Origin of the sequence: Pseudomonas lundensis, assembly GCF_015377145.2 — a bacterium.
In the GTDB taxonomy this organism is placed as follows: domain Bacteria; phylum Pseudomonadota; class Gammaproteobacteria; order Pseudomonadales; family Pseudomonadaceae; genus Aquipseudomonas; species Aquipseudomonas lundensis.
In genome coordinates this window covers 4,464,030-4,694,715 of sequence record NZ_CP062158.2, presented here as the reverse complement: position 1 = coordinate 4,694,715, position 230,686 = coordinate 4,464,030, and the positions used below count along the sequence as shown (strand labels likewise).

At 60.3% G+C, this 230,686-nt stretch carries 201 protein-coding genes, 2 tRNA genes and 4 pseudogenes (2 of these 207 only partly in view); 101 read left to right on the top strand and 106 right to left on the bottom strand.

The features are described 5' to 3' along the window. From IF654_RS21880 to rfbB, 3 genes are all read right to left on the bottom strand, one after another. Positions 1-652, bottom strand: partial view of a sensor histidine kinase gene (locus IF654_RS21880; protein ID WP_047272858.1) — the 5' end (the start) only. Its footprint begins 1,163 nt before the window's first position; 652 of the gene's 1,815 nt are visible here — the first part of the coding sequence; the start codon lies at positions 650-652; its stop codon lies off the left edge, out of view. A gap of 66 nt (positions 653-718) precedes the next feature. Continuing rightward, positions 719-1,603, bottom strand: a complete 885-nt coding sequence (gene rfbD, locus IF654_RS21875) for a dTDP-4-dehydrorhamnose reductase (protein ID WP_047272950.1) — start codon at positions 1,601-1,603, stop codon at positions 719-721. A gap of 2 nt (positions 1,604-1,605) precedes the next feature. Next, a complete protein-coding gene (rfbB, locus tag IF654_RS21870) occupies positions 1,606-2,688 on the bottom strand; it encodes a dTDP-glucose 4,6-dehydratase (RefSeq protein WP_047281639.1) in 1,083 nt (360 codons plus the stop codon). A gap of 324 nt (positions 2,689-3,012) precedes the next feature. Between rfbB and aguA the strand changes: the two genes are divergently transcribed. Both aguA and IF654_RS21860 read left to right on the top strand, forming a co-directional pair. Continuing rightward, entirely contained in the window at positions 3,013-4,122 is a 1,110-nt protein-coding gene (gene aguA, locus IF654_RS21865; RefSeq protein ID WP_047281638.1) for an agmatine deiminase, read from the top strand. Positions 4,123-4,355: 233 nt separating this feature from the next. Further along, entirely contained in the window at positions 4,356-4,556 is a 201-nt protein-coding gene (locus IF654_RS21860; RefSeq protein WP_047272861.1) for a hypothetical protein, read from the top strand. Between the two features lie 92 nt (positions 4,557-4,648). On the opposite strand, the gene IF654_RS21855 is transcribed toward IF654_RS21860, so the two are convergent. Further along, entirely contained in the window at positions 4,649-6,721 is a 2,073-nt protein-coding gene (locus IF654_RS21855; RefSeq protein ID WP_194862070.1) for a TonB-dependent receptor, read from the bottom strand. Between the two features lie 320 nt (positions 6,722-7,041). Here IF654_RS21855 and IF654_RS21850 point away from each other — a divergent pair, with 320 nt between their 5' ends. Together IF654_RS21850 and IF654_RS21845 are read left to right on the top strand one after the other, a co-directional pair. Then, complete coding sequence (locus IF654_RS21850) at positions 7,042-7,743, top strand: DsbA family protein (protein WP_047281902.1); 702 nt, start codon at positions 7,042-7,044, stop codon at positions 7,741-7,743. A gap of 243 nt (positions 7,744-7,986) precedes the next feature. Then, positions 7,987-9,270 (top strand): OprD family porin, encoded by a 1,284-nt coding sequence (locus tag IF654_RS21845; protein ID WP_047272864.1) that lies wholly within the window; start codon positions 7,987-7,989, stop codon positions 9,268-9,270. 80 nt (positions 9,271-9,350) lie between these two features. On the opposite strand, the gene IF654_RS21840 is transcribed toward IF654_RS21845, so the two are convergent. The 5 genes from IF654_RS21840 to IF654_RS21820 all read right to left on the bottom strand — a co-directional run bounded on the left by IF654_RS21840 (position 9,351) and on the right by IF654_RS21820 (position 15,377). Next, a complete protein-coding gene (locus IF654_RS21840; protein ID WP_230683744.1) occupies positions 9,351-10,202 on the bottom strand; it encodes a dienelactone hydrolase family protein in 852 nt (283 codons plus the stop codon). Next, positions 10,202-12,802, bottom strand: a complete 2,601-nt coding sequence (locus tag IF654_RS21835; RefSeq protein WP_194862071.1) for an autotransporter family protein — start codon at positions 12,800-12,802, stop codon at positions 10,202-10,204. Before IF654_RS21835 ends, IF654_RS21840 begins: the two co-directional genes overlap by 1 nt. Positions 12,803-13,115: 313 nt before the next feature. Next, a tRNA-Thr gene (locus tag IF654_RS21830) sits at positions 13,116-13,191 on the bottom strand. Between the two features lie 151 nt (positions 13,192-13,342). Beyond that, on the bottom strand, positions 13,343-14,710 hold the full coding sequence (locus IF654_RS21825; RefSeq protein ID WP_047281633.1) for a heavy metal sensor histidine kinase: 1,368 nt from the start codon (positions 14,708-14,710) through the stop codon (positions 13,343-13,345). Beyond that, positions 14,703-15,377 carry a heavy metal response regulator transcription factor gene (locus IF654_RS21820; protein WP_047272875.1) on the bottom strand — a complete coding sequence of 225 codons (675 nt, stop codon included), beginning with the start codon at positions 15,375-15,377 and terminating at the stop codon, positions 14,703-14,705. Before IF654_RS21820 ends, IF654_RS21825 begins: the two co-directional genes overlap by 8 nt. A gap of 241 nt (positions 15,378-15,618) precedes the next feature. Between IF654_RS21820 and IF654_RS21815 the strand changes: the two genes are divergently transcribed. Both IF654_RS21815 and uraH read left to right on the top strand, forming a co-directional pair. Next, on the top strand, positions 15,619-16,098 hold the full coding sequence (locus IF654_RS21815) for a GlcG/HbpS family heme-binding protein (RefSeq protein WP_194862072.1): 480 nt from the start codon (positions 15,619-15,621) through the stop codon (positions 16,096-16,098). 24 nt (positions 16,099-16,122) lie between these two features. After that, positions 16,123-16,533: a hydroxyisourate hydrolase gene (gene uraH, locus IF654_RS21810; protein ID WP_047281630.1), complete on the top strand. Its 411-nt coding sequence runs from the start codon at positions 16,123-16,125 to the stop codon at positions 16,531-16,533. Between the two features lie 30 nt (positions 16,534-16,563). Here uraH and IF654_RS21805 read toward each other — a convergent pair whose 3' ends face one another. The 5 genes from IF654_RS21805 to IF654_RS21785 are packed head-to-tail and all read right to left on the bottom strand — an operon-like array spanning position 16,564 to position 20,752. After that, a complete protein-coding gene (locus tag IF654_RS21805) occupies positions 16,564-17,796 on the bottom strand; it encodes a methyltransferase (RefSeq protein ID WP_194862073.1) in 1,233 nt (410 codons plus the stop codon). Next, a complete protein-coding gene (locus tag IF654_RS21800; RefSeq protein WP_047272879.1) occupies positions 17,777-18,466 on the bottom strand; it encodes an ABC transporter permease in 690 nt (229 codons plus the stop codon). Before IF654_RS21800 ends, IF654_RS21805 begins: the two co-directional genes overlap by 20 nt. Next, entirely contained in the window at positions 18,466-19,158 is a 693-nt protein-coding gene (locus tag IF654_RS21795; RefSeq protein ID WP_047281905.1) for an ABC transporter permease, read from the bottom strand. Before IF654_RS21795 ends, IF654_RS21800 begins: the two co-directional genes overlap by 1 nt. Positions 19,159-19,215: 57 nt before the next feature. Continuing rightward, the gene (locus tag IF654_RS21790) at positions 19,216-19,965 is read right to left on the bottom strand and encodes a transporter substrate-binding domain-containing protein (protein WP_194862074.1); all 750 of its coding nucleotides are present in this window, start codon (positions 19,963-19,965) and stop codon (positions 19,216-19,218) included. 13 nt (positions 19,966-19,978) lie between these two features. Then, positions 19,979-20,752, bottom strand: a complete 774-nt coding sequence (locus IF654_RS21785; protein ID WP_047291721.1) for an ABC transporter ATP-binding protein — start codon at positions 20,750-20,752, stop codon at positions 19,979-19,981. A 545-nt stretch (positions 20,753-21,297) separates the two neighbouring features. On the opposite strand from IF654_RS21785, the gene gabP reads away from it, so the two are divergent. The 4 genes from gabP to gltS all read left to right on the top strand — a co-directional run bounded on the left by gabP (position 21,298) and on the right by gltS (position 25,834). After that, entirely contained in the window at positions 21,298-22,689 is a 1,392-nt protein-coding gene (gene gabP / locus IF654_RS21780) for a GABA permease (RefSeq protein ID WP_094989449.1), read from the top strand. Between the two features lie 195 nt (positions 22,690-22,884). Then, positions 22,885-23,610, top strand: a complete 726-nt coding sequence (locus IF654_RS21775; RefSeq protein WP_047281627.1) for an IclR family transcriptional regulator — start codon at positions 22,885-22,887, stop codon at positions 23,608-23,610. 19 nt (positions 23,611-23,629) lie between these two features. After that, the gene (hutG, locus tag IF654_RS21770) at positions 23,630-24,568 is read left to right on the top strand and encodes a formimidoylglutamase (RefSeq protein ID WP_194862075.1); all 939 of its coding nucleotides are present in this window, start codon (positions 23,630-23,632) and stop codon (positions 24,566-24,568) included. 57 nt (positions 24,569-24,625) lie between these two features. Beyond that, positions 24,626-25,834, top strand: coding sequence for a sodium/glutamate symporter (gene gltS, locus IF654_RS21765; RefSeq protein ID WP_047272886.1), 1,209 nt, complete (start codon positions 24,626-24,628; stop codon positions 25,832-25,834). A gap of 67 nt (positions 25,835-25,901) precedes the next feature. On the opposite strand, the gene IF654_RS21760 is transcribed toward gltS, so the two are convergent. Beyond that, positions 25,902-28,139, bottom strand: coding sequence for an ATP-binding protein (locus tag IF654_RS21760; protein ID WP_047272887.1), 2,238 nt, complete (start codon positions 28,137-28,139; stop codon positions 25,902-25,904). Then, positions 28,136-28,741 carry a biliverdin-producing heme oxygenase gene (locus IF654_RS21755; protein ID WP_070411532.1) on the bottom strand — a complete coding sequence of 202 codons (606 nt, stop codon included), beginning with the start codon at positions 28,739-28,741 and terminating at the stop codon, positions 28,136-28,138. Before IF654_RS21755 ends, IF654_RS21760 begins: the two co-directional genes overlap by 4 nt. Before the next feature lie 210 nt (positions 28,742-28,951). Between IF654_RS21755 and IF654_RS21750 the strand changes: the two genes are divergently transcribed. The 3 genes from IF654_RS21750 to IF654_RS21740 all read left to right on the top strand — a co-directional run bounded on the left by IF654_RS21750 (position 28,952) and on the right by IF654_RS21740 (position 30,919). Further along, the gene (locus IF654_RS21750) at positions 28,952-29,200 is read left to right on the top strand and encodes a DUF1272 domain-containing protein (protein ID WP_194862076.1); all 249 of its coding nucleotides are present in this window, start codon (positions 28,952-28,954) and stop codon (positions 29,198-29,200) included. Positions 29,201-29,264: 64 nt separating this feature from the next. Continuing rightward, positions 29,265-29,618 carry a metalloregulator ArsR/SmtB family transcription factor gene (locus IF654_RS21745; protein ID WP_047279767.1) on the top strand — a complete coding sequence of 118 codons (354 nt, stop codon included), beginning with the start codon at positions 29,265-29,267 and terminating at the stop codon, positions 29,616-29,618. Positions 29,619-29,635: 17 nt separating this feature from the next. Then, entirely contained in the window at positions 29,636-30,919 is a 1,284-nt protein-coding gene (locus IF654_RS21740; protein ID WP_193077534.1) for an arsenic transporter, read from the top strand. Positions 30,920-30,925: 6 nt separating this feature from the next. Here IF654_RS21740 and IF654_RS21735 read toward each other — a convergent pair whose 3' ends face one another. Continuing rightward, entirely contained in the window at positions 30,926-31,222 is a 297-nt protein-coding gene (locus tag IF654_RS21735; RefSeq protein WP_230683743.1) for a DUF3077 domain-containing protein, read from the bottom strand. A gap of 274 nt (positions 31,223-31,496) precedes the next feature. Continuing rightward, positions 31,497-31,967: a hypothetical protein gene (locus IF654_RS21730; protein WP_047272892.1), complete on the bottom strand. Its 471-nt coding sequence runs from the start codon at positions 31,965-31,967 to the stop codon at positions 31,497-31,499. Between the two features lie 250 nt (positions 31,968-32,217). Between IF654_RS21730 and IF654_RS21725 the strand changes: the two genes are divergently transcribed. Together IF654_RS21725 and IF654_RS21720 are read left to right on the top strand one after the other, a co-directional pair. Continuing rightward, positions 32,218-32,550 (top strand): hypothetical protein, encoded by a 333-nt coding sequence (locus IF654_RS21725; protein WP_141229992.1) that lies wholly within the window; start codon positions 32,218-32,220, stop codon positions 32,548-32,550. Then, on the top strand, positions 32,547-32,798 hold the full coding sequence (locus IF654_RS21720; protein ID WP_094987866.1) for a bacteriocin immunity protein: 252 nt from the start codon (positions 32,547-32,549) through the stop codon (positions 32,796-32,798). Before IF654_RS21725 ends, IF654_RS21720 begins: the two co-directional genes overlap by 4 nt. A 503-nt stretch (positions 32,799-33,301) precedes the next feature. Here IF654_RS21720 and IF654_RS21715 read toward each other — a convergent pair. From IF654_RS21715 to IF654_RS21700, 4 genes are all read right to left on the bottom strand, one after another. Continuing rightward, a tRNA-Phe gene (locus IF654_RS21715) sits at positions 33,302-33,377 on the bottom strand. A gap of 104 nt (positions 33,378-33,481) precedes the next feature. Continuing rightward, complete coding sequence (locus IF654_RS21710; protein ID WP_047272894.1) at positions 33,482-33,754, bottom strand: oxidative damage protection protein; 273 nt, start codon at positions 33,752-33,754, stop codon at positions 33,482-33,484. After that, on the bottom strand, positions 33,751-34,818 hold the full coding sequence (gene mutY, locus IF654_RS21705) for an A/G-specific adenine glycosylase (RefSeq protein ID WP_047272895.1): 1,068 nt from the start codon (positions 34,816-34,818) through the stop codon (positions 33,751-33,753). Before mutY ends, IF654_RS21710 begins: the two co-directional genes overlap by 4 nt. Beyond that, a complete protein-coding gene (locus tag IF654_RS21700; RefSeq protein WP_194862077.1) occupies positions 34,815-37,034 on the bottom strand; it encodes an AsmA family protein in 2,220 nt (739 codons plus the stop codon). Before IF654_RS21700 ends, mutY begins: the two co-directional genes overlap by 4 nt. A 367-nt stretch (positions 37,035-37,401) precedes the next feature. Here IF654_RS21700 and IF654_RS21695 point away from each other — a divergent pair, with 367 nt between their 5' ends. The 7 genes from IF654_RS21695 (at position 37,402) to IF654_RS21665 (ending at position 43,109) form a co-directional block, all read left to right on the top strand. Next, positions 37,402-39,063: an OFA family MFS transporter gene (locus IF654_RS21695; RefSeq protein ID WP_047272897.1), complete on the top strand. Its 1,662-nt coding sequence runs from the start codon at positions 37,402-37,404 to the stop codon at positions 39,061-39,063. Positions 39,064-39,234: 171 nt separating this feature from the next. Further along, positions 39,235-39,828 carry an imidazoleglycerol-phosphate dehydratase HisB gene (hisB, locus tag IF654_RS21690; protein WP_047272898.1) on the top strand — a complete coding sequence of 198 codons (594 nt, stop codon included), beginning with the start codon at positions 39,235-39,237 and terminating at the stop codon, positions 39,826-39,828. Further along, on the top strand, positions 39,828-40,466 hold the full coding sequence (gene hisH, locus IF654_RS21685) for an imidazole glycerol phosphate synthase subunit HisH (protein ID WP_047272899.1): 639 nt from the start codon (positions 39,828-39,830) through the stop codon (positions 40,464-40,466). The genes hisB and hisH overlap by 1 nt, the downstream gene beginning before the upstream one ends. After that, positions 40,466-40,723 carry a DUF2164 domain-containing protein gene (locus tag IF654_RS21680; protein ID WP_047281739.1) on the top strand — a complete coding sequence of 86 codons (258 nt, stop codon included), beginning with the start codon at positions 40,466-40,468 and terminating at the stop codon, positions 40,721-40,723. The genes hisH and IF654_RS21680 overlap by 1 nt, the downstream gene beginning before the upstream one ends. Positions 40,724-40,762: 39 nt before the next feature. Further along, a complete protein-coding gene (gene hisA / locus IF654_RS21675) occupies positions 40,763-41,500 on the top strand; it encodes a 1-(5-phosphoribosyl)-5-[(5-phosphoribosylamino)methylideneamino]imidazole-4-carboxamide isomerase (protein WP_047279760.1) in 738 nt (245 codons plus the stop codon). Between the two features lie 10 nt (positions 41,501-41,510). Beyond that, positions 41,511-42,281, top strand: a complete 771-nt coding sequence (gene hisF / locus IF654_RS21670; protein ID WP_003438568.1) for an imidazole glycerol phosphate synthase subunit HisF — start codon at positions 41,511-41,513, stop codon at positions 42,279-42,281. A 72-nt stretch (positions 42,282-42,353) separates the two neighbouring features. Further along, positions 42,354-43,109 carry a substrate-binding periplasmic protein gene (locus tag IF654_RS21665; RefSeq protein WP_047272902.1) on the top strand — a complete coding sequence of 252 codons (756 nt, stop codon included), beginning with the start codon at positions 42,354-42,356 and terminating at the stop codon, positions 43,107-43,109. An 84-nt stretch (positions 43,110-43,193) separates the two neighbouring features. Here IF654_RS21665 and IF654_RS21660 read toward each other — a convergent pair whose 3' ends face one another. The 4 genes from IF654_RS21660 to gpmI all read right to left on the bottom strand — a co-directional run bounded on the left by IF654_RS21660 (position 43,194) and on the right by gpmI (position 48,337). Beyond that, positions 43,194-43,976, bottom strand: coding sequence for a divergent polysaccharide deacetylase family protein (locus tag IF654_RS21660; RefSeq protein ID WP_047281912.1), 783 nt, complete (start codon positions 43,974-43,976; stop codon positions 43,194-43,196). Position 43,977: 1 nt separating this feature from the next. Beyond that, the gene (locus IF654_RS21655) at positions 43,978-45,300 is read right to left on the bottom strand and encodes a S41 family peptidase (protein WP_047272904.1); all 1,323 of its coding nucleotides are present in this window, start codon (positions 45,298-45,300) and stop codon (positions 43,978-43,980) included. Positions 45,301-45,335: 35 nt separating this feature from the next. After that, a complete protein-coding gene (locus IF654_RS21650) occupies positions 45,336-46,622 on the bottom strand; it encodes a murein hydrolase activator EnvC family protein (protein ID WP_047272905.1) in 1,287 nt (428 codons plus the stop codon). Positions 46,623-46,804: 182 nt separating this feature from the next. Then, complete coding sequence (gpmI, locus tag IF654_RS21645) at positions 46,805-48,337, bottom strand: 2,3-bisphosphoglycerate-independent phosphoglycerate mutase (RefSeq protein ID WP_047281741.1); 1,533 nt, start codon at positions 48,335-48,337, stop codon at positions 46,805-46,807. A gap of 148 nt (positions 48,338-48,485) precedes the next feature. Between gpmI and IF654_RS21640 the strand changes: the two genes are divergently transcribed. Genes IF654_RS21640 through secB form a run of 3 tightly spaced genes read left to right on the top strand, consistent with a single transcriptional unit; the run spans position 48,486 to position 49,680 of the window. Next, the gene (locus tag IF654_RS21640; RefSeq protein ID WP_047272907.1) at positions 48,486-48,899 is read left to right on the top strand and encodes a rhodanese-like domain-containing protein; all 414 of its coding nucleotides are present in this window, start codon (positions 48,486-48,488) and stop codon (positions 48,897-48,899) included. Positions 48,900-48,901: 2 nt separating this feature from the next. Then, the gene (grxC, locus tag IF654_RS21635) at positions 48,902-49,156 is read left to right on the top strand and encodes a glutaredoxin 3 (RefSeq protein ID WP_047272908.1); all 255 of its coding nucleotides are present in this window, start codon (positions 48,902-48,904) and stop codon (positions 49,154-49,156) included. Positions 49,157-49,197: 41 nt separating this feature from the next. Next, on the top strand, positions 49,198-49,680 hold the full coding sequence (secB, locus tag IF654_RS21630; protein WP_047272909.1) for a protein-export chaperone SecB: 483 nt from the start codon (positions 49,198-49,200) through the stop codon (positions 49,678-49,680). 60 nt (positions 49,681-49,740) lie between these two features. Here the strand turns inward: secB and trmL are convergent, their stop codons facing one another. Further along, complete coding sequence (gene trmL, locus IF654_RS21625; RefSeq protein ID WP_019824836.1) at positions 49,741-50,196, bottom strand: tRNA (uridine(34)/cytosine(34)/5-carboxymethylaminomethyluridine(34)-2'-O)-methyltransferase TrmL; 456 nt, start codon at positions 50,194-50,196, stop codon at positions 49,741-49,743. Between trmL and IF654_RS21620 the strand changes: the two genes are divergently transcribed. Further along, entirely contained in the window at positions 50,195-50,635 is a 441-nt protein-coding gene (locus IF654_RS21620) for a hypothetical protein (protein WP_047272910.1), read from the top strand. The genes trmL and IF654_RS21620 overlap by 2 nt on opposite strands. Before the next feature lie 338 nt (positions 50,636-50,973). On the opposite strand, the gene ntrC is transcribed toward IF654_RS21620, so the two are convergent. From ntrC to glnA, 5 genes are all read right to left on the bottom strand, one after another. Then, complete coding sequence (gene ntrC / locus IF654_RS21615) at positions 50,974-52,407, bottom strand: nitrogen regulation protein NR(I) (RefSeq protein WP_047281744.1); 1,434 nt, start codon at positions 52,405-52,407, stop codon at positions 50,974-50,976. Then, positions 52,404-53,489 carry a nitrogen regulation protein NR(II) gene (gene glnL, locus IF654_RS21610; RefSeq protein WP_047272912.1) on the bottom strand — a complete coding sequence of 362 codons (1,086 nt, stop codon included), beginning with the start codon at positions 53,487-53,489 and terminating at the stop codon, positions 52,404-52,406. Before glnL ends, ntrC begins: the two co-directional genes overlap by 4 nt. A 267-nt stretch (positions 53,490-53,756) precedes the next feature. Then, positions 53,757-54,281, bottom strand: coding sequence for a DUF4124 domain-containing protein (locus IF654_RS21605; protein WP_194862078.1), 525 nt, complete (start codon positions 54,279-54,281; stop codon positions 53,757-53,759). Positions 54,282-54,288: 7 nt separating this feature from the next. Then, positions 54,289-54,711, bottom strand: a complete 423-nt coding sequence (locus IF654_RS21600) for a cupin domain-containing protein (RefSeq protein WP_186349983.1) — start codon at positions 54,709-54,711, stop codon at positions 54,289-54,291. Positions 54,712-54,899: 188 nt separating this feature from the next. Further along, a complete protein-coding gene (glnA, locus tag IF654_RS21595) occupies positions 54,900-56,306 on the bottom strand; it encodes a glutamate--ammonia ligase (RefSeq protein ID WP_047272914.1) in 1,407 nt (468 codons plus the stop codon). A 336-nt stretch (positions 56,307-56,642) separates the two neighbouring features. Here glnA and thiI point away from each other — a divergent pair, with 336 nt between their 5' ends. Continuing rightward, a complete protein-coding gene (thiI, locus tag IF654_RS21590; RefSeq protein ID WP_047279755.1) occupies positions 56,643-58,097 on the top strand; it encodes a tRNA uracil 4-sulfurtransferase ThiI in 1,455 nt (484 codons plus the stop codon). Between the two features lie 139 nt (positions 58,098-58,236). Further along, the gene (gene typA, locus IF654_RS21585; protein WP_047272916.1) at positions 58,237-60,057 is read left to right on the top strand and encodes a translational GTPase TypA; all 1,821 of its coding nucleotides are present in this window, start codon (positions 58,237-58,239) and stop codon (positions 60,055-60,057) included. 141 nt (positions 60,058-60,198) lie between these two features. Here the strand turns inward: typA and IF654_RS21580 are convergent, their stop codons facing one another. Then, positions 60,199-60,636, bottom strand: a complete 438-nt coding sequence (locus tag IF654_RS21580) for a YkgJ family cysteine cluster protein (protein ID WP_047281788.1) — start codon at positions 60,634-60,636, stop codon at positions 60,199-60,201. 252 nt (positions 60,637-60,888) lie between these two features. Between IF654_RS21580 and IF654_RS21575 the strand changes: the two genes are divergently transcribed. The 4 genes from IF654_RS21575 (at position 60,889) to IF654_RS21560 (ending at position 65,605) form a co-directional block, all read left to right on the top strand. After that, on the top strand, positions 60,889-63,336 hold the full coding sequence (locus IF654_RS21575; protein WP_047281916.1) for a glycogen/starch/alpha-glucan phosphorylase: 2,448 nt from the start codon (positions 60,889-60,891) through the stop codon (positions 63,334-63,336). A gap of 200 nt (positions 63,337-63,536) precedes the next feature. After that, positions 63,537-64,547 (top strand): class 1 fructose-bisphosphatase, encoded by a 1,011-nt coding sequence (locus IF654_RS21570; protein ID WP_047272918.1) that lies wholly within the window; start codon positions 63,537-63,539, stop codon positions 64,545-64,547. 212 nt (positions 64,548-64,759) lie between these two features. Continuing rightward, positions 64,760-65,014, top strand: coding sequence for a lipoprotein (locus IF654_RS21565; RefSeq protein ID WP_047272919.1), 255 nt, complete (start codon positions 64,760-64,762; stop codon positions 65,012-65,014). 21 nt (positions 65,015-65,035) lie between these two features. After that, positions 65,036-65,605 (top strand): lipocalin family protein, encoded by a 570-nt coding sequence (locus IF654_RS21560; protein ID WP_047272920.1) that lies wholly within the window; start codon positions 65,036-65,038, stop codon positions 65,603-65,605. 46 nt (positions 65,606-65,651) lie between these two features. Here IF654_RS21560 and IF654_RS21555 read toward each other — a convergent pair whose 3' ends face one another. After that, positions 65,652-67,040: a CYTH domain-containing protein gene (locus tag IF654_RS21555; RefSeq protein WP_047272921.1), complete on the bottom strand. Its 1,389-nt coding sequence runs from the start codon at positions 67,038-67,040 to the stop codon at positions 65,652-65,654. 157 nt (positions 67,041-67,197) lie between these two features. On the opposite strand from IF654_RS21555, the gene argE reads away from it, so the two are divergent. After that, positions 67,198-68,349: an acetylornithine deacetylase gene (argE, locus tag IF654_RS21550; protein ID WP_047272922.1), complete on the top strand. Its 1,152-nt coding sequence runs from the start codon at positions 67,198-67,200 to the stop codon at positions 68,347-68,349. Between the two features lie 136 nt (positions 68,350-68,485). Then, positions 68,486-69,784 (top strand): amino-acid N-acetyltransferase, encoded by a 1,299-nt coding sequence (gene argA / locus IF654_RS21545; RefSeq protein ID WP_047272923.1) that lies wholly within the window; start codon positions 68,486-68,488, stop codon positions 69,782-69,784. A 68-nt stretch (positions 69,785-69,852) separates the two neighbouring features. Here the strand turns inward: argA and IF654_RS21540 are convergent, their stop codons facing one another. From IF654_RS21540 to IF654_RS21525, 4 genes are all read right to left on the bottom strand, one after another. Beyond that, positions 69,853-70,116 carry a DUF3077 domain-containing protein gene (locus IF654_RS21540; RefSeq protein WP_047272924.1) on the bottom strand — a complete coding sequence of 88 codons (264 nt, stop codon included), beginning with the start codon at positions 70,114-70,116 and terminating at the stop codon, positions 69,853-69,855. A 387-nt stretch (positions 70,117-70,503) separates the two neighbouring features. Continuing rightward, on the bottom strand, positions 70,504-72,087 hold the full coding sequence (gshA, locus tag IF654_RS21535) for a glutamate--cysteine ligase (protein ID WP_047272925.1): 1,584 nt from the start codon (positions 72,085-72,087) through the stop codon (positions 70,504-70,506). A 198-nt stretch (positions 72,088-72,285) separates the two neighbouring features. After that, positions 72,286-72,669 (bottom strand): PaaI family thioesterase, encoded by a 384-nt coding sequence (locus IF654_RS21530; protein WP_047281748.1) that lies wholly within the window; start codon positions 72,667-72,669, stop codon positions 72,286-72,288. Beyond that, positions 72,669-74,990 (bottom strand): Tex family protein, encoded by a 2,322-nt coding sequence (locus tag IF654_RS21525; protein WP_047272955.1) that lies wholly within the window; start codon positions 74,988-74,990, stop codon positions 72,669-72,671. The genes IF654_RS21530 and IF654_RS21525 overlap by 1 nt, the downstream gene beginning before the upstream one ends. A 359-nt stretch (positions 74,991-75,349) precedes the next feature. On the opposite strand from IF654_RS21525, the gene ompR reads away from it, so the two are divergent. Together ompR and IF654_RS21515 are read left to right on the top strand one after the other, a co-directional pair. After that, a complete protein-coding gene (gene ompR / locus IF654_RS21520; protein WP_047272927.1) occupies positions 75,350-76,090 on the top strand; it encodes an osmolarity response regulator transcription factor OmpR in 741 nt (246 codons plus the stop codon). 111 nt (positions 76,091-76,201) lie between these two features. Beyond that, positions 76,202-77,515, top strand: a complete 1,314-nt coding sequence (locus tag IF654_RS21515; protein ID WP_047272928.1) for an ATP-binding protein — start codon at positions 76,202-76,204, stop codon at positions 77,513-77,515. Positions 77,516-77,588: 73 nt separating this feature from the next. Here the strand turns inward: IF654_RS21515 and rimK are convergent, their stop codons facing one another. Genes rimK through rimA form a run of 3 tightly spaced genes read right to left on the bottom strand, consistent with a single transcriptional unit; the run spans position 77,589 to position 79,768 of the window. Then, positions 77,589-78,494, bottom strand: coding sequence for a 30S ribosomal protein S6--L-glutamate ligase (gene rimK / locus IF654_RS21510; protein ID WP_047272929.1), 906 nt, complete (start codon positions 78,492-78,494; stop codon positions 77,589-77,591). After that, positions 78,491-78,973 (bottom strand): retropepsin-like aspartic endopeptidase RimB, encoded by a 483-nt coding sequence (gene rimB, locus IF654_RS21505; protein WP_047272930.1) that lies wholly within the window; start codon positions 78,971-78,973, stop codon positions 78,491-78,493. The genes rimK and rimB overlap by 4 nt, the downstream gene beginning before the upstream one ends. A gap of 15 nt (positions 78,974-78,988) precedes the next feature. Beyond that, positions 78,989-79,768 carry a S6 modification regulatory phosphodiesterase RimA gene (gene rimA, locus IF654_RS21500; RefSeq protein ID WP_047281749.1) on the bottom strand — a complete coding sequence of 260 codons (780 nt, stop codon included), beginning with the start codon at positions 79,766-79,768 and terminating at the stop codon, positions 78,989-78,991. 116 nt (positions 79,769-79,884) lie between these two features. On the opposite strand from rimA, the gene IF654_RS21495 reads away from it, so the two are divergent. After that, positions 79,885-80,292, top strand: coding sequence for an RNA-binding S4 domain-containing protein (locus IF654_RS21495; RefSeq protein ID WP_047272932.1), 408 nt, complete (start codon positions 79,885-79,887; stop codon positions 80,290-80,292). A 34-nt stretch (positions 80,293-80,326) separates the two neighbouring features. Here the strand turns inward: IF654_RS21495 and IF654_RS21490 are convergent, their stop codons facing one another. Continuing rightward, a complete protein-coding gene (locus IF654_RS21490; RefSeq protein WP_047272933.1) occupies positions 80,327-81,124 on the bottom strand; it encodes a phosphatase PAP2 family protein in 798 nt (265 codons plus the stop codon). Positions 81,125-81,225: 101 nt separating this feature from the next. Here IF654_RS21490 and hslO point away from each other — a divergent pair, with 101 nt between their 5' ends. Both hslO and IF654_RS21480 read left to right on the top strand, forming a co-directional pair. Beyond that, a complete protein-coding gene (gene hslO, locus IF654_RS21485; RefSeq protein WP_047272934.1) occupies positions 81,226-82,128 on the top strand; it encodes an Hsp33 family molecular chaperone HslO in 903 nt (300 codons plus the stop codon). Positions 82,129-82,307: 179 nt separating this feature from the next. Beyond that, positions 82,308-83,849 carry a phosphoenolpyruvate carboxykinase gene (locus tag IF654_RS21480; RefSeq protein WP_047272935.1) on the top strand — a complete coding sequence of 514 codons (1,542 nt, stop codon included), beginning with the start codon at positions 82,308-82,310 and terminating at the stop codon, positions 83,847-83,849. 65 nt (positions 83,850-83,914) lie between these two features. Here IF654_RS21480 and IF654_RS21475 read toward each other — a convergent pair whose 3' ends face one another. Beyond that, complete coding sequence (locus IF654_RS21475; protein ID WP_047272936.1) at positions 83,915-84,265, bottom strand: DUF1493 family protein; 351 nt, start codon at positions 84,263-84,265, stop codon at positions 83,915-83,917. Positions 84,266-84,538: 273 nt separating this feature from the next. Between IF654_RS21475 and IF654_RS21470 the strand changes: the two genes are divergently transcribed. Further along, complete coding sequence (locus IF654_RS21470) at positions 84,539-86,476, top strand: RecQ family ATP-dependent DNA helicase (RefSeq protein ID WP_194862079.1); 1,938 nt, start codon at positions 84,539-84,541, stop codon at positions 86,474-86,476. Between the two features lie 64 nt (positions 86,477-86,540). Here the strand turns inward: IF654_RS21470 and IF654_RS21465 are convergent, their stop codons facing one another. Together IF654_RS21465 and IF654_RS21460 are read right to left on the bottom strand one after the other, a co-directional pair. Beyond that, entirely contained in the window at positions 86,541-87,671 is a 1,131-nt protein-coding gene (locus tag IF654_RS21465) for a hypothetical protein (RefSeq protein WP_194862080.1), read from the bottom strand. A gap of 120 nt (positions 87,672-87,791) precedes the next feature. Then, complete coding sequence (locus IF654_RS21460; RefSeq protein ID WP_047281752.1) at positions 87,792-89,156, bottom strand: formimidoylglutamate deiminase; 1,365 nt, start codon at positions 89,154-89,156, stop codon at positions 87,792-87,794. A 101-nt stretch (positions 89,157-89,257) separates the two neighbouring features. On the opposite strand from IF654_RS21460, the gene hutC reads away from it, so the two are divergent. From hutC to IF654_RS21390, 14 genes are all read left to right on the top strand, one after another. Continuing rightward, positions 89,258-90,013 (top strand): histidine utilization repressor, encoded by a 756-nt coding sequence (gene hutC, locus IF654_RS21455; RefSeq protein ID WP_169836452.1) that lies wholly within the window; start codon positions 89,258-89,260, stop codon positions 90,011-90,013. Further along, positions 90,010-90,588, top strand: a complete 579-nt coding sequence (locus IF654_RS21450) for a HutD/Ves family protein (RefSeq protein WP_047272941.1) — start codon at positions 90,010-90,012, stop codon at positions 90,586-90,588. The genes hutC and IF654_RS21450 overlap by 4 nt, the downstream gene beginning before the upstream one ends. A 273-nt stretch (positions 90,589-90,861) precedes the next feature. Beyond that, positions 90,862-92,559 carry a urocanate hydratase gene (hutU, locus tag IF654_RS21445; protein ID WP_070412473.1) on the top strand — a complete coding sequence of 566 codons (1,698 nt, stop codon included), beginning with the start codon at positions 90,862-90,864 and terminating at the stop codon, positions 92,557-92,559. A gap of 106 nt (positions 92,560-92,665) precedes the next feature. Continuing rightward, on the top strand, positions 92,666-94,198 hold the full coding sequence (hutH, locus tag IF654_RS21440; RefSeq protein WP_047274865.1) for a histidine ammonia-lyase: 1,533 nt from the start codon (positions 92,666-92,668) through the stop codon (positions 94,196-94,198). A gap of 74 nt (positions 94,199-94,272) precedes the next feature. Continuing rightward, positions 94,273-95,676, top strand: coding sequence for an amino acid permease (locus tag IF654_RS21435; RefSeq protein ID WP_047272957.1), 1,404 nt, complete (start codon positions 94,273-94,275; stop codon positions 95,674-95,676). Positions 95,677-95,704: 28 nt separating this feature from the next. Beyond that, positions 95,705-96,910 (top strand): imidazolonepropionase, encoded by a 1,206-nt coding sequence (gene hutI / locus IF654_RS21430; RefSeq protein WP_094988250.1) that lies wholly within the window; start codon positions 95,705-95,707, stop codon positions 96,908-96,910. A gap of 11 nt (positions 96,911-96,921) precedes the next feature. Then, positions 96,922-97,728 carry an N-formylglutamate deformylase gene (gene hutG / locus IF654_RS21425; protein ID WP_094988251.1) on the top strand — a complete coding sequence of 269 codons (807 nt, stop codon included), beginning with the start codon at positions 96,922-96,924 and terminating at the stop codon, positions 97,726-97,728. Between the two features lie 177 nt (positions 97,729-97,905). Next, positions 97,906-98,877, top strand: a complete 972-nt coding sequence (gene pip / locus IF654_RS21420) for a prolyl aminopeptidase (RefSeq protein WP_047272960.1) — start codon at positions 97,906-97,908, stop codon at positions 98,875-98,877. After that, a complete protein-coding gene (gene dtd / locus IF654_RS21415; RefSeq protein ID WP_047274874.1) occupies positions 98,874-99,311 on the top strand; it encodes a D-aminoacyl-tRNA deacylase in 438 nt (145 codons plus the stop codon). The genes pip and dtd overlap by 4 nt, the downstream gene beginning before the upstream one ends. Before the next feature lie 287 nt (positions 99,312-99,598). Next, positions 99,599-101,266 (top strand): glucan biosynthesis protein G, encoded by a 1,668-nt coding sequence (locus IF654_RS21410; RefSeq protein ID WP_169835845.1) that lies wholly within the window; start codon positions 99,599-99,601, stop codon positions 101,264-101,266. Further along, the gene (gene mdoH / locus IF654_RS21405) at positions 101,259-103,811 is read left to right on the top strand and encodes a glucans biosynthesis glucosyltransferase MdoH (protein ID WP_194862081.1); all 2,553 of its coding nucleotides are present in this window, start codon (positions 101,259-101,261) and stop codon (positions 103,809-103,811) included. Before IF654_RS21410 ends, mdoH begins: the two co-directional genes overlap by 8 nt. A gap of 316 nt (positions 103,812-104,127) precedes the next feature. Continuing rightward, complete coding sequence (locus tag IF654_RS21400) at positions 104,128-104,925, top strand: transporter substrate-binding domain-containing protein (RefSeq protein ID WP_047272964.1); 798 nt, start codon at positions 104,128-104,130, stop codon at positions 104,923-104,925. Between the two features lie 145 nt (positions 104,926-105,070). Beyond that, positions 105,071-106,030 carry an amino acid ABC transporter permease gene (locus IF654_RS21395; protein WP_371058216.1) on the top strand — a complete coding sequence of 320 codons (960 nt, stop codon included), beginning with the start codon at positions 105,071-105,073 and terminating at the stop codon, positions 106,028-106,030. After that, positions 106,023-106,757, top strand: coding sequence for an amino acid ABC transporter ATP-binding protein (locus IF654_RS21390; protein ID WP_047272966.1), 735 nt, complete (start codon positions 106,023-106,025; stop codon positions 106,755-106,757). The genes IF654_RS21395 and IF654_RS21390 overlap by 8 nt, the downstream gene beginning before the upstream one ends. 62 nt (positions 106,758-106,819) lie before the next feature. On the opposite strand, the gene IF654_RS23375 is transcribed toward IF654_RS21390, so the two are convergent. The 13 genes and pseudogenes from IF654_RS23375 to ubiE all read right to left on the bottom strand — a co-directional run bounded on the left by IF654_RS23375 (position 106,820) and on the right by ubiE (position 117,110). Then, positions 106,820-107,533 carry a methyl-accepting chemotaxis protein gene (locus IF654_RS23375; protein ID WP_418889560.1) on the bottom strand — a complete coding sequence of 238 codons (714 nt, stop codon included), beginning with the start codon at positions 107,531-107,533 and terminating at the stop codon, positions 106,820-106,822. A gap of 144 nt (positions 107,534-107,677) precedes the next feature. After that, a pseudogene (locus IF654_RS23370) lies at positions 107,678-108,736 on the bottom strand (methyl-accepting chemotaxis protein); the annotation flags it as partial. Positions 108,737-108,956: 220 nt separating this feature from the next. Continuing rightward, positions 108,957-109,820, bottom strand: a complete 864-nt coding sequence (locus IF654_RS23365) for a methyl-accepting chemotaxis protein (RefSeq protein ID WP_404940634.1) — start codon at positions 109,818-109,820, stop codon at positions 108,957-108,959. Further along, positions 109,812-110,795, bottom strand: a pseudogene (locus IF654_RS23360) (methyl-accepting chemotaxis protein); the annotation flags it as partial. The gene IF654_RS23365 and the pseudogene IF654_RS23360, both read right to left, overlap by 9 nt. A gap of 280 nt (positions 110,796-111,075) precedes the next feature. Then, complete coding sequence (locus IF654_RS21375; RefSeq protein ID WP_047272969.1) at positions 111,076-111,786, bottom strand: 16S rRNA (uracil(1498)-N(3))-methyltransferase; 711 nt, start codon at positions 111,784-111,786, stop codon at positions 111,076-111,078. Beyond that, positions 111,783-112,580: a twin-arginine translocase subunit TatC gene (gene tatC, locus IF654_RS21370; protein ID WP_047274887.1), complete on the bottom strand. Its 798-nt coding sequence runs from the start codon at positions 112,578-112,580 to the stop codon at positions 111,783-111,785. The genes IF654_RS21375 and tatC overlap by 4 nt, the downstream gene beginning before the upstream one ends. A 4-nt stretch (positions 112,581-112,584) precedes the next feature. After that, complete coding sequence (gene tatB / locus IF654_RS21365; protein WP_047281944.1) at positions 112,585-112,998, bottom strand: Sec-independent protein translocase protein TatB; 414 nt, start codon at positions 112,996-112,998, stop codon at positions 112,585-112,587. 10 nt (positions 112,999-113,008) lie between these two features. After that, the gene (locus IF654_RS21360) at positions 113,009-113,287 is read right to left on the bottom strand and encodes a twin-arginine translocase TatA/TatE family subunit (protein WP_019825245.1); all 279 of its coding nucleotides are present in this window, start codon (positions 113,285-113,287) and stop codon (positions 113,009-113,011) included. Positions 113,288-113,310: 23 nt separating this feature from the next. Then, positions 113,311-113,643: a phosphoribosyl-ATP diphosphatase gene (locus IF654_RS21355; protein ID WP_047272972.1), complete on the bottom strand. Its 333-nt coding sequence runs from the start codon at positions 113,641-113,643 to the stop codon at positions 113,311-113,313. After that, complete coding sequence (gene hisI / locus IF654_RS21350; RefSeq protein ID WP_194862084.1) at positions 113,636-114,037, bottom strand: phosphoribosyl-AMP cyclohydrolase; 402 nt, start codon at positions 114,035-114,037, stop codon at positions 113,636-113,638. Before hisI ends, IF654_RS21355 begins: the two co-directional genes overlap by 8 nt. Before the next feature lie 78 nt (positions 114,038-114,115). Then, a complete protein-coding gene (ubiB, locus tag IF654_RS21345; protein ID WP_047272974.1) occupies positions 114,116-115,720 on the bottom strand; it encodes a ubiquinone biosynthesis regulatory protein kinase UbiB in 1,605 nt (534 codons plus the stop codon). Then, positions 115,717-116,340, bottom strand: coding sequence for a ubiquinone biosynthesis accessory factor UbiJ (locus IF654_RS21340; RefSeq protein WP_047272975.1), 624 nt, complete (start codon positions 116,338-116,340; stop codon positions 115,717-115,719). The genes ubiB and IF654_RS21340 overlap by 4 nt, the downstream gene beginning before the upstream one ends. Next, the gene (gene ubiE / locus IF654_RS21335; protein ID WP_047272976.1) at positions 116,340-117,110 is read right to left on the bottom strand and encodes a bifunctional demethylmenaquinone methyltransferase/2-methoxy-6-polyprenyl-1,4-benzoquinol methylase UbiE; all 771 of its coding nucleotides are present in this window, start codon (positions 117,108-117,110) and stop codon (positions 116,340-116,342) included. The genes IF654_RS21340 and ubiE overlap by 1 nt, the downstream gene beginning before the upstream one ends. A 110-nt stretch (positions 117,111-117,220) precedes the next feature. Here ubiE and IF654_RS21330 point away from each other — a divergent pair, with 110 nt between their 5' ends. From IF654_RS21330 to IF654_RS21310, 5 genes and pseudogenes are all read left to right on the top strand, one after another. Further along, positions 117,221-117,496, top strand: coding sequence for a polyhydroxyalkanoic acid system family protein (locus tag IF654_RS21330; RefSeq protein WP_047279877.1), 276 nt, complete (start codon positions 117,221-117,223; stop codon positions 117,494-117,496). A 273-nt stretch (positions 117,497-117,769) separates the two neighbouring features. Continuing rightward, a complete protein-coding gene (locus IF654_RS21325) occupies positions 117,770-118,087 on the top strand; it encodes a hypothetical protein (protein ID WP_083332924.1) in 318 nt (105 codons plus the stop codon). A 611-nt stretch (positions 118,088-118,698) separates the two neighbouring features. After that, complete coding sequence (locus IF654_RS21320) at positions 118,699-118,980, top strand: polyhydroxyalkanoic acid system family protein (RefSeq protein ID WP_047272979.1); 282 nt, start codon at positions 118,699-118,701, stop codon at positions 118,978-118,980. A gap of 257 nt (positions 118,981-119,237) precedes the next feature. Beyond that, positions 119,238-120,400, top strand: a protein-coding gene (locus IF654_RS21315) for an IS3 family transposase (protein ID WP_145319740.1) whose coding sequence is annotated in 2 segments (ribosomal slippage) — positions 119,238-119,493 and positions 119,493-120,400 — 1,164 coding nt in all. Because the reading frame shifts where the segments join, the coding sequence is not laid out codon by codon here. A 30-nt stretch (positions 120,401-120,430) separates the two neighbouring features. Beyond that, positions 120,431-121,147: pseudogene (locus IF654_RS21310) on the top strand (phasin family protein); the annotation flags it as partial. A gap of 127 nt (positions 121,148-121,274) precedes the next feature. Here IF654_RS21310 and IF654_RS21305 read toward each other — a convergent pair. The 6 genes from IF654_RS21305 to IF654_RS21280 form a co-directional block, all read right to left on the bottom strand. After that, the gene (locus IF654_RS21305; RefSeq protein ID WP_371058213.1) at positions 121,275-121,646 is read right to left on the bottom strand and encodes a gamma-butyrobetaine hydroxylase family protein; all 372 of its coding nucleotides are present in this window, start codon (positions 121,644-121,646) and stop codon (positions 121,275-121,277) included. Between the two features lie 125 nt (positions 121,647-121,771). Beyond that, entirely contained in the window at positions 121,772-123,106 is a 1,335-nt protein-coding gene (gene hslU, locus IF654_RS21300; protein ID WP_047272982.1) for an ATP-dependent protease ATPase subunit HslU, read from the bottom strand. 67 nt (positions 123,107-123,173) lie between these two features. Then, positions 123,174-123,704 carry an ATP-dependent protease subunit HslV gene (gene hslV / locus IF654_RS21295; protein WP_016783176.1) on the bottom strand — a complete coding sequence of 177 codons (531 nt, stop codon included), beginning with the start codon at positions 123,702-123,704 and terminating at the stop codon, positions 123,174-123,176. Between the two features lie 175 nt (positions 123,705-123,879). Continuing rightward, on the bottom strand, positions 123,880-124,572 hold the full coding sequence (locus tag IF654_RS21290; protein ID WP_047272983.1) for an SPOR domain-containing protein: 693 nt from the start codon (positions 124,570-124,572) through the stop codon (positions 123,880-123,882). Position 124,573: 1 nt separating this feature from the next. Continuing rightward, positions 124,574-126,310 (bottom strand): arginine--tRNA ligase, encoded by a 1,737-nt coding sequence (argS, locus tag IF654_RS21285; protein ID WP_194862085.1) that lies wholly within the window; start codon positions 126,308-126,310, stop codon positions 124,574-124,576. A 209-nt stretch (positions 126,311-126,519) separates the two neighbouring features. Next, positions 126,520-128,739, bottom strand: a complete 2,220-nt coding sequence (locus IF654_RS21280) for a primosomal protein N' (protein WP_094988257.1) — start codon at positions 128,737-128,739, stop codon at positions 126,520-126,522. Positions 128,740-128,958: 219 nt separating this feature from the next. Between IF654_RS21280 and rpmE the strand changes: the two genes are divergently transcribed. The 3 genes from rpmE (at position 128,959) to IF654_RS21265 (ending at position 131,469) form a co-directional block, all read left to right on the top strand. Then, complete coding sequence (gene rpmE / locus IF654_RS21275) at positions 128,959-129,186, top strand: 50S ribosomal protein L31 (protein ID WP_047272986.1); 228 nt, start codon at positions 128,959-128,961, stop codon at positions 129,184-129,186. Between the two features lie 5 nt (positions 129,187-129,191). Continuing rightward, positions 129,192-130,019: a thermonuclease family protein gene (locus IF654_RS21270; protein ID WP_047281946.1), complete on the top strand. Its 828-nt coding sequence runs from the start codon at positions 129,192-129,194 to the stop codon at positions 130,017-130,019. A gap of 181 nt (positions 130,020-130,200) precedes the next feature. After that, positions 130,201-131,469: a malic enzyme-like NAD(P)-binding protein gene (locus tag IF654_RS21265; RefSeq protein ID WP_047272988.1), complete on the top strand. Its 1,269-nt coding sequence runs from the start codon at positions 130,201-130,203 to the stop codon at positions 131,467-131,469. 146 nt (positions 131,470-131,615) lie between these two features. Here IF654_RS21265 and IF654_RS21260 read toward each other — a convergent pair whose 3' ends face one another. Continuing rightward, on the bottom strand, positions 131,616-134,039 hold the full coding sequence (locus IF654_RS21260) for a penicillin-binding protein 1A (protein ID WP_390898008.1): 2,424 nt from the start codon (positions 134,037-134,039) through the stop codon (positions 131,616-131,618). 205 nt (positions 134,040-134,244) lie between these two features. Between IF654_RS21260 and pilM the strand changes: the two genes are divergently transcribed. From pilM to gspM, 24 genes and pseudogenes are all read left to right on the top strand, one after another. Then, positions 134,245-134,928, top strand: coding sequence for a type IV pilus assembly protein PilM (pilM, locus tag IF654_RS21255; RefSeq protein WP_052892894.1), 684 nt, complete (start codon positions 134,245-134,247; stop codon positions 134,926-134,928). Further along, positions 134,928-135,494, top strand: a complete 567-nt coding sequence (locus IF654_RS21250; RefSeq protein WP_047272991.1) for a PilN domain-containing protein — start codon at positions 134,928-134,930, stop codon at positions 135,492-135,494. Before pilM ends, IF654_RS21250 begins: the two co-directional genes overlap by 1 nt. Then, positions 135,494-136,114, top strand: coding sequence for a type IV pilus inner membrane component PilO (locus IF654_RS21245; protein ID WP_047281948.1), 621 nt, complete (start codon positions 135,494-135,496; stop codon positions 136,112-136,114). The genes IF654_RS21250 and IF654_RS21245 overlap by 1 nt, the downstream gene beginning before the upstream one ends. Further along, positions 136,111-136,638 carry a pilus assembly protein PilP gene (locus IF654_RS21240; RefSeq protein ID WP_047272993.1) on the top strand — a complete coding sequence of 176 codons (528 nt, stop codon included), beginning with the start codon at positions 136,111-136,113 and terminating at the stop codon, positions 136,636-136,638. The genes IF654_RS21245 and IF654_RS21240 overlap by 4 nt, the downstream gene beginning before the upstream one ends. 159 nt (positions 136,639-136,797) lie before the next feature. Further along, a pseudogene (locus tag IF654_RS21235) lies at positions 136,798-138,036 on the top strand (type IV pilus secretin PilQ); the annotation flags it as partial. Between the two features lie 4 nt (positions 138,037-138,040). Continuing rightward, a complete protein-coding gene (gene aroK / locus IF654_RS21230) occupies positions 138,041-138,559 on the top strand; it encodes a shikimate kinase AroK (RefSeq protein ID WP_047273052.1) in 519 nt (172 codons plus the stop codon). Positions 138,560-138,709: 150 nt separating this feature from the next. Beyond that, on the top strand, positions 138,710-139,810 hold the full coding sequence (aroB, locus tag IF654_RS21225) for a 3-dehydroquinate synthase (protein WP_047274921.1): 1,101 nt from the start codon (positions 138,710-138,712) through the stop codon (positions 139,808-139,810). 10 nt (positions 139,811-139,820) lie between these two features. Next, complete coding sequence (locus tag IF654_RS21220) at positions 139,821-141,416, top strand: AAA family ATPase (RefSeq protein WP_047272996.1); 1,596 nt, start codon at positions 139,821-139,823, stop codon at positions 141,414-141,416. A gap of 333 nt (positions 141,417-141,749) precedes the next feature. After that, on the top strand, positions 141,750-146,198 hold the full coding sequence (gltB, locus tag IF654_RS21215; protein WP_194862086.1) for a glutamate synthase large subunit: 4,449 nt from the start codon (positions 141,750-141,752) through the stop codon (positions 146,196-146,198). A 33-nt stretch (positions 146,199-146,231) separates the two neighbouring features. Then, the gene (locus tag IF654_RS21210; protein ID WP_047272998.1) at positions 146,232-147,650 is read left to right on the top strand and encodes an FAD-dependent oxidoreductase; all 1,419 of its coding nucleotides are present in this window, start codon (positions 146,232-146,234) and stop codon (positions 147,648-147,650) included. Positions 147,651-147,815: 165 nt separating this feature from the next. Beyond that, positions 147,816-148,883 carry a uroporphyrinogen decarboxylase gene (gene hemE / locus IF654_RS21205; protein ID WP_047274927.1) on the top strand — a complete coding sequence of 356 codons (1,068 nt, stop codon included), beginning with the start codon at positions 147,816-147,818 and terminating at the stop codon, positions 148,881-148,883. A gap of 377 nt (positions 148,884-149,260) precedes the next feature. Further along, positions 149,261-150,757 (top strand): N-acetylglucosamine-binding protein GbpA, encoded by a 1,497-nt coding sequence (gene gbpA, locus IF654_RS21200; protein ID WP_418889547.1) that lies wholly within the window; start codon positions 149,261-149,263, stop codon positions 150,755-150,757. 74 nt (positions 150,758-150,831) lie between these two features. Then, positions 150,832-151,374 (top strand): cytochrome b, encoded by a 543-nt coding sequence (locus tag IF654_RS21195; RefSeq protein ID WP_052892895.1) that lies wholly within the window; start codon positions 150,832-150,834, stop codon positions 151,372-151,374. Between the two features lie 57 nt (positions 151,375-151,431). Next, entirely contained in the window at positions 151,432-151,965 is a 534-nt protein-coding gene (locus IF654_RS21190) for a type II secretion system protein N (protein WP_194862087.1), read from the top strand. A 9-nt stretch (positions 151,966-151,974) separates the two neighbouring features. Then, positions 151,975-153,861, top strand: a complete 1,887-nt coding sequence (gene gspD / locus IF654_RS21185; protein WP_194862088.1) for a type II secretion system secretin GspD — start codon at positions 151,975-151,977, stop codon at positions 153,859-153,861. Further along, positions 153,858-155,330 carry a type II secretion system ATPase GspE gene (gene gspE / locus IF654_RS21180; protein ID WP_047279889.1) on the top strand — a complete coding sequence of 491 codons (1,473 nt, stop codon included), beginning with the start codon at positions 153,858-153,860 and terminating at the stop codon, positions 155,328-155,330. Before gspD ends, gspE begins: the two co-directional genes overlap by 4 nt. A 2-nt stretch (positions 155,331-155,332) precedes the next feature. Further along, the gene (gene gspF, locus IF654_RS21175) at positions 155,333-156,544 is read left to right on the top strand and encodes a type II secretion system inner membrane protein GspF (RefSeq protein WP_047279890.1); all 1,212 of its coding nucleotides are present in this window, start codon (positions 155,333-155,335) and stop codon (positions 156,542-156,544) included. Between the two features lie 3 nt (positions 156,545-156,547). Continuing rightward, positions 156,548-156,988: a type II secretion system major pseudopilin GspG gene (gspG, locus tag IF654_RS21170; RefSeq protein ID WP_047273006.1), complete on the top strand. Its 441-nt coding sequence runs from the start codon at positions 156,548-156,550 to the stop codon at positions 156,986-156,988. Positions 156,989-156,991: 3 nt separating this feature from the next. Next, the gene (gene gspH / locus IF654_RS21165; RefSeq protein ID WP_047273007.1) at positions 156,992-157,474 is read left to right on the top strand and encodes a type II secretion system minor pseudopilin GspH; all 483 of its coding nucleotides are present in this window, start codon (positions 156,992-156,994) and stop codon (positions 157,472-157,474) included. Beyond that, positions 157,471-157,842 (top strand): type II secretion system minor pseudopilin GspI, encoded by a 372-nt coding sequence (gene gspI, locus IF654_RS21160; RefSeq protein ID WP_047279891.1) that lies wholly within the window; start codon positions 157,471-157,473, stop codon positions 157,840-157,842. Before gspH ends, gspI begins: the two co-directional genes overlap by 4 nt. After that, positions 157,832-158,395 (top strand): type II secretion system protein GspJ, encoded by a 564-nt coding sequence (locus IF654_RS21155; RefSeq protein WP_094988263.1) that lies wholly within the window; start codon positions 157,832-157,834, stop codon positions 158,393-158,395. The genes gspI and IF654_RS21155 overlap by 11 nt, the downstream gene beginning before the upstream one ends. Continuing rightward, positions 158,392-159,252, top strand: a complete 861-nt coding sequence (locus IF654_RS21150; RefSeq protein WP_047274946.1) for a type II secretion system protein GspK — start codon at positions 158,392-158,394, stop codon at positions 159,250-159,252. The genes IF654_RS21155 and IF654_RS21150 overlap by 4 nt, the downstream gene beginning before the upstream one ends. Beyond that, complete coding sequence (gspL, locus tag IF654_RS21145; RefSeq protein ID WP_169835839.1) at positions 159,249-160,355, top strand: type II secretion system protein GspL; 1,107 nt, start codon at positions 159,249-159,251, stop codon at positions 160,353-160,355. Before IF654_RS21150 ends, gspL begins: the two co-directional genes overlap by 4 nt. Further along, entirely contained in the window at positions 160,352-160,807 is a 456-nt protein-coding gene (gspM, locus tag IF654_RS21140; RefSeq protein ID WP_094988265.1) for a type II secretion system protein GspM, read from the top strand. Before gspL ends, gspM begins: the two co-directional genes overlap by 4 nt. Here gspM and IF654_RS21135 read toward each other — a convergent pair. Continuing rightward, complete coding sequence (locus IF654_RS21135) at positions 160,794-162,026, bottom strand: MFS transporter (RefSeq protein WP_418889558.1); 1,233 nt, start codon at positions 162,024-162,026, stop codon at positions 160,794-160,796. The two genes, gspM and IF654_RS21135, sit on opposite strands and share 14 nt — an antisense overlap. 169 nt (positions 162,027-162,195) lie before the next feature. Here IF654_RS21135 and IF654_RS21130 point away from each other — a divergent pair, with 169 nt between their 5' ends. Continuing rightward, a complete protein-coding gene (locus IF654_RS21130; protein ID WP_047273013.1) occupies positions 162,196-163,095 on the top strand; it encodes a LysR family transcriptional regulator in 900 nt (299 codons plus the stop codon). A gap of 1 nt (position 163,096) precedes the next feature. Here the strand turns inward: IF654_RS21130 and IF654_RS21125 are convergent, their stop codons facing one another. From IF654_RS21125 to IF654_RS21015, 23 genes are all read right to left on the bottom strand, one after another. Then, positions 163,097-163,276 carry a DUF6124 family protein gene (locus IF654_RS21125; protein ID WP_047273014.1) on the bottom strand — a complete coding sequence of 60 codons (180 nt, stop codon included), beginning with the start codon at positions 163,274-163,276 and terminating at the stop codon, positions 163,097-163,099. A gap of 385 nt (positions 163,277-163,661) precedes the next feature. Next, positions 163,662-164,108 carry a hypothetical protein gene (locus IF654_RS21120; protein ID WP_047274957.1) on the bottom strand — a complete coding sequence of 149 codons (447 nt, stop codon included), beginning with the start codon at positions 164,106-164,108 and terminating at the stop codon, positions 163,662-163,664. A gap of 29 nt (positions 164,109-164,137) precedes the next feature. Beyond that, entirely contained in the window at positions 164,138-164,578 is a 441-nt protein-coding gene (locus IF654_RS21115) for a hypothetical protein (RefSeq protein ID WP_194862089.1), read from the bottom strand. Positions 164,579-164,597: 19 nt separating this feature from the next. Then, complete coding sequence (locus IF654_RS21110; protein ID WP_047273018.1) at positions 164,598-165,824, bottom strand: beta-ketoacyl-ACP synthase; 1,227 nt, start codon at positions 165,822-165,824, stop codon at positions 164,598-164,600. Continuing rightward, a complete protein-coding gene (fabG, locus tag IF654_RS21105) occupies positions 165,824-166,552 on the bottom strand; it encodes a 3-oxoacyl-ACP reductase FabG (protein ID WP_047273019.1) in 729 nt (242 codons plus the stop codon). The genes IF654_RS21110 and fabG overlap by 1 nt, the downstream gene beginning before the upstream one ends. Beyond that, the gene (locus tag IF654_RS21100) at positions 166,545-167,012 is read right to left on the bottom strand and encodes a hotdog family protein (RefSeq protein ID WP_047273020.1); all 468 of its coding nucleotides are present in this window, start codon (positions 167,010-167,012) and stop codon (positions 166,545-166,547) included. Before IF654_RS21100 ends, fabG begins: the two co-directional genes overlap by 8 nt. After that, positions 167,009-168,193, bottom strand: a complete 1,185-nt coding sequence (locus IF654_RS21095) for a beta-ketoacyl-[acyl-carrier-protein] synthase family protein (RefSeq protein ID WP_047273021.1) — start codon at positions 168,191-168,193, stop codon at positions 167,009-167,011. The genes IF654_RS21100 and IF654_RS21095 overlap by 4 nt, the downstream gene beginning before the upstream one ends. Continuing rightward, positions 168,190-168,669: a DUF3261 domain-containing protein gene (locus tag IF654_RS21090; RefSeq protein WP_047281969.1), complete on the bottom strand. Its 480-nt coding sequence runs from the start codon at positions 168,667-168,669 to the stop codon at positions 168,190-168,192. The genes IF654_RS21095 and IF654_RS21090 overlap by 4 nt, the downstream gene beginning before the upstream one ends. A 44-nt stretch (positions 168,670-168,713) precedes the next feature. Continuing rightward, entirely contained in the window at positions 168,714-169,442 is a 729-nt protein-coding gene (locus tag IF654_RS21085) for a class I SAM-dependent methyltransferase (protein ID WP_047273022.1), read from the bottom strand. After that, the gene (locus tag IF654_RS21080; RefSeq protein WP_088500214.1) at positions 169,439-170,686 is read right to left on the bottom strand and encodes an NAD(P)/FAD-dependent oxidoreductase; all 1,248 of its coding nucleotides are present in this window, start codon (positions 170,684-170,686) and stop codon (positions 169,439-169,441) included. The genes IF654_RS21085 and IF654_RS21080 overlap by 4 nt, the downstream gene beginning before the upstream one ends. Continuing rightward, positions 170,677-171,837, bottom strand: a complete 1,161-nt coding sequence (locus tag IF654_RS21075; RefSeq protein WP_194862090.1) for a sodium:proton antiporter — start codon at positions 171,835-171,837, stop codon at positions 170,677-170,679. Before IF654_RS21075 ends, IF654_RS21080 begins: the two co-directional genes overlap by 10 nt. Further along, positions 171,834-174,146 carry an MMPL family transporter gene (locus IF654_RS21070; protein WP_094988271.1) on the bottom strand — a complete coding sequence of 771 codons (2,313 nt, stop codon included), beginning with the start codon at positions 174,144-174,146 and terminating at the stop codon, positions 171,834-171,836. The genes IF654_RS21075 and IF654_RS21070 overlap by 4 nt, the downstream gene beginning before the upstream one ends. Further along, on the bottom strand, positions 174,136-174,699 hold the full coding sequence (locus tag IF654_RS21065) for an outer membrane lipoprotein carrier protein LolA (protein WP_230683819.1): 564 nt from the start codon (positions 174,697-174,699) through the stop codon (positions 174,136-174,138). The genes IF654_RS21070 and IF654_RS21065 overlap by 11 nt, the downstream gene beginning before the upstream one ends. 83 nt (positions 174,700-174,782) lie before the next feature. Beyond that, complete coding sequence (locus IF654_RS21060) at positions 174,783-175,208, bottom strand: acyl-CoA thioesterase (RefSeq protein ID WP_047273026.1); 426 nt, start codon at positions 175,206-175,208, stop codon at positions 174,783-174,785. Beyond that, positions 175,201-176,745, bottom strand: coding sequence for an HAL/PAL/TAL family ammonia-lyase (locus IF654_RS21055; protein WP_047273027.1), 1,545 nt, complete (start codon positions 176,743-176,745; stop codon positions 175,201-175,203). Before IF654_RS21055 ends, IF654_RS21060 begins: the two co-directional genes overlap by 8 nt. After that, positions 176,726-177,664 (bottom strand): LpxL/LpxP family acyltransferase, encoded by a 939-nt coding sequence (locus IF654_RS21050; protein ID WP_194862092.1) that lies wholly within the window; start codon positions 177,662-177,664, stop codon positions 176,726-176,728. Before IF654_RS21050 ends, IF654_RS21055 begins: the two co-directional genes overlap by 20 nt. Further along, positions 177,661-178,395 (bottom strand): glycosyltransferase family 2 protein, encoded by a 735-nt coding sequence (locus tag IF654_RS21045; protein WP_047273029.1) that lies wholly within the window; start codon positions 178,393-178,395, stop codon positions 177,661-177,663. Before IF654_RS21045 ends, IF654_RS21050 begins: the two co-directional genes overlap by 4 nt. Positions 178,396-178,444: 49 nt before the next feature. Continuing rightward, positions 178,445-180,115 (bottom strand): ApeI family dehydratase, encoded by a 1,671-nt coding sequence (locus IF654_RS21040; protein ID WP_047281963.1) that lies wholly within the window; start codon positions 180,113-180,115, stop codon positions 178,445-178,447. Beyond that, a complete protein-coding gene (locus IF654_RS21035; protein ID WP_047273031.1) occupies positions 180,112-180,657 on the bottom strand; it encodes a COG4648 family protein in 546 nt (181 codons plus the stop codon). Before IF654_RS21035 ends, IF654_RS21040 begins: the two co-directional genes overlap by 4 nt. Next, positions 180,654-180,908 (bottom strand): acyl carrier protein, encoded by a 255-nt coding sequence (locus tag IF654_RS21030; protein WP_047273032.1) that lies wholly within the window; start codon positions 180,906-180,908, stop codon positions 180,654-180,656. The genes IF654_RS21035 and IF654_RS21030 overlap by 4 nt, the downstream gene beginning before the upstream one ends. Positions 180,909-180,917: 9 nt before the next feature. Then, positions 180,918-181,178: a phosphopantetheine-binding protein gene (locus IF654_RS21025; protein ID WP_047273033.1), complete on the bottom strand. Its 261-nt coding sequence runs from the start codon at positions 181,176-181,178 to the stop codon at positions 180,918-180,920. Then, a complete protein-coding gene (locus IF654_RS21020) occupies positions 181,153-181,965 on the bottom strand; it encodes a lysophospholipid acyltransferase family protein (protein ID WP_047281964.1) in 813 nt (270 codons plus the stop codon). Before IF654_RS21020 ends, IF654_RS21025 begins: the two co-directional genes overlap by 26 nt. Further along, entirely contained in the window at positions 181,941-182,660 is a 720-nt protein-coding gene (locus tag IF654_RS21015; protein WP_047273035.1) for a beta-ketoacyl synthase chain length factor, read from the bottom strand. The genes IF654_RS21020 and IF654_RS21015 overlap by 25 nt, the downstream gene beginning before the upstream one ends. Positions 182,661-182,996: 336 nt before the next feature. Between IF654_RS21015 and IF654_RS21010 the strand changes: the two genes are divergently transcribed. Further along, positions 182,997-183,770, top strand: a complete 774-nt coding sequence (locus tag IF654_RS21010) for a ParA family protein (protein ID WP_047273037.1) — start codon at positions 182,997-182,999, stop codon at positions 183,768-183,770. Here the strand turns inward: IF654_RS21010 and trxC are convergent. The 4 genes from trxC to IF654_RS20990 all read right to left on the bottom strand — a co-directional run bounded on the left by trxC (position 183,767) and on the right by IF654_RS20990 (position 191,087). After that, positions 183,767-184,207 (bottom strand): thioredoxin TrxC, encoded by a 441-nt coding sequence (trxC, locus tag IF654_RS21005; protein WP_047281965.1) that lies wholly within the window; start codon positions 184,205-184,207, stop codon positions 183,767-183,769. The two genes, IF654_RS21010 and trxC, sit on opposite strands and share 4 nt — an antisense overlap. A gap of 164 nt (positions 184,208-184,371) precedes the next feature. Beyond that, the gene (selO, locus tag IF654_RS21000) at positions 184,372-185,835 is read right to left on the bottom strand and encodes a protein adenylyltransferase SelO (RefSeq protein ID WP_047274988.1); all 1,464 of its coding nucleotides are present in this window, start codon (positions 185,833-185,835) and stop codon (positions 184,372-184,374) included. Between the two features lie 108 nt (positions 185,836-185,943). Next, complete coding sequence (gene mscK / locus IF654_RS20995) at positions 185,944-189,309, bottom strand: mechanosensitive channel MscK (protein ID WP_047281966.1); 3,366 nt, start codon at positions 189,307-189,309, stop codon at positions 185,944-185,946. A gap of 35 nt (positions 189,310-189,344) precedes the next feature. Continuing rightward, positions 189,345-191,087 (bottom strand): potassium/proton antiporter, encoded by a 1,743-nt coding sequence (locus tag IF654_RS20990; protein WP_047273041.1) that lies wholly within the window; start codon positions 191,085-191,087, stop codon positions 189,345-189,347. A 266-nt stretch (positions 191,088-191,353) separates the two neighbouring features. On the opposite strand from IF654_RS20990, the gene IF654_RS20985 reads away from it, so the two are divergent. From IF654_RS20985 to IF654_RS20970, 4 genes are all read left to right on the top strand, one after another. Next, on the top strand, positions 191,354-193,384 hold the full coding sequence (locus IF654_RS20985; protein WP_194862093.1) for a type VI secretion system Vgr family protein: 2,031 nt from the start codon (positions 191,354-191,356) through the stop codon (positions 193,382-193,384). Continuing rightward, on the top strand, positions 193,371-194,255 hold the full coding sequence (locus IF654_RS20980) for a DUF4123 domain-containing protein (protein ID WP_194862094.1): 885 nt from the start codon (positions 193,371-193,373) through the stop codon (positions 194,253-194,255). Before IF654_RS20985 ends, IF654_RS20980 begins: the two co-directional genes overlap by 14 nt. Positions 194,256-194,483: 228 nt before the next feature. After that, positions 194,484-195,524, top strand: coding sequence for a hypothetical protein (locus tag IF654_RS23060; protein WP_052892133.1), 1,041 nt, complete (start codon positions 194,484-194,486; stop codon positions 195,522-195,524). Between the two features lie 86 nt (positions 195,525-195,610). Continuing rightward, positions 195,611-196,195: a hypothetical protein gene (locus IF654_RS20970; protein ID WP_139047486.1), complete on the top strand. Its 585-nt coding sequence runs from the start codon at positions 195,611-195,613 to the stop codon at positions 196,193-196,195. 94 nt (positions 196,196-196,289) lie between these two features. On the opposite strand, the gene putA is transcribed toward IF654_RS20970, so the two are convergent. After that, positions 196,290-200,243, bottom strand: a complete 3,954-nt coding sequence (gene putA, locus IF654_RS20965) for a trifunctional transcriptional regulator/proline dehydrogenase/L-glutamate gamma-semialdehyde dehydrogenase (RefSeq protein ID WP_094987613.1) — start codon at positions 200,241-200,243, stop codon at positions 196,290-196,292. A gap of 457 nt (positions 200,244-200,700) precedes the next feature. Between putA and putP the strand changes: the two genes are divergently transcribed. The 3 genes from putP to IF654_RS20950 all read left to right on the top strand — a co-directional run bounded on the left by putP (position 200,701) and on the right by IF654_RS20950 (position 203,683). Continuing rightward, the gene (gene putP / locus IF654_RS20960) at positions 200,701-202,188 is read left to right on the top strand and encodes a sodium/proline symporter PutP (RefSeq protein ID WP_047273045.1); all 1,488 of its coding nucleotides are present in this window, start codon (positions 200,701-200,703) and stop codon (positions 202,186-202,188) included. 227 nt (positions 202,189-202,415) lie between these two features. Beyond that, positions 202,416-202,757, top strand: a complete 342-nt coding sequence (locus IF654_RS20955) for a hypothetical protein (RefSeq protein WP_047273046.1) — start codon at positions 202,416-202,418, stop codon at positions 202,755-202,757. Positions 202,758-202,846: 89 nt separating this feature from the next. Beyond that, positions 202,847-203,683 carry a 23S rRNA (adenine(2030)-N(6))-methyltransferase RlmJ gene (locus IF654_RS20950; protein WP_047273047.1) on the top strand — a complete coding sequence of 279 codons (837 nt, stop codon included), beginning with the start codon at positions 202,847-202,849 and terminating at the stop codon, positions 203,681-203,683. Positions 203,684-203,873: 190 nt separating this feature from the next. Here the strand turns inward: IF654_RS20950 and msrA are convergent, their stop codons facing one another. From msrA to aceE, 12 genes are all read right to left on the bottom strand, one after another. Continuing rightward, positions 203,874-204,524 carry a peptide-methionine (S)-S-oxide reductase MsrA gene (gene msrA / locus IF654_RS20945; RefSeq protein WP_047273048.1) on the bottom strand — a complete coding sequence of 217 codons (651 nt, stop codon included), beginning with the start codon at positions 204,522-204,524 and terminating at the stop codon, positions 203,874-203,876. 67 nt (positions 204,525-204,591) lie between these two features. Further along, a complete protein-coding gene (locus IF654_RS20940; protein ID WP_095010463.1) occupies positions 204,592-207,285 on the bottom strand; it encodes a putative bifunctional diguanylate cyclase/phosphodiesterase in 2,694 nt (897 codons plus the stop codon). Between the two features lie 183 nt (positions 207,286-207,468). Then, on the bottom strand, positions 207,469-208,857 hold the full coding sequence (locus IF654_RS20935) for an alkaline phosphatase D family protein (RefSeq protein WP_194862095.1): 1,389 nt from the start codon (positions 208,855-208,857) through the stop codon (positions 207,469-207,471). A gap of 192 nt (positions 208,858-209,049) precedes the next feature. Beyond that, positions 209,050-211,257 carry a lipase family protein gene (locus IF654_RS20930; protein ID WP_095010461.1) on the bottom strand — a complete coding sequence of 736 codons (2,208 nt, stop codon included), beginning with the start codon at positions 211,255-211,257 and terminating at the stop codon, positions 209,050-209,052. Positions 211,258-211,268: 11 nt separating this feature from the next. Further along, complete coding sequence (locus IF654_RS20925; RefSeq protein WP_230683740.1) at positions 211,269-212,093, bottom strand: hypothetical protein; 825 nt, start codon at positions 212,091-212,093, stop codon at positions 211,269-211,271. Positions 212,094-212,105: 12 nt separating this feature from the next. Further along, positions 212,106-212,807 (bottom strand): hypothetical protein, encoded by a 702-nt coding sequence (locus tag IF654_RS20920; protein ID WP_194862096.1) that lies wholly within the window; start codon positions 212,805-212,807, stop codon positions 212,106-212,108. Between the two features lie 104 nt (positions 212,808-212,911). Then, positions 212,912-213,631 (bottom strand): hypothetical protein, encoded by a 720-nt coding sequence (locus IF654_RS20915; RefSeq protein WP_230683739.1) that lies wholly within the window; start codon positions 213,629-213,631, stop codon positions 212,912-212,914. Between the two features lie 111 nt (positions 213,632-213,742). Next, positions 213,743-214,534: a hypothetical protein gene (locus IF654_RS20910; RefSeq protein WP_230683738.1), complete on the bottom strand. Its 792-nt coding sequence runs from the start codon at positions 214,532-214,534 to the stop codon at positions 213,743-213,745. Then, positions 214,531-215,385 carry a DUF4123 domain-containing protein gene (locus tag IF654_RS20905; protein WP_094987610.1) on the bottom strand — a complete coding sequence of 285 codons (855 nt, stop codon included), beginning with the start codon at positions 215,383-215,385 and terminating at the stop codon, positions 214,531-214,533. The genes IF654_RS20910 and IF654_RS20905 overlap by 4 nt, the downstream gene beginning before the upstream one ends. Further along, entirely contained in the window at positions 215,382-217,463 is a 2,082-nt protein-coding gene (tssI, locus tag IF654_RS20900; RefSeq protein WP_194862097.1) for a type VI secretion system tip protein TssI/VgrG, read from the bottom strand. The genes IF654_RS20905 and tssI overlap by 4 nt, the downstream gene beginning before the upstream one ends. 438 nt (positions 217,464-217,901) lie before the next feature. After that, positions 217,902-219,536, bottom strand: coding sequence for a dihydrolipoyllysine-residue acetyltransferase (gene aceF, locus IF654_RS20895; protein ID WP_194862098.1), 1,635 nt, complete (start codon positions 219,534-219,536; stop codon positions 217,902-217,904). Between the two features lie 11 nt (positions 219,537-219,547). Beyond that, positions 219,548-222,193, bottom strand: coding sequence for a pyruvate dehydrogenase (acetyl-transferring), homodimeric type (aceE, locus tag IF654_RS20890; protein WP_047273064.1), 2,646 nt, complete (start codon positions 222,191-222,193; stop codon positions 219,548-219,550). A 383-nt stretch (positions 222,194-222,576) separates the two neighbouring features. On the opposite strand from aceE, the gene glnE reads away from it, so the two are divergent. The 6 genes from glnE to rfaP all read left to right on the top strand — a co-directional run. Continuing rightward, the gene (gene glnE / locus IF654_RS20885) at positions 222,577-225,549 is read left to right on the top strand and encodes a bifunctional [glutamate--ammonia ligase]-adenylyl-L-tyrosine phosphorylase/[glutamate--ammonia-ligase] adenylyltransferase (protein WP_047281980.1); all 2,973 of its coding nucleotides are present in this window, start codon (positions 222,577-222,579) and stop codon (positions 225,547-225,549) included. Between the two features lie 84 nt (positions 225,550-225,633). After that, positions 225,634-226,557, top strand: coding sequence for a branched-chain amino acid transaminase (locus tag IF654_RS20880; protein ID WP_047273066.1), 924 nt, complete (start codon positions 225,634-225,636; stop codon positions 226,555-226,557). Between the two features lie 155 nt (positions 226,558-226,712). Further along, the gene (gene waaF / locus IF654_RS20875) at positions 226,713-227,747 is read left to right on the top strand and encodes a lipopolysaccharide heptosyltransferase II (protein ID WP_047273067.1); all 1,035 of its coding nucleotides are present in this window, start codon (positions 226,713-226,715) and stop codon (positions 227,745-227,747) included. Then, a complete protein-coding gene (waaC, locus tag IF654_RS20870; RefSeq protein WP_083332957.1) occupies positions 227,748-228,809 on the top strand; it encodes a lipopolysaccharide heptosyltransferase I in 1,062 nt (353 codons plus the stop codon). Further along, a complete protein-coding gene (locus IF654_RS20865) occupies positions 228,809-229,930 on the top strand; it encodes a glycosyltransferase family 4 protein (protein ID WP_047281983.1) in 1,122 nt (373 codons plus the stop codon). The genes waaC and IF654_RS20865 overlap by 1 nt, the downstream gene beginning before the upstream one ends. After that, positions 229,930-230,686, top strand: the 5' portion of a protein-coding gene (gene rfaP / locus IF654_RS20860) for a lipopolysaccharide core heptose(I) kinase RfaP (RefSeq protein ID WP_047273070.1). 50 nt of this gene lie beyond the right edge of the window; the window shows 757 of its 807 coding nt (coding positions 1-757); it begins with the start codon at positions 229,930-229,932; its stop codon lies off the right edge, out of view. The genes IF654_RS20865 and rfaP overlap by 1 nt, the downstream gene beginning before the upstream one ends.

Genomic DNA, 230,686 nt, shown 5'->3' with positions numbered 1-230,686 from the left:
GCCATTCCGGGCGCGAGGTGAGAATGACCACGCCATTGGGGTCGGTGACCATCAATTGTTCCGGGGTCTGGCCCCACAGGCGCTCGGTGTGATCGAGGTCGACCTTGACCACCAGCACGCCGATTTTCTTGTCACCGTCGAGCACGGGTGCGGCAAAGAAATACCCGCGTTTGCCCGAGGTGGTGCCCAGCCCGAAGAAGCGCCCCAGCTTGCCGTCCATCGCTTCGCTGAAATACGGGCGAAAGGCGAAGTTGCGGCCGATAAAGCTGTCCTGTTTATCCCAGTTGGAGGCGGCGAGGGTGTCGCCATGGGCGTCCATCAGGTACATCACCTCGGCGCCCGTCTGGGTGCTGATGTCATTGAGCAACTGGTTGGCGTGGCTGAGGATTTGCGGGTTTTCCGGGTCTGCCAGCAACGCGCGCAGGGCTGGCAGTTCGCCGAGGATCTGCGGCAGCACTTCATAGCGATGCAGCGTGCCCAGCAGGTTGGCGACGTAGAGATCCAGGGTCTGGCGATTTTGCCCGGCCAGCTCGCTGCGGTAATAGCGCTCGGCCAGATGCTGCAACGGCCACAACAAGGGCGCCAGGCACAAGGCCAGCAAGGCGAGGCTGCGCCAGCGGGGTCTGCGAGGCACGGGAGGGGTTTTGATCATGTTGAAACTACGCCGCAAAAGTACGGCGCAGTATACCTGCGGATTTTAGCCATCCGCGCCAGATGTTTAGCCTTGCTCGGCCATGCATTCGCGCAGCGCCGTGTGCCAGTCGGGCTGAGTGACGCCCCAGTCGGCCGCTAGCCGACTGCAATCCAGTCGTGAATTAAGCGGGCGTTTGGCGGGGGTTGGGTAGTCGCTCGAAGGGATGGCTTCGAGTACGGCGCACGGTTTGCCCAAGGCAATCAGCTGTTCGCCGATGGCCTGGGCAAACCCGAACCATGAGGTTTGGCCATGGGCCGTGAGGTGATAAACGCCCCAAGGGCCGGGATGGCCTGCTTGCCAGCGCTCAATCAACGCGCGCGTGCTCTGGGCAATGGTGCCCGCCCACGTGGGCGCGCCGATCTGGTCGGCCACGATGCGCAGTTCCGGCTTTTCTTGCAGCAAGCGCTGCATGGTCAGCAGGAAGTTTTTACCGTGGGAGGAATACACCCAACTGGTGCGCAGTATCAGGTGCTGGCAGCCCGTCGCCGCGATGGCTTTTTCGCCCAACTCTTTACTGTGGCCGTAGACGCTCAGCGGGTGGGTGATGTCGTCTTCGGTGTAGGGCGTTTCTTTACTGCCATCGAACACGTAGTCGGTGGAGTAATGAATCAGCGGGATGCCCAGTGCCTTGGCTTCTTCAGCGAAGATGCCGGGCGCAGTGGCGTTGATCGCATTGGCGGCATCGACGTCGCTTTCGGCCTGATCCACGGCCGTGTAGGCGGCCGCGTTGATGATCAGGTCGGGCGCGTGGGCCCGCACCTGCGCACGTATTTGCTCGGGCTGGCTCAGGTCCAGCTCATCGCGGCCCAGCACAACCAGCTCGCCCATATCAGCCAGACGTTTTTGCAGTTCCATGGCCACTTGGCCGGTTTTACCGCTAATCAGTATTTTCAATTCAGGCGAGCCCATGGTCATGCAATCAGGTCTTTGGGTTCTGTAGAGCCTAGACGCTCGCCCTGATAACTGCCGTCCTGAACGCGCTGGCACCACTCAAGGTTGTCCAGGTACCACTGCACGGTTTTGCGCAGGCCGGTCTCGAAGGTTTCTTCCGGCACCCAGCCCAGCTCGCGTTCGATCTTGCTGGCGTCGATGGCGTAGCGCTGGTCGTGGCCCGGGCGGTCTTTGACAAACGTAATCAGGTCTGCGAATTGCGCCACGCCCGTCGGGCGCTGTGGCGCCAGTTCTTCAAGCAGGGCGCAGATGCCGCGCACCACGTCGATGTTCTTTTGCTCGTTGTGGCCGCCGATGTTGTAGGTCTCGCCCACCACGCCTTCGGTCACGACTTTAAGCAGGGCGCGGGCATGGTCTTCCACGAACAGCCAGTCACGCACTTGCAGGCCATTGCCGTAGACCGGCAGCGGTTTGCCCGCCAAGGCATTGAGGATCACCAGCGGGATCAGTTTTTCCGGGAAGTGGAACGGGCCGTAGTTGTTCGAGCAGTTGGTCAGCAGCACCGGCAAGCCGTAAGTGCGGTTCCAGGCGCGGACCAGGTGGTCCGAAGCGGCCTTGCTGGCCGAGTACGGCGAGCTGGGGGCGTACGGGGTGGTTTCAGTGAACAGGTCATCGACGCCATGCAGGTCGCCATACACTTCGTCAGTGGAAATGTGGTGGAAACGGAACGCGCTCTTCGCCGGTTCTGCCAGCGTGAGCCAATAGGCGCGGGTGGCTTCCAGCAGGCTGTAGGTGCCGACGATGTTGGTCTGAATGAAGTCCGACGGGCCGTCGATGGAACGGTCAACGTGGGACTCGGCCGCCAGGTGCATGATCGCGTCTGGCTGGAAGCGCTCGATCACGGCGCTGACGGTGGCCTGGTCGACGATGTCGGCCTGCACGAACTCGTAGCGGGTGTTGGTGGCAATGCTTTGCAGCGATTCAAGGTTACCGGCGTAGGTCAGTTTGTCGAGGTTAAGCACCTCGTGCCCGGTGTTCTGGATCAGGTGACGGATCAGAGCTGAACCAATAAACCCGGCGCCGCCGGTGACTAAAATGCGCATGTGGATATCCCTTATTCCCTGACGGTGTACAAACAATTGGTGCATAGCTTGTGGGGATGTGCAGGGCGGTGCAAGTGCTACGGTGCGGCCACATGGGCGCAGGTGACAGGCGGGGCAAGCTTTTCAGGGGTATTTATCGATATATATCGGTTAAACAGCCAAAAAAATCCTGCCGATCCTCTGAAAGCGTTTTAAAAATGGATATTTGTCGGCTATAAGTGGGCGGCGTGTTGACGTGCCCCTGAGCGGCGTCCACTGTTCTTTGATGGCGGGCCGTGCGCTGGCTCAATCCAACCTCGACGGATTTTCGGAGTCCTGATTTCAATGACCACTCTTTTGCACAGTTCGCCCCGCGCAGACGGTTTCTACATGCCGGCCGAATGGGCGCCGCACACCCAAACCTGGATGATCTGGCCCGAGCGCCCGGATAACTGGCGTTTGGGTGGCAAGCCAGCGCAGGCCGCGCACGCGGCGGTGGCCAAGGCTATTGCGCGCTTCGAGCCGGTGACGGTCTGCGTGTCTGCCGGCCAGTACGAAAATGCCCGTGCCCGCCTGAATGTGCCGAATATTCGTGTGGTCGAGATGTCCAGCGATGACGCGTGGGTGCGTGACAGCGGCCCGACGTTCGTCATCAACGACCACGGCGAAGTTCGCGGTGTGAACTGGGATTTCAACGCATGGGGCGGTTTTGACGGCGGTCTGTATGCGCCGTGGAACCGCGACCAGCAGGTGGGCAGCAAGGTGCTGGAAATCGAGCGGTGCCCGCGTTATTACACCGAACGTTTCGTGCTCGAAGGGGGCTCAATCCATGTGGATGGCGAGGGCACGCTGATTACCACGGCCGAGTGCTTGCTCAATCGCAACCGCAACCCGCATTTGTCCCGCGAAGAAATTGAAGATGTGCTGCGTTCCAACCTGGCGGTGAGCAAGATCATCTGGCTGCCGGACGGTCTGTTCAACGACGAAACCGACGGCCATGTGGATAACTTCTGCTGCTACGTGCGCCCCGGCGAAGTGCTGCTGGCCTGGACCGACGACGAGCGCGACCCGAACTACGTGCGCTGCCATGCGGCCATGAAGGTGTTGTTGACCAGCACCGACGCCAAAGGCCGCCCGTTTGTCGTGCATAAAATGCCGATTCCGGGGCCGCTGCACGCCACCCAGGAAGAGTGCGATGGTGTCGACAAAGTGGTGGGCAGCCAGGACCGCAATCCTTCGGAGCGGCTGGCCGGTTCTTACGTGAACTTCCTGATCGTCAACGGCGGCATCATCGCCCCAAGCTTTGATGACCCGATGGATGCGCAAGCCAAGGCCATCCTGCAAGACCTCTTCCCGCAGCACGAAGTGGTGATGGTGCCGGGCCGTGAATTGTTGCTGGGCGGTGGCAACATCCACTGCCTGACGCAACAACAGCCAGCCCCCCACAAGGCTTGATCCAGACGCTTCGTCGCCTTGTTGGAAGCATAAATAACCCGCCGCTCGCCAGAACGGCGGGTTTTTTGTTTCAGGTCAAAAGGTGCGTCCGTAATGACGCGTATAAAAGGGTGAAAAGAGCTTGTTAAAAATCTTGAAAGGGAGCCATGTCTGGGCATGTCGCGCTGCTCGCGGCGATGTTCTGTCACACACCTTGAGTACATTTGCCGCTCAAGTACCTGGAGAGCGCTGTCATGAACGTATTGTGCGAGCGAGGTTCGCGACCACAACCTGTGAGTCACGAGTCGCTGATCGTTCTGGCCAATTGGTTTAAACGCAAAGGACCTTGCAATACGCCAGGCCAGTCTGCCTATCAACTTCTTCGCGAACGCTACCCGGCCGGGTTGTTCAGCGAGGCAGAACTGGAGGCCCTGTCGGGAGTATTGATGAGTTGAACGGTTGACTGTCACCGTTGGCGAGGCACGAGGCCGTGAAGACGGTGCCCCAGGCAACCCCGCGTTGCTCGCCACGGTGACAGGTTCAACGGTTAGAAGCTGTATTTGCCGGTTACCACCAGGCTACGAGGTTCGCCGGGCATGATTTGCGAGCCGCTGGTGGCGGACGCGTAATAGTCGCGGTCAGTGAGATTGGTCAGCGCGCCGCTGACTTCCCAGTCTTTTTCCCGATACCCCGCCAATGCATCCCAACGGCCATAACCCGGTAACACCACCGTGTTCTGGTTATCGGCAAAGCGTTGCCCCACCAACGTCAGACCCGTTTCGGCGTACCAGCCCATTTCCGGTTTCCAGGTCAGGAACAAGCTGCCGTTGTGCTTGGCCACACCATTGATGCGCTTGCCTTCAAAGCCGTTGTTGTCCTTGACCACGGTGGCGTCCTGCACGCCGACGCCCCCGCGCATGTACCAGTTGCCGCCCAATTTGCCGCTGGCCGTCAGCTCGATGCCGCGCGAACGCTGCAAGCCCGACAGCAATGTGATTTCCGGGTTTTCCGGGTCTTTGGTGCGACGGTTGTAAAGCTCCAGTTCATAGACCGCCAGCGTGGTGCTCAGGCGCTCGTTCAGCCAGTCGCTTTTCACGCCGATTTCTTTTTGCTTGGTCAGCTCGGGGCTCAGGTCGTTGGTGTTGCCCGCGGCGCCCGGCGTAATGCCGATCAAACCGCCGCCCACCGGGGAGAAGGTTTTGGTCCACGAGGCATAAAACGAGTGGTTTTCCAGCGGCGTCCAGACCACCCCCAGACGCGGGCTGGTGCCGTGACTGTTGCGGGTTTCCGAGAGGTTTTTCAGGTTGCTGGTGGTGTCGACTTCAAACCGGTCATGGCGCAAACCGGCCAGCACCTGCCATTGATCGTTGAGGCGGATCTGGTCCTGGACATACAGGCCCTGACTGTCGACTTCGGTGTGGTTGTCGCTGGACAGCACCAACGGGCCGGTTGGGCGAAGGCGGCGATCCGGGTTGTACAGGTCAACGCCCGGCACGCCCTTGGCGCTGTACAGTTTGGGGTCACGGCGTTGGCTGCCCAGCTCCAGGCCGGTCAGCACGCGGTGTTCCAGCCCGAACGTATCAAACACGCCTTCGATTTCGAGGTTGTTGAAGACATTGCGGGTGGTCATGTCCTGCTGCCAGCTCTGGCGGTTCACCTTGCGGGTCTTGGCGTCGTAGCCGGTCAGGTAGGTGTTTTCGAACTGGCTGTCGAGTTTGAAAATGCCCAGGGTGTGGCGCAGTTGCCAGTTCTCGTTCACGTCATAGCTGAGCCGTGAACGCAGACTTTGGGTCTTATCGTCGATGAAATCGTTTTGCCCGCCATACGTGGTGCCACGGCTGACATCGGCAGGCCGTCCGCCAACGCTCGGGATGCCACGGTCCGGGGTGCGGTTGTAGCGGCTGTATTCGTACTGCACCAACCAATTGAGGTCCGGGGTGATTTGCCAGCTCATTGACGGCGCAAACAGTTGGCGGTTGCCGCTGACGTGATCGCGGAAGCTGTTTTTGTCTTCGTTGCCCATGTTCAGACGCAAGCTGAGGGTGTCGCTCGGGTCGGCGCTGAGGTCGGCGTACAGGCTGCGCAAATCGTCCGTGCCCCCTTGCGCCTGAATGCTGGACGGGCGCCCGTATTGAGGGGTTTTGCTGACGCGGTTGATGATCCCGCCCTGACTGCCGCGGCCATACAGCACGGCGGCCGGGCCTTTGAGCACTTCGATGCGTTCAATGTTGTGCAGGTCGCGCACGTACTGGCTGTCGTCGCGAATGCCGTCGAGGTAGAAATCGTTGCTGGCGTCGAAGCCGCGAATGCGCAGGCTGTCGAAGCGTGTGTCCGCCGTGCTGCTGACGTTGGGAATGCCGCTCAGGGCCTGGCCCAGCGTGTTGATGCCGTACACCATCACGTGACTGGTTTTGACCGAATCAATGGCCTGCGGCACATAGCGTGCAGGCGTCGCGGTACGAGTCGCGGTCGTGACTTCTTTGACCCGCGGGTCATCGAGTTCGGCTTCGGCGGCATTGACCGAGGTTTCGGGAAGGGTGGTGGCAGCGGAACTGAATCCGACGTACAGGCATGCACACAGCCCCCATGTGAAGGGCGTAAAGCGGCAGAGGGAACGCATGGTTGAGAAACTTCCGTGAAGGTTAAAGCGGGTTCTATTTTTTAGGGTGCGAATGGTAATGGTTCTTGTTGGTAGCTGTTTATCATTACCAGTCGCTTCAACGGAAAGTTTGTGTCTGAATGTTGCTGTAACGTTTAACCCGTAGTAAACAAACGATCTGAACGATTCACGAAACACACTAAACACCCATTCAGCGTTTTTCGGGGCAGGTCTCGGCGCTAGGATCTGTTCCCGTTTCAAGGCAAGCCACGTCGCGGCTGCCATGAAACGCAGACAGCCCCAGGCTTGCCGCCTGATTTTAACTTCGCTTGAGACCGTTCATGACCGCTGCTACAACCTTGCATTACATCTACGACCCCCTGTGCGGATGGTGCTACGGCGCCAAGCCGTTGATTGACGCTGCCCGCGAGATTGTGCCGGTGGTCGCCCACAGCGGCGGCATGATGACTGGCAGTCATCGCCGCCCGGTGTCCGCACAGTTGCGTGACTATGTAATGCCCCATGACAAACGCATTGCCGAGTACACCGGGCAGGCGTTTGGCGACGCGTATTTCGAAGGTTTGTTGCGTGACACCCGCGCGGTCTTCGACTCGGCGCCGCCGACCACTGCGATTTTGGCCGCCGAGCAATTGGCCGGGCGCGGCCTTGAACTGCTGGGGCGTTTGCAGACGGCCCACTATGTAGAAGGGCGCCGGATTGCAGACGAAGACGTACTGATGGCCGTGGCGGCGGAAATGGGCCTGGAAGTGGACGCGTTTCTAACGGCCTATGACGCGTGCAATGGCGAAGTGACGCACGCGCACTTCAAGGCCAGTCGCCGGTTATTGGCCGATGTCGGCGGGCAGGGTTTCCCGACCCTGGTGCTAGAGCGGGCGGGGCAGTATCACGTCGTGGATGTGAGCCCTTGGCTGGGCAAGCCGCAGGCCTTTGCCCACTGGCTGCGACAACAAGACGCTACAGGCGCCAAAGACCCCTCCAACCCTGCGCCAGCCTGCGGCCTGAACGGGTGTGCAGAGCCCTGAACGCGTTGAGCCCCATTGATCGCGCGACATTCGAAGGCCGTAGAAGTTTCATCAAATTGACACCCGGATGTAACGACGGCTAGGATTCCTGCCAACGCCTGTGGCTATAAGCCATACACCAACTCTTCGAAAGGCCTGCATTGCGTCTTCGTGCGGGCCTTTTTGTTTTTGTGAAGCAACCACCACTCAATGTTTCAGCTTGAAACCCACAGCGCGCCTTTATCCAGCAATAAGGAAAATAATATGTTGAACAAACGGATAGGTCTTCTCGCGTTGGGCGTACTCAGTGCTACCCAGGCCATGGCTAACGATCAAGCTGACGCAAAAGGTTTTGTAGAAGACAGCCATCTGAATGTGCTGGCGCGTAACGCCTACATCAGCCGTGACTACAAAAACGGTGTAGACCGCAAAGCCGAGTGGGGCCAAGGCTTCCTGGGCACGTTCACCTCCGGCTTCACCCAGGGCACCGTGGGTGTGGGTGTGGACGCTTTCGGCATTTACGCCCTTCGTCTGGGCAGCGAGGGTAACCTCAGCGGCGCGGGCGGTATCGACTTCTTCAAGGTGGGCGATAGCGGCAAAGCGGCCAAAGACATCGCCAAAGCGGGCGCTGCGGTGAAATTCCGTGTGTCCAACACCGTGCTCAAGTACGGCGACCAAATGCCTGCTCTGCCGGTGCTGATGTACGACAACTCGCGACTGATGCCAGAAAGCTTCACCGGCACCTTGCTGACGTCCAAAGAAATCGACGGTCTGGAAATCAACGTCGGTCGCTTCACTGCCGAGTCGCGTAAAAGCGCTGACGCCCGTGACAGCGGCGACCTGAAAAGCATCAACGTGTTCGGCGGCAGCTACAAGTTCACCGACAACTTCTCCGCCTCGTTGTACGCTTCCGACATGGAAGACGTGCTGCGCAAGCAATACCTGGGCATGACGTACGTGCTGCCGCTGCAAGACAAACAGTCGCTGACGTTTGACTTCAACGGCTACCGCACGCACGTCAACTCCGATTACGCGCGCGATGTGCTGGAAGTCGACGGTCAGGACAACAAAATCTGGAGCCTGGCGACCACCTACGCATTTGGCGCTCACTCGTTGATCCTGGCGTACCAGCAAAGCACCGGTGAAATCGGCTACCCGTACGGCGGCTACCGCAATGCGGGCGGCGTGGGCGACGGCGGCAACACCATCTTGCTGGCCAACTCCTACTGGTCCGACTTCAACGCCAAGGACGAACGTTCGTGGCAAGCGGGTTATGGCTTCGACTTCGGCGCCGTGGGCATTCCGGGTCTGACCTACAACATCGCTTACGTTCGCGGCAGCAACATCGACGACGGTTCCGACCGTGGCCGTGGCACCGAGCGCGAAATCTACAACCAGGCCAAGTACGTTGTACAAAGCGGCCCGGTCAAAGACCTGAGCGTGCGTGTACGCGGTTCGTGGTTGCGCGTGTCGAACAACGCCGACAAGTACAACAAAGAAGGTAACGAGCTGCGCGTCTTCGTTGATTACCCGATCAACGTGTTCTGATGCCGTCGGCCTGACCAACAGGCGCAACAGCTGAACGAAAAACGCCCCGAGCCGGATCACCGGTCGGGGCGTTTTGCTGTTCAGGGCTGGCAGGTAATCGGTTGATCGCGCCACCGGCGCCAGGCCTGTTCCAGGCCGCTGCCGTGGCGGGCGCCGGGTACGACAACCGCTTGCAGGCAGCGCGCAGTGCCCAAGGCGTCACGGTAACGGGCGAGCAATTGCGGCGGCACGATGCGGTCATCGCTGCCCACAAAATGCCGCTGCACGATCTGCGTCAAGCGCTGGCGCCTGTCCAGGGGGTCCAGCGATCCGGTCAGCGGGCTGAGCTGTTGCAGCGCCACCCACTGACGCGGGCTGAGATTGCCGGCCAGGGTCTGCACCTGCGCAACATCCTCGCGCTGGCTGGCCAGCAGCAATGCCAGCGCGGCACCGCCTGAATAGCCCACCAACTCAAACGCCTGATTGCCCAGCCGTGCCTTGATCTGATCCAGCGCCTGATCGAGGCTCGACAGCACCTCGGGGCTGAAACGTCGGTCCGTCCACATCACCGGCGTGCAGGCGCGGGCGCTGACAAACTGACACGGACGGGCCAGATACACACTCGGCACGGGATCGCTGAACGCAAGGCGAGCCATCATCAGGTCGTGAGGGCTGGGGTCCAGGCTGGGCTGACGTGACGTTGCCCAAGCATGGCCGTCACCTTCCAGATACACGCGAATGCGCGACGAAACGGGGGCTGACGAAGGCAAGGCCACCATCAGCGGGAAATGTGGGGTGTGGATAACTTCAAGCCGTTGCTGATGGCGTGAAGCCTGTTCCTGCAACGCCTGAAGTGGCGTCTGACAACCGCCGAGCAGGGCGCTGATACACAGCGCCATGCCCCACGGCCAGACACCGACCCGCGAGCGCGGGTGGGGGCCTGAAGGCTTCATCAGAAGTCGTAACGCACTTTGGCCGAGAACGTATCGGCGTCGAAACCTGATTTGCCGACATAGTCGTAATTCAGGCCCAGCGTCACGGCACCCAGACGGTAATCGGCACCGATACCGGCTTCGTAGCTGTTACGCACAGCGCCAGCGCCGCTGGTGACGAACGGCGTGTTGCCGAGGGTGAAGGTCGACGTGCTGCTGGCTTCGTCAGCGGCAAAATCGTGGAACGCCATCAACTTGGCCTGTGGCGTAAGGGTGCCCTGACCCAGCGGGTAGCTGGCCGCGACCCGGAACCCTGCGCCCAGCTCGGCCACTTCGTAGCGCTGATCCTTGACCTTCAAGGCAGCCGACGAACCTTTTTCGCGGTAGCCATCGATGTCCACCAGGCTGTAGCGCGCAGCGATGCGTGGCTCAATCAGCAGGTCGGGCGTGATGTGGTAGGTGTAACCGCCCACCAGGTTCACGCCGAACAGGTTGCTGTCGTAGTCGGCCTTGGCTTTGGTGTTACCGACGTTGCGCTGGCTGTCGTTGTCGTTCATGCCGTACGTCAGCGCAGCGTCAACGAAGTAATTGCCTTGCTCAAAACCGCCGTACAGCGTGAAAGCGTGGCTGTCGACTTCAGTCTTGCTGCCCGCCTTGCCATTCACATCGGTGTTCAGGTAGCTGTACGCCAGACCCAGCGTCAGTTGATCGTTGAGCTTGCCGTCCGCACCGACCGCGATCCCGCGGCTGTACGCATTAAACCCGGCCACGCCATCGCGCATGTCCTGGTTGGCATCGCTGTACAGGGTTTGCACCCAGACGCCGGTTTCCTTGAGCGTGTCGCCCGAAGACAGCCCGCGGCCGCCGCCGGTACGGTTGCCCGTCACGTTGCTGATCAGGGTCTGGCTGGTGGTCGCCGCTTGGGTTGCGCCGCCGTTCACGTCAGGCGCCAGTTGTTCCGCCAGTTTTTTCAGCGCTTCAGGGTTATTGGACGCGTTGACATAGTGCTGGAACAGCGGGTCTTGCGGGCTCAGCATGGCCAATTGGCGAGTGACTTCGGTGAACGCGGCGCCCGCTTGTTGCGCATTGTGCGAGCCGCCGATGTCAGCGATGACATTGCCCACTTCCGCCGCGCCTTTGGCAGTGACCTTGCTCACAATCTGGTTGTTCTCGACCACGTAGCTGTCGACATTCAGCAGCGACGAACTGCTGGTGACGGTCAACCCGTTGTCTTGCAGGTCATTGGCTTGCACCAGCGTGTAGGTGGTGCCACCGGTGCCGAAATCATTGCCTTTGGCGGCCAGCTGGATCTGCGAACCTTTGCCGAATTCAGCCGTACCACTGACCGCCAGTACTGGGCGGCGGGCATCGGTGGCAGCGCTCAGGTTCAGCCCCAGCGACGAATTGCCAGCAACGTACAGGTTGCCGTCCAGCGTGGTGTGAGGCAGGCCGAGGTCCAGGTGCGCGGGCGACGACGCGCTGCCGACATCCACCCAGCCATTATTTTTCATGCGGATGTTGGCGCCGTCAGCCGTGGTGTCGGTGCCCGTGAACGCAGCGTTGCCGGTCACTTCGATCATGCTCAGATCGATCAGGTTGCCGGTGGTCTTGCTGCCGTCAGCCAGTGTCAGGTACACGCGGCCATCGCTTTCCGACGCATCTACCGCTTCGTCCTGGGACAAGAGGGTGCCGTTGTTGACAACCTTCAGCGCGCCGCCCTGATTGATGCCATCGATATCAAAACCGCCGATCACAATGGCGGCGTCTTGGGTCTGAATCAGGCCGTTGTTAACGATGTGCGCTTGCTCGCTGGCGAAGCTGACGCCGTCGGCGCGAATGCCTTCGGCATCTTCGCCCATGGCAATGATGGTGCCGTTGTTCTCGATCCCGCGTACATCGGCGCGGTCGTTGACATTACTCACGCCGTTCCAGCGCTCGGAGCTGGTCACATCAACGGCGGTGCTGCCGACACCGGTCACTTGAATCAGGCCGTTGTTGATGAATCGGCCGTCCAGCTGGCCGCCTTCCATCTGAAAGGCTTTGGCATCGGTGCCTTCAGCAATGATCTTGCCCGAGGCGGTGTTTTTGAAATCACCGTTGATATGCGTCGAGCCAGAAATATACGCAGCCCGTGAGACGTCACGGTCGTCCTCGCCCACATCCGGTTCGCCTTTAGCGCTCAACAACCCTTCGTTGATGACATCACCGCCCACCACGGCCGGATCAATCAACCACGCGGTTGCGCCATTGCCTTGGGAGCTGACACTGCCTTTATTGATCAGGTTGCCGCCAACCGTGTTGTTAGCCCACATCACGTCGCCGTTCGACGGGTTGGGGTTGTACCAACTGTCCATGTCGATACCGCCACCCGAGCTATTGCTTGAAGTAATCGTGGCGTTGAAGACCAGGTCTTTGGCGAAGTCCGAACCCAGGATATGAAGCGCGTCCACACCCTCTTGGGCGTGATTCATCGACCCGGTGATTTCGACGTTTTCGCTGAACTGCTGGCGTTCGAGGGTCAGGCCGGCATCGGTCAGTTGCAGCGTTTGCGCATGAACAGGCAGGGCACAGGTCGTGATGGCGAGAGCAAGTAGGCTTTTACGGAATAGAACAGGGGACACAAATTCTTCCTTAAACATCGGCTGATAATCCAGGCGCTTCCATGCATGTGCTTTTTAAAGCGAATGATGGCCAAGCGCCACACACAAAAGCGCGGCGATCTTAAAGGAGATGATGGCTAATTAACACTGTTGAATGATGGCAATCATTCACTACGGGACATGACGGGCAGGGCGCTGCGAATCCGCAAGCGGGCTGATTGCAGGCAACAGGGAATGCCTCGGGTCGCTAGGGGAGGGAAGACAGCATGGTGGGGTTTTTTAAGCACACACAAAAAAGGCCCACCTTGCGGTGAGCCTCTTTCGGTGTTTCGTATGGTGCCGGCACCAAGAGTCGAACTCGGGACCTACTGATTACAAGTCAGTTGCTCTACCAACTGAGCTATACCGGCGTTATGGGCGACGAGTATACCGGGATGTTTTGGCTTGTAAACCCCTGATATCAGACTATTTTCACAGTCTCTGCCGCAACGCTGGCGGCATCGGGGTTGTGGAGGTTTTCCAAGCTGTCGAATGACTCGCAAAGATCAGCCAATTTGGGCATTACGCGCGGGCAAACCCCAGTTCAAACAACGTTCCGCTGTCGTCGCTGCTGACGCGGACTTGGCCGTCGTGCAGGTGCATGATCGAGCGCACGATCGCCAACCCCAGGCCGCCCGAGTCCCCCGGTTCTGCCCGCGACGGGTCGATCCGGTAGAAGCGGTCGAACAATTTGTTCAAGTGCTGCGGATCAATCGTCGGCCCGGTGTTGTGGACGCCGATCCAGCAGTACCCCGGTTCATCTCGTCGCAGCAACCTGACCGTCGACCCCGGCTCGGCATGGCGCACGGCATTGGCCAGCAGGTTGCTCAGGGCCCGTTGCAGCAAGTGCAGATCCGCCGTCAGCGTCCCGTGGAGCTGGTTGTCCAGGCGCAGTTGACGGTCTTCGGCCAGGGCGTCGAAGTAATCACACAGCTCTTGGCCCACGTCCTGCAGGTTGACTGGGTGCAGGTGCAGCGGGCGCTGGCCGTGTTCGGCGCGGGCGAGGAACATCAGGTTTTCAGCCATGCGGTTCAGGCGTTCGTATTCTTCGATGTTCGAGGCCAGCACGTCCTGATATTCGGCCGGGCTGCGCGATTGGTTCAGCGCCAGGCTGTTGCTGCCCAGCAGGTTGTGCAGCGGGGTGCGGATCTCATGGGCCAGATCGGCCGAAAACTGGGACAGCCGCTCAAAGCTGTCTTCAAGCCGCGCCAGCATGGCATTGAGTGCTTGCACAGGTTCTTTGAGTTCGCTGGGCACGTTATCCACAGGCATGCGCTGGTCGAGGCTGCGTGGGTTGATGCCGCGCATGGCCTGCGCCAGTGTGTGCAAAGGTTTCAGGCCGCGACGCAACAACAGGCCGCCCAGGGCGAAGGCCAGCAGCGTGCCCAGTCCGATGGCAACGTACAGGTTCAGGCGATAGCGGGCGAGGATGTGCTCGCGCTCTTCGAGACGTTTACCGACCATCACGCTCAAGGTCTCGCCGGCTGGCCCCTGCGCCATGCCCGCCAGCAGCACGGTCGCATCGCGGGTCTGGATGTCGGCCCGTTGCGGCGCGCGGTCTTTGGCGATGGGTGGCAGCGTGGGCAGGGCTTGTTGATGCGGGTTGATGGCGATGACCTGCCCGCCATCCTGACGGTTGACCAGCAGCACGCTGTCCTGATTGCCCAGCATGTTCTGGTACAGGCGCGGGCGGGCTTGCAGGGCTTCGAGGCTGTCACTGTCGTGGAGCAAGGCGCGCATCTGTTCCAGTCGCCCGAGCAGCGCCTGATCGTCCCGCAGGGCCAGCTCCGATGCCAACGAGCGATACAGAAACACCCCAATCACGCTCAGCACCAGCGCGCAGGTCAGGGCAATCGCCAGCGCCAGGCGCCAGGCGATGGATTTACTCATCGGGCGCTTCCAGTTGATAACCGACGCCGCGCACCGTGTGGATAAGTTTGGGCATGTAGGGGTCGTCGACCTTGGAACGCAGGCGGCGCACGGCGACTTCGACCATGTTGGTGTCGCTGTCGAAGTTGAGGTTCCAGACCTGCGAGGCGATCAGGGTGCGTGACAGCACTTCGCCCTGACGGCTGGCCAGTAAATGCAACAGTGCGAATTCTTTGTTGGTCAGGCTGATGCGCTGGCCGCCCCGGCTGACGCGACGGCGCAGCACGTCGATTTCAAGGTCCGCGATGGTGTAGGACTCAGCCTCGCGCATCGGGCCACGGCGCAACAGGGTGCGCACCCGCGCCAGCAGTTCAGCGAAGGCGAAGGGCTTGAGCAGGTAGTCGTCGGCGCCCAGTTCCAGGCCACGCACGCGGTCTTCGATGGCGTCTTTGGCCGTCAGGAACAACACCGGTGTGGCGCCTCGCTGGCGAATCAATTGCAGCAACTGCCAGCCATTGAGCCCCGGCAGCATCACATCCAGGATGACCAGGTCGTAGGCCTGCTGCTCGATAAAGTAACGCCCGTCCAGGCCGTTCAACGCCACATCCACGGCAAAGCCGGATTCTTTCAGGCCTTTGGCCAGAAACTCCGCGGTCTTGGCTTCGTCTTCCACCACTAACAAACGCATCGCACACCTCGATCAATCGTCTGCACAGGCTAGGGGCTGTTCGCGTTTTATTGCAAGCCGCGTCGCGGGTTACAGGTGAAACGCGGCCCGAAGGGATGAAAGCCCACGTGGCTGCTGTGAAACGGGAACAGATCCTAGGCGCCTTCGCGGGTGTTTCCTATTACAAACTTGTAATCCAACTGACGGGGTTCTGACGAACAGCGCCGGGTAAGGTGGCGTCATTCATTCAGGAGCAAGCCCAATGATGCTGAAAACCCTGCTGTCAGGCGCGGCCATGGTCGTTGCCATCAACGCTCAGGCCGCCCCTGCATTGCCGCGGCATGCGGAGCTGGATCTGACCACGGCGCGGCAACTGGCCGATGCCACCCTCGCGCACTGTACCGGTACTTTTAGCGTGCTGGACCGGGGTGGCAACGCACTGGTGACCATGCGACCTGAAAGCGTCGGGCCGCACAATGCCGTGGCCAGCCAGCGTAAAGCCTACACCGCGCTCTCCACCAAAACCCCGACCCGGCTGTTTGCCGAGCGGGCACGCAACAATCCCGAAGCATCCAACCTCAATTCGATCCCGGAATTGCTGCTGTTGGGCGGCGGCGTCCCGCTGTTTGCCGGGAGTGAACTGGTAGGGGCGCTGGGCGTGGCCGGTGCCGGTGGGGCTGAGCAGGATGAAGCCTGTGCAGTCAGCGCCGCGCAAGCCGTCGGCCTGACGATTACGCGTTAATTGTTATTAACTGGAGGATGACCGATGAAAGCTTTACGTATGACGATGGCCGCTTTGAGCCTCAGCGCGGTGTCCAGCCTGGCATTGGCCGCAGGCAACCCATTGAGCGTGCATGTGTTGAACCTCGAAAACGGCTTGCCGTCGCCGGGTGTCAACGTGACGCTGGAGCAACACGTTGGTGAGAACTGGCAGCCGCTGGCGCAGGGCGTGACCAACGAACAAGGGCGCATCAGCGAGCTGTTCCCGGCCAAAAAGGCCCTGGAAACCGGCGAATACCGCGTGGTGTTCAAAACCGGCGACTACTTCAAGAAGGCCGGGCGCGACACGTTCTTCCCGGAGATTCCGGTGATTTTCGACGTGAAAAACGTCGATCAGCACTACCACATCCCGCTGCTGCTGAGCCCATACGGCTTCTCGACCTATCGCGGTTCCTAGTACAAAAGGCAGGCCCACTGCTGGCGTCAGTTATCCACAGCGCTGCGCCAGCAGCATCAGGTTACGCGGGGTCAGGTGACGGTCGCAGAATGCGCCCAGTTGCACGTCGTAGCCGTTTTCACTCAGGTACAGCGCGCGATCCAGCACCAGCCACAGCTCCAGCGGACGCCGGAATAAGCCGCGCACCAGTTCCAGGTTGCGCACCTGCGCCAGCCGCTGCCACCCCGCCGCTTCCAGCGCCGCCCAGTCTTCGGTGCCGGTTGTGGATAAGTGCTTCAGTGCCGCCAAGTCCCCGCAATAGTCCGCAAACGGCTTGTTCAGCCACGTGCTCGGTAACGACGGTGTGGATAAGTAGTCGTCACACTGCCGCGCCTGCCGCTGCCACACATCAAACCCCAACCGCCGCGCCATCGATTCATCGCGCTGGCGCCGTACGCGGCTGCCTGCGGTGACGGTCTCGCTCATGGGCAGACTCAAGTCTTCCCGGCTCAGCAACAAGCCCGAGGCACGGGCGGCTGTGGATAACGGCTGATAGGTCGGGGTGCTGATGCGGTTGTAACAACACGGCGAGAGTGCCAGTTGTCCACAGCCGGCGGCGCTCGCCAATTGCAGCAGCCGGACGTGCAGATCGCCACAGGCATGCAGCGCGACCGGTGTCATATCGGCCGTCAACTGCGCGGCGGCCTCGGCCGTGAGCACGTCTTGTTGCACGTGCCGGGCGTCGAGGCGGTGACGCTGGCTGAGCAATTGACCGGACTCAATCAGCGCCGGGTCGTATTCCAGGCACGTCAATCGCTGCCCTGAGCTGAGCAGGCGGCGCCCCAAATGGCCTTTGCCCGCGCACCAGTCCAGCCAATGAGTGGGCGGGGTCTGAAACGTCAGGCACTGAGCGAAGGCGTCGATCTGCTGCCATTTACGCCCCGGCACGTCGACCTGCAAGCGCGGTAGCGCTGGCATGAACCCTTGCGTCGGCAAGGCCGACACAGCGCTCAAGGCACGCGACATCGCCGCCAGCGCCGGAAACGGTGCAGGGGCGGGCAGGTGATGCGGTTGGTTGTGGTTGTCTTCGGCGTCCTGTAACGAACGCTGGCGCAACCACTGCGCCAGTTCGGGGTGTTGCGCTTCCCACGGCATAGTCAACTGCGTGAATGGCCGCGGGCGCCACAGGTGTTGATGCTGGCTGAGCCAGCGGTCCAGCGCCTGGAAGCGGGTGAGCAATGACGCTCCCCGCAACACGTCGGCCTTATCGGCCCTGGCAGGCATCGACGCGCAACCAGCGCTCCAGCAGCTTGAAGCCCTGAATCAGCACAAACGACATGACCAGATAGATCACACCGGCAATCAGGAACATGTCCACCGTCTGGTACGTGCGGGCAATGATGGTGCGGGTCATGCCGGTCAGTTCCAGCAGGGTCACGGTACTCGCCAGCGAACTGGCCTTGAGCATCAGGATCACTTCATTGCTGTACGCGGGCAGGCCGATGCGTGCAGCACGCGGCAGCACAATGTGGATCAGGGTCTTGAAGCGCGACATGCCCAGCGCCCGCGCGGCTTCGATTTCACCCGGCGGGATGGCCTGAATGGCGCCCCGCAGGATCTCGGCAATGTACGCCGCTGTGTGCAGGGTCATGGTGATGACCGCGCACCAGAACGGGCTGCGCAGGTACGGCCACAACACGCTGTCGCGCACCGCTTCAAACTGCCCGAGGCCGTAATACACCAGAAACAACTGGATCAGCAGCGGCGTGCCGCGGAAGAAAAAGATGTACGCATACGGCAGCGAGCGCACGTACCACAGCCGGGACGAACGGGCGATGCCCAGCGGGATGGCGACGATCAGGCCGGCGATCACCGACAGCGCGGTCAGTTCGAGGGTCAGGGTTGCGCCCTGAATCAGCTTGGGCAGCCACTTGATGAAGAGTTCCCAGACCATTACGTTCTCCTCACAAAGCCGCGCGCTGCGCGTTTTTCAAGCACATGCATGGTGCCCATGGCCAGCACGGTCAGGCCCAGGTACATCACGGCGGCCACCATGTAGAAGGTGAACGGGTGTTTGGCGAAGGTCACAGCGTTTTGTGCCTGACGCATGATTTCTTCCAGACCGATCACCGACACCAGCGCGGTGTCTTTCATCAGGATCATGAACAGGTTGCCCAGACCGGGCAGGGCGATCCGCCACATTTGCGGCAATACCAGCCGGGTGAAAATCCGTGGCTTGGTCAGGCCCAGCGCCAGGCCCGCTTCGCGATGGCCTTTGGGGATGGCCAGAATGGCGCCGCGAAACACTTCAGTGGCGTACGCGCCAAAGCACAAGCCCAGCGCGATGACACCCGCCGCGAACGCGCTGAGGGTCAGGTCGGGCATGCCGAGGAACTCGCCCAGCGCGCGCACGGCATTCACGCTGCCGAAATAAATCAGCAACACCCACAACAGCTCTGGCACACCGCGTACCAGCGTCGAATAAGTGCTGCCCAGCCAGCGAACCGGCTTGTAGGGCGAGGTTTTGGCCAGTGCGCCGAGCAAGCCCAGCACCAGGCCCAGGCACAGCGCGGTGAGTGCCAGTTTGACGGTCATCAGCGCGCCAGCGGCAAGCGCCGGGCCGAATCCGTATAAGTCGATAGTCATAAATAGGCAGGCTTTGCTAGGGACCGGCGCCACCTTGCGGCGCGCCGGTCAGGCAGGTCATTCAATGCTGAATGGGAAATACTTGTCGTTGATCTTCTTGTAGGTGCCGTCTTCTTTGATTTCTTTGAGGGCAAGGTTCAACTTGGTGCGCAGATCGGATTCGCCTTTGCGCAGCGCAATGCCGACTTTGTCGTCTTCGTTGATCGGATCCTTTTTGAACTCGAAGGCCTCACCGGGCTTGCTCTTCAACCAGTCGTAGATGGCGTACTTGTCGGCCAGTAACGCATCGACGCGGCCCGAAGCCAGGTCGAGGTAAGCGTTTTCCTGAGTGTCATACAGCTTGATGTCACCACCGACGTTGTCTTCCAGCCAAGTGGCGGCCTGGGTCGCACGTTGGGTGCCGAGTTGTTTGCTTTTGAGCGAGTCGATGTCAGTTTCGAACTTGACCTTCTTAGAAGCCACGAACTGCTGTTTGTTGGAGTAGTACGGGTCGGTGAAATCAACGGCCTGTTTGCGTTCGTCAGTGATCGACAGCGACGACACGATGAAGTCGAACTTCTTGGCATTCAGTGCAGGGATGATGCCGTCCCAGTCCGAGGTCACCACCTCGCACTCGGCCTTCATCTTGGCGCACAGGGCCATGGCGATGTCGTAGTCGAAACCGACGACCTGGCCACTTGCGTTTTTGTTATTGAACGGAGGGTAAGCCCCCTCAATGCCGACTTTGTACTTATCCACAGCCAAAGCGTTCGCACTGAACACCAGCGTGGCGGCAGCGGCCAGAAGAAACTTTTTATAGTTCTGCATGCGTGTTGCTCCGTTAGCGGTTGCTGGACATGAATTGTTTGCAGCGCGCTGAAACCGGGTTATCGAAAACCTGTTCAGGCGACCCTTGCTCTTCGATCAGACCCTGGTGCAAAAACACGACTTCGGTGGACACCTGACGGGCAAAGCCCATCTCGTGGGTGACCAGCAACATCGTGCGGCCTTCTTCGGCGAGTGCGCGGATCACACTTAGTACTTCCTGGACCATTTCCGGGTCAAGCGCCGATGTCGGTTCATCGAACAGAATCACCTTGGGCTGCATGGCCAGCGTGCGCGCAATCGCGGCACGTTGTTGCTGGCCGCCGGACAGCTCGGAGGGGTAGGCGTGGCGTTTGTCAGCGATGCCGACCTTGGCCAGCAGCGCTTCTGCCACTTCAATGGCCTCGGCTTTGCTCTGCCCCAGCACCCGGCGTGGCGCCTCGATGATGTTGTCGAGGATGCTCATGTGCGGCCACAGGTTAAAGTTTTGAAACACAAAACCCAGTTCGCTGCGCATGCGGTTGATTTGCTTGCCATCGGCCGCAATCAATTCGCCATTCTTGGCCTTTTTGAGCGCCAGCTCTTCACCGGCCACGATGATCTGGCCTTCGTGGGGGTTTTCTAACAGGTTGATGCAGCGCAAGAGCGTCGATTTGCCGGAACCGGAAGAACCCAGGATCGAGATCACGTCACCGTCGCGTGCGGTCAGCGAGATACCTTTGAGTACCTCAAGCTCGCCGTAGCGTTTGTGCAAATTGCGGATTTCAAGCGCGGGCGTGGCCAGAGCCATGTGCGGTCCTCATTGTGTTCGGGTGCGATCCTGCTATTGGGCGGCCGTCCTGGCGAAGGCCAAGCTAGCATAGGGCTGCAAAGGCCACCAACCGTCTCAGGGGTACAAAAAAGGCTGGGGGCAGTCGTGGGTCGCATTGCGACAGCAGACTGTCGCGTAGACAACAACCGAGCCGGTGTTTTGCCCTCGGGCCAGACAGGTATCGCGTAAAAAAGGTCGCGATGGTGCCAGTTTTGGCCCTTCGTTGGAAGCACGAACCTACTAAAGGTCAAAGATGCGCACAGGTTTGGGGCCTGTGTGGCGCAAATGGGTAATCTGGGTGCGTTTTCGGTAGGTGTAACTGAGTGTTACGGTAACGAATTCATCGAAAGCCTTGCGCTAAAGCGCCCGTGTTTTTTTCTGCGCACCTTTGCAGCCCGCGGAAAACGGCACTTTGTCACATTTTGGCTCACTTATTGCGTCAAGGATTCGAAACGCCTGTGTTGGTTACTTTTTACGAATGTCAACGCAGGTGCTCGGAATGGCTTCAATTAAAGGTAGTCGCAATGAGCAATACGCAATCCTCTAACCATCTGGAACAAGGGCTCAAGCCACGGCATGTGACCATGCTGTCGATTGCCGGTGTCATCGGCGCCGGCCTGTTTGTGGGCTCCGGTCACGCCATTGCGCAGGCGGGCCCCGCCGTGCTTCTGGCCTACGCCGCCGCCGGTACGCTGGTAGTGCTGGTGATGCGCATGCTGGCCGAGATGGCCGTGGCCTCACCCGATACCGGCTCGTTCTCCACCTATGCCGACCGTGCCATTGGCCATTGGGCCGGTTTCACCATCGGCTGGCTGTACTGGTGGTTCTGGGTCCTGGTGATTCCGCTGGAGGCCAACGCCGCCGCTACCATCTTGCACGCGTGGTTCCCGGACACCGCCATCTGGGTCTTTACCCTGGTCATCACCTTATTGCTGACCGCCACCAACCTGTTCAGCGTCAAGAACTACGGCGAGTTCGAGTTCTGGTTCGCCCTGGTCAAAGTGCTGGCGATCATCGGCTTCATCATTTTGGGCGTACTGGCGGTCTTCGGCTTGTTACCCAACAGCCAGGTCAGCGGTGTTTCCCATCTGGTCGACACCGTCGGCTTCATGCCCAACGGCATGGGCGCGGTACTGGCCGCCATGCTGACCACCATGTTCTCGTTCATGGGCACTGAAATCGTCACCATCGCGGCGGCCGAATCCAAAGACCCGAGCAAGCAAATCACCAAGGCCACCAACTCGGTCATCTGGCGGATCGGCTTGTTCTACCTCGTGTCGATCTTCCTGGTCGTGGCGCTGGTGCCGTGGAACGACGCGGGCCTGGCGCAGGTCGGTTCGTACCAGACCGTACTGGATCGCATGGGCATCCCGAACGCCAAGCTGATCGTGGACATCGTGGTGCTGATCGCTGTGACCAGTTGCTTGAACTCGGCGCTCTACACCTCGTCGCGCATGCTGTTCTCGTTGAGCAACCGTGGCGACGCCCCGGCGGTGGCCAAACGCACCAACGCCAGCGGCACGCCTTACTGGGCGGTGATGATGTCCACCGGTGCGGCGTTTCTCGCGGTATTCGCCAACTACGTCGCCCCGTCGCAAGTGTTTGAATTCCTGCTCGCCAGTTCCGGCGCCATCGCCCTGTTGGTGTATCTGGTGATCGCCGTGTCGCAACTGCGCATGCGCCAAAAGCGCACCGCCGAAGGCGAAAACATCGCGTTCAAAATGTGGCTGTTCCCGGGCCTGACCTGGGCGGTGATCGTGTTCATCGTGGCGATTTTGACCGTCATGCTGTTTCAGGAAGCGCATCAGGTCGAGATCATCGCCACCGGCCTGCTGAGCATCTTTGTGGTCACGGCGGGCCTGCTGGTCGCCCGTCGTCGACGCATTGAAAAAATGGGGGCACCGGTACTCAACTGACGCCAGGACGGCACAACCGGCTGAGTGCCACCCAGACCGCCATCGACACTGATGGCGGTCTTTTTTTTGGGTTGAACAAAGCCCACCGGGATGACCGTTGATCACTATCTGCGGGGTATTTCTCACTCTGTGGGAATGCAATTTCAGCTAATGGGAAACTCCGTGCACCATGCGAGCAAGAGCATGGGGCCGACAATGAACAACAACACGCCAACAGATCGCTTACTGCACATCCTCGTCACGCTGGGGCAATCCGGCGAGGCCATCTCCGCCCGCGAGCTGTCCGTACAACTGGGCCAGCCGCTGAGCAGCACTTACCGCCACCTCAAAACCCTGCTGCGTTGGGGGCTGGCCGAAGAAAACGGACAGGGCCGCTACCTGCCCGGCCCGGCCTGTTTGCAACTGGCCAAAAAATTCGACCGCGAGGCGGTTCTGGTCACGCTGGCCAAGCCCGAACTCAAACGGCTGGCCGACCTGAGCCAGGAAAGCGTGGCGCTGATGGTGCCCAGTAATGGCCAGGCGATCTGCATTGAACTGGTCGACAGCCCGCAGCCGCTGCGTTGCTGTTACCAGAAAGGGTTGGCCCAGCCGCTGTTGGTCGGCGCCTCGGCGCGGGTGCTGCTGGCGCACATGGACCCGGCTCACAGCCTCGCCCTGTTGCACAGCCAGGGCGTCGACGCGCCCGCGTGCGCCGACTACCAGCGCAGTTTTGAGCAGATCCGCGCTCAGGGTTACGCCGTCAGCCTCAGTGAAATCGACGACGGCATCTGGGGCGTCAGCGCCCCCTTGATCGACAGCCGCGAGCGCCTGCAAGGCGCCATCAGCCTTATGGCCCCCGCTTTTCGCGCCCAGCAACGCAGCGAACGCCTGATCCGTTGGACGCAGGACGTCGCGCTGCGCCTGAGCGCTCGCCTGGATTGAATGTAATGGGAGTTTTCGCATGACCGTTGTACCTGACATGACCCTGTGGACAGGCCGCATTGACGCCGCCGAAGGGCAGGGCGCCCTGCGCTGGCATCAATGGATCAAACCGCTGGCGCCGGGTATGCCGGCGGGCGCGGCGCTCATTGGTCTGGCCAGTGATGAAGGCGTCAAACGCAATCAGGGGCGCACGGGCGCGCGTCTTGGGCCACCGGCCTTGCGCTCGGCGCTGGCCAATCTGGCCTGGCACGGCAGCGCGCCGTTGTATGACGCCGGGGACGTGGCCTGTGTGGGCAGCGACCTCGAAGGCGCACAACACGCTTACGCCGCGCAGGTCACTGAGCTGCTGACCCAAGGGCATTTGCCGCTGGGGCTGGGGGGCGGGCATGAAATCGCCTACGCCAGTTTCAGCGGGCTGGCCGATTACCTGCGCGGGCAAACCCCCGCACCGCGCATCGGCATTCTCAATTTTGATGCGCACTTTGACCTGCGCCACGCCGAGCAAAGCAGTTCCGGCACGCCCTTCCGGCAAATCGCCGAGTACTGCCAGCGCGCCGACATGCCGTTTGCGTATTGCTGCCTGGGCGTCAGTCAGTTGAACAACACCCAGGCCCTGTTCGAACAGGCCGAGCGGCTGAACGTGCGTTACCGCCTCGACCGGCACATGAACAGCTGGGACATGCCCGCGCTGGAGGCCGCGCTGGATGAGTTTTTGCGTGGCGTTGACCACCTCTACCTCACGCTTTGTCTGGACGTGCTGCCTGCCAGTCAGGCGCCGGGCGTGAGTGCGCCGTCCGCACACGGGGTCGACCTGAACATCGTTGAGCACCTGGTGCGGCGCGCCAAGGCCAGCGGCAAAGTGCGCATGGCCGACATTGCCGAACTCAACCCCGGCCTGGACCTGGACCACCGAACCGCCCGCATTGGTGCGCGGCTGCTGGCCAGCCTGATTGATTAAGTTTTTCGCTCGTCCCTGAACCCGCTTGTTGAATCATAAAAAAAAGAGAAATTCGCCATGCTGACATTCCAACTGGATGCGCTGAGCACCCTGGCTCTCGCGCTGCTCCTGCTGGGCCTGGGTGCCCAACTGAAAAAACGCAGTTATTGGCTGCGCCAACTCTGCGTCCCCGCGCCGGTGATCGGGGGCTTCGGTTTTGCCTTGCTGATCTGGTTGCTGCGCGATCGGCAACTGCTCGACCTGACCCTCGACACGAGCCTGCAAACCCCGTTGATGGTGGCGTTCTTTACCACCGTCGGGTTGGGCGGCAGCCTGGGGCTGTTACGCAAGGGCGGCAAGTTGCTGTTTATCTACCTCGGGGCGTGCTGGGGGCTGGCGCTGGTGCAAAACGTGGTCGGCGTGAGCGTGGCCAAGGCGCTGGGCATCGACCCGCTGCTGGGGATCATGGCGGGGGCGGTTTCGCTGGAAGGCGGGTTCGGCGCAGCGGCGGCGTTCGGCCCAATTGCCGAAAACCTGGGGGCCGTGGGGGCGACCACCGCTGCACTGGCGGCGGCCACCTTCGGCATGGTGGCGGGCGGCTTGCTCGGCAGCCCGTTGGCGCGCTGGTTGATCGAACGCAACGCGCTGAGCGTCAAGGCAGAAGACGCCGGGGACCTCAAAGCCTTTGAAGGGGTCGTGCACACGCCGCCTGCGGCACTGGACGCGGCGACCCTGCTGCGCCTGCTGACCTGCATCGTGGTGATCATGGTGGTGGGTTTCTGGCTGGGCGCCAGCCTGCAACAGCACTTGGGCATCGTGTTGCCCAGTTACGTGGGCGCCATGTTCGTGGCGATCGTGCTACGCAACCTCAACGACCGCACCCAGGCGGTAGAGCTGCCCGACCATGCGGTCAGCACCTTGGGCGATGTCAGCCTCGGCATGTTCCTGACCATGGCCATGATGAGTCTCAAATTCTGGGAACTGGAAAAGCTCGGCATGCCCTTGCTGGTGATTCTGGTGGTGCAGGTGGTGATCATGCTGTTGCTGTGCATCTTCGTGCTGTTCCGCCTGTTTGGCGGCAACTACGACGCGGCGGTGCTGTGCGCAGGCTTCATGGGGCACGGGCTGGGCGCCACGCCCAATGCCGTGGCCAACATGGGCGCGATCTGCGATCACTACAAAGTGTTTTCGTACAAAGCCTTCATCATCGTGCCGTTGTGTGGCGCGGTGTTGATCGACATTGTGGCGATCCCGATGATCACCTGGTTCATCAACGCCTTCGCCTGATCTGTCCACAGGCCGCTGGCCTTGGCGCGTCACCGGTTAAGGGTGACGCGCCAGGGCCGGAGGGCCGTCAGGCAACCCTGGGCACGGTAAAGCGGAACTCGCTGCCTTCTCCCGGCTTGCTCTCGGCCCGCAACTGGCCGCCGTGGGCCTTGATGATGCCCTGCGAGATGTAGAGCCCCAGCCCTGTGCCGGCTGCATTGCCCTCCTTGGCCGTCCAGTAGCGTTCGAAGATGTGCGGCAACTGCTCAGGCGCAATGCCTTTGCCCGAATCGCGCACGCTGAACACGATTTCATCGCCATTGGACATGGCCGCCACGCCGATCTTGCCATCGGCCGGGGTGAACTTGATGGCATTGCCGATCAGGTTCGACAGCACCTGAAACAGACGCTCCGGGTCGGCGTGGATCTTCAGGTCGGGCTCGGCGTTGAAGGTCAGTTCCACCGACTTGTCCAGCGCCAGAGGCGCCAGCAGCGAGAACGCTTCTTCGAAGATCTGCGCCACGTCCAGCGGCTGCGGGTTGATGGTGTAGCGCCCGGCTTCGATCTTGGAGGTGTCGAGCAAGTCTTCCAGCAACACGTTCATGCGGCTGCTGGCTTGCTGCATGGTGTCGATGGCCGAGGTGATACGGCGCGAGGTGTGCGGGCCGTCGCTGCTGAAGGCTTTTTGCATCATGCCGCAGAGCATCGAAATGATGGTCATGGGGCTGCGCAAGTCGTGGGAGACCACGGCCACCAGTTCGTCGCGGGCACGCACGGCCTGTTGCTCGCGCAGCACCTGACGGGCGAGGTCGTTTTCCAGTGCCGAACGGCGCAAGTCATTGGCGGCGAACAGGTCGCCATGGCTCCACTTGCTGGAAATACCGTCCATTTCGACCTTCCACAGCTCAAACGACGTGCGCGGGCTCAGGCGCAGCCCCGTGGCGCTGGGCTCCAGATTGAGCGGCTTTTTCGGGTCGCCGCTCCACGGGATGCTTTCCTTCACCTCTTTGCGAAACCACAGCACCGCGTTGTCCACCGGCTTGGGCAGGGTCATGGCCAGCAGGCCGCTGGCGATGTCCTTGTACCCGGCGGCGGGCGCATAGACCGTTGACAGGTGATGGCTCGACAGCACCGACTCGCCCGACGCCTTGAACCACTGGTACAAGGCACGGATTTCATCGGGTGGCGGGCACTCGCCGTAACGGTGCAGCACCTTATCTTCCAGGATCGCCACGCCGCTGGCGCCGGTCAGCGACATCAGCCGCTCAGGCTCGGCGGCCAGGCCGTCAAACACGTGTTCCTGGCTGTGGACCATGGCCGTGTTGAGCTGCACCAGCGCCTCCATTTTGGCTTCGCGCTGGCGGCTGATTTCCAGGGTTTGCAGGGCACTGATTTGCAGCGACAGCACCTGCCCGATGGTCTGGCAGGCCATGCGCAGCTCATGGGGGACGTGCAGCGGCTGACGATGCCCGCAACTGATCAGGCCCCACAACCGCTCCCCGTCCATCAGCGAAATGCTCATGGACGACAGCACGCCCATGTTGCGCATGTACTGGCAGTGGATCGGTGACACGCTGCGTAACACCGCGCCGCTCAAGTCCAGCGCTTGGCCCGTGTCAGGGCGCAGCCGCGGCACCAATTCGACCGGCTGGTAATCGGCGTTGGGGATGATGCGCAGCCAGTGTGTGCGATACAGCTCGCGGGCCTGTTCGGGGATGTCGGAGGCCGGGAAGAACATCCCGTTGAACAGCTCCATCGACGGCGCCGAGGCTTCAGCGATCACCTGGCCGTGGCCTTCTTCCTGAAACCGGTAGATCAACACACGGTCGTAGCCGGTGAGGGCCTGGATTTCCTCGACGCAGATGTCGTACAGGGCAGGCAAGGTTTTGGCCGCTTGCAGGCGTTGCAGCATGCGGCTCAGGTTGCGCACTTTGTCCATCGTGCTTTTGATTTGTAACGCGTCGGGCTTGAGTTCCAGCTCAAGCACCAGCACGCCGCTTTCGCGGTGCAACAGGCCTTCGTACGCAACCCCTTGCATGTCCAGCTCCAGCGGCGGCGCGTCCACGTGCGCGGCGAACCCGGCGGCCTGCGCAATGGCGGCCGCGGCGGTCGGGCCGGTGAGCATGCTCAGCGGTTGGCCCAGCAGCGCGTGGGGGTTCAGGCCGAACAGGTCCTGCACGTTGTGGCTGATTTGCTCGATGCACAGCGCGGGCTCGGACAAGGTCACCAGCACGCCGTGGGGCTGGATGGCGCCGGGGTAGCGGATCGGTTCGTCGGCGCAATTGACCAGCAGGGCTTCAAACGCCTCAGTGTCGAGTGAATTCATAGCAAAACCTCCTGGCGATCGAGCCATTGCTCGAAGCAGCTAAACGTTGAACAGGCAGCCTGTGCGGCTTCGCTTCGCCCTGTGGCATCGAGCGGCACACTGCCCAGAAATTCAATAAATGCCTTCCAGTGCTGGCCAGTGTCCTCGCCATACACAAACAGGAACGCACCGCCGTTATCGGCATCAAGGCCCAAATGCTCGGCCACCCGTTTGCGCAGCACATTGCCGCCTAGCGTGGCGCCTTCGAGCACATACAAAACACCCAGTGCCTGGGCTTCGCTGCGCACGGTGGGCAGGTGCTGGCAGCGGGGCAGCGCGTGCGGGTCTACGCCCAGCGCCCGCAAGTCCTGAACCAACGCAGGCGTCTTGAGTCGCGCCGCCAGGTCAAACCCTGACGGGATGAACGCGCTGTGCGTCAGCCGGTCTTCCAATGCCTGATAAAACCCGAAATAGGCACTTAGCAAGCGGGTGTAATACTCAAGGTCGAGCGTGTCTGAAAAAAACGGTAGCCGTTGCTCTAACGCAACATGCAAGGTGTGTGTACCGGCGCGCAGATCGTTCAGGACGCTGGGCGCGGCGGGGGGAGATTGGACTGGTGGCATGCCGTGTAACAGGGCTCTCTGCGTGCGCAAAAAATAGGCGCTCATGACTTTCTGAAGCCATGGCATGAAAAAAGTGCAATAAATCTGACAGGTCTTAGCGGAAAATTCTGGCAGATTGACAGCACCTTGTGCGACCCCAATGACACCGCACAGGATCGACGGTACACCTGAACCCGTATTGATATGGCCCCGTGACTGCGAGGAATCACCATGCTTGAACTGCGCCCCAACTGTGAATGCTGTGATTGCGATTTGCCGTCGGACGCCTCCCAGGCGCGTATCTGTTCGTTCGAATGCACCTTCTGCGCGACGTGTTCGGAACAGAAGCTGGGCGGCCTGTGCCCCAACTGCGGCGGCGAACTGCTGCCTCGCCCGCGTCGTCCGGCCAGCAAGCTGGCCCGGCATCCGGCGTCCACGGTGCGGGTCAATAAACCGCAGGGGTGCGCACCCGGCGCCTGAGGCGGGCTTGCCGTTACATATGGAAGTCCATATATTCGGGCGTCCCTCTGTAAGGTCCTGTGTCATGACTCAAACCGTTTCCCCGCCGTCGGTGTTCAAAGCCCTGGCGGATCCCACCCGTGCGCGGCTGGCGCTGCTGCTCGCGCAGGAAGGCGAGCTGTGCGTGTGCGAGCTGATGTGTGCGCTGGATGACAGCCAGCCCAAAATCTCCCGGCACCTGGCGCACTTGCGCCGGTGCGGGCTGTTACTGGATCGCCGTCAGGGCCAGTGGGTGTATTACCGCCTCAACCCGGCCTTGCCCGCGTGGGTCTCGGCGGTGCTGGACATCACCCTCAACGCCAACCGGGCCTGGCTGCACAGCGATGTGCAACGGCTGGGCGCCATGGGCGACCGCCCGCTACGCAACCCGTGCTGCTGAGCGGCGAGGACAGTTCGATGTGGGTAGCCAGTGCTATTTTTGTGTTCACGATTGTGTTGGTCATTTGGCAGCCGCGCGGCTTGGGCGTGGGGTGGAGCGCCTCTATGGGGGCTGTGCTGGCGCTGGCCTTTGGCGTGGTGCAGTTGAGCGACATTCCCTTGGTGTGGTCGATTATCTGGAACGCCACCGGCACCTTCGTGGCGCTGATTATCATCAGCCTGTTGCTGGATGAGGCGGGGTTTTTCGCGTGGGCGGCGTTGCATGTGGCGCGCTGGGGGCAGGGCCGTGGCAAGCGGCTGTTCGCCTTTATGGTGCTGCTCGGCGCGCTGGTCTCGGCGCTGTTTGCCAATGATGGCGCGGCGCTGATCCTGACCCCGATTGTGGTCGCCATGCTGCTGGCGTTGCGCTTCTCGCCTGCGGCGACCCTGGCGTTTGTGATGGGCGCGGGGTTCATCGCAGACACCGCCAGTTTGCCCCTGGTGGTGTCGAACCTGGTGAACATCGTGTCGGCTGACTTCTTCAAGATCGGCTTCAACCAATACGCAGCGGTCATGGTGCCGGTCAACCTGGTGAGCGTGGCGGCGACGCTGGGCATGCTGCTGTGGTTCTTTCGCCGCGATATTCCGGCGCGCTACGACCCGGCCGAGCTGGATGCGCCCGCCAGCGCCATTCACGACCGCGCCACGTTCATGGCCGGTTGGTGGGTGCTGGGGATTCTGCTGGCAGGGTGTTTTGCGCTGGAGCCGCTGGGCATCCCGATCAGCGCCATCTCGGCGTTATGCGCCGCCTTGCTGCTGTTGATCGCGGCACGCGGGCACCGGATTTCAACCCGCAAGGTGCTCAAGGAAGCGCCCTGGCAGATCGTGATTTTCTCCCTCGGCATGTATTTGGTGGTCTACGGCCTGCGCAATGCCGGGCTGACCCAGGCGCTGGCCGGTTGGCTCGACGCATTTGCCGTGCATGGCGTGTGGGGCGCCACCTTCGGCACGGGGCTGCTGACGGCGCTGTTGTCGTCGATCATGAACAACTTGCCGACGGTGCTGATCGGCGCGCTGTCGATCGACGCCAGCAGCGCCACGGGCGTGGTGAAGGAGGCGATGGTGTACGCCAACGTGATCGGCAGCGACCTGGGCCCGAAAATCACGCCGATTGGCAGCCTGGCCACGTTGTTGTGGCTGCACGTGCTGGCGCGCAAGGGGATCCGCATCACTTGGGGGTATTACTTCAAGGTCGGCATTGTGCTGACCGTGCCCGTGTTGCTGATCACCCTGGCGGCGCTGGCCGTTCGGTTGGGTGGCTGAGGGCGGTCAGTCGGCGGGCGCCTGCCCGAGGGCGTCCACGGTGGCTTTGACCGCGCGCAAGGCGTGGCTCAGCAGGAACGCCTGATGGGCGTCGATACACAGCGTGCCGGTGGCGGCTGCGTCCAGCGTGTGGGTGGCAGCGGACAGCAGTTCGCTGGCGCTGTGCAAGGCGTGAACGGCGGGGATGTCGGGTGTCACGCTGAACAGCAGGTGGTTGTGATGGGCCGGGCCGGTTTCGTGGAAGGCGAGCGGGGTGGTGAGGTGCGGCATGAAGGTCTCCAACTTTTCAGTAAGAGCTGCCACGTTCCTTCCTACGGGATTGGGTGGCAGCCATGTGCGGGGTAGGAATACCGGGAAAGTTGGCACCCGGCCAGACCGAAGTCTGCCCGCACACAGCTGCCATAGAGCGTTATTCCGGACATAAAAAAACGCCGGAAAGACAGTCTTGGGCGCTACGCGCCAACTTTGAATCGGGTTCCTACGCCCGGCCACGGGATTGACCGTGACGCTGCGGACTTTATCCCTCGCACACTGACTTGGCAAATCGGGCGCTGCGCACCGGAGCGCCGCCTGTCTGTCAGAGCGTGTTGCGGGCGCTGCGCTCGGCCAGCAGGCGCGAGGCTTCAACGTAAGCGGTCTGGAAGGCCGGGGTTTCGACCCATGCCAGCGCGGCGTCTTCGTCGTCACCGTGCACCGTCATGCGGAAGGCAATCAACAGGCCCATCAGAAAATCGGTGGCGTCTTCTTCCTCTTCCTCTGAAATCACCAGCTCCAACACCGGGTATTGCAGGAACACACTGCACATCGCTTGCAGGCCGCGGGTTTCGGCGGCTTTCATGGCCTGGAACAGGTCGTCGAAATCCTCAGGCTCAAAGCCGTTTTCCTTGATGTCCTGGAAGTCGAAAGTGCTGAGGTCGATTTTAACGTCATCGAACGGATGATCGATCAGGGCCGAGGCCGAGGCTTTCGCTGGCTTGCCCATGCGATTCTGTTTGGCTTTGGACTTGGCCCGCTGCGCGTGCTTGTGCTGTTTCTTTGGCGTTGCCATGAACGTGTGTCCTGTGGAGGCTGAGGAGAGGATTGAACTCCATCTCTTCGCAATCGCCAAGCGAAGTGGCTGGATATCCTTGTTCTATCTCCCCTTCACCCGTGTAAACCCGGGCCACAACCGGTAGGCCTGATAGACGACTTTTTATAAATCTTGAGAATCTTCCTACCGACAAGCCAAACACCTGTGAAGTAGCGTCCTGTTGCACTTAGGCGGTGAATACGGATCGTCAAATTGCAGAGGGGGTGTTATGGCGGTTAAGCATATCTTCCCCAGTACCCTGGGATGTAATGGGATGGATGGCAACCGGCGACATGCCGAGGCCACAGAGCAAGCACAGGCCGCTTGGGACAGAACACTGGCGGCGAATGCACGGAACGAGCGGGAAGCTGACGCACGCAGGCGTTCGATCAACACGCCGGATGAAGTGGCCTCACGAGGATGCGTCTTTGCCAAGCGTTGCACGCTGCCAGAAGGGACCATTAACTACATCAAAAACAAACTACGAAATGGCAAAGCCCCCTTCGCTCAAAGGCCAGAGCACAACGGTGAAATTCATAAGGAAGGCAGGCAGGGATCATGAAAAACACATTCAGCGAATACACAGAAAGCGAATTCGAAGCCCTGCTACAGCGCATCATTAGCTACGATGGCACGGAGCTGGAAGTAGACAAGATGGTGTTTCTCTTCGAAGAAGTGAGCGAGCATCCTGCCGGGTCCGACCTGATTTTCTACCCAGAAGACGGCGCTGATGATTCGGCATCAGGCATCACCAAGACGGTGAAAGCGTGGCGCGCTGCTCAAGGCTTGCCGGGATTCAAAGACGAGTGACCGATGGGCAATAGGGAAGTCCACCGAAGTCGGCTGTATCAAGCTGCTGGAGGAGGTCTCCAAGGAAGACGACCATGGTCGTGCTGACGTGCTCTTGCTGCACGTCGAGAAGGTAAGCGAGCACCCGGCAGGGCCAAGCTGAATCAACTCCCCGGAGCCGGGGCGGATAACGGCCTATGGTTTCGCATCACGCGCACCGCGTGACGTGTTGAAAGGCGATCGGGAGGGTTCAGAGGCCCTGTGGCGTGTCAGGGGGGACGAAAGGGCTGCGCGGGCGGACAAAGTGTGGCTGACGTGTCAGCGTGTCTGAGGGAGGCTCTTAAGCTGAAAACTGGATTCAGATTAAAACTATTCAGTGCTGGGGCTGGCACCGAAAGTCAGTTGGACTGCTTTCAATCCCACGCCTAAAGCGCCTTGGTCCAGAAATGGTCCAGCAACCATAAAATCGCAGGCAATAAAAAACCCCCAAGGACACATGGTTCCTTGGGGGTTTCTCGGTATTTTGGTGCCCAGAGACGGAATCGAACCGCCGACACGGGGATTTTCAATCCCCTGCTCTACCGACTGAGCTATCTGGGCAACGGGGCGCATTAGAAGCCTTTTTCGATAATCCGTCAAACACTTTTTTGAAAAATATTTAATTATTACCGTCGCTTACAGACCAAACCCTTTAAAACCGGGGTTTATTCGCTTGGCGGAACGTAGCCTTCTGCTTTTGCGTATTCCTCGCCGCTGAAGAACTTGTCCATCTCGCCTTGCAGGTATTTGCGGTCTTCGGCGTTCATCATGTTCAAACGCTTTTCGTTGATCAGCAGGGTTTGGTGTTTTTGCCAGTCGGCCCAGGCCTTGGCCGAGACGTGGTCGAATATGTCCTGACCTTTGGCGCCCGGAAAGGGCGCGCGTTCCAGCGCGGGCAGTTCTTCTTTGTACTTGCGGCACATGATGGTGCGGGTCATGACGACTCTCCTGCGTTCAATAGGTCGGCTGCGTGCTTGAGCAGTTTTTTCACCGGGGCCGCTAGGCCCAGGCGCGGCGGGGTGGCGAGGTTATACCAGAGCCAGTCAGCCTCGGCCACGTGATGGCCGGACTCCTTGACGTGGATCAGCCAGGGTTCGATGGCCAGCTGGAAGTGGCTGAACGTGTGGGTCAGGCCGGGCATGGGCTGTTGCGTGCCCACCGTGAGCGCGTGTTGCAGCGCCAGGTGTTCGATGTCCTTGAGGTCGTCGAGTTCTGGCAGGCTCCACAAACCGCCCCACAGCCCCGTCGACGGGCGGCGATAGAGCAAGATCGCGCCCTCGCCATTGGCCAGCATCGGCATCAAGGTGCGTTTGAGCGGCACGGCTTTGCGCGGTTTGGGGATCGGGTAGCGGGTTTCAAGGCCCAGCATGTGCGCCTGGCAGCCGGTTTCAAGGGGGCACAGCAGGCAGCTCGGCTTGGTGCGCGTGCAGAGTGTCGCGCCCATGTCCATCATCGCCTGGGTGTAGGCGTTGACGCGGTCGTGGGGGGTGAAGCGTTCGGCGGTGGCCCACAGCTGTTTGGCCACTTTGGGCTCGCCCGGATACCCCTCTTGCGCGGTGTAGCGGGCCAGCACGCGTTTGACGTTGCCGTCCAGGATCGGGGCGCGCAGGCCCATGCTGATGCTGGCAATCGCCCCTGCGGTGGACAGCCCGATGCCGGGCAGCTCCACCAGTTTTTCGACGTCCCGGGGGAATTCGCCGCCGTATTGCTCGACGACGATCTTGGCGGTTTTTTGCAGGTTGCGGGCCCGGGTGTAGTAACCCAGCCCCGTCCACAGGTGCAGCACTTCGTCTTCGGGGGCGGCGGCCAGCGCCTGGACCGTCGGCAATGACGCCATGAACCGGTCGAAGTAGTTCAGCACGGTGCTGACCTGGGTTTGCTGCAACATGATTTCCGAGACCCACACCCGGTAAGGGGTGATGCCCTGTTGCCAGGGCAGGTCGTGGCGGCCGTGGCGATCGAACCATTCAAGCACCACGGTTGCGAACTGCTCGTCTCTCATCGCTTGAACAGCCCCTTGAGGGCCTCTTTGAGTTCCGGGCTGACTTTGTCACCGAGTTTCTCTTCAAGCTTCTCGCTGATTTTGTTGCCCGCCACTTTGGCCGCGACTTTGCCCAGGCCTTCCTTGTCCAGACGGCAGGCCTTGGCGCCCAGCTCCAGCGGGCCACGGCAGCGCAAGGGCAGCTCGACCCCGACGAAGTTTTTACCGACCTGACACGCCGGGTCAGGCATGGCGCTCTTGTCGCCTTCCACGGTGATGCCGATGCGGTAATCCATGCCCAGAACGCGCAGGTCGATGTCGCCATCGCCTTTGACGCTCATGCCGGGGATGCTCACGATCAAGTCAGGGTTGCTGGCCACGCCGTTGTGGAAGACCAGGCTGCCTTTGAGCGCCTTGAAGGGCGTGTCTTTGCCGCGGGGCGCGCCGCTCAGGGTTTTGCGATTGAGGGTGGCGATGCCCTGGCACAGTTGCTGTTCAAGGTTGGCGTTGAGCAGCACACCGTCGTTGAGCACGAAATTGGCGGTGCCGTTGAGGCTTTCAATCAGCGCATTCTGGCTGTTGCCGCTGCCAGTGACGTTGCTGTCGAGGGTCAGCAGGCCATTGATTGGCGGTTTTTGCCCCTGGCTCTGCAGGATTTTTTCCACGGGTACGTTGTTGATCCGGGTTTGCAGGTTCACCAGCGGCAGCATCGGCCGCACATCCAGGCTGCCGCTGGCGGCAAAGTGACCTTTGTACAGATCGCCACGCAGGGTTTCGAGGGTCAGCAGGCCGCCCTGGCTGTTGGCTTTGAGGGCTGCGTTCTGGATCGGCAGTTTGCTGATGGTCAGTTGACCGAAGCTGATGTCGGCGGTCAGGTCCAGCGCCTTGAGGCGAGTGACCGGAATCAGCTTGGCGGTGCTCCAGCCACTTTTGGTCGGTGCAGCGGGCAAGGGCGTGTCGCCCGAAGCGGCCAGTGCGCCAGCCTCGCTCGATTGCACTTCGGCCTGGCGTGCGGCGGTGGCGCTGGTGGCTTCTGCGGTTTTGGGTGGCAGGTAGCGATCAGCGTCAAACGTGTCGCCTTTGAGCTGGATGCGCAGGGCCTGTTTGGCGAAGTCTTCGACGGCGATGCGGCCGCTAAAGGTGCTGTCGTCCACTTTCAGGTTCAGCTCATCGAAGGTCACGCTGGTGGGCGTGCCGGACAGGCGGCTGACCATTTCGACTTTGCTCAGGCTGCCCGGCGCCATGGGCGGCAACGGGTGGCCGATGCTGTCGAGGAACTTGGCCAGGTCAAGCTGGGCAATCGACAGGCCGCCGCTGATCTGCGCGGTGGTGTCCAGGCTGTGGGCTTTTAGCTCACCCAGCGCGCGCAGCTGGTTGGCGGAAACCTTCAAACTGCTCCATTCGGCGACGTTCGCAGCCAGATCGACCAGTATTTGCCCTTGCGCGGCGTAGGTGACGGTTTTGCCTTGCAGCGGTTCGCCCGACGCTTCGCCAGTGATTCTCATGTCTTCGAACTGGTAGCGCTTGAGGACGCGGTCAAAGCGCAGTTTGCCGTCGACTTCGGTCTTGACGCGCATAACAGGCTGGTTGGTGCCCAGAAACGCGGTCAATTTGACCGGGGTGCTGGTGGCCTCGTGAATCGGGCCGGTGCTCAGCTGGATGCTTTCTGCGCTGAACTGCTTGCCGTTTTGTTCGTCGTTGTACTCAACCCGCGCGTTGTTCACGGTCAGGCTGTCGATGTCGAGTTTGATCGGCTGGCTGGCGGTGTCGGGTTTGGCGCTCGACGCGGGCGCTGCCGGTTGAGCCGGTGTTTCAGTGCTGGCGGTGGCCGGTGCGGGCTGGCCGATGTCTTGCCAGTTGCCATGGCCGGCTTTGTCGCGGGTCAGGCGCAGGTTCAGGCCTTCAACGCGCACGTCGCTCATTTGCACTTCTTTGCGCAGCAGCGGCAGCACGCGAACGGACAGGCCAATCATTTGCAGGTCAGCGAACGGTTTGTTCGGCGCGGCGAGGGTAGCCACGCTGGCGTCGTGCAATTCAAGGCCGAGCCAGGGGAAGAGGCTCCAGCCAATGTCGCCATTGAGAGTCAGCTCAATGTGGGCTTTGTCACGGGCTATCTGGCGGATCTCGTCTTTGTAGTCATTGGGATCAAACAAATGGCTCAAGGCAAAGCCCAGAGCCACGATGATCAGCAACAATCCGAGAAGCACCAGACCCAGGATTTTGCCGAACGCTTTCATGGGCGGATCCTTGTAAGTCTGTGTGAAGGTCAGTTTTAAATTTAGCCGCAGAGTATAGCGCCACGCGTCAGCCGCCTGTGACCCGATGCGACTTGAGTCGAAGCCGTTGGGGTTAAAGCGGTGAAGTGCGGTTTAGACCGCTGATCAGTTTTGAGTCTGAAAAATAAGATCAGTTTTGACGCAAAAGACCGCATCAGTTTGATCTTTCTCCTACGACCAAATGGTAATCTCCGCCTGTTTTTCGGGCCTTCTGCGGCGCATTGTCGCGCCTCGAACTTACGCCAATAACAAGACTGTGCGCTCAAGGGCGCCAAAGTCAGGGCATGAGCGTGTCTGGAGAACCTTCTATTTCATGGGGGAAACATCAATGAGCACCAGCATTGCTGCGGGCAGCCTTGCCTCACAGCCGGCGTTCCTGTCCAAAGAACGCATCATCGCAACACCCGGTTTTAATCGTTGGCTGGTTCCACCTGCCGCGCTGGCCATCCATTTGTGCATTGGCATGGCTTATGGCTTTTCTGTGTTCTGGCTGCCGCTGTCCAAGGCGTTGGGGGTTACCGCGCCGGTGGCGTGTGCGCCGGACATGGGTTTCATTGCGCAGGTGTTCTCGTCGCAATGCGACTGGCCGATCTCGATGCTCGGCTGGATCTACACCTTGTTCTTTATCTTTCTGGGGTGTTCGGCCGCGGTCTGGGGTGGCTGGCTTGAGCATGCCGGGCCGCGCAAGGCCGGCGTAGTGTCGGCGCTGTGCTGGTGTGGCGGTTTGCTGATTTCGGCGCTGGGCATTTATACCCATCAGATCTGGTTGATGTGGCTGGGCTCGGGGGTGATTGGCGGTATCGGGCTGGGGCTGGGGTACATCTCGCCGGTCTCGACCCTGATCAAGTGGTTCCCGGACAAGCGCGGCATGGCCACGGGCATGGCCATCATGGGTTTTGGCGGCGGTGCCATGGTGGGCGCGCCTCTGGCGGCGGCATTGATGGGCCACTTTGCGACCCCGGACAGCGTGGGCGTGTGGCAGAGCTTTGTGGTCATGGCGGCGATTTATTTCGTGTTCATGATCGGTGGCGCGCTGGCCTACCGGGTGCCGCCTACCGGCTGGAAGCCTGAAGGCTGGACGCCACCGGCGAAAAAAGCCGCGAACGCGATGATTACCCAGCGTCACGTTCACGTCAGCGTGGCCTGGAAAACCCCGCAGTTTGCGCTGGTGTGGCTGGTGCTGTGCCTGAATGTTTCGGCGGGTATCGGCATTCTGGGCATGGCCTCGCCGTTGTTGCAGGAAGTCTTTGCCGGCAAGTTGTTGGGCAATGAGCTGTCGTTCAGCCAACTGGATGCGGCGCAACTGGCGCAGATCGCGGCAATTGCGGCGGGCTTCACCGGGCTGTTGAGTCTGTTCAACATCGGCGGGCGCTTTTTCTGGGCCTCGTTCTCCGATTACCTGGGGCGCAAAAACACCTATTTCGTGTTCTTTGCCTTGGGTTTTGCGCTGTACGCGCTGGTGCCCAACCTGGGGCATCTGGGCAATGTGTCGCTGTTCGTGGCGGCGTTTTGCATCATCCTGTCGATGTACGGCGGTGGTTTTGCCACGGTTCCGGCTTACCTGGCGGACCTGTTCGGCACGCAGATGGTGGGGGCGATCCATGGTCGTCTGCTGACAGCCTGGGCAGCTGCGGGCGTGCTGGGGCCGGTGCTGGTCAACTACTTGCGTGAATACCAGTTGAGCATCGGCGTGGAACGCGCCGCGGCGTATGACATCACGTTGTACATTCTGGCGGGCTTGCTGGTGCTGGGCTTTATCTGCAACTTGCTGGTGCGCCCGGTGGACGACAAGTACTTCATGACCGATGCACAACTGGCGGCTGAGCAGGCGCTGGGGCACGACAAAGGCGCTGACGCCACGACGTCGCTGGAGTGGAAAGCCGCGCCGGGCAGCTTGCCGTTGACCGTGGCCGCCTGGCTGGTGGTGGGGATTCCGCTGCTGTGGGGCGTGTGGGTCACCGTGCAGAAGACGGCGGTGCTGTTTCAATAACACCGTCGGGCGCCGCCGCAAGGGTGGCGCCCCTCTCGCGGCCTCGGGCAACCGCTGTGCCTGAGGCGCGAACCCCCTCTCTGTCAGACTTATCCCCTTGCGTGTTTCTGTTTGCCGGACCCGTGCCTATAATGGCCACCTTTTTCGCCCAATGATTTTGCGGAGCTGGTGATGGCCGAACGTAAGGCGTCAGTCGAGCGCGATACTCTGGAAACCCAGATCAAAGCCTCGATCAACTTGGATGGTACCGGTAAGGCCCGATTCGATATCGGTGTGCCTTTTCTTGAGCACATGCTCGACCAGATCGCCCGACATGGGCTGATCGACCTGGACATCGAGTGCAAAGGCGACCTGCATATCGACGATCACCATACCGTCGAAGACGTCGGCATTACCCTCGGTAAAGCCTTCAGCCAGGCGGTTGGCGACAAAAAAGGCATGACCCGCTACGGCCACGCCTATGTCCCGCTGGATGAAGCGCTGTCGCGTGTGGTCATCGACTTTTCCGGCCGTCCGGGCCTGCAAATGCATATTCCCTATACCCGCGCCACCGTGGGCGGCTTTGACGTTGACCTGTTTCAGGAGTTCTTTCAGGGCTTCGTGAACCACGCCAACGTGACGCTGCACATCGACAACCTGCGCGGCACCAATACGCACCACCAGATCGAAACCGTGTTCAAGGCGTTCGGCCGCGCGCTGCGCATGGCGATTACGCTCGATGAGCGCATGGCCGGGCAAATGCCTTCTACCAAGGGCGTGCTCTGATGCAGACAGTGGCGGTCATCGATTACGGCATGGGTAACCTGCACTCGGTCGCCAAGGCGCTGGAACACGTCGGCGCCGGTCGCGTGCTGATTACCAGCGATGCGGACGTGATCCGTGAAGCCGACCGTGTGGTGTTTCCCGGTGTGGGCGCGATTCGCGACTGCATGGCGGAAATCCGTCGCCTGGGTTTCGACGCGCTGGTGCGCGAAGTCAGTCAGGACCGTCCGTTCCTCGGCATTTGCGTCGGCATGCAAGCCTTGCTCGACAGCAGTGAAGAGAACGGCGGGGTCGACTGCATTGGCCTGTTCCCCGGTCAGGTGAAGTTTTTTGGCAAAGACCTGCACGAAAACGGCGAGCACCTCAAAGTGCCGCACATGGGCTGGAACGAAGTGCAACAGAAGGTCGATCACCCTCTGTGGCACAGCATCCCGGACCTGGCGCGCTTCTACTTTGTTCACAGCTACTACATCGCAGCGGGCAACCCCCGGCAGGTAGTGGGTGGCGGGCATTACGGCGTCGATTTTGCCGCCGCGCTGGCTGAAGGCTCGCGCTTCGCGGTGCAATTCCACCCCGAAAAAAGCCATACCCACGGCTTGCAGTTGCTGGAAAACTTCGTGGCCTGGGACGGCCGCTGGTAATGGCGCGCAAGCCAAAGCCGCCGATTCTCACGCTCACCCCCGAGCAAGAGAACGAAGCCAACAGCAAGATCAAACGCTTTATGGAAGACCGTTTCGAACTGAACCTCGGTTCGTTCGAGGCGGCTGAAATCCTTGAGCTGTTCACCCGCGAAATCGCGCCGCATTACTACAATCGCGCGATTTTCGATGTGCAGGCGCACCTCAAAGAGAGGTTCGAGAGCATCGAAAGCGACCTGTGGGCGCTCGAAAAGAACTGATTTCCGAGTCGTTGACTCCCGAATTTAAAGGTTTGCCAGATGCTGATTATCCCCGCTATCGATCTTAAAGACGGTGCCTGTGTACGTCTGCGCCAGGGCCGCATGGAAGATTCCACGGTGTTCTCCGATGACCCGGTGAGCATGGCCGCCAAATGGGTAGACGGCGGTTGCCGCCGCTTGCACCTGGTCGACTTGAACGGCGCGTTTGAAGGCCAGCCGGTCAATGGCGACGTGGTCACGGCCATTGCCAAGCGTTATCCGCATTTGCCGATCCAGATCGGCGGCGGAATCCGCTCGCTGGAAACCATCGAGCACTACGTCAAGGCGGGCGTGAGCTACGTGATTCTGGGCACCAAAGCGGTGAAGAACCCTGAGTTCGTGGCTGAGGCCTGCCGTGCCTTCCCCGGCAAGATCATCGTGGGCATGGACGCTAAAGACGGCTTTGTGGCCACTGATGGCTGGGCAGAAGTCAGCAGCGTGCAAGTGATCGATCTGGCCAAGCGTTTTGAAGCAGACGGCGTGTCGGCCATTGTTTATACCGACATCGCCAAAGACGGCATGATGCAGGGTTGCAACGTGAGCTACACCGCTGCGCTGGCGGCCGCGACCACCATCCCTGTGATCGCCTCGGGCGGCATCCACAACCTGGGCGATATCAAGGCCCTGATGGACGCCAAGGCGCCGGGCATCGTGGGTGCCATCACCGGTCGTGCAATCTATGAAGGCACGCTGGATGTGGCCGAGGCCCAAGCCTTCTGCGACAGCTACAAGGCCTGAGGAGAACGTCATGGCGTTAGCCAAACGCATCATCCCTTGCCTGGACGTGGATAACGGCCGGGTCGTAAAGGGCGTCAAGTTCGAGAACATCCGCGATGCGGGCGATCCGGTCGAAATCGCCCGTCGCTACGATGAGCAGGGTGCCGACGAAATTACGTTCCTCGACATCACCGCCAGCGTCGATGGTCGCGACACCACGCTGCACACCGTTGAGCGCATGGCCAGCCAGGTGTTCATCCCGCTGACCGTGGGCGGTGGCGTGCGCTGCATTCAGGACATCCGCAACCTGCTGAATGCGGGCGCAGACAAGGTCTCGATCAATACGGCTGCCGTGTTCAATCCTGAGTTTGTGGGCGAAGCCGCGCAGCATTTCGGTTCGCAGTGCATCGTGGTGGCGATTGACGCCAAGAAGGTGTCTTTGCCGGGCGAAACCCCGCGCTGGGAAATCTTCACCCACGGCGGGCGCAAGCCAACCGGGCTGGATGCCGTTGAGTGGGCGATGAAGATGGAAGGGTTGGGCGCGGGTGAAATCCTGCTCACCAGCATGGATCAGGACGGCATGAAAAGCGGTTTCGATCTGGGCGTGACCCGCGCCATCAGTGATGCACTGGGGATCCCGGTGATCGCCTCGGGCGGCGTCGGCAACCTTCAGCATTTGGCCGATGGGATCCTTGAAGGCCACGCCAGTGCTGTGTTGGCGGCGAGTATTTTCCACTTTGGCGAATACACCGTGCCCGAGGCCAAGGCCTACATGGCTGAGCGCGGGATCGTGGTGCGCTAACCCGAAAGGCTACTGGACAAGCATGGCGAGCCCACGGCACTCTTGGGCACGCCATGGATTCAGGTCGCCCGTATGTTGAAACGAATAGTGCCCGTTGTTGCCAGCGCCACTCTGTTGCTGGCCAGCGCCGTGTTTGCTGCGGATGTTCCACGAACGTCGCTGGTGTTGCTGACTGAGAATTTTCCGCCTTACAACATGGCGAAAAACGGCAAGAACTTCGCTCAAGACCAGAACCTCGAAGGCATCGCCGTCGATGTACTGCGCGCTACCTTTGCCCGTGCGGGCATTCCCTACAGCATGACCCTGCGGTTCCCTTGGGAGCGTATCTACAACCTTGCCCTGGAAAAACCCGGCTTTGGCGTGTTCGTCACCGCCCGTGTGCCGGAGCGCGAGGCGTTGTTCAAATGGGTCGGGCCCATCGGCCCGGATGACTGGGTGTTACTGGCCCGCGCCGACAGCCCGATCAGCCTGACTTCGCTGGAGCAGGCCCGGCCTTACCGGATCGGCGCCTACAAAGAAGACGTGATTGCGCTCGACCTTCAGAAAAAAGGCCTGAACCCCGTGATTGTATTGCGCGATCAGGACAACGCGAGAAGGCTGCAAGCGGGCAAGATCGACCTGTGGGCCACGGGCGATCCGGCCGGGCGTTTTCTGGCGCGACAAGTGGGCATTTCAGGGTTCAAGACGGTGTTGCGATTCCATCAGGCCGAACTGTATCTGGCGCTGAATAAAGAAGTGCCTGACGCCGTGGTTGCCAAATTGCAGAACGCGCTCGATGAACTGCGGGCCGAAGGCGTGGTTGAGAAAATCCGCGCGAAGTATTTGTAACTCACGCCCTGCCTGTCGTCGCCCTCTGGGCATGCAGCGGCGGCTTAACCCGCCACCCCCTCATCCCCGTAGCGACACGCGCCTTTAGCGGTAAACCCCGTCCTTGCCGTGCCCGGCCATGGCCTTGTTGCTGCGCACGCCGATCATTTGCCGAATATCAATCCAGTCGATGCCCTGGGCTTTGAGCTTGGGCAGTTCGCGCTCCAGTACCGCCAGTGTTTGCGGGTATGGGTGGCCGATCATCACCGCCGAGCCTTGCTTGCGGGCGAGTTTGATCGCGGTTTCAAGCTGCGTGGTAATGGCCTGCTCAGTGCGCACGTCGTCCAGAAAGACGTCCCGCGACACGCTCGCCAGGCCAATTTTTTGCGCCTCGGCGGCGGCGACCGTTTGCGCGCTGGTGCGGCTGTCGACAAAGAACTTGTGCCGACGCTGCAAGTCGCCCATCAACCACGCCATGGCCTGGGGTTGGGAGGTCATGCGGCTGCCCATGTGGTTATTGATGCCACTGGTGTAGGGCACGGCCTTGAACGCAGCGTTCAGGCGTTTTTCAAGTTCGTCGAGGGGCAAGTCGGGGTGCCATGCAAACGGGCCGGTGGCCGGGTCCATGGGCATGTGCAGGATGACGATCTTGCCCGCCTTGTAGGCTTCGCGGGCAAATTCGGCGGCGTGGGGCGTGTCGGGCATGATCGCCGTGGTGACCGGGCCGGGCAGGCCCAGCACGCGGCGGTCGCGTGGCAGGTTTTGCCCCAGGTCATCGATGATCAGGCTCAGGTAAGCCTTGTGCGCGGTGGCGGGATGACTGGCCGGCGCCGCGTGGGCGGCACCGGTCAGGCAGCAGAGCAGACTGAGGACGAGCGAAAAACGCATCTCAATTGCCGCGCGTAATGCTCAGCCCCTTGAGCAGGCTCAGCGCCTGGCTCAACTGGAAGTCGTCATCCTGTGGCATCGGCTTGGCTTTCACGCCAGAGCCGGTCGGCTTGTCCGCACCGCCGTTGCCATTGCCAAGGTGGCCTTGCAGGTCGGCTTCCTTGAAGTACTCGGTGTCTTGCTCGCGGGTGATTTTGGCGCGGTTGACTTCGATGTCCGGCACGATGCCCTGGGCCTGAATCGAGCGGCCGTTGGGCGTGAAATACAGCGCGGTGGTGATTTTCAGCGCACGGTCATTGTTCAGTGGCAGCACGGTTTGCACCGAGCCTTTGCCGAAGCTGGTGGTGCCCATGACCACGCCGCGTTTTTGGTCTTGCAGGGCACCTGCCACGATTTCCGAGGCCGAGGCGCTGCCGCCGTTGATCAGCACCACCAGCGGTACGTTTTCGCTGAGGTCCTTGCCGGTGGCCGAGAAACGCAGTTCGGAGTTGGCGATCCGCCCTTTGGTGTAGACGATCAGGCCCTTGGTGATGAAGTGATCCACCACTTCGACTGCCGATTGCAGCACGCCGCCGGGGTTGTTGCGCAGGTCGAGAATGATGCCCTTGAGCTTTTTGTTGCCATTGTCACGGCGCAACTTGGCGAGGGCTGCGGCGACTTCTTCGCCGGTCTTGACCTGGAACTGGGTGATGCGGATGTAGCCGTAGCCGTCTTCGAGCAATTGCGCTTTCACGCTTTTGACCTGGATGTTGGCGCGGGTGAGGGTCACGTCAAACGGCGTGCCGCCATCGCGTACCAGGGTCAGGGTGATTTTTTGCCCGACCTTGCCGCGCATCTTGTCCACGGCTTCGGTCATGGTCAGGCCGCGGGTCGGCTGGCCATTGATCTTGACGATAAAGTCGCCTGCCTGAATCCCGGCCTTGCTGGCAGGGGTGTCGTCGATGGGCGACACGATTTTGATATTGCCGTCTTCGGTGCCGACTTCGATGCCCAGCCCGCCGAATTCGCCGCTGGTGCTTTCTTGCAGCTCCGCGAAATCCTCAGGGCCCAGGTACGCAGAGTGCGGATCAAGGTTGCTGAGCATGCCTTTGATGGCGTTTTCGAGCAGGGTCTTGTCGTCCACCGGCTCAACGTACGCGGCTTTGATGCGGTCCATGACCTCGGCAAAGGTGCGCAGCTCATCCAGCGGCAGCGGGGCCTTGGCGCTGGCACTGGCGGCAGCGGCGGCGGGCTGGGCAGTCTGCCCGGCCGCCAGGGCCAGAGGCGAAGCAATCACCAGGGCGATTGTCAGGGCCAGCGAGTTGAGGCGGGACAAGTGCGGCATGTTGAGCGAACTCCTACGTATTAAAGGTGATGGGCTCATCCTTGAGCGCGGCACCATTGTGCGGGGTCGCTCGGGCGGCCCTGCTGACGAATAGCAAAATACAGCGCCGGCGTGGCCTGGCCACCGCTGTTACCCACGGTGGAAATCACTTCCCCGGCTTTTACGATGTCTCCGGCCGACTTGAGCAGCGTCTGGTTGTGGCCATACAAGCTCAAGTAGCCATTACCGTGGTCCAGGATGACCAACTGGCCCGCACCGCGCAGCCAGTCGGCAAACACCACGCGTCCGCCATGCACGGCGTGCACCTGAGTGCCCGCGCCTGCGCTGATCATCACGCCATCCCACTTGGTACGGGCATCATCGCCACGGCTTTCACCGAAACGCGCAAGCAATCGACCATCAACGGGCCACGGAAGTTTGCCGCGTGCCTGAGAAAAAGGTCCGCCATACGAAACCCCGGCGCTGGAGACCAGTGCGCCGGGTGTTGATTTGACGGGTTTACGCGGGGCGTCGGTCACAACCGATTCAGCCTCGCGCTGGCGTTTACGTTCGGCTTCTTGCTGGGCCAGCAAGGCTTTCTGGCGTGCGGCCTCGGCTTCGCGTGCCTGACGCGCCAGGGTTTCTTCGATGGTCTTGAGGACTTTAGCCAGATCTGCCTGATCCTGCTCGCGGGCCTGCAACTTCTGATCGCGGTCTTTGACGTCTTTGTTGAGCTTGGCCAGGACTTGCTGGCGCTCGGCTTTGACCTTGTCGAGTTCGGCGCGCTGGCTGTCGAGGTCGCTTTTTTGCGTCAACAATTGCGCCTGTTGCTGGTTGATGTCGGCTTCGACGTTGGCCAGTTGGCGCAGGGTCTCATTGAACCCTTTGAGCTGCTCCAGGCGGGCCTGGCTCAGGTAGTCGTAATAGGTCAGGGTGCGGGCGAATTTTTCGGGGTGTTGTTGGTTGAGCAGCATTTTCAGGTATTCCTGACGGCCGCCCTGATACGCGGCACGGGCCTGAATGGCGATCAGGCGTTGCTGTTCAACTTTTGCGCTGTTGAGTTTTTTTTTCTCACTATCAAGGCGCAGCAGCTCGCCTTCACTCTTTTTTAGTTCTTTTTGGAGCTCCTCTACCTGTTTTTCCAGCTTGCCGATGTCGGTCTCGGTGCTGCGCAGGTCTTTCTGCACGCCGGACTTTTCTTCCTGGAGTTTGCCGAGCAGTTTTTTCAGCTCGCCGATGTCCTGGCGGGTGGCTTCAAGCTGTTGTTGGGTTTGCGCACGCTCATCGGCAAAAGCCGGTTGCAGCATGCACGTGAGAGTCAGGGCTATAAGGGCGCGGAGCATGGGGCGGGCGACACCTGGGGAATGGGACGGCCTAGTATGCCCGCCCTCGTTAAGTATGAGAAATCCGTGAGATGAAATACCCGTAGTCGCTGCCGCAGGCTGTGAAGGGCGGTGCATACGCCAGTTTGCTTGAGCGTTGCACCGTCCTTGTGGGCAGCCTGTGCCAGCGTCACAGGTTTACATTAGTCGACCAGGATCGATTTGCCGGTCATTTCTGCTGGCTGTGGCAAGCCCAGCAACTTGAGCATGGTCGGTGCCACGTCGGCCAGGACGCCGCCCTCACGCACCTTGAGGTTGCGTTTGCCGACATAAATGAACGGCACCGGCTCGCAGGTGTGAGCCGTGTGCGCCTGGCCGGTGCACGCGTCGGACATCTGCTCGACGTTGCCGTGGTCGGCCGTAATCAGGGCTTCGCCGCCGACTTTTTCCAGCGCTTCGACAATCCGGCCCACGCAGGTGTCCAGGCATTCCACGGCTTTGACGGCGGCATCGAACACGCCGCTGTGGCCCACCATGTCGCCGTTGGCGTAGTTGACCACGATCACGTCGTAACGCTGGTGCTCAATGGCATCGACGATTTTGTCGGTGACTTCGGGCGCGCTCATTTCAGGCTGCAGGTCGTAGGTCGCGACTTTCGGTGAGGGCACCAGGATGCGTTCTTCGCCCGGGAATGGTTCTTCGCGGCCGCCTGAGAAGAAGAAGGTCACGTGGGCGTATTTTTCGGTTTCGGCAATGCGCAGCTGGGTTTTGCCGTTTTTCGCCAGGTAATCGCCCAGCACGTTTTCCAGGCTGCCCGGCGCGAATGCGCTCGGAGCCGGAATGCTGGCCGCGTATTGGGTCAGCATCACAAAGTCGGCCAGTTTTGGCTGACGGGCACGCGCAAACGCCGTGAAGTCGTCTTCGACGAACGCGCGGCTCAGCTCGCGGGCGCGGTCGGCGCGGAAGTTCATGAACACCACGGCATCGCCGTCTTCAACGGTGACCGGCTCGCCGAGGGTGGTGGCTTTGACGAATTCGTCGCTTTCGCCACGGGCATACGCCGCTTCCAGGCCTTCTTGGGCGGTGGCGGCGTTGAACTGGCCTTTGCCATCGACAATCAGGTTGTACGCTTGCTCGACGCGGTCCCAGCGGTTATCGCGGTCCATGGCGAAGTAGCGACCGATCAAGCTCGCAATGCGGCCCTTGCCGAGGTCTTTGAAGGCCTCGTCCAGCAACTCAATCGAAGAGGACGCGCTTTTGGGCGGGGTGTCACGGCCATCCAGGAACGCGTGCAGGTAGATTTTTTCGGCGCCGCGCTTGAACGCCAGTTCGGCCATGGCCACCAGGTGGTCCTGATGGCTATGCACGCCACCGTCGGACAGCAGGCCCATGATGTGCACGGCCTTGCCCTGGGCAACAGCCTTGTCGACCGCCGCGCAAAGGGTCGGGTTTTCGAAGAACTCGCCATCGCGGATCGATTTGGTGATACGGGTGAAGTCTTGATACACCACGCGGCCAGCGCCCAGGTTCATGTGGCCAACCTCGGAGTTGCCCATTTGCCCGTCCGGCAGGCCGACATCCATGCCTGAACCTGAGATCAGGCCGTTTGGCATGCTTGCGCAGAGACGATCGAGCACCGGTTTCTTGGCCGAATAAACGGCGTTGTATTCGTGGCTTTCACTGTGACCGAAGCCATCCAGGATGATCAGGACCAAAGGTTTAGGCGTGGTAGTCATAGATCCCACTCGTGGCTGGTTTAGAAGAAGGGTTGCAGAGGACGGGCAGTTTAAAGCGAAGTTCATGTGGCGTCACCGCCGGGCGGGGTTTGGCCGACCAAGGCGGCTGTGTATACTGGCCCACATTTTACGACCCTGGAACCTTCTGATGGTTGATCACCTGATTGCATTTGCCACTTCTCACTACCTGTTGGTGGGCGCGTTTGTCATCCTGCTGGCGTTGTTGATTGCCCACGAAATGAGCCGTGGCGGACGTAGCATCAGCACCGGCGAACTGACCGGCCTGGTCAACCGCGACGAGGGTGTGGTGATTGATATTCGCCCGGCCAAGGACTTCGCTGCCGGCCACATCGTGGGGGCGTTGAACATTCCGCAAGACAAGCTGATGGCGCGCATTGCCGAGCTCGACAAGCACAAGGGCAAGACCCTGATCCTGGTTGACGCTCAAGGCCAGCACTCCGGTTCCCATGCGCGTGAACTGTTGAAAGCCGGGTACAACGCAGCCAAGTTGTCCGGTGGCATCGCCAGCTGGCGCGCCGATAACCTGCCTGTGGTGAAGTAACCATGTCCAAGGTCACCGTGTATTCCAGCGACTATTGCCCCTACTGCATGCGGGCCAAGGCCCTGCTAGAAAAGAAAGGCGTCGCCTTTGAGGAAATCAAGGTCGATGGCAAGCCACAGGTGCGCGCCGACATGGCCCAGAAAGCAGGCCGTACCTCCGTGCCGCAAATCTGGATCGGTGACACGCACGTTGGCGGCTGCGATGACCTGTTTGCGCTTGAGCGTGCCGGTAAATTGGACGCGCTGCTGCACGTCTGACTCTCATTCTCTATAAGCCCCAAGATCAACAAGGATCTGTGATGACTGACCAACAGAACACCGCTGCGACTGAAGACGATACTTCCCCACAATTCTCGCTGCAGCGTATCTACGTGCGTGACCTGTCGTTCGAAGCGCCGAAAAGCCCGGCCATCTTCCGTCAGCAGTGGGAACCGACCGTTGCGCTGGATCTGAACACTCGTCAGAAGCCGCTGGAAGGTGATTTCTACGAAGTCGTGCTGACCTTGTCGGTCACGGTCAAAAACGCTGAAGAAGTGGCGTTCATTGCTGAAGTGCAACAGGCTGGCATCTTCCTGATCAAAAACCTTGATGCGGGCTCGATGAACCACACGCTCGGCGCGTTCTGCCCGAACATCCTGTTCCCTTATGCCCGTGAAACCCTGGACAGCCTGGTGACCCGTGGTTCGTTCCCGGCCCTGATGCTGTCGCCGGTGAACTTCGATGCCCTGTACGCGCAAGAGCTGCAGCGCATGCAGGAAGAAGGCACGCCGACTGTTCAATAAACAGCCGATGTGACAAAAAAAGCGCCGTAACGGCGCTTTTTTTATGGGGCTGGCCCTGTATTACTTGAAGCCCAACTGACGCCAGGCTTCATACACCGCGACGGCCACGGTGTTGGACAGGTTCAGGCTGCGGCAGCCTTCGCGCATCGGCAGGCGCAAGCGGTGCTCGCCGTCCAGTGCGTCGAGCACTTCAGGCGGCAGGCCACGGCTTTCAGGGCCGAAGATAAAGGCATCGCCCTCGGCAAACTGAACGTCGTGAAACGGCTTTGAGCCTTTGGTGGTGAAGGCGAACAGGCGCGGATGCCCCAGGCTTTCAAGGCAACTGGCCAGATCGGCATGGCGCTTGAGCGGCGCATACTCGTGGTAATCGAGCCCGGCGCGGCGCAGGCGCTTGTCGTCGAGCTCAAAGCCGATGGGCTCAATCAAATGCAGGTGGCAGCCGCTGTTGGCGCACAGCCTGATAATGTTGCCGGTATTCGGCGGAATTTCTGGTTGAAAAAGGATGACGTGAAACATGCACGGCTCCGAACGTAAAGATGGGCACGATTCTACTCCCGAAGAGGACCCGCGACCTAAACTCTGGCCGCGTGTTTTGGGTTCTTTGGCGATTGTCGGGTTAATGGTGGGCATGATGATTGGTCGGTTGACCACGCCCGAGCCGGTTCAATTGCAGCACGTAGAGGTGTTGCCGGGCGCCCTGGCGGTGTGGTTCAGCGATGAGCCCAAGCTGCATGGGGAGATGGTCGACGGCACGGTGGGTCTGTTGTTCGATGCCCAGGGCAAGGCGCAGAACGGTCAGTTCACGCTCAACGGTAAAGAGGTTAACTGGCGGGTGCGACGCACCGACGGTGGGTTGTTGCTGACGGTGGTGGCGGCCCGTGCGCTGCAGGGCGACTGGGTCGGTGCGCCGCAGGACGGGCGCTGGCGTTTGCAGGTCAATCTGCGTGAGCAATAAAAGAGGGAAGTCCGGCCTGCCTGTACCGGGTTCCCCAAACCGGGGTGCGCGTTGATGCACAGGGCATCAAGGTCGCGGGTGTAAAAGTGGGGAGTCCTGGCCTGCCTGTACCAGGGTCCCCTAAAGCGTTATCAGGGTTATTGCAGGGTGCGTGCCAGTTTTTGCAACGGGCTCACAAAAAAATGACCACAGACGCAAAAGCCCCGGATTCCGGGGCTTTTTTGTCAGGTCGCAGTTTATGACACGCAGTGAGCCTGAAACCCTTGAGTCAGAGCGGTGCACGCAAATGGTGCATGCTGCCAGCCAAGGGTGCGAGGCCGGTCTTACGGCGCGGTGAATCAGGTGTCGTCGCCGTCGTCCTCGTCGCCATCAATCTTCATTCCGAGTTCTTTGATCTTGCGGGTCAGGGTGTTGCGTCCCCAGCCCAGCAGCACGGCGGCGTCGCGACGGCGCCCGGCGGTGTGCTTGAGGGCGGTCTCGATCATAATGCGTTCAAACGTCGGCACAGCGCTGTCCAGCAAGTTGGACTGACCCCGGGCCAGCGCCTGATCGGCCCACTGGCGCAAGGCCTGCTCCCAGTTGGTGACGGGCGATGCGTCGTGCTGCAGGTTGAGCAGTTCGGGGGGCAGGTCGCTGATGTGGACTTCGCGGCCTGACGCCATCACGGTGATCCAGCGGCAAGTGTTCTCCAGCTGGCGCACGTTGCCGGGCCATGGCAGGTTTTTCAGGTATTGCTCGGTTTCGGCCTTGAGCAGCTTGGGCTCGACGGACAACTCTTGCGCCGCGCTGCTGAGAAAATGGCGGGCCAGGGTCGGGATGTCTTCGCGGCGGTCGGACAGGCGCGGGATGTGGATGCGGATGACGTTCAGGCGGTGGAACAAGTCTTCGCGGAACTTGCCCGCCTGCACCAGGGTTTCGAGGTTCTGGTGGGTGGCGGCGATGATGCGCACGTCGACCTTGACCGGTGTGTGCCCGCCGACACGGTAGAACTCGCCGTCGGCCAGCACCCGCAGCAGGCGGGTTTGCGTATCGGCCGGCATGTCACCGATTTCATCCAGAAACAGGGTGCCGCCGTCGGCTTGCTCAAAGCGCCCGCGGCGCAAGTTGGCTGCGCCGGTAAACGCGCCTTTTTCGTGGCCGAACAGCTCGGACTCCATCAGGTCTTTGGGGATGGCGGCCATGTTCAGCGCAATAAAGGGCGAGGCAGCACGCGGGCTGTGGCGGTGCAAGGCGTGGGCGACCAGCTCTTTGCCGGTGCCCGACTCGCCATTGATCAGTACGGTGATGTTGGAATGGCTCAAGCGGCCGATGGCGCGAAACACTTCTTGCATCGCTGGCGCTTCACCGATGATTTCAGGCGTTGGAGCCAGCGCAGGCGCCACAGACAAGCCTTGCTGCTCCTGCGCGTGCTGATTGGCGCGCTTGACCAGCGACACGGCTTCATCGACGTCAAATGGCTTGGGCAGGTACTCAAAGGCGCCGCCCTGATAGGACGCGACCGCGCTGTCCAGGTCCGAGTGCGCGGTCATGATAATCACGGGCAGGCGCGGGTGTTGCTCGCGGATCCTGGCCAGCAAATCCAGGCCGCTGGCACCCGGCATGCGGATATCGGAAATGATCACGTCCGGTTGCTGGCGAGCCAGGCGACTCATGACACCATCGGCGCTGTCGAAGCTTTGTGTGGTCATGCCTTCCTGTTGCAAGGCTTTTTCCAGGACCCAGCGGATTGAACGGTCGTCGTCGACGATCCACACGGTTTCACTTCGGCTCATGTCGATGCGGCTCCTTGTTCCAGTGGCAGAAAGATCGAGAAGAGCGTGTGGCCGGGGTGGCTTTCACACTCGATCAACCCCTGATGCTGACTGATGATGTTCTGGGTGATGGCCAGCCCGAGTCCGGTACCGTCCGGGCGGCCGCTGACCATCGGGAAGAAGAGGGTGTCTTGCAACTCGGCCGGGATGCCCGGCCCGTTGTCGATGATTTCGATTTTGGTGACCAGTCGATGGCGAATATGGCCAATGGTGAACTGGCGCATGGCGCGGGTGCGCAGGGTGATACGCCCCAGCCGCAGTTCGTTTTGGCCGCCGATGGCCTGCATCGCATTGCGCACGATATTGAGCACGGCCTGAATCATTTGCTCACGGTCGATCAGCAGGTCGGGCAGGCTGGGGTCGTAGTCGCGCACCAGGGTGATGCTGCCCTGGGTCTCGGCCTCGACCAGGTTGCAGACCCGTTCCAGGACTTCGTGCACATTGGTCATGGCCAGCAGCGGCAGCTTGTTGGAGCCCAGCATGCGGTCCACCAGGTTACGCAGGCGGTCGGCTTCTTCAATGATGACGTTGGTGTAGTCACGCAAGCCTTCGTCCGGTAACTGGCGAGCCAGTAGCTGGGCGGCCCCGCGGATACCGCCCAAGGGGTTCTTGATTTCGTGGGCCAGCCCGCGCACCAGCATTTTGCTGGTCTCTTGCTTGGACAGCTGGGCTTCTTCTTTGGTGATGCGCAGCAAGCGGTCACGCGGATGCACTTCGAGCAGTAGCAGCGTGGTGCCTGCGCTCAGGATCGGCGTAACGGCGTAGTCCACGGTCAGGGTTTGACCGGTGAGCGAGGTCAGCATGGCTTCACGCTTGGTGAACGGGTGTGCCTGTTCAACGGCCTGGCGCAATGAATGCAGGGCTTCGGTGGATTCGGTGAACAGTTCGCTGATGAATTGCCCATGACTGCGTTGACCGCTGATGGCCAGTAGCATCTCGGCTGCGGGGTTCATGTACTCAAGGCGCAAGTCGGCATTGAGCAGCAGGGTCGCTGTGGTCAGGTTGTCGAGTAGCAGTCGGTGCAAGGCATCACTGATGGTCATGGGCCGATCCCGGATTACGTGCGCGGGTTACACGCTGAGACGAGGAAAATGCAAAAACCAAACCAAGGCTCCGAAAAGAAGCGCGATTCGCCAGAAATAAGGCGTTACAGGTGGTTTATTGGGCGAAAACGAAGGCTTCACGCGGCGAGTCGAACCAAAGTGGACCGCAGGGCTTCAAAAAACGGTTATCTATGCACCAATATAGTGCAATTTTTGGTGAAAGCATTCAGTTCGCCTGCACAGGGTCGGCTCAGGGCGTGAAGAGCGCTAAATCAAGCGCGCGCGTTGCAGGTGAAATGTCGCGTCAGCACTGCGTTGCACCTCGGTGTTGCCGTGCAGAATGCGCGCGGCGAGGCGGTGTTCTCCCCGGTCAACGTTATCCAGCTTTATCTCGCGTGAGCGGCCGGGAACACCGTAGGGCGTGCCGTCCAGTACTAACTGGAGGCGGTGCCCCGCTCGAAGCGGCGGCTCGACCCGCACCTGAACGCTGAACGTCCCGTTGTTGGCCCTCAGGGCTTGACCTTCGGGCAGGCCGCTGACTTCCAGCACGGTGTACCTGAAGAGCACCGGCGGGCTTTCACGCTCGGGTAATAACGCCTGCGGATTGGTCTGCGGGTCTATTGCCCGTGCCGGGAGCCGATTGAGGGGTGTCAGCACCACCGGCGCGCTGAGCACATGGCGGCTGGGCGTGTCGGTGTAGTGGGGTGTGCCGCCCTCGTCGATGTATGTGTAAGGTTGCGCAGCACCGGGCACGGCGATCAGCCCAAGGGTCAGCAGCACAAAACTATGCATGGCGGGCTCAGTCGGGTTTGGAGAGCGGCAGGCCTGTGGCGCCCGCGTAAAAAACGATCAGTTCCACGGGCGTGTTGCCGCTGGTTCCGCGGTGAGGCACGTTCACCACCTCAGGCAGCACCTGACCGGGCTTGAGCCGGGTGTGTTTGCCGTCGCGGGTTTCTACGAGCAGTTCGCCGGAAATCAGATACGCCGCATTGGGCATTGGGTGGGTGTGCCAGTTGAGGGTGGTTTTGGCGGGAATGGTAATTTTCAACACGCTTAATTCTGGCCGCCCCTCGGGGTACGCCTCGTAGCGCGTCCCTTCCCAGGCGTGTGCGGTTTTAAGGAGCGGTTCGGTCTGTACGGCGGTTGAGGTCTGCGCACAGCCCGTCAGGCTCAGGCAGGCAGTGATGAACAGGGAGGAGGGGATAAGACGTGAGCGCACCATCAGCGAATCCTTGCGTGGTTTTAAAGCCGTGATTGAGTGGACTCACGCTACGCAGAACGGCGGGGACTGGCTGTCGGTCAGGAGAGATCTGCCGTGCAAGCCGGGGCTGGAATCGGTGTAAGAACGAGTAAAAAAAAACCTCCCGAAGGAGGTTTTTTATTCACGCGGCCAGCGCCGGTGTCACGGGATTAGCAGCTGTAGTACAGCTCGTATTCCAGTGGGTGTACGAAGGTGCGTACTTTGATTTCTTCTTCGCTTTTCAGGGCGATGTAAGCGTCGATGAAATCGTCGCTGAACACGCCGCCTTTGGTCAGGAACGCACGGCCCTTGTCCAGTTCTTCCAGCGCTTCTTTCAAGCTGCCGCACACCTGCGGGATTTCTTTCGCCTCTTCAGGCGGCAGGTCGTACAGGTTTTTGTCGGCGGCGTCGCCCGGGTGGATCTTGTTCTGGATACCGTCCAGACCCGCCATCATCAGTGCTGCGAAGCACAGGTATGGGTTGGCTGCCGGGTCCGGGAAACGGGCTTCGATACGGCGAGCCTTGGGGCTGGACACGTAAGGAATACGGATCGAGGCAGAACGGTTGCGTGCCGAGTAGGCCAGCATCACCGGCGCTTCGAAGCCTGGCACCAGACGCTTGTAGGAGTTGGTCGACGGGTTGGTGAAGCCGTTCAGGGCCTTACCGTGCTTGATGATGCCGCCGATGAAGTACAGAGCGGTGTCGGACAGACCGGCATAGCCTTCGCCAGCGAAGGTGTTCTTGCCTTCTTTGGAGATGGACATGTGCACGTGCATGCCTGAACCGTTGTCGCCGTACAGCGGCTTGGGCATGAAGGTCGCGGTGCGGCCGTAAGCGTCAGCCACGTTGTGTACGCAGTACTTCAGGGTCTGAACTTCGTCAGCCTTTTTCACCAGGGTGTTGAACTGCACGCCGATTTCGTTCTGGCCAGCCGTTGCCACTTCGTGGTGATGAACTTCGATGACCAGGCCCATTTCTTCCATGGCGTTGCACATGGAGGTACGGATTTCGTGGTCGTGGTCGAACGGTGGAACCGGGAAGTAGCCGCCCTTGATGCCTGGACGGTGGCCACGGTTGCCGCCTTCAACGTCCTGGTCGGACATCCACGAACCTTGTTCGGAGTAGATCTTGAACATGGAGCCGGAGATGTCGGACTTGAATTTCACTTCGTCGAAGATGAAGAACTCAGGCTCCGGACCAACGAATACGGTGTCGCCGATACCGGTGGACTTCAGGTATTCCTCGGCACGGTTGGCGATCGCACGCGGGTCGCGGTCATAGCCTTGCATGGTCGAAGGTTCGATGATGTCGCACACCAGGATCAGCGTTGGCTGCTCGGTGAACGGGTCCAGGACCGCTGTGCTGTCGTCTGGCAGCAGGATCATGTCGGAAGCTTCGATGCCTTTCCAGCCAGCGATGGAGGAGCCGTCGAACATCTTGCCGTCGGTGAAGAAGTTTTCATCGAGCGCATCACGGGCCGGCATGGTCACGTGGTGCTGAGTACCTTTGGTGTCCGTGAAGCGCAGATCAATCCACTTGACGTCATGATCTTTGATGAGTTGAACCGACTTCGACATATGTCCTCCGGGGTGGCTTCGGGCGGGTAAGTAGTGGTGCGCCCTTAGTAATGTGCTTGATGCCGGCGCGAATACTCTGCCAAGGCAACCTGCCTCACAAGGGAGCAAATTGCATGCCAGTGCCCTGACTTGGGTGTAATGCGCCAAACTCAGGCAGGTAAGCGGTGCAGCCTACCGATTCGTGCCTGTTATCGCACTCAAATGAAGCGAAAACCCGCCCTTTTGCTCTATTTTGGTGCGGCCAAAACCGTTTGTACGATAACTGGTTAAACCTTGAGCAATTTCCGCTATAATCCGCGCCCCCCTTTTTTGGCAGGCTGCTCGCGCGCTGTTTTCATGAAACTAATCGTTAAAGTCTTCCCCGAGATCACTATCAAGAGCCGCCCGGTTCGGATGCGTTTTGTCCGTCAATTGGCCAAAAACATCCGTACCGTGCTCCGCGATCTGGACCCGGCTGTGGTAGTGAGCGGTGTGTGGGACAACATCGAGCTGCAAACGCGTGTGAGCGACCCCAAAGCCCTGAAAGAGATGACCGAACGCCTGAGCTGCATGCCGGGCATCGCGCATTTTCTGCAGGTGGATGAGTACCCGTTGGGCGACTTCGACGACATCGTCGAGAAGTGCAAACTGCACTTCGGCGACTCGCTGGCCGGCAAGGTCTTTTCGGTGCGCTGCAAGCGCGCGGGCAAGCACCCGTTTTCCTCGATGGACGTCGAGAAATATGTGGGCAGCAAGCTGCGTCGTGAGTGCGGTGCGGCCGGAATCTCGCTGAAAAACCCGGAAATCGAAGTCCGGATCGAAATTCGCGACCAACGGTTGTTTGTGATTCACAACCAGCACGACAGCATTGGCGGCTACCCGCTGGGCGCGCTGGAACAGACGCTGGTGCTGATGTCCGGTGGTTTCGACTCTACCGTCGCGGCTTACCAGATCATGCGCCGCGGCCTGATGAGCCATTTTTGCTTCTTCAACCTCGGCGGCCGTGCCCATGAACTGGGCGTGATGGAAGTCGCGCACTATATATGGAAGAAGTACGGCAGCTCGCAGCGGGTGCTGTTTGTCAGCGTGCCGTTCGAAGAAGTGCTGGGCGAAATTCTCGGCAAAGTCGATAACAGTCATATGGGCGTCATTTTGAAGCGTATGATGTTGCGCGCTGCGTCCCGTATTGCGGACCGGCTCGATATCGACGCACTGGTGACGGGCGAGGCGATCTCGCAGGTGTCCAGCCAGACGCTGCCCAACCTGTCCGTGATCGACTGCGTGACCGACAAACTGGTCTTGCGCCCGCTGATCGCCAGCCACAAGCAGGACATCATCGATTTGGCGACTGAGATCGGCACTGCCGACTTCGCCAAACACATGCCTGAATATTGCGGGGTGATTTCGGTCAACCCCAAGACCCACGCCAAACGTCCGCGCGTGGAGTACGAAGAACAACAGTTTGATATGGCCGTGCTTGAGCGTGCGCTTGAGCGGGCCAAACTGGTGCCGATTGATCGGGTCATCGATGAATTGGGCCAGGACTTGCAAGTCGAAGAGGTCAGCGAAGTGCTGGCGGGCCAGATCGTCCTCGACATCCGTCACCCGGATGCCCAGGAAGATCAGCCGCTGGAACTGGCTGGCATCGAAGTACAAGCGTTGCCGTTCTATGCTCTGAACAGCCGCTTCAAGGAACTGGATGACACCCGTCAGTACCTGTTGTATTGCGACAAAGGCGTGATGAGTCGCCTGCATGCTCACCATTTGCTCAGTGAGGGACATGCCAATGTGCGCGTTTATCGACCGAGCTAAGAGCCCGGGGCTGTATGCCTGTGGCCTGCGTCACCGGCCCCCCGACGCCGCCGTCAAGTTGTAACGGCAAGGCCTGACTCTATTGTTAATCGCTGCCACGACCTGTCAGCACACCGAATCCTCTGATCGAGATACACAAGTGATCGAAAATCTACGCAACATCGCCATCATTGCTCACGTTGACCACGGTAAAACCACCCTGGTAGACAAACTCTTGCGTCAATCCGGCACTCTGGAGCGCGGCGAGCTCAACGACGAGCGCGTGATGGACTCCAACGACCAGGAGAAAGAGCGCGGTATTACCATTCTGGCGAAAAACACCGCCATCAACTGGAACGGCTACCACATCAACATCGTGGACACCCCGGGCCACGCCGACTTCGGCGGTGAAGTAGAACGCGTAATGTCGATGGTTGACTCCGTTCTGCTGCTGGTTGACGCTCAAGACGGCCCTATGCCGCAAACCCGTTTCGTGACCAAGAAGGCGTTCGAAGCCGGCCTGCGTCCAATCGTGGTTATCAACAAGGTTGACCGTCCGGGCGCGCGTCCTGATTGGGTTCTGGACCAGATCTTCGATCTGTTCGACAACCTGGGCGCTACTGAAGAACAGCTGGACTTCAAAGTGGTTTACGCCTCTGCCCTGAACGGTATTGCTGGTCTTGACCACACCGACATGGCTGAAGACATGACCCCGCTGTACCAGTCGATCGTCGACAACGTACCAGCACCAGCCGTAGACCGTGACGGTCCGTTCCAGATGCAAATCTCGGCACTGGACTACAACAGCTTCCTGGGCATTATCGGCGTTGGCCGTATTGCACGTGGTCGCGTCAAGCCGAACACCCCGGTTGTGGCCATCGACGCTGACGGCAAGCGCCGCAACGGTCGTATCCTGAAGCTGATGGGTCACCACGGTCTGCACCGTGTAGACGTTGAAGAAGCGGCTGCCGGCGACATCGTTTGCATCAGCGGTATGGACTCGCTGTTCATCTCCGACACCCTGTGCGACCCGATGAACGTTGAAGCGATGAAGCCGTTGACCGTTGACGAGCCAACCGTTTCCATGACCTTCCAGGTAAACGACTCGCCATTCTGCGGTAAAGAAGGCAAGTTCGTGACGTCCCGTAACATCAAGGAACGTCTGGACAAAGAGCTGCTGTACAACGTTGCTCTGCGCGTTGAAGAAGGCGACTCGGCTGACAAGTTCAAAGTATCGGGCCGTGGTGAATTGCACCTGTCGGTTCTGATCGAAACCATGCGTCGCGAAGGCTTCGAAATGGGCGTTGGCCGTCCAGAAGTAATCATCCGCATGGTTGACGGCGTTAAGCACGAACCGTTCGAAAACGTCACCATCGACCTGCCAGAAGAATCTCAGGGCAAGGTGATGGAAGAGATGGGCCTGCGTAAGGGCGACCTGACCAACATGGTGCCGGATGGCAAGGGCCGTGTACGTCTGGAATACAACATCCCTGCTCGCGGTCTGATCGGTTTCCGTAACCAGTTCCTGACCCTGACCAACGGTGCTGGCATCCTGACCTCGATCTTCGATCGTTACGATGTGATGAAGTCCGGCCACATGTCCGGCCGTCAGAACGGCGTTCTGGTATCGGTTGAAACAGGCAAGGCGCTGACCTACTCCCTGGAAACCCTGCAGGCGCGTGGCAAGCTGTTCGTTGAGCACGGTCAAGAGATCTACAACGGTCAGATCGTGGGCCTGAACAGCCGTGACACCGACATGGGCGTTAACCCTACCAAGGGCAAGAAGCTCGACAACATGCGTGCTTCGGGTAAAGACGAAACCATCGCTCTGGTTCCACCTGTTCGCTTCACCCTGGAACAGGCTCTGGAATTCATCCAGGACGACGAGCTGTGCGAAGTGACGCCTAAGTCCATCCGTCTTCGTAAGAAGATCCTGGACGAAGGCGAGCGTACCCGCGCTGCCAAAAAAGCCAAAAACTAAGTTAATTAGTTAGCGGTTACAAAAACGCCCCCGACCTTGCGGTCGGGGGCGTTTTTTTATGTTCGTCGTTTGGGGGCATTGTTGCCTCATCCCCCCGTTCTCTCCCATTGGGAGAGGGCCGGGGTGAGGGGGCTGTGCGGCTTAAAAATCCATCAATTTAACGCTGCTGTTCTTGCGTTCAACCGCTTTGGGAATATAGGCGCAGTAGCCTGGGCGCGGCCCGATGCGCGGGTGGTTGCGGCACGTGTCGGGGCGCTTGTCATAGATGGTGCACATGCGCGATTTGCGGTCCAGGTACAGGCAGTCGTTGTTGCTCATGCGCTGCAACGTGAAGATGCCCGACTTCTGGTTGAAACGTTCCACAATCCCTTCTTTTTGCAGACGCTTGGCGATGTTCTTTGGCGGGTCGCCCAGTTCGAATTCATCCACCAGCCCGATGCGGATCAAGTCTTTGACCTTGACCTCGACCGGCAGGGTGCAGCAGCTGGAAATGCAGGAGCCGCACATGGGCGCGGTGTATTTGGCCCACGTATCGAGACGGTCGATTTCCGCGGCGGCGATCAGGTTGGACTTCATCAGGCTTATATTCCAGCGTGTAACAGGGCGCGCGATCATACCGGGGTTGAACAAGAATTGAACAACCATTTGCCGGTTTTTTGCTCAATCCCCGGCAGCGCCGCGTGTTGCCCCAATCCGGTGCGCCATTCGCCCGCCCGTTTTAGCCGCAGGCGCGCGCAAAAATCTCGAACACAACCCGCCACCTTCTGTCAGAGCGTCTAGGCTGACACCATTCGTTCTTAAAATCGCTTCATCTCGCTTGAGGTTGCATCGATGTCCCAGGAACCGCTTGTTTGTGATGCACAAGTGGCGGCCTTCCGCGCCGCCGTACTGGCCAAACTGACCTACGCGGTGGGCAAGGACCCGGAACACGCGTTCGACCATGACTGGTTCGAGGCCATTGCGCTGGCCGCCCGCGACCATATGGTCGAGCACTGGATGGACAACACGCGGCAGATTTACCGCAAAGGCCAAAAGCGGGTGTATTACCTGTCGCTGGAATTTTTGATCGGCCGTTTGCTGTACGACAGCCTCAGCAACCTGGGCTTGCTGGATATCGCACGCCAAGCGCTGACCGAACTGGGGGTCGACCTGGAGCAGATCCGCCTGCTCGAACCCGATGCCGCGCTAGGCAATGGCGGGCTGGGCCGTCTGGCGGCGTGCTTCATGGAAAGCATGGCCACCCTGGGTGTCGCAGCCCACGGCTACGGCATTCGCTATGAGCACGGGTTGTTCCGCCAGAGCATCGTCGACGGCTGGCAACAGGAGCAGACCGAAAACTGGCTGGACTTCGGCAACCCATGGGAGTTTGAGCGGCCGGAGGTGGTGTACCTCATTGGCTTTGGCGGGGCGGTCGAAACCAAAGTCGACGAACAGGGGCATCCGCGGCAGGTTTGGTGGCCGGGCGAAACCGTGCGTGCGATTGCTTACGACACCCCGGTCGTGGGCTGGCGCGGTGCCAGCGTCAACACGTTGCGCTTGTGGCGGTCCAGGGCCGTGCATGAGATGCACCTCGAACGCTTCAATGCCGGTGACCACTTGGGCGCGGTTGCGGAAGTGGTGCGCGCTGAGAGCATTTCGCGGGTGCTGTACCCGGCGGACAGCAATGAAGCCGGGCAGGAACTGCGCCTGCGTCAGGAATACTTCTTCGTGGCGGCGTCGTTGCGGGACTTGATCCGGCGCCATCTCGATCAGGGCTTCGCCTTGCTTGACCTCGGTGACCACGTGGCCATTCAGCTCAATGACACCCATCCGTCCATCGCTGTCGCGGAGCTGATGCGCCTGCTGGTCGATGAGCACGACGTGGAGTGGGGCGCTGCCTGGAAGGTCACGGTCGAAACGTTGGCCTACACCAACCACACCTTGCTCCCCGAGGCGCTCGAAACCTGGCCGGTGGGGCTGATGGAGCGCTTGCTGCCCCGGCATATGCAGATCATTTACCTGATTAACGGGCTGCATATCGATTCGCTGCGCGAACAGGGCGTGCATGACTTTGACGTGCTGCGCGCCGTGTCCTTGATCGAGGAAGACAACGGCCGCCGCGTGCGCATGGGCAATCTGGCGTTTTTGGGGTGCCACAGCGTCAACGGCGTGTCAGGGCTGCACACGCAATTGATGCGCAGCACCGTGTTCTCGCACATGCACAAGCTGTACCCGGACCGTATCAACAACAAAACCAACGGCGTGACCTTCCGACGCTGGCTTTACCAGTCCAACCCGCCGCTGACGGCGCTGTTGGTCGATGCGCTGGGCCCGCAGTTTCAGGACGATCCCGAGCACAACCTGATTCAACTGGAACCGTTCGCCGGGCGCGCGGACTTCCGCAAGCAGTTCGCTGAACAGCGCCTGCAAAGCAAATGCACCCTGGCGGCGTTGATTTATGAGCGCCTGGGCATCGTGGTCAACCCCGAAGCCATGTTCGATGTGCAGGTCAAACGCATCCACGAGTACAAGCGCCAGTTGCTGAACCTGCTGCACACCGTGGCGCTGTATCAGGCCATACGCGCCGAGCCGGGCAACCGCTGGGTGCCGCGGGTGAAGATCTTTGCCGGCAAAGCGGCGGCCAGTTATCAACAGGCCAAACTCATCATCAAGCTGACCAACGACATTGCGCGCACCATCAACCACGACCCCACTGTGCGCGGTCTGCTCAAAGTGGTGTTCCTGCCCAACTACAACGTCAGCCTGGCGGAGAACATCATCCCGGCGGCCGATTTGTCCGAGCAAATCTCCACTGCCGGGTATGAGGCGTCCGGCACCAGCAACATGAAATTCGGGCTCAACGGGGCGTTGACCATTGGCACGCTGGACGGTGCCAACGTCGAAATGTGCGAGCGGGTCGGCGCAGAAAACATGTTTATCTTCGGTCTCACCGCGCAACAGGTCGAAGCGCGCAAGCGCAATGGCGAGTTCAACGCAGGGCCGGAGATCGCCGCGTCCCACCGGCTCAACGACGTTTTGCAGGCGATTCGCGGCGGGGTGTTCTCCCACGATGACCCGGCGCGTTACACCGGTCTGATTGACGCGTTGACCGAGTACGACCGTTTTCACGTCTGCGCCGACTTCGACGCTTATTGGGATGCGCAAATGCGCGTCGAACATCTGTGGCACGACACGGACGCGTGGTGGCGCGCGGCGGTGCTCAATACAGCACGCATGGGCTGGTTTTCCTCCGACCGCACCATTCGTGAATACGCGACCGAGATCTGGAAGGCGCTGTAACCGCCTTATAGCGGCTGTCCAACCCCCGAGGCTGCGAGCGCACGCAGCCTCGTCACGGGTCGGTGGCCACGGGTTTTGGCTGTTTTTGGCCGTCAACTGAACCCGCTCGGCCGGATCTGAGTCTGATTAGAAGATTTGCACGGCAACACGCGTTAAACTGCGCGGGTTTTTTGCCCCCTCCCCCTAGTTCGGAGCCTTACATGTCCCGCGTTACCCTGAGTCGCTATTTGATCGAGCAGACCCGCAGCAACAACACGCCTGCTGATTTGCGTTTCCTCATCGAAGTGGTGGCGCGTGCTTGCAAAGAGATCAGCCACGCCGTGTCCAAAGGCGCCCTGGGTGGTGTTCTGGGCAGCATGGGCACCGAAAACGTGCAAGGCGAAGTCCAGAAGAAGCTCGACGTGATTTCCAACGAAATCCTGCTCGAAGCCAACGAATGGGGCGGTCACCTGGCCGGTATGGCATCCGAAGAAATGGACAACGCCTACCAGATCCCGGGCAAATACCCGAAAGGCGCCTACCTGTTGGTATTCGACCCGCTGGACGGTTCGTCCAACATCGACATCAACGCGCCTGTCGGTACGATTTTCTCCGTGCTGCGTTGCCCTGAAGGCCACCTGGCCGAGAACGGCGACCTGGGCGAAAAAGCATTCCTGCAACCGGGCTCCACCCAAGTGGCGGCCGGTTATGCGATCTACGGCCCACAAACCATGCTGGTGCTGACCCTGGGTGACGGCGTGAAAGGGTTCACCCTGGACCGCGAAATGGGCAGCTTCGTGCTCACCCACGAAGACATCAGCATTCCTGAGTCCACTCAGGAGTTCGCCATCAACATGTCCAACCAGCGCCACTGGGAAGCCCCGGTCCAGCGCTACGTCGACGAGCTGCTGGCGGGCGAAGAAGGGCCGTTGAACAAGAACTACAACATGCGTTGGGTGGCGGCGATGGTGGCTGACGTGCACCGCATCCTGACCCGTGGTGGCGTGTTCATGTACCCGCGTGACAGCCGTGAGCCGTCCAAGCCAGGCAAGCTGCGCTTGATGTACGAAGCCAACCCGATGTCGTTCCTGGTGGAGCAGGCAGGCGGCGCGTCCACTGACGGCCACCAGCGCATCCTCGACATCCAGCCTGAAGGCCTGCACCAGCGTGTTGCGGTATTCCTGGGCTCCAAAGAAGAAGTCGCGCGCATCACCGCTTACCACAAAGCCTAAGCGCGCACTCGCCGCCGCAGGCTGCGAAGGGGGGCCAACGCCCCCCGTTCTTCTGACGTTTAGCCATTCCCCGGCGGCGACACCCCCTCATTGCCCCCCTCAACGTGTCCTCCCTGCAACTAAACCCGTGCCCTGCGGGAACCACCCTGCGCTTTTCTCTTCTAAGCTCTCACGAGGCAGCAATGCCAACCTTCCCATTCAGGAGCTTTTCCATGAAGTTGCGTTCTTTGGCGTTGTTGTCGTTCTGTGTATTACTGGCGGCCTGCAGCAAGGTCAATCAGGAAAACTACTCCAAGCTGTCGGCCGGCATGCCCAAGGCCGAGGTGGAGAAGCTGCTGGGCAGCCCGACCGACTGCTCGGGCGCACTCGGTATGTCGAGCTGCACCTGGGGCGATAAAAACAGCTTTATCAGCGTGCAATATGCAGGCGACAAAGTGCTGATGTTCTCGGGTCAGGGCTTGAAATAAGACTGAACAGGAGCGTTACCCATGAAGCGACTTTTAGCGTGTCTGGGCACTGCATTGGTGTTGGCCGGTTGTTCCAGCTCCGGCAGCGATGCACTGGCCCCCAAAACCGTCGATAACGTCGATCTCAAGCGCTATCAGGGCACCTGGTATGAACAGGCGCGATTGCCGATGTTCTTCCAGCGCAATTGCGCCCAGTCCCAGGCGCAATACACCCTCAAGCCCGACGGTAACGTGGCCGTGCTCAACCGCTGCCTGACCGAGGACGGTGAGTGGCAGGAAGCCAAAGGCACCGCCACCCCGCAAGTCCCGGGCAAGACCGACAAATTGTGGGTTGAGTTTGATAACTGGGTCTCGACACTGTTGCCGGGTGTGACCAAAGGCGATTACTGGGTGCTGTATCTGGGGGACAACTACAGCACGGCGCTGGTAGGCAACCCGGATCGTCGCTACCTGTGGTTGCTGTCGCGCAAACCGACCATCGACCAGCAAACCCGTGACGAGTTGCTGAGCAAGGCTCAACAGCAAGGCTACGACACCACACGCCTGATCTGGCGCACGCCCGACGCGGACATGCCCAAGACCACGAAATAAAGGGCCGAAGGCCCTCAGCGAGCGCTGAGGGCCTTTTGCTTCACGCTCAGGCGCGCAGCAAGGTCTTCCAGGCGCGGTTCTGATACACCGCGATCGCCTGATGCTTGCGGGCATCGAGCAAGGCTTCGTTGTGTTCAACATCGTCGGTGAGCGGCTGATTCGCCAGCTCTTGCAGCTTGTTCATCTCGCCAAACAAGCGATCGACTTCCGCAATCTCCAGCACGCCACGGGCCAAACGCAGCCACGCTTGAATGCGCTCGATGCGCGGTAGTTGCTCTGCCAAGTCTTCCGGTTGCTGCTGGTAACGGTTCAGACGCAGCGCGATGGCTTCATCCGACAGCAAACGCGGCAGCCAGCTGCTCAGTTGTGCAGCGCCCTGACGATTGCCACGGGTGGTGCCGCGATCCACGGTCCAACTGCGGTCCATCAACCAGCGCGAGGTGTTCAGCGAGAACTGGCCCCAGCGCGGGTCTTCCAGCTCTTCAAGGAACTGCTCGGGCGCGGCTTTGCGCACGTCTTCGTCGTCCTGACCGATCTGCACCAGCGGGCGCCAGTCTTCCAGCAGTGCGTCGAGCGAGGCGCGCAAGGTGCTGGTGGATTGGCGTGGCGCGGCCTGACCCAGGCTGCTGACCAGCGCGCGCAGGTCAATCAGTTGCTGCACCCAGTCTTGCAACAGGCGCCAGTGGCCATTGAAACGGTATTGCTCGGCCAACCGCTGGCTGCTGGCCAGCAAATGCCACGCCAGCGCGGCAAACGCGTCATCGAGCGGGGTTTCCGGCGTCAGCTCAGGGGCTGGCAGGCTCACCGAATAACTATTGGCGTCGAACAGGCGATAACCGCGCTCAGCCTTACTGATGTCGCACGGCATCAAGGCCAGTTTTTCAGCCAGCTCGGCGGCCAGTTCCAGCAAGGCAGCCGGTTCGCCTTCGCGCAGTTCAAGCTCCAGCTCGCAGATTTCTTCTTTCTGCTTGCCGGCAATCACGTGCCCCACGTCCAGCGCGGCTTCGATCACCACTTTGGCTTTGCCACGGCCCCACGAGATCTCGGCGCGTTCGCGCACGAAATCGGTGGTGAAAATGGGCTTGAGGGTTTTTTTGTCCAGTTCGGCCAACGCCTCGGGCCAGCACTCGCCGTCGAGTTTTTTGACGTCCAGTTTGGCTTTGGGCAGGTGCCAGTCGTATTCATTGCGCACAGACAGGCCGGCAACGCTTTCGCCACGGGTCTTGAGGGTCTGGATCACGTCTTCGCCATCACGGCGCAAGCGCAGGGCAACCTTGGCCTTGGCCAGGTCGCGCTCCGGGGTGTCGAAATATTGATTGAGCAACTCACGGCTTTCCCAGCCACTTTTGTTGCGCTTTTTCAGCAAAGGGTGCTCGCGCAAGGCGGCGAGGGTTTCGCGGCTGACGCGGAGTTTGATTTCGGTTTCTTTCTGCATGGCCGGAAAATCCAGGAACGGTGCGCAGCCGGGGAAAGGTGTGGCTGCCAAGGCCGTGCAGTGTACAGGACTCGCCGCCCCGGCGCCCCGCATGGGTTTATTCTGCCGCTCAGATGGCCCTATGATGGGCCTCGCCCCGCCAACAGGAAGTCAGCGCATGCCTTTACCCTCGCTCAAAGAGCAATTCGCTGCCTTGATCAGCGCACCGTCCGTCAGTTGCACCCAACCGCATCTGGATCAAACCAATCGCCCGGTTATCGACCTGCTGGCCACGTGGCTGGGTGATCTGGGCTTTGCCTGCGAGATCCAGCCTGTCAGCCCCGGCAAATTCAACCTGCTCGCCAGTTATGGCAGCGGCCCCGGCGGACTGGTACTGGCAGGCCACAGCGACACGGTGCCGTACGACGAAGCGCTGTGGCAGACCGATCCGCTCAAACTGACAGAAGTGGATAACCGCTGGGTCGGATTGGGCAGCTGTGACATGAAAGGCTTTTTCGCCTTAATCATCGAAGCCGTCCGGCCTCTGCTGGATCAGCCGTTCCGGCAACCCTTGCTGATTCTGGCCACTTGCGACGAAGAAACCTCCATGGCGGGCGCCCGTGCGCTTGCTGAAGCCGGGCGTCCGCTGGGCCGTGCGGCGGTGATCGGTGAGCCGACGGGGCTCAAGCCGATCCGCCTGCACAAGGGCGTGATGATGGAGCGCATCGACATTCTGGGGCGCAGTGGCCATTCCTCGGACCCACGTCTGGGCCATAGCGCACTGGAGGCCATGCACGACGTCATCAGCGCGCTCAAGGACTTGCGCCAACAATGGCTGCACGAATACCGCAACCCGCAATTCAGCGTGCCGCAGCCGACCCTCAACTTTGGCTGCATCCACGGGGGCGATAACCCGAACCGCATCTGCGGCCAGTGTTCGCTGGAATTCGACCTGCGCCCCTTGCCGGGCATGGACCCCCATGCGCTGCGTGCCATCATCCGCAGCAAGCTCCAGCCACTGGCTGAGCACCATCAGGTGCAGATTGACTTCGCCCCGCTCGCGGCAGGCGTTGCCCCCTTTGAGCAGGCGGCCGACAGCGAACTGGTGCGCGTGGCCGAGCGCCTGACCGGGCATCGTGCCGAAGCAGTAGCGTTTGGCACCGAAGCGCCTTATCTTCAGCGCCTTGGCTGTGAGACGCTGGTGCTCGGCCCCGGTGACATCAGCTGCGCGCATCAGCCGGGCGAACACCTCGAAATGTCACGTTTGCAGCCGACCGTGCGTCTACTCAGTCAGTTGATCGAACACTATTGCCTGACCCCGGCGCCGTAAATCGCCGCAGGTCCAACCCGTCCACACAAGGAGAGCACGCGTGTCGCCAAGTCAGTTTCGACGATAACTACCAGCCCGTTGTGCGTTTGCTGTTTGTGCCCTTTTTAGGCGACTCACTTTTTTACAGGCTCCGGTTATGCCCGATTACGTTAACTGGCTACGTCACGCGTCCCCTTACATCAATGCCCACCGCGATTGCACCTTCGTCGTCATGCTCCCCGGCGATGGCGTGGCGCACCCCAATTTCGGCAACATCGTTCACGACCTGGTGCTGCTGCACAGTTTGGGCGTTCGGCTGGTGCTGGTGCATGGCTCGCGTCCGCAAATCGAAAGCCGCCTGCAAGCTCGCGGGCTGACGCCGCATTACCACGAAGGCATGCGCATCACCGATGCCCCGACGCTGGAATGCGTGATCGACGCCGTGGGCCAGCTGCGCATTGCGATTGAAGCGCGGCTGTCGATGGACATGGCGTCCTCACCGATGCAGGGTTCGCGCTTGCGCGTGGCGAGCGGCAATCTGGTGACGGCGCGCCCGATTGGCGTGCTCGATGGCGTGGACTACCACCACACCGGCGAAGTGCGGCGGGTGGACCGCAAGGGCATTAACCGCTTGCTCGACGAGCGCTCCATCGTGCTGTTGTCGCCGCTGGGGTATTCGCCGACTGGCGAAATCTTCAACCTGGCCTGCGAAGACGTCGCCACCCGTGCCGCCATCGATCTGGAGGCCGACAAATTGCTGCTGTTTGGCGCCGAGCCGGGCTTGCTCGATGAAGACGGGCGTTTGGTGCGCGAGCTGCGGCCGCAACAAGTGCCCGCCCACATGAAGCGCCTGGGCAGCGATTATCAGGCTGAACTGCTGGAAGCGGCCGCCGAGGCCTGCCGGGGCGGCGTGGCCCGCAGCCATATCGTCAGCTACGCCGAAGACGGCGCGCTGCTGACCGAGCTGTTCACCCGTAACGGCGGCGGCACGCTGGTGGCGCAGGAGCAGTTCGAAAAAATCCGCGAAGCCGCGATTGAAGACGTCGGCGGTTTGCTCGACCTCATCAGCCCGCTGGAAGAGCAGGGCATTCTGGTGCGTCGTTCCCGCGAAGTGCTGGAGCGCGAAATCGAGCAATTCAGCGTGGTCGAGCGTGAAGGCATGATCATCGCCTGCGCGGCGTTGTACCCGATTGCCGATTCCGAGGCGGGCGAACTGGCCTGCCTGGCCGTGAACCCGGAATACCGCCATGGCCGCCGCGGCGACGAACTGCTCGAACGCATCGAAAGCCGTGCGCGGGCGTTGGGCCTCAACACCCTGTTCGTCTTAACCACGCGTACCGCCCACTGGTTCCGCGAGCGCGGCTTCGAGCCCAGCAGCGTCGAACGCCTGCCGGCAGCCCGCGCCTCGCTGTACAACTTTCAGCGCAACTCGAAAATCTTCGAAAAAGCCCTGTAGCGCCTGCCCGGCCGACTGGAGCCGCCGTTCCACGCACACCTGCGTCGAGCGGCGGCTTCGGTGCGTCGTTAAAACGCCTGCAAACACACATCATCAATGACCGCCTTGCCCATGTCGCACAAGTAGTGCGACGCCCAGGCATGGCGTTCCCCGTCCTTCTCCAGGGCGGCATCCAGGGCCAGCTTTTTGGCGCAAAACAACAACGCCGACACGTGCTCCAGCGCCTGACGCAAGGGGATGCCGGGGTTAACGCAAAACAGAGGAAGGTCGTTTTCGCCACACGGGCCAAAGGTTACGACGCCGAGGGTGTTGATCGGGGAAGGGGTGGTCATTGAGTGTGCTCCTATGTGATTAAGAGCTGCCACTTTCAGTTCTCAGGCGAGGGTGGCAGCCGTACGCGGGCTGAGAATCGGGACAATAGGAACCCCGGCGGCACGAATGCCTCCCGCGCACAGCTGCCATAAAGGGTGAGCTGGCACAAAAAAAACGCCCTCAATCATGGAGATGGGTGGCGTTCCGGTCGCTATTCTTTCTCGGATTCTCAGGCCCGGCCACTGTTTATTTCAGCGGCGGTGTACGGTACGCCTGCACTCAAATCCCCGAAGCCATCCGTTGCCGCAGTTCGTGTAGGAGGCGGCACCTTTGCGTGCGCGCCCCCTGACACGGCGAGACCTGAACGTCTTCGGGGATTGGCTGGCGGGCTGCCCGCCCGCCATCACTCAGTTACTGATCGCCAAAATGCTCGCCTGATACGACGCCACAAACAGGTCGAAATCACCTTCTTCGGTGTCTTCAATGTCTAGTTGGTCGTTGATCGATTTGCGGGCTTTTTCTTCGAAAGCCGCCTGATCTTCAGGGCTGAGTGGCTGGCCGCGGAAGTATTCGGCGTGGGCCATGCTTTGGCGCAGGGAGAATTGGGCGAAGCTTTCTTTGTGCTCGGCCATGCTGGCCAGCACTTTGGCCGACGGGGTCAGGGACACGTCCCTGATTTTCGCCAGTTGCTCGTCCACCGCCTTGCTGTGGGCATCGCCGCCGTGGCTTTGGTCCAGCAGCGCGGCCAACGGTGCGATCTGTTCCAGCAGTTCGGCTGCCCATGCCTTCATGTCGACCGGCTGACCGTCACGCTGCAATTGCAGGCCCGGACGGCGACCTTCCTTGACGACGCTGAGGAAGTTGGAGGTGCAGTTGCCGCATGCCGTGCTGTCGAACTGCGGGCTTTCCTGCAGCGCGCAGTACAGCAGGAAAGCATCCAGAAAGCGGGCTTCGGGCAGGTCAATGCCCACCGGCAGGAACGGGTTGATGTCCAGCAAACGCACTTCAACGTATTGCACGCCACGGGACATGAGCGCCTGAATCGGGCGCTCGCCGCTGTAGGTCACACGCTTGGGGCGAATGTTGGAGTAGTACTCGTTTTCGATTTGCAGGATGTTGGTGTTCAGTTGCACCCACTCGCCGTCCTGGTGCGTGCCGATTTCGACATACGGCGCGTAGGGCGTTGCCACGGCTTTGCGCAGGCTGTCGGTGTAACTCTTGAGGTCGTTGTAGCACGGCGTCAGGCCCGCCTGGGCGTTGCTCTGGTAGCCGAGGTCGCTCATGCGCAGGCTGGTGGCATACGGCAGGTAGAGCGTGTCGGGGTCCAGTTGTTCGAGCTGGTGAGCCCGGCCACGCAGAAACCCCGCGTCCAGTGCAGGCGAAGCACCAAACAGGTACATCAGCAGCCAGCTGTAACGGCGGAAGTTACGGATCAGCGCGATGTAGGCGCTCGACTGGTAATCGCGGTCGGTGCCCACAAAGCCGTCTGCCGCTTTGAGCACAGGCCAAAGGGCCTCAGGCAACGAGAAGTTGTAGTGAATGCCGGCAATGCACTGCATGGTTTTGCCGTAACGCAGGGCCAGGCCCTTGCGATAAACGTACTTGAGCTGTCCGATGTTGGACGTGCCGTAGTAGGCAATTGGAATGTCCGCTTCGGCCGGCAACGGGCACGGCATCGAAGGGCTCCACAGGTACTCGTTGCCGAGCTTGCTGTAGGCAAAACGGTGGATCTTGTCGAGGCTGGCCAGCGTCTCTGCCGGGTCGGGCAGGGCCGGGGTGATGAACTCCAGCAGCGACTCGGAATAGTCGGTGGTGATTTGATCGTTGGTCAGGGCCGACCCCAGTGCGTCGGGGTGCGGCGTCTGGGCCAGGCGGGCCTCGCCGGTGACGCGCAAGCATTCGCGCTCGATCCCGTGCAGGCACTGCTCCAGCAGAGTGAGGTTAGCGCGCTCGCTGAGCAGAGCCAGGCGGCGGTTGAGAAGTTGGCTCAAGTTGGATTCCTTCACGCGTCAGTCGCCCCAATATGGGGGTGGTCAGGACGGTCTACAAGGGTGAAGTTGAAGCCGGCGTGGTCGCCTGACTTTTAAAAGGAGTGCTCAGCCCCGTCCCTGTATCGGCCCCGGGCGCTCCGGGCGCATTTCGGCACCGCGTATGCAGTGCCGAAATTAACCTAAATCGACGGGTAACCGCTACAGGACAGCGAAGGTGCCTTGCGCTTTTGCGACCAGCTTGTCGCCCTGCCAGACGTCAGCTTCGACGACCAGCGTGCGGCGACCGGGGTGGATGACCCTGGCGATGCACAGCACATCGCCTTCGGACACCGCCCGGATGTAGTTGATCTTGCATTCCAGCGTGACGCTTTGCTGATCGAAGCCATGGGTGCTGGAACAGGCCAGCCCCATGCTGATGTCGACCAGGCTGAACAACACCCCGCCATGCAGTTTGCCGCCGCGGTTGCGCAGGTGCGGCTCCAGGCTCAGGGCGACATGGGCCGCGCCTTCATCCAGTTGCACCACGCGACAGCCGATCAGCTCACTGAACGCGCTTTGGGTCAGCCCGGCCGGGATTTCCATCAGCGCTTCTTCAACTGCTTGGCATTGGCGAACAGCGAGGCCATGGCGTTGTTGGCAGGGGCCGCGGCCACGGTTTCTTTGCGTGGCGCGGTGTTTTGCTGGCGCCCCGAAGCGCCGGGACGTGCGCCGCGGGCCCCGTCGATTTTCTCGCCGGGGGTGTCGCTCATGCGCATCGACAGGCCCACACGTTTGCGGGGGATGTCGACTTCCATCACCTTGACCTTGACCACGTCACCGGCTTTGACGGCTTCACGCGGGTCTTTGATGAATTTCTCGGACAGCGCCGAAATGTGCACCAGACCGTCCTGATGGACACCGATATCGACGAACGCACCAAAGTTGGTCACGTTGGTGACGACGCCTTCCAGAATCATCCCCAGCTGCAAGTCTTTGAGGTCTTCGACGCCTTCCTGGAACTCGGCGGTCTTGAACTCCGGACGCGGATCGCGGCCCGGTTTTTCCAGCTCTTGCAGGATGTCGGTGACGGTGGGCAGGCCGAACGTTTCATCGGTGAACTGCTTAGGGTCCAGACGCTTGAGGAAGCTGGCATCGCCAATCAGCGAGCGGATGTCGCGCTCGGTGTCGGAGGCGATGCGCTTGACCAGCGGGTAGGCTTCGGGGTGAACCGCCGAGCCGTCCAGCGGGTTGTCGCCGTTCATGACGCGCAAGAAACCGGCGGCTTGTTCGAAGGTTTTTTCACCCAGACGGCTGACTTTTTTCAGCGCGGCGCGGGTTTTGAACGCACCGTTTTCATCGCGATGGTTCACGATGTTTTGCGCCAGTGTGGCGTTGAGGCCGGAGATCCGGGCCAGCAGCGCCACCGAGGCGGTGTTTACGTCCACACCCACGGCGTTTACGCAGTCTTCCACCACCGCGTCCAGGCCCCGTGCCAGCTTGAGCTGCGACACGTCGTGCTGGTATTGGCCGACACCGATGGATTTGGGGTCGATTTTGACCAGTTCGGCGAGCGGGTCTTGCAGGCGGCGGGCAATCGAGACCGCGCCACGGATCGACACGTCCAGGTCGGGGAATTCCTTGGCAGCCAGTTCCGACGCCGAGTACACCGAGGCCCCGGCTTCGGACACCATGACTTTGGTGACTTTCAGTGCCGGGTATTTTTTGATCAGGTCGATGACCAGCTTGTCGCTCTCGCGGCTCGCCGTGCCGTTGCCGATAGCGATCAATTCGACCGAATGTTTGGCGCACAGGGCCGCCATGATGGAGATGGTTTGGTCCCACTTGTTGTGCGGTACGTGCGGGTACACGGTGGCGTGTTCGAGCAGTTTGCCGGTGGCATCGACCACGGCAATTTTGCAACCGGTGCGCAGGCCCGGGTCCAGGCCGAGTGTCGCGCGCGGGCCCGCTGGCGCGGCCAGCAGCAAGTCATGCAGGTTGTGCGCAAACACGTTGATGGCTTCGGTTTCTGCGGCGTCGCGCAGCTCACCCAGCAGATCGGTTTCAAGGTGGGTGTACAGCTTGACCTTCCACGTCCAGCGCACCACTTCGCCCAGCCATTTGTCGGCCGCACGGTTCTGGTTTTGCAGGCCGAAACGCTCGGCAATCATCAGTTCGCCGGGGTGCATCGTGCCGGGCAATTCTTCGCCCACTTTGAGCGACGAGCTGAGAATGCCTTCATTGCGCCCGCGGAAAATCGCCAGCGCCCGGTGCGACGGCATGCTTTTGAGCGGCTCGTCGTGTTCGAAGTAATCGCGGAATTTGGCGCCTTCCTCTTCTTTGCCGGCGATGACGCGAGCGCTGAGGGTGGCTTCCTGCTTGAGAAAACTGCGCAGTTTGTCCAGCAGGGTGGCGTCTTCGGCGAAACGCTCCATGAGGATGTATTTGGCGCCGTCGAGGGCTGCCTTGACGTCGGCCACGCCTTTTTCAGCGTCGACGAAACGGGCGGCTTGCGTCTCGGGGTTCAGCGTCGGGTCATTGAACAGGCCGTCAGCCAGTTCCCCGAGGCCGGCTTCGAGGGCGATCTGGCCCTTGGTGCGGCGCTTTTGCTTGTAGGGCAGGTACAAGTCTTCAAGGCGGGTTTTGGTGTCGGCCAGTTTGATGTCGCGCGCCAGTTCTGGCGTCAACTTGCCTTGTTCTTCGATGCTGGCGAGGATGCTGATGCGCCGTTCGTCGAGTTCTCGCAGGTAGCGCAGGCGTTCTTCCAGATGACGAAGTTGGGTGTCATCCAGGCTGCCTGTCACTTCCTTACGGTAACGGGAGATGAAGGGTACGGTGGAGCCTTCATCCAGAAGTGCGACGGCCGCTTCGACCTGCTGCGGGCGCACGCCAAGTTCTTCGGCGATGCGGCTGTTGATGCTGTCCATAAAACCACCTGACAAATTGTGATGCAGGCTCGCAGGCCCGGGCTTGAAGGCTTGCGAGGCGGGTTGAGCGGCTTGAAAAAGCGCCGCTACCGGGGCCAAAAGGGCAGCCTGTTGACCCGTGAAGTCTGCAAAATGCGGCACGCGCTGAAAAAAATAATCGCGCCGCACGTATTGAAAATTCGAGGTTGCCTGACACAAAAGGCGGCGCATTATAACCAGCGTTCCTGTCTTCAGGGCACTGCGTGCAGCGCGCGCCATGATCTGTGTACTGGCTGTGAAGGAAAAATCTGCTAACAATGCACACGATGCGTATAACAGCAGCTACGCCATAATGCGCGCCGAGATCACAGGAGCATCTAATGAGCAGCACTGCACACACTGCTGAAGGCGAAAAAATTCTTATCGTGGACGACGACCCGGGCCTGAGCAGCCTGTTGGAACGTTTTTTCACCAGCAAGGGCTATCGCGCGCGCGCGGTTCCCAACGTCGAGCAAATGGACCGTTTGCTGGCCCGCGAGGTGTTTAACCTTGTGGTATTGGACTTGATGCTGCCGGGCGAAGACGGTCTGTCCGCCTGCCGCCGTTTGCGCGCTGCGAACAATCGCGTGCCGATCATCATGCTCACTGCCAAAGGCGATGAACTGAGCCGGATCAAGGGCCTTGAACTGGGGGCCGACGACTATCTGGCCAAACCCTTCAACCCCGATGAGCTGATGGCGCGGGTCAAAGCCGTGTTGCGCCGCCAGTCCGCGCCCGTACCGGGTGCGCCGGGCAGCGAAGACGAAAGCGTCACGTTCGGTGATTACGAGTTGTCACTGGCCACCCGCGAACTCAAACGCGGTGATGAAGTTCACATGCTGACCACCGGTGAGTTTGCGGTGCTTAAAGCGCTGGTCATGCATGCCCGCGAGCCGTTGACACGCGACAAGCTGATGAATCTGGCCCGTGGCCGTGAATGGGATGCGCTGGAGCGTTCAATCGACGTTCAGATCTCCCGCCTGCGCCGCATGATTGAGCCGGATCCGTCCAAACCGCGTTACATCCAGACAGTCTGGGGCGTGGGTTATGTATTTGTGCCGGACGGCAACGCCACCAAGTGATGGATCATTTGTAGGAGCGGGCCACGCTGGGTGTTCAACACCTGAGTGGCCCGCAATTTCATTTCTGCGGGTATCCCTACGCGCTCCTGCAAACTGCAAAAGCATCAATCTATGAAAACCCCTCTCTGGTTCCCCCAAAGTTTCTTCTCGCGCACCCTCTGGCTGGTATTGATCGTCGTTCTGTTCTCCAAGGCACTGACGTTGGTGTACTTGCTGATGAATGAAGATGTCCTGGTTGATCGTCAATACAGCCACGGCGTTGCGCTTACGCTGCGTGCCTACTGGGCGGCCGATGAGGAAAACCGCGAAAAAATTGCCGATGCCGCCGGATTGATCCGGGTGGTGGGTGGCGGCGTGCCCGAGGGTGAGCAGCATTGGCCTTACAGCGGTGCTTACCAACGTCAGATGCAGGCCGAGCTGGGCGCTGATACCGAGGTTCGCTTGCGGGTGCATTCGCCACCCGCCTTGTGGGTTCGGGCGCCGAGTCTGGGGGATGGCTGGCTGAAAGTGCCGCTGTACCCGCACCCGCTGCGCGGGCAAAAAATATGGAGCGTGCTGGGCTGGTTCTTGGCCATTGGCTTGCTCTCAACTGCGTCGGCGTGGATTTTCGTCAGTCAACTTAACCAGCCGCTCAAACGCCTGGTGTATGCCGCGCGTCAACTGGGTCAGGGCCGCAGCGTGCGGTTGCCGATCAGTGATACGCCGAGTGAGATGACGGAGGTTTACAGCGCGTTCAACCAAATGGCCGAAGACGTGGAGCAAGCGGGTCGCGAGCGAGAGTTGATGCTGGCGGGGGTTTCCCACGATTTGCGTACGCCGTTGACGCGTCTGCGTTTGTCGCTGGAATTGATGGGCAACCATAACGACCTGACGGACGACATGGTGCGCGATATCGAAGACATGGACGCGATCCTCGATCAGTTCCTGGCCTTTATTCGCGATGGCCGTGACGAACTGGTCGAAGAGGTGGACTTGTGCGAGCTGGTGCGTGAGGTCGTGGCACCTTACAACCAGAACGAAGAGCGGGTGCGTTTGCGCCTGCAACCGATTCAGCCGTTTCCGCTGCGCCGGGTATCGATGAAGCGCTTGCTCAACAACCTGATTGGCAACGCGTTGCATCATGCGGGTGAGGATGTGGAAGTGGCCGCCTATGTGTCAGGCGATGTGAGCGCGCCGTATGTGGTGCTCAGCGTGATGGATCGTGGTGCAGGCATCGACCCTTCCGAGCTTGAAGACATCTTCAACCCGTTCATTCGCGGCGATCGTGCCCGCGGCGGAAAGGGGACCGGGCTCGGGTTGGCAATCGTCAAGCGCATCGCGTCGATGCATGGTGGCAATGTCGAGTTACGCAACCGTTCCGGCGGTGGGCTTGAAGCGCGGGTCAGGTTGCCATTGGGGCTGATGTTGCCCCGTGGCGCGGTGTAAGGACCTGAGCTAACCACACGCGAGGCTGCCGATGGAGGCAGCCTCGCGTCTTTTTTGGGCGTGGCGGGGGGCGTCAGCCTTTGCCTTTGGTTCTTGTCAGGTTCGGCCCGCTGTTTTTCTCCAGATGTTCAATGATGATTCCGGCCACGTTTTTACCCGTGGTGGTTTCGATCCCTTCCAGACCCGGTGAGGAGTTGACCTCCAGCACCAACGGGCCGTGATTGGAGCGCAGGATGTCCACGCCTGCCACGCTCAACCCCATCACCTTGGCGGCCCGAATGGCGGTCATGCGTTCTTCCGGGGTGATCTTGATCAGGCTGGCGCTGCCGCCACGGTGCAGGTTGGAACGGAACTCACCCGGTTTGGCCTGGCGTTTCATCGCCGCAATCACCTTGTCACCCACCACGAAGCAGCGAATATCGGCGCCGCCGGCTTCCTTGATGTATTCCTGCACCATGATGTTTTGCTTGAGGCCCATGAAGGCTTCGATCACGGATTCTGCCGCCGTCGCGGTTTCGCACAGCACAACGCCGATGCCCTGGGTGCCTTCCAGCACCTTGATCACCAACGGTGCGCCATTGACCATTTCGATCAGGTCGGGGATGTCATCCGGCGAGTGCGCAAAGCCCGTCACCGGCAACCCCAGCCCACGCCGCGACAGCAATTGCAGGGAGCGCAGTTTGTCCCGCGAACGTGCGATGGCCACCGATTCGTTCAGTGGGAAAACCCCCATCATTTCGAACTGGCGCAACACCGCACAGCCGTAAAACGTGACCGAGGCACCAATGCGCGGAATCACGGCATCGAAGCCTTCCAGCGGCTTGCCCCGGTAGTGGATCTGCGGCTTGTGGCTGGCGATGTTCATATAGGCACGCAGGGTATCGATCACTACCATTTCGTGGCCTCGTTCCGTCCCGGCTTCGACCAGGCGACGAGTGGAATACAGACGCGGGTTACGCGACAGCACAGCGATCTTCATGCAGCACCTGTGGCAGAAAGGGTAGAGACCGGGAAAACCGGCTTGTCTTGAACGTATTTGAGCCCCGGATTGACCACCAGTTGGCCATCGATCAGGGCTTTTGAACCGAGCAGCAAACGGTAACGCATGGACTTGCGGCAGGCGAGGGTGAACTCCACCGACCAGACCCGATCACCCAGCGCGAGGCGGGTGCGGATCACATAGCGAACTTGCGCATGACCGTTAGAACTTTTAATGGTTTTTATCGCCACCAGAGGGGCTTCGCAACGGCGATGACGCAGTTGCACCAGCGTGCCCAAATGAGCGTTGAAACGCACCCACTCGGCACCATCGCGCACAAAAGGCTCGATTTCAGTGGCGTGCAAGCTGGACGTACTGGCGCCGGTGTCGATTTTGGCGCGCAAGCCTGCGACGCCCAAATCGGGGAGCGCCACCCACTCGCGCAGACCGACAACGGTCAGATGATCAAATGTCTTCAATATGAGTAACCGCGATTAACGTATCCAGGCCGCCGGTCGAACCTCGGCCAACGCTTGAAATGCCGGTCTGGCGAACCAGTAACCCTGCATCAGAAATATTCCACAATCGGCCAGGAAATCCCTTTCGCCAGCGCTTTCGATGCCTTCGGCTATGACTGTAACGTTCAATTCAGAACACATCATGACAACGCCGCGCACGATAGCCTGACGCGCACGATCCTGATCGACATCGCGGATGAGTGCCATGTCGAGCTTGATCAGGTCAGGTTGAAAATCCGCCAATAAATTGAGCCCCGAATAACCTGCTCCGAAGTCATCGATGGCTGTCTTGAAACCGAATTGGCGGTATTCACGCAGAATATGGGTCAAATGGCGATAGTTATCTATGTGTTCGCTTTCCAGCGTTTCGAAAATCAGCTTGTCGAGCGGGAAATCGTGGGCTTTGGCGGCTTCCAGGGTGCTGCGAATGCACAGTTCCGGCCGATACACCGCGTTGGGCATGAAATTGATGGACAGGTGTTGCTGCATGCCCAGCGCGGCCGCGCCCTTGATTGCACGTGTGCGGCACTCTTGGTCGAAGCGGTAACGATTGGTGTCATTTACCTGCCGTAAAACATCCAGTGCGCCTTCACCGGCAGGCCCTCTGACCAGTGCTTCGTGGGCAAAGACCGATTGATCGCGCAAGTCCACGATCGGTTGGTACGCAAATTGGAAATCGAACCCCAGCGGCGTGGCTTGTCGACAAGCGTCGCAACGGCTTTTGGCGCCCGTCAGGGAATCGGGAAAAAACGTCATGGGACATAACCTCGCCAAAGGCGCTGAGAGGAACGGCATTCTAGCCGGATGCCAGATTCATCTATTCATTAGAAACGGTAGTACAGTTCTGACTCTGTCAAAGAAGAGGAATTCCAATGGCTCAGAAGCAAGAAGAAGACGAAAAGGTCCGTTTGGACAAATGGTTGTGGGCGGCGCGGTTTTTCAAAACCCGGGCGTTGGCCAAGGCCGCTATTGAAAGTGGCAAAGTGCATTGTCGCGGTGAGCGTTGCAAGCCGAGTAAAGAGCCTCGACTGGGCGATGAGCTGCAAATACGCGTGGGCCTGGAAGAGCGCACGGTCGAAGTCAAAGCGCTGTCAGTCGTGCGTCGTGGCGCGCCCGAGGCACAATTGTTGTACGCCGAAACTGAGCAGAGTATCGCCAAGCGTGAGCACGCTGCCGCCATGCGCAAATCCGGAGCAATGGGGATTACGACGGACGGTAAACCGACCAAAAAACAACGGCGCCAATTGCATCAGTTTCAGGATGCCAGTGGCGCCGAGTAGAGCGGCGATTTACAGGGTGTATGACGCGGGTTGCTTAACCGCGCACCACGCTCATGCGTGACACCAGCGGCAGACGCTGCAACAGCGAAAAAATCGGTGCCGTCACGCGCATCAGCGCACCTGAAACCTTGGCCGCGAACGGGGTGTAATAGCCCCAGCCCAACGCCAGGAATGCCAGCAACAAGCCGCCGATGTAGTCGTCCTGGCCCCAATGGGCGCCAGCTACCAGTCGCGGCATCATGAACAGCAGCGTCAGGCCCCAGATCACCACCTTCTGGCCAATGGTGCGGCTGAACACACTCATGAACATGCCCCAGATCAGCAGTACCGAGGCGTGATCGCCCGGAAAGCTCTGGCTTGAGCGGTCTTTCAGTTCCCAGGTTTTTTCAAGGCCCGGAAAGAAGTCGCTCAGGTGAATGGCATCTTCAAACACCATCGACGGGCTATTGTGCTGCCAACCCATCGCGGCCGTGAGTTTGGAAAACAGCGCGCGGATCACCACCAGCAGCAACAGGATCGCCAGAAAACCAAACAGCGCGCGACGCACCTGCGTGGCCTCAAATACCCAGTTACCTTTGATCAGCAGGGCCAGCATGATGACCCCGACTACCACATCGAAAGGTCGAAGACTTGCAACTGCCCACATGTGGAGCCATATAGGGTTATCAGCCAATGGACGATTGAGCAGATGGAACAACCAGTCGTCGAAAGTCAGGCAGAGAATTTGGCCGAATGGCCATAACCAGAAACACAAAAGCCCCAGAGCGAGTAAATTACACCCCGCTAGGGCTCTGAGGTTCCACCTTGTTTGGAACAGAGTGGGATTGTTCATGACATGCCCCCTTGGCTGGGTCTTTGCACTCGATAGGTGCTAAAAACGCGCCTTTATAAAGACTCGAACACATTTTGTCACCAATTTAGAACCCTATTCCTATGTCCGATTTACGCAAAACCGACTTTACGCAGCGCTTCATTTTCGATAACAGCGACACCCGCGGCGAGCTGGTGTCGCTGGATCACAGCTACGCTGAGGTACTGGCCAAGCACGCTTACCCTGAGCCGGTTCAACAACTGCTGGGCGAGCTGATGGCCGCTGCGGCGTTGCTGGTCAGCACCCTGAAATTCGACGGCCTGATGAGCCTTCAAGCCCGTTCCGAAGGCGCGGTTCCGCTGCTGATGATTGAAATCACCAGCGAACATGAAATTCGCGGCCTGGCCCGATTTGACGCGGATCAGATCACCCCCGACGCGACCCTGAGCGACCTGATGCCCAACGGCGTCCTGGCCCTGACCATCGACCCGACAATCGGTAAGCGTTATCAGGGCATCGTGGACCTGGGCGGCAATGATCTGTCGGCCTGTTTCACCAATTACTTCGTAATGTCGCACCAGGTGCCTACGCGTTTCTGGCTCGCGGCGGATGGCAAGCGCGCACGCGGCATGCTCTTGCAGCAACTGCCTGCCGAAGTGATCAAAGACGAAGTAGATCGTGCCGAGAGCTGGAACCGCCTGAATGCGTTGGGCGATACCCTCAAGGTCGAAGAACTGCTGGGGCTGGATAACGAAACAATTCTGCATCGCTTGTTCCACGAGGATGTAGTGCGTCTTTTTGATAAGGATGGCATCGAATTCAAATGCAGCTGCTCGCGCGAACGCTCCGGCAATGCGTTGTCCAGCCTGGGCCATGACGATGCGCTTACGCTGGTCAAAGAGCACGGCGGCCATATTGAAATCGACTGCCAATTTTGCAACGAGCGTTACTTGTTCGATGCCGCCGATGTCGATCAATTGTTCGCGGGCGCAGGTGTAGAGACGCCTTCAGGCACTCACCACTAAAACGTTTCAGCGCAGGTAAAACCCCTGTCAAAGCCCGGTATAACGCGGTTCTGACAGGTGGGCCCTACTTTTTTTGGGCGTTTCTGGCATAATCCGGCCCACTTTTTTCGCGGTAGTAGTGCAAAATTTTCTACTACAAAACGTTTGGCGCAATCGGCCAATGGCCGACGGGGAACCTCATGACGCAAGCTAATAACGCCGTGTACACCGATCTGAGCATCGACGATCTGGTCAAAGAAGCCCTGAACCGTGGTGAAGGTGAGCTTGCCGACAATGGCGCACTGGTTGTTAAAACGGGCCACCGTACCGGCCGTTCGCCAGCTGACCGCTTTATCGTTGAAGAGCCTACAACTCAGGACGCCATTGCCTGGGGCGCGATCAACCGCAAGTTCCCGGCCGACAAGTTCGACGCACTGTGGGACCGTGTTGCGGCCTACCTCGGTGAGCGCGAGCGCTTCGTTTCCCACGTTCATGTAGGTTCTGACCCGGCGCACTACCTGCCCGTGAAAATGACCACCGAAACCGCTTGGCACAACCTGTTTGGCCGTTGCCTGTTCATCAACCCTGAACAGTACAACCCGGCTGGCAAAGATGAGTGGCAAGTGATCAACGCACCGAACTTCGAGTGCGTGCCTGAGCGCGATGGCACCCATTCCGACGGTTGCGTAATCATCAACTTCGCGGCCAAAAAAGTCCTGATCGCAGGCATGCGTTACGCCGGCGAAATGAAAAAAGCCCTGTTCTCCGTTCAAAACTTCCTGTTGCCAGCCGTTGACGTCCTGCCGATGCATTGCGCCGCCAACATGGGTGAAGACGGCGACGTGACCCTGTTCTTCGGCCTGTCCGGCACCGGCAAGACCACGTTGTCGGCTGATGAAAGCCGTTACCTGATCGGTGACGACGAACACGGCTGGGGCGTGGGCGTGGTGTTCAACATCGAAGGCGGTTGCTATGCCAAGTGCATCGACCTGTCGGAGAAGAACGAGCCGGTCATCTGGAAAGCCATCCAGCACGGTGCCGTTCTGGAAAACGTGGTACTGGATGCCAACAAAAAGCCTGACTACTCGGATGACAGCCTGACGCAAAACAGCCGCGCCGCTTACCCGCGTGAACTGATCGAAAAACGCGCTCCGAAGAACCTGGGCGGCGAGCCTAACGCCGTGATCTTCCTGACCTGCGACCTGACTGGCGTATTGCCGCCGGTGTCGATCCTCAGCGAAGAACAAGCGGCTTACCACTTCCTGTCTGGCTACACCGCACTGGTGGGCTCGACTGAAATGGGTTCGGGCAGCGGCATCAAGTCGACCTTCTCGACGTGCTTCGGCGCGCCATTCTTCCCACGTCCTGCCGGTGAATACGCAGAGCTGCTGATCAAACGCATCCGCGGTTTCGGCTCCAAGGTGTACCTGGTCAACACCGGCTGGACCGGCGGTGGCTACGGCGTGGGCAAGCGTTTCAACATCCCGACCACCCGTGCCGTGATCGCTGCGATCCAGAGCGGCGCGCTGATCGGTGCTGAAACCGAACACCTGGACATCATCAACCTGGACGTGCCAAAAACCGTACCGGGCGTCGACACGGCTCTGCTCAACCCGCGCAACACTTGGGCTGACCAAGCTGCGTACGACGAAGCCGCCAAGGCATTGGCTGGCCTGTTCACCGAAAACTTCAAGAAGTTTGACGTGAGCGATGCAATCAAGGCGGCTGGCCCGAAGGCATAACCCTTCGTACCGAACGCTGATTCACGAAAAGCCGCCTGAGAGGGCGGTTTTTTTATACCTGCGAATCAGCCTTCAAGGCTGTCGGTGTCCCAGTGTTGCGCCACGATGGCTGTGTAAAGCATGCCAATCGTCAAGGGCACTTTGCTTTCCCGGCCCTTGGCGCTGCGCTTGAGATGAGGGTCATGGCCTGCGGGCTGAAAATAGCGATAGGCGTCGTAATCATCCAGCGTCAACCCGAAGCGCTCTTCCAGCGCCTCCATCAGCTGTTGGGCGTCACGGCCATTGCAACCCAGGTCTAGATTGATCGCCGTCTTCAAACTGACGGTTTTGTGCTCCGGCAGACCGATTTCTTCGTGCAGCAATTGCATCAGCTCACGCAAGACGGGCGTGTCGGGGAGGTCGGTGGCGAGTTTCATGTGGTGTGTCCGTAAACCCAAGGTTGAAGAAGTACAACGTAGTCCCGTAGTTGCTGTCGAGGTAAGAAGTTGCGATCGCTTTGCAGCGCTCCACCCATCAGCACAACAGGGCAGGGCGTATCCCCGGCTGAAGGTCTGCCTTCATCGATCAACACCGAACAGTTGAACTCGACCCTGTATCATCCCCTTTCAATTTCCCCTGACCTTTTCTCGATCCGTTGCGCAGCGGGCGTTAGCCTTGCGGGCTTTGCAACGGTCAATGGAGTGACAGTGATGCACAACACCCTGGAACAGGTTTTCGGTTATCCACAATTTCGTCCCGGCCAGGAGGCGGCCATCGGCGCGGTGTTGGCTGGGCGCTCAGCGGCTGCGATTTTCCCTACGGGTTCCGGGAAGTCGCTGTGCTATCAGTTGCCAGCTTTGCTGTTGCCGCACCTGACGCTGGTGGTTTCGCCGCTGCTGGCGCTGATGCAGGATCAACTGGCCTTTCTCCAGCGCCACGGCATTCCGGCGGCCAGTATTGACTCGGCACAAGGCCGCGATGAAGCCAGTTCGGTGATGGCGCGGGCCAAGTCGGGGGAGTTGAAAATTTTGATGATTTCGGTCGAGCGCCTGAAAAACGAGCGCTTCCGACATTTTCTGCAGCAAGTCCCGATTTCTTTGCTGGTGGTGGACGAGGCGCACTGTATTTCGGAGTGGGGCCATAACTTCCGTCCGGACTATTTGAAGCTTCCGGACTACCAGCGCCAGTTCAATATCCCACAAGTGTTGTTGCTCACGGCCACCGCCACGCCCGCGGTCATTGTGGACATGCAAACCAAGTTCGCGATTGCTGAATCCGATGTCGTCACCACCGGTTTTTATCGCGCCAATCTCAATCTGTGGGTCGAACCTGTTACCGGCGCTGCCAAGCGTCAGCGGTTGGTGCAGTGGATGGGTGAGCGTCAGGGCCAACCGAGTATTGTCTACGTCACCTTGCAGAAGACGGCCGAGCACATCGCCCAGCACTTGAATCAGCACGGGATCAGCGCCAGCGCCTATCACGCCGGTTTGCCCCACGATCAGCGCGAAAGCATCCAGCGTGAGTTCATGGGCGGGCAGTTGAACTGCATCGTCGCCACCATTGCCTTCGGCATGGGCATCGACAAAAGCGACATCCGCAATGTGGTGCATTTTGATTTGCCCAAGTCGATCGAAAATTACAGCCAGGAGATCGGCCGGGCGGGGCGCGACGGGCAGGCGTCGGACTGTCTGGTGCTGGCCAACCGAGACAGCCTCAACGTGCTGGAAAACTTCGTTTATGGCGACACGCCCGAGTTGCAGGGGATTCGCACGGTGCTGGAAGACCTGCGTGCGGCCATCGCTGAAGGTCAGTGGGAATTCATGCTGTTGCCTTTGTCCGATCAGAGCAATATCCGTCAGTTGCCGCTCAAAACCCTGCTGGTTCAATTGGAGCTGCGTGGGCTGATTGCGCCGCGTTATGCCTACTTTGCCGAGTACCGTTTCAAGTGCCTGATCGATCCCGACGCGTTATTGGCCAGGTTCGAGGGCGAACGCCGGGACTTTGTCGCGGGCATCATCCAGACGTCCAGCCGCGCCCGAACCTGGTGGACGGTGAATTTCGATGCGCTGTATGAACAGCATCAGGCCGAGCGTAATCGCGTGGTCAAGGCGCTCGACTATTTTCAGGAGAAAGGCTGGATCGAGCTGGAAAGCAAGCAGATGACCGAGGTCTACAGCGTGCGGGTGAACCAGGTGGACGTCGATGCGTTAAGCCTGGAGCTGCATCGCTACTTCAGCGCTCATGAAAATGCCGAAATCGTGCGGATTCACGCCATGTTGGCGCTGTTTGCCAGTGACACGTGCTTGAGCTATCGCCTGGCGCAGTATTTTGGCGACGACAACGCACCGCAACGCTGCGGGCATTGTTCGGTATGCGCCGGACAGGTGGCGCAATTGCCCGAGCCGCCTGCGCTTGCGCCGCTTGTGGATAAAAACTTTGAAGGCCTGTGCGGCCCGTTTATCCACAGGCATCAGGAATACACAGGCAGTTATCCCCCGCCGGAACGCCTGACCCGCTTCTTGTGCGGTATCAGCGTGCCGATGTTTACCAAAATCAAAGCCCGCGCCATTCCGGGGTTTGCCGCCCTTGAGCTTTATCCCTACGCGCAGGTTCGTGAGTGGGCCGCGCTGCATGTGCAAGGCGCCTGAGCCGAACTTCGGCACACAAAAAAGCCAACCCCCCCTGCCTGAGGGTTGGCTTTAACGCGTCACATCACAGGATGTCTTTGTAGGTGGTTGGGCTATACGCAAGGCTCTGCGACAACCCTGCGGCTGGCTGGTAGGGCGCCCCTTTAATGGCGCTGAACGCGACACCTTTGCTGCCCAGTGACGCGTAACGCTCGTTCTTCTCCGACTCGGTGATCTTGGTGTAGGAGTACTTATGCATGGCCGCGTATTTCGCCTCGTCACTGACGAGGGTCTTGTGCCGTGCTTCCAGATCCGCAGCGGACAGGTTCAAGCGTTTATCCAGCGCCACGCCCCAGCGGGTCAGGCAGGTTTCTGCGAAATGGCGCACCACCATCCCCGGTGCGACCAGTACCTTGTCGCCTTTGTCACCATCAGGCGCCGCGTTGCCCACTAGCGTGGCATGGCGCCCGGCCATTGGGTAGATGTGGACGCGCGTGTTGGAGGCGGTTTCCGGAACGACGCAAGAAAACCCTTTAGAGCGTTCATCACGAGCGAAGAAGCCCACGTATTCCTCAACGTTTTTACCCAGCTCAACCCGCGCGCTTTGGAAGTTCAGCGGGCCCGGCACCGGGTCCACGGCGAATATATTGACCGGAATATGTTTCAGCTCACTGTCGTTGAGCATGGCGTTGGCCAGCATGTGGCAGCTGACGGCGCCGCGACTCCAGCCGACCAGGTTGACCTGGGTCGGGATCACGCCGTCCTTGCGGAAAGTTTTGATCAGTTGTTCTTGCAGTTGTTGCTGGGTCACGCTGCGGTTGCCGTAATCGTATTTGCGCCACATCCACGAACCGGTCACGCTCACGTCTTCGATCGGAATTCCGGCCGCTTTGAGGCGGTTATATTCCGCTTCGGTGAGCTTCTCGCGTTGCCATTCGCACTTGCCTTTGAGAATGCTCAGCGCGTGCTTCACGTTCTCTTCCCAGCCCTTGCCAAACAGGCTGCCGGTCATGCCGTATTCCTTGTTCTGCACGAACATTTCATCGGCCTGCAAGTTGCCGCTGCCGGGCCCATCCACGACGATCCATTCAGCAAACTCACGGCCTGTGCTGTGGGCCGCCAGCGTCGAAATCAGCTCGCCATTCCAATAGTTCTCGTGGGTGGCGTCGAACTTGGTGGAGCCGGTGCCGCAGAAGTAAACGGTTACTGTAGTCACGATAAATCCTTGCGTTCATTGGAGAGAACGCAAGGTAGCTATCGGACAGTTCCTGCATCAGAAGGAGATTTAGCCGCTATGGGAATGCTTTCCTTAGCCGTTTGAAGTCAGTGTTGCGGCTTACCCCACGAGCGCTTTAAGCACGCGGGTAAAGGCGTGGCTGCTTTCGATTTCGTCAGCATGGCGACCTTCGCGCACCACCCACTTGCCATTGACCAGCACATCACGCACCTGACGATCACCGCCCGCAAACAGCCAGCGGTTGAGAATGGCATCTTCGTGCGCCGTGGCCAGATACGGGTCGTTGCCGTCCAGCACGATCCAATCGGCGCGCTGGCCCACCGCCAGCCCGGCAACAGGCTGCCCCATGGCTTGCGCGCCGCCAGCCAGTGCGGCGTCAAACAGCGTGCGTCCGACCATGGGCTGATCGGGACGGTGTAACCGGTTGCGTCGCTGATCGCGCAAGCGCTGGCCGTATTCCAGCCAGCGCAGTTCTTCTACCACGCTCAGGGACACATGGCTGTCGGAACCAATCCCCAGGCGCCCGCCCTGTGCCAGATACTCCACCGCCGGGAAAATCCCATCGCCCAGATTGGCTTCGGTGGTCAGGCACAGCCCTGCCACGGCCTGGCTAGTGGCCATGCGCGCCACTTCGTCGGCATTGGCATGGGTGGCATGCACCAGGCACCAGCGCGCGTCGACTTCAACGTTGTCATACAACCACTCAATCGGGCGCTTGCCACTCCAGCTCAGGCAGTCATCCACTTCCTTGCGCTGTTCCGCGATGTGAATGTGTACCGGGCATGTGGTGTCGCTGGCCCCCATGACGTCATGGATTTGCTCCGGGGTGACGGCACGCAATGAGTGAAAGCACACGCCCAGGGCTTGGGCCGGTTGTCTGGCCAACAGCGGCGCCAACTGTTGCTGCACTTTCAGGTAATGCTCGGTGCTGTTGATGAAGCGCCGCTGGCCGTCATTCGGGGCTTGGCCACCAAATCCGGCGTGTGTGTAAAGCACCGGCAGGAGTGTAAGACCTATGCCCGAAGAGCGTGCGGCCTCGCTGATTCTTAATGCCAATTCCGCCGGATTTGCGTAGGGCTTGCCGGATAGATCGTGGTGAACGTAGTGAAATTCAGCCACTGAGGTGTAACCGGCCTTGAGCATCTCGATGTACAACTGGCGGGCGATGATGCCCAGCTGTTCCGGGGTGATTTTTCCCACAAGGCGATACATCAAGTCGCGCCATGTCCAGAAACTGTCATTGGGGTTGCCAGCCACTTCCGCCAAACCGGCCATGGCGCGCTGAAACGCGTGGGAATGCAGGTTGGGCATGCCCGGCAACAACGGGCCATTCACGCGTTCGGCCCCTTGCGCGTGGGCATCGGGCTGGATGGACACGAGTCGGCCATCTTCGCCAACCTCTATTCGGACATTGGTCGCCCAGCCCGTGGGTAACAGCGCACGTTCGGCAAAGAAAACGGACATCGGTTTCGTACCCTATCGTTTGTTATTTGTATATACATATACAGACGTTTGCCTGCTCGGTAAACTCCGGCAAGCTACGCGTCTTTACTCATAAACAAGGAATGCCTGTGCCGACTCCGCCTGCCGTCAACCCGCTGGCTGCCCAAATGGGCGAAAGTCCGGCGCCCCTGTACGCCCGCGTCAAACAGATGATCACTCAGCAAATCAAGAGCGGTAACTGGCCGCCGCATTACCGCGTCCCCTCTGAAAGTGAGCTGGTCAGCCAATTGGGCTTCAGCCGTATGACCATTAACCGCGCCCTGCGTGAAATGACCGCCGACGGCCTGCTTGTGCGCATGCAAGGGGTCGGCACCTTTGTGGCCGAACCCAAAACCCAGTCCGCACTGTTTGAAGTCCACAACATTGCCGATGAGATTGCCGCCCGTGGCCATGCGCACAGTTGCAAGGTCATCAGCCTGGGTGAAGAGGCCGCCGGTTCCGAGCGCGCGGCGGTGCTGGACATGCGCGAAGGGCAAAAGGTGTTTCATTCGTTGATCGTGCATTACGAGAATGGAATTCCCGTGCAAATTGAGGACCGTTTTGTGAATGCGCTGGTGGCACCGGACTACCTCAAACAGGACTTCACGCTGCAAACGCCCTACGCCTATCTGTCTCAAGTCGCCCCCCTGACCGAGGGCGAACACGTCGTCGAAGCGATTCTGGCTGATCCGAAAGAGTGCAAGCTGCTGCAAATCGAACCCGGCGAGCCCTGCCTGCTGGTTCGTCGGCGTACCTGGTCGGGCCGTCAGCCGGTGACGGCGGCTCGCCTGATTCATCCCGGTTCCCGTCATCGCCTTGAAGGACGTTTCAGTAAATGAACCCATTGACCGTTTTACGCGCCGCTGATTACCCGCGCATGCCGTGGAAAAACGGCGGCGGCAGCACCGAAGAAATCACCCGTGATGCAGGCGAGGGGCTTGAAGGCTTTGGCTGGCGCCTGTCGATTGCTGACATTGGCGAGTCGGGCGGTTTTTCGCAGTTTGAGGGCTACCAGCGCATCATCAGCGTGCTGCAAGGCGCGGGCATGAATTTGCAAGTGGACGGCGCACACACGCGAGCCTTGTTACCGTTCGATGCGTTCGCCTTCAGGGGTGAAAGCGCAGTGAGTTGCACGCTGTTGGATGGACCGATCCGCGATTTCAACCTGATTTATGCCCCGGATCGTTACCGCGCCCGGCTGCAATGGCTGGCGGCTACCACGCCACAGCGCTTTTTCACTTCGGCCACTACCGTGCTGGTGTTCAGTGCCAGCGAGCAAGTGCATGTGGGGGTCGGTCACACGCACCATGAACATTTGGGTCGTTACGATTGCCTGCAACTGAGCAATGCCGACCGTTTGCTGGAAATCACCGTGACAGGACGCTGCTGTGTGATTGAGTTAAGTGCCGTCTGACCCACATCGCGTAGCAGCCCTCGGCCGCTGCTACGCACTGACCCTGAGGCCGATTTGTTACCGAATGCCTCAAAACAGCGCAAAAACGCCCCCTCGTAACACCTCCCTGCGTGCTTTCTTTTTTTGTAAGACACCGCTCACGTTGTTCAAAGCCCATGTTTGCGGGGCTCTCGTCATTTTCATGTTGAAAATTCAAAGATTGGCCGCTTACTTGCATATGCTTGTATGTACAAGTACATAAGTGTGCGTCTGCCCATCGCTGAGGAGTGACCCGTGACTTCAACTACCCCTAAATCGCCAGCCGAGTTCACCCGTCACCGCGACGGTGAAATCCGCGCCGCCCGTGGCACCCGTCTTACGGCTAAAAGCTGGATGACCGAAGCTCCGCTGCGGATGTTGATGAACAACCTCGACCCGCAAGTGGCCGAGAACCCGACCGAGCTGGTGGTGTATGGCGGCATTGGCCGGGCAGCACGCAACTGGGACTGTTACGACAAAATCGTCGAAAGCCTCACTCACCTCAATGACGACGAGACCTTGCTGGTGCAATCCGGCAAGCCGGTGGGCGTGTTCAAAACCCACAGCAATGCGCCGCGCGTGCTGATCGCCAACTCCAATCTGGTGCCGCACTGGGCGACCTGGGAACACTTTAACGAACTGGATGCCAAGGGTCTGGCCATGTATGGCCAGATGACAGCCGGGAGCTGGATCTACATCGGCAGTCAGGGGATTGTGCAAGGCACGTACGAAACCTTCGTCGAAGCCGGTCGCCAGCATTACAACGGCAGTCTCAAGGGCAAGTGGGTGCTGACAGCAGGTCTGGGCGGCATGGGCGGTGCGCAGCCTCTGGCCGCCACCCTGGCGGGCGCCTGCTCGCTGAACATCGAATGCCAGCAGAGCCGCATCGATTTCCGTCTGGCCACCCGGTACGTGGACGAACAGGCCACCGATCTGGATGACGCGCTGGCGCGGATCGCCCGCTACACCGCCGAAGGCAAAGCCATTTCCATAGCATTGTGTGGGAATGCTGCCGAGCTGCTGCCTGAAATGGTTCGCCGTGGTGTACGCCCGGACATGGTCACCGACCAGACCAGCGCCCACGACCCGCTCAACGGCTACCTGCCCAAAGGCTGGACCTGGGAGCAGTACCGCGACCGCGCCGTGACCGATCCGGCGGCAGTGGTCAGTGCCGCCAAGGCGTCGATGGGCGAACACGTCGAAGCCATGCTCGCCTTTCAGAAACAGGGCATCCCGACCTTCGACTACGGCAACAACATTCGTCAGATGGCCAAAGAAGTCGGCGTCGAAAATGCCTTCGACTTCCCCGGATTTGTACCAGCCTACATCCGCCCGCTGTTCTGCCGTGGCGTGGGCCCGTTCCGTTGGGTCGCGCTGTCGGGGGACGCCGAGGACATCTACAAGACCGACGCCAAGGTCAAAGAACTGATCGCCGACGACGCGCACCTGCACAACTGGCTGGACATGGCCCGCGAGCGCATCAGCTTCCAGGGTTTGCCGGCGCGTATTTGCTGGGTTGGCTTGGGCCAGCGTGCGAAGTTGGGCCTGGCGTTCAACGAAATGGTGCGCAGCGGCGAGCTGAAAGCGCCGATTGTGATTGGCCGCGACCATCTTGACTCCGGCTCCGTGGCCAGCCCCAACCGCGAAACCGAAGCCATGCAGGATGGCTCGGACGCGGTGTCCGACTGGCCGCTGCTCAATGCCTTGCTCAACACCGCCAGCGGCGCGACCTGGGTTTCGCTGCACCACGGCGGTGGCGTGGGCATGGGCTTCTCGCAGCATTCGGGCATGGTGATTGTGTGTGATGGCACCGACGAAGCGGCCGAACGCATCGCCCGCGTGCTGCACAACGACCCGGCCACCGGCGTGATGCGCCATGCCGACGCTGGGTATGAAATTGCCATCGACTGCGCCAACGAACAGGGCCTGAACCTGCCGATGATTAACGGCTGAGCTGTATTTTGCTGACGCGCGTGCGCAGGCGTGGATCCGTCCCCCTGCGAGCACGACAGCCCACAACAAAAACGTCATTTATCAACACGCGTGAAGGAGTATTAACGTGCTTGAGTTAAACCTGATTCCCGGCCAGCTGAGCCTTGCCCAACTGCGAGACATTTATCAGCAGCCAGTGGTCCTCACGCTGGATGAACGTGCATCGGCGCAGATCGATGCCAGTGTCGCGTGTGTTGAACAGATTCTTGCCGAAAACCGCACAACTTACGGCATCAACACCGGTTTCGGACTGTTGGCGTCGACCAAAATCGCCAGCGATGACCTCGAAAACCTTCAGCGTTCGTTGGTGTTGTCCCACGCGGCGGGGATTGGAGAGCCGATCAGTGATGCGCTGGTGCGCCTGATCATGGTGCTCAAGGTCAACAGCCTGAGCCGCGGTTTTTCCGGTATCCGCCGGGTGGTGATCAATGCCTTGATCGCGCTGATCAATGCCGAGGTCTATCCGCATATTCCGCTCAAAGGTTCGGTCGGCGCATCAGGTGACCTGGCGCCCTTGGCGCACATGTCGCTGGTGCTGCTGGGCGAAGGCAAAGCGCGCTACAAAGGTGAATGGCTCGACGCGCGTGCTGCCTTGAAACAGGCCGGTCTGGAGCCGTTGACACTGGCCGCCAAAGAAGGCCTGGCGTTGCTCAATGGCACGCAAGTGTCCACCGCCTTTGCGCTGCGCGGCTTGTTTGAAGGCGAAGACCTGTTTGCCGCGGCCATGGCGTGTGGCGGCCTGACTGTTGAGGCGGTGTTGGGTTCGCGCTCGCCGTTCGACCCACGCATTCACGCCGCGCGTGGCCAGCGTGGGCAAATCGACGCTGCTGCCATTTATCGCGACCTGCTGGGCGACAGCAGTGAAGTGTCGCTGTCCCACAAGCACTGCGACAAGGTGCAGGATCCGTACTCCCTGCGTTGTCAGCCACAGGTGATGGGCGCCTGCCTGACTCAGTTCCGTCAGGCGGCCGAGGTGCTCGGTATTGAGGCCAACGCTGTGTCGGATAACCCGCTGGTGTTCGCCGAGCAGGGCGACGTGATTTCCGGCGGTAACTTCCACGCCGAGCCCGTGGCCATGGCAGCCGACAACATGGCGCTGGCCATCGCTGAAATCGGCTCGCTGAGCGAGCGTCGCATCTCGCTGATGATGGACAAACACATGTCGCAACTGCCGCCGTTTCTGGTGGGCAATGGCGGCGTCAACTCCGGTTTTATGATTGCTCAAGTGACCGCCGCAGCTTTGGCCAGCGAGAACAAAGCGTTGTCCCACCCCCACAGTGTCGATAGCATTCCGACGTCGGCGAACCAGGAAGACCACGTGTCCATGGCACCTGCTGCGGGCAAGCGCTTGTGGGAAATGGCTGAAAACGTGCGCGGTGTATTAGCTGTCGAGTGGCTGGCGGCTTGTCAGGGGCTCGACTTGCGCGATGGCCTGAAAACCTCGCCGAAGCTGGAAATTGCGCGCACCACGCTGCGTGAAAAAGTGGCGTTTTATGAAAAAGACCGTTTCTTCGCCCCGGACATCGATGCGGCCATGCAACTGCTGGCCTCGCGTTGCCTGAACGCGCTAGTGCCTGCGCGGATGCTGCCAAGCCTGTAATCACGTCGCCGCAGAGGGCCTTGAGCCCTCTGTGCGGTGGTGTGCGCCGACAAAAATAATTAAGGACGCGCGAAATGCACAAGCAAGCTCAAGGTTTGAAGCGCGGGCTGACGGCTCGCCACATCCGTTTCATGGCGCTGGGTTCAGCGATCGGGACGGGGTTGTTTTACGGTTCGGCTGCGGCCATCCAGATGGCTGGCCCCGCGGTCTTGCTGGCGTACCTGATAGGTGGCGCCGCCGTATTCATGGTCATGCGCGCACTGGGCGAAATGGCCGTGCGCGATCCGGTGTCCGGGTCGTTTGGCCATTACGCCAGCACCTATTTGGGCCCGATGTCGGGGTTCATCCTCGGTTGGACCTACGCGTTTGAAATGATCATCGTGTGCCTGGCCGACATCACGGCATTCGGCATTTACATGGGGTTCTGGTTCCCCGACGTGGCGCGCTGGATCTGGGTACTGGGCATCGTGCTGCTGATTGGCGGCCTGAACCTGTGCAGCGTCAAAGTCTTTGGCGAGATGGAATTCTGGCTGTCGCTGCTCAAAGTCGCCGCCATCGTGGCGATGATTCTGGCCGGTTTCGGCATCATGCTGTTTGGCATCGGCAGCGCGGGCAGTGCAGACGCCGCCGCGACCGGGATCAGCAATTTGTGGTCGTTTGGCGGCTTTATGCCCAATGGCGTGGGCGGGTTGATTGCCTCGTTTGCGGTGGTGATGTTCGCGTTCGGCGGCATTGAAATCATTGGCATCACGGCCGGTGAGGCCAAAGACCCGGAACGTGTGATCCCCAAAGCGATCAACGCCGTGCCGTTGCGTATCTTGCTGTTCTACGTGCTGACCCTGTTTGTACTGATGGCCATTTACCCTTGGACGCAGATCGGTAGCCAGGGCAGTCCGTTTGTACAAATTTTCGACAGCCTGGGCATCAGCTCGGCGGCGACCCTGCTCAATATCGTGGTGATTACTGCGGCGGTGTCGGCGATCAACAGCGACATCTTCGGGGCGGGTCGCATGATGTATGGCCTGGCCCAGCAAGGCCATGCGCCAAAAGGCTTCGCACAGATTTCCCGCCATGGCGTGCCGTGGATGACCGTGCTGGTGATGGGCGTGACGTTGCTGGCCGGTGTGGTACTCAATTACCTGATCCCGGAAGACATCTTCCTCATCATTGCCTCGATTGCGACCTTCGCCACGGTGTGGGTGTGGCTGATGATTCTGGTCACGCAAATCGCTATGCGCCGCTCGATGACGGCCGAAGAAGTGGCGCAGCTCAAGTTTCCGGTGCCGTTCTGGCCGTATGCTCCGATCGCGGCCACGGTGTTCATGGTGTTTATCTTCGGCGTGCTGGGCTATTTCCCTGACACCCGTGCGGCACTGATTGTGGGCGCCGTCTGGATTGTATTGCTGATCGTGGCGTATCGGTTGTGGGTAAAACCGTTGGCCGGGCATGCGGTCAAAGCCCAGCCCGAGTTGTCCTGATCCCAACGTTTAACGGCGGAGTGAGTGAATGAAAACGCTTTGGCAACACTGCAATGTCGCAACCATGGCCGAGGGTGCGTACTCGATCATCGAGGACGCCGCCATTGTGACGTGTGAAGGCTTCATTGAGTGGATCGGCCCACGGCTGCACGTGCCCCACGGTGAATACAGCCAGACCCATGGCCTGGAAGGCGCGTGGGTGACGCCGGGCCTGATCGATTGCCACACGCACACGGTGTTCGGCGGCAACCGCAGCGGTGAGTTCGAGCAGCGTCTGCAAGGCGTCAGCTATGCCGACATTGCGGCCGCCGGGGGCGGAATTGCCAGCACCGTGCGTGCGACCCGTGCTGCCAGCGAAGAGGAATTGTTCGCCAGTGCGCGTCAGCGTTTGATGTGTCTGCTGCGCGACGGTGTTACCAGCGTGGAGATCAAATCCGGCTACGGTTTGAGCCTTGAAAGCGAGCGCAAAATCTTGCGCGTGATTCGCCGTCTGGGCGACACGCTGCCGGTCACGGTGCGCAGTACCTGTCTGGCGGCCCACGCATTACCGCCCGAGTACAAAGACCGTGCAGACGACTACATCGATCTGATCTGCAACGAAATGCTTCCCGCGCTGGCAGCCGAAGGGCTGGTCGACGCCGTGGATGCCTTCTGCGAATACCTGGCGTTCTCCCCGGCGCAGGTGGAGCGGGTGTTCAAGGTGGCGCAGGGCTTGGGGTTGCCGGTCAAGCTGCACGCCGAGCAACTGTCGTCGCTGCACGGCTCCAGCCTTGCGGCGCGCTATCACGCGTTGTCGGCGGACCATCTGGAGTTCATGACCGAAGAAGACGCCATGGCCATGGCGGCGGCGGGCACTGTCGCGGTGCTGCTGCCGGGCGCGTTCTATTTCCTGCGTGAGACCCAGTTGCCGCCGATGCAGGCCCTGCGCAAGCACGGTGTGAAAATCGCCATCGCCAGCGACCTCAATCCGGGTACTTCGCCTGCGTTGTCATTGCGTTTGATGATGAACATGGCCTGCACCCTGTTTCGCATGACGCCTGAAGAAGCGCTGGCAGGCGTGACCCTGCACGCGGCCACAGCGTTGGGGATGGGCGAGACGCATGGTTCGCTGGCGCCGGGCAAAGTAGCGGACTTCGTGGCCTGGAATATAGATCGCCCGGCGGACCTGGCGTACTGGTTGGGCGGTGATCTGGATAAACGCGTCGTGCGCAACGGCGCCGACGTAGTGCTTTAGGAGAAACGCGTGTGGAAAAGGTTCTGACATTCAAACAAGGCCGTGTGCCATTGCTGATCAGCATGCCCCACGCGGGGCTGCGCCTGACGCCAGAGGTCAAGGCCGGGCTGATTCCCGAGGCGCAAAGCCTGCCCGACACGGACTGGCACATTCCCAGGCTCTATGCGTTCGCGAGCGAGTTGGGGGCCAGCACACTGGCGGCTGAGTATTCGCGTTTTGTGATTGACCTCAACCGCCCGCAGGACGATGCGCCGATGTACGTGGGCGCGACCACCGGGTTGTTCCCGGACACGCTGTTCACCGGGGTGCCCTTGTTTCACGAGGGGTTGGCGCCTTCGAAGGCAGAGCGCGCGACGTACCTTGAGCAGATCTGGAAGCCCTATCACCAGACCTTGCAGCAAGAACTGGCGCGACTTAAAGCCGAGTTCGGCTATGCATTGCTGTTTGATGCGCATTCGATCCGTTCGTACATCCCGCACCTGTTTGACGGCAAATTGCCGGACTTCAACCTGGGGACGTTCAATGGCGCCAGCTGCGATCCGCACGTGGCGACTGAGCTGCAAGGGATTTGCGCCGAACACCCGGCCTACAGCCATGTGCTGAACGGCCGTTTCAAGGGAGGGCATATCACTCGTCATTACGGCAACCCGACGGACAACATTCATGCCGTGCAACTGGAGTTGGCGCAGAGCACCTATATGGAGGAGTTTGAACCGTTTGATTACCGCGAGGATCTGGCGAAGCCCACGCAGGTGGTGCTCAGGCAATTGCTGGAGCGGTTTATCGCGTGGGGACATGAGCGCTATGGGCGTGCCTGAAGTGACAGGCCCTCACCTGGACACTCGTGCGCAGGGGTGAGGGCCAGGGCATCGTGTGGCTCTTCAACCCTGGCTTCTATAAGGGCATGCTCATTCCTGCGAATCGGGTTTATGATGCCAGACGGCACATTTTTTGAAGTCCCCCACAGGGATGACCTCAACCCCATGGAGCGCGCAATGCAGACCTTGTTCCCGCAGATCAAACCCTACGCCCGGCACGATCTGGCTGTCGATGGGCCGCATGTTCTTTATGTCGATGAAAGCGGTTCGCCCGATGGCCTGCCGGTGGTCTTCATTCACGGGGGGCCGGGCTCGGGCTGTGATGCCAACAGTCGCTGCTATTTCGACCCCAGCAAGTACCGCATCATTACGTTCGACCAGCGCGGGTGTGGGCGCTCCACCCCCCACGCCAGCCTTGAAAACAACACCACCTGGGATCTGGTCGCCGACATGGAGCGGATCCGCTCGTATCTGGGGATCGAGAAATGGGTGCTGTTCGGTGGCTCGTGGGGCTCGACGCTGGCGCTTGCCTACGCGCAAAGCCACCCGGAGCGCGTGCATGGCCTGATTCTGCGCGGGATCTTTTTGGCCCGCCCGCAAGAAATTGAATGGTTCTACCAGGCCGGGGCCAGCCGCCTGTTTCCCGACTATTGGGAAGACTACCTGGCGCCCATCCCTGAAGACGAACGCCATGATTTGCTCACGGCCTACTACAAGCGCCTGACCGGCAATGATCAGATCGCGCAAATGCATTGCGCCAAAGCTTGGTCAACGTGGGAAGGGCGCACCGCCACGCTGCGGCCCAATGTGCAAGTGGTGGAACGCTTTTGCGAGGCCCAGCGTGCGTTGTCGATTGCGCGCATTGAATGCCATTACTTCACCCATAACGCGTTCCTTGAGCCCAACCAACTGATCCGTGACATGCCCAAGATTGCGCATTTGCCGGGCGTGATCGTGCATGGGCGCTATGACGTGATTTGCCCGCTGGATAACGCATGGGCGTTGCATCAGGCCTGGCCGGACAGCGAGCTGCAGATCATCCGCGAAGCAGGCCACTCCGCCACTGAGCCCGGGATCACCGACGCACTGGTCAGGGCCACCGAAGAGATGGCGCGTCGTCTGCTCAACCTGCAACCGGATGAAGCATGAAGGGACTTTTACAACGGGTGACCGGCGCGCGGGTTGAAGTGGCGGGGGAGATCGTCGGTTCGATTGATCAAGGGTTGATGGTGCTGGTGGCTGTCGAACCCGGCGACACTGAGGCCAATGCCGCGAAGCTGCTGCACAAGCTGCTCAATTACCGGGTGTTCAGCGATGCCGACGGCAAAATGAACCTGTCCCTGGCGGATATCGGCGGCGGTTTGCTGCTGGTGTCGCAGTTCACGCTGGCCGCCGACACCAAAAGTGGCCTGCGGCCGAGTTTCTCTACGGCTGCGCCACCGGCTCTGGCCGAATCGTTGTTTGACCACCTGCTGAGCGAGGCAAAACGGCTGCATTCGAACGTGGCAGCAGGCCGTTTTGGTGCCGATATGCAGGTGCATTTGGTCAATGATGGCCCCGTGACATTTTTGTTACAAACCTAAAACCCTGAAAAACCGTGATTTCGTCAGAAAACAGGGTTTTTTAAGCACAAATACTTGCTGTCACTAGATGCGTTGTAACGCGGGCTACTAGATAATCGCGCGCTACACAGAGACTAATCCGACGCGTTGGGGGAATCATTCATTCCTTTGAAGGTCGGAACAGTGCTCGCCAACCCGGCATTCAATCGCTGGCGGTTGGTTTCATCATCTGTATTCGGCGAGGTTTGCTCGTGATTGTTAGTCCATTTAATGCACCAAAAAAGTCTGCCAAGCGGTTACGCAACGCACTGGTGACGGGCTCTGCGCTCTTTTGCTTGTTCGGTGCGGGTCAACTGTGGGCATTCAGTCTGGATGACGTGGCGGCGGAGGCTAAAACCCTCGCCGAGCAGAAGTACCAAGCTCCGCGCAGCAATCTGCCTAACGAATTTCGCGACATGAAGTTCGCGGACTACCAGAAAATTCGTTTCCGCAACGAGAAAGCGCAGTGGGCTGACGACAAAACGCCTTTCAAATTGTCGTTCTATCACCAGGGCATGCATTTCGACACGCCGGTGAAAATCAACGAAGTCACCGCCACCAAGGTGGAAGAGATCAAGTACGACGCCAGTCGTTTCGATTTCGGTGATGTTCAATTTGACCCGAAAGCTACCGAGAACCTCGGTTGGGCGGGCTTCCGTGTCCTTTATCCGCTGAACAAAGCCGATAAGCAGGACGAAGTCATGACCATGCTCGGCGCCAGTTATTTCCGCGTTGTCGGTAAGGACCAAACCTACGGCCTGTCGGCTCGTGGTCTGGCCATCGACACCGCTTTGCCGTCCGGCGAAGAATTCCCGCGTTTCACCGAGTTCTGGATTGAACGTCCGAAAGCCGGTGACAAGCATCTGGTGATTTTCGCCCTGCTGGATTCGCCTCGTGCTACCGGCGCTTACCGCTTCACGCTGCGCCCGGGTGTCGACACGGTGGTCGACGTCAAGGCGCAAATGTTCCTGCGTGACAAAGTCGGCAAGCTGGGCATCGCCCCGCTGACCAGCATGTACCTGTTCGGCGCCAACCAGCCGTCCAAAGTGCTCAACTACCGCCGCGAACTGCACGATTCGTCGGGCCTGGCGATTCACGCCGGCAACGGTGAGTGGATCTGGCGTCCGCTGAACAACCCCAAGCATTTGTCGGTGAGCAACTTCTCGGTTGAAAACCCGCTGGGCTTTGGCCTGCTGCAACGCGGCCGTGATTTCAGCCACTACGAAGACCTCGACGACAACTACCACAAGCGTCCAAGTGCCTGGATCGAGCCACAAGGCGACTGGGGCAAGGGGACGGTGGATCTGGTCGAAATCCCGACCGCTGACGAGACCAACGACAACATCGTTGCGTTCTGGAGCCCGGAAACTCAGCCTGAGCCGCTCAAGCCTTTCGACTTTGCCTATCGCTTGCACTGGACGATGAACGAAGCCGCCCTGCACCCTAAAGACAGCGCCTGGGCCCAGCAAACACTGCGCTCGACCGGTGACGTCAAGCAGTCCAACCTGATCCGTCAACCGGACGGCAGCGTGGCTTACCTGATCGACTTCGAAGGCCCGTCGCTTGAGAAGTTGCCAGCAGACGCCGCCGTGCGTAGCCAGGTCAGCGTGGGCGATAACGCCGAGCTGGTGGAAAACAACCTGCGCCACAACCCGGAAACCAAGGGCTGGCGTTTGACGTTGCGCTTGAAGGTCAAAGACCCGAGCAAGTCCACCGAGCTGCGTGCCGCGCTGGTCGCCGATGAAGAACCGGCCCCTGCCGCCCCGCTGACCAAGGCCGAGAAAGCGGCGGCCAAGGCTCAGGAAAAGAAAGACCAGCACAAAGCCAAGGACGCCAAAGCGCCTGCGGCCGAAGCGGCCCCAGCCACACCAGCGCCAGTCAAGACTGAAAAAGTCCTGACCGAGACCTGGAGCTACCAGTTGCCAGCCGATGAGTAATGCTCACGCAGAGTCAGCCTCGCTCAGCGAGTACCTGGCGCACCTACCCTTGAGCGATGAGCAGCGCGCCGAGCTGGCCAGTTGCACATCGTTCGAGGCGTTGCACGAGCGCCTGTCGGCCCATGACGACGTGAGCACCGCCGAGTCCGCTCAGGCGTCGGTGGGCTCGCGCCTTAAACTCAGTTCGGCGCAAGCGCTGGAAGACGCCGAAATGCTCGGCGTCGATGCCAGCGGCCGAGTGATGCTCAAGGCCACGCCGCCGATTCGTCGCACCAAAGTGGTGCCCGAACCGTGGCGCACCAATATCCTGGTGCGTGGTTGGCGGCGCCTGACCGGGCGCAGCAATCCGCCGGCACCGCCCAAAGATGAACGCGTGTTGCCCAAGGCGCGCTGGCGCACGGTGGGTTCGATCCGCCGTTACATCTTGCTGATTCTGATGCTCGGCCAGACCATCGTTGCCGGCTGGTACATGAAAGGCATCATGCCGTATCAGGGCTGGTCGTTCGTCGATCTGGACGAAGTGATTCATCAGCCGCTGCTGCAAACCGCGCAGCAAGTGCTGCCGTATGCGCTGCAAACCAGCATTCTGATTCTGTTCGGGATTCTGTTCTGCTGGGTATCGGCGGGTTTCTGGACCGCCCTGATGGGGTTTCTGGAACTGCTGACCGGTCACGACAAGTACCGCATCTCGGGCGCCAGCGCCGGTAATGAGCCGATCCCGCAGGACGCTCGCACAGCGTTGGTCATGCCGATCTGTAACGAAGACGTGACCCGCGTGTTTGCGGGCTTGCGTGCGACGTACGAATCGGTGGCTGCCACCGGTGACCTGGACCGTTTCGACTTCTTCGTCCTCAGTGACAGTAACGATCCCGACATCTGCGTGGCTGAACAGCAGGCCTGGCTGGATGTGTGCCGCGAGACCGGAGGCTTCGGGCGGATTTTCTATCGCCGTCGCCGTCGCCGTGTGAAACGTAAAAGCGGCAACCTCGACGACTTCTGCCGTCGCTGGGGCGGCGATTACAAGTACATGGTGGTGCTTGACGCCGACAGCGTGATGAGCGGCGAATGCCTGACCAGCCTGGTGCGCTTGATGGAAGCCACACCGGACGCGGGCATTATTCAGACCGCGCCACGGGCGTCGGGCATGGACACGCTGTATGCGCGCATGCAGCAGTTCGCCACGCGGGTCTACGGCCCACTGTTTACGGCCGGTCTGCACTTCTGGCAGTTGGGTGAATCCCACTACTGGGGCCACAACGCCATCATCCGCATGAAGCCTTTTATCGAGCACTGCGCCCTCGCGCCGTTGCCGGGCAAAGGGGCGTTCGCGGGTGCGATTCTGTCCCACGACTTCGTTGAAGCGGCGTTGATGCGCCGTGCGGGCTGGGGCGTGTGGATTGCCTACGACTTGCCGGGCAGCTATGAAGAATTGCCGCCCAACTTGCTGGACGAACTCAAGCGCGACCGTCGCTGGTGCCACGGTAACCTGATGAACTTCCGCCTGTTCCTGGTCAAGGGCATGCACCCGGTTCACCGGGCCGTGTTCCTGACGGGCGTGATGTCCTACCTGTCGGCGCCGTTGTGGTTCTTCTTCTTGCTGCTGTCGACGGCGCTGCTGGCGGTCAACACGCTGATGGAGCCGCAGTACTTTATGGAACCGCGTCAGCTCTACCCGCTGTGGCCGCAGTGGCACCCGGAAAAAGCCGTGGCGTTGTTCTCGACCACCATCGTGCTGCTGTTTTTGCCCAAGTTGCTGAGCATCATCCTGATCTGGGCCAAAGGCGCGAAACAGTTTGGCGGCAAGTTCAAGGTCACGCTGTCGATGCTGCTGGAGATGCTGTTCTCCATGCTGCTGGCGCCGGTGCGCATGATCTTCCACACCCGTTTCGTACTGGCTGCATTTTTGGGCTGGGCCGCGACGTGGAACTCGCCACAACGTGACGATGACTCCACACCGTGGAGCGAAGCGGTACGTCGCCATGGGCCGCAAACCCTGCTGGGTGCAGCCTGGGCGGCCTTGGTGTTGTGGTTGAACCCGAGCTTCCTGTGGTGGTTGGTGCCGATCGTGGGTTCGTTGATGTTGTCGATCCCGGTGTCGGTGATTTCCAGCCGTGTGAAGCTGGGCCTCAAGTCTCGTGACGCCAGCCTGTTCCTGATCCCTGAGGAATACGCGCCGCCCCGTGAGTTGTCGGCCACCGCCGAATACACCCACGAAAATCGTTACCACGCCTTGCATGACGGGTTTATCCGTTCAGTGGTGGACCCGCAGCAGAACGCGCTGGCCTGTGCATTGGCCACGTCGCGTCACCGTCAGGCCGAACCGATTGAATGGTTGCGTGCCGAGCGGGTGCGTCACGCCCTGAAAGTCGGACCTGGCGGTCTGAACAACAACGAGCGCATGGCGCTGCTGAGCGACCCTGTCGCCCTGGCACGCTTGCACGCGTTGGTGTGGGACGAAGGCCATGAAGACTGGCTCAACGCGTGGCGTGAGTCGATCGCCGCTGATCCTCACGCGCCGTTGTTGCCGTTGCAACCGGCCGCTTGATGCAGACAAAACCCCACTTCGGTGGGGTTTTTTTTTGGGCTTTTTACGCTGCGTCTGAAGTCGCCACCGGCGCCGGCCAGGCGAGATACCGCCAGCCGTTATCACAAAGGCCCACAGGCGTTGGCACTCCCTTCGTCAGCAATGGCGGGTACTTATCCCGGCGTGCGCTGCGCTTTTCTTACGCAAAACCTTTGTGCTCTCTCTGCTCTGAGTTAGCATCCGTCTCCGAGTGGGCGAATGCCCGGCTGTGTTGGCTTTGAGTATCGGGCCCACCGTTGGCCAACGCCTTTATTGAGTAGGTTCCGGGGAGTTGATGATGAAGAAGTTTCTGTCGAAACTGATGTTCGGTGTCACTGCACTACTGGCGGTCAGCGCAGCCCACGCAGGCGCGATTGATGATGCGGTCAAACGCGGCACGTTAAAGGTGGGCATGGACCCCACCTACATGCCGTTCGAAATGACCAACAAGCGTGGCCAGATTATTGGTTTCGAAGTGGACTTGCTCAAAGCCATGGCCAAGTCCATGGGCGTCAAGCTGGAGCTGGTTTCCACCGGCTATGACGGCATTATCCCGGCGTTGATGACCAACAAATTCGACATGATCGGCAGCGGCATGACCCTGACCCAGGAACGCAACCTGCGCCTGAACTTCAGCGAACCGTTCATCGTGGTCGGTCAGACCCTGCTGATCCGCAAGGAACTGGCTGACAAGGTCAAAAGCTACAAAGACCTCAACGACCCGCAATACCGCCTGACCTCGAAGCTGGGCACCACAGGCGAAATGATCGCCAAAAAGCTGATGTCCAAGGCCCAGTACCACGGCTATGACAACGAGCCTGAAGGCGTACTCGACGTGGTGAACGGCAAGGCCGATGCCTTTGTTTATGACGCGCCTTACAACGTGGTGGCCGTTAACAAGTTCGGCGACGGCAAACTGGTGTTTCTCGATCAGCCGTTCACCTACGAGCCATTGGCCTTTGGTCTGAAGAAGGGCGACTACGACAGCCTTAACTTCATCAATAACTTCCTGCACCAGATCCACGAAGACGGCACCTACGATCGCATCCATGACAAGTGGTTCAAAGACACCACTTGGCTCAAAGACATGGAATAAACGCGGTCTCCTGTAGTCGCTGCCCAAGGCTGCGCCAAGGCCCGAAGGCCTTCTGTTATCAGGGCTGCCACGCAGCCCATTGCAGCCTGCGGCAGCGACCCCACACAGTCTGCCGCGCTGACCTCGACGGAAATATTGCAACGTGATCAAACAAAAAAAAGCACAGTGGCCCTGGCACGTGTTGACCGTGCTGGTGCTCATCGGTCTGGCGGGCGCGCTGTATTACGCCACCTCGCTGATGTCCTACGAGTGGCGCTGGAACCGAGTTCCGCAGTACTTCGTCTATCAGGCGGAGGAAGCTCAGCGAGCCGCTGAAACCTCGACCGTGATCGAGCTGGTGCGCAAAGGCGATCAGGCCGAAGTGGTGTTGCGCGCCGATGATGGCACCGAGCAACGCCTGACAGTGGCCGACAACAGTGTGCAACTGGCTGAAGGCGACGACGTTGCCGAAGGCGATGTGATTGGCGTGACCCGGCACTGGGCCGCTGGCCCGTTGTTGCTGGGGTTGTGGACCACCGTGTGGTTGTCGTTGGTGTCGGGGGTGCTGGGCCTGATGATTGGCCTGACCACCGGCCTGTGCAGGCTGTCGAATAACCCGACCCTGCGCGACCTATCGACCCTGTACGTCGAGCTGGTACGGGGCACGCCCCTGCTGGTGCAGATTTTCATCTTCTACTTCTTCATTGGCACCGTACTCAACCTGTCCCGCGAGTTTGCCGGCATTGCTGCGCTGTCGTTGTTCACCGGGGCGTACGTGGCTGAAATCGTCCGTTCGGGCGTGCAGTCCATTGCCCGCGGGCAAAACGAAGCGGCGCGTTCGCTGGGGCTCAATGCCACCCAGTCGATGCGTTACGTGGTGTTGCCGCAAGCCTTCAAACGCGTGCTGCCCCCGCTGGCCGGACAGTTCATCAGCCTGGTCAAAGACACCTCGTTGGTGTCGGTGATTGCCATTACCGAGCTGCTCAAGAGCGGGCGCGAAGTCATTACCACCTCGTTCTCGCCGTTCGAGATTTTGTTCTGCGTGGCGGGCCTGTACCTGTTGATCAACCTGCCGCTGTCCAACCTGGCCAGCCGTCTTGAGCGGAGGCTCGCGCAAAGTGATTGAAGTCCGCGAACTGGTAAAAGTCTTCGACACCCGCGGGCAGGTTGTTCGCGCGGTGGATAACGTCAGCACCACGGTCGCCAAGGGCGAAGTGCTGGTGGTAATTGGCCCGTCCGGGTCGGGCAAGTCGACGTTTTTGCGGTGCTTGAATGGCCTGGAAGATTTCGATTCGGGCTCGGTCAGCATCGACGGGGTCGACCTCGCCAACCCGAAAACGGACGTGAACGCCTACCGTCGTGAAGTCGGCATGGTGTTCCAGCATTTCAACTTGTTCCCGCACATGACCGTGCTTGAGAACCTGTGCCTGGCGCAGAAAGTCGTGCGCAAACGGGGCAAGGCCGAGCGCGAAGCCAAGGCCCGCGCCCTGCTGGAAAAGGTCGGTATCGGGCAGAAAGCCAATGAATATCCGTCGCGCCTCTCGGGTGGACAGCAGCAACGGGTGGCCATTGCTCGCGCGCTGGCGATGGAACCCAAGGTCATGCTGTTCGACGAGCCGACCTCCGCGCTCGACCCGGAGATGGTCGGCGAAGTGCTGGACGTGATGAAAACCCTGGCGCTTGAAGGCATGACCATGGTTTGCGTGACCCACGAAATGGGGTTTGCCCGGGAAGTGGCCAACCGCGTGTTGTTCTTTGATCACGGCAAATTGCTTGAAGACTCTGCCCCGGAGGACTTCTTCCACTCGCCCAAAGACCTGCGTGCCCAGGCGTTTTTGCGGCAGGTGCTGTAAACGTCGCCCTCACCTTGGCCCCCTCCCTTTGAGGGAGGGCTGAGGTGAGGGCAGCGGCCTGTCTACACTTTGAAGCGTCCCACCAACCTTTGCAGATGCGTGCCCAGTCGCGCCAATTCGATGCTCGATGCAGCCGTTTCTTCACTGGCGGCGGAGGTCTGCTCTGACACATCGCGCACGTTCAATACGCTGCGGTTGATTTCATCAGCCACCGCACTTTGCTGTTCGGCCGCCGCCGCGATCTGCTGGTTCATCCCCTGAATGGTTGAGACCGTGCGTTTGATGTTGCCCAGCGACTCACCCGCGCGACGGGTCAGCTCGACGCTGCTGTCGGTCAGGCTGCGACTGCTGTCCATGCTGGTGGCCACTTGCAACGTGCCGCTTTGCAGGCCCGCAATCAGCTCTTCGATTTCCTCAGTCGATTGCTGAGTACGTTGCGCCAGGCTGCGCACTTCATCGGCCACGACGGCAAAGCCGCGTCCCGCTTCGCCCGCCCGTGCCGCTTCAATGGCTGCGTTGAGCGCCAGCAAGTTAGTTTGCTGGGCCACGGATTTGATCACGTCCAGCACGCTACCGATTTTGTCGCTTTCGCGTTTGAGATGGCTCATGGCCTCGGTGGAATTGCCGACTTCCATCGCCAGTTTCTCGATCTGGGCGATGGCTTCCCCCACGACCTTGTCGCCTTCACGCGCCTGTTGGTCGGCGGCGACAGCCGCTTCGGACGCTTCTTCGGCATTGCGCGCCACTTCCTGCACGGTGGCGGCCATTTCATGCATCGCGGTGGCCACCTGGTCAGTTTCGACCTTTTGGCTGTTGACCCCGGCGCTGGTCTGTTCCGTCACGGCTGACAGCTCTTCGGCTGCACTGGCGATCTGCGTCACGCCCTCGGAGATGCCACCAATCAACTCGCGAAGGCCCACCGTCATGCGCTGTACGGCGCGTTGCAACTGGCCCATTTCATCGCGGCGCGGGGTGTCGTAGTTGTTCGTCAGGTCGCCTGCAGCCACGCGCTCGACGGTGCTCAAGGTTTGACGCAACGGGATCACAATCTGGCGTGTGATGCTCCACGCCGCGATGGCGCCCAGCAGCAGCGCCAGCACGGTGCAGCCGAACAACAGGTTTTTCGCGTGCTGGCTGTCGAGATCACGCTTGGCGGTTTGCATGCCCGAAAGTTGTTTGCTCAGATCGATCAGCGTATTGCCCAAGCCGTGCATGCGCTCCAGTACCTGGGCGTTGGCCACCTGAGCGTCTCGAAAGCTGGTCACGGCGGCACGGTAGTTTTGCAAGGATTCGCTGGCCTGTTGCAGGTTGGCGGTGTACTCGACTGGCAGGGTGCCAGCCAGGCGGGTGGCGTCCTTGATGGCGTTGTCGATGGCGTCCAGCGCCGGTTGCTCGGCTTCAGGTTTGCCGCTGTAGGTGTAGCCACGCACCTGGAAACGGGCTTGTTGCAGCAATTTGCTCAGTTCGATCACGCTGTTGAACTGCGCCACGCTGTCGCCTTGCAGCAGGGCTTTTTCGATGTCCGCCACCTTGGCCACCGCGTTATCGGCGGTCGCCCCCAATTGGGTGCGGCTGTTTTCGCGGGCCTGGGTGGCCTGTGTGATGTCGGACACGGCCCGGCGATAATCGGCCACAGCCGCCAATTGTTGTTGCACCAGAGCGATATCTGCCGGTTGTGTGAGTTGGCGGCGGGACGTTTCCAGCGTCTCGTCCAGCTCGGTCAAGCGGGCATTGAGTTGAGCGGGTCCGTGTTCGCCTCTGTCCTTTTCATAGTCCAGGCGCGCGATACGCAAGTCTTTGGTCAGGGCGATGATTTTGGAGATATTCGCCAGTTTGTCGCCGCGATCGATCACGGACACCAGGCCGTTCCAGCCGGTAGCGGTAATCAGCAGGGTCAACAGCAATACCAGGCCAAAGCCCAGGCTGAGTTTACGATTGACGCTGATATTGCCTAGCGTGTGGGCCAACCAACGGTACATGGCGGTGCTCCTTTTTTGACCGAATCGACTCCATGGCAGGCTGTCCAGTGCATCGCGGTCTTTTTATTAGTTCTCAGGTCATCGGCGCGCCCGCGCAGAACTGTAAGCACCGATGGTCAGACTGTGACGGACATCGCAGGCTTTATGCCATCACGAGTGTAGTCGCTGTCGGGCAACGCGAAGCGGCAAGGGGTGGCCCACACCACTTCGCGCTAAGGCGTTACACCTTGAATCGACCCACCAACCCTTGCAGGTGAGTGCCCAGCCTGGCCAGTTCAATGCTGGAGGCTGCGGTTTCTTCGCTGGCGGACGCCGTTTGCTCGGACACATCGCGCACGTTGAGCACGCTGCGATTGATTTCTTGCGCCACGCTGCTTTGCTGTTCGGCGGCGGCTGCGATTTGCTGGTTCATGCCCTGAATGGTCGACACCGTGCGGGTGATGGTGCTCAACGAGGCACCGGCGCGGCGCGTCAGTTCGACACTGCTGTCGGTCAGCACGCGGCTGTTGTCCATGCTCGCGGAGACCCGTTGGGTGCCGGTTTGCAGGCCGACAATCAGCTCTTCGATTTCTTCGGTGGACGCCTGAGTGCGTTGCGCCAGGCTGCGCACTTCATCGGCCACCACGGCAAAGCCGCGACCGGCTTCGCCTGCGCGGGCCGCTTCGATGGCCGCGTTGAGGGCCAGCAGGTTGGTTTGTTGTGACACCGACTTGATGACATCGAGCACGCTGCCGATCTTGCCGCTTTCCTGCCGCAGGTGCGTCATCGCGTCAGTGGATTTTTCGACTTCGGCGGCCAGATGCTCGATCTGCTCGATGGCCTGAGCCACGACCGTGTCACCTTCGCGCGCTTGCTGGTCGGCGGTGACGGCGGCCACCGATGCATCTTCAGCGTTGCGCGCCACCTCCTGCACGGTGGCGGCCATTTCATGCATCGCCGAGGCGACTTGATCGGTCTCGTCTTTTTGGCTGTTGACCCCGGCGCTGGTCTGCTCGGTCACCGCGGACAGCTGTTCAGCGGCGCTGGCGATCTGGGTCACGCTGTCGCAGATGCCGCCGATCAGCTCCCGCAGCTCGCCGGTCATGCGGGCAATGGCGTTCTGCACCTGACCCAGTTCATCACGGCGTTGCGTGGGGTGATCCTGCGTCAGGTCGCCTGCGGCCACGGCTTGCACGATGCGCAGGGTGTGTTGCAGCGGGTTGACGATTTGGCGGGTAATCAGCCAGGCCGCCAGTGTGCCCAACACCAGCGCCAGCGTGGCGCACAGGGCGAGCGCGGTCTTGGCTTGTTGCGCATCGCTGTCGCGTTTCTCGGTTTGCAGGTCAGCCAATTGATGGCTGACGTCCACCAGGCTGTCGCCCAGGGTTTTGAGGGTGCTCTGTTGCTGATCGCTGAGCATTTGCGAGTCGCGAAACTGCACAAAGGTATCGCCGTAGCGCGTGAGTGCTTCTTTGATGTGTTGCAACGGGAGGGCGTATTCAGCAGGCAGGGTGGCTGACAGGCGGGTGAGTTGGGCCTGCGCCTGGTTGATCGCGTCCAGCGCCGGTTGCGCGGTATCCGCCGCGCCGCTGTAGGTGTAACCGCGCACGTGAAAGCGCGCATTTTGCACGGAGCGCGCCAGTTGATCGACCCGGTTGAGCATGCCCAGGTCATTGCCTTTGAGCACATCCTGCTCAATGGTTTCGATGCGGGCGACAGCGCTGTCTGCACTGGCGCCCAGTTGCGTTCGGCTCACTTCGCGGGCCTGGGTGGCTTCATCGATCTGGCTGAAGATGGTTGTGTACTGCGCGACGGCCTGTAATTCCTGATGGATCATGGCCAGGTCTTGCGACAAGACCAACTGCGTGCTGGCTTGCTTGAGGTTGTTTTCGATCCGGTTCAACAGATCGTTGACCTCGGCGGGGCCGTTTGCGCCGTTGTCGCGATCGTAGGACACGCGGGCGATGCGCAGGTCTTTGACCAGCGCCACGGTGTCGGAAATGGTACTGAGCTTGTTGCTCCGATCGATGATCGATGCCAGCCCTATCCAGCCTGTGAGTGTGATTAACAGCGTCAGCATCAGCACCAGGCCGAAGCCCAGGCTGAGTTTGCGATGGACGCTGATGTTGCCAAGCGTAGTGGTCAACCACGTATTCATGGTGATGCTCCTTATCTGATCGATTCACATCGATATAAGCCGTCCATGGCCACTGAGTATCTTTTGCGGAGCTTGGCTATCGGCCCTCAAACGGTGAACTTGAGGGGTTTATACGAAATGTATTAAATGCAAGATGTTTCAGGAAGACGGCTGCTGCTATGGCCGTGATGGGGGAGGCGCGAGGCTGTGGGCGGTTACAGCCTCAAAAAAGACGGGCAAGCAGGGCGGTGACGGCGGTTTCGACTCGCAAGATGCGAGCGCCCAGTTGCACCGGTTGCAATCCGGCGTTGGCCAACAGGTCGATTTCGTAAGGGATCCAGCCGCCTTCCGGGCCGATGGCCAGGGTCACGGCTTCATCCAGCCCGCGCGGGCAGGGCGGGTAATCGCCCGGATGGCCCACTAGGCCACGCGTGCCTTGCACCAGGGCAGGCAGGCGATCCTCGACAAACGGTTTGAAGCGCTTTTCGATGATGATCTCAGGCAACACGCTGTCGCGGGCCTGCTCCAGCCCGAGGATCAGTTGCTCGCGAATCGCCTCGGGCTCCAGGAACGGGGTCTGCCAAAAGCTTTTTTCGACCCGGTAACTGTTCACCAGTACCACCTTGGGCACGCCCATCGAGGCCACGGTTTGCAGCACACGGCGCAACATTTTTGGACGCGGCAGGGCCAGCAGCAGGGTCAGGGGCAGTTTGGCCGGTGGCGGCTGGTCGAGGCTGTGTATCACCAGCTCAGCCTCTTTGGGCTCCAGGCGCACCAACTCGGCGCTGCCCATCAAGCCGCCAATCCGACCCACGCGCAGGCTGTCACCGACAGCGGCACGGTGAACTTCCTGCATGTGCGTGAGGCGCCGATCACGCAGGATCACGCGGTCGGCGGCAATGAAGTCAGCCTCTTCGAGGAGCAGAAGGTTCACGCGTGCGGCGCTGGCGGTTGGGCGTTTTGGTCAGCCGGTTGCTCGTCTGCGTCATTGCCGCGTTTGTTTTTGCTGACCAGGCTGCCGAACAGAATGCCGATTTCAAACAGCATCCACATCGGGATCGCCAGCAGGGTCTGGGAGAAGATGTCCGGCGGGGTCAGGATCATACCGACCACAAAACAGCCGATGATCACGTACGGACGGATCTTGCGCAGGTATTTGACGTCGACAATGCCGATCCAGACCAGCAACACCACGGCCACCGGGATTTCAAAGGCCACGCCAAAGGCGAAGAACAGGGTCATGACGAAATCGAGGTAGCTGCTGATGTCGGTCATCATGGCCACGCCTTCCGGGGTGGCGGCGGCGAAGAACTTGAACACCAGCGGGAACACCAGGAAGTAGGCAAAAGCCATCCCGGCGTAGAACAGAAAGATGCTGGAGATCAGCAGCGGCACGGCGATGCGTTTTTCGTGCTTGTAGAGGCCGGGCGCAATGAAGCCCCAGATCTGGTGCAGGATCACCGGGATGGCAATGAACAGCGAGACCATCATGGTCAGCTTGAGCGGCGTCAGGAAGGGCGATGCCACGTCGGTGGCGATCATCGTGGCGCCCACCGGCAGGTATTCACGCAGCGGGGTGGAGACCAGTGTGTAGATCTGCTGAGTGAAGGCGAACAAGCCGGCGAAGATGATGAAAATCGCCGCGATGCAACGCAACAAGCGGGTGCGCAGCTCGGTCAAGTGCGAGACCAGCGGCATTGGCTGGTCATTTTCAGGAATGTCGCTCATGCGCTTAAGGGGCTCGCGGTGGCAGGGTTGGGTCGTGTGGCGCTGCCGGTTCAGGCGCAGGTTCGGACGCGGTTTTGCTCAGGCTCACAGGCGCGGGGCTGGCGGGTTCGGCAGGCACGGCGGCGGGCGGCGCAGGCGGCTCGACCGGCGTGGCCGGCTTCATGGCGTCCTGCAGGGGCGCCATGATCTTCTTGGCTTCCTCTTCCATCGACAGGATGTGTTCGTTGTGCAGTTGTCGACGGATTTCGTCGGCACCGATTTCACGTTCAACTTCCTGTTTGATCGCGTTGAAACTGCGTTTCAGGCGCCCGACCCACAGCCCTGCCGTGCGTGCGGCCCCCGGCAGGCGCTCGGGGCCGAGCACCAGCAGGGCCACGAGGCCGACGAGCAGCAGTTCACTGAAGCTGATACCGAACATGGGTTTTGGCTCACACGTCTTTACGGGTTGGCTCTTCGACTTTTTGGGCCTGCACGTCGATGGTGTGCGGCTCGTTCAGGGTCGAGGTGGTGTGCGGCTGCGGCGCGGCCGTTGGCTGCGCAGGTGGCACCACAGGCTCGGCCGGTTTTTCGTCGTCGTTCATGGCCTTGCGAAAGCCCTTGATCGATTCGCCGACATCAGTGCCGAGGTTTTTCAGTTTTTTGGTGCCGAAGACCAGTACCACGACTACCAGAATGACGATCCAGTGTTTCCAGTCAAAAATGCCCATGATCTGTTCCTTTGCAAAAGAGGTTAGGCGGACGGCCGTGAGGCTTTTTCCACGTGGCCGGAGGTGCCGATGCGACGCTCCAGTTCATCCAGTACAGCCTGCGGATGCTGCCCCAGTTGGGCGAGCATGATCATGCTGTGGAACCACAAGTCGGCGGTTTCGTAGATCACATCGCTGCAATCGCCGCTGATGGCAGCGTCCTTGGCGGCGATGATGGTCTCGACCGATTCTTCACCGACCTTCTCCAGAATCTTGTTCAAGCCCTTGTGGTACAGGCTGGCGACGTAAGAGCTGCCCGGTTCGGCATTCTTGCGCGCTTCGATGACTTGGGCAACGCGGCTCAAGGTGTCAGTCATGGGTGTGCCCTGCTTGGTAAATGGCGTGCGGGTCTTTCAGGACCGGATCAACGGTTTTCCACTCGGCGTTTTCGTACACGCGGTAGAAGCAGCTCTGACGTCCGGTATGGCAGGCGATGTCGCCGATCTGCTCGACCATCAGAATGATGACGTCGGCGTCGCAGTCCAGGCGCATTTCGTGCAGTTTTTGCACATGGCCCGATGCCTCGCCCTTGCGCCACAGCTTGCCACGCGAACGTGACCAGTAAATGGCACGGTTCTCGGCGGCAGTCAGGCTCAAGGCCTCGCGGTTCATCCAGGCCATCATCAAGACGCGCCCGGTTTTATGGTCCTGGGCAATCGCTGGCACCAGGCCGTCGTTGTCCCATTTGATCTCGTCCAGCCAGTCTTTCATGTATGACTCCGACAACGGGCCCGCACCTGATGGTCCGGACCGGCGAATGCACAGTTTGCCAGCCTCGCCTGGGGCTGGCTATCGGCGCACGATCAGATACAAGCCCACGGCCAGCATGATGCCAGCCGGCCAATAGCCCAGGGTGTGCAGCGGGCCAACGGAGGCCAACAAGGCACCTGCGGCCAAATGTCCCGCCCCGAGCAAACGCAAGAACCAGCTGTCCCGCGGCTCGGTCACGACCAACTTCTGGTTTTTCGCATGGGGCTGCGAGAGGCGCTCGAGCAGGTCGCGGGTCATGCCTGCCAGGTGCGGAATCTGCTCGACCTGGCTGTGCAAGTTGCGCAGCAGGGTTTTCGGGCTGACGCGTTCGCGCATCCAGCGCTCGAGGAAGGGTTGCGCCGTGCTCCAGAGGTCGAGGTCGGGGTAAAGCTGACGCCCGAGGCCTTCGATGTTAAGCAGGGTTTTTTGCAGCAATACCAATTGCGGCTGGACTTCCATATTGAAGCGCCGCGCGGTCTGGAACAGGCGCATCAGCACCTGGCCAAAGGAAATTTCTTTCAGCGGCTTCTCGAAGATCGGCTCGCACACGGTACGGATAGCGGCTTCGAACTCGTTGAGTTTGGTGTGCGCCGGCACCCAGCCCGAATCAATGTGCAACTGCGCCACACGGCGGTAGTCGCGCTTGAAGAACGCAAACAGGTTGCGCGCCAGATAGTCCTGATCCTCAGGCGTGAGGCTGCCGACAATGCCGCAGTCGATCGCGATGTACTGCGGACTCCAGGGGCTCACGGTGCTGACGAAAATATTGCCGGGGTGCATGTCTGCGTGGAAGAAGCTGTCGCGAAACACCTGGGTGAAGAAAATCTCGACGCCGCGTTCAGCCAGCAGCTTCATGTCGGTGCGCTGGTCAGCGAGGGCGGCCAGATCAGTGACCTGAATCCCGTAAATGCGCTCCATGACCAAGACTTTCGGGCGGCACCAGTCCCAGTAAATCTGCGGTACATACAGCAGCGGCGAACCGTCGAAATTGCGCTTGAGCTGGCTGGCATTGGCCGCTTCGCGCAACAGATCGAGTTCGTCGTAAATGGTCTTTTCGTAATCGCTGACCACATCCACCGGGTGCAACAGACGCGCATCGGCGCTCAGGCGTTCGGCGGTCTTGGCCAGAATGAACAGCCAGGCCAGATCCGAACCGATGATCGGCTTCAGGCCCGGGCGAACCACCTTGACCACCACTTCTTCGCCGGTCTTGAGCTTGGCGGCGTGAACCTGCGCGACGGATGCCGAAGCCAGCGGTTCGATATCGAAGCGGCTGAACACGTCGCTGATGGTGGCCCCCAGTTGCTCTTCGATCAGCTTCACCGCCACTTGCGGGTCGAACGGCGGTACGCGGTCTTGCAGCAGCATCAACTCGTCGGCGATGTCGGGCGGCAGCAAATCGCGGCGGGTGGAGAGGATCTGCCCGAATTTGATGAAAATCGGCCCCAGATCCTGCAACGCCAGGCGCAACGCAGCGCCGCGGCTCAGCTCAAGCTTTTTGCGCGGGAACCAACGCCACGGCAATACATAGCGCAACGACAGCATCCACCAGGGCAATGGCAGGGCGAATAGCAGGTCATCGAGTCGGTAACGAATGACAACGCGCTGGATGCGAAACAGGCGACGAATGGCAAGCAGCTTCATGCGGGATCGCTGGTATTGAGGGATCGAGAAAGGCGTTCAACACGCGCTTCGAGTCGGTCCAGGTCGAGTTTGAGTTGATCCAGTTCGTTAAAGCGCGCTTGCGCTTCACGTTCTCCGACCAAAGTGCGGGCTTCTTCGCTCAGGTATTCGGCCAGATTCTGATTCAGGCTGGCGAACCCGTGTTGATACCAGTTGGCGCGGCTGCGCACATGACCAGCGATCAGGGCGGTCGCGACCGGGCCAATCCAGCGCGAAAGCTCGAACTCCCAGTCCAGCTCCAGATCTTGAAGGATGGCCGCCAGTTCCATCAGCACATGGCTGTCGCCTTCGAGGTCGACCTGCGGGCCATGTAACACAGCGGTTTTGTCTTTGCTCAAGGCCAGGTGCAGCAAGCTGGACGCCGGGGCGCGCAGGGTGCAATCGGCATCGGCCGCCCATTGGGCAGCCAGCAGCAAGCCTTCATCGCTGGGCAGGATAAACAAGTGCAAGGCGGGGCTCGCGCATTCGACCGCAATGACCTTGCCGGTCAAAGGCCGCATGCGCGCCAGTGCAGTGCTGTCCAGGCGCAAGATGCGGTTAACACCGCTCTCGACGCTGGCGAGAAGGCCGCTGAGCAACATCAGGGCTTGATGCCGCGATGCAGGGCAACAATGCCCGAGGTCATGTTGTGGTACGTCACGCGGTCAAAACCGGCTTCGACCATCATCGATTTCAGGGTTTCCTGATTCGGGTGCATGCGGATCGATTCGGCCAGGTAGCGGTAGCTTTCCGGGTCGTTGAGGACGAGCTTGCCAACCATCGGCATGAACGCGAACGAATAGGCGTCGTAGACCTTGGACATCAGGGCATTGGTCGGCTTGGAGAATTCCAGCACCAGCAGGCGACCCCCTGGCTTGAGCACGCGCAGCATCGAACGCAGGGCGTCTTCTTTGTGGGTCACATTGCGCAGGCCGAAAGCGATGGTCACGCAATCAAAGTAGTTGTCCGGGAACGGCAGCTTTTCAGCGTCGGCCTGAACAAATTCGATATTGCCCGCCACGCCTTTGTCCAAAAGGCGGTCTCGGCCAACCTTGAGCATCGAGGCGTTGATGTCGGCCAGCACCACTTGACCGGTTGGACCGACCAGATGCGAGAACTTGCGTGCCAGATCGCCCGTGCCGCCTGCGATGTCCAGCACTTTGTTGCCAGGGCGAACGCCCGACAGCTCGATGGTGAAACGCTTCCACAGGCGGTGCATGCCGCCCGACAGAACGTCGTTCATCAGGTCATATTTGCCCGCTACGGAATGGAACACCTCAGCGACTTTTTCCGCTTTCTGGCTTTCCGGAACATTTTTGAAACCGAAGTGCGTGGTGGGTTCGGCATCGCTGCCTTTGCGCTGATCAGTCATATCGCTGTCACCAAAAGAGAATGCTGGCCATTCTAATCCCGGTGGCCGACTTTGTCTTGGCGAGGGTCAATGTAAGTATAGTGAGCGGCTTATTTATGAGGAGAACCGCCATGGCGCACATCAACGTTGAACGCACCCACACCCTTGGCCTGGAGGTCGCACGCGTGAAGGCGCGGGAAGTGGTTGCCAAGCTTGAGTCGCAATACGGGCTCAAACCTCAATGGTCAGGAGACAAGGTCGCCTTCAAGCGCTCAGGTGTGGATGGTGTGCTGGAGATCAGCGAGAACACCGTCAAGGTCGACGTGAAACTGGGCATGTTGATGTCAGCGATGAGCGGCATGATCAAATCTGAAATCGAGCGTTCGCTGGATAAAGCCTTGGCTTAAAAAGCAACACGGCTTGCTGCCCCTGCGGTGAAAGTCCAGACGGGCAGCAAGTGAACCGTGGTTCGCGTATTCATGTGTTAGCGCATTGCCCTTTGTTGTGTGAGAGTCATCAGCGATCAATGCACTAACGATGGAAGTAGGCTTGAGAATTTTCTTAAGTGACTTATTTGTTTAAGTTTTATCGGGGCGGCATGAGGCGGGCTGTTCGTTTTGATAATGCTCTGTCAGTGGTTATTGTTTTTCAGGACTCAAAAACCACCGTGGGATTATTAAATGTCTGTCTATCGTTATATGCTCGCGTACGCCCCTAAAATTGAACATAAAGAAGCGCTTGAACAATCACGCGCCCTTATCCATGCCTTCGTCAAAGATCGTGAACATCTACGAGTGGATGAGCAGCGCGGTGATGAAGACCTCACCAGATTTATTCTCCAAGACACCCTTGAGGCAGATGTCGGTAGCCTTATTGTTTATCGCAATAGTGTGATTTTCACCTTGGTTGGGCCCGTCGCCGAGAAAGATAACTGGCGTATGGAAATTGATGCGGCCGATCTGATGGAAGAGGCTTTTCCTGATTCACGCCTGCATTAATTAGCCCCTCGTTACGCTTTATCGACCACGCTATCCCTTCAATGGGATGGCGTTTTGTGCGTTGCAGTGGGGGGTTGGCACTGAGATGGGGTGTATCGAAGGAGGAGGCGAGAGGCACAGAGAGCACGCCTGGCCCTGAGCGCTTCGGCAATGGATTAACCGCTGGCTGAAGCACAGGCCAGCAATGTTGGGTTTATAGAGGGGGGTAAACGCGCATTGGTGCTCCAGGCTGTAGGTGGTTTTACTTTAAAGCGCTGTAAAGCATGAAGTTAAAACAGTGAAAGCTATTTCAAGTGCGTATTAGAGCGTTCGCCGTAAACAGGCAGTCAAATTGATGTATTTGTATGTTGGTCAAGGGGGGCTACAGTTATTTATAGCGAATAGAGCAATGGCTCATCAGTCAGTGTTTTGTTCGATTGCAGTCGTGCTTAAGGCGGTTTGGTACTCGCCAATCCACAGTGTTGTGGTCGTGGATGACTGTGTTGTTCGCTCATGTGGGCGCGAAATTGACGTTATTAACATCGCATGAAGTTGCAGTAGTTGCTCTGCCGGGTGCCAGGATGGCGCGTGGTTATATTAATTCACCCCTATAATTTAAAAGGATGTTTGTTATGGCGAATGTAAAAATTACACGTGAGCATAATCTGGGTATTGCACAGGCTATGATCCGTGCGCGAGGCTTGGTCGATGGCTTGGCCGAGCAGTATGGTTTGAAAACCTATTGGTCTGATAAAGGCGTGACGGTTAAACATGGAATGACCGGTATCACCGGGACGCTGGAAGTCTCCGAAAAAACGGTCACTGTGTTTGTGGAACTGAGTTTTCTGCAAAGCGCTTTCAAGGGCGTTATTGAGTCCACGATCAATTCGATCCTGGCGAAAGAACTGATTTAAGGCCTGGCGCCTATAGCGTTTGTTTTTTAACCACCATGGCCTTCGCCGGCCATGGTTTTAGCGCCCGTCTCCAACCCTTGAAATACACGGCTTTAGCGTCTAAACCTGATGGAGGTGAACATTTTGTTCATCTTGATGATTCGACAGTTTGGCTACGGGTGTCGCGACTGAACATTGAGGGGAACACGATGGCTGTAGTGGTCTAATGAAACCGGACACCCATTTAGGCGAGAATGCTCGCCAGATAGAGGTGTCTGATGACCAAACAACGTCGTTCCTTTTCCGCTGAGTTCAAACGCGAGGCCGCAGGCCTCGTGCTCGATCAAGGCTATAGCCATATCGAAGCCAGCCGCTCGCTTGGTGTGGTTGAGTCCGCGTTGCGCCGCTGGGTTAATCAGCTTCAGCAGGAGCGCACCGGCGTTACTCCGCAGAGTAAAGCGCTGACGCCAGAGCAACAGAAAATCCAGGAATTGGAAGCTCGAATCGCTCGACTTGAGCGGGAGAAATCCATTTTAAAAAAGGCTACCGCGCTCTTGATGTCGGAAGAGCACGAGCGCACACGCTGATTGATCAGTTAAGTACCCAAGAGCCGGTCGATTGGCTTTGCGCAGTCTTTGATGTCACTCGTTCGTGTTACTACGCCCACCGCCTCAGGCGCCGAAATCCCGACGTTGAGCGGCTTCGGTTGCGCAGTCGGGTCAACGAACTTTTCACGCAAAGTCGAAGCGCTGCCGGTAGCCGCAGTATCGTGTCGATGATGCAGGAAGACGGCGAGCAGATCGGGCGGTTTAAGGTGCGAGGCCTGATGCGGGAACTGGCGCTAGTCAGCAAACAACCTGGATCACATGCCTACAAACAAGCGACGGTCGAGCGGCCTGACATTCCGAATATCTTGAATCGAGAGTTTGATGTTCCGGCACCCAACCAGGTCTGGTGTGGCGACATCACCTACATCTGGGCTCAAGGGAAATGGCATTACCTGGCAGTCGTTCTGGATCTCTACGCACGCCGGATTGTGGGCTGGGCGCTGTCAAACAAGCCGGATGCGGATCTGGTCATCAAGGCGTTGGACATGGCTTATGAGCAGCGTGGCAGGCCTCAAGGGCTAATGTTTCACTCGGATCAGGGCTCGCAATATGGCAGCCGTCAGTTTCGCCAACGGCTCTGGCGTTACCGCATGCGCCAAAGCATGAGCCGTCGTGGAAACTGTTGGGATAATGCGCCGATGGAGCGTGTGTTTCGCAGCTTGAAAACTGAGTGGATACCAACCGTGGGCTACATGACAGCTCAAGAAGCGCACCGCGACATCAGTCATTACCTGATGCATCGGTACAACTGGATTAGACCGCACCAATTCAACAACGGACTGGCCCCAGCTCAGGCCGAGAAAAAACTTAACGTCGTGTCCGGGATTAGTTGACCACTACAGGCTGCTAAAAAACCGGCTGCATCTGCAAAAGCTTCACCTGCTAAAGAAAGCAATTCATGGGTAGGCAAGGTAGAAGAGTATTCACGCAAAATCTGGCTGGCAGGCTTGGGTGTGTATTCGAAAATTGATACAGATGGCAGCAAGCTGTTTGACAGTCTGGTCAAGGATGGCGAGAAAGCCGAGAAGCTGACTAAAGCGGCTGAACCCAAATCAACCAAGTCGTCCGCCCGTTCCAAGGTCGAGGATGTTAAAGAGTTGGCACTGGGTAAATGGGGTGAACTGGAGGAGGCGTTTGATAAGCGTCTGAGCGGGGCAATTGCCCGTCTGGGTGTCCCCAGTCGCGATGAAGTGAAAGTGTTACAGGCCAAAGTCGAGACGCTGACCAAGCACATTGAAAAGCTGTCAGCTGCCGCCGCCAAAGTGGCGGGGACCAAAGCGCCTGCGGCCAGCAAACCGGCCTCTGCAAAGCCTGCGGCCAAACCGGTTGCAGCCAAGGCGTCGCCCGTCAGAGCTGCCAGCAAAACCACAGCCAAACCAGCGGTTAAACCGGCTGCAAAACCTGCGCCCAAAAAAGCCCCTGCGTCTGCCAGTAAACCTGTGACAAAACCGGCACCGACCAAACCCGCTACACCCGCGGCTTCAAAGCCCGCCGCCAGCAAAAAACCGGCAGCGCCCAAAACCCCAGCCGTTTCAGCGCCTGCTGCTAGCGCGCCAAAAACGGAAACCCCGGCGTCCTGACCAGCAATGCGAGTCTGCGGCCAGTTTCATATGGCGTTACAGCGCAGCCTCGCAGTTTCCGACTGATGGCCGCTGCGTATGACGCGTTGGCGACTACACAGGGTCGAAGCGCGATAACAGCGTTTTTTCACAGCATCAATTTGACGATGGACTCGGACGGGTCGCGAGATTTCCCGGCTTTTTTCAGATCTGCCAGATACTCCGCCCAGAGTTCAGTTTGACGCTGCCCTAACTGGTACAGGTACTCCCACGTAAACAGCCCGCTGTCGTGGCCGTCATCAAAGGTGATCTTCAGTGCGTATTGCCCTGCGGGCTCGACGTGGCTGATACCTACATTGATCTTGCCAAATTGCAGGATTGGATTGCCGTGGCCTTGTACCTCGGCGGACGGTGAGTGCACGCGCAAGAATTCGGCAGGCAGATGGTACTCCTCGCCCGAGGGGTACTTCAGCGTGAGTGTTTTCGAGGCTTTATGCAGGTTGATGGCGCTAGGAATCATGGTCATAACCTTTGGTCTTCACAAGCACCGTAGCCGCTGGCGCGGGTTACGAACAGGCGTTAACCCGTTTCGTAACCTGCAGCAGCGGCTACAGGTGTCATGTTTGCCCTTGTGGGCACGTGGACTTACAAGATGTAGCGCGACAGGTCTTCGTTTTCTGCCAACTCGCCCAAGTGGCTGTTGACGTACTCGGCGTCGATCCGGATCGGCTCATCTTTTTGTGCGCTGGCGATATCACCTGCACTGAAGGACACCTCTTCCAGCAGGCGTTCTAGTAGGGTGTGCAAACGGCGCGCACCGATGTTTTCGGTTTTTTCGTTCACCTTCCAGGCAATTTCGGCCAGACGCTTGATCCCTTCAGGCATGAACTCGATGTTCAGGCCTTCGGTTTTCAACAGCTCGCGGTATTGCTCGGTCAGCGAAGCATGCGGCTCGCTGAGGATGCGTTCGAAGTCTTCCGGCGACAGCGCTTTGAGTTCTACGCGGATCGGCAGACGGCCTTGCAGCTCAGGCACCAGGTCGCTGGGCTTGCTCAGGTGGAAGGCGCCCGAGGCAATGAACAGGATATGGTCAGTTTTGACCATGCCCAGCTTGGTGTTCACGGTGCAGCCTTCGATCAGCGGCAGCAGGTCACGCTGGACGCCTTCGCGGGAAACATCGGCGCCGCCCACGTTACCGCGCTTGGCCACTTTGTCGATTTCGTCGATGAACACAATGCCGTGCTGCTCAACGGCTTCCAGCGCTTTGGCTTTGAGTTCTTCGTCGTTCACCAGACGGCCGGCTTCTTCGTCACGCACCATTTTCAGGGCTTCTTTGACTTTCAGCTTGCGGCTCTTGCGCTTGCCTTTGCCCATGTTGGCAAACAGGCTCTGCAATTGGTTGGTCATTTCTTCCATGCCTGGGGGCGCGGAGATATCGACGCCAACGGCATCAGCCACTTCGATTTCGATCTCTTTGTCGTCCAGCTGGCCTTCACGCAGGCGCTTGCGGAACAGCTGGCGAGTGTTTGTGTCCTGCGGGGCAGCGGCTTCTTCGCCAAAGGTGCGCGCCGGTGGCAACAGGGCGTCGAGGATGCGCTCTTCAGCCGCGTCTTCGGCACGGTGGCGAACTTTGACGATTTCCTGTTCGCGCAGCAATTTGATGGCAGCGTCTGCCAGATCGCGAATGATCGACTCTACGTCGCGGCCCACATAGCCCACTTCCGTGAACTTGGTGGCTTCTACCTTGATGAACGGTGCATTGGCAAGTTTGGCCAGGCGACGTGCAATTTCGGTTTTACCGACACCGGTCGGGCCGATCATCAGGATGTTCTTGGGGGTCACTTCAACGCGCAGCTCTTCAGGGAGCTGCATGCGGCGCCAGCGGTTACGCAGCGCAATGGCGACGGCGCGTTTGGCATCGTCCTGGCCGATGATATGGCGATTGAGTTCGTGGACGATTTCGCGGGGGGTCATGGACATAGTAGTTGGCGTTCCTCTAGCTGAATGAAGGGCACATACGGGTCGGTGAATTGACCCGGCAGGCGGCTTATTCGGCGAGGTCCTGCTCCTCGATAGTGATGTTGTGGTTGGTGAATACACAGATGTCGCCCGCGATGCCCAAAGCGGTTTCGGCAATTTCGCGGGCCGACAGCTCGGTTTTCATCAGCAGGGCGCGTGCCGCGGCTTGAGCGAATGCACCGCCCGAACCCATGGCGATCAAGCCGTCTTCGGGCTCAACCACATCACCGTTGCCCGTGATGATCAATGAAGCGTCTTTGTTGGCTACGGCCAGCATGGCTTCAAGGCGGCTCAGCGAGCGGTCGGTACGCCATTCTTTGGCCAACTCGACGGCAGCGCGAACCAGATGGCCCTGGTGTTTTTCCAGTTGGCCTTCAAAACGTTCGAAGAGGGTAAATGCATCAGCGGTGGCGCCAGCGAAACCGGCAATGACCTGACCGTGATAGAGACGACGGACTTTTTTCGCGTTGCCTTTCATGACGGTGTTGCCAAGTGAAACCTGGCCGTCGCCAGCCATGACAACTTTGCCGTGACGGCGTACTGAAACGATGGTGGTCAAGGGAAGAGTCTCCACGCAGCGGGGCGAAAATGCCTGATGGGGATACATATGGGGGTGCAGTCGAGTATTTCAACTGTGGGGAGGGAATGCGGATGAGTGGTGAACAAACAATCGCCCGTCAGCCAGCGCCTGCAGATCTTGCGTGGGATCTGCAGGGGCGCCGGGCTGGCGAGGGTTAGCGGCGCTGCTGTAGCAACAGGTTGCTAAAGCCGCTACCCGCCAATTGCTTTTGGGCGACGGTGAGCTGGTCGCGGTTGCTGAACGGACCCACCAGCACGCGATACCAGGTTTCATCCTTCACTGTCCCGGCTTCCACCGTGGCGGTCTGGCCGAGCAGGATGATCTGTGCGCGCACCTTTTCCGCGTCTGCCTGCTTGCGGAACGAGCCCGCCTGCAAGAAGAACTTGGTGACCGGCGCTGCTTTGGCCACCGGTGGTGCAGGCGGTGGCGTGATGCCGCTCAATGCCGCCTGGGCACGCGCGGTGTCGATCTTGGCAGCCTCGGCCGGGGTCACGGGTGCCAGCGGCGCGGTTTGCGGCGTCGGCGGGGTTTTTTCCGGCACGGCTTCTGGCGGCACGATCACTTCAGACTCGGGCAGCAAGGTATAGAAGTCGTACTTTGGCTTGGCCGGTTGCGTCGGGCTTGGCGGTGTTTTATTGGCTTGCGCCGTTTGCGAAGCCTTCTGCTGCTCTTGCTTGACCCGTTTGACGTCGTCGCCCTTGCCGGGTTCGAGTTTCATCAGAAACACGATAAATGCGCCCACGGTCAGGCCGATGGCCATCCACAGCCAACCGGGAATCGGTTGTTTGGCGGGCGCCTGATACCGACTGGCGCCACGCTTGGGTGCAGGTTTTTTCTTGGCGGCCAACTTACATGCGCTCCAGAGTTTCCAGGCCCAGCAATCCCAGACCTTGCTTGAGGGTACGGCCCGCCAGGGCAGCCAGGCGCAGGCGGCTTTGCTTTTGTGTTTCGTCTTCTGCGTTCAGGATCGGGCAGTTCTCATAAAAGCTGGAGAACAGGCCTGCCACTTCGTACAGATAGGTACACAGAATGTGCGGCGTGCCTTTCTCGGCCACGTTGTTCAACACCTCGCCGAACTGCGCCAGCTTGGCGGCCAGCTCCAGCTCTTGTGGTGCTTGCAGCACGATATGACCTTCAACTTCGTTGAAGTTTTTGCCCAGTTTGCGGAACACGCCCGCCACACGGGTGTACGCGTACAGCAAGTAAGGCGCGGTATTGCCTTCGAAGTTCAACATCAGATCGAAGTTGAAGCTGTAGTCGCTGGCACGGTGCTTGGACAAGTCGGCGTATTTGACCGCATCGATGCCGACCACTTTGGCGATGGCACGCAGTTCTTCTTCCGGCAGCTCCGGGTTTTTCTCTTTAACCAGCGTGTAGGCGCGCTCTTTGGCTTCGTTGAGCAGGTCGATCAGTTTTACCGTGCCACCGTCGCGGGTTTTGAAGGGGCGGCCGTCAGCGCCGTTCATGGTGCCGAAGCCCATGTGTTCCATGTCCATCGGGTGCGTCACGAAACCGGCCTTGCGCGCCACGGCAAACACTTGCTGGAAGTGCAGGGCCTGACGCTGGTCGACAAAGTACAGCGCGCGGTCGGCTTTCAGAACGCCACTGCGGTAGCGGATGGCCGCCAGGTCAGTGGTGGCGTACAGGTAGCCGCCGTCGGCCTTGACGATGATCACCGGCAGCGGCTCGCCTTCCGCGTTTTTGAACTCGTCGAGGAACACGCATTGTGCGCCGTTGCTCTCGACCAGCATGCCTTTGGCCTTGAGGTCGTTGACCACGTTGATCAGGTCGTCGTTGTAGGCGCTTTCACCCATCACGTCGGCCATGGTCAGTTTCACGTTCAGCAGTTCGTAGATCTTCTGACAGTGCGACAGCGAGATGTCCTTGAACTTGGACCACAGCGCCAGGCAGTCCGGGTCGCCGGCTTGCAGCTTGACCACCAGGCTACGGGCACGGTCGGCGAACTCCGGCGACTCGTCGAAACGCTGTTTGGCGGCACGGTAGAAGTTTTCGAGGTCAGACAGCTCGTCGCTGGTGATCGGGTTTTCTTCCAGATAAGCCATCAGCATGCCGAACTGGGTGCCCCAGTCGCCCACGTGGTTCTGACGGATCACTTCATCGCCAAGGAATTCCAGCACGCGCGCCACGCCGTCACCAATGATGGTCGAGCGCAGGTGGCCGACGTGCATCTCTTTGGCCAGGTTGGGGGCGGACATGTCGATGACCGTGCGCATGGCCGGGGTGGCCTTGCGCACGCCGATTTTCTCGTCGGCCAGCGCGGCGTCGAGACGCGATGCCAGCGCCTGGGTGTTCTGGAAGAAGTTCAGGAAGCCGGGGCCGGCGATTTCAGTCTTGCTGATCTGCTCATCGGCCGGCAGGGCAGCGATGATTTTTTCAGCCAGGTCGCGCGGCTTCATGCCAGCAGGCTTGGCCAGCATCATGGCGATGTTGCTGGCGAAGTCACCGTGGGTTTTGTCACGGGCGTTTTCCACCTGAATCGCTGGCGTCAGGCCTTCAGGCAACACACCTTCTGTGACGAGTTGAGCAAGGGCTTGTTGAATAAGCTGGCGAATGGTGTCTTTCATGGTCTTCTCTTTCGACCGCAAGCGCGGTAGCGCTTCAGTGCGCAGGTGGAAAAACTGGGCATTATCCGTTGCCGGGTCGGCCTTGCCAACCTTGGCAGTCGGGTAATGGATCTGTGGTGACGATCCCTGTGTGATCCGGGATCCATTCACACCTTTAAGGGTGCCTATATAGATAGGGGCGCAGTTGCTCTCGATCAACGACTGTGCGGTCAATAGAGGTCAACCGGATCAACGTCCAGCGACCAGCGCACTTGTCGCCCGGCGGGCATTTGTTCGAGCACCAGCAGCCATTGATTCAGCAACCGGTGCAACGGCGCGCGGGCGTTGGCCTGCAACAGCAATTGCGCGCGGTAGCGCCCGGCCCGGCGTTCCATTGGCGCGGGCACCGGGCCGAGCAGTTCGACACCGGTCAGGTTCAGCTCACCCAGCAGGCGCTCTGCCTCGCTGCACGCTTCATCCAGAAACCCTTCGGCCTGGCCCGGTTTATGCGCTTCGGCCCGCAACAAGGCCAGGTGCGCGAACGGCGGCAACCCGGCCGCGCGGCGTTCACTGAGCGCTTGCTCGGCAAAGGCGAAGTAGCCTTGCTCCGTCAGCTGGATCAGCAACGGGTGGTCGGCCAAGTGGGTCTGGATAATCACCTTGCCCGGCTCCTCGGCGCGCCCGGCGCGTCCGGCCACCTGCACAATCAACTGCGCCATGCGCTCACTGGCGCGGAAGTCGCCGGAAAACAAACCGCCATCGGCGTCCAGGATTGACACCAGCGTGACCCGCGGGAAGTGGTGGCCTTTGGCGAGCATTTGCGTGCCGATCAAAATGCACGGCTTGCCTTTCTGGATGGTGGCAAACAGCTGGTTCATCGCGTCTTTGCGCGAGGTGCTGTCCCGGTCGACGCGCAGCACCGGGTAATCCGGGAACAGAATACCCAGCCGCTCTTCGGCACGCTCGGTGCCTGCGCCGACGGGGCGTAAGTCGACTTTGCCGCATTGCGGGCAGTTGCGCGGAACGCGTTCGACATAGCCGCAATGGTGGCACCGCAACTCGCCCGAGCGCTGGTGAACCGTCATGCGTGCGTCGCAACGCTGGCATTCCGACATCCAGCCGCAATCGTGGCACAGCAGTGTGGGGGCAAAACCCCGGCGATTGAGGAACACCAGCACTTGCTGGCCTGCTGCCAGCGTCTGCCCAATGGCTTGTTGCATCGGGCCGGAAATACCGCTGTCCAGCGGACGGCTTTTTACATCAAGTCGCAGGAAGCGCGGTTGTTTGGCTCCCCCCGCGCGTTCATTGAGGCGCAGCAACCCATAACGGCCGGTGTAGGCGTTATGCAGACTTTCGAGCGACGGGGTGGCAGATCCGAGCACGATCGGGATGTTTTCCTGCCGTGCGCGCACCAGTGCCAGGTCGCGGGCGTGGTAACGCAAGCCTTCCTGCTGTTTATAAGAGCCGTCGTGTTCTTCGTCGATGATGATCAGCCCCGGATTTTTCATCGGGGTGAACAGTGCCGAGCGGGTGCCAATAATAATGTCGGCTTCGCCATCTCGCGCGGCCAGCCAGCTTTCAAGGCGCTCACGGTCATTGACTGCCGAATGCACCAGCGCGATGCGCGCATTGAAGCGTTGCTCGAAGCGGGCCAGGGTTTGCGGGCCGAGGTTGATCTCCGGGATTAGCACCAGCGCCTGCTTGCCGGCTTCCAGGGTCTCGCGGATCAGTTGCAAATACACTTCGGTCTTGCCGCTGCCCGTTACCCCGGCCAGCAAAAATGCATGAAAACTGCCGAGCCCGGCGTGGATGGCCTCATACGCGGCCCGTTGCTCGCTGTTGAGCGGCAGTTCGGGCTGCGCCAGCCAGTGTTCGTGGCGCTGGCTTGGCGCATGACGGCGGATTTCCACGGTGACCAGCTCTTTGGCCAGCAACAGGTCCAGGCTGTCTTTGCTCAGCATCAACTTGCTCAACAGCGCGTGCGCAACGCCATGGGGGTGCTGCGCCAAGGTCGCCAGTGCCTCCCGCTGACGGGGTGCGCGGGCGATGCGCGGGTCGTCCAGGCGAGCACCGGGGGCCACCTGCCAAAAGCGCTCCTGACGCGCTTCGGCCAATTCGCCCTGACGCAACAGTACCGGCAATGCCCAGCTCAGGGTGTCGCCCAGGCTGTGCTGGTAGTACTGCGACGTCCACAGGCACAGTTTGAACAGCGAAGGGGGCAGGGGCGCGGTGGTGTCGAGCAGCGCAATCGCGGGCTTGAGCTTATCGGCGGGCACATCGCTGTGATCGACCACTTCAACCAATATGCCAATCATCTCGCGTCGACCGAACGGCACCCGCAAGCGCATGCCCGGCTGCAACTGATCGCGGCGCACGCCCGCAGGCGCCCGGTAATCAAACAGGCGGCGCAAAGGGGAAGGCAGGGCAAGGCGCAAAATGGCGTCGGGCACGCGAGGCTCTCAAGTGATGAACGGCAAAGATGGCCCGCAGACTAGCAGACAACGTACTTGGGGACTAAAAGGCAGGCCCTTTAAAGCGCAATGATTTTGGAAGGAGCATGCTTGGCCGCTTGCGTCAATGCAAAGGTCTGGTATTATCGGCGCCCTAAATTTACGTGCGGTATTCAACAATGGTGTTGAGTGGCGGCACGCTAGCCTGAGGAATACCCCATGAAAGCCGATATCCATCCAGCGTACGAAGTGATCGAAGTAACTTGCAGCTGCGGCAACAAGTTCGAAACCCGTTCGAACCTGTGCAAGCCACTGAACACTGACGTATGCAACGAGTGCCACCCGTTCTACACCGGTAAGCAGAAAACTCTGGACGTTGGCGGTCGTGTTGATCGTTTCAAAACTCGTTTCGGTGCTTTCGGTACTACCAAAAAAGCCGCCGAGTAAGGCGTATGACTCTGGACAGGCTCTTGGGTCTGACCGGGTTATTGAAAAAGGCGTCCCTTGCGGGCGCCTTTTTTGTGCCCGCGATTTGGCTTTCTTCGGTTCAGGCCGAGGTGTTGTGCCCGGCGCCGCGTGCGGTAACGCCCGCTCAGGTCGAGCGCGTGGTCGATGGCGACACCTTGCGGCTCAAAGACGGACGCAGTGTGCGCATGATCGGCCTTAATGCGCCGGAGACCGGTAAAAAGGGACAAAGCGCCGAGCCCTATGCGGATGCGGCCCGCAAGCGTTTGCAGGCCCTGGTGGCGCGCAGCGACGGGCGGGTCGGGTTGCTGGCGGGCAAGCAACCCAAGGACCGCTACGGTCGCACGCTTGCCCACGTATTCGGCGCAGATGGCAGCAATTTCGAAGCGCAATTGCTGGCCGATGGCTTGGCGTATCAGGTGGCGATTGCGCCCAACGTAGAGCTGCTGGCTTGCCAACAAACGGCTGAACAGCGCGCGCGTTCGGCGGGGGCGGGGCTGTGGCGGCATTCACCGGTGCTGGCGCCGTCGCAAATCAGTCGCTCGGGCTTCTTGCTGGTGAGCGGAACGGTGAGCAAGGTGCAACGCAATCGCGGTGGGCTCTGGATCGACCTGGAAGGGGGATTGGTGCTGCACATTGCACCCAATCATCTGGCCAGTTTCGACCCAAAAACCTTATCCGGTTTACAAGGGGCGCAGCTTGAGGCGCGTGGCTGGGTACTTGATCGCTCTCGCCGGGGCGGTTTGAGAGCGGGGCAGGCGCGCTGGATGTTGCCTTTGACGCATCCGGGGATGCTGAAAGTCGTTTCTCGCTAAAAATTGTAGACAATTTTAAATGTGGATTGTGAACACTCAAGCCCTTACGGGCTGCGGCTCTTGGCCCAAAGTCGTAGGGTAAAGCCCTTGACACTGCTGACCGGCCAGTCTTGTCGGGACTTTGCGACACGCGTATGCTCGGCGATCCGTCTGTCCAACAGCAAAAAAGCGGAATGCCCACATGTCTGATTTGAAAACCGCCGCTCTCGAATATCATGCCCAGCCCCGTCCAGGGAAACTGAGTGTCGAGCTCACCAAGCCCACCGCAACTGCCCGCGATCTCGCGTTGGCCTACAGCCCGGGTGTAGCCGAACCAGTGCGCGAAATCGCCCGCGATCCCGAGCTGGCCTACAAGTACACCGGCAAGGGCAACCTGGTTGCCGTTATTTCTGACGGTACTGCCATTCTGGGCCTGGGTAACCTGGGTCCGTTGGCTTCCAAACCTGTGATGGAAGGCAAGGGCGTCCTGTTCAAGCGCTTCGCCGGTATCGATGTGTTCGATATCGAAGTCGATTCCGAGAGCCCACAGGCTTTCATCGATACCGTTAAACGCATTTCCATCACCTTCGGCGGTATCAACCTCGAAGACATCAAGGCCCCTGAGTGCTTTGAGATCGAACGTGCGCTGATCGAGCAGTGCGACATCCCGGTATTCCACGATGACCAGCACGGCACCGCGATCGTGACCGCAGCCGGCATGATCAATGCCCTGGAAATCGCCGGTAAAACCCTGTCTGACGCCAAAATCGTCTGCCTGGGCGCTGGTGCGGCCGCCATCTCCTGCATGAAATTGCTGGTGAGCATGGGTGCAACCATCGAAAACATCTTCATGGTTGACCGCACCGGTGTGATTCACTCCGGCCGTGATGACCTGAACCAGTACAAGGCAGTGTTTGCCCACGCCACCGAGAAGCGTTCCCTGGCCGATGCCCTGGAAGGCGCTGACGTGTTTGTCGGCCTGTCGGGTCCTAACCTGCTGAGCGCTGAAGGCCTGAAGTCCATGGCGGCCAACCCGATCGTGTTCGCGTGCTCGAACCCGGATCCGGAAATCGCCCCGGAACTGGCGCACGCCACCCGTGACGACGTCATCATGGCCACCGGCCGTTCGGACTACCCGAACCAGGTCAACAACGTGTTGGGTTTCCCGTTCATCTTCCGTGGGGCACTGGACGTTCGCGCCAAGCGCATCAACGAAGAGATGAAGATCGCTGCGGCCAACGCCCTGCGCGAACTGGCCAAACTGCCAGTGCCACAGGACGTGTGTGACGCCTACGGCGGCATCAAGCTGGAATTCGGTCGTGAGTACATCATTCCTAAACCAATGGACGCTCGCCTGATCACCGTGATCTCCGATGCTGTGGCCAAAGCCGCCATCGAGACCGGCGTTGCCACCCTGCCGTATCCGAAGAACTACCCGCTCAAAAGCGTGGATGACGTGTTCAACGGCTAAGGTTCGACAGCGCTAAACAAAAAGCCCCGGCACGCAAGTGTCGGGGCTTTTTTGGTTCTGCGAGAAAGGGCATGGCCCGGGCGGGCGGTTTGTCAGCATGAGAGGCCGACCCCGAAGGGCTCGGCCTCTGGCGAGGGGTGATGCCGTCAGAACAAGTCGATCGGGGCGCCATCCTCTGCGGGCAGCGGGCTGCCCGGTGCAACGCCATTGCCCAACTCACTGTTGGACGGCGGCGTGTCTTCGCTTTTAAACAGCTCGAAGTACGCGCCCGGTGTGCCCGGCGACGCCACGCGGCCGCTGATCGGGTCAACCCGCAGGCTGAGAATCCCTTCGGGCTCGGCCTGGGTGTGAGGCGGCTTGTCTTTCAGTGCGCCGCCCATGTAGTTGATCCAGATCGGTAGCGCCACCGTGCCGCCGTATTCGCGACGACCGAGGCTTTCGGGCTGGTCGAAGCCGGTCCACACCGTGGTCACGTAATCGGCGTTATAGCCCGAGAACCAGGCATCCTTCGATTCGTTGGTCGTACCGGTTTTACCGGCCAGATCGGTACGCCCCAGCGACAAGGCGCGGCGGCCAGTGCCGAGCTTGATCACGTCTTGCAGCATGCTGGTCAGGATGTACGTGGTGCGCCCGTCTACGATGCGCTCGGCCACGGCCTGGGTTTCAGTGGTCGGCAAGCCCGGCGCGGCATTGAGGGTGTCGATGGTCAGCGCTTCGGCTTCGGGCGGCACGTCTTTGCGGGCCTCTTTAGGCACGCTCGGCGGGTTGGCCACGAACAGGGTCTCGCCGTTACGGCTTTCAACCTTGTCGATCAGGTACGGCGTGATTTTATAACCGCCGTTGGCAAAGGTGCTCCAGCCCATGGCGATCTCCATGGGCGTCAAGGTCGCGGTCCCCAGTGCCAGCGAAAGGTTGCGCGGCAAGTCCTGTTTGCTGAAGCCGAATTTGCTGATGTAGTCGACGGTCTTGTCGACGCCCAGGCTTTGCAGCAGGCGGATCGACACCAGGTTGCGCGACTTGTACAGCGCTTCACGCACGCGGATAGGGCCGAGGAAGGTGTTGTTGTCGTTTTTCGGCCGCCAGACTTTGTCCTGGTAGTCGTCAACAAACACGATCGGCGCATCGTTCACCAGCGTGGCGGCGGTGTAGCCGTTATCCAGTGCTGCGCTATAAATGAAAGGCTTGAAACTTGAACCTGGCTGGCGCTTGGCCTGCATGGCACGGTTGTAGTTGCTCTGCTCAAACGCGAACCCGCCCACCAAGGCGCGGATGGCCCCATTGTTCGGGTCAAGTGAAACCAGCGCGCCTTGTACGGTCGGCACCTGGCTGAACTTGAAACTGCCGTCGGCTTGCGGCTGGACGCGAATCAGATCGCCCACCTGCGCCACGTCGGCTGGCTGTTTGGGCATCGGGCCCATGCTGTTGGTGTTCAGGAAGCGTCGCGCCCACTTCATGCTGTCCCAGCTCACGCGGCCTTCACCCGTGCGGGTCAGGACATGCAAGCCATCTTTGTCGACCTCAGTCACGATGGCTGGCTCAAGGCCGCTAATCGGGCGCTGCTTGGCCAGCTCTTGCTTCCAGACCGCCAGCGTCTTGCCGGGCAAGCGCGACTCAGGGCCGCGATAGCCGTGGCGCTGGTCGTAGGTGATCAGCCCGTCTTCGACGGACTTGTTGGCCAGTTCCTGCAGGTCACTCGGCACCGTGGTGGTGACGCGATAGCCTTCGGTGTAGGCCTCGCTGCCATAACGACCGACCATTTCGGCACGGGCCATTTCAGCAATGTAAGGGGCGTTCACTTCCGGTGTCGGCACGTGATAACTGGCGTTGACCGGTTCGGCAATCGCTGCTTCGTAGCTGGCCTGATCGATTTTGCCCAGCTTGTACATGCGGCCCAGAATCCAGTCGCGACGTTCTTTACTGCGTACCGGGTTGGCCAGCGGGTTGAAGCGCGAGGGGGCTTTGGGCAGGCCAGCGATCATCGCCATTTGCGCCAGGCTCAAGTCGCGGATCGATTTGCCGTAATACACCTGGGCGGCCGATTCGATGCCGTAGGCGCGGTTGCCCAGGTAAATCTTGTTCACGTACAGCTCAAGGATTTCGTCCTTGGTCAGCTCGCGTTCGATTTGCAGTGCCAACAGAATTTCGTTGGTTTTGCGGGAAAAGCTCCGCTCACTGGATAGGAAATAGTTCTTCGCCACCTGCATCGTGATGGTGCTGCCACCCGATTGTATGTGTCCGCTTTTTACCAACTGGGTCGCGGCACGCATCAGGCTGCTGGGGTCGACCCCGTAATGATTGGCGAAGTTGTCATCTTCGGCCGACAGCAATGCATTGATGAAGTTGGGGGGAATGTCGGCGAACTTGATCGGAGAGCGGCGCATTTCGCCAAACTCTGCGATTAACTTTCCGTCGCTGGTGTAGACCCGCAAAGGAATCTGCAACTGGATGCTTCTCAACGACTCTACGGACGGCAAGCCAGGACTAAGATAGAGAAACGCGCCACTCAACCCGAGCACGAGCCCGCAGATCACAGCAACGAATGACCACCCGAAAAACTTCAGCAGACGAATCAAGGCTTTTGGATTTCCAGATTAAGAAGTGGGTTGCACGTCAGGGCAGTGCGCAGGCGCGACGGGTCGACAATGCGGGAAAAAACGCCCGGCATTATAAGCATTTTTCGGTCATGGGCGTCATGGGCCTCATGTCGGGTCGGGTTATGAACGGATCTCATTTTTCACCCTCCGTAAGTCACGGATTGCATTAGGGAAAACAGCAGTGCCCGGATTGTTCACACAAAAACCTCAGCGTTACGCGGGTGTCGAGGTCGGCCAACACGCGATCAATGTGGTCGAATTAAGCCAGTCGCGCAGCGGCTTTGAGCTGCAAGCCTATGCCATTGAACCCTTGCCGACCATGGCGTTGCACGATCTGACCGGCGACACGGCAAAAAGTGTCGCCCACGTGTTGTCCGTTGCGCTGAGCAAGGCAGGCATCCAGGCCCGCAGTGCCGCGATGTCGATGCCAGACACTCTGGTGATGTGTAAAACCATTCAAGTTGAAACCGGCCTGAACGAGCAGGACCTTGAACTGCACGTGCGCCTTGAAGCAGAACACTACGTCCCATACAACCTCGATGACGCCGCGCTGGATTTCGACGTGTTGGGGCCTTGCGCCGATGACCCGTACCGCACGAACGTATTGCTGGTGGTGTGCCGCCAGCAAGCGCTTGAGTGGCATCAATCGGTTCTGGTGCAGGCCGGCTTGCAGGCGAAGGTCATTGATGTGCGCGATCACGCCCATGCCCGGGGCCTGCACTGGTTGAGTGGCGTGCCCGGTTATCAGCCGGACAAACCGTTTGCCGGGGTGAAAATCCATCCCCGCCTCGCGCCCGAAGCACTCTTCTGCGATGCTGCGCAGCTGTTGACAGCCTGTGGTCTGGCCTTGAGGGGGTTCGATTGATGGCGCGAATCAATTTGTTGCCATGGCGCGAGTGGCTGCGCGAAAAGCGCCGCAAAAGGTATATAGGCATGCTGGTGGCGTTGCTGGTAGTCACGGCTGCGGGTTTGTTTGTGCTGGATCATTTTGTGGACCGCGCCGTGGAGCGGCAGTTGGCGCGTAATGACCTGATCAGGAGCGCCATGGTCCAGTTGGATGGGCGTGCGCAGCAGATCGATCAGTTGAAAGTACGTCGCGAGCAATTGCTGGAGCGCATGCAAACCATCGAGACCCTGCAAGGCAATCGTTCGGGCAGCAGCATCGTGCTTGATCAACTGGCGCGCAGTTTGCCGGAAGGTGTGTATTTCACTGACGTGAAGATGGCCGAGCGCACCATTGCGATCACAGGGGTGGCGCAGTCCACTGCACGGGTCGCCGAGTTGATGCGCAATCTCGACGCCTCCCATTGGCTTGAAGCCCCCACGTTGATTGAAGTGCGCGCCGAAGACGGTCAGGACGCCAGCCCCGCCCGGTTATTTCACATGACCGTGCTGCAATCGCAAAACGGCCATGATGGCGGGCAGTTCTGATGGTCGCGCAATGGCTGGAGAGCCTGCGTACGGTTGACCTGCATGAATTGAATCTCAAACAGGCCGGGACGTGGTCAGGCAAGCGTAAAGCAGGTGTCGCGACCGGGTTTGTGGCGTTGATTGTGCTGGCGGGTTATGCGCTCTGGTTGCAGCCCGGGCTGGCCCGGCTTCATGAGCAACGCAGCGCCGAGCCCGTACTCAAAGCCCGACTGGCAAACCGTGCCCAAGAGGCAGCGTCACTGGTTGACTACCACCAGCACCTTCAAGCATTACAAACGGCCTTCGACGAGGTGATGCGGCAACTGCCGCGCCAGTCCCAGGTGCCGGGGCTGCTGGATGAAGTGTCCCGGCTTGCCCAAAACAGCGGCCTGATCATCGAGCAGATCCAGTGGTTGCCTGAAACACTGCAACCCGCTTACAGCGAGCTCCCTCTGCAATTGAGGGTCGTGGGCGGGTATCACGACCTTGGGGTTTTTCTCAGTGGTATTGCGGGTTTGCCACGCATTGTCACGCTGCATGATTTCACCCTGACGGCGGCCACACCGGCGGCCAACGGCCCGTTACGCATGACGTTACTGGCTAAAACCTATCGCGCCAACGATCAAGGATTGATCCCGTGAGTGTGAAGTATCGATGTGTGCTGGCCGGTGCGCTGGCCCTGTTGGCGGGTTGCGACAATCCGCCGGGTATTGAGTCCCTTGAGCAGGAGTTGCAGGTGCTTCGTGGGGCAACCGGCGTGCCCGCGCCCTCGATGCCGACCCGTGTGCAGCACCCTGCGTTTGCTTATGACGCCACTGCGTTGCGCAGCCCTTTTCAAGGTCAGCCCGGGGATGAAGGGCCCCGCTGGCAGGTCAGTGATACGGACCACAGCGCTGAGGGCGAGCGCAGCAAAAGCAGGCTGGAAAGCATTGACCTTGAGCAGTTCGAGATGGTCGGCACGCTGTCAGATCAGTACGAAGACAGCGTCCTGTTGCGCGCCAGCGGTGTGGTACACCGCTTGCAACCCGGCGACTATCTGGGTCGCCAGAACGGCCGCATTGTGGCCCTCAGCCCGCACTACGTTGAAGTGTTTGAAGTGATTTCTGATGGTCGGGGTGGTTGGCTGCAAAGAACCCTGACCCTTCCTTTGAAACAGCAGTCTTAACGGAAACAAACCATGAAAAGGATTTTCCCGGTCTGTGGACTGGCGCTATGGAGTGCGCTGAATTCACAGGCAGCAGTCGCCCGTGCGCCTTTGATACTTCCCGATGCGTCGACCTCCCGGGTCGAGCAGCCTGCGCCTGGCAATGCGCACACCTATGAAGGTGACGTGCTGTCGCTCAACTTCCAGGACATTGAAGTGCGCACCGTGCTGCAGATTCTGGCGGACTTCACCCGGTTCAACCTGGTGGTCAGCGATAGCGTGGAAGGCAATGTCACGCTCAACCTGCAAGATGTGCCCTGGGATCAGGCGCTGGACCTGGTGCTCAAGAGCAAAGGCCTCGATAAACGCTGGGAGGGCAACGTGCTGTTGATCGCACCTGCGGATGAAATCGCCGCTCAAGCGCGTCAAGCACTGGAGGCGCGCAATCTCTTGGCCGACCTTGCGCCCTTGCGCCGAGACGTGGTGCAGGTCAATCACGCCAAGGCTGCGGACATTGCCAAACTGTTTCAATCTGCCACGGGCAATGCGGCGGGTAGGGAAGACCAGGGTTCGATCACGGTGGATGAGCGCACTAACCACATCATCGCGTTCCAGACGGCCGAACGCCTCGGTGAGCTTCGACGCATTGTGGCGCAGCTCGATGTGCCCATGCGCCAGGTGATGATTGAAGCGCGCATCGTTGAGGCGGGCGTGGATTTCGAAAAGAAGCTGGGGGTGCGTTGGGGCGGTGAGCTTCGCAATCTTGGCAACTGGAAAGCGGGCGGGATCAGCGGGCCGGCAGCAGAAGGGGCGGCGCAGGTCAGCGCGCCTTTCGTGGATCTGGGGGTTGCCAATCACACGTCAGGATTGGGCATCGCCTTCATCACCAACAATGTGTTGCTCGACCTTGAACTGAGCGCGATGGAAAAAACGGGCAATGGTGAAATCATCTCGCAGCCCAAGGTGGTCACTTCCGACAAGGAGACCGCCAAAATTCTGAAGGGCACTGAAATTCCGTATCAGGAATCCACCTCCAGCGGCGCCACGTCCGTGTCGTTCAAAGAGGCTTCGCTGTCGCTGGAAGTGACCCCGCAGATTACCCCGGACAACAGCATTCTCATGCAGGTGGTGGTGACAAAGGACGAGCCGGACTACATGAACATGGTCAACAACGTGCCGCCCATCAAGAAAAATGAAGTCCGGGGCAAGGTGCTGGTCAAGGACGGAGAAACCATCGTGATTGGGGGCGTGTTCTCAAATACGCAAAGCAAGGTGGTAGATAAAGTGCCATTTTTGGGCGATCTGCCGTATGTTGGCCGACTTTTCCGTCGGGACCTGGTCCTCGAAAAAAAATCCGAGCTGCTGGTGTTCTTGACTCCGCGTATCATGAACGACCTGGCGATTGCTGCGAGTCATTGATTCTGTGCGAAATTTGATTCTTGTTGGGCCGATGGGCGCAGGTAAAAGCACCATTGGACGTTTGCTGGCCAAGGAGCTGCGGCTGCCGTTCAAAGATTCCGACAAGGAAATCGAACTGCGCACCGGCACGAATATCCCGTGGATCTTCGATAAAGAAGGCGAGGCGGGGTTTCGTGATCGTGAGACGGCCATGATCAAAGCGTTATGTAACGAAGATGGCATTGTGCTCGCCACCGGGGGCGGTGCCGTGATGCGCCCGGTCAATCGCGAGTACCTGCATGCAGGCGGGCGTGTGGTTTATCTGCATGCTTCCATTGAGCAGCAGGTTGCGCGCACCTCGCGCGATCGCAATCGCCCCCTGCTGCGCAATGCAAACCCCGAAAAAATCCTGCGCGATTTGCTGGCCATTCGTGATCCGCTTTACCGTGAAATCGCCGACGTCATCGTCGAAACCGATGAACGGCCGCCGCGGATGGTGGTTTTGGACATTCTTGAGCGTCTGGCCCAGCTTCCTCCCCGTTAAAGCTTGGTACAAAATGCGCTATCCTCGGCGCCGGCCTTGCCCGCACAGCGGTAGGGCCTAAAGCGACTGGGCTGCGCGCCCCACCGGCGTGGCCAACACTTGATAATTGCGAGACAGGGCGCCCGTCGTCCTTTTTCAATGCGGGGATTCATGCAGACACTGAAGGTTGATCTAGGCGAGCGCAGCTACCCGATTCACATTGGCGAGGGGTTGTTGGATCAGCCTGAATTGCTGGCCCCGCACATCGCCGGGCGCCAAGTGGCGATTGTGACCAACGAAACCGTGGCGCCTCTCTACCTAGAACGTCTGACCCGCAGCCTGGCGGCGTATTCGGTGCTGCCGATCATCCTTCCCGACGGCGAATCCTTCAAAAACTGGGAAACCCTGCAACTGATTTTCAATGGTTTGCTTACGGCGCGCCATGATCGCCGTACCACGGTGATTGCACTGGGCGGCGGCGTGATCGGCGACATGGCCGGCTTTGCCGCATCGTGTTACCAGCGCGGGGTGGACTTCATCCAGGTGCCGACAACGCTGCTGTCACAAGTGGATTCATCGGTGGGTGGCAAAACCGGCATCAACCACCCGTTGGGCAAGAACATGGTGGGCGCGTTTTACCAGCCCAATCTGGTGCTCATCGACACCACCAGCCTGAACACCTTGCCAGCCCGCGAGCTGTCGGCAGGGCTGGCGGAAGTGATCAAGTACGGCCTGATTTGCGACGAGCCTTTCCTGACCTGGCTGGAAGAACACGTTGACGCCTTGCGCGCGCTGGATCAGACCGCGCTGACCACGGCCATTGAGCGTTCCTGCGCGGCCAAGGCCGCCGTGGTGGGCGCCGATGAGCGTGAATCGGGCGTGCGCGCCACGCTCAACCTGGGCCACACCTTTGGCCATGCCATCGAAACCCATATGGGCTACGGGGTGTGGTTGCACGGCGAAGCGGTGGCGGCGGGCACAGTGATGGCGCTGGAGATGTCAGCGCGACTGGGTTGGATCACCGAGGCCGAACGTGACCGCGGTATTCGCCTGTTCCAGCGTGCGGGTCTGCCGGTGGTGCCGCCTGTCGAGATGACGCCTGCCGATTTCATGGAACACATGGCAATTGATAAAAAAGTGATCGACGGCCGCTTGCGCCTGGTGCTGTTGCGCCGCATGGGCGAAGCCACAGTGACCGACGATTATCCACAAGAGGTTCTACAGGCCACGCTGGGTGCGGATTACCGCGCGCTGGCTCAGCTCAAAGGTTAATAAGATCCCGATGACTAGTTTGCATGCCGACGAGGCGTTTCTCGGTCACTTTCAACTCAACCACGACCCCTTTGCTCCACGGGTGCCGGGGTTCAAGTTCTTCCCGGCCCAGCGCAAACCGGTGCTGGGGCAGTTGCACCACCTAGCCCGTTACAGCCAGTTGTTGCTGGTGGTGACCGGGCCTGAAGGCAGCGGCAAGACGTTGTTGCGTCAGGCGCTGGTCGCCAGCACCAACAAACAGTCGGTGCAAAGTGTTGTGGTTTCGGCGCGTGGCGCCGGTGATGCAGCCGGTGTGCTGCGTCAGATTGCGCAAACCCTGAACGTCGCCCATGCCGACATCGGGTCGATCCTGGCGCAAGTGGTACAGCTGGCCCTGACCGGCCAGGAAGTCTATCTGCTGATCGATGACGCCGAGCAGCTTGACGACTCGGCCCTCGAAGCCCTGCTGGCGCTGGCGGCCGGGACGCCGGAAGGCCGTCCGCATGTGTTCCTGTTTGGCGAGCCTTCAATGATCGCCGGGCTTGAGCAGCTCAGCGCGGACGAAGAGCGCTTCCACGTCATCGAATTGCAGCCCTACAGCGAAGAAGAGACCCGCGAATACCTGGCACAGCGTCTTGAAGGTGCCGGGGCCGGAATCGAACTCTTGAGCGCGCAACAGATCTCAGATATTCACGAGAGCTCCGACGGCTGGCCTGGGAACATCAACCAGGTTGCCCGCGATGCAATGATCGAAGCCATGATTGCCAGCCGCACTGCGGTCAAGCGTCCAAGTATGGGGTTCAACATGCCGAAAAAACACGTATTGGCCATTGGTGCCGTAGTGGTAGTGGCCGTCGCCGCTGCCATTCTGATTCCGGGCCGCGGCAAAACGCCGACCACCCCTAATGCTGAACAGGCACAGTTGCCGCTGGGGCAAGCCGCACCCAATGGCGGTGCCAACCCGTCGGTGGATTTCGCCGGTTCCTCACAACCCATGCCGCTGCCCCTGGTGGGTCAGTCGCAGCCGGTCATGCGCGGCCCGCTGGCCGAAGCGGCCGGGGGTATTTCTGAAGGTGATGACGGTGGCGTGCCAGCGGTTGACGGGGGTGCCGATGTGCCTCCTACCGTGACCACCACAGCACCGCCTGTGGGCGTGCCTGCGGGGGCTGAGCCAGTCCCGGCACCTGCTCCGGCGCCACGTCCGGTGCAGCAAGCACCAGTGGCGGCAGCCAAGCCTGTGCCAACGCCTGCACCGGCGGCCAAGCCTGCGCCCGCGCCTGCGGTCAAACCGGCTGCCAAACCGGCCGAGAAACCTGTCACCCTGGCCAAGGCCGCGCCGGGCAGCAGCTGGTACACCAGCCAGCCTGCGGGCAACTACGTGGTGCAGATCGTGGGCACCAGCTCTGAAGCCTCGGCGCAAAATGTCGTGAAGGAAGTGGGCGGCGAGTCCCGCTACTTCAAAAAAATGCTTAACGGCAAACCGTTGTATGTCGTGACCTACGGCAATTTCCCAAGCCACGCCGCGGCCACCGCCGCCATCAAGAACTTGCCAGCGAAGATTCAGGCTGGTAAACCTTGGCCTCGCACTGTCGCCAGCGTCCAACAAGAACTGGCAGCAGCTCGCTGATGCTCCGGCGACCTTACCCAGGTCGCCGCGCTTCACACCTAAACATGCCTGCTTGAGCATGCGGCTTTTAAGCCGTGTGCCTTGTGGTGTCTGCGCCTTGTGGCAGTCAACATCAAAAATGTTTTGACTAGCACAAGTAATCTCTTTAAACCTTTCACAAATGCGACACGAATTTACGGTTAAAGGCCGCTTAATTTGTGGGTGTTTCTGGCGGTGTGTAGAATGACCACCCTTTTGCCCCTGCCAAGCTGGCGTACGTTCAGCGCGGGAAGCAAGTGGTTGAATTAAAAAGAAATTTGCCCCTTTTTGGGGCAGCCTGGTGAGAAAGTGTCTATGAAAGCAGGTCTGTACCACCCCGACGAATTCAAGGATAACTGTGGTTTCGGCCTGATTGCCCACATGCAGGGCGAACCCAGTCATACCCTTCTACAAACAGCCATTGAGGCACTGACCTGCATGACCCACCGCGGTGGGATCAACGCAGACGGCAAGACCGGCGACGGTTGTGGCCTGCTGATTCAAAAGCCCGATGTGTTCTTGCGTGCAATCGCCCAGCAACACTTCGGCAGCCAATTACCCAAGCAATATGCGGTCGGCATGGTGTTTTTCAACCAGGACCCGATCAAGGCCGAAGCGGCCCGCAATAACATGAACCGCGAAATCCTCGCGGCGGGCCTGCAACTGGTGGGCTGGCGCAAGGTGCCGATTGACACCCGTGTACTGGGTCGTCTGGCGCTGGAGCGTTTGCCGCAGATCGAGCAAGTGTTCATTGCCGGTGAAGGCCTGAGCGATCAGGACATGGCGATCAAACTGTTCAGCGCACGTCGTCGTTCGTCAGTGGCCAACGCCGCCGACACCGACCACTACATCTGCAGCTTTTCCCACAAGACCATCATTTACAAAGGCCTGATGATGCCGGCGGACCTCACCGCCTTCTATCCGGACCTCAGCGACGAGCGCCTGCAAACCGCGATCTGCGTGTTCCACCAGCGTTTTTCCACCAACACCTTGCCGAAATGGCCGCTGGCCCAGCCATTCCGCTTCCTCGCCCACAACGGCGAGATCAACACCATCACCGGCAACCGCAACTGGGCACTGGCCCGTCGCACCAAGTTCGCCAACGACCTGATCGGCGATCTGGACGAACTCGGCCCGCTGGTTAACCGCGTGGGTTCCGACTCCTCAAGCATGGACAACATGTTGGAGTTGATGGTCACCGGCGGCATCGACCTGTTCCGTGGCGTGCGCATGCTGATTCCACCGGCCTGGCAAAACGTTGAAACCATGGACCCCGACCTGCGGGCGTTTTATGAGTACAACTCCATGCACATGGAGCCGTGGGACGGCCCGGCAGGCGTCGTCATGACAGATGGCCGCTATGCCGTTTGCCTGCTCGACCGCAACGGCCTGCGCCCGGCGCGCTGGGTCACGACCACCAACGGCTACATCACCATCGCCTCGGAAATCGGCGTGTGGAACTACCAGCCCGAAGACGTGATTGCCAAAGGCCGCGTAGGGCCGGGCCAGATTCTGGCGGTCGACACCGAAACCGGTCAGGTGCTGGACACCGACGCCATCGACAACCGCCTGAAGTCGCGCCATCCGTATAAGCAATGGCTGCGCAAGAATGCGCTGCGCATTCAGGCCACCATCGATGACCACGACCACGGTTCGGCGTTTTACGACGTCGATCAGCTCAAGCAGTACATGAAGATGTATCAGGTCACGTTCGAAGAGCGCGATCAGGTACTGCGCCCACTGGGCGAGCAGGGCTACGAAGCGGTCGGCTCCATGGGCGATGACACGCCCATGGCCGTGCTGTCCCAGCGCGTGCGCACGCCGTACGACTACTTCCGCCAGCAATTTGCGCAGGTGACTAACCCGCCGATTGACCCGCTGCGTGAAGCCATCGTCATGTCGCTGGAAATCTGCCTGGGTGCAGAGCGCAATATTTTCCAGGAATCCCCTGAACACGCTTCGCGCGTGATCCTCAGCTCGCCGGTCATCTCGCCTGCCAAATGGCGTTCGTTGATGAACCTCAACCTGCCGGGCTTCGAGCGTCAGATCATCGACCTCAACTACGACGAGCGCCTGGGGCTCGAAGCGGCCGTGCGTAACATCGCGGATCAGGCCGAAGAAGCGGCCCGTGCGGGCCGTACACAAATTGTGCTCAGCGACCGGCATATCGCGCCCGGCAAGTTGCCGGTTCACGCTTCGCTGGCGGTCGGCGCCGTTCACCACCGCCTGACCGAAAAAGGTTTGCGGTGTGACAGCAACATCCTGGTCGAAACCGCGACTGCCCGTGACCCGCACCACTTCGCAGTGCTGATCGGCTTTGGTGCGTCGGCGGTGTACCCGTTTTTGGCCTACGAAGTGCTGGGCGACCTGATCCGCACAGGCGAAGTGCTGGGCGACCTTTACGAGGTGTTCAAGAACTACCGCAAAGGCATCACCAAAGGCCTGCTCAAAATCCTGTCGAAGATGGGCATTTCGACCATCGCGTCGTACCGCGGTGCGCAGCTGTTCGAAGCCATCGGCCTGTCCGAAGAAATCTGCGACCTGAGCTTCCGTGGCGTGCCGAGCCGCCTCAAGGGCGCGCGGTTTGTCGACCTTGAAGCCGAGCAAAAACTGCTGGCGGCCGAAGCCTGGAGTGCGCGCAAGCCGATCCAGCAAGGCGGCCTGCTCAAATACGTGCATGGCGGCGAATACCACGCCTACAACCCGGACGTGGTCGCCACCCTGCAAGCCGCCGTGCAACAGGGCGACTACAACAAATTCAAGGAATACACGTCACTGGTCGACAAGCGCCCGGTGTCGATGATCCGTGACCTGTTGCAGGTCAAAACCCTCGACACGCCGCTGGCCATCGAAGAGATCGAACCGCTGGAGTCAATCCTCAAGCGGTTCGACTCGGCCGGTATCTCGCTTGGCGCGTTGTCGCCCGAAGCGCACGAAGCGCTGGCCGAAGCCATGAACCGGTTGGGCGCACGCTCCAACTCCGGTGAGGGCGGCGAAGACCCGGCGCGTTACGGCACGATCAAAAGCTCGAAAATCAAACAAGTGGCCACCGGCCGTTTTGGCGTGACCCCGGAATACCTGGTCAACGCTGAAGTGCTGCAAATCAAGGTGGCCCAGGGCGCCAAGCCGGGTGAGGGCGGGCAACTTCCGGGTGGCAAGGTCAATGGCCTGATCGCCAAGCTGCGCTATGCCGTACCGGGCGTGACCCTGATTTCGCCGCCGCCGCACCATGACATCTACTCGATTGAAGACTTGTCGCAGCTGATTTTCGACCTCAAGCAAGTCAACCCGAAGGCCCTGGTCTCGGTGAAGCTGGTGGCCGAAGCCGGCGTCGGCACCATCGCCGCTGGCGTGGCCAAGGCCTATGCCGACCTGATCACCATTTCCGGTTATGACGGCGGCACCGGCGCTTCGCCGCTCACCTCCATCAAATACGCGGGCGCTCCGTGGGAACTGGGGTTGGCTGAAACCCACCAAACCCTGCGAGGCAACGACCTGCGCGGCAAGGTGCGGGTGCAGACCGACGGCGGGCTGAAAACCGGCCTCGACGTGATCAAGGCCGCGATCCTTGGGGCGGAAAGCTTCGGCTTCGGCACCGCGCCGATGATCGCCCTGGGCTGCAAATACCTGCGGATCTGCCACTTGAACAACTGCGCCACCGGTGTGGCAACGCAGAACGAATCACTGCGTAAAAATCACTACATCGGCACCGTCGACATGGTGGTCAACTTCTTCACCTACGTGGCCGAAGAAACCCGCGAGTGGCTGGCCAAGCTCGGTGTACGCAGCCTTGAACAGCTGATCGGACGCACCGATTTGCTGGAGATCCTGCCGGGCGAAACCGCCAAGCAGCATCACCTCGACATGACCCCGTTGCTGGGCAGCGACAACGTGCCTGCCGACAAGCCGCAGTTCTGCGAAGTGGAGCGCAACCCGCCATTCGACAAAGGCCTGCTGGCCGAAAAAATGCTCGACATGGCGCGCCCGGCGATCAACGACCTGAGCGGTGCCGAGTTCGACCTCGACATCTGCAACTGCGACCGTTCGATCGGCGCGCGGATCTCCGGTGAAATCGCCCGCACCCACGGCAATCAGGGCATGGCCAAGGCCCCGATCACGTTCCGCTTCAAAGGCACGGCGGGTCAGAGCTTTGGGGTGTGGAACGCCGGAGGTTTGAACCTCTACCTGCAAGGCGATGCCAATGACTACGTCGGCAAAGGCATGACCGGCGGCAAGCTGGTGATCGTGCCGCCGACCGGTAGCGTCTACAAAACCCAGGACAGCGCGATTATCGGTAACACCTGCCTGTACGGCGCCACAGGCGGCAAGTTGTTTGCCGCGGGTACGGCGGGTGAGCGTTTTGCGGTGCGTAACTCGGGTGCCCACACCGTTGTGGAAGGCACGGGCGACCACTGCTGTGAATACATGACAGGCGGGTTTGTCTGCGTACTGGGCAAAACCGGTTACAACTTCGGTTCGGGCATGACTGGCGGTTTCGCCTACGTGCTGGATCAGGACAACACCTTCGTTGACCGGGTGAACCACGAACTGGTTGAAATCCAGCGCATCAGTGGCGAAGCGATGGAAGCCTACCGCAACCACCTGCAACACGTGCTGGACGAATACGTCGAGGAAACCAACAGCGAGTGGGGCCGTAACCTCTCGGAAAACCTCGATGATTACCTGCGTCGTTTCTGGATGGTCAAGCCCAAGGCTGCCAGCTTGAAATCGTTGCTTTCCAGCATCCGTGCCAACCCGCAGTGATATGCGCCTGAAGAGTGTGATGAGGTTTTAACCATGGCTGAACGTCTGAGTAACGACTTCCAGTTCATCGATGTCGGGCGCAAAGATCCGAAGAAGAAACTGTTACGTCAACGCAAAAAAGAGTTCGTGGAAATCTACGAACCGTTCAAACCCCAGCAGTCGGCCGAGCAGGCCCACCGCTGCCTGGGTTGCGGCAACCCGTACTGTGAATGGAAATGCCCTGTGCATAACTTCATTCCCAACTGGCTCAAGCTGGTGGCCGAGGGCAACATCCTGGCCGCCGCCGAGCTGTCGCACCAGACCAACACCCTGCCCGAAGTGTGCGGCCGGGTGTGCCCGCAAGACCGCCTGTGCGAGGGTGCCTGCACCCTCAATGACGGCTTTGGCGCTGTCACCATCGGTTCGGTCGAGAAGTACATCACCGACACCGCCTTTGCCATGGGCTGGCGCCCGGACATGTCCAAGGTCGTGCCGACCGGCAAGCGCGTCGCCATCATTGGTGCCGGGCCTGCGGGCCTGGGGTGTGCCGACGTGCTGGTGCGTGGCGGCGTGACCCCGGTGGTGTTCGACAAAAACCCGGAAATCGGCGGTCTGCTGACCTTCGGTATTCCGGAGTTCAAGCTGGAAAAAACCGTGCTCAGCCACCGTCGCGAAGTCTTCACCGGCATGGGCATCGAGTTCCGCCTCAACACTGAAATCGGCAAAGACATCAGCATGCAACAGCTGCTGGACGAGTACGACGCGGTCTTCATGGGCATGGGCACCTACACCTACATGAAAGGCGGCTTTGCCGGTGAAGACTTGCCGGGCGTACACGACGCGCTGGACTTTCTGATTGCCAACGTCAACCGCAACCTGGGCTTTGAAAAGTCGCCGGACGATTTCGTCGACATGAAAGGCAAAAGGATTGTAGTGCTGGGGGGTGGCGACACCGCGATGGACTGCAACCGCACCTCCATCCGCCAGGGTGCCAAGTCCGTGACCTGTGCGTACCGTCGTGACGAAGCCAACATGCCGGGTTCGCGCAAAGAGGTGAAAAACGCCAAGGAAGAAGGCGTGAAATTCCTCTACAACCGTCAGCCGATTGCCATTGTGGGTGAAGGTCGGGTTGAAGGCGTGAAAGTGGTCGAGACCCGTCTGGGCGAGCCGGATGCCCGTGGTCGTCGCAGCCCCGAGCCGATCCCCGGTTCTGAAGAGATCATCCCGGCGGATGCGGTGATCATCGCGTTCGGGTTCCGCCCGAGCCCGGCGCAGTGGTTTGAACAGTTCGACATCCGGACCGACAGCCAGGGCCGCGTCATTGCGCCCGAGCAGTCATCGTTCAAACACCAGACCAGCCACCCGAAGATCTTCGCCGGTGGTGACATGGTGCGTGGTTCAGACCTGGTCGTCACCGCCATCTTTGAAGGCCGTACGGCGGCGGAAGGGATTCTGGATTACTTGGGCGTCTGACCCGGCCCTCACCCTAATTCTCTCCCCGTAGGAGAGGGCTGGGGTGAGGGAAAAACTGCCCCCCCTCCGCGGCAAATCGCCCCGATAGATAAAAGGCACGGCTCTTGCCGTGCCTTTTGTGTCCGTCTCTGAGAAAATGCCCGCACTTTTTTTCCGGATGCTGACATGACTGATCTCAAGAATGACCGTTTCCTTCGCGCTTTGCTCAAGCAACCCGTTGACGTAACGCCTGTGTGGATGATGCGTCAGGCCGGTCGCTACTTGCCGGAATACCGCGCCAGCCGCGCCAAGGCCGGTGATTTCATGAGCCTGTGCAAGAACGCCGAGTTCGCGTGCGAAGTCACCATGCAGCCTCTGGACCGCTTCCCGCAGCTCGATGCCGCGATCCTGTTTTCCGACATCCTGACCATCCCTGATGCCATGGGGCAGGGTCTGTATTTTGAAACCGGCGAAGGCCCGCGCTTCAAAAAGGTGGTCAGCACCCTGGCCGACATCGAAGCCCTGCCGATCCCGGACCCGCAAAAAGACCTCGGTTATGTGATGAACGCGGTCAGCACCATCCGCAAGGAACTCAACGGCCGCGTGCCGCTGATCGGTTTCTCCGGCAGCCCGTGGACGCTGGCCACGTACATGGTCGAAGGCGGTTCGTCCAAAGACTTCCGCAAAACCAAAGCCATGCTCTACGACACCCCGCAGGCCATGCACTTGCTGCTCGACAAGCTGGCGCAGTCGGTGACGTCGTACCTCAACGGCCAGATCCTCGCGGGCGCGCAAGCAGTGCAGATCTTCGACACGTGGGGCGGCAACCTGTCCTCGGCGGCCTATCAGGAGTTCTCCCTGGCCTACATGCGCAAAATCGTCAGCGGCCTGATCCGCGAGCACGAAGGCCGTAAAGTGCCCGTCATCCTCTTCACCAAAAACGGCGGCCTGTGGCTCGAAAGCATTGCCGATGCAGGCGCGGATGCATTGGGTCTGGACTGGACCTGCGACCTGGGCGAAGCCCGCCGTCGCGTCGGCAACAAAGTCGCCTTGCAGGGCAACATGGACCCGACCGTGCTGTACGCCAACCCGGAAGCGATCCGTACTGAGGTCAAGCGCATTCTGGCCAGCTACGGCAACGGTTCGGGGCACGTGTTCAACCTGGGCCATGGCATCACCCCAGAAGTGAAACCCGAACACGCTGGCGCCTTCATCAGCGCAGTGCACGAGTTTTCGGCGCAATACCACGTTTAAGTATTTCGCATTACACCCAATGCCCGGCTAATGCCGGGCATTTTTGTATGTACGGCGCGCCCGTGCAGACGTGTTTTAAAACACGCCATAACAACCGTTCATTAACTCAATGCGCGGAGCTGAAACTTACAAGTCATAAGAAATTCCCTACCTTAAGCGACGTATTACCTTACAGACTAATCAATGTAAGACGGTAAAATCTCCCACCTCCCGGGGGTGTCGACTGAATTTAAACTGCTATGAAGAAAAGTATTGAAGGAATTTTCTTTGTGTTTTGTAGTTTTTATTTAGGAAGTTAATTGTTCATGTTGTTGAGTTACTGATGAGCGTGCGTTTGATTAATGCGCGAAATGCATCACGTCTGAATAAAAAATAATATGAGGTTACATATGAAGTCTTCACGTTCAAGGTCGTTAACTTTAACGGGCTGTGTATCGTCGTTAACGCTGATGGCCGCGATGTTTGCATCGCAACAGGTTGCGGCCCATGGCTACATGGACAGCCCGCCTTCGCGCGCTTATGCCTGTCAGCAAAAATTGAATGCCGACTGCGGCCCTGCTGAATATGAACCTCAAACCGTCGGTGAAGCACCCAAAGGCTTCCCGGCATTGGGCCCGGCTGACGGCAAGATCGCCAGTGGCGAAAACGCCCTGTTTGCAGCCATGGATGCCCAGTCCCCGGACCGTTGGCATTTGACCGAAATCAACGACCGCAACACGTCGTTCAGCTGGTTTTTCACCGCCGCTCACAAAACGACCAAGTGGGAATACTTCATTACCAAAACGGGCTGGAACCCTAACCTGCCATTGGCCCGTGACGCTTTTGAGCTGACACCCTTCTGTACCGTTGAAGGCGGCGGCGCGGTGCCCATTGACGGGGCGGCTGGCGGCAATGGCCCGCTCAAGCAAAAACACGCGTGCACCATTCCCGGCGATCGCAGCGGCCACCACGTCATTCTGGGCACCTGGACCATCGATGACACCGGCGCCACGTTCTATGACGTTGTTGACGTGAATATCACGGCAGAGTCCGAGTACGAGCCCGACCCGGATGGTTGGAAGCGTGTGAGTGCCCTTGCCCCCACCCAAGCGCTGATGCCGGGTGATTCGGTCAAGGCCCGCGCCTTTACCGGAAGTGCCGAGAGCGCCGAGTACAGCTTCTCGGTAGGCATCGACTCGGTTGAAGAAGGCAAGCCGCAAAACTGGTCGCTCAAACTGGCTCAGGCGGTCAATGCCGCTGACAAATCGGTGCGTGCAGGCGTTCGCAATGCCGAAGGCAACATCGAGCCGATCAAGGGCACCAACATCTTTTACGTCAAGCCGCAAACAGGCGTGACCAGCTACCAGATGCAGACCATCATGGTCCCGGACCCGGATGCGTACATGCATGTGCATGACGTCAAGCCGCAATACGTACTGGAAAAAGGCCGCGGCAATGTCGGCTTCACCGTGATGACCAACAAGGAAATCAACGTCGATGCCACCGTTTACGATGCCAATAACAAGTCTGTCGGCACCGTCAAACAGACCCTGAATGCATCCACCGAACAACTCGTTGTTCCGGTGATCAGCGCGCCGGGCGAGCATACCTTGAAGCTGATCGCCAGCAGCCAGGACGGTCGTGAAAACTTCCAGGAAGCCAAGTCGTTGAACCTGACCGGCGATGCTGCCGAGCATGACTTCGATTTCGTGTTCCCTGAAGGTGTGAAGCAATACAAGGCGGGCACCAAGGTGCTTCAGCCGAAAAACGACAAGGTATACGAGTGCAAGCCGTTCCCGTTCTCGGGCTGGTGCTCTCAGTACGCGCCGACTGCCAACGGTTTCGAGCCGGGTGTGGGTTCGAACTGGGCGGATGCCTGGACTGAGCTGAACTAAAGCAAATAGAGGCCAAGGCGCGTGACTCACGCGGCTTGGCCTTCTTGCCGATGTTTGCGCTTAATAAAAAGTGGATGTCTTTTAAAGTATTCGGGATTGACGCTGTGAATCACTCGACGTATTCCGGGTTGCAGAAAGGGTTACATGCTATTTCGATGATGATCATTGTGTGGTTGATGGCCTCCGGTTATTACGCTGCACTTATTACGCGCATCCCCGAAGTCAAAGGTGCGGTGAGTGCCTTTAATGTTGCGTTGGCCACGTTGTTTGCACCTGTCTTTGTGTTTCGAATGTGTGTGTCGTTCGGTAAAGGCTATGCCGACGTATTGAGATCAAGCGATGTCATGCGTTATGCCGCATTTGTTGTTCACAACTTGATTTATATAACGACGCTGATCGTGATTGTGTCGGGATTTCTGATGATGAATCGCGACATCGATGTGTTCGGCCTCTTTTACATCCCTGCCGTGATAACCGACCCACGATTGCATCGATGGTTTTCTGACTCTCATACCTTGGCCTGTTATGGGTTGGCGCTGTTGCTGTTCATGCACGTAGCCGCAGTGATCAAGCATCACCTCACGGGCAGGCCGGTACTCAAGGGCATGTTTTTCTAGGCCTTTGCACAAGGCACCGATCAATAGCAGGGCACACAGCAGGCGGACGGTCAGGATTTGAGTATTTCAGCAATTTTAGCGACGCGGTCTTCACGGCTGATCCTGACGCTATGCCTGATTGCGCTGCCGGTAGGCGTGGCGCTCTGGCATGCCTGGCAAGAGTGGGCGTATCGCACCGCATTGCCCGGCCTGACCGCGTTGACCCCCCTTGAGGCTGCCCCCCCTTCGAAGCCCGTGGTGTTCAACCCCAATGGCATCGCGACGGTCCTGGGGTTTGCCCCGCAGGGCGCAGCCGTGCGCAGTGCCGAGGCGCTGACGTTACGCGCCAGTCTGGTTTCCAGCCAGGGCCAGTCCCGCGCGCTGCTGGCCGGTGCCCGCGAGGCACGTTTTTACAGCGTGGGCGATCGCCTGCCGGGCGGCAGTGTTTTACGCCGTATTGAAGTGTCCCGCGTGGTGCTTTGGCGTAATGGCCGGGAAGAAAGCCTGGTCCTCGAATCCGCCGGGCAGTACCTGCTGCCGGTTACACAGGCTGATGCCCCCAAAGCGCAGCCTGCTTCCACTTATTTGCGGCCCGTTGCCGAACAACCTTAGGGACTCACCATGAACAGGCCACACAGGTTCGGCATCGGCCGCTTACTGCTGCGTAGCACGCTGTGCAGCGCGCTGTTTTTTGCAAGCCCGGTGCTTGCTCAAGCGCCGTCGTGGCAACTGGCAATGAAAGACGCCGAGTTGCGCGATGTGGTGCAGCACATGTCCAGCGTGCTGGGCGCCACGGTGGTGCTCGACCCGCGTGTTCAGGGGCGCATTACGGTGATCTCCGATCAGCCGCTTGATCGCGAAGGCGTGCGCAACTTGTTCTACTCGGTACTGGAAGCCCAAGGGTTTGCGGTGGTCGATCAGGGTGAACGTTTATTGATTATTCCGGCGGCAGACGCCAAAACCCGGGCCAGCACAGCCGGCACTCGCCCAGCGCTGGATGAAGAATTCGTCACTGAAATCATCGAGCTGAACACCAGCGTCGCCGCCGACTTGTCCGGGTTGTTGCGCCCCCTTGTGTCAAACAATGGCTATGTCGGGCCTTCGACTTCAGCCAATGCGCTGGTCGTCACCGATACAGCGGCCAACACCCAACGGATTGTCCAATTGGCGCGCCAGCTCGATGCCGGCGGGCAGTTCGGGCATTCGGTCATCGAATTGCGCCATGGCCTGGCCAGCGACATCGCCGCGGTCATCGAGAAAACGATCGACAAAAAGAACGCCGGTGGCGGGCAGGTCATCGCTGACAGCAGTTCCAATCGTCTGGTGGTGATCGGCACGGAATCAGTGCGCATGCGCTTGAACACCTTGGCGCACTCACTGGATAAACCCGCCACCATCAAGCAAGAAAATGCGCGGGTGATTCGTCTGCGCCACAGCGATGCCAAACAGCTGGCCGAGGTGCTGGCCGCTGTCGGGCAGGGCGTGCAGGACAGTGCACCCTTGGGCGGCGCGACGGCTGCTGTGAGCAAGCGCGAAGCGATGGTGGCGGCCGACATCAGCCAGAACGCGTTGGTCATCATGGCGGACCCGGCGCAGGTGCGGTCCCTGGAAACCATCGTCAAACAGCTCGATCAGCCGCGCTCGCAGGTCTTGATCCATGCGGCCATCGTTGAAATTTCGGGCGACATTAACCAAACCCTGGGCGTGCAATGGGGGATGAACACAGGCGGCGGGCAGGGCGCGATCACCTTCCCGGGGACCAATATTCAAATCGGCCAACTCTCGGATAGCAAAACCCAATTACCCGAAGGGGCGGTCTTGCAGATCGGCAGTGATCGCTTCAATGCGTTGATTTCGGCCCTGGCCAGCGATGTTAACAACAACGTGTTGTCCACCCCGAGCCTGCTGACCCTGGACAATCAGGAAGCCGAAATCCTGGTCGGGCAAAACGTCCCTTTCAAGACCAGCAGCTACGTACCGCCCAGCGAAGGGTCACAAACCCCCGTCACCAACTTCACCCGTCAAGACATCGGCATCAGCCTCAAGATCAAACCGCACATCAATGACGGCTCCTCTTTGCGCCTGGAAGTCGAGCAGGAAAGCTCCGAGCTTGCCCCCTCGCTCGAAGGCTCCAGTGACCTGATCACCAACAAGCGCAAACTCAAGAGCACCATCCTGGCCGAAGACGGTGAAATCATCGTGATCGGCGGCCTGATTAAAGACAGCGTGCGCACTCAGGTCAGCGGCGTTCCGCTTTTGCGCAGCATCCCGTACCTGGGGGCGCTGTTTCGCTGGAATAAAGACACCCAGACCAAAACCAACTTGATGGTCTTCCTGCGCCCGACCATCGTGCGCAGCAAAGAAGACATCCACGCCATGAGCCAAAAGAGCTATGACGCGTTGCGCGCCCTCAGTCAGCCTGAGGCCAAAGACAACAACTCGTTGCTGCTGCCCCGCGACCCGCAGCAGATGTTTGACGGCAACCTGTCGACGCCGGCGCAGCCATGACCCAATCCAGTGCGCGTTTGCCTTTCAGTTTTGCACGGCGTTTTGGCGTCGTGCTGGACGCGTCTTGCACCCCGGCCACGCTGTTGATGCGCAGTGACACTCCGTTAAGCGTATTGGCCGAAGTGCGGCGCAAGGTGGCCACCGCGCTGGTGCTCAAGCGGGTGCCGGATGCCGACTTCAATACCGCGTTGGCCAGCACCTACAGCGCGGGGCAGAGCGCCGCCGAGCAGGTGGCGCAGGGGCTGGACAGCGAACTGGACCTCATGAGCGCGGCCGAACAGGTGCCGCAGACCGCCGACTTGCTGGAGCAAGAAGGGGACGCGCCGATCATCCGCCTGATCAACGCGTTGCTGCGCGAAGCCATGCGTGAAAAAGCGTCCGACGTTCACCTCGAAACCTTCGAACATTACCTGTCGGTGCGCATGCGCATCGATGGCCAGTTGCGTGAGGTGCTCAGGCCAAAACGTGAGCTGGCCAATCTGCTGGTCTCGCGCATCAAGGTCATGGCCCGGTTGGACATCGCTGAAAAGCGCGTGCCACAAGATGGCCGCATCAGCTTGCGCCTGGCCGGTCATGAGGTGGATGTGCGTGTCTCGACCCTGCCATCGTCCCACGGCGAACGGGTGGTGATGCGATTGCTCGATAAACAGGCCGGTCGGCTGGACCTCGAACGCCTGGGCATGCCCGCCGACACGCTGGCCTGTTTTGAGCAGGTGCTGGCGCGACCCCACGGGATCTTTCTGGTGACCGGGCCAACCGGCTCCGGCAAAACCACCAGCCTGTATGCCGCGCTGAGTCATCTCAATCACACCTCGCGCAACATCCTGACCGTTGAAGACCCGGTGGAGTATCACGTGCCGGGCATTGGCCAGACGCCGGTCAACACCAAGGTCGACATGACCTTTGCCCGTGGCTTGCGGGCGATTTTGCGCCAGGACCCGGATGTGGTCATGGTCGGGGAAATCCGAGACCGGGAAACCGCCGAAATTGCCGTGCAGGCCTCGCTGACCGGGCACCTCGTGCTGTCCACCCTGCACACCAACAGCGCCATTGGCGCCGTCACCCGATTGATCGACATGGGCGTCGATGCGTTTTTGCTGGCCTCATCGCTGGTCGGGGTCTTGGCCCAGCGTCTGCTGCGCACCTTGTGCCCCGACTGCAAGGTGCCGTACACCGCCGACCCGGCGGTGTGTACACGGCTCGGGCTTGATCCGCAGGCGGCCGTGACCCTCTATCGCGCACAGGGCTGTGACCAGTGCCAGCAGGGGTATCGGGGGCGTATCGGGATTTACGAGTTAGTGCGTGTGACCCCGACGCTGGCGGGCCTGATTCATCAAGGCGCCAGCGAGGCGCAGTTAACCCGCGAAGCGCGCGGGGGCTCGTCGAGCTTGTTTCAGGATGGCCAACGGCGGGTGCTCGAAGGCCGCACCAGCCTGGATGAACTGCTGCGCGTGACGCAGGAAGACTGACCATGCCCACGTTCGACTATCGCGCGCAGGACGCCAATGGCCGCACCTGCCGGGGCCAGCAGCACGCTGACAGCGCACGGCATGCGCGGCAACGCTTGCGCGAGCGCGGCTTGCGCCCCCTTCAGGTGAGCGAAGCCAGCGTCGGCCGCACGGCGGGGCGTTTCGGGCAGCCCGGCACACGCTTGGGCGTGCCCGATCTGGCCTTGTTGACCCGCCAATTGTCGACGTTGGTGCATGCCGGCCTTCCCCTTGAAGAAGCGTTACTGGCCGTGGCCGCGCAAACCGACAAGCGCAAGGTCGGCAGCTTGCTGGCGGCGGTGCGCAGCCGTGTCATGGAAGGCCATTCGCTGGCCACCGCGCTGTCGGCGTTCCCCCGTGCGTTCCCCGCGTTGTTCTGCGCCACCGTCGCGGCGGGCGAACGCAGCGGTCATCTGGGGCACGTGCTTGAGCAATTGGCTGACTACACCGAAGCCCGTCATGCCGCGCGCCAAAAGATCCAGCTGGCGCTGGTGTACCCGATGATCTTGTTGTTTGCGTCGTTGGCCATCGTCGGGTTTTTGCTGGGGTATGTCGTCCCGGATGTGGTGAAAATTTTCGTCAACAGCGGCCAGGCCCTGCCGGTGCTTACCCAGGCCATGATTGCCCTGAGCACCGGGCTGCGCCGCTACGGCGGGCTCTTGCTGATCGTCCTGATCGCCGGGGTGGGCGCTGCCCGCTGGGCCTTGCGCCAGCCCCGGCTGACCTTGCGCTGGCACGGGTTGCTGCTCGACGCGCCGGTGGTGGGCGGCGTACTGCGGGCCATGGAAGCGGCGCGTTTTGCCAGCACCCTGTCGATCCTGGGCAAAAGTGCCGTGCCGCTGGTGGATGCGCTGGAAATCTCGGCCACGGTCATCGCCAACCTGGCGATCCGCCAACGCCTGCACGAGGTCGCCCGGTCGGTGCGTGAAGGCGGGACCCTGGCCCGAGGCCTGGAACGCAGCGGCGATATCCCGCCCATGATGCTGCACCTGATTGCCAGCGGCGAACGCGCCGGTGAGCTGGACAACATGCTGGCCCGGGCCGCCGAGCAACAGGAAAAAACCCTCGCCGCCCGCATCGCCCTGGTGGTGAGCCTGTTCGAACCCATCATGCTGGTGCTCATGGGCGGCGTCGTTTTATTGATCGTGATGGCCATCCTCCTGCCCATTCTTAGCCTCAATCAACTGGTGAACTGACTGATGAACACGTGCTCGAAATCGACCCAACGCGGCTTCACCCTGATCGAAATCATGGTGGTCGTGGTCATCATCGGCGTGCTCGGCGCCATTGTGGTGCCGCAATTCATGAGCCGCCCGGATCAGGCCAAAGTCACGGCGGCACGCACGGACATTCAGGCCATTTCCACGGCGCTGGAAATGTACCGCCTGGACACCTTCAACTACCCCTCCACCCAGCAAGGTCTCGACGCGTTGAGCAAACGCCCGTCCGGTACGCCGGTGGCGAAAAACTGGAACCCTCAGGGTTACTTGAAAAGCCTGCCGCTCGACCCTTGGGGCACGCCCTATCAGTACGCCAACCCCGGCACCCATTCGGCCGGTTACGACCTGTTTTCCTTCGGCGCCGATGGCGTGGCCGGGGGGGAGGGCTATGCAGCCGACATCGGTAACTGGAGCGAGTGAGCCATGCGGCGCGCGGTGGCAGGGTTTACCTTGATCGAAATGATGGTGGTCATTGTGCTGATCGGCGTGATGGCGTCGATGGTGCGCATCAGTCAGGGCGACAACCACGCGCGGCTGGCGCGTCAGGAGGCTGACGTGCTGCTGAACCTGATGCACGGCCTGCGTGAAAAAGCCGTGCTCGAAGGGCTCGAATTCGGCTTGCGGCTGGAGCCGACGGCCTACCAACTGATGGGCTTCACGCAGGACCAATGGCAGCCCTTGCAACCTGCCGTGCCACTGCCCGACGGGTTGCAACTGGCCTTGACCCTCGAAGGCCAGTCTCACCCGCTCCACGACAGCGCCCACCGGCCACAGTTGATATGGCTGAGCAGCGACGAAAACACCGCCTTTGATCTGCACCTTGAGAGCCCGCCGGTGCGCTGGCGCAGCATCGTCAGCGACGGTCTGAACGACGCGCGCATCGACGACAACGGCTCGTTGCCATGAACGCTGAAAAAGGCTTCACCTTGCTGGAGATCATGGTCGCGCTGGCCGTCTTCGCCACCCTGTCGGCCGCGGTCATGTCGGCCAGCAGCTATGTGCTGGGGCAAAGCGCACGGGTCGAGTCGCGCTTGTTCGCCGCCTGGTTGGCCGACAACCACCTGAGCGACTTGCAACTGCGCCCGCAGCCGCTGGCAGAAGGGCAAACGGTCCTTAACCTCACGTTTGCGCAGCGGGACTGGCGCGTGCAGCAACGCCTCGCACGCGAGCCCGGCACAGGGCTGTGGCGGGTTGAGCTGGAGGTCAGCCCGGCGGGCAGCACACAGGTCATGCAGTCGCGGGTGCATTGGCTGGCAGTCCACCATGCGCCCTAACACCCAGGCCGGTTTCACCTTGCTCGAACTGGTCATCGCCATGGCCATTTTTACCCTGCTGGGGATTGGTTGCTGGCGCCTGTTTGACGGGGTGGTGCGTGCCGAGCGCGCCAGCAGTGCCCATGAACAGGCGCTGCGCAGCCTGCAACGGGCGGTGGCGTTGATCGAGCGCGATGCCTTGCACGTGCACACTTCGGCCAAGTCGCCCGGCCTGACGCTCTATCCCGACCGGCTCAACCTGCGCCGGGGTAACTGGCGCAATCCGCTGGGCCAACCGCGCAGCGAACTGCAAGACGTCAGCTACCGGCTGGAGCAGGGCGTGCTGTGGCGTTACAGCCAGGGCGTGGGCGTGGCCGGAGTGCAAAAACAGCAACTGTTGAGCGATGTGCGCGCCGTGCGCTGGCGCCTGTTTGATGCCAAGACCGGCTGGCTCAACGCGTGGCCCACCCGCAAGGCTTACGGAAAAAAGACCCCGCAAGCCCTTGAGCTCCAGATATCGGTGGGCCGTTTTGAGCAGGTGCGCCGCGTGATGTTGCTGCCGGAGGGCGAGTGAAGCGCCGCGCCCAGCAAGGCGTGGCCTTGATCACCGTGTTGCTGGTGATGAGCCTGGCCTTGCTGATGACAGCCGGTATGCTGCGCAGCCAGCGGCTGTCGTTGCACAGCAACGCCCAACAAATCCATCAATTGCAGTTGCGCCAGCTGGGTTTCGCCGGCGAAGCCTGGGGCCGCGAGCGCTTGCGCACGCTGTTGCCCGACCCCGCGTCACCGGTGGCGGCCGGGCAAGCCTGGGCCGAGGGCGAACCGGGCTTGAGCCTCGAAGGCGGCCGGGTGGAGGTTGACATCGAAGACCTCAGCGGGCGTTTCAACGTCACCGCGCTGCTGACCAAAGGCCCGCCCGACGACGCCGTCGCCCAGCGCTGGCTACGCCTGCAAAAACAGCTCAAGGTCCCGGCGATCGAGGCCACCGCATTTCAGGGTTTGAGCTTGAGTGACATCAGCCAGTTGCGGCAGGTGCCGGGGGTCGATGCCCAATGGTGGGCGCGCATGCAACCTTGGGTCGCCCTGCTGGACAAAGGCGCGCGGCTCAACATCAACACCGCCTCCGTCACGCTGCTGTCCTCGTTGGCGGGGATCACCCCCGATCTGGCCCGTCGCCTGGTGGCCGAGCGGCCTGCTCAAGGCTATGCCAGCGTCGAAGCGTTTACCTTTCTCCCGGCGCTGAGGGGGCTTGGCATTCCGGCCAATGGCCTGGGCATCGACAGCCACCGGTTTCGGATCACCACCCACGTGCGCCTGGGTCAAAGTCGCTTGCGTCTGGAAAGTGACGTCGCGCGCCACTCCACCACCGGCCAATGGCGTCTTTTGCAGCGACGCTTTCTCGCGCCCCTACACAGCGAACCCCACGAATGAACAGCTGGCTCTACCTCCCCGCCGAAGACTTTGCCCGCAGCGACGACATCGACTTCACACGTGCCTGCGTTCACTTCTGGCAGGACGACACCGGCGTGTGCCGTGGCGGGCTGCACGACGCCGCCACGGCGTTCCGGCACCACCCCGTGCAGGTGATCGTGCCCATGGAAATGTGCAGCTGGTTGCTGACCGAGCCCTGGCCCAACAAGCGACGGCCCGGCCTTCAGGCGCTGGCCTTCGCCGTTGAAGAACAACTGGCTGACGATCTCGACGCGCTGCATATCGCCGTCGGCCCGATGGACGCGCAGCGCCGCTACCCCTTATGGGTGACGCACAAACAGCGCTTCAGCCGCGTGCTCGACCAGTTGCAGGCGCTGGGCTTGGACATCGCCAGCGTGCGGGTGGATGCCGACCTGCTGCCCCGCGAACAGGCCTGCGCCGCGCGCTGTCACGGGCGCTGGCTCGTCGGCGGCGCGCAGGACCTCAGGCTGGCGCTCTCGGATCAAGACTACGACACCGTGAAAGCCGGGCTACCCGCCGACCTCATCGAATTACCGGGCGAGCGCCTCAACACGCTGTTGAGTGCGTCCGGCGGCGAGGCGATCAACTTGTTGCAAGGGCCCTTTCGTCCGGCGGCCAAAGCCCTGCCGTGGCGCAGCGTCTGCTGTTGCGTGGGGCTGACGTTGGCCATTGCGCTGGGCTTCACCCATGCGCGCAGCAGCTACCTCGAAACCCAGGCCGCCCGCCTGTACGCCCTGAGTGAAGAACGCTTCAACATCCTCTATCCGGGCCAAACCAGCCGTCTGGATTTGGCGACGCAGCTCAGAGGGTTACAGCAACGGGGCGCCGCGCCCGCCGACGGCCACATGGTGCGTCTGGCCCATTTGGTCGAACAGGTGATCGGCGCCAGCAGCGTCGATGTCCAGCGCCTTGAGTGGCGTGAACATGGCGGCTGGGCCTTGACCATCACGGCGTCCAGCTTCGCTGAGCTTGAGCGGTTGCGTGAGCGGGGCGAGCAAAGTGCGCTGCCGATCAACGTGGGCAATGCCCGTCAGCACGGCAACCGGGTACACGCCTTACTCACACTGGAGGATATTTTATGAAGGCTCGTCTGCGTGCGGGGGGGCAAGCGTGGCAGCAACTGCCGCGCCGCGACCGCCAACTGTGTGTGGCGCTGGCGGTGTTTCTGGCGGGCGTGTTGGCCGTGTACGGGCTGTGGCAACCGGCGCAGCAGCGCCTGCAAACGGCGCAGGCGCTCTATTACAAAAACCTCGCCCTGGCCGGTGAAATACAGCGCACGCGGCCCGTCCAACCGATGAAAGTGCCCGATCAACCGCTGGCCACCCGCCTCAGTGAAAGCGCCGTGGCCGCCGGGTTGAACGTCGAGCAATTTGAGATGGATACCGACGTGCTGCGCGTCACCGTCAGTGCCGAGGCCGGCGCGTTACTGACCTGGCTGGCGCGCATCGAGCATGAAGGCGCCGAGTTTCAGAGCCTGCACCTGGAAAAACGCGACCGCCTGCTTGAAGTCCGGCTCATCATCAAGCGTGTTTGATATTGCCCGGCAGGGCGGGCAAACGCGCCAGGTGCAGCGCCACCAACAGGGCAACCACCAACAGCGCGCCAATGAACAGGCCGATGCCGTTCCAACCCGCCACGTGCCAGAACACACCGCCCAGCGTCCCGGCAACACTCGACCCGGCGTAATAACTGAACAGGTACAGCGACGACGCTTGCCCCTTGGCCTTGGTGGCGCGGCGGCCGATCCAACTGCTGGCCACCGAATGCGCGCCGAAAAAGCCAAACGTGAACAGCAACATGCCGATCACCACCCACGCGATGGGCTCCAGCAGGGTCAGGGCGATCCCGGCGAGCATCAACACAATCACAGCCCACAGCACTTTACGACGCCCCAGTTTGTCAGCCAGCGCGCCAATCTGTGCCGAGCTGTAAATGCCTGACAAATACACGATGGACAGCAAGCCCACCACGGCCTGATTCATGTTGTACGGATCGGCCAGCAAGCGATAACCGATGTAGTTGAACAGCGTCACAAAGCTGCCCATCAGCAGAAAGGCTTCGAGAAACAGCCACGGCAAACCGGCATCGCGAAAGTGCATGGTGAAGCCGTCCAGCAGGCTGCGCGGGTTCATCGCCCGCGGCCGGAAATTGCGCGATTCGGGGAGGATTTTCACGAACACCAGCGCGGCCGCCATGGCCAGCCCGCCGATCACCAGCATCGCCGTGTGCCAGCTCACAAAATCGATCAGCACGCCGCTGATCAAACGCCCGCTCATGCCGCCAATGGCGTTGCCGCCGATGTACAAACCCATGGCCAGCCCGATGTGCTGCGGGTGAATTTCTTCGCTCAGGTACGTCATCGCCACGGCCGCCAGCCCGCTGAGCGACAACCCCACCAAGGCCCGTGTGATGAGCACGCCTTCCCACGTGGGCATCAGCGCACTCAATACGGTAAAGATCGACGCCGAAAACAGCGCAAACACCATCACCGGTTTACGCCCGAAGGCGTCAGAAATCGGCCCGGTAATCAGCAGACCAATGGCCAGCATCGCCGTGGCCACCGACAGGATCAGGCTGCTTTGCGCCGCGTTGATCCCGTATTCATGGGACAGCACCGGCATCATCGGCTGCACGCAATACAGCAACGCAAACGTCGCGAACCCACCCGAGAACAGCGCCAGTACCGTGCGCATAAACATCGGGGTGCCTTTTTCGATAAACACATCATTGAGTTCAGCGACACCATCATCCAGCGCAGACGGCCGGACTTCGTGGGCGAGCGGGGCGACAGCAGTTTTCACGGGGGACCTCAAAAAGCGCGTAAAGCCGAGCGGCAATGGCAAAAGAATATAGGCGGCTAACGATTCTTTCCAATATATTGTTCGACCTGTTTGATAGGTTTTACGACTCATTGGAGAGGGTATGGAACTGCGTCATTTGCGCTACTTCATCGCCGTGGCCGAAGAGCTGCACTTTGGCCGTGCCGCCCAGTTGCTGGGCATCTCGCAACCACCGCTGAGCCAGCAAATACAAGCGCTGGAGCAGGAACTGGGGGCTCGTCTGTTCGAGCGCACCAACCGCCGCGTCGCCCTCAGTGAAGCCGGGCGCCTGTTTCTCGAAGAGGCCCGTCGGGTGCTGGCGCAGGTCGACAAGGCCGCCGACGTGGCGCGGCGGGCGCAACTGGGTGAACTGGGCGAACTGAAGATTGGCTTCACCTCCTCGGCGCCGTTCAGCTCCAGCATTCCGCAAGCGATTTTTGCCTTCCGGCAAGCGTTCCCGGCGGTGCATTTGCACCTCAAGGAAATGAGCAGCCGCGAAGTGGCCGACGGGCTGGTGGACGAATCCATCGAAGTGGGGATGATGCGGCCGTTGGTCTTACCCGATTCGCTGCACGCCGTGGAGTTGTTTCGCGAACCGCTGGTGGCCGTGATCCGCGCCGATCACCCGCTGGCTGACGGCAGTGAAGCGGGGCTGCACCTGGCGGCGCTGGCCGAAGAGCCGTTTGTGTTCTTCCCGCGCAGCTATGGCAGCGGCTTGTACGCGCAATTACTGAGCCTGGCGCGGCAGGCCGGGTTCAGCCCGCACTTCTCCCAGGAAGCCGGCGAGGCCATGACCATCATCGGGTTGGTGTCGGCGGGGTTGGGCGTCTCGGTATTGCCCGCCTCGTTCCAGCACATGCGCATCAAAGGCGTGGTGTACCGGCCGCTGCTGGACCCGGACGCCAACACCGCGGTGTGGCTGGTGCAGCGCAAGGGCAGTCAGTCACCGATGGCCACGGCGTTTGCAGACCTGCTGACCCGCAAAACCGTGGCCCCGGTCTGAGTCAGGCCAGCAACCTGTCCACTGCCGTACGGGCCTGTTGAATCAGGTGCACCACCGCCAGCGCCACATCGCGGTTCAAGCCTTGCAGGTTGTCCGCCGAGGCGTACGCCGTCGCAAGCGCGCAGCGCAGTAATTCGTGGGTGTGTTCCAGGTGTTGTTCGTATTCGGGGGTGTGGTTCATGCGCAGTTCCTTAAGTGATAAGAGCTGACGCCATTTGCTTGCACACAAAGAGGGTGGCAGCTGTATGCGGGTGTGCAAGACCGGAGGAACGCAAACCGGCAGGCCAAAGACCTCCCACATACAGCCGCCATAAATCGGGCTTCTGAAAGTGACATTTGCGTATTTCGAACTTGCACGTCCGGCCACCCATGGGGGATGACGAACCGGAGGCTATCGATCGAAAGAGACAGACGCAAGGCCCGTGGATTCTCTAGGAAACGTCCTGCAAAGGAAAGCGACAACCCCTCCGACCCGGCCCGCAGCCGAGGCACGAGGCAGTGAACGATTGCGCATCGCTCACACACCTGTGTTTCTCCCCGGCAGCGATAGGCTAAAAAGCCAGGCTTCAGTTCACCTTCGCCAGATCACCTTTCAGCGCAACACCCGCAATCACGGCGCCCGCATGGCACTCGTAGGTTTTCGGGTCTTTGCGTTCGTTGCGTTTGTAGAAGCTGGCGATGTTGGTCACGGCGTTGGCGCCGACTTTTTTCGCCGCTTCATGCATCGTGATCAGCGCCGATTGCAGGGCCCACGAACAGGCTTGTTCGTCGCTCTTGTTGAAGGCGTTGGTCTTTTTGTTGGTCACCGCGCCCGGGCTGACCACGGTCACTTTGCCGCGTGGGGTGTTGCCGGCCAGGTAGAACTTGACGCTGCCGTCGATCTTGCCGGTGCTGATGGCTTCGGTCACAACTTGATCGAAGGGCAGGTACAGCGCGGTGTCGCGGGCCTGGCTGACGGCAGGCAGGGTGCACAGCAGCAGGGTGGTGGCGGCTGCCAGAGTGTTGAATCGCATTGAAGTCTCCATGACGTTGTATGAGTGCGTTACTGCGGTGTGGCCAAAGCCGATTCAGACAGCTGTCGGGCTGTCAGTTCGTTTTGGTGGTCTTTGAGTTCACGCAGGATGCCCTTGTCCAGCAGGCGCACCCAGCGGATGTAGTTCTTGTGGATCTTGCCGTCCTTGTAGTCCAGGCCGCGGCTGTCGCGGTACTGGATGCGGTAGTGGTCGGCGCTGTACGGGATGTCGATTTCAGCGTGGTACTGGCCGCGCACCGTGATCTGCGCCTGCACCCTGTTCGGGGTGATTTGCTGCACCGTCCATTGGCGCGCCACCAGCGTTTTGACGATCGCCTGTTGCATCTGCGCGCGGTCGGTCTTGAGGGTCACGGGCAGGGTGCGGTCCGGGGTGAGCAGGCGTTTGCTGCTGCATGCCACCGTGCTCAGGAGGGCGAGGGCGATCAGGGTTGCGCGTATCAGGTAAGTCATTGCATGGGCTCCAGCGGGTTCACGCCCAGCGACGGAAGATCAACGACGTGTTGACCCCGCCGAACGCAAAGTTGTTGTTCATCACGTAATCGTTGTGCATCGGGCGAAACTCGCCGCGCAGGTAGTCCAGCTCGCCACACCGCGGGTCGATGTGGTCCAGATTGAGCGTTGGCACGTAGCGGTCGCGGTTCATCATTTCGATGCTGAACCAGGACTCCAGCGCGCCACAGGCGCCGAGGGTGTGGCCCAAAAAGCTTTTTTGCGAACTGATGGGCATGCGCGCCCCGAACAGCGCATGGGTGGCCAGGGTTTCGGCAATGTCGCCCTGCTCGGTGGCGGTGCCGTGGCCGTTCACGTAGCCGATGGCCCGGGGCTCAAGGCCGGCGTCTTCGAGCGCCAGCTCCATCGCCCGGCGCATGGTGCTGACCTCCGGGCGCGTAGTGTGCTGGCCGTCGGCGTTGCTGCCAAAACCGACGATTTCGGCATGGATGTGCGCGCCTCGCGCCTGTGCGTGTTCCAGTTCTTCGAGCACCAGCATGCCGCCGCCTTCACCGATCACCAGCCCGTCGCGGCCATTGTCGTAAGGGCGCGGGCTGGTCTGGGGGGCGTCGTTTTTCAGGCTGGTGGCGTACAGGGCGTCGAACACCATGGCTTCGGTCGGGCACAGCTCTTCGGCGCCACCAGCGAGCATCAGGGGCAAGCGCCCGAACTTGATCGCCTCATAGGCGTAGCCGATGCCCTGACTGCCGCTGGTGCAGGCGCTGGAGGTTGGGATCAGGCGCCCGGTGAGGCCAAAAAAGATGCTGATATTGGCCGCCGTGGTGTGCGGCATCATGCGCACGTAGCTGTTGGCGTTCAGGCCTTCGGCCACGGAGTTGAGCAGCATGTTGCCGAACGCTTTGATCTCGTCCGTGCTGCCGGTGGACGACCCGCACGCCACGCCCATGCGCCCGTCGCGGATGATCGGGTTGCCCAGCAAACCGGCGTCTTGCAACGCCTGCTCGGCGGCGCCCACGGCCAGCCGCGACACGCGGCCCATGCTGCGCAGCTGCTTGCGGGTCCAGTGCGCGGGCACCGCAAAGTCATCGATGGGCCCGGCCAGGCGGGTGTTAAGTTCAGTGAACCGGTCCCACTCGTCCATGCGCCGAATGCCGCTGCGCCCGGCCATGAAGTTGGCTTCGATGCTGGCCCAGTCGCTGCCCAGCGAGGTGATGCCGGCCATGCCGGTGACGACAACGCGTTTCATCAGCACAAGCCTCCGTTGACGGCCAGCACCTGGCGGGTGATATAGCCCGCCTCGGCGGACATCAAAAAGTTGACCGCGCCTGCGACTTCTTCCGGGGTGCCCATGCGTTGCGCGGGGATCATTTTCATCAATTCTTCTACGGGGACGTTGTCGTCGAGCATGGCGGTGTCGATCAGGCCCGGCGCGACGCAGTTGACGGTGATCTTGCGTTTGCCCAGCTCAATGGCCAGGGCCTTGGCGGCGCCGATCAGCCCGGCCTTGGAGGCGCTGTAATTGACCTGCCCGCGATTGCCGATCAGCCCCGACACCGAGGTGATGCACACAATGCGCCCGGCTGCGCGGCGGCGGATCATGGGCATCATCACCGGGTGCAACACGTTGTAAAAACCGTCGAGGTTGGTGCGCATCACCACGTCCCAGTCGTCTTCGCTGAGCGCGGGGAACGCGCCGTCACGGGTCAGCCCGGCGTTGAGCACCACGCCGTAATAGGCGCCGTGGGTCTCGACGTCGGTTTCGAGTGCGGCCTTGCAGGCGGCGCGGTCCGACACATCAAATTGCAGCACGCGGGCGCTGCGGCCCAGGGCGTGAACCTCGGCCATCACGGCATCGGCTTGCGGCCTGCCGCTGCGGCAATGCAGCACCAGGTCGAAACCGGCCTGCGCCAGACGCAGGGCGATGGCGCGGCCGATGCCACGGCTGGAGCCAGTGACCAAAATGGACTCAGACATGGCGGGTCTCCGAAGTGGGTTGAGCAAGGTAATGGTCGGCCTGAGGCGGGCGGAACACGTTCAGGCGGGCGGTGGCATGGATGCCGGGGCCGGTGAGGTGGCACTCGAACACGCCCATGCCGTTGTCGTCTTCCAGCGAGCGCAGCGCGTGGATGTGCAGCTCGGTGCCCGCCGGGAAGTGTTCAACGTTGCATTCAAATTTGCGCGTGCCGAGCAAAAAGCCCAGCACCACCGGGTCGCCCAGCAGGCGCGCACGGCAACCGGCGTAGGCGGCCACGCTTTGCGCCATCAGTTCGACACCGACCCAGGCGGGCAGGCTGCCGTCTTCACGGTTGAACAAACCGCCCGCGCGCACCGTGAGGCGGGTGTGGATCTGCTCTTCATCAAACGCCAGCACCTGATCGATGAGGATCATGTCACCGGCGTGGGGCAGTAATTCGGCGAGCGGCCAATCGATCATGGGGCGTCTCCGATAATCAGGCTGACGTTATTGCCGCCGAAGGCAAACGAATTGCTCATCAGGCAGCGCTCAGCGGTTGTGGTCAGGGGTTGGCCGGGCGTCACCCAGTGCAGGGCGGGCAACGCCGGGTCAGGCCGGGCGTCCCACACGTGCGGCGCCAGCGCATTGCGCTCAAGGCTCAGCCAGCAAAAGGCAGCTTCCAGCGCACCGGCCGCGCCCAGGGTGTGGCCGGTCATGGGTTTGGTCGACGAGCACGGCACGCCGTCCGGGAACACCTGCGCCACGGCCTGGCTTTCCATGGCGTCGTTGTGCTGGGTGGCGGTGCCGTGCAGGTTCAGGTAGGCGATCTGGTGCGGCTGCACCTTTGCCCGGCTCAAGGCCGTGTGCATGGCCTGCACGGCGCCGCGCCCGGAGGGTTCGGGGGCGGAAATATGGTGCGCGTCAGAACTGGCGCCCGCGCCCAGCAGGGCGATGGCGTGAGTGGTCGCCGGTTGCTTGCTCATCACGAACAGCACGGCGGCTTCACCGATGTTGATGCCGCGCCGGTTAATTGAAAACGGGTTGCAGCGTTCATCGGCCACCGCTTCGAGCGAGCAGAACCCGTTGAGGGTCAGCGCGCACAGGCTGTCGACACCGCCGCACAGCACCACGTCGCACAGGTTCATGTCCAGCAGGCGCTGGGCGCTCATCAGGGCGCGGGCGCTGGAGGTGCAGGCGGTGGAAATCACGTAGGCCGGGCCGCTGATGTTCAGCCACTCGGCCAAAAAGGTCGCCGGGGCGCTGAGTTCTTGCTGCTGGTAGTCGTAGTCGCCGGGGAAGTGCTGCGTTTGCAGGTAGTGGGCGATGCCACGGCTGGCTTCGTCGATGCCCGAGGTGCTGGTGCCCAGCACGATGGCCACGCGGTCAGCGCCGTAGGTGTCAATCGCCTGCCGGATGTCGTCTTCAATCTGCAACGCGGCTTCGAGCAACAATTGGTTATTGCGACTGCTTTGCTGATTGAGCCCGCTCGGGATCGACGCCAGCGCGCCACGCACCGCGCCCACGGTCAGCGAGCGCTCCGGCACCCAGCCGCTTTCGCGCTGCATGCCGCTGCAATCACCGGCAAACAGGTTGCGCGCCACTTCGTCCTGGCCCCGGCCCAACGCGCACACAACACCCAAGGCATTCAGGTAGGCGGTCATCGGCTGGCCTCGTCATCCAGCGGGCTGATGTCGTAATACACATCGCCCTGGGTATTGATACGCAACCTCTGCGGCTGCTCGTACTGAATCATCCAGCGGTGGGGCAACACGCGCACAGTGGACATGGCCTTGGCCTGTGGATAATTACGCTTCAATTCGTCGGCCGGGGTCAGCGCAAACAGCAGCGCGGCGAACAGCTCGCGGGCCTCAGGGTTGGGCGGCAGCAAGCCGTCGGCGTGCCAGCGGTTGTCCTTGAGCAACTGGCGCGCCAGCGGAATCCCCAGCGGGTCCATCAACGACCAGCGCAGCCCGGCGTCTTCCTGCTGGATCACCAGCAGCCAGTCTTGACGCTGATCGGCTTGCTGGCGCTGCACATGCAGCTGCATCGGCAGCGCCAGGGTCGGTGTCTGACGGGGCAGCGGCAGGGTGCTGCACCCGGTGAGCAACAGCAGCAGGCACGTCCAGAGCGCCAGCATCCCCCGGCGGCGAGCCGAGCGCGCGATGGTCACGTCGGCACGCATCATGCCGAGGCGCCTTGCAGGGGCTTGCGCGCCACGACGTTGACCAGGGTTTCTTCGCGCTGGCCCACCGGTTTTGGGCGGCGCAGGCCCAGGCGCTCCAGCAGCCCGAAATCCTTGGAACGGCTCCACCACAGGTACGGGTACGACACGTTGCGCGCATCAAACTCAAACCCTTGGTCGCGGATCATCTCGAGGTATTGCGCGGCGCTTTTTTGCACGTGCATCGGGTGGCGGAACAGCCAGCGGATGACCCAGGTGTCGATGTAGGCTTCGGTGGACTCGGCAAACAGCAAGTAACCGCCCGGCTTGAGCACCCGGTAGAACTCGGCCAGTGCGCGGTCCTGCTGCACCAGGTGGTGAAACGTCTGGTGACAGAACAGCAGGTCGACGCTGGCATCGGGCATGTCGAGTTCGGCGCAGTCGCTGCCGATCAGTTCGATGTCGAGCCCCTGGCGTCTGGCTTCTTCGCGGCTCATGTCAAGGCTCAGCGGGTCGGCATCCAGACCGATCAGACGGTCTGGGGCGAACGTCCGGTGCAGGTACTGGAACGACTTGCCCTGCCCGCACCCGGCGTCCAGCAGCACCGGCGCGGCAGGCAGCGGGTCGCTGAACAGGCTGCGCAGGTCGTTGATGGCCACGCGCAACACGTGGTGCTGCCACGTGTGGCTGCGCAAAAACCAAAAGCCGAAACGGGTTTCTTCAACGTAGGTGTCGCTCAGAGGTTTCATGCGGGCTCCGTGGCGCAGATATCGGACAGCATGCGCAACCGGCGCTTGGGTTCGCTGACAAAAGGGTTGCGTTCATCCCAGGCGTAGCCCGCCAGAATCGAGCTGATCATGCGGCGAATCTGTGGCGAGCTGCCGGGGTGGAAAATCACGTCCTGGAAGGTGCCGGCGTACCAGCCTTCGACGTAGCAGCGGAAGGTGTCGACGCCGCGTTTGAGCGGGTCTGCGAACTCGGTTTGCCAGTCCACGGCTTCGCCTTGCAACTGGCGGTGCAACACGGCGGCGGCCATGCTCGCTGAGCGCATGGCAATGGTCACGCCCGAAGAAAACACCGGGTCGAGAAATTCGGCAGCGTTGCCCAATAGCGCAAAGCCCGGGCCGTGCAGGGTTTTGACGTTGGCCGAGTACCCGCTGAGGGTGCGCGCCGGGGTGTCCCACACGGCGTTGGCCAGCACCCGTTGCAGGCTCGGGGTCTCGTCGATAAAGCTGCGCAGGCGCTCGTCGAGGTCTTCGCTGCGGCCTGCGAAATGCTCCGCCGCCGCGACCACGCCCACCGAGCAGCGGCCATTGCTGAACGGGATGCTCCAGAACCAGATGTCGCGTTGGGTCGGGTGGGTGGTGACGAGGATTTTGTTGCGATCAAAACCGTCGCACGCGATGCGGTCTTCGACGTGGGTGAACACCGCCTGACGCACCGGGAAATTCGACGGCGCTTCCAGGTCAAGCAGGCGCGGCAACACGCGGCCATAGCCGCTGGCGTCGAGGATGAAATCGGTTTCGACCTGATAGCGGCTGCCGTCTTCGCGCTCGATCTCCAGCCGCGGTTTGGCCCGCTCAATGTCAGTGGCGATCACGGTGTGGCCGTAGCGGATCTCAACCCCTTGCAGCGCGGCCTGGTCGGCCAGCAATTTGTCGAAATCGGCGCGCTGTACCTGAAAGGTGGTGGGTTTGCCGTTGCTGAAGGTGTCGCCAAAGTCGAACGCGCTGACGTGATCGCCCCAGGCGAACGCCGCGCCGTTTTTCAACTGGAAACCCGCGGCTTGCACGGCGTCCAGCATGCCGGCTTCTTCGATGAAATCGATGCAATGCGACAACAGGCTTTCACCGATGGAGAAACGCGGGAAGTGCTGGCGCTCGACGATCAACACATCGTGACCGTTGCGTTTGAGCAAGGCTGACGCGATCGCGCCGGACGGCCCGGCACCAATCACCACCACCTGACGACGTTCCATTTCTACTACTGACACAAGGGCTCCTTGCCGGGGACTACGGCAGACTTCAACGGGGTTTTGTTCATACCCGCCAGCGCCGGTAACAGCGTGGCGATCAGGCCCATCAGCATCAGCGCGAAGTACAGCGCGGGGCTGATGAGTTGTTGTTGCAACAACAGGTTGAGAAACACGATCTCGCTCAACCCGCGAATGTTCAGTAACAGGCTTTCACGCCAGCGGCTGGCACCGGCAAACGACGGCGTGGCCCAGCTCAGGCCCAGCCAGTTGCCCAACACTTTGCTCACCACCGGCAACAGCAACAGCGCGCTCATTTGCAGCGGGCTGATGTCACTCAAAGCGCTGTGGACGTTGATCTGCACAATGCCAAACGTGAGGATCAGCGGGATCGCCAGCCAGGTGTGTAAACGTTCAGCCCAGACAGCGTTTAACGGCATCACCAGCGGCACCTTGAGCGCGGCCATGCACAACAGATAGCCGACCCCGAAAATCAGCGCATTGAGGCGGTAATGTTCGGCCACCACCAGCCCGGCAAAAAAGCTCAGGCTGTACCACAACGGCTGACGAATCCGCAGGAGGCGCCCAGCCAGCGGCAACAGGGCCCCGGCGAGCGGCAGCAGCAAACTGGCGAGGTCCAGGCTGCCTTGCGCCAGCCCGAACAGGGTCCAGCACGTGAGGTCGATCAGGATCGCGCTTTGCACCAGCCGCCGGGTAGCGGCGGGCGGATAACCGATGTGGCGCAGGTACAGGTACAGCACCGGGATGGCGGTGATGGCAAACACCAGCCCCACGGCCAGCGAACTCAGCCAGGGTTGCTCGGGCAACAGCCACACGGCGCAGGCCAGTCCGCAGGCGAACGGCACGAAAAAGCTGGGCAGGGCGATTTTTACACTTTGGCGGTCGAGGCGCAGGTCGATCACGTCGCTCAAAATGTGCCCCAGCAACAAGGCGAAACTCAGGCTGTACAAGCCCTTGAGCCAGGTCGGGGCGACCAGTTGCGCGCCGCTGAGGTGCCAGTGCGGCCCGATCCACAGCAGCATCAGCAGCGGCAAACCGATGGACGCCAGCAGCAACTGGCTGACAATCGGGATCACGCCAAAGTGGCGCCCTACACGGGTCGCCAGCGCAAACAGCACCAGGGCCAGCAGCCAGAACACCAGGGTCATCACGCTGTAGGCTCCTGACGTGCGGCCCACGGCGCGAGGATGAAACTGAACGCCAGCCCCAGGCTCACCGACAGGCCAAAGTTACTCACGGCGGGCGTACTGGACACGGCCAGCAAGCCAAACGACAACCAGGTGGTCAGCGCCGCCAGCAATGTGCCGAGCAAGCTGACGGCCGCGCCGCCAATTTGCTCGCGCATCAGAATCGCGTAATCGACGCTGATCGCTGTCACCAGCAACAGGCCGAACAGGCTGAACAGGGTCAGGGGCTGGCCCAGCCAACCGAGGCTGGCGAGGCTGCACAGTGCAGCCAGCAGCGGCAGGGCGACAATGCGCACGGCGCCGCCCAACCCGAACGGTGCAATCAGCAACAACACGATCAGGGCGCAGGACAACAGCTTGAGTTCGGCGGCGCTGATTTGCGTGGCGGCGAACACTGAGTTCAAGTCCCCCAGGCGGTCCACCAGCTCGACGCCGGGCAAATCCCGGGCTTGCTCGCGCAGCAGGCTGGCATCGTTCAACCCTTGCAGACTGACCATCGCGGCGACGCCGTCGGCATCACGGCCCAGCCACAACAGGCGCCACGGCTCGGCCAGCGGCCCGTTCAGCGCAGCGTCGATGCGTTGCTCGGGCAGGGCTTGCAACTGGGCCAGTTCGTTTTGCAGTGCAGGAAGCGGCACGCCCAGCGCCAGCAGCGGTTGCCAATGCCGGGGCAACGCACTGAGCGCTGCCCGTAAGCGCTGTTGCTCGCGAGGTGGGCTGACCAACTGATTCAGCGCCAGATAGCCCTGTAACGTGCCCTTGCCGATCAACGCGTCCAGCCGTTCGCTGAGCGCGGCCTGGCGCTCCAGCAGTTGTTGCTCAGAGTCGGCGCGCACCAGAAAGAACTGGCTGGTGGGCTGATACCCGGTGATGCGGGCGATGGCTTGCGCTTGGGTCATCAACTGCGGCGGTGCGCTGACCCACTGGCGGATGTCGTTTTTGCTGTTCAACTGCCACAGCCCTGCCGCACAGAACATCAGCAGCAGTGCCAGCAGCGCCGGGGTCGGGACTTTTTTCAGCAAGGCTTGGCGGGCGTTGAGCAAGCATTGGGCGACGTTCAACGGCCACTGCGCAGGTCGCAGCACCACGCCATTGAGCAAGGCGGGCAACAGGCACACGGCGCTCAGGTAGGCCCCGACCAACCCGGCGGCGGAAAAAATGGCGATCTGGGTCAGCGCCGGGAACGGGGTAAAGGCCAGTGCCAGATAACCGATGCAACTGGTGGCCAGGCTCAGGCTCAGGCCGGGTAACGTCAGGCGCAGGGCGGGCCAGCTGCGCCAGGGTTTCAGGCTCCAGCTTTTGGACAAGTAATGCAGCGGGTAATCCACCGCCACGCCGATCAGGCTGGAGCCCAGCACCAGCGTCATCACGTGCATGCTGCCGAAAAAGGCCACGCAGGCCACGGCACCGAACAGCATGCCTACCAGCACCGGCACGAACGCCAGCAGCACGCGCCAACGGCGAAATGCGAGCAGCAACAGCAGCAGAATACCGACCGTGGCGCCGCCGCCGACCCAGGTGATTTCCCGGCTGGCTTGTTGCTGACCGCTGGCGGCGTACAGCAACCCGCTGGCGGCCAGCAGCTCGACCTGTTGCGTGGCCGCCTGCGCCCGGCTCTGCTCCAGCAAGGCCGCGACCTGCATGGGCAGGGTCAGGTCAAACGCATTGCCTTGCGTGCGGGCGCGCAACAGCACCCACTGTTTGCCGTCGGCATGGGCCATCAGCGCGCCGCTGCCGATGTCCAACTGCACCGCGCCACGCTGCGGCTGGCTGTTCTGTATGCGCCCGGTCAGGCCCAGCCAATCGTCTTGACTGGGCACCAGGCTGAAGCCGGTGAAGGGGTCGAACAACGCCTGAACCCGTTGCTCAATGAAGGCGTCCGGGTGCACGATCAACTGTTCGCGGTCGGCGGCCGAGAGCATCGCCAGTCGTCCGCGCAGCAATTGCTCGCGCAGCGCCGGGAGATCGGCTTGCAGGTTCCATTGCACCTGTTCAAACAGGCCGCTGGCCTGCCATTGCTCCCCCAGTTGCTGGGCCATGTTGATGGCCTGCTGACGATCCGCACTGCCCACCAGCACCAGCATTTCGCGGTTCAGTGGCTCTTGCATGCGCTGTTCGGCGCGCAATTGCAGCGCGTCCGGGGCGTCGCCGGGCACCAGCGCCATCAGGTTGGCCGACAAGGGCGCGCCCTGGCGCCACTGCCAGCCCGCCACGGCGAGCACGGCCAGCAACAGGATCAAAAAGCCCCGTGGCAACCAGCGTTCACTGCGCAAAGTCGTGTTGCTCCGCTGCCGTCAACGGTTGATGGCTGATGCTGTTGTGCATCGTCAGCAGCGTGCTGTCGCCCTGGGTTTCGTGCAGCTCGATGCGTTGCACCAGCGCGCCGCCTTCGATGTCGATGTGCTTGAACACCTGTTTGAGCAGCAACGAACGCGGGGTCAGGGTCAGGTTCCAGTGATCGGCTTGGCCTTGCAGTTGCAGGTCGAAATCCCGTTGCAGGCCACTGCTGTCGCCTTGCAACACCGCGAGGAACAACCGGTTCTGTTCCGCGCCAGCGCTTTTGCCGGGAAGCATCTGCCACTGCGTGCCGTCACGCCGGGCGATGCCCTGGGGGGTGATGCGGTAGTCCTGTTGCAACGGCGTTTTGAGTTGCCAGAGCAGGCCGTGGGCTTTGGCCAGCACAAAGGTGCCGGTGCTGCTGAGGGGTTTGGGCAGGGCGCGCAGGTGTTTTTCCTGGATGAAGTCGCCGTGGATGACGTGCGGCTTGGCCAGTTGTTCGCTGAGCTGTTGCAGGTCGAAGGCGTGGGCCAGCGGCGAGAACGCCATAAAGGCGGCGATCAGCAGGCAGAGGCGCGTACGGCGCTTGCCCTCACCCCGAGGGTGAGGGCCTTTGGCGTTTAACAGCAGCATCATGGCAGCACGCTCTCAACCGCCTCGATAAAGCATTGAGGCGACGCCAGTTGCATCTCGCGGCTGGCAATCTCGACCGCCACTTGCACGGTACACGCACGGGTCAAACGCTCACCCGTGGCCAGGTCCGTAATCAGGTAGCTGATCTTCAAGCGGTTCTCCCACTCCACCAGGTTGGCGCGCACGTTCAGGCGCTGGCCGAACGTGGCGCCGCGCACGTAACGCAGTTGCAGGTCGATCACCGGCCACGCATAGCCCGCTTCCTGCATCCGGGTGTAGTTGTGGCCGATGTGGTCGAGCAGCGCACAGCGCGCCACTTCGAGGTATTTGACGTAATGCCCGTGCCACACCACGTGCATTGTGTCGATGTCGAAAAACGGCACCAACACTTCGGTATCTACGTGCAACACGCCTTTGCTACGCATGCAGCCTCCAGTGTTGTTGGGCGATGCGGCTCAGGCACAGGCGCAGTTCGCGTTCCAGGGCGCGGTCTTCGACCACCGGCGGGAAGTCTTTGGCCAGTTCGGCGTGCATCGCGGCCAGCGCCGGTGGCAGCGGGCGGGCGTCTTCGGCGCGGCTGCGCAGCCACACGCCCTGATTGGCCGCCAGCAAGGTGGCCGCGGCGACCTGTTCGGTCAGCTCCAGCACGCGGATCGCGTCTCGGGCGGCGATGGTGCCCATGCTCACTTTGTCCTGGTTGTGGCATTCGGTAGAGCGCGAGAACACGCTGGCGGGCAGGGTGTTTTTCAGCGCTTCGGCGGTCCAGGCGCTGGTGCCGATCTGCACCGCTTTGAACCCGTGGTTGAGCATGGCGCGTTCGGCGCTGGCCCCCGACAGGTTGCTCGGCAAACCGTGGTTGTAACGCACGTCCACCAGCAGGGCGAGCTGGCGGTCGAGCAGGTCGGCAACGTTGGCCACCAGGGTCTTGAGGCTGTCCATGGCAAAAGCGATGTGCCCGCCGTAGAAATGCCCGCCGTGCAGCACGCGCTCTTCTTCAGCGTCGATGATCGGGTTGTCGTTGGCGCTGTTGAGTTCGATCTCGATAAACCCGCGCAGCCAGTTCAGGCTGTCGGCCAGTACGCCGAGCACGTGGGGCGCACACCGCAGCGAGTAACGGTCTTGCAGGCGATGCAGCGGCGCGGCCGGGGCGTCGATGGCCAGGTCCTCACGAATCCACGCCGCGACTTGCATCTGCCCGGGGTGCGGCTTGGCGGCGAACAGGCGCTCGTCGAAGTGCTCCGGATTGCCTTGCAGTGCGACCACGTTGAGCGCGGTGATGCGCGTGGCCAGCTTGAGCAGGTAATCGGCGCGGGCGTAGGCCAGGCACGCCAGCCCGGTCATGACGGCGGTGCCGTTCATCAGCGCCAGCGCTTCTTTGGGCCGCAGCACCAGCGGCGTCCAGCCCAGTTCGCGGTGTACGTCGGCCGAAAAGCGCTGTTCGCCCTTGAACAGCACTTCGCGCTCGCCGGATAAGGTTGCGGCCACATAGGACAGCGGCGTCAGGTCGCCACTGGCGCCCACCGAGCCTTCTTCGGGGATCAGCGGCAGGATGTCGTGGGCGATAAAGGCTTGCAGGCGTTCCAGCAGTTCGATGCGCACCCCGGACACCCCGTGGCACAACGACTGCAAACGCGCCGCCAGCACGGCACGGGTCGCTTGGGCGTCGAGCAGTTTGCCCAGCCCGCAGCCGTGGAAGGTGTACAGGTGACGCGGCAGCGCTTCGACGTGCTCCAGCGGCACCGCCACCACGCACGAGTCGCCATAACCGGTGGTCACGCCATAAATCACGCCTTCTTTGTCCAGCAGCGAGTCGAGGAAACGCGCGCCCTTGGCGATGCGCTCGCGGTACTCGGCGTCGTCTTGCAGCCGGGTCGGCGCCTGACGATTGGCCAGCGCCAGCACGTCTTCAATGCGCAAAGGGGTTTGGCCGAAGGTTACTGGCTCATGCAGATGCGTCGTCATCGGTCTTCCAGAATGGGTAAAAGTTAAACCATTGGTGCGGCGCCTGGAGGCAGTAATACCCCAGGCGTTCGGCGTAGCGGGCGGTCCAGTCGGCAATCACGTGTTCGCGGTCGCTGCGTCGCCAGTGCACGGCGTCAGCGAACGGTTCGAGGATCACGCGATAGCGGCCCGCCTGTTTCAGGCAAAACATCAGGTTGACCGGGCATTTGAGCAGCCCGGCCAACAGCCACGGGCCTTGCGGAAACGCCGCCGGATGGCCGAGGAAATCGACCTGCACGTTGCGCCCGCCATGCAGGGGCACGCGGTCCCCGGCAATGGCCAGCCACTCGCCGTTTTCGAGGCGCTGGTTGAGTTGCAGCATCACCGCGGGGTTGAGTTCGCTGACCTGAATCAGCCGCAGGTGGCTGGCGCCCGCTTCGCCCAGCAGGCGATTGAACTGCTCGGCATGCTTGGTGTGCACCAGCACGTTCATGGTCACTTGCTCGCCCAGTTCAGCGAGGGCACGGCACACCTCAAGGTTGCCCAAGTGCGCGCCCACCAGCATTTGCCCGCGTTCGCCCCGCAGTTGATCGCGCAGGCGGGCCGGGTCGACGATTTCGATGTCGTGGATGCTCAGCTTGCCGTTCCACACGTCGAGCTTGTCGAGCAGGGCGTCGGCAAAGCACATGAATTGAGCGAACACGCGGCGGCGCGTGGGGCGCAGCGCCGCTTGCCCGCTCCAGTCGGCCAGGCGCTGCTGGTACTGCCAGATGCTGCGCCGCGCGCGCCCGCCAAACAAAAAGAAGTACAGCACGATGGCGTACAACACCGGCGCGAGCACGCGACGGCCCAGCAGTTTGACGCCCCATGCGGTGAGCTTCATCAGCCGGAAACTGCCGCGCTCCTTGTGGTCAGCCCAATGCTGTTGAGGGTCGCTCATGCTGTGCAGCGTCTCCACAGAATGCTCGGCAACCGCAGCAACATGCCGAAAAACAGCTTGGTGTGCATGCTGGAAATCAGCGCGTTGTCGTGGAACAGGCGAAAGTGCGAGAGGCCGTCCTGCGGGTAGTGGACCCGGGTCGGCAGCCAGCGCATCGGTTGGTTGCGCCACGCCAGGCGCACGAGTATTTCAGGGTCGAAATCCATGCGCTTGCCCAGCTTGACGCTGTTGATCAGCGCCAGGGTCGGGGTCAGCGGGTAGACCCGGAAGCCGCACATTGAATCGGGGATCTGCAACGACAGGCTGTTGATCCAGACCCAGACGTGGGTCAGGTAGCGTGCATACAAACGGCCCTTGGGCACGCTGGCGTCGTACTGTGGATAACCGCAAATCAGCGCCTCGGGGTTGTGCCGCGAGACGTGCAGGAACGTGGCCACATCACGCAGGTCATGCTGGCCGTCGGCGTCCACTTGCAGGGCATGGGTGAAACCCAGTCGCGCGGCTTCGCGCAGACCGGCCATGACCGCCCCGCCTTTGCCCTGGTTGACCGCGAGGCGAATCAGAAACACCTGTTCGCGCACGGCCAGTTGTTCAAGCACCGCGCAGCAGGCCGGGCTGCTGGCGTCGTCCACCAGTACACACGGCAAGCCCGCCGCGAGCAGGGCATCGACCACCGCAGGTACGGCGGTTTCGTGATTATAGACCGGGATCACGGCGCAGGGCTTATGCATGAGGGAGCCTTGTGGGCGAGCGGGTGGCACCGGAGCGCGACGTGATGCGTTATCCACAGGCCGCCTCCAGCAGGATGCGGCCGCTGGAGCACGCAGCCGTGTCGTTGCGGTAGGCGAAGTGCAGCTTCTGGCGCTCGCGGTCGAAACGCAGGGTCAGCTCAATGGCGTCGCCGGGGCGCACCAGTTGCTGGAACTTGAGCACTTCCATCCCGGCAAAGCGGGGCGGCAGGTCGAGCCGTTGCTGACCCAGCGCCAGCGCCCAATCGATTTGCACCACGCCCGGCAGGACCGGGGTTTTGGGGAAGTGCCCGCTGAAGAATGCCAAATCCGGCGGGATCGACAGGTTCAGCGTCCATTGGCCGTCGGTTTCGGACTGGCTCAGGACCTCGGGCATTTTCGGGCGCGGCGCCATTAACAAGGCATCGACCTGGGCCTGAGGCAGTTTGCCCTGGCTGTTGAACGGCAATTGGCGCAGCAAGCGCCAGCGGCGCGGCAACGCCAGGGCTTCGCAGTGCTGGCTCAGGTGCTGGCGCAGGGCGTGGGTCAGCGCCCGGCGCCCGTGTTCGCGCAGGGCGAACAGGCCGCTGTCGCTGAGCACCAGCAGCGCGCCCAGTGAGGCGCGGTTTTCGTTGACCACGCCCAGGCGGGCGTCGGCCACCCAGTCATGGCTGACCAGTGCCTGTTCGAGCATGGGCAGGGAAATGCGTTTTTCTTCGAGTTTGACGATGCGGTCCAGGCGCCCGAGCAGCGTGAAGCGCCCGTCAGCCTCAATGCGCGCCGCGTCGGCGGTGTGTTCGACATGGCCCACGGGCAGGTACGCCGACGCAATGCGCAAGGCGCCGTCTTCGCCCTGGCTCAGTTGCACATCGGCAAACGGTTGCCACAGGGTTTGACCCTGGCGCCAGGCGATGCCGCCGGTTTCCGAGCTGCCGAGGATTTCGGTGGGCCACTGGCCCAGGCGTTCAAACAGGGCAGCGGCGGCATCGGCCGGCAACGCGCCGCCCGATGAAAACACCCGGCGCACCCGGCTCAGGGCGGCCCAGTCGAGGTTGTCAGCGGTGCGTTTGAGCAGGGCCGGGCTGGCGATCCAGACGAAAGCAGGATGTTCGCGGCTGGCGCGTTGCATGTCTTCAGGGAAGGCTAACTGGCGGCGCACAAAGGGACGGCCCGCGCACAGCGGCCACAGCACGCGGAACAACAACCCGTAGATGTGTTGCGCCGCGACACTGGCAATGACGCACGCGTCGCCCAGCTCTGCGCCCCACAACGCTTGCAGTGCCTGCACTTCGTTGGCGATCTGGCGCAGGCTTTTGTCGATGCGCTTGGGGGCGCCGCTGGAGCCTGAGGTGCACAGGCTGAGCTGGCAGGCGTCGAGGTCCAGGGGCGCCGGGGTCAGCGGCTCGGCGGACAACCCGTGCAGCTCGCTGTGTTGAGTTATCCACAGGTCGACGTCAGCGTCCCAGCGTTGACGGGTGTGCGTTTGCAGGTCGGCGGGCAATAACACGCTGACCCCGGCCCGCCACGCGCCCAGCAAGGTGACGGCCAGCTCGGCGGCGTCTTCCAGGTACACGGCAATGCGCTGCACGCCGCGTTGTTGCAGGCCGCCGGCCAGGCGCAAGGCCTGTTCGCACAGGGCGGCGTGGTCCAGTGCGGGTTCAACGGCGACGGTGCGTCCTGCGTGCCCCTTGAGCAACAATTGCTCAAGTTTTATCCAATTCATGCCCGGCCTCTTACCTGTTGTCGTATCAGCCATTCAATGGCAAACAGCAGCCCCATCAACCCGTAGGCGATCAGGCCGTTGTACAACGTCCACCAGCTCAGCGGCGCCCACAGCGTCAACCCCGCTGCGACTAACCCGTTGAGCAGAAAAAACAGGCACCAGACCTTGGTCACCTGTCGCGTGTAGTGAATCGCGATGTCAGGCAGTACCGGCTCGCGCAGGCGCGCCAGACGCTCGATCACCGGTGGCCCGAATTTCAGGCTCACACCGAACAGGCTGAGCATGAAGCCGCTGATCAACACCGGGTACCAGCGCAGCAGCGTCGGGCTGTTGAACAGCGCCAGCAGCGCACAAAACGCCAGGGCGACCACCGCCATCCACAGGCTGCCGGGGCGACGTTCGCCGGTCAGTGCGCGGGCCAGCCACAGGCCGCCGAGCAACAGCGCAAACTGCCACGGGGCGAAATGGGCCATGCCGAAATACACCGCAAAGGGGTACAGCAGACCGGCCAGCAGCAGGCCAAGGCCAATCAGGCGACTCATGCGTGCGCGTGAACCAGACGGTAAACCGCCTCGACCACGTCATTGACGGTGCGCACTGACTTGAATTCGTCGGCGGCGATTTTTTTGCCGGTTTTGCGCTTGATGTGATCGATCAGGTCGACGGCGTCGATGCTGTCGATTTCCAGGTCCTGATACAGGTTGGCGTCCAGGGTGACGCGCTCGGGTTCCAGCTCGAAGAGTTCGACCAGAGCGTCGCGCAGGGTGTTGAAGATGTCGTCACGGGTTTGCATGGTTCGGTCTCAGGCGGCCTGTTTGGCAGTGACAAAAGCCGCAAGGCTGGCCACGTTGGAAAAATGATCGCGGGTGTCTTTGGCGTCGGCGTCTATTTTGATGCCGTAGGTCTTTTGAATGGCCAGGCCCAGCTCCAGCGCGTCAACCGAATCCAGCCCGAGGCCTTCGCCGAACAGGGTCTGTTCGTCGTCGATGTCGTGGGTGCTGATGTCTTCGAGGCCCAGGGCATCGATGATCAGTTGTTTAATTTGCGTGTTCAGATCGCTCATCTGTGGCGAGCTCCTTAATAAAGTAGTCATGCACGAAGTCATTGAGCCGTCGCGAGGCCTTGGGTGGCGGGCCCAGCGCGGCAAAGGTGTGTGGGTCTATATCGGCCCCCACGCGAAAACTGAAGTGCACGCGGCGATCCGGGATGCGATACCAGGGTTCAGCCTTGGTCAGCGTGGTCGGGCTGACCTTGATAATCACCGGGGTCAGGACCTTCGCACCCCGCAGTGCAATCGAGGCGGCGCCACGGTGAAAGGCGGGCGTGTGCCCCGGCGGCGTGCGTGTGCCTTCAGGAAAAATGATCAGTGTCTGGCCTTCTTGCAAAGCCTGGGCGGCGTTGTCCAGCATGTCGACACTGCCGTCATTGCTGATGTATTGCGTGGCGCGCACCGGGCTGCGGGTAAACGGGTTTTGCCAAAGGCTCTGTTTGACCACGCAATTGGCGTTTCTCACCAGGCCGATCAAAAAAACCACGTCGATCAGCGACGGGTGGTTGGCAATGATCATTTGCCCCGGCCGTCCCAGTCGCTCGGCGCCTTGCACGTCATAGGTCAGCACGCCCATGCGCGCCATTGAGCGGATAAACAACCAGAACAGCCGACTGACGGTGGCGCGGGCGCGTTCGCGGCGACGAACGGCAGTGCCGGGCAGGACGCTCAGCAGCGGGAAAATGACCAGACGCAGGCCCAGGCAGCCCAGACCGAACAGGCCGAAGCTGATCGCCGTGGCAATCAGGCGCCAGCACCAGGCGTCGCGGCGCGTGCTCACAGGTTGCGTTGCCAGGTCCATACGCGGGTTTTCCAGGCGTGTTGGAATGAGGCCTGCTCGTCGAACAGGTGGCGCAGCAGGTTCAGGGCGTGAGGCCACGGCGCGTGTTCGGCGTCTGCCGGGCCCGTCTCCAGCGTCACTTGCCACTGTGTCCCGGGGGTCAGGAGCAGGCCCACGGCATAGGGGAAGGGCACGTCATCGATCCAGCAGGCGTAGGCTTCGGGCGGTTGTTCTTCGGTAATCACCAGCAACACGGCGGGCGCGCCTTCATTGAGCAGCGCGCAGGCTTCAATCAGGCCGTGTTCCAGGCCATCCCCGGCGGCGGCCAGCGCCGTCATCTCGCTGGTTTCGCCACGCAGGATCGACCACAGGCCAATCACAGCGTTATGCACCGACAGGCTGAATTGCGTGGGGGACAGGGGCTGTTCGGCCGCAAGGTCGCTGAGGATCTCGAACGTGCGCGGGGTTTCGCCGTGGCGCGAGGCAAACACCAGCGGCAGCGCCGGGTGGCCTTCAGCCAGTGGCCAGCCGACGCTGAACGCCATGCGTGCCAGACGGCTCAAGCGGCGGCGTTGCATGGCGGGTAAAAACGAGACGTCGGGGGCTGCACCGCTGGCGGCCAACAGGGTGGGTTGCTGGCTCCAGGCCTGCCAATCGGCCACGCTGTCGAGGCCCGGAGCCCAGGCACGCCACGCGGCGATATTGAAATTGATCACTGGAGTTCATCCCGCCTTTGCAGGCTTCCTTGATGCGAAAGTGAGCATCGACCGACGCCGCACCTGTAACAGATGGGCGGCATTATCCCGGTGCAGTTAGCTGGTAGCAAATATTGCTTACAGTTTGAGTATGGTTTTTTCGCGATCTACAAAAAAGACACTGTCTTTTTGCCAGTATTGGTCTATGAGTCAGGCAAGACTGTCACAGGAATAGGAGATATTTGCGGGTATTCGAAGATAAGCGACCTAGAGCTGTAGTTCGTTTCGCTGCGAGGTAGCGGATACGCGCGAAGGGCATCTACACTCGGGCTCTCATTGATACACGGAGGTTTTCAAATGCGTCGCGTGGTGTTCAATCAAAAAGGCGGTGTGGGCAAGTCCAGCATCGCGTGCAACCTGGCGGCCGTCAGCGCCAGCGAGGGTTACAGAACCCTGTTGGTGGATCTCGATGCCCAGGCCAACTCCACTCAATACCTCACCGGATTGACCGGCGACGACATCCCGATGGGCATCGCAGAGTTCTTCAAGCAAACCTTGTCCGCCGGGGTAGGGAGTAAGAAGAATCGGGTCGACATTTACGAAACGCCTTTCGAAAATTTGCACGTCATCACGGCCACCGCAGAACTGGCGGACCTACAGCCCAAGCTGGAAGCCAAGCACAAGATCAATAAACTGCGAAAACTGCTGGATGAGTTGGCAGAGGATTACGACCGCATTTACATCGACACCCCGCCTGCCTTGAATTTTTATGCGGTATCGGCGTTGATCGCCAGTGATCGCGTATTGATCCCGTTTGATTGCGACAGTTTCTCCCGGCAAGCCCTGTACGGTTTGTTGTCCGAGATCGAAGAGCTAAAAGACGACCACAACGAAGACCTGCTGGTCGAAGGCATCGTGGTCAACCAGTTTCAGGCCCGTGCCAGCCTGCCGCAGCAAATGCTGGATGAGCTGATAGCAGAGGGCTTGCCGGTGTTGCCGGTCTACCTCAGCAGCTCTGTGCGCATGCGCGAATCGCACCAGGCCAGCCAGCCGCTGGTGCACTACGACCCCCGGCACAAGCTGACCCAGCAATTTATCGAGCTGCACGACTTTCTGGACCAGAACGCTTAAACGCTGAGGCCCTGGCTGTGGAGCCAGGCCTTGAGTTGAGGTAACGGCAAGGCGCCACTTTGGCGGGCGATTTCCCGGCCGTTCTTGAACAGAATCAGGCTGGGGATCGAACGGATGCCCAGTTGCCCGGCCAGTTGCGGATTGGCCTCGCTGTCGAGCTTGGCCAGACGGCACTTGCCGACCCATTGACTGGCGGCCTGCTCAAACACCGGTGCAAACGACTTGCACGGCCCGCACCACTGGGCCCACACATCCAGCAGCAACGGCAAATCGCCCTTGATCTGACTGACGTAATCGGCCTGATTCAGGTCGAACGGTTTGCTCAGCAACACCTCATTTTTGCAGCGTCCGCACTTGGGATGCTCGCCCACGCGCGCGGCGGGGATGCGGTTCAGGCCGTTGCAGTGAGGGCAGGGGATCAGCAGCGGGTCAGTCATGGGGTAGCTCCTTTATAAAATGGATCACGACGCGCTCACTCTTGCGCTGTTCGTCAGCGGCTCCAGGCCAATGGCGTGCAAGTTCAGCAGATGAATGCTCAACCTGCCACTGACCCGGCGAGGGGCGCGAGTGAGCGGGACGTCCTGTCACGCATTGAACGGGTTTATGACGAGCAACTGATCTCCAGGTGCTTGCCCCATTCAGGGGGCCGCTCGGCGTAGGCTTGCATGCCCGGTTGTTCGGTGAAGGGGTGTGTCAGGACGCTGTGCAGTCGGCGTACTTCGCTGTAGTCCCCTGCTTCGGCGGCGTCGATGGCTTTTTGCGCCAGGTAGTTGCGCAGGATGTACAGCGGGTTGACGGCGTGCATGCGTTCGCGACGCGCCTGTTCGTCGGTGTGGCCTTCACGTGCGACCCGTGCCACGTAGTGCGCAGCCCATTCATCAAAGCCTTTAAGGTCGACAAAGTCATCGCGTAGGCGGGCCACGGCCTGGGCTGCCGGGAGCTCACCCAGTTGGCGCAAGAACAGGGTGTAGTCGACGGCGCTGCCTTGCATGCGTTGCAGCAGGGTCTCGATCAACGCCTGATCCCCGTCTTCAGCCGTGGTCAGGCCCAGACGGCGGCGCATCAGGTCCAGGTAATGGGCTTGATACAGCGGCAGGAACAGGCCAAGGGTTTCACGCAGGGCGTCGACGTTGATGAACGGCGTCAGCGCTTGAGCCAGCGCGCTGAGGTTCCATTGGCCGATGGGCACTTGGTTGCTGAAGGCGTAACGCCCTTCATGGTCGGAATGGTTGCAGATGAATGTGGCGTCGAAGTCGTCGAGGAAGGCGAACGGCCCGAAGTCGAAGGTAATGCCCAGGATCGACATGTTGTCGGTGTTCATGACGCCATGACAAAACCCGTAGGCCTGCCACTTGGCGATCAGTTCGGCATTGCGCTCCACGATCTCGCGGAACATCGCAAGGTAGGGCTCCGGTTGCTCCAGGCATTCCGGGAAGTGCAGGGCCAGGACGTGTTCACCCAGCTGTTTTTGCTGTTCCGGTTGCTGGGTGTAATAGAAGTATTCGAAATGCCCGAAGCGGATATGGCTAGGCGCCAGCCGTGGCACCATCGCTGCGCGTTCTTGTTTTTCGCGCCACACCGGGGTGTCGGACCCGATCACACACAGCGCACGGCTGCTGGGGATGCCCAGCGCGTGCAGCGCTTCGCTGGCGAGGAATTCGCGAATGGACGAACGCAGCACGGCACGGCCGTCACCCATGCGCGAGTAGGGGGTCATGCCCGCGCCTTTGAGGTGCACGTCCCAATGCTCGCCCGCGTCGTTGTAGACCTCGCCCAGCAGTAAGCCACGGCCGTCGCCCAAGCGCGGGTTGTAGGAGCCGAATTGATGGCCGGAATACACCATCGCGCGTGGTTCGGCGTCGGCCCACAAGGTGTGGCCGCCAAACAGCTGCGCGAAGACCGGGTCGTCGGCCACGGCCGGGTCAAGATCAAGCAGTGCCATGGCCGACGGGCTGGCCACCACCACGCGTGGCGCGTCGATGGGCTCGGGCAGGACGTGGGTCGAAAACCCGTCGCCCAGGCGAGCAAAGCGGTTGTCGAAGGTCAGTTCGTCGAGGGCTTTCAATGGCCGTCTCCCACATAAATGAATGGCGTCGTTGCAGCGGGCGGCGACGGGGTGCCGGGCCACCCGTTTTAAGGAGATCCCGGCGGGCCCGATCGCAGCTTTGGGCGCTTACAGGGTTTTGGGCGCGTCGGGCTTGTCCAGTCGCGGCGGCGAGTCGGGCGTGTTCGGCGCTGGCGGCACTTCAGGGCCGATCGGCACCAGTTTGTATTCCTGGCCCTGCAAGTTCTTGAGGTACACCTCCATCTGCTGGAACGAGATGTTGATGCTGTGGTTTTTGAACTCGCGGTTGATGAAGCGGTTGACCTCGTCAATCACCGGGTTGCGGTCGCCCAGATCGCGCACGTGCATACGCAGTTCGTGGTCGAGCGTGCTTTGGCCGAAGTTGAGGAAGTACACGAGCGGCTCCGGGTCTTTGAGCACCCGCGGGTTCTCTTGCGCGGCCTTGAGCAGCAGCTGTTTGACCAGGTCCAGGTCGGAGCCGTAATCGACACCCAGTTTCAGGGTCACGCGGGTGACGGTGTCGGTCAGCGACCAGTTGATCAATTGACCGGTGATGAACGTTTTGTTCGGGACGATGATGTCCTTGCGGTCGAAGTCGGTGATGGTCGTGGCGCGGATGCGAATTTTGCTCACGGTGCCGGAGAGGTTGCCGATGGTGATGGTGTCGCCAATCCGTACCGGGCGCTCGAAGAGGATCATGATGCCGGAGATGAAGTTAGCGAAAATCTCCTGCATCCCGAAGCCCAGGCCTACCGACAGCGCGGCCACCAGCCACTGCAACTTGTCCCAGCTCACGCCGAGGGTCGACAGGGTGGCGACAAAGCCCACGCCGACGATCACGTAGGTCAGCAAGGTGGTTGTGGCGTAAGCGCTGCCTTGCCCCAGATCGAGGCGCGACAGCACCAGCACTTCCAGCAGCCCCGGCAGGTTGCGCGCCAGGGCGATGCTGATGCCGATGATGACCAGTGCGCCAATCATGTCGCCAATACTGATCGGCACCATGCTGGCGTTGGCACCGGTGCCGCTGGTGTATTCGTAGAGGGTGATGTTGTCGAGGTACGAAAACACTGAAATCAGGTCGGCCCACACCCAGTACAAACCGCCCACAAATGCGGCAAGCAGCGCCAGACGGATCAGCCTCAGCGATTGCTGGTTGACCTGTTCAATGTCCAGCGTGGGTTCTTCGATGATGATCTCGTTGCCTTCGCCGGCTTCCTTGGCGGCCTGGCGCTTGGCCAGTGCGCGTTGATAGGCCAGACGGCGGGCCGCCACGGCGAGCCCGCGCACAAAGGCGGCTTCTGCCACCAGCCAGAACATCAGCAGGTAAAGCGTGTTGATCAGGCGGTCGCTGAGTTTGAGCGCCGTGTAGTAGTAGCCGAAGCACACGGCCACAAACAGGGCGAGCGGCAGCAGGGCAAAGGCGAAGCCCAGCAATTTGCGCAGGCGGTAGGCTTTCTTATCGGTTTCGAAATCATTGAGCAGCAGCAGGCGGCACAGCAGCCACGCCATGGCGGCGTAGCAGCTGAGCACGATCACGATGCCCAGCACGTCGTCGGCCAGCGCGGCCGGTTGCTGTTCGGCAAATGCCACCACGGCCACCAGCGCCAGTACCACAAAGCCCAGCTTGCGTACCCAGCGCTGAAGGAACGCCACCAGCGGTTTATCCCAGCGGAAATGCAGCTCCGCCACGCCGCCCGGCGCCAGCATGCGGTAGGCGGTGTAAAACACCAGCCAGGCCTGGGCCATCTGGATCAGCGCCGCGCCGAGGTTGGCGTTCATGCCTCGGGCATCGGTTTGCAACGCATAGCCGCACAAAGCCAGAGCCAGCGAAATCGGCATGGCCAGCAGGATATTGATCAGGATTGCCATCGGCGTGTGCCATTGGCTGTCACGTTTGAAGTGGCCAATGTCCTGATGGATGTTGTTCAACTTGCCGTACAGGTAACGGCGTTTCCATAGCAGGGCCACGATCAGCAATGCCAGTGGCGAAAACAGCCACGGGCGCTGGGCCAGGCCATCGCGAAGCTCGCTCAGACCGGATGTCCAGGGCAAGGTCAGCAGTTGCTGTTTGAGGTAGTGCGGGGCGGTTTCGAGCCATTCCAGGTCCAGCGGCTTGTTGCTCGGGATCCAGAACATTTGCTCATCGAGCGTGGCGCGCAGACTTTGGGCGGTGCTCAGCAACTGCTTCTGGTTCAGTTGCAGGGTGATGGTTTCGTTGAGCAGCGCGCTCAGTTCGCGGTTCAGGCGCTCCAGCAGTTCGCCACGGGTGCCCACCAGTTCCAGCAGGGTTTTGCGCAGTTGCGGGGTGACTTGATCGGCCGGTTGCGTGCTGAGCAGGTTGTCCACGTAGGCAACCGGGTTGCTGATCAGTTCGCGTTGCTGGTTGATCTCGAATTGATACAAGCGGATGTCAGCGATTTCGTCCGCCAGGTTCTTGTCCATCTTTTGCAGACGCGGCAGCGCTTGTTTCTGTTTGTAGAGGATCTTGGACAGCAGAAGGCTGCCCTTCAGCACGCTGATTTGCTCATCCAGCGCCTGATCGCTTTGGGTGACGTTGTCCAGTTGTTGCTTGGTTTCGAGGTTCTGCTGCGTGACTTCGTTCAAGCGATCGGTGCTGCGCAACAGGTAGTCGGAAAGCTTGAGGTTGAGCGCGCTCTCGGTGGCCAGCAGGCTGCTGCTGCCAGACTTTTGCGCTTCCAGCGATTGCTGGGTCACGGTTTGTTGCGATTGCGCCAGGCGTTTCTGGTTGATCAGGGTTTGCAGCTCCTGAATCTCTTGGTCCTGGCGCGCGGTTTTTTCCAGCAGCAGGTCATGCTGGCTGCCGCTGAGGTCTTGCAGCAGGCTGTTGCCCGCCAGTTCCTGACGGCGCAACGCAATCAGCGAGGTGAGGGCAGCCGCCTCGGCGGTGAGTTGGTTGCGCTGATCCTGGGTCAGCAACTTGCCGTTATCGCGGCCCAGCTTGAGGGTGGTGTTGATCTGCTGGATGCGCGTCTGGCTGGTGCTGATTTCGGCCTGCGCCCGCTCAGGTCGGGTTTGGGCCGCGATGGTCATGCTGTTGGCGCTGGCCAGGGCTTTTTGCAGTTCGCCCTGCTGCGTGGTGCGATCCGCCACCAGTTGCTCCAGCTCGGGCACGCTCAGATTTTTATAGCGTTGGGCCACCGGCACGACAGTACTGGCTTTGAGTCGCGCCAGTTCGCGCTGGTTTTCGAGGGTTTGCTGCTGCGCGGTGCCGAGCAGTTGCTTGACCTCACTCAGGCTCTGTTCGTATTCCGCCTTGTTGGCCAACTGGGCAAGGGTCTTTTCGAGGACCGCTTGGAGGGCCTTTTGGTCGGCGTCGGGCAGCTTTCGATCGGCAATTTTATCCAGGCTTTGCTGAACCGACTCGGCGGTCAGAGGTTCAGCCGCTTGCAGCGAACCCACACAAAGGCTCAGGCCGAGCAGGACGGTGGCTAAAAACGTGCGCAGAGTGGGCATAGATTCCGGTCATACGAGGGACAGAAGTGGGCAGTTTAGAGGAACAACCCCGGACCCGGGGCACTTCCTTCGGGGAATCTGACGCCCACTTTGGCGATCTTGTTCCCGTCCATCACGGCCACGGTCCAAATGGTGTTGTTCCATTCCACCTGGTCGCCTACGACGGGCGCACCGCCGACCTTCTGCGCAATGAAACTGCTCAGCGGCAAGTTGGGGTCGATCCCGTCGAGCTTGAGGCCGTACAGCGCCGATACGGCGCCCAGATGGGCGTCGCCTTCAAGCACGAAGTCACCGAAGAAGCGCAGATCCAGACCACGGGTCGGCGGTTGGCTGAACAGTTTGCCGAGGGCCGGCAGGTTGTGTTCGTGGCCGATCACGCAGAGCAAATCGCCAATTTCAAGGGTCGTACTGCCCGACGGGTGGAGCAGTTGCTGGCCGCGAAACAGCGCGGCGATACGCGTCCCTTCGGGCATTTTCAGTTCTCGCAAGGCGGCACCGATGCACCAGTTTTGTGCATCCAGACGGTACACAAATAACTCCCATTCACTGGTCACGTGAACCTCAAGGGCTGCGCGGGAGATGGGGGCCAGGTCGGGCGGTACGGTCACTTTCAGCAGTTTGGCGACCCACGGCAGGCTGGTGCCTTGCACTAACAGGGAAACCAGCACGATAAAGAACGCGAGGTTGAAATACAGCTGCGCATTCGCCAGCCCGGCCATCAGCGGGAACACGGCCAGAATGATCGGCACCGCGCCGCGCAGCCCGACCCATGAAATAAAGGCTTTTTCACGGGAGTGGAAGGCTTTGAAGGGCAGCAGGCCCACGAGCACGGACAACGGGCGGGCGAACAGGATCATCCACAACGCCAAGGCCAGTGCCGGGACCGCGATGGGCAGTAAGTCGTGAGGCGTGACCAGCAAGCCCAGCACCAGGAACATGCCGATCTGCGCCAGCCAGGCCATGCCGTCGAGCATGTGCAAAATGCCGTGGCGGCTGCGGATCGGGCTGTTGCCGATCACCAGGCCACACAGGTACACCGCGAGGAAGCCGCTGCCGTGCAGGGCGTTGGTGAGGGCAAACACCACCAGGCCGCCCGCCACGACCAGAATCGGGTACAGGCCGTTGGCCAGATTTATGCGGTTGACCAGTTGCAGCATCATCCAGCCGCCCGCCAGGCCAATGGCGCCGCCGATGCCGAACTCACGCAGCAAATTGAGCAGCAAGCTCCAATGCAGGCTGGTTTCGCCGCTGGCCAGCATGTCGATCAGGGTCACGGTGAGGAACACGGCCATCGGATCGTTACTGCCGGATTCGATCTCCAGGCTGGCCGACACCCGTTCGTTCAGCCCTTTGCCGCCCAGCAGGGAGAACACCGCCGCGGCATCGGTTGACCCGACGATGGCGCCGATCAGCAAGCCTTGAATCAGGTTCAGGTTGAACAGCCAGGCGGCCATCAGACCGGTCAGCCCGGTGGTAATCATCACCCCGACCGTGGCCAGCGATAACGCGGGCCAGAGCGCCACGCGGAAACTGGAAACCCGGGTTCGCAAGCCGCCATCGAGCAGGATCACCGCCAGCGCCAGGTTGCCCACCAGGTAGGCCGTCGGGTAGTTATCAAAAATGATGCCGCCGCCGTCGACGCCAGCGGCCATGCCCACGGCCAGAATGATCACCAGAATCGGGATCCCCAGGCGGGAAGACAGGGAACTCACCAGAATGCTTGCACCCACCAGCAACGCGCCGATCAAGAACAGGCTGTTGATGGTCGTCGCATTCAAAGGCAGTACTCCAGAAAACTCAAAGGCAGGGCGCATACCGATCTAGCAGTTTGCGTGCCAGCGATTCTAACCTGCGCGATTGCCGGGCTGTCAAAAAGGTTTTGTGAAAGCGCGGCCGAGGGTTTGTAGCAGCGATTGGCGCCGTTCTTTTAGAAATTTAGGAATCCTCCTACAAAGGCTATGACGGTGTATCCGTTAGCGTTTACCTCCTTTGCCGAGGGGTGGCTTCATGATGAGGCGCACCCTCAGTTTCTGAGGAACCAAGGATGTCCACCGTTAGCCGCCAAACCCGCTTCCAGCTGACCCTCATGGGCAGCGACCAGCCCTTTTCGGTGCTGGCTTTCAAAGGCGAAGAGGCCATCAGCGAGCCGTTTTCCTTTGACATTCAACTGGTCAGTGAACGGGCCAGTCTTGACCTCGAAACCCTCTTGCACCAGCCCGCCTGGCTCTCCTTTAGCCCCGGTCACGGCATTCATGGCCAGATTGAGCGCATCACTCGCGCCAGTACCGGCAAGCGCCTGACCCATTACCGCCTGACCCTGGTCCCAAGCCTTGCGTACCTCGCGCATCGCACCAACCACCGGATTTTCCAGCAGCTGAGCGTGCAGCAGATCATCCAGCAGGTGCTTGAAGAGCACGGGCTGCTCAGTGACGTCTATAGCTTTGCCGGGTTCTCGGAGTACCCGCCTCGCGACTATTGCGTGCAATACGGCGAATCGGACCTGCACTTCATCCAGCGGCTGTGTTTTGAGGAGGGTTTTCACTATTACTTCAGGCATTCGCCCGACAGGCATGAGCTGGTATTCGGGGATAAACAACAGGCCTTTACCCCGCTCAAAGCGCCCACACCTTACGTGCCGGGCAGTGGCCTGGTTGCCCAAGGCCCTGTCGTCCATGATTTTCAGATGAGCCTGCAAGCCTGCACCAACCGCACGTTTACCCGCGATTACGACTTCGACAAAGCCGGGCGCACCCTTGAGGCAGACAGCCATTCGCCCTCCAGCATGCGCCCGCTGGAACGCTACACCTACCCCGGCCGCTTCACCCGCGATCAAGAAGGCCTGCGTCATAGCCTGCGCACGCTGGAGCGCCATCAGGCCCAACACTGCGTGGTCAGCGGCCAGAGCGATCAGCCCGCCTTGCTCAGCGGGCATTTTCTGACCCTCAGCGAGCACCCGACCCCTGCAAACAACGCGCAGTGGCTGCTGACCCGCGTGCGGCATGAAGGCCACCAGCCGCAAGTGCTGGAAGAAGCGGCGCCCGCCGCCGACGAAGGGTTTCAGGGCTATCGCAACACTTTTGAAGGAACGCCGGAGATCGGCACCTTTCGGGCCCCGACGGTGTACGAAAAGCCGCGCATTTTCGGCAGCCAGACCGCCCGCGTCACCGGCCCGGCGGGCGAAGAAATCCATTGCGACCCGTATGGCCGGGTGCGGGTCAAATTCCATTGGGACCGCAGCCTCGTCACCGATGAACGCAGCAGTTGCTGGCTACGGGTTTCGTCGAGCTGGGCGGGGGCGCGCTATGGCGGCGTCAGCGTGCCGCGGGTCGGCATGGAAGTGCTGGTGGACTTCGTCAACGGCGACCCGGACTGCCCGATCATTTCGGGGTGCCTGGCCAACAGCCTCAACCCGTTACCGCTGGACTTGCCGGCCAACAAGAGCCAAAGCGTGTTCCGCAGCCGCAGCACCCCCGGCGGCAACGGTTACAACGAACTGCGCATCGAAGACCGCCAAGGCCAGGAGCTGATCTACCTGCATGCGCAGCGTGACCTTGAGCAACACATCAAACACGACAGCCGCTTGCAGGTCGACGGTCAGCGCAGCGAAACCGTGACCGGCAACAGCATCAGCGTGCTCCAGGCCGAAGAACAGCGCACCGTCAGCGCGGACCGCAAAGTGCAGATCCTGGGCAGCGATCATCTGCACGTTGCAACCAGCGCCCATACCCGTGCCGGACAGAGCGTGCTGGCCGAAGCCGGGCAGGAAATCCACCTCAAGGCGGGCGCCATGGTGGTGCTGGAAGCGGGCGCAGCGCTGACGCTGAAGGCGGGCGGGCAGCATATCGTCATCAGTGCGGCGGGGATTTATTGCAGTTCGCCCATTCAACTGGGAGGCGTGCCAATACCGGGCACGCCGGCGATGCCGTTAACACCGGGTGCGGTGGAGGTCTTGCGCAGTGTTGAGCTGGACCCGGCGACCCAGATTCAGGCATTGAGCCTCAAGGCACCGGCGTGTCCGCAGTGCGAAACCTTGAAAAAAACCGTTGCAGTGGGAGGCGCTCATGCTGACGCCTGACGCCTTGCCTCGCGACCTGCCCTGGCAGCGCAATGCCTATTTGTTTCTGGACGGTATCAGTGTGAGCAACCTGCGCGTCCGGTTGCACGAGTGGTTCGACGCGCCGGATTTCCAGCTGTTGTATGCCAACACACCGCTGGCGTCCTGCAATGCCGTCTCTCCCTGCCTGGTAACGCTCAACGGCCTGCAAACGCCGGGTTTGCAGCCTTATTTCACGCAGATTGCTGAAGAGTGGGGCTACCTGATTTTCAGCCAGGCCAGCGCCTATGAGGTCATCTGTCATTTGCGCGCGCTGCTCAATGCGCAGTACCCGCAAGGGCCGAATGTCTGGTTGCGGGTGGCTGACCCCGCCGTGATGCACGCCTTGCTCACCCATGCCGCCAGCGCGCACACGCCACACATGTTCGGCCCGATGGAGCAGGTGGTGCTGCCGGATGTGGTCAGCGAGGCGTGGCACCACCATGTGCGCAACGGTGATCTGCCTCAGCCCTTGGGGCCTCAACCGTATGCGCTGTGTGATCGCCAGGTGGCCTTGCTTGATGAGGTTCGTCTGCGGTCTACCTGGATCAACCTGCATCAGCACGTGCGTGGAGCATTCCCGCATGCGCCGATCGGTCAGGACGCGCCAGCGCGCTGGGCGTGGATTCACCAAATCACCGAGGAGGCGTATGGGTTGGGATTCAGCAGCGAACACGACATCTGCCTGTACGCCAACGTGCAAGTGTTATTAGGGCATGACGGGGTGACACAGCACCCCGACATCGTCGAATTGCTGACCCGACCGTCCTCGCTCACGCCTGCCCAGCGCATTACACACGCCGCCGAACTGGCGCTCGCTCGCAGCCACTGCGTTGAGGACCTCACGGCATGAGCGCAGGGCGAGATAAAGCCCATACCCTTGGTCCTGGATGGCCTATGTCCCCTGTTGGGTGAAGGCGACAGGGCATCCCGAGGTTAAACAACAAGGGTTCAAACAGGCGGCGAAGGCGCTGGAGGTTTATGGGGTAGAGAGCCAAGTCGCAGGGTTAACCCTCCGGTTTGGAGTACCGGCTCGTCATGACGTGAGGGCCTGCGGCAGCAATCAAAAAGGGTGATTTAAATGAATGAAGATCGGTATGAGCACACACCGCGCGCGGGCGACCATGCTAAAGCCGCTGATTGTGAAATGTTGTTTCTAGCGCCCAAGCCGGTTCCAACGGGGTTTACGCCCTTTAGTATTCAGAAGATAAATCGACACACGAGTGATGTGTTTATAGATGTGGGACCTGGAGTCCGTAATTTCGAGTTTGAGTTTCGACTGGCTGCGGGATTCTTAGTGAGTGTGGCTTTAATTTTTACGATTTTGAATGTGATTATTTCTTTGGGCGCTTACGCCCAAGGGCATGATTTCAGGCGTGTGCTGATCGATAACGTTAACAATGCCTATGTGCTGGGGGGTGCAGGGTTCCTGTTGATCGCCGTCGGGATGTTTCTCTATAAGTGGGTCAAACGCGATATGACTCATCCCTGCATGCGTTTTAATCGCCAGCGCCGCGAAGTGGCGTATGCGCCCAAACATGGCCAGCCGCCGTTTATCGTGCCGTGGGAGGAAGTGGTTGCCGGGGTTACGTTCAGCCGGACGGTCAATGAACACATAAAGGTGACTGCTTCGTTGATGATCGGATTGCATGACCGCGCCAGTGGCGCTCTGGAATGGATGAGCATTCCCAGGGATAACCTGAAACTGGCGATCAGCGAGTGGGAAGCACTGCGGGTTTATATGGAAGAAGGGCAGCTGCGGGGGATGCGGGACACGTTGTTGACGGATGAAGCATGCACCCCCGGCACGGTTGCCCACTTCCATCAGTGCCGCCGGGTATACCGCGACACCCACTCGGCGCTGGCGTACTGCTTTGGATTTTTGATGGTTCAGTGGTGTAGCGGCTGGACCTTGCCCTGCCGACTGGCTCAATGGCTAAAAACGCGGCCCAAGGCGACGTTTCCGAAGTCCATTGTTGAATGGTCGACATCACTCCCCCCGAAACACCATGCCAAGCCCAGCGCCGAGTTGCTGCAAAAAAGTGCGCAGATGCGCGAGGCCTATGGCAAGGGCATAAACGTGCTGGGGTATTTCAATATTGAAGTCCCGGATCGGGTTTGATTAACGACTGAGTCGTTCATATGGTTGAGATTTGTCCTGCATGAAACTCGGAACAGGATGATGTTTCGGCGCTGTGGAAGGGAGCAATGTCGCCGCTTTCATTCGTCTGGAATTTCCCTATGGCACAGGACACAGCACTCGCGGGCGTTAGGCCCGCCGAGTTTCATGTCATTTCGATCAAAAAGTTCATCTTCATGTACGCCATCACCATGGGGTGGTACTTGATAATTTGGTTCTATTTGCAGTGGAGGCAGTACAAGCGTTCGACCGGCGATAATGTGTGGCCTGCCTTCAGAAGTGCTATTGGTTTGTTGTATGTTTTTTCGCTCTTCAGCAAAGTGCAGTGCGCACTCGTTGAGTCCGGTCGCGACTATGAGTGGTTTCCGACCGCCCGCGCCATCGTGCTGTTTACCGCTTGGATCGTCTCGAACGCCACCCTGTTGATGGAGCCGGAACCCTTCCTGTTTGTGCTTCACGCAGGGGTGTTGGCGCTCTGCTGCTGGGGACTGGCAGGGGCTCAGAAGGCCATCAATTTTCTGCACAACGACCTTCAAGGCAAACAGAACCAGGCACTGAGTCTTGGCGAAAGCGTGTGCGCAGTCGGAGGGGGCGTTATGTGGGTGTTGTTGATCGTGACGTCGTCACTTGTGATGGATATGCCCATTGAATAAACGCGCCTGCGAGGTTGATTGATTGTTCGCAGGCAATAAAAAAACCGGGCACCTTCACAGGTGCCCGGTTTTTTTTCAGCTTACGGTTACGGCATCAACCGATGGTCATCAAGCTGGCGTTACCCCCCGCTGCAGCGGTGTTGACGCTCAGGGCGCGCTCGATCACCAGGCGTTCCAGTGCGATGTTGGTTTCGCCCTGGGACAGACCTTGCACACCGACGATAGCGCCCGCACGTTTGGCCACTTGCTGGCACACATCGCGCAATTGGTCGCAGTCGCCATGGTGCAGCACGGCGTCGAAGATCACCTCGTCCTTGGTCCAGTCAGCGACCTGTTTGATGCGTGCCTGTACTTCTTTGGGCAGGCGGGTCAGCAAGGCTTTGGCCAATTCGCTGTCCGGCACGACCGCCGAGCTGCCCACGGCCAGAACGGCAGCCAGTTGAGTCAGCAGGTCGCTTTCAGTGTCGGCCAGGCACAGCACGTGTTCGCGCGGCAGGATGGCGTAGCTGTTGCGCTCGCCCGTCGGGCCATTCAGCAGGCGGGTAATACCGCTTTGCGAATGAGCGGAGAACTCGCTGCACAGTTCGGCCAGGGCCGCTTGCTGATTGTTTTGTGCCCAGCTTTGCAGCGCGTTGAGGGGTTTGCTCAAGGCTTCGCGAGCCTGGGTGTCTGGCGCGCTGATGGCGTCAACTTTCGCGAACGATTGCTCAATGGCATCGGCCGGACGGGTCGACAGCAGGCGGAACAGGTACAACGGGCCACCGGCTTTCGGGCCAGTGCCTGACAGGCCTTCACCACCGAACGGTTGCACGCCGACCACGGCGCCGACGATGTTGCGGTTCACGTAGACGTTGCCCGCATTGACGCTGTTGACCACTTTGGCGATGGTCTCGTCGATGCGCGTGTGTACACCCAGCGTGAGGCCGTAGCCCGATGCGTTGATTTGCGCGATCAGGTTGTCGAGGTCTTTGCGCTTGTAACGAACCACGTGCAACACCGGGCCGAAGATTTCGCGCTCCAGCTCGTCAAAGCTTTCGAGTTCAATCAGGGTCGGCATGACGAAGGTGCCACGCTTGCATTCTTCGATGTCGGCAATGGCCATCTGGTACACGTTGCGACCCTTGTCGCGCATGCCCTGGATGTGTTTTTCGATACCGGCTTTGGCTTCGGCGTCGATCACCGGGCCAATGTCCACGCACAGACGCTCAGGGTTGCCCATGCGCGATTCGGCCATGGCACCTTTAAGCATTTCGATGACGCGATCAGCCGAATCTTCCTGCAAGCACAGGACGCGCAGCGCCGAACAACGCTGACCGGCACTGTCGAAGGCCGAGGACACCACGTCGATGACCACTTGTTCGGTCAGCGCCGAGGAGTCGACGATCATGGCGTTCTGGCCACCCGTTTCAGCGATCAGCGGGATTGGACGGCCTTGGGCATCCAGACGGCCCGCGATGTTGCGTTGCAGGAGACGGGCGACTTCGGTGGAGCCGGTGAACATCACGCCTTTGACGCGATCGTCGCCGACCAGACGGGCACCCACGGTTTCGCCACGGCCCGGCAACAGTTGCAAGACGCCTTCCGGGATACCGGCTTCCAGCAGGATGCGCACCGCTTGTGCCGCCACCAGCGGCGTTTGCTCGGCAGGTTTGGCGAGTACCGGGTTACCGGCAGCCAGCGCGGCAGCCACTTGACCGCTGAAAATGGCCAGCGGGAAGTTCCACGGGCTGATGCACACCACTGGGCCCAGTGGGCGGTGGGCATCATTGGTCAGGTCGTTGCGTGCCTGTACGGCGTAGTAGCGCAAGAAGTCGACGGCTTCGCGGACTTCAGCGATGGCGTTGGCGTAGGTCTTGCCCGCCTCACGTGCCAACAGGCCCATGAGTGGCTGGATCTCGGCTTCCATCAAGTCAGCAGCACGTTCCAGAATGGCCGCGCGTTCGGCGGGCGGGGTGGCCTGCCAGATCGGCGCAACGTTCAGGGCGCACTGAATCGCGTTATCGGCGTCTTCAACCGTGGCTTCCTGCACGTGGCCAACCACGTCACGCAGATCGGACGGGTTGAGCACAGGGGCCGGGGTTTCAGTGCTGGACGCGCAACCGAGCATCGGCGCGGCTTTCCAGTCATTGTGGGCAGTGGCCAGCAAGGCGCAGGACAGCGACGCCAGGCGGTGTTCGTTGGCCATGTCGATGCCGCTGGAGTTGGCGCGTTCGCTGCCATACAGGTCGCGCGGCAACGGGATGCGCGGGTGTGGCAAGCCGAAGCCGCCTTCTTGCGCAGCCATTTGCTCGATCTGCGCGATCGGGTCGGCCACCAGCTCCTGAATCGAAATGCTGTGGTCGGCAATGCGGTTCACGAACGAGGTGTTGGCGCCGTTTTCCAGCAGACGACGCACCAGATACGCCAGCAATGTTTCGTGGGTGCCGACCGGTGCGTACACGCGGCAAGGACGGTTCAGCTTGCCTTCGGAGACTTTGCCCACCACTTGCTCGTACAGCGGTTCGCCCATGCCGTGCAGGCACTGGAACTCGTACTGTCCGGGGTAATAGTTCTGACCCGCGATGTGGTAAATGGCCGACAGTGTCTGGGCGTTGTGGGTTGCGAATTGCGGGTAGATGGCTTCTGGCACGGCCAGTAGTTTTTTCGCGCAGGCAAGGTACGACACGTCGGTGTACACCTTGCGTGTGTAGACCGGATAGCCTTCCAGGCCTTCAACTTGGGCGCGTTTGATTTCGCTGTCCCAGTAAGCGCCTTTTACCAGGCGGATCATCAGGCGATGACGGCTGCGGCGTGCCAGGTCGATCACGTAGTCGATCACGTACGGGCAACGCTTCTGGTAAGCCTGAATCACGAAGCCGATGCCGTTCCAGCCCGCCAGTTGTGGTTCGAAGCACAGACGCTCCAGCAGATCGAGCGACAGCTCAAGGCGATCGGCTTCTTCGGCGTCGATGTTCAGGCCGATGTCATATTGCTTGGCCAGCAAGGTCAGCGACAGCAGGCGCGGGTACAGCTCGTCCATCACGCGCTCGTACTGGGCGCGGCTGTAACGCGGGTGCAGGGCCGACAGCTTGATCGAAATGCCAGGGCCTTCATAAATGCCACGGCCGTTCGACGCTTTGCCGATGGAGTGGATCGCCTGCTCGTAGGACGCGAGGTATTTTTGCGCGTCAAGCTCGGTGAGTGCTGCTTCACCCAGCATGTCGTAGGAATAACGGAAGCCTTTGGCCTCAAAGCGCGTGGCGTTGGCCAGGGCTTCAGCGATGGTTTCGCCGGTTACAAACTGTTCGCCCATCAGGCGCATGGCCATGTCGACGCCCTTGCGGATCATCGGCTCGCCGCTTTTACCAATGATGCGGCTCAGGGAGGAGGTCAGGCCCGCTTCGTTGTGGGTCGAGACCAGTTTGCCGGTCAGCAACAGGCCCCAGGTGGCGGCGTTGACGAACAACGACGGGCTGTTGCCCAGGTGTGGGTGCCAGTTGCCGGTGCTGATCTTGTCGCGAATCAGGGCGTCGCGGGTGCCTTTGTCCGGGATGCGCAGCAGCGCTTCGGCCAGGCACATCAGGGCCACGCCTTCCTGAGACGACAGGGAGAATTCTTGCAGCAGGCCTTGAACGATGCCTGCACGGCCACCGGCGCTCTTCTGATTGCGCAGTTTTTCGGCAATCGAGGCCGCCAGGGTTTGCGTGGCTTCGGACATCGGCGCAGGCAGACGGGCCTGCTCGATCAGCATCGGCACCACTTCAGGTTCCGGACGACGATACGCCGAGGTGATCGCGGCGCGCAGTACGGATTGGGGCAGGATGCTTTCTGCGAACTCCAGGAAGCACTGGTGAGCGTGATCGGTTTGCACGTCGTCGGCGTCATCGCTGGCCGCGCCAGGGATACCGCTCAACTCGGTCAGGGTTGCACCACCCTCGAGTTTTTCCAGGTAATTGAAGATTGCCTGCTTGATCAGCCAGTGGGGCGTGCGATCAATCGAAGTCGCGGCGGCCTTGAGGCGCTCGCGGGTCGGGTCATCAAGTTTGACCCCAAGGGTGGTGGTAGCCATATTTTTATCCTCATGGGTGCCGCATTTGCGCGGCAGCAGCTGGCGGCAAGATTAGCTCCGCGCACAACGAGGTGCAACCTAGTGCAACCCGTTTTTTTGAGGATTGTTCGACACTTCGTCAGGAATTTTCCTTGGCTGGATTTTTTTGCACAGCGTTGGTGCTTTTTCTTTGCTTATGTGCGGTTCTTGCTCCGAAAAGGAGCAAAAAAACCGAATTGAGATGAAAAGGCGACAAGGTGCAACTTGTCAGACAAAAACTGGTTGCACCTGATTTGCTTTGTTGCATAGCATTCGCCGCTAAGGTGCAACCGCTTCACTGTTTGGTTCATCGGCTGATGATTTTCCTGGGGAAACGTCAGTTATAAATGCGCGGCTATGTTCTTCGTCTCAAACAGGACGTTTGTGAGGTCCCACCAGACCGCTGCTAAACATAAAAACAATGCCAGGGCTTAATTCAATGAGTGTTAGTAACCCAACCCTGATCACGTTCGTGATCTATATCGTGGCAATGGTGCTGATTGGCTTCATGGCCTATCGCTCCACCAACAACCTTTCTGATTACATTCTCGGTGGCCGTAGTTTGGGCAGCGTAGTGACGGCTTTGTCCGCTGGCGCCTCCGACATGAGCGGCTGGTTGTTGATGGGTTTGCCGGGTGCGATTTATGTTTCCGGTCTGTCGGAAAGCTGGATTGCCATCGGTCTGGTGACCGGTGCCTACCTGAACTGGCTGTTTGTGGCGGGTCGCTTGCGGGTACAGACCGAGCACAACGGCGATGCACTGACCCTTCCGGATTACTTCGCCAGCCGTTTTGAAGACAAGAGCGGGCTGCTGCGGATCATCTCTGCCATCGTGATTCTGGTGTTCTTCACCATCTACTGTGCTTCCGGCATCGTGGCCGGTGCCCGCCTGTTCGAAAGCACCTTCGGCATGCCGTACGAAACCGCACTGTGGGCGGGCGCTGCAGCGACCATCGCCTACACCTTCGTCGGCGGTTTCCTGGCGGTCAGCTGGACGGACACCGTTCAGGCCACCCTGATGATCTTCGCGTTGATCCTGACGCCCATCATTGTGCTGTTGGCGACCGGCGGCGTGGATACCACCTTCCTGGCGATCGAAGCGCAAGACCCAAGCAACTTCGACATGCTCAAAGGCACAACCTTCATCGGCATCATCTCGCTGATGGGCTGGGGTCTGGGTTACTTCGGCCAGCCGCACATTCTGGCGCGCTTCATGGCTGCCGACTCCGTGAAATCGATCGCCAAGGCGCGTCGCATTTCCATGACCTGGATGATCCTGTGCCTGGCCGGTACGGTTGCTGTGGGCTTCTTCGGTATCGCTTACTTCTCTGCACACCCTGAAGTGGCCGGTCCCGTGACCGAAAACCCTGAGCGCGTGTTCATTGAACTGGCCAAGTTGCTGTTCAACCCATGGATTGCCGGTGTATTGCTGTCGGCCATTCTGGCGGCCGTCATGAGCACCTTGAGCTGCCAGTTGCTGGTGTGTTCCAGCGCCCTGACCGAAGACTTCTATAAAGCCTTCCTGCGTAAAAACGCTTCGCAAAAAGAACTGGTGTGGGTCGGTCGCGCCATGGTGCTGGTGGTTGCGTTGATCGCCATCTTACTGGCGGCCAACCCTGACAACCGCGTTCTGGGCCTGGTGAGCTACGCCTGGGCAGGCTTCGGTGCCGCGTTCGGCCCCGTGGTTCTGATCTCTGTGCTGTGGAAAGGCATGACCCGTAACGGCGCGTTGGCCGGTATCGTGGTGGGCGCCATCACCGTCATCGTGTGGAAGCACTTCGAGCTGCTCGGTCTGTACGAAATTATCCCGGGCTTCATCTTCGCCAGCATCGCCATTCTGGCGGTCAGCGCGATGGGCAAAGGCCCGAGCAAGATGATGGTCGAGCGTTTCGATGCGGCCGAGAAAGACTTCAAGCTGAACCAGTGAGTGGATTGAGCCTGGGCTCAAGTCACTGCCTCTGAAAACGGCCCGTCTCCTTTGGACACGGGCCGTTTTTTTATCCACAACCTCAACAGGCACGGAATTCAAGAAGGCGCTCCGTAGGAGGGTTCTTGGTGATTTTGACGAAGCGTCTGAGCCTGTTTTAACTCGTGATTCAACGACTAGCCTTGCACCAGCGCTCGCGTTCGAGCGTTCACTCAAGGAGGTTGTTAATGAGCAGGAAAGTCATTCGCGGCGATATATCGCTGCACAAAATACCGTTTCAGTTCCAGAGCCAGTATGTCTGGACGATTCAGCTGTTTACCGTGTTGCCCAACGGTGTTCGCAAGCAACTCGGGATGATCAGCGAACCCACCTCGATCAGGGAACCCTGGAATTTTGCGTTCAACTTCGATGATGACCATACCCCCGACGGTGTTGGGCACTATGGGATTCGGGTTGAAGTACTGGATGGCACCGTGGTGGTGGCGGATGCCGATCAGAGCTTTTCGATTGCCTGGCATAACGACGCGCCCAGCTTTCAACAACTGGTGCTAGAACCCCAGGCCATCTGAGGGGAACCGCCGTCGAGCGCAGGGAGCGGCATAACGCCTGACGACATGGGCTGCACAGGGTAAACTTCGGCCCCTGCGCAGGAGCAACCATGAACTATCGTCACGCCTTCCACGCCGGCAACCATGCCGACGTCCTTAAACATATTGTTTTGACCCGCCTCATCGCCTTGATGTCGCGTAAAGAGCAGCCCTTTGCCTACCTGGATACCCACGCGGGCATTGGGTTGTACGACCTTCAAGGGGATCAGGCCACTCGCACTGGCGAGTACCTGGAGGGCATTGCACGCCTGTGGGGGCAGAAAGACTTGCCCGCCGTGACGGCGGATTACATGCAAGTGCTGCACAAGCTGAACCCGGACGGTGAGTTGCGTTACTACCCGGGCTCGCCTGAATTGGCGCGGCGTTTGACCCGCTCTCAGGACCGCGTGTTGTTGAACGAGAAACACCCCGAAGACGGTGTGTTGCTCAAAGACAACATGAAGGGCGATCGTCGGGTTGCGGTGCATTTGGGGGAAGGCTGGCATGTGCCGCGTGCGCTGCTGCCCGTGGCCGAAAAGCGTGGGTTGATGCTGATTGATCCGCCGTTCGAAAAGCTCGACGAAATGAAACGCTGCGCCGAGTCGTTGAAAGAGGCCATCAGCCGGATGCGTCAGACGGTGGTAGCCATCTGGTATCCGATCAAGGACAAGCGTCAGCTGCGTCGCTTTTATCAGGATTTGGCGGGTTCAGGCGCGCCGAAACTGTTGCAGGTGGAGTTGTTTGTCCACCCGCTCGACACGCCCAATAGCCTCAATGGCTCGGGCTTGGCGATTGCCAACCCGCCTTGGGGCCTGGAAGAAGAGCTGCGTGAGCTGTTGCCGTGGTTGGCCAAAAAACTGGGGCAAACCCAGGGCGGCTGGCAGATGGAATGGTTGATCGCGGAATAAGGCATCGCCCGCACACACTGACGGTCAGGGCGGTGTGTGGTGGGTGGGCGCAGTCGGCGGCGGTATCGAATCACAGCCTCACGCAGCGTGGCAGCGACCACAGGGTGGCGGGTGTCTGTAGTCGGTGACGCGCTGCGTGAGGCTGCGTGAGGCTGCGACGGGTGTGACACGGTTAACGCGTTATGGCGCTTTAAATCGGGCAGGTCACGCCTGTGCCGCCAATCCCGCAATAACCCTCAGGGTTTTTGGCCAGGTATTGCTGGTGATAAGCCTCGGCAAAGTACACCGTCGGGGCCTCATCAATTTCAGTGGTGATGGTGCCTTTACCTGCTTTGGTCAGTTCGGCTTGGTAGGCCTCTTTGCTGGCCTGGGCGAGTGCGAGTTGTTCAGGCGTGGTGCAATAGATCACCGAACGGTATTGGGTGCCGATGTCGTTGCCCTGGCGCATGCCCTGAGTCGGGTCGTGCAGTTCCCAGAACATTTTCAGCAGTGCTTCATAGCTGACCTTGTCCTGGTCGTAGACCACCAGCACGACTTCAGTGTGGCCAGTCAGGCCCGAGCACACTTCTTCGTACGTCGGGTTGGGGGTCGAGCCGCCCGCATAGCCCACGACGGTGCTGACCACGCCATCTTTTTGCCAGAACTTGCGTTCCGCGCCCCAGAAACAACCCAGGCCGAAAATGGCAAAGCCGACATTGCCAATAAAAGGGCCCAGCAGCGGGGTGTTTTCGAACACGAAATGCTTTTCGGGCAGCACCATAGGCGTTTCACGGCCCGGCAGGGCTTGTTCAGGGGTAGGTAGCACGTTTTTATTCACCAGGATTTCCGAGCGCAAGACCATGTTTCAAGCCCTCTCAGTCAGTTTGTAAAAATGTAGACCGCCAGTGTGCCCGAGTGTTGCGGCGCTGTCAGTCCAGAGGGCCACGTGGGTAGCGTTTGAGTTTTTCCACCAGTTCGCTGCCAGGAATCGGTCGGTCAAACAGGTAGCCCTGGCCCACATCGCAGCGATGGCGGCGCAAGAAGGCCAGTTGCTCGGCGGTTTCAATGCCCTCGGCCACGACTTTGAGCTTGAGGTTGTGCGCCATGGCGATCACGGCCGAGGTGATTTCCATGTCGTCCTGGTTGTCCGGGATCTCATTGATGAAGCTGCGATCGATCTTGATGATGTCGATCGGGAATTTCTTCAAGTAGCTGAGCGATGAGTAGCCCGTACCGAAATCGTCCATGGCCAGGGTCAGGCCCAGTCTTTTCAGTTGGTCGAGCTGCAGGTGAGTGTCTTCGGTGGCTTCGAGCAGCAGGCCTTCGGTCAGTTCCAGCTCCAGCAAACGCGCGGGCAGTTGTTCTTCCTTGAGGATGCTGGCAATCGAGGCAACCAGGTCGGGGTCGGAAAACTGCTTGGGCGACAGGTTAATGGCGACTTGCAGGTTGCCCAGGCCTTCGGCGCTCAACTGCTTGCTCATGCGGCAGGCCTGACGTGCAATCCACTTGCCGATAGGGATGATCAGGCCGGTTTCTTCGGCCACGCTGATGAACTGGTCCGGGCGGATCATGCCGCGCTCCGGGTGGTTCCAGCGCAGCAACGCTTCCATCCCCAGCAACCGGCCTGTGCGCAGGCACAGTTTGGGCTGGTAAAAGACGTCAAGCTCGTTTTGGGTCAGGGCGCGGCGCAGGTTGTTTTCGACGAACAGCTTGTAGCTGGCTTCGGCGTTCAGCGCTTCGGTAAACACTTGAACCTGATGTTTGCCATTGGCTTTGGCTTTGTGCAGGGCAAGGCCTGCGTTACGCATCAAGGTTTGCGGGTCGCGGCCGTGCAGCGGTGCGCTGGCCACGCCTACCGAGCCGGTCACGCTGATTAACTGGTTGTCGACGAACATGGGTTTGTCGAGGGTCATCAACAACTGGCAAGCCATCTGCTGGCCGGCTTCAAGGTCCGTGTCGTCGAGCAGCACCGCGAACTCATTACTGGCAAACCGCGCCAGACTGCCGCTAGGGCTCAGGCTATTGCGCAGGCGGCGTGCGAGGCTGATCAGCAGTTTGTCGCCGGTCTGGTGACCGAGGCTGTCATTGATGCGTTTGAAATTGTCGATGTCCACCAGCAGCAGGCAAAGCGGGGCGTCCTCGTGACGGTTGAAGCGTTCATCCAGGTTGCGAATGAAGGCGGGGCGATTGCCCAGATTCGTCAGGTTGTCGGTATAGGCCAGGCGCTCGATGCGCTGTTGGGCCAGTTTGGACTCGGTAATGTCTTCATAAATACCGATGTAATGCGTCAACTCGCGGTTGTCGCCGTAGACCTTGGAAATCGACAGTTGCCCCCAATAGGGTTCCAGGTTTTTACGTCGGCTTTTGAATTCGCCTTGCCAGCTGTTGCTTTTGCTCAGGCTCGATTGCGCGTCGAACAGCAGTTCGCTGAGGTTCTCCAGCGCGGGCAGCTCGGACAGTTTGTGACCCTGCACTTCTTCGGTGCTGTATTGGGTGATGGCTGTAAAACTGGGGTTTACGTACTCCACCACGCCATCGCAATTGACCAGCAAGAAGGCATTGGCGCTTTGTTCCACGGCCCGCTGGAACAGATGCAGCGCATTGGTGGCCGTGCGCCGGTTGTGATTGTTGATGACCTGCGCGAACTGGTCGGCCAGCTCTCCGGCAAAGGCTATTTCATCGGACTGCCACACGCGGGTGCTGCCTGTTTGCTCAAGGCACAGCACGCCCACCACCTGACCATCGATGCGGATACTGGCGTCGAGCATGGCGTTGACATCGCTCCGGCTGAGGCTGGCAGCCAGTTCGCGGGTGCGTGGGTCACGGGTGGCGTTTTGCGCGTCAATCGAACGGCTGGTGTGCAGGGCTTCGAGGTAATCCGGAAAGTCGCTGGCATCGAAAATATCGTGGGCGACGTAGGCATTACTTTCGCGCTCGTAAGCGGAAATAGGCAGCAGGCGGTTGCCTTCGAGGTTCCACAGGCTGGCGCCGTCGATTTGATAGATGTCGCAGGCGCTGCGGGTGATCAGCTCCGCGGCTTCTTGCAGGGAGTTGTTCTGGCTATAACGATGGCGGGCCAGGCGCAGGATCAAGTCTTGCTGGGCGCGGACACGTTCCAGATGCTGAAGTTGCTCTTGCTGGGCGCGCTGGTTGAGTTCAAGGGCAATCTGCAAGCGGGAGTTCTGGGTTTCGAGATCATCCAGCGGCACCGGGGGCGCGCTGTTGACGGCCGACTCAACCACCAGCAGGTAGCCACGTAACAGGTGCCGATTATGTTGTTTGTAGGCTTCGCCCAGTTCCATCAGGCTCAGCGCGCCCAAGGAGGTGTGCAGGGTGTAATGCACCACGTAATACGGGTTGACCCCCAACTGGAGCTGGATTGCGTCGTGCAACCGGTAGCGTGCTTGCGGTTCCATCAGGCTGGCATAAGGCGACCCCAGCAACGAACACAGCTCCACGGCCGGCAAGCCGAATTGGCGCTCGCAATTAGGGTCCAGGTAAAGCAGTGCCCAGCTGGCGTCATTAAGCCGCTCGAAACGCAGCATCCCGAGCCGGGAAGGCACAGGTAACTGCGTGACGACCTCGGCTGCCGCTCGCGGGACAGCATCGGGTTGGCTTTTCATCGGGAAACTCGCTTCACAAATGCTGTTTACGCATGGGCTGGCGCCTGTTACTGCGGTTTGAGCAGGGTTGCATCATGCTCACTGCGCTGACAAGTGAGCATGCAGGCTAAGTGCTATATGGGGTTATCGGCAGGCAGTCCCATTCCTGCATGCCGACTGTCGTACGTTTCAGATTTATGACTTTCACATCAGGGCGAGGGTCACGGATTCGATTTTTCTGCCTTTTTTATCGTGAAAGTCCACGGTTAACTGGTCCGCTTGCAGCGTCAGGCAAGCGAAATTGTCTTCGCTGATCATGCGGCTGGTCATTGATACCTCATAAGCGCCGGCACTGTTGGTGGCCAAGGGGCGGTCGAAGATCAGGTTGTTGGCTTTGGCGTAGGGCAGCATTTTTGAGTTGCACAGTGGCGAAGAAACGATGCTGTGTACGAGGAAGTCAGGGTCTTGGGTATGCCGCAATTGGCTGGTCAATGAGCCATGAATATCGCCGGATACAAAAATGACGTTTTTGATCTTGTTGGTACGAATGGTCTCAAGAAGACGTGTGCGCTGGGCTGAGTAAGCCTGCCAGCCATCGTCGCCATGTTTGTTTTGGTCGGGGAAGACCAGCACGCTGCTGACAATGAATTTCACTTTGGCCGGGCTCTGGATCAGCCATTTAAGTAGCGCGTTTTCCTGCTCGACGCCCAGCATGCGTTTGTCGCTGTCCTTCAGTGTGCGCTGCGTGCGGCAATCCATGACAAACCAGTCGCTGTCGCCGTCGGCAAACGAGTACCAATAGCGCGATGCCTTTCGGTTGATTTGTCCGTCGGGCAGCCGCTCAAGCGCCGGGCCATGGCTGCACTGATAGATTTCATAAGCACGGATGGCATTTTGATAAAGCGCTTTGTCGGTGCTGCTTTGATTGGCGGGCCAGTTATCCTCGATTTCATGGTCATCGAGAATCATGTACGTCGGTGTGCCCGACATTAAGGTGCGGATGTGAGGCTGAGAAAAGGCGCAGCGGTATTTGTGCGCGATGGAGGGGTAATCACGGTCGGGCGCCACGATGTTCAAATCATCAACGTAGACCTGATCGCCGATCATCAGCAGCGCATCGAGCGGTTGGTGGGCTGACAGCGACTGAATCGCGCTGAAAATGGCGTCCCCGAGTTCGGGCGCAGATGGCACGCCCAAGGTGAGCCTGAGGTAGCGACAAGACCCCACGATATAACGACGTGCCCGATTGCGTTCGGTGCTTGCAGTCTTGAAGGTATAAACGGTTTGTGGCCATTCCAGCGGTATCTTTGCCACGGTTTCGGCGGTGTGGTCGGGGTGCGTGGTGTTGAACCAGCCCGCCTGGTATTCGTAGGGCGTGTCGGCTTCAAGGTTGTCCAGCACCAGGGTGTCGGACATGTCGTAGGCGTCATCGAGCTTTGAGTAAACACCCGAAGACCACAGCGATTCGCCGCGTTTACGGTGCCGAATGCCTGCGAAAACCGGGTAATCCTGGCTGGGGGCGCCGCGCAGAAAAATGCGCGCATGGTGAGCAGTGGTGTAGCCCAGAATTGGGCCGACAGTGGGTCCATTCACATCGAAATCCTTTCTGATGTTTAAAAAAATCCTTTTTTAAACATAGAAGTGGCCCCACTGGATGACCTGTCCGTGAGTTCGACGCGAACTGTAGGCCGCAGCGATCAGCGCCTGTGTGACCCTATCGATATGAACACCGCAAAACACAACCTCCAGCCCGGTGACTGGCGCAACCGGGCTGCTGGCGAGGCGTTACACAATGGAGTCTAAGTCCAGGAAATATGGCTTCCCGGCTGAAGCGACCTCCAAGTCATACCCCGTGAGCTGAGGGATCATCGCGATTTGCACCTGCACCTGGTTCTCGCGCTGGGCCATCCAGCGATCCAGCGTGGGTTGCAACTGGTCAGACTGCGCGGCCGTGCCGTAGACATCCTTGAGGGTCAGGTAACGATCGTTCTGGGTTTTGAGGCGTTGCAGGGCCGTGCCCAGCTTGCCGTACTCGCCTGAATAGTCGTTGACGGTCTGAATGTAGTCGGGCTCGTTATTGGCATACCCCTTGGTGTCGGCGGCTTCTCTGCTCTTGTTCAACACCTGTTTGCGCATGGTTTGCAGCGCCTCACTGACCAGCCTGTACTCACGGTTGGTGACCACCGTCTGACTGTCTTTCTCGGTTTGCTGCCAGCGCCGCAAGGTGGCCCATGAGAACGGGATGTAAGAGCCCGCCAAACTGTGATCCCCAAAACTCATGAACTGTTGGATCAAACCACCGCGCCAAGGAAGATCCCCGTCCTTGGCCAGGGCGCGGGTGCAAGCGGCCTCTTCGATAGAGGCACAACCAGGGTTCCAGAGAATGGAAGATTTTTCCTCGGCGCCGAAACGCACGGGCATGAAGTGGTGCAACGTGCCGTGATGCTCATACGGTTTGCCGCCGACCCGCACCAGGCCTCCGACAAAAATCAAAATGGCCATCACCGGGTTGATCACAAACAGCGAAGCGAGCCCCGGAAGCCAGATGGTACGCCGGGCATTCATCCAGGGCGCGGGTACGCTGGGCACCACGTCGTCGTTGTTGACCATACGATGGTGAACCAGCGGCCTGGCGGCCTCGACGAAAGCCGCATCACCCGCGCGTGGCGCGCCGTAGGTGTAGAGGAGGATGTCGTAGTCGTCATCCGGGGAGTTTCTTAATGCTTCGGCTAGCAGCAAAGCGATTGCCCCGCCCAGACTATGCCCCGAGATGATGACTTTTTGCCCCGTGTGAAAGCGATCGAGGTATTCCTTAATGAAGTTTTTCATCGCCTTGTAGGCATCGTAAAAACCATGGTGAACATGACCAGCACCCTCTTCAAAAGGCACTTGTACAGCATCGGCATCACGCCACCAGTCTGACTTTTCAAGCGTGCCACGTATGCCGATCAGGATGATTTCATCATGGTGCGTGATATAGGCCTGGGTGCTTTTACCACTCAAAATGAACTCATCATGATCGTTGAAAAAATGAAGCTTTTCCGGGTGCTCCTGTTTCTTTTCTTTCTCCGGCAAATTCATTTCATAAAGCGTGGGGTCGAAGGGCAGGATTTCGAAGCGTTTGGAGTAGGGCACCTCTTCATAAAGAGGGTAATAGCGGGTGACCGAAGATTGGTCTTTTTCGACCCTCCAGCTTTGGCGGAAGTTTGCCAGGGCATCCCCGAAAAAGTTGCCAACACTGGGGTTAAATTTGAATTCGACTGTATGGGTAGGCCTGACGGGCGGCTTTTGGCCGAAATCCGAATAACTCAGCCCCGCCATGATGGAGAGCTGATACAAATTCAAGGCGCTGAATTCATTCGCGGTTGAAAGCAGGGGCCTGAAGGCACGCAGAGGGCGAACTTCCAGCACGGTATGGCGATTAGGCATTAGCCCAACACCGTACAGGTCGGACGCGTCTTGCCCCGGCGATAACTGGGCCACTGCGTCAAGCAGTGCTTTTTTGGGCGGGTAGTGACGGTCAACCACCGGCGGTAAATGCGCGCCGTTTTTAACCAGGTCGCGAACCTCCACCTGAATGAAATTGCCGTCGTTCTTATTGGCAGGGTTGTGTTCGGTACGGAAGCCGTCTTTGTGGAAAAAATGGGTTTTTTCTGCTCGGACTTGGAGTTCGGTGATGGGGAGCGGGTAAGATTTTCTAATTTTCAGGTCGTTATACGTCACCTCACTGCCAGCGTAGGAAGTATCAAGGCATAAAATTACAGGGCCCTTATAACACTCATTGATTTTCGCGAAGCCCTCAGAATCCAGAGTGCCTCGGTATATTTGATCTGCACTATCTCTCAAGGTATAGCTCAGCCCTGCATAGGCATCTCCCTTCCCTTGTTCGTCAACGAGTTGAAAACTTACCCAGTTTTCTTTCAAAGGACACGCGAGCATATCCGCACTGAATGCGGGTTCTTCCCAATCGGTTTTTTTTTCGTATGTACTCATAACGAGCATCCTTATTCTGTGCAATTGGGATAGACAGAGCAATCACGACCATCGGGCATTTTGAATTTTTTGAATTGCGGCGGAGTCACACACAGCTCTTCTATATCCCTACCCCAATTTCCTTTGCAGGGTTTCCAGCCAGCGACTGTCTTAATCCAGTAGCGGTCGAAATAAGGCTCTTCCTCCTTCGCCACACTTAACACCAACTTGACTGTCGAGTCCGCCAACTGATCGCGGTGTAACCTGCCACCAATCATGCGTTTTTCCATTTCGCCATTTGCACCCACGGCCCTGCATTGCAATATTTTTCTGATCACACGTTTGGACCCAACTGTGCGAAACAGCCACTGGCATTGCCCGTTAAAAACCTGGGCCTGTGGTGTTGACGTGGCGGGGGACAGCGCGGAGGGTTCTTGACTGATAGAAAAGCCGGCAGACGCCAAACTCATGTCTCGTTCACGCTTGCCCCACTGTCCCTCAATATTCATCGTGAGTTCCTGAAGCACTGTCGGGCAACCATGTTCGGTGTCAGTCAATGGCACTTTGAATTCAACCTGATGTGCCGTATTAGGTTGTTCTGGTTTAAAGTGAAGACGACCTATGCGGAATGGTTTTCCGGATCGGCCCGTGCAGGACTCGCCTGGCCCGGGTACGTAATCTGCAGTACCCGTTACAGTGAAGTTTTCAGGTACTTCAGCCCGAACAGTGAAGGTTTTGGGTGGGGTGACGGAGCAGCCCGATACCACCAAAGTAAAAGCTCCTAGGCATAAAGCCTGCCCCCATTTGATGGTGGGTAGAAACTGCTTACAATTTTCCGTCCTTACATGTTTTTTCATTTTTTAATGTCCTTATTCAGTGCAGTTGGGATAAACAGTGCAATCGCGACCGTCGGGCATTTTGAAGTTTTTAAATTGCGGGGGACTTACGCATAATTCTTCTATATCCCGCCCCCAATTCCCTTTACAAGGTTTCCAGCCAGCGGCTGTCTTAATCCAGTAGCGATTGAAATAAGGCTCCTCCTCCTTTGCCACACTTAACACTAACCGGACTGTCGAGTCCGCCAACTGATCGCGATGCAAGCGGCCGCCGATCATGCGTTTTTCCATGTCGCCGTTTGCATTCAAGGCTCTGCACATCGGGATTTTTACGATGTAGCGATATAGGCCCATGGTTCTGAATAACCACTGGCATTGCCCTTTGAACACTTGAGCGACGGGAGTTTGTCCTGAGGGTTCGTCTGAAACAGAAAAACTGGCTGTTTCTTGTCCCATATCTAATTCGCGGGGTCCCCATTGCCCCTCAATAGTCAGCTTCAGTCCTCGCAGTACCATCGAGCAGCCATGGTCGTCGTCGGTCAGTGGGACTTTGAACTCAACTTGATGGGCTGTTTTGGGTTGCTCCGGCTTGAAAAACAGGCTGCCTGTCGTGAACGCTTCGCCGGAGGGGGGGATGCAGGTTTCACCGGGCGCGGGTTTGTAGTTGGCAGTGCCGGTCACCGTGAAGTTCTCAGGCACGTCAGCCTGAAAGGTGAAGGTTTTGGGTGGGGTCATTGAGCAACCCGAGATCAACAAAGCGAAAGCGCCCAGGCACACTGTTTGCACCCAGTTGATGACGAGTATTCGCACGTTCCCATCGCAAATGTTTAGACGTGTTTTCATTGTTTATTGTTCTTGCTCAGTGCAGTTGGGATAAACAGTGCAATCGCGACCGTCGGGCATTTTGAAGGGTTTGAAATCGGTGGTGTTTCCTCGGCAAAAGCCATAGCGATCATCCAAGCCTTCCCCATACATCGCTTCCAACCCGTCGGAAACTTAACCCAGTTATCCCCAACCGCTGGTTCTTCTTCCTTCGCCACAGACAACACCAACTTGACCGTCGAGTCCGCCAACTGATCGCGGTGCAAACGACCGCCGATCATGCGTTTTTCCATATCGCCGTTTGCATTCAAGGTTCTGCACATCGGGATTTTTACGATGTGGCGATATGGGCCCATAGTTCTGAATAACCACTGGCATTGCCCTTCAAACACTCGAGGCGTAGAGGCTTGTTGCGAGGTTTCATCTGAAATAGAGAAGTTGGCAGATTCTTGTGAAGTATGCTCTCTGCCTGGCCCCCACCGCCCCTCAATAGTCAGCTTCAAACTGTGAAGCACTGACGAGCAACCATGTTCGTTGTCGGTCAGTGGCACTTTAAATTCAACTTGGTGGGCCGTTTTTGGCTGGTCCGGCTTGAAGTGCAGACGACCGACGCGGAACGGTTTGCCGGATCGGCCCGTGCAGGTTTCTCCGGGCGCAGGTATGTAATTGCCTGTGCCCGTCACCGTAAAGTTTTCAGGCACGTCAGCCTGAAAGGTGAAGGTTTTGGGTGGGGTCATTGAGCAACCCGAGATCAACAAAGCGAAAGCGCCCAGGCACGCTGTTTGCACCCAGTTGATGGCGGGTATTCGCACGTTCCAATCGCAAATGTTTAGACGTGTTTTCATTGTTTATTGTTCTTGTTCAGTGCAGTTGGGATAAACAGTGCAATCGCGACCGTCAGACATTTTGAAGTTTTTGAAGTCGGTGGTGTTTCCAAGGCAGAAGGCATCCCTATCGTCAAGATCTTCTCCCATACAGCGTTTCCATCCCTGAGGAAACTTAACCCAGTTATCCCCAACCGCTGGTTCTTCTTCCTTCGCCACAGACAACACCAACTTGACCGTCGAGTCCGCCAACTGATCGCGGTGCAAGGGGCCGCCGATCATGCGTTTTTGTATTTCGCCTTTCGCATCGAGGGCCCTGCATTTAAGTATTTTCCTGATAAAACGCTTAGGGCCGACCGTGCGAAACAGCCACTGACATTGCCCGTTAAAGATCTGGGTCTGTGGTGTTGACGTGGCGGGGGGCAGTGCTGAGGGCTCATCACTGACGGAGAAACCGGCAGACGCCAAACTCATGTCCAGTTCACGTTTGCCCCACTGTCCTTCAATCATCAGCTTCAGCCCTCGCAGTACCATCGAGCAGCCATGGTCGTCATCGGTCAGTGGGACTTTGAACTCAACTTGATGGGCTGTTTTGGGTTGCTCCGGCTTGAAGAACAGGCTGCCTGTCGTGAACGCTTCGCCGGAGGGGGCGATGCAGGTTTCACCGGGCGCGGGTTTGTAGTTGGCAGTGCCCGTCACCGTAAAGTTTTCAGGCACGTCAGCCTGAAAGGTGAAGGTTTTGGGTGGGGTCAGTGAGCAGCCGGTAAGGAGGCTCATGCTGGTGCTCAAGAGCCATGCACGCAGGTTGGGCTTCATAGGGGCGTTTCTCCCGCCCAGAACTGCACTTCGCTCAACAGTCGCTCAAAGTGGGCCTGGGGCGTTTCGTGGTCGCGGGGGGACCAGTTTTTTATCAGCGGCCGCTCCAGGGTCTCTAAACGGTGCAGCACTAAAAAGTGCAGCTGTTCGGGCGTGTTCCAGTTCCAGTGCCGCGCTTGGGTCAGTTGCTCGGCCAGCCACTCGTCCGGGGCTCGATGCTGGCTGAGTGTGAGCATTTCATCGCTGCGTTCGGCCCACAGGTAGCGGTAGATATTGGTGTGCAGGATGTCGATGGCCAGCAACGGCGGGGCCGGGACGTTGAGCCACGCCGGTTGGTCGGGTACGGGGTGTTCACCGGGCGCGGGGTTGTGGGTGACGTCCCAGCGCGATTGGGCCCAGTAACACACGCTGGTGACAGGCCCCAGGTAGCCGGGCCGAGCGTCTTCTGGCATGAACGCCAGCGCCCGGGCCAGTACCCGGTTGTCGTGGAAACGGTACAGCGCCTGATTCGGGCGGGTGCCGGTGATGATGCGTTCGCGCCAGTGCCGGGTCAGGGCGGGCAGTTGCTGTTGGGGCAGGCTGGCCAGCCAGCCCCAGTGGCGCTGCGGCTCGGCCAGCAGTGTGTCGAGCACGGCGTATTCCCGGGGCTCGATGATGAAGATAAAGGGCCCGGCATCGGCCAGTTCGCTGACCGGGGTCTGGTGATAGACCCCGCAGTAGCGTTCGTAATCGCAGCTTCGCAACAACTGTTGACGGGTCTCGCGCTCGTCTTCGGAGTCCAGCACCAGGGCAATGGCCTGGCCGAGTTGACGCTGTTCGCTCATCCATTGCACGACGGTGGTGAGGCTCATGATGTGGCTCCTTGCGGCAGGCAGACGCCGTCTTTGCACGCCTCGCAGAGGGGGCAGAAGTCAGTCCCCTTGGCTTTACTGGCCTTCATCAGGGCCGACAGTGTGGGCGCAATCAGAGGTTTGGCCGCGATGGCCTGCGCCTGGGCTGCCTGCAATGGCGCGACGCCGGGCACGGGCGCACCGCCGACCACGATCGGCACGCTGCTGAAAATACCCCCGCCATTGATCACGATGTGTTGGCCGCCCGCGCTCAGGGTCAAGCTGGCCCCGGCGTTGATTACCACGTGGGTCGCGGTGACATGGGCGTGGGCTCCCCCCTGCATCACCCACGTGCCGTCGACCTGGGTACTGCTGTTGCCGGTGACCGACAGTTGCTCGTTGCCTTCGATCACGGTGTCGCGCAGCCCTTGGGTGGTGTGCTGTTCGTTGCCTTTGATGAGGCTGGTGCTGTTGCCGCCAACCTGCTCGAAACGGTCGTTATCAATCAGGCTGCGGCTGTCGCGGGTGATGTGTTCGGCGCGGTCGCGGCCGATTTTTGTGTCGCTGTCGTTCAGCACGATGTGTTCGAGATCGCGCTGTGCCCGCAGAAAGATTTTTTCCTGCCCGGCACGGTCTTCAATTGACAGTTCGTTGTAACCGCCGGTGTGCGGCGAGCTGTGGCTGCGCATCACTGTTCGGGTTTTATTGGCCGGCAGCGGGTAGGGCACAGGTGTTGATGTGTTGGGCACGCAGCCGGTGATCAGCGGTTTGTCGGGGTCTCCTTCGACATAGGTGACCACCACCTCCATGCCGACGCGGGGGAGGGTACTGGCCCCGAAATGCTTGCCCGCCCAGCTCGATGACACGCGTACCCAGCAACTGCTTTTGTCGCTGTCCAGTTCGGCCCGGTCCCATGGCAGCTCGATCCGCACGCGTCCCAGTTCATCGCAAAAAATCTCTTGGCCCTCCGGGCCGGTCACGCGGGCGGTCTGGGTCACGAGCGGAGGGCGCGGGGGTGTCAGGGGCGGGCGGTAGAACACGTCCCACGGGATGGCGCTGAACTGGTTGCGGTAACCCTGGGTGAAGCCGTCTGCGGGTTGCACATCGCTGCTGACGGACTCTTCCAGCGCCTGGGGCTGCAGGCCTTCGTGATGGACGCTGAGCAGCAACCACAAGTCGTTACAGGCTTTACGCGGGTGTTGGGTCAGGGTGAAGAAGTGGCCGCTGCGTAACACGGGCTGATCGCTATGGCCTTCAGCCAGGCGATAGTCGCTGCGATGGCGCTCCAGGGCTTGCCGGGCCAGTTGCATGCCGCGTTTCTCGGTGTCGATCAGCGCCGGGTACTGATAGTCCTCGAGCGCGGGGGCAACGTCGGCCGTGAAAGTGCTTTGCAGCAGCAGGCTGGGGCGCTTGAGGTCGTAATCGCGACGCGTCACGGTGCTGGTCCGGGTGCTCAGGCGCTGGGAGAACTGCTGAATCACAGGGTGGTCGGCCACGGTGCCAGTGCCTTGTTGGTAAGGCGTTTCTCCCAAAAGAGGAAAGTAGGTCTGGGTGTCTGTGAAGACCAGCAAGTGACCGTCTTTACTGTGCTGGTGATGCCAGGCGATGCCCTCTTCGGCGCACAGGCGCTGCAAGAACTCAAAATCAGTCTCGGCGTATTGCGTGCAGTATTCACGCACCGGGCTGTGGTGGACGTTGAAGGCGTAAGCATCTGCCTGGATGCCATGGCCCCCAAGCACCTTGGCCAGCACTTGCGGCACGCTCAGGTGCTGGAAAATGCGCGGGTTCTGGCTGAACTGCAAATAGTGCAGGGCGGGTACAAGGCTGACGCTATAACGCGTCAGGCGCTTGCCGGATTCCCCGACGTATACCTCTTCGATATGGCCGTGGAGCCCTTCGCCTTTATGGCCGAACTGTAGAAAAGCGGGTTGGCACAATAATGATTCCAGATCGATATTCGAATTTTCGCTGACCAACTCGATGCGAATGGCGTACAGCTGGCTGATCGCTTCCTTGCCGTTGAATGCCAAGACTTTGAAGTCGTTACGCACCTTCGGGATGAGCAAGGAAAAGTGAGCTGTATTGGCCTGCGCGAACATGTTTTTTACCCATGAAAAGAGTGAATTCAGCCCCGCAGGCCTGAATGGGAGCTAAGTGGATAATCAACTTTCATGCCACTGTTTTTTAACGCCTTGTTTATACGGTAGTTATTTTTTTTTGGATTTTTAGAGGGGTAATTTACCCGTCAAAAGTTAGGGAAAGTTCGAAAAAGTGCGCAAGAAGTTGCGCAGTACTGTGCAACTTCTTGCGCACTTGCTTGAATGTATTGAACAGTAAGGGCTTCAGCGATGTATCCACACACTTATCCACAATGGGGTGTGCAAGAAGTTGCGCATAATGGCCTTGGGCTATTATGTTTTTGAGGGTGTTTTTCGGGCAAAAAAAGCCCCGCCAAATGGGCGGGGTTGAGGTACGAGCGTGGCGCTCGGAAAACAGTGCGCGGCCCCGGTCTTCGGTGAAGAAGACCGGGGTCAGGCTTACAGCAAGATGGTGCGGATATCAGCCAGCAACTGGCTCAGGCGCTGGGTGAAACGTGCAGCGGCAGCGCCGTTGATCACGCGGTGATCGTAGGACAGCGACAGGGGCAGCATCAGTTTGGGCTGGAAGGCTTTGCCGTCCCAGACAGGCTGAATGGTTGCCTTGGAGACACCCAGGATCGCCACTTCCGGCGCGTTGACGATCGGCGTGAAGCCGGTGCCGCCAATGTGGCCGAGGCTGGAAATGGTGAAGCAGGCGCCTTGCATGTCGTCAGCGGTGAGCTTCTTGTCGCGGGCTTTGGCAGCCAGCGCAGCGGCTTCGGCAGCCAGTTGCAGCAGGCTCTTCTGATCAACGTTCTTGATCACAGGAACCAGCAAGCCGTCCGGTGTGTCCACGGCGAAGCCGATGTGCACGTATTTCTTGCGGATGATGGCTTTGCCGCTTGGCGCCAGCGAGCTGTTGAAGTCGGGCATTTCCTTGAGCAGGTGGGCGCACGACTTGAGCAGCAGGGGCAGTACGGTCAGTTTCACGCCGGCCTTTTCAGCCACGGCTTTTTGCGCGACGCGGAAAGCTTCCAGCTCAGTGATGTCAGCCTGATCGAACTGCGTCACGTGAGGGATGTTCAGCCAGCTGCGGTGCAGGCTCGACGCGCCGATTTGCATCAGGCGGGTCATGGCCACTTCTTCGACTTCACCGAAACGGCTGAAATCGACAGCCGGAATCGGGGGAATGCCAGCACCACCGGTTGCACCGGCGGCCGGAGCGTCCTTGGCCTTCTGCATCATCGCTTTGACGTAGGCTTGCACGTCTTCTTTCAAGACGCGCCCGTGCGGACCGCTCGGGCTCACGGCGTTTAGCTCGACGCCGAACTCGCGGGCCAGCTGACGCACAGCAGGGCCTGCGTGAACTTTGGCGCCTGTTGGCGCAGGCGCGGCGGCCGGGGCAGGGGCTGCCTCGGCTTTGGCGGCTGGCGCAGGGGCTGCAGCGGTAGGCGCTTCAGTTTTGGCCGGAGCCGGGGCGGCTGGCGCAGGTGCAGCAGGTGCCGCCGCGCCTTGAACCTTGAGCTTGAGGATGAAATCGCCAGTGCCGACTTCGTCATCGAGCTTGACCGAAATGCTTTCCACCACACCGGCAGCTGGCGATGGAATTTCCATGCTGGCCTTGTCGGATTCGAGGGTGATCAGCGATTGATCGGCCTCAACGGTGTCGCCAGCCTTGACCAGAATCTCGATGATTTTGGCTTTGCCCGACGAGCCGATGTCCGGGACGTGAATGTCCTGCACGGTGGCTTCTGCCGGGGCCGCAGCGGCGGGTGCCTGGGCGGCTGGCGCTTCTGCGGCAGGGGCTTTGGCAGGCTCATCAGCGGCGGCCGGAGCGGCGGCTTCAGGCGCCGCGCTGGCGCCCTCGGCTTCCAGCTCCAGCAGTTCGTCGCCTTCTTTGAGGCGGTCGCCCAGGTTAACTTTCAGGCTCTTGACGATACCGGCCTTGGGCGCAGGGATTTCCATGCTCGCCTTGTCCGATTCCAGCGTCAGGATGCTCTGGTCGGCTTCAATGCGGTCGCCGACCTTTACAAACAGTTCGATGACTTCACCTTCACCGCTGCCGATGTCAGGTACTCGAATGAGTTCGCTCACAAATATTCTCCTCAGCAGTCCAGTGGGTTGCGTTTTTCCGGGTTGATGCCGAACTTGACGATGGCTTCAGCCACCACCTTGGGTTCGATATCGCCACGGTCAGCCAGCGCTTCAAGGGCTGCCAACACCACGAAGTGACGGTCTACTTCAAAGAAGTGACGCAGTTTTTTGCGGCTGTCGCTGCGGCCGAAACCGTCAGTGCCCAGCACTTTGAATTCCTTGACCGGCACCCACTGGCGAATCTGTTCAGCGAACAGCTTCATGTAGTCAGTCGACGCGATAACCGGACCTTTACGGCCACTCAGGCACTCTTCAACGTAGCTGACCTGTGGCTTCTGGCCAGGGTGCAGGCGGTTGGCACGTTCAACGGCCAGGCCGTCGCGACGCAGTTCGTTGAAGCTGGTAACGCTCCACACGTCAGCACCGATGTTGAATTCGTCACGCAGGATCTTCGCAGCTTCACGCACTTCACGCAGGATGGTGCCGGAGCCCATCAGTTGAACGTGGTGAGCGGCTTCCTTGGTGTCTTCTTCAAGCAGGTACATGCCCTTGACGATGCCTTGCTCGACACCGGCCGGCATGGCTGGCTGCTGGTAGGACTCGTTCATCACGGTGATGTAGTAGAAGACGTCCTGTTGCTCTTCGGTCATCTTCTTCATGCCGTCCTGAATAATCACCGCCAGCTCATAGCCGTAGGTCGGATCGTAGGTGCGGCAGTTCGGGATGGTTGCAGCCAGGATGTGGCTGTGACCGTCTTCGTGTTGCAGGCCTTCACCGTTGAGCGTGGTGCGCCCGGCGGTGCCGCCGATCAGGAAGCCACGGGTGCGGCTGTCGCCAGCGGCCCAGGCCAGGTCGCCAATACGCTGGAAGCCGAACATCGAGTAGAAGATGTAGAACGGCAGCATTGGCTGGTTGTGGTTGGAGTACGAAGTACCGGCGGCGATGAAGGAGCTCATGGCGCCTGCTTCGTTGATGCCTTCTTCGAGGATCTGACCTTTCTTGTCTTCGCGGTAGAACATCACCTGGTCTTTGTCGACGGGCTCGTAGAGCTGGCCGGCGGACGAGTAGATGCCCAACTGACGGAACATGCCTTCCATACCGAAGGTACGGGCTTCGTCCGGGATGATCGGGACGATGCGCTGGCCGATGTCTTTGTCTTTGACCAACTGGGCCAGGATGCGCACGAACGCCATGGTGGTGGAGATTTCGCGATCGCCGGAGCCGTCAAGGATGGCCTTGAGGGTGTCCAGTGGCGGAGTCGGAATGCTCATGCTCTTGGCGCGACGCTGAGGCACAAAACCGCCCAGTGCCGTACGACGCTCGCTCAGGTAGCGGGCTTCAGCGCTGCCTTCTTCGGGTTTGAAGAACGGCAGGTTTTCGATTTCTTCGTCTTTGACCGGAATGTCAAAGCGGTCGCGGAACAACTTCAGGCTGTCGACGTCGACTTTCTTGGTGTTGTGCGCTGTGTTTTTCGCTTCGCCGGCACCGGTGCCATAACCCTTGATGGTCTTGGCCAGGATGACGGTTGGCTGGTCTTTGTGGTTGACCGCTTCGTGGTACGCCGCGTAGACCTTGTACGGGTCGTGGCCGCCACGGTTGAGTTTCCAGATTTCGTCGTCGGACAGGTCTGCAACCATCGCCTTGAGTTCAGGCGTGTTGAAGAAGTGTTCACGGACGAACGCGCCGTCTTTGGCTTTGTAGTTCTGGTACTCGCCGTCGATGACTTCGTCCATGCGGCGTTGCAGGATGCCGTCGACGTCTTTGGCCAGCAGCGGGTCCCAGAAACGGCCCCAGATGACTTTGGTCACGTTCCACTGAGCACCGCGGAACACGCCTTCGAGTTCCTGGATGATCTTGCCGTTGCCGCGAACCGGGCCGTCGAGGCGCTGCAGGTTGCAGTTGATGACAAAAATCAGGTTGTCGAGGTTTTCGCGGCCTGCCAACGAGATGGCGCCCAGGGATTCCGGCTCGTCACACTCGCCGTCGCCCAGGAAACACCAGACTTTTTGCTTGCCGGCCGGGATGTAGCCACGGGCTTCCAGGTACTTCATGAAGCGTGCCTGGTAGATCGCCTGAATCGGACCCAGACCCATGGAAACGGTCGGGAACTGCCAGAAGTCAGGCATCAGCCAAGGGTGCGGGTAGGACGAGAGGCCCTGACCGTCGACTTCCTGGCGGAAGTTGTTCATTTGTTCTTCGGTGATGCGGCCTTCCATGAACGCACGGGCGTAAACGCCCGGGGAGGTGTGGCCCTGGAAGTAGATCAGGTCGCCGCCGTGTTCTTCGGTCGGGGCCTGGAAGAAGTAGTTGAAGCCGATGTCATACAGGGTTGCGCTGGAAGCGAAGCTGGAGATGTGACCGCCCAGGTCAGAATCTTTCAAGTTCGTGCGCATAACCATGGCCATGGCGTTCCAGCGAACCAACGAGCGAATGCGGCGTTCCATGAACAGGTCGCCAGGCATGCGTGCTTCGTGGGTCACGGGAATGGTGTTGCGGTATGGCGTTGTGATGGCGTACGGCAGCTGCGAACCGGTGCGAGTAGCGAGCTCACCCATACGGGTCATCAGATAGTGAGCACGGTCTTCGCCTTCTTTGTCGAGAACCGATTCCAGGGCGTCCAGCCATTCCTGGGTTTCGACGGGATCGAGGTCTTGCATGGCTTGCTCCAGGGCGGAAAGGCTTCCAGAATCGGTTGCCTGAGTTTGCGACTGGCCTTGTGGGCAGACGACATAAATTCTTGGATAGCCGGAAGTAGATTCCGGGGTTGTGTAGTTTTACTACAAATCGTTGGCCATTTCAGCCTTTCAAATGGGTGAGTCAGTAGTAAAACTACAGGATAGGCTTCAACGGCCCCCTGTTTGCTTGTGTGAAAAATCGATACTGTTGGTGCGAAATTTATCTTTTTGCCGAGTTGTCGCAGGTTTTGTGCCAATAAAAAACAATTGTCAGCTATTTATAACCTTTGTTCGACAGTCGGATTAAACCGCTGTTTCTTCCTGTCACCGTACCCGGCATTCCCTTCGCCGATCAAGGATAGACCATGAGCCTTCCGTCGCTTGCTCCAATCCCCTCCCTTTTAATGCCCGTTGCGAACCGTGCCGAACAGTCCTGGCGCGCTGCAGTGGCCGGGCTTGACGGCGGGCCGGGGCTGGACGATTGGTCTGACGCGCGCTGGGCAGCGTTCAGTCGCGTCAGTGCGGCCAGCGACTTCTTTATTGAGCAGGCGGTGCGCGACCCGATGATGTTGCTGGAGCTGGCGAGCTTCGGTGAGCTGGACCGCAACTTCGCGCCTGGCGAGCTGTGCGGGCAAATTGCTGCCGCTGTGCAGCAGGCGCAAACCGATGAGGAGTTGGCTCGCGTGTTGCGTCGCCAGCGCACGCGGCAGCAAGTGCGCATCATTTGGCGCGACCTGACCCGCCAGGCGGATTTGATCGAAACCTGCCGCGACCTGTCGGACATGGCCGATGCCTGCATCGATCAGGCTTATCGCTGGCTGTACGAACGTCATTGCCAGCAGTTCGGCACACCGATCGGGCAGCGCAGCGGCGAGCCCCAGCCGATGGTGATTCTGGGCATGGGCAAGCTCGGGGCGGTGGAGCTGAACCTGTCGTCGGACATCGACCTGATCTTTGCCTACCCCGAAGGGGGCGAAACGGTCGGCGCCAAGCGTCCGCTGGACAATCAGGAGTTCTTCATTCGTTTGGGCCAGCGCCTGATTAAAGCGCTGGACCCCATGACCGTCGACGGTTTTGTATTCCGCGTCGACATGCGTTTGCGCCCGTATGGCTCGTCCGGGGCGTTGGTGCTGAGCTTCAATGCGCTGGAGCAGTATTACCAGGACCAGGGCCGCGACTGGGAGCGGTACGCGATGATCAAGGCCCGCGTGGTGGCGGGCGATCAAGTCATGGGCGCGCAATTGCTCGATCTGTTGCGCCCGTTCGTGTACCGGCGCTATCTCGATTTTTCGGCGATTGAAGCGCTGCGCACCATGAAGCAGCTGATTCAGCAGGAAGTGCGGCGCAAAGGCATGGCCGACAACATCAAGCTGGGGGCGGGCGGGATTCGCGAGGTTGAATTCATTGCTCAGGCCTTCCAGTTGATTCACGGGGGGCGAGACCTGAGCCTGCAACAGCGCCCGCTGCTCAAAGTGCTGAGCATTCTGGAGGGGCAAGGCTATTTGCCTGCCGCTGTGGTCAGTGAATTGCGCGAAGGCTATGAATTTTTGCGCTACACCGAGCACGCGATTCAAGCGATTGCCGATCGCCAGACCCAGATGCTGCCCGACAGCGAGCTGGACCAAGCGCGCATTGCGTTCATGATGGGGTTTGACAGTTGGGCCGCGTTTCACGCGCAACTGATGGCGTGGCGAGGGCGAATTGACTGGCATTTCCGTCAGGTGATTGCCGACCCGGACGACGAAGAAGACATCGATGACGGTGAGCTGATTGTCGGCGGGGAATGGTTGCCGCTGTGGGAAGAAGTTCAGGACGATGCAGCGGCGTGCGTTCAACTTGAAGAGGCCGGGTTTGTCGACGCGCCCAAGGCACTGAAACAACTGGCCAGTCTGCGTTCCAGTCCGCAACTGCGCGCGATGCAGCGCTTGGGGCGGGAACGTCTCGACGCGTTTATCCCGCGCCTGCTGGCCCAAGCGGTTGAACACGCCAACCCGGATTTGGTGCTGGAACGGGTGTTGCCGCTGGTGGAAGCCGTGGCCCGTCGCTCGGCGTATCTGGTGTTGTTGACCGAAAACCCCGACGCGCTGCGCCGTCTGTTGACCTTGTGTGCGGCCAGCCCGTGGATCGCTGAGCAAATCACGCGCTTTCCGCTGCTGCTCGATGAGTTGCTGAATGAGGGCCGTCTGTTCAAGCCGCCCCTGGCACCGGAGCTGGCTGCGGAGTTGCGTGAGCGCCTGACGCGCATTCCGGAAGATGACCTGGAACAGCAGATGGAAGCGCTGCGTAACTTCAAGCTGGCGCACCGTTTGCGCGTGGCGGCGTCGGAAATCGCGGGCAGCCTGCCTTTAATGAAGGTCAGCGATTACCTGACATGGCTGGCCGAGGCCATTCTGGAACAAGTGCTGGCGCTGGCCTGGCGTCAGACGGTGGCCAAATACGGCACGCCGCAGCGCACCGACGGCAGCCTGTGCGACCCCGGCTTTATTATTGTCGGCTACGGCAAAGTGGGCGGTATCGAACTGGGGCACGGCTCTGATCTGGACCTCGTGTTTATCCACGATGGCGACCCGAACGCCGATACCGACGGGCCAAAACCCATCGACAGCGCACAGTTTTTCACCCGCCTGGGGCAGCGGATCATTCACTTGCTCACCGCGCAAACCAACTCTGGCCAGTTGTATGACGTCGATATGCGCTTGCGTCCGTCAGGCGCTTCCGGGTTGTTGGTCAGCTCCCTCGGTGCTTTTGAGCGCTATCAGCAAAACGAAGCCTGGACCTGGGAGCATCAGGCGTTGGTGCGCGCCCGTGTGCTGGTGGGCTGCAAGCAAGTGGGCAGTGCGTTCGAGCAGGTGCGCGCCAGCGTGCTGGGCCGCGAGCGGGACTTGCCCACGTTGCGTCAGGAGGTCAGCGAGATGCGGGCCAAGATGCGCGACAACCTCGGCACGCGCATAACCGCCGCCGGCCTGGGTGAAAACGCCTTCGAGGCCACGGTGCCGTTCGACCTCAAGCAGGACGCCGGAGGTATCGTCGATATTGAATTTATGGTGCAATACGCGACCCTTGCATGGGCGCGGGACTACCCGCAGTTGCTCCGTTTCACCGATAACATCCGCATTCTGGAAGGGCTGGAAGAGGCCGGGTTGATGCCCGCCGCCGATGCCAGCCTGCTGCGCGAGGCTTACAAGGCCTTTCGTGCCGTTGCCCACCGCCAGGCCTTGCAGAAGGAAGCCGGGGTGGTCACGGGCGATCAGTTTGTCGTCGAACGTCAGAACGTACGGCGCATTTGGTCTGAGCTGGGCCTGGGCCCGGTCAGCCAGAACACAGAGTTAAAGCTGTAAAACGTATCCGGCGGGCCCATAAGGTCCGTCCAATTTGCCTGTCGTCTCAAGGCGCAGGTGCTGGATTCTTTGAGGAGCGTAATGATGTCGATGGCTGATCGTGATGGTGTGATCTGGTATGACGGCAAATTGGTGCCGTGGCGTGACGCAACAACCCACGTGCTGACCCATACCCTGCACTACGGCATGGGCGTGTTTGAAGGCGTGCGTGCGTACGAAACCCCGCAGGGCGCCGCGATTTTCCGCCTGCAGGCGCACACTGACCGCCTGTTCGATTCGGCCCACATCATGGGCATGAAGATCCCGTTCAGCAAAGACGAAATCAACGAAGCGACCCGCGTGGCGGTGCGTGAAAACAACCTCGACAGCGCCTACATTCGCCCGATGGTGTTCTACGGGTCTGAAGCCATGGGCCTGCGTGCCACCGGGCTGAAAGTCCACGTGATCATCGCGCCGTGGAGCTGGGGTGCCTATATGGGCGCCGAAGCACTGGAAGTCGGGATCAAGGTGCGTACCAGCTCCTTCACCCGCCACCACGTGAACATTTCCATGACCCGTGCCAAGGCCAACGGTCACTACATCAACTCGATGCTGGCCCTGCAGGAAGCGATTTCCGGCGGTGCCGACGAAGCGCTGTTGCTGGATCCGGAAGGTTTCGTGGCCGAAGGCTCGGGCGAGAACGTGTTTCTGGTCAAGGATGGCGTCATCTATACCCCGGACGTGACCGCGTGCCTCAATGGCATCACCCGCAGCACGATCCTGACCCTGGCCACCGAGCTGGGTTACAAATTTGTTGAAAAACGCATCACCCGCGACGAGGTGTACATCGCTGACGAAGCGTTCTTTACCGGCACGGCCGCTGAAGTGACGCCGATTCGTGAAGTCGACGGGCGTCAAATCGGGATCGGCCGTCGTGGTCCGATCACTGAAAAACTGCAAAAGGCTTACTTTGATCTGGTTACCGGCAAAACGTCGGCCCACGCCGAGTGGCGTACACTGGTCAAATAAAGCGAAATGGCATCACAGCGGGGAGGCGAAAGCCTGAGACCCGCCAGTTAAGAACAGGCTGCCCCTGCACGAGCGAGTTCGCTCACTCTTGCGGCTGATGGCCCTTGACTGGCGAGCATCAGGCGAATGCCTCCCTTGCTTGTTTATGGAAACTTATGAAAATTTTGATCGTTGGGCCCAGCTGGGTCGGTGACATGGTGATGGCGCAGACACTGTTCCAGTGCCTGAAACAGCGTCACCCAGAGTGCGAAATCGATGTGCTGGCGCCTGAGTGGAGCCGGCCGATTCTCGAGCGCATGCCTGAAGTTCGCCAGGCCTTGAGCTTTCCGCTCGGCCACGGCGCACTGGAACTGGCCACGCGGCGCAAGATCGGCAAGTCCCTCAAGGGTCAGTACGATCAGGCCATCCTGCTGCCCAATTCACTGAAATCGGCGCTGGTGCCGTTTTTCGCCGGGATTGCCAAGCGCACCGGCTGGCGCGGCGAATTTCGCTACGGCCTGCTGAACGACGTGCGCACGCTCGACAAAGAACGCTACCCGCTGATGATCGAGCGCTTCATGGCGCTGGCGTATGCGCCGGGCGCCGCGTTGCCTACGCCGTACCCGCGCCCGGCCTTGCAAATTGACCCGCAAAGCCGCGACGCCGCGCTCAACACCTTTGGCCTGACCCTCGACCGCCCGGTGCTGGCGTTGTGCCCAGGCGCGGAATTCGGTGAGTCCAAGCGCTGGCCGTCTGAACACTACGCCAACGTCGCTGAACAGAAGATCCGCGAAGGCTGGCAGGTGTGGCTATTCGGTTCGAAAAACGATCACGCGGTGGGCGAAGAGATCCGCGCACGCTTGATCCCCGGCTTGCGTGAAGAGGCCGTCAACCTCAGCGGCGACACCTCGCTGGCCGAGGCCATTGATCTGTTGTCTTGTGCCGACGCCGTGGTGTCCAACGATTCGGGCCTGATGCACGTGGCGGCTGCGCTGAATCGCCCGCTGGTGGCCGTGTATGGTTCAACCTCGCCGGGTTTCACCCCGCCGCTGGCCGACAAGGTCGAGATCGTGCGCCTGGGGCTCGAATGCAGCCCGTGTTTTGAACGCACCTGCCGTTTCGGTCATTACAACTGCCTGCGCGAACTGATGCCGCAACTCGTCGTAGACGCTTTGCAGCGTTTGCAGGGCTCACCGGTCGAGGTTCACTAGGTGCGCGTCCTGTTGGTGAAAACCTCATCCCTCGGGGATGTGATTCATGCATTGCCTGCGCTGACCGACGCCGCGCGGGCGATTCCGGGCATCACGTTTGACTGGGTGGTGGAAGAAGGCTTTGCCGAGATCCCGACCTGGCACCCGTCAGTGGGCAACGTGATTCCCGTGGCCATCCGCCGCTGGCGCAAGAACCTCTGGGAAACCATCAAAAGCGGCGAATGGCGACGTTTCAAGCAGCGCTTGCGCGCTGAAAAATACGACCTGATCATCGACGCGCAGGGTTTGCTCAAAAGTGCGTGGCTGACCCGCTATGTCAAGGCGCCCGTCGCAGGGTTTGATCGCGACTCTGCCCGGGAGCCGCTGGCCAGCCGTTTTTACCAGCGCCGCCTGGCTGTGGCGCGCGGCCAGCACGCCGTCGAACGTTTGCGTCAGCTGTTTGCCGTTGCGCTGGGCTACGACTTGCCCAAAGGCTTGGGCGATTACGGGCTGGATGTCGACCGCTTGGTCGAGTTGCCGCGTCAAAAGCCGTTTGTCCTGTTCCTGCACGGCACCACGTGGGACACCAAACACTGGCCCGAAGTGTACTGGCGCGACCTGGCCATTCGCATGGGGCACCTGGGCGTTCAGGTGCGCTTGCCGTGGGGCAACCCGGCCGAGAAGGCCCGCGCGGAACGTATCGCCAGGGAGTTGCCTCACGTGGTGGTGCTGCCCAAGTTGAACCTGGCAGGCGTCGCCAAAGTGCTGGCCGGCGCCAGTGCCTGCGTGGCGGTGGACACGGGCCTCGGGCATCTGGCGGCGGCACTGGATGTGCCCACCATTTCCCTGTTCGGGCCGACCAACCCCGGTCTGACGGGCGCCTATGGCAAGTCGCAAATCCACCTCGCCAGCGATTTCCCGTGCGCGCCTTGCCTGCAGAAAAAATGCACATACTCACCGACTGCACAGGACCAGCAGCGGTTTGACCTGAAAACCGAGTGGCCCTTGTGCTTCACTCGTTTGAACCCTGAGCGTGTCGCAAGTCGATTAAGCACGTTGTTACTGGCTGAGGAACTGCGCTGATGCAACTGGCTTTTGTCCTGTACAAATACTTTCCGTTTGGCGGTCTGCAACGGGACTTCATGCGCATTGCGCTGGAGTGCCAGAAACGCGGGCACCAGATCCGCGTCTACACCATGATCTGGGAAGGCGATATCCCGCCGGGTTTTGAAGTGCTGGTGGCGCCGGTCAAGGCGTTCTTCAACCACACGCGCAATGAAAAAATGCTCGCCTGGATGCAGGCCGACCTGGCCAAGCGCCCGGTGGATCGCCTGATTGGCTTCAACAAAATGCCGGGGCTGGACGTCTATTACGCCGCTGACGGCTGTTTTGAAGACAAGGCGCAAAACCTGCGGCACTCGATGTACCGCTATTTCAAGCGCTACAGGCACTTTGCCGAGTACGAGCGCGCGGTGTTCGACAAGCACGCTAAAACCGACATTCTGATGATTTCCGAAGTCCAGCAACCGTTGTTCATCAAGCACTACGGCACCCCGATCGAGCGCTTCCATTTGCTGCCGCCGGGGATTGCGCTGGATCGCCGTGCGCCGCCGAATGCGGCTGACATTCGGGCGGATTTCCGGCGTGAGTTCAAGCTGGCAGACGATGATTTGTTGCTGGTGCAGATCGGTTCTGGCTTCAAGACCAAAGGCGTGGATCGCAGCCTTAAAGCGCTGGCGGCCTTGCCCGCGGACCTTAAAAAACGCACCCGCCTGTTTGTCATCGGTCAGGACGACCCCAAAGTCTTTCAATTGCAAAGTGCCACGTTGGGGCTGGGCGAGCACGTGCAGTTCATGAAAGGGCGCAGCGACATCCCGCGCTTTTTGTTGGGCGCGGACGTGCTGATTCACCCGGCCTACAACGAAAACACCGGCACCGTACTGCTTGAAGCGCTGGTGGCCGGCTTGCCGGTGCTGGTCAGCGCGGTATGCGGTTACGCCCATTACATTGCCGAAGCGGATGCGGGGCGTGTGCTGGATGAGCCGTTCGAGCAGGCGCAACTCAATGAGTACCTGACCCACATGTTGTCCGATGATGCTGCGCGCGCGGCCTGGAGCCAAAACGGCTTGGCCTTCGCGCAGACGGCCGACCTCTATAGCATGCCGCAGCACGCTGCGGATGTGATTCTGGCGGAGCAACACTGATGAAACTGATACTTGCCGAACCGTTCAAGCGCTTATGGGCCGGGCGCGATGCGTTCACCGAAGTCGAGCGTCTGGAAGGCGAGGTTTACCGCGAGCTGGAAGGCCGACGTACGTTGCGTACTGAGGTCGACGGGCGTGGTTTCTTTGTCAAAATCCACCGGGGCATTGGCTGGGGCGAAGTGTTCAAGAACCTGCTGACCGCCAAATTGCCCGTGCTCGGCGCAGGTCAGGAGTGGCGGGCGATCAATCGCCTGCATGAGGTCGGCGTTCCGACCATGACCGCCGTGGCCTATGGCGAGAAAGGCAGCAACCCGGCCGCACAGCACTCGTTCATCATCACCGAAGAACTGGCGCCCACGGTCAGCCTTGAAGATTTCAGCATCAACTGGGTCAAGCAACCGCCTCAGCCCCGGCTCAAGCACGCGCTGATCGCTGAAGTGGCGCGCATGACCGGCATGATGCACCGCGCAGGCGTCAACCATCGCGACTGCTACATTTGCCACTTTTTGCTGCACACCGACCAACCGGTGACGCCGGACAATTTCCGTCTGTCGATCATCGATTTGCACCGCGCCCAGACCCGCCCGGTCATCAGCCGCCGCTGGCGCAATAAAGACTTGGCAGCGCTGTATTTTTCGGCGCTGGACATCGGCTTGACCCCGCGCGACAAACTGCGGTTTTTGCGTGGTTATTTCCAGATGCCGCTGCGCCAGATCTTGCGCGATGAAGCCCGTCTGTTGGCCTGGCTGGAAGGCA

Excerpts from the sequence above, each read along its gene's own strand:
- rfbD (WP_047272950.1), bottom strand. The coding sequence starts at position 1,603 with ATGGGCTCGCCTGAATTGAAAATACTGATTAGCGGTAAAACCGGCCAA.
- rfbB (WP_047281639.1), bottom strand. The coding sequence starts at position 2,688 with ATGCGCATTTTAGTCACCGGCGGCGCCGGGTTTATTGGTTCAGCTCTG.
- aguA (WP_047281638.1), top strand. The coding sequence starts at position 3,013 with ATGACCACTCTTTTGCACAGTTCGCCCCGCGCAGACGGTTTCTACATG.
- IF654_RS21860 (WP_047272861.1), top strand. The coding sequence starts at position 4,356 with ATGAACGTATTGTGCGAGCGAGGTTCGCGACCACAACCTGTGAGTCAC.
- IF654_RS21855 (WP_194862070.1), bottom strand. The coding sequence starts at position 6,721 with ATGCGTTCCCTCTGCCGCTTTACGCCCTTCACATGGGGGCTGTGTGCA.
- IF654_RS21850 (WP_047281902.1), top strand. The coding sequence starts at position 7,042 with ATGACCGCTGCTACAACCTTGCATTACATCTACGACCCCCTGTGCGGA.
- IF654_RS21845 (WP_047272864.1), top strand. The coding sequence starts at position 7,987 with ATGTTGAACAAACGGATAGGTCTTCTCGCGTTGGGCGTACTCAGTGCT.
- IF654_RS21840 (WP_230683744.1), bottom strand. The coding sequence starts at position 10,202 with ATGAAGCCTTCAGGCCCCCACCCGCGCTCGCGGGTCGGTGTCTGGCCG.
- IF654_RS21825 (WP_047281633.1), bottom strand. The coding sequence starts at position 14,710 with ATGAGTAAATCCATCGCCTGGCGCCTGGCGCTGGCGATTGCCCTGACC.
- IF654_RS21820 (WP_047272875.1), bottom strand. The coding sequence starts at position 15,377 with ATGCGTTTGTTAGTGGTGGAAGACGAAGCCAAGACCGCGGAGTTTCTG.
- IF654_RS21815 (WP_194862072.1), top strand. The coding sequence starts at position 15,619 with ATGATGCTGAAAACCCTGCTGTCAGGCGCGGCCATGGTCGTTGCCATC.
- uraH (WP_047281630.1), top strand. The coding sequence starts at position 16,123 with ATGAAAGCTTTACGTATGACGATGGCCGCTTTGAGCCTCAGCGCGGTG.
- IF654_RS21805 (WP_194862073.1), bottom strand. The coding sequence starts at position 17,796 with ATGCCTGCCAGGGCCGATAAGGCCGACGTGTTGCGGGGAGCGTCATTG.
- IF654_RS21800 (WP_047272879.1), bottom strand. The coding sequence starts at position 18,466 with ATGGTCTGGGAACTCTTCATCAAGTGGCTGCCCAAGCTGATTCAGGGC.
- IF654_RS21795 (WP_047281905.1), bottom strand. The coding sequence starts at position 19,158 with ATGACTATCGACTTATACGGATTCGGCCCGGCGCTTGCCGCTGGCGCG.
- IF654_RS21790 (WP_194862074.1), bottom strand. The coding sequence starts at position 19,965 with ATGCAGAACTATAAAAAGTTTCTTCTGGCCGCTGCCGCCACGCTGGTG.
- IF654_RS21785 (WP_047291721.1), bottom strand. The coding sequence starts at position 20,752 with ATGGCTCTGGCCACGCCCGCGCTTGAAATCCGCAATTTGCACAAACGC.
- gabP (WP_094989449.1), top strand. The coding sequence starts at position 21,298 with ATGAGCAATACGCAATCCTCTAACCATCTGGAACAAGGGCTCAAGCCA.
- IF654_RS21775 (WP_047281627.1), top strand. The coding sequence starts at position 22,885 with ATGAACAACAACACGCCAACAGATCGCTTACTGCACATCCTCGTCACG.
- hutG (WP_194862075.1), top strand. The coding sequence starts at position 23,630 with ATGACCGTTGTACCTGACATGACCCTGTGGACAGGCCGCATTGACGCC.
- gltS (WP_047272886.1), top strand. The coding sequence starts at position 24,626 with ATGCTGACATTCCAACTGGATGCGCTGAGCACCCTGGCTCTCGCGCTG.
- IF654_RS21760 (WP_047272887.1), bottom strand. The coding sequence starts at position 28,139 with ATGAATTCACTCGACACTGAGGCGTTTGAAGCCCTGCTGGTCAATTGC.
- IF654_RS21755 (WP_070411532.1), bottom strand. The coding sequence starts at position 28,741 with ATGCCACCAGTCCAATCTCCCCCCGCCGCGCCCAGCGTCCTGAACGAT.
- IF654_RS21750 (WP_194862076.1), top strand. The coding sequence starts at position 28,952 with ATGCTTGAACTGCGCCCCAACTGTGAATGCTGTGATTGCGATTTGCCG.
- IF654_RS21745 (WP_047279767.1), top strand. The coding sequence starts at position 29,265 with ATGACTCAAACCGTTTCCCCGCCGTCGGTGTTCAAAGCCCTGGCGGAT.
- IF654_RS21740 (WP_193077534.1), top strand. The coding sequence starts at position 29,636 with ATGTGGGTAGCCAGTGCTATTTTTGTGTTCACGATTGTGTTGGTCATT.
- IF654_RS21730 (WP_047272892.1), bottom strand. The coding sequence starts at position 31,967 with ATGGCAACGCCAAAGAAACAGCACAAGCACGCGCAGCGGGCCAAGTCC.
- IF654_RS21725 (WP_141229992.1), top strand. The coding sequence starts at position 32,218 with ATGGCGGTTAAGCATATCTTCCCCAGTACCCTGGGATGTAATGGGATG.
- IF654_RS21720 (WP_094987866.1), top strand. The coding sequence starts at position 32,547 with ATGAAAAACACATTCAGCGAATACACAGAAAGCGAATTCGAAGCCCTG.
- IF654_RS21710 (WP_047272894.1), bottom strand. The coding sequence starts at position 33,754 with ATGACCCGCACCATCATGTGCCGCAAGTACAAAGAAGAACTGCCCGCG.
- mutY (WP_047272895.1), bottom strand. The coding sequence starts at position 34,818 with ATGAGAGACGAGCAGTTCGCAACCGTGGTGCTTGAATGGTTCGATCGC.
- IF654_RS21700 (WP_194862077.1), bottom strand. The coding sequence starts at position 37,034 with ATGAAAGCGTTCGGCAAAATCCTGGGTCTGGTGCTTCTCGGATTGTTG.
- IF654_RS21695 (WP_047272897.1), top strand. The coding sequence starts at position 37,402 with ATGAGCACCAGCATTGCTGCGGGCAGCCTTGCCTCACAGCCGGCGTTC.
- hisB (WP_047272898.1), top strand. The coding sequence starts at position 39,235 with ATGGCCGAACGTAAGGCGTCAGTCGAGCGCGATACTCTGGAAACCCAG.
- hisH (WP_047272899.1), top strand. The coding sequence starts at position 39,828 with ATGCAGACAGTGGCGGTCATCGATTACGGCATGGGTAACCTGCACTCG.
- IF654_RS21680 (WP_047281739.1), top strand. The coding sequence starts at position 40,466 with ATGGCGCGCAAGCCAAAGCCGCCGATTCTCACGCTCACCCCCGAGCAA.
- hisA (WP_047279760.1), top strand. The coding sequence starts at position 40,763 with ATGCTGATTATCCCCGCTATCGATCTTAAAGACGGTGCCTGTGTACGT.
- hisF (WP_003438568.1), top strand. The coding sequence starts at position 41,511 with ATGGCGTTAGCCAAACGCATCATCCCTTGCCTGGACGTGGATAACGGC.
- IF654_RS21665 (WP_047272902.1), top strand. The coding sequence starts at position 42,354 with ATGTTGAAACGAATAGTGCCCGTTGTTGCCAGCGCCACTCTGTTGCTG.
- IF654_RS21660 (WP_047281912.1), bottom strand. The coding sequence starts at position 43,976 with ATGCGTTTTTCGCTCGTCCTCAGTCTGCTCTGCTGCCTGACCGGTGCC.
- IF654_RS21655 (WP_047272904.1), bottom strand. The coding sequence starts at position 45,300 with ATGCCGCACTTGTCCCGCCTCAACTCGCTGGCCCTGACAATCGCCCTG.
- IF654_RS21650 (WP_047272905.1), bottom strand. The coding sequence starts at position 46,622 with ATGCTCCGCGCCCTTATAGCCCTGACTCTCACGTGCATGCTGCAACCG.
- gpmI (WP_047281741.1), bottom strand. The coding sequence starts at position 48,337 with ATGACTACCACGCCTAAACCTTTGGTCCTGATCATCCTGGATGGCTTC.
- IF654_RS21640 (WP_047272907.1), top strand. The coding sequence starts at position 48,486 with ATGGTTGATCACCTGATTGCATTTGCCACTTCTCACTACCTGTTGGTG.
- grxC (WP_047272908.1), top strand. The coding sequence starts at position 48,902 with ATGTCCAAGGTCACCGTGTATTCCAGCGACTATTGCCCCTACTGCATG.
- secB (WP_047272909.1), top strand. The coding sequence starts at position 49,198 with ATGACTGACCAACAGAACACCGCTGCGACTGAAGACGATACTTCCCCA.
- IF654_RS21620 (WP_047272910.1), top strand. The coding sequence starts at position 50,195 with ATGCACGGCTCCGAACGTAAAGATGGGCACGATTCTACTCCCGAAGAG.
- trmL (WP_019824836.1), bottom strand. The coding sequence starts at position 50,196 with ATGTTTCACGTCATCCTTTTTCAACCAGAAATTCCGCCGAATACCGGC.
- ntrC (WP_047281744.1), bottom strand. The coding sequence starts at position 52,407 with ATGAGCCGAAGTGAAACCGTGTGGATCGTCGACGACGACCGTTCAATC.
- glnL (WP_047272912.1), bottom strand. The coding sequence starts at position 53,489 with ATGACCATCAGTGATGCCTTGCACCGACTGCTACTCGACAACCTGACC.
- IF654_RS21605 (WP_194862078.1), bottom strand. The coding sequence starts at position 54,281 with ATGCATAGTTTTGTGCTGCTGACCCTTGGGCTGATCGCCGTGCCCGGT.
- IF654_RS21600 (WP_186349983.1), bottom strand. The coding sequence starts at position 54,711 with ATGGTGCGCTCACGTCTTATCCCCTCCTCCCTGTTCATCACTGCCTGC.
- glnA (WP_047272914.1), bottom strand. The coding sequence starts at position 56,306 with ATGTCGAAGTCGGTTCAACTCATCAAAGATCATGACGTCAAGTGGATT.
- thiI (WP_047279755.1), top strand. The coding sequence starts at position 56,643 with ATGAAACTAATCGTTAAAGTCTTCCCCGAGATCACTATCAAGAGCCGC.
- IF654_RS21575 (WP_047281916.1), top strand. The coding sequence starts at position 60,889 with ATGTCCCAGGAACCGCTTGTTTGTGATGCACAAGTGGCGGCCTTCCGC.
- IF654_RS21570 (WP_047272918.1), top strand. The coding sequence starts at position 63,537 with ATGTCCCGCGTTACCCTGAGTCGCTATTTGATCGAGCAGACCCGCAGC.
- IF654_RS21565 (WP_047272919.1), top strand. The coding sequence starts at position 64,760 with ATGAAGTTGCGTTCTTTGGCGTTGTTGTCGTTCTGTGTATTACTGGCG.
- IF654_RS21560 (WP_047272920.1), top strand. The coding sequence starts at position 65,036 with ATGAAGCGACTTTTAGCGTGTCTGGGCACTGCATTGGTGTTGGCCGGT.
- IF654_RS21555 (WP_047272921.1), bottom strand. The coding sequence starts at position 67,040 with ATGCAGAAAGAAACCGAAATCAAACTCCGCGTCAGCCGCGAAACCCTC.
- argE (WP_047272922.1), top strand. The coding sequence starts at position 67,198 with ATGCCTTTACCCTCGCTCAAAGAGCAATTCGCTGCCTTGATCAGCGCA.
- argA (WP_047272923.1), top strand. The coding sequence starts at position 68,486 with ATGCCCGATTACGTTAACTGGCTACGTCACGCGTCCCCTTACATCAAT.
- IF654_RS21540 (WP_047272924.1), bottom strand. The coding sequence starts at position 70,116 with ATGACCACCCCTTCCCCGATCAACACCCTCGGCGTCGTAACCTTTGGC.
- IF654_RS21530 (WP_047281748.1), bottom strand. The coding sequence starts at position 72,669 with ATGGAAATCCCGGCCGGGCTGACCCAAAGCGCGTTCAGTGAGCTGATC.
- IF654_RS21525 (WP_047272955.1), bottom strand. The coding sequence starts at position 74,990 with ATGGACAGCATCAACAGCCGCATCGCCGAAGAACTTGGCGTGCGCCCG.
- ompR (WP_047272927.1), top strand. The coding sequence starts at position 75,350 with ATGAGCAGCACTGCACACACTGCTGAAGGCGAAAAAATTCTTATCGTG.
- IF654_RS21515 (WP_047272928.1), top strand. The coding sequence starts at position 76,202 with ATGAAAACCCCTCTCTGGTTCCCCCAAAGTTTCTTCTCGCGCACCCTC.
- rimK (WP_047272929.1), bottom strand. The coding sequence starts at position 78,494 with ATGAAGATCGCTGTGCTGTCGCGTAACCCGCGTCTGTATTCCACTCGT.
- rimA (WP_047281749.1), bottom strand. The coding sequence starts at position 79,768 with ATGACGTTTTTTCCCGATTCCCTGACGGGCGCCAAAAGCCGTTGCGAC.
- IF654_RS21495 (WP_047272932.1), top strand. The coding sequence starts at position 79,885 with ATGGCTCAGAAGCAAGAAGAAGACGAAAAGGTCCGTTTGGACAAATGG.
- IF654_RS21490 (WP_047272933.1), bottom strand. The coding sequence starts at position 81,124 with ATGAACAATCCCACTCTGTTCCAAACAAGGTGGAACCTCAGAGCCCTA.
- hslO (WP_047272934.1), top strand. The coding sequence starts at position 81,226 with ATGTCCGATTTACGCAAAACCGACTTTACGCAGCGCTTCATTTTCGAT.
- IF654_RS21480 (WP_047272935.1), top strand. The coding sequence starts at position 82,308 with ATGACGCAAGCTAATAACGCCGTGTACACCGATCTGAGCATCGACGAT.
- IF654_RS21475 (WP_047272936.1), bottom strand. The coding sequence starts at position 84,265 with ATGAAACTCGCCACCGACCTCCCCGACACGCCCGTCTTGCGTGAGCTG.
- IF654_RS21470 (WP_194862079.1), top strand. The coding sequence starts at position 84,539 with ATGCACAACACCCTGGAACAGGTTTTCGGTTATCCACAATTTCGTCCC.
- IF654_RS21460 (WP_047281752.1), bottom strand. The coding sequence starts at position 89,156 with ATGTCCGTTTTCTTTGCCGAACGTGCGCTGTTACCCACGGGCTGGGCG.
- hutC (WP_169836452.1), top strand. The coding sequence starts at position 89,258 with ATGCCTGTGCCGACTCCGCCTGCCGTCAACCCGCTGGCTGCCCAAATG.
- IF654_RS21450 (WP_047272941.1), top strand. The coding sequence starts at position 90,010 with ATGAACCCATTGACCGTTTTACGCGCCGCTGATTACCCGCGCATGCCG.
- IF654_RS21435 (WP_047272957.1), top strand. The coding sequence starts at position 94,273 with ATGCACAAGCAAGCTCAAGGTTTGAAGCGCGGGCTGACGGCTCGCCAC.
- hutI (WP_094988250.1), top strand. The coding sequence starts at position 95,705 with ATGAAAACGCTTTGGCAACACTGCAATGTCGCAACCATGGCCGAGGGT.
- pip (WP_047272960.1), top strand. The coding sequence starts at position 97,906 with ATGCAGACCTTGTTCCCGCAGATCAAACCCTACGCCCGGCACGATCTG.
- dtd (WP_047274874.1), top strand. The coding sequence starts at position 98,874 with ATGAAGGGACTTTTACAACGGGTGACCGGCGCGCGGGTTGAAGTGGCG.
- mdoH (WP_194862081.1), top strand. The coding sequence starts at position 101,259 with ATGAGTAATGCTCACGCAGAGTCAGCCTCGCTCAGCGAGTACCTGGCG.
- IF654_RS21400 (WP_047272964.1), top strand. The coding sequence starts at position 104,128 with ATGAAGAAGTTTCTGTCGAAACTGATGTTCGGTGTCACTGCACTACTG.
- IF654_RS23375 (WP_418889560.1), bottom strand. The coding sequence starts at position 107,533 with ATGCATGAAATGGCCGCCACCGTGCAGGAAGTGGCGCGCAATGCCGAA.
- IF654_RS23365 (WP_404940634.1), bottom strand. The coding sequence starts at position 109,820 with ATGACCGGCGAGCTGCGGGAGCTGATCGGCGGCATCTGCGACAGCGTG.
- tatC (WP_047274887.1), bottom strand. The coding sequence starts at position 112,580 with ATGAGCGACATTCCTGAAAATGACCAGCCAATGCCGCTGGTCTCGCAC.
- tatB (WP_047281944.1), bottom strand. The coding sequence starts at position 112,998 with ATGTTCGGTATCAGCTTCAGTGAACTGCTGCTCGTCGGCCTCGTGGCC.
- IF654_RS21360 (WP_019825245.1), bottom strand. The coding sequence starts at position 113,287 with ATGGGCATTTTTGACTGGAAACACTGGATCGTCATTCTGGTAGTCGTG.
- IF654_RS21355 (WP_047272972.1), bottom strand. The coding sequence starts at position 113,643 with ATGACTGACACCTTGAGCCGCGTTGCCCAAGTCATCGAAGCGCGCAAG.
- hisI (WP_194862084.1), bottom strand. The coding sequence starts at position 114,037 with ATGAAAGACTGGCTGGACGAGATCAAATGGGACAACGACGGCCTGGTG.
- ubiB (WP_047272974.1), bottom strand. The coding sequence starts at position 115,720 with ATGAAGCTGCTTGCCATTCGTCGCCTGTTTCGCATCCAGCGCGTTGTC.
- IF654_RS21340 (WP_047272975.1), bottom strand. The coding sequence starts at position 116,340 with ATGTTGCTCAGCGGCCTTCTCGCCAGCGTCGAGAGCGGTGTTAACCGC.
- ubiE (WP_047272976.1), bottom strand. The coding sequence starts at position 117,110 with ATGACTGATCAGCGCAAAGGCAGCGATGCCGAACCCACCACGCACTTC.
- IF654_RS21330 (WP_047279877.1), top strand. The coding sequence starts at position 117,221 with ATGGCGCACATCAACGTTGAACGCACCCACACCCTTGGCCTGGAGGTC.
- IF654_RS21325 (WP_083332924.1), top strand. The coding sequence starts at position 117,770 with ATGTCTGTCTATCGTTATATGCTCGCGTACGCCCCTAAAATTGAACAT.
- IF654_RS21320 (WP_047272979.1), top strand. The coding sequence starts at position 118,699 with ATGGCGAATGTAAAAATTACACGTGAGCATAATCTGGGTATTGCACAG.
- IF654_RS21305 (WP_371058213.1), bottom strand. The coding sequence starts at position 121,646 with ATGATTCCTAGCGCCATCAACCTGCATAAAGCCTCGAAAACACTCACG.
- hslU (WP_047272982.1), bottom strand. The coding sequence starts at position 123,106 with ATGTCCATGACCCCCCGCGAAATCGTCCACGAACTCAATCGCCATATC.
- argS (WP_194862085.1), bottom strand. The coding sequence starts at position 126,310 with ATGAAAGACACCATTCGCCAGCTTATTCAACAAGCCCTTGCTCAACTC.
- rpmE (WP_047272986.1), top strand. The coding sequence starts at position 128,959 with ATGAAAGCCGATATCCATCCAGCGTACGAAGTGATCGAAGTAACTTGC.
- IF654_RS21270 (WP_047281946.1), top strand. The coding sequence starts at position 129,192 with ATGACTCTGGACAGGCTCTTGGGTCTGACCGGGTTATTGAAAAAGGCG.
- IF654_RS21265 (WP_047272988.1), top strand. The coding sequence starts at position 130,201 with ATGTCTGATTTGAAAACCGCCGCTCTCGAATATCATGCCCAGCCCCGT.
- IF654_RS21250 (WP_047272991.1), top strand. The coding sequence starts at position 134,928 with ATGGCGCGAATCAATTTGTTGCCATGGCGCGAGTGGCTGCGCGAAAAG.
- IF654_RS21245 (WP_047281948.1), top strand. The coding sequence starts at position 135,494 with ATGGTCGCGCAATGGCTGGAGAGCCTGCGTACGGTTGACCTGCATGAA.
- aroB (WP_047274921.1), top strand. The coding sequence starts at position 138,710 with ATGCAGACACTGAAGGTTGATCTAGGCGAGCGCAGCTACCCGATTCAC.
- IF654_RS21220 (WP_047272996.1), top strand. The coding sequence starts at position 139,821 with ATGACTAGTTTGCATGCCGACGAGGCGTTTCTCGGTCACTTTCAACTC.
- gltB (WP_194862086.1), top strand. The coding sequence starts at position 141,750 with ATGAAAGCAGGTCTGTACCACCCCGACGAATTCAAGGATAACTGTGGT.
- IF654_RS21210 (WP_047272998.1), top strand. The coding sequence starts at position 146,232 with ATGGCTGAACGTCTGAGTAACGACTTCCAGTTCATCGATGTCGGGCGC.
- hemE (WP_047274927.1), top strand. The coding sequence starts at position 147,816 with ATGACTGATCTCAAGAATGACCGTTTCCTTCGCGCTTTGCTCAAGCAA.
- gbpA (WP_418889547.1), top strand. The coding sequence starts at position 149,261 with ATGAGGTTACATATGAAGTCTTCACGTTCAAGGTCGTTAACTTTAACG.
- IF654_RS21195 (WP_052892895.1), top strand. The coding sequence starts at position 150,832 with ATGTCTTTTAAAGTATTCGGGATTGACGCTGTGAATCACTCGACGTAT.
- gspD (WP_194862088.1), top strand. The coding sequence starts at position 151,975 with ATGAACAGGCCACACAGGTTCGGCATCGGCCGCTTACTGCTGCGTAGC.
- gspE (WP_047279889.1), top strand. The coding sequence starts at position 153,858 with ATGACCCAATCCAGTGCGCGTTTGCCTTTCAGTTTTGCACGGCGTTTT.
- gspF (WP_047279890.1), top strand. The coding sequence starts at position 155,333 with ATGCCCACGTTCGACTATCGCGCGCAGGACGCCAATGGCCGCACCTGC.
- gspG (WP_047273006.1), top strand. The coding sequence starts at position 156,548 with ATGAACACGTGCTCGAAATCGACCCAACGCGGCTTCACCCTGATCGAA.
- gspH (WP_047273007.1), top strand. The coding sequence starts at position 156,992 with ATGCGGCGCGCGGTGGCAGGGTTTACCTTGATCGAAATGATGGTGGTC.
- gspI (WP_047279891.1), top strand. The coding sequence starts at position 157,471 with ATGAACGCTGAAAAAGGCTTCACCTTGCTGGAGATCATGGTCGCGCTG.
- IF654_RS21155 (WP_094988263.1), top strand. The coding sequence starts at position 157,832 with ATGCGCCCTAACACCCAGGCCGGTTTCACCTTGCTCGAACTGGTCATC.
- gspL (WP_169835839.1), top strand. The coding sequence starts at position 159,249 with ATGAACAGCTGGCTCTACCTCCCCGCCGAAGACTTTGCCCGCAGCGAC.
- gspM (WP_094988265.1), top strand. The coding sequence starts at position 160,352 with ATGAAGGCTCGTCTGCGTGCGGGGGGGCAAGCGTGGCAGCAACTGCCG.
- IF654_RS21130 (WP_047273013.1), top strand. The coding sequence starts at position 162,196 with ATGGAACTGCGTCATTTGCGCTACTTCATCGCCGTGGCCGAAGAGCTG.
- IF654_RS21125 (WP_047273014.1), bottom strand. The coding sequence starts at position 163,276 with ATGAACCACACCCCCGAATACGAACAACACCTGGAACACACCCACGAA.
- IF654_RS21120 (WP_047274957.1), bottom strand. The coding sequence starts at position 164,108 with ATGCGATTCAACACTCTGGCAGCCGCCACCACCCTGCTGCTGTGCACC.
- IF654_RS21115 (WP_194862089.1), bottom strand. The coding sequence starts at position 164,578 with ATGACTTACCTGATACGCGCAACCCTGATCGCCCTCGCCCTCCTGAGC.
- IF654_RS21110 (WP_047273018.1), bottom strand. The coding sequence starts at position 165,824 with ATGAAACGCGTTGTCGTCACCGGCATGGCCGGCATCACCTCGCTGGGC.
- fabG (WP_047273019.1), bottom strand. The coding sequence starts at position 166,552 with ATGTCTGAGTCCATTTTGGTCACTGGCTCCAGCCGTGGCATCGGCCGC.
- IF654_RS21100 (WP_047273020.1), bottom strand. The coding sequence starts at position 167,012 with ATGATCGATTGGCCGCTCGCCGAATTACTGCCCCACGCCGGTGACATG.
- IF654_RS21095 (WP_047273021.1), bottom strand. The coding sequence starts at position 168,193 with ATGACCGCCTACCTGAATGCCTTGGGTGTTGTGTGCGCGTTGGGCCGG.
- IF654_RS21090 (WP_047281969.1), bottom strand. The coding sequence starts at position 168,669 with ATGCTGGCGCTCTGGACGTGCCTGCTGCTGTTGCTCACCGGGTGCAGC.
- IF654_RS21085 (WP_047273022.1), bottom strand. The coding sequence starts at position 169,442 with ATGAAACCTCTGAGCGACACCTACGTTGAAGAAACCCGTTTCGGCTTT.
- IF654_RS21065 (WP_230683819.1), bottom strand. The coding sequence starts at position 174,699 with ATGGCGTTCTCGCCGCTGGCCCACGCCTTCGACCTGCAACAGCTCAGC.
- IF654_RS21060 (WP_047273026.1), bottom strand. The coding sequence starts at position 175,208 with ATGCGTAGCAAAGGCGTGTTGCACGTAGATACCGAAGTGTTGGTGCCG.
- IF654_RS21055 (WP_047273027.1), bottom strand. The coding sequence starts at position 176,745 with ATGACGACGCATCTGCATGAGCCAGTAACCTTCGGCCAAACCCCTTTG.
- IF654_RS21050 (WP_194862092.1), bottom strand. The coding sequence starts at position 177,664 with ATGAGCGACCCTCAACAGCATTGGGCTGACCACAAGGAGCGCGGCAGT.
- IF654_RS21045 (WP_047273029.1), bottom strand. The coding sequence starts at position 178,395 with ATGCATAAGCCCTGCGCCGTGATCCCGGTCTATAATCACGAAACCGCC.
- IF654_RS21040 (WP_047281963.1), bottom strand. The coding sequence starts at position 180,115 with ATGAATTGGATAAAACTTGAGCAATTGTTGCTCAAGGGGCACGCAGGA.
- IF654_RS21035 (WP_047273031.1), bottom strand. The coding sequence starts at position 180,657 with ATGAGTCGCCTGATTGGCCTTGGCCTGCTGCTGGCCGGTCTGCTGTAC.
- IF654_RS21030 (WP_047273032.1), bottom strand. The coding sequence starts at position 180,908 with ATGCAAACCCGTGACGACATCTTCAACACCCTGCGCGACGCTCTGGTC.
- IF654_RS21025 (WP_047273033.1), bottom strand. The coding sequence starts at position 181,178 with ATGAGCGATCTGAACACGCAAATTAAACAACTGATCATCGATGCCCTG.
- IF654_RS21020 (WP_047281964.1), bottom strand. The coding sequence starts at position 181,965 with ATGGACCTGGCAACGCAACCTGTGAGCACGCGCCGCGACGCCTGGTGC.
- IF654_RS21010 (WP_047273037.1), top strand. The coding sequence starts at position 182,997 with ATGCGTCGCGTGGTGTTCAATCAAAAAGGCGGTGTGGGCAAGTCCAGC.
- trxC (WP_047281965.1), bottom strand. The coding sequence starts at position 184,207 with ATGACTGACCCGCTGCTGATCCCCTGCCCTCACTGCAACGGCCTGAAC.
- mscK (WP_047281966.1), bottom strand. The coding sequence starts at position 189,309 with ATGCCCACTCTGCGCACGTTTTTAGCCACCGTCCTGCTCGGCCTGAGC.
- IF654_RS20985 (WP_194862093.1), top strand. The coding sequence starts at position 191,354 with ATGTCCACCGTTAGCCGCCAAACCCGCTTCCAGCTGACCCTCATGGGC.
- IF654_RS20980 (WP_194862094.1), top strand. The coding sequence starts at position 193,371 with ATGCTGACGCCTGACGCCTTGCCTCGCGACCTGCCCTGGCAGCGCAAT.
- IF654_RS23060 (WP_052892133.1), top strand. The coding sequence starts at position 194,484 with ATGAATGAAGATCGGTATGAGCACACACCGCGCGCGGGCGACCATGCT.
- IF654_RS20970 (WP_139047486.1), top strand. The coding sequence starts at position 195,611 with ATGTCGCCGCTTTCATTCGTCTGGAATTTCCCTATGGCACAGGACACA.
- putA (WP_094987613.1), bottom strand. The coding sequence starts at position 200,243 with ATGGCTACCACCACCCTTGGGGTCAAACTTGATGACCCGACCCGCGAG.
- putP (WP_047273045.1), top strand. The coding sequence starts at position 200,701 with ATGAGTGTTAGTAACCCAACCCTGATCACGTTCGTGATCTATATCGTG.
- IF654_RS20955 (WP_047273046.1), top strand. The coding sequence starts at position 202,416 with ATGAGCAGGAAAGTCATTCGCGGCGATATATCGCTGCACAAAATACCG.
- IF654_RS20950 (WP_047273047.1), top strand. The coding sequence starts at position 202,847 with ATGAACTATCGTCACGCCTTCCACGCCGGCAACCATGCCGACGTCCTT.
- msrA (WP_047273048.1), bottom strand. The coding sequence starts at position 204,524 with ATGGTCTTGCGCTCGGAAATCCTGGTGAATAAAAACGTGCTACCTACC.
- IF654_RS20940 (WP_095010463.1), bottom strand. The coding sequence starts at position 207,285 with ATGAAAAGCCAACCCGATGCTGTCCCGCGAGCGGCAGCCGAGGTCGTC.
- IF654_RS20930 (WP_095010461.1), bottom strand. The coding sequence starts at position 211,257 with ATGAGTACATACGAAAAAAAAACCGATTGGGAAGAACCCGCATTCAGT.
- IF654_RS20925 (WP_230683740.1), bottom strand. The coding sequence starts at position 212,093 with ATGAAAAAACATGTAAGGACGGAAAATTGTAAGCAGTTTCTACCCACC.
- IF654_RS20920 (WP_194862096.1), bottom strand. The coding sequence starts at position 212,807 with ATGACCCCACCCAAAACCTTCACCTTTCAGGCTGACGTGCCTGAGAAC.
- IF654_RS20915 (WP_230683739.1), bottom strand. The coding sequence starts at position 213,631 with ATGACCCCACCCAAAACCTTCACCTTTCAGGCTGACGTGCCTGAAAAC.
- IF654_RS20910 (WP_230683738.1), bottom strand. The coding sequence starts at position 214,534 with ATGAAGCCCAACCTGCGTGCATGGCTCTTGAGCACCAGCATGAGCCTC.
- IF654_RS20905 (WP_094987610.1), bottom strand. The coding sequence starts at position 215,385 with ATGAGCCTCACCACCGTCGTGCAATGGATGAGCGAACAGCGTCAACTC.
- tssI (WP_194862097.1), bottom strand. The coding sequence starts at position 217,463 with ATGTTCGCGCAGGCCAATACAGCTCACTTTTCCTTGCTCATCCCGAAG.
- aceE (WP_047273064.1), bottom strand. The coding sequence starts at position 222,193 with ATGCAAGACCTCGATCCCGTCGAAACCCAGGAATGGCTGGACGCCCTG.
- glnE (WP_047281980.1), top strand. The coding sequence starts at position 222,577 with ATGAGCCTTCCGTCGCTTGCTCCAATCCCCTCCCTTTTAATGCCCGTT.
- IF654_RS20880 (WP_047273066.1), top strand. The coding sequence starts at position 225,634 with ATGTCGATGGCTGATCGTGATGGTGTGATCTGGTATGACGGCAAATTG.
- waaF (WP_047273067.1), top strand. The coding sequence starts at position 226,713 with ATGAAAATTTTGATCGTTGGGCCCAGCTGGGTCGGTGACATGGTGATG.
- IF654_RS20865 (WP_047281983.1), top strand. The coding sequence starts at position 228,809 with ATGCAACTGGCTTTTGTCCTGTACAAATACTTTCCGTTTGGCGGTCTG.